Here is a 230,686-nt window from a genome sequence, read left to right as displayed (position 1 = left end):
TGGTTCACCTTGGCTACTTTTTGCGGCATCTGCCCTTTTTCGACGGTGGCCAGTTCCGACAGTTTATAAGGTTTGCCCTTAATGCTCTGGGGGACGTATTGCATGCTCCAGACATCATAATCTTTTGACTGGCGCGAACTTAGTTTCAGCTTTTCCGTTTCATTGTCGACAACGATCGTACCGCTGTAGATATCCTTTCCGAACACTGGGTTGATGGAGGCGAACAGTTCGATCGGCAGGATATTTTCCTGTGCCATCCGTGCCTTGTCCAGATTGAAATAGAATTCCTGATAATCGTCTTTCCACCACGAAAATTCAGAGTTGATCAGTACTTCCTTGATACGGCGGTAGGTAAGAAGTGTATCCTTCAACTGTTCCGCCCAGGTGTATAATTCGTCATAGTTATAGCCGAACATTTCGATACGGAACGAACCTGCTCCTTCCCGTACGTCGTTGCTGAAGCCCTGGTCCTGAAGCCCGTACACACCCCAGCTACCGCCGCCCAGTTCCAGCGCCTTGCTGATAATCTTGCTTTTCAGCGTATAAGGGAATCCGCTTCGCTCTGCCGCTTTGGTGAAATAAATGCGTATGCCCGCCTGCCGCGCACTGTAAATGTTCGTCTGGAACTGGCGTATGTCCTTGAATGTGCTGAGGTAAGCCTCCATGCGTCCCATCAACTGATTCATCTGTTCCAGTGTAGTCCCGTTGGGAAGTGAGGCAGTGACCGACAGGACCGTTTCGTCGTTGCGGGTAAAATAACTGCCTTCATACACTTTTTGCACGAACAGGCGCAAGGTTCCTCCCAGTGCTTTGTCCATTATCGGCTTGACTTTCTCCTTATAGGTCTCGCTTGAGACAATCTTGTTGTATTTTTCAATGAGCAGCGAGTCTGTAGCCGTATATACCTTGTCCTTGTCATCCATTTCTATTTTTTCAGGGAGCAGGAAGACCGGCAATCCGAAAGCCAGTAGCAACAGAAAACATGCGGTCTTTTTCCATCGGCAAAGGAAGCTGATCTGTGCATGGTAATATCTGTTGAAATAGACCGGGAACCGTTTTAAAAATCTGTTTCCCCACCTTCTGATCCGCGGAAACCAGGTGGTTTTCGGTTTCAGGGAGAGCTTCGCTTTCCGGGCGGCGCTTTTCTTTTGTCCCAGTCCCAGCTTCTCTATCAGGGCAGGAACGAAGAGCAGGGCGATCGCCAGCGACACTGCCAGGTTGATGATTACCACAGCTGCAAAATCCTGTAGGTTCAGCCGTATTTTTTCATCGAGGAAGAAAATGATCACCAGCGCACCGATAGTCGTCAGCGTTGCCGTCAGGATGGAAAGGAAGGCTTTGCGGTTATGGCGGTTGCGTATATGGTCGGTCATCACGATCGTATTGTCGATTACCAGGCTTAACGATATGGTAACTCCCGCCAGCGAGTAAAGCTGCATTTCCAGTTTTGCCAGATAGAAAAAGATAACGGCAATACACAGGTTTACGCTCAGGCTGACCACGATCAGGAACAGATAGCGCACATTCCGGGTGATCAGCAGGACGAACAATAAAAGAATCAGGATCGTAAGTCCCGTACGTACATATATCTTATCCAGTTCATTCTGGATAAACTCGGTCGCGTCATAACTGGTATGCACCTCATATCCCTGCGGTAATAACTGGCGGATATGCTCCATCTCCTCTTTCACCTGTTTGGCGAGTTCCAGCTGGTTGGCTGTCTCTTCCGCACGGATGGAGAGATAGATCGAGTTCAGTCCGTTGATACGGTAATAGCTTTGGGGAGCCTCTTCCTGGCGGGTGACTTTCAGCAACTGGTCCAGGCGTATCAGCTTCCCTTCTTTACTGGTGACGGTTATGTGGGAAGCCTCGAAACCCTCCCGTACATCTTCCGGTATCAGGGCGAGGCGAATCCATTCCTCCTGTTCGTTTGTATTGACATTTCCGGTTCCCAGGAATTCTTTGTTATAGTATTGAGCGATCGCATTCTGTATGTCATTGGTGGTAATGCCGAGCGACACGAGTTGCCGGCTGTCATACTCCAGTCGCCATTCCATCGGTGTGGCCCCGCGTACATCGATCCGGTAAATACCCGGGATACCGGCGAGGCGCGGTTTGATCTGGTCCTCCGCAAACCGCTGGATAAAGATCGGAGTTGCCGCCGCATTCAGCGTATAGGTCATGAACGGGCCGGATTCCTTGTCGTCCGGGCGGCTCATCTCCAGTATCGGATAGCTTAATCCGTCGGGCAGGCTGGGCCATGTCTGGCGTACGATCGTGGATGCCTCGAAACGGGCGGCATCGATATTGGTATGTTTGTCAAGTTCCAGTGTCACATATCCCCAGCCATTTCCGGAAGTGGAGTTGATCTCCTTGATTCCCTTGATACGTGCCAGCATCGATTCCAGCCGCGAAGTGACCTCCATCTCGATTACACGTGCCGAGTTGCCGGGCATATTATAGCTGACGGTCAGCCGGGGCAATGTGCGTGAGGGAGACAGCTTGATCGGCAGGAGAGGGATGAAAGCCAGTCCTGTCAGCGCCACACAAAGGAAGGTGACGATGATCGTAAAGGATGATATCTTGGGAGATGTGCTCATTGAATCTGTTACTTATAGTCCGTGCGTAAAATCAAATTCCCGTGCCAGTGATATGCCGGTTTCAAAATCATGCAGTGTCAGTTTCCGTATTTTAAAATAACTCAGCCAGTAATTTTGCAGGGCGGAGATATAGTTGCGCTGTGCTTCCTGCTGGCGGTTCAGCGATAAGGTCAGGCTGTTGATGTCCGCTTTCCCGATCATAAACCGTTGCTTTGTCTCACTGTAAGCCATAACAGCTAGGTCGAGCGCCTCTTCTGCACTTGAGATCAGGTTTTGCTGGATATTGAAGTCACCGACAGTCATGATCACGTCTTCCTCTACCGTCAGTTCCTCCTGGCGGGCGGAAATCTGTGTCACGTTCAGATTATTCTTGGCAATGTTATGTTTTCCTTTCCGTACGCCCCAGTCGACGAGAGGGATAGATACGGAAACGGATACCATATCTTGTTGCAGCGGGTCGCGATATGCGTCACTCAGTTTGGTCGCAACCTGGTTGAATCCTATGCTGGCGTTGATGGAGGCATTGAACATGGCCTCTTTTTTTGTCTTATCCACTTGCTGTTCGGCTTCAAGTACCTGTTGTTTGGTGTCAAGGAACTTCGGGTTGTTTTCGCGGGCAAGTGTCAGAGCTTCGTCAACAGAAATATGCATATCTTTCGGACGTCCTGGCAGGTTTAGTCGTATTTCCGTGTTTTTGTCGAAGTTGAGGAAAGAGGCGAGACTGAACATCGCTCTTTTCAGAGATATTTCTGCGTTTTGTAATGTATTGCGTGCGTTGACGGCATCCAGTTTCAATGTCAGCAGCTCTGCTTTGTTGATTGATGCAATCTTATGTCGCTCCTGTCCTGTCTGGTATAAGGTATCGGTCGACGCTACATTTTCTTTAGCCAGATCATATTCCGCCTGTGCCATGGCCAAGGCAAAGAAGTAGGAGGTAGCCTGTTCACTGATATTTTCAATATTGTACAGTAATTCTTTTTTCGCTTTCTCATATTTGAGTGGCTCGATTTTCCGTTCCCACCGGAAGGGGTTATATCCTAACAGACTTTGGTTATAACCGATTCGGATCGGTACGGTCGTAAACTGGTTATAAGCATTATCTCCGAAATTACGCATATACCCTAAATCCGAATCCAGATAGAAAGTACCTCCCAACAAGTCGAAATTCTGTTTGATGGCGAGGCCGCCCTCTGCGTAATAAGATTGCTGTTTTCTGTAAACATCGATATCATTCTCGGAATCATATCGTCGTGTGATATCGCGATAATACTGTGCCGGAGTCAGGTTCAACGTCAGGCTTGGCAAACGTCCCGCCTTGAATGTCCTGTATTGCCAGTATCCGGCCAAAAACATATTCTTTGTCCTGAATGCCTCCAGCGAACTATCCCCCGCCAATGCAATCGTCCGCTCCAGCGACAGCGTAAGCGGCTGGGCATTCAGATAGACTGAGGTAAATAACAGGAACGATAATAATATTTTACATATCTTCATAACGGCATTATATATAATTCGTTAAACTTCAGTTTGTTTTTGAGGAATCACTGCATTCGGGTCGTGCTTACGGTAAATGAACCAGTATACCAACGGAATGATGAACAGGCTGACGGCTGTACCGATCAGCATGGCTGAGATCATGGCGATGGAAAGGGGTTTTTGCAACTCGCTACCCATGTCGAATGAGAACAGCAACGGGACCATACCGAAGATGGTGGTCAGCGAAGTCATGATGATCGGGCGCAGACGACGGCGGCCAGCTTCGTGGATCGCTTCCATCAACGGAACACCTTCCTTACGTAATTCATTGATCGCATCCAGTTTCAGGATGGAGTCGTTTATAATGATACCGCAGGTCACCACGATACCGATGGCACTCATCAGGTTCATCGTATGTCCGCAAATCCAGAGTACCAGCAGTGATGCAGCCACGTCGATCGGAATCTCGATCAGTACGATCAGCGGTTGCAGGAAGCTCTCGAACTGGGCTGCCAGGATGAAATACATCAGCAGGATAGAGATCAGCAGGATCACCACCAACTCATTCAACATCTGTTTGTTGGAGAAGAAACTACCGGAGAAATCGATCTCCCAGTTCTGTTCGCCCATCTTCTTCACCTCTTCCATCAACGGTTCCGCCTTCTTGACATCATAGAAACTGAACGGGATATATTCGCCGTTCTTACCGGCCGTAACCGTCTTCAGGTCTTCCCCTTGCGTCACCTTAACCAGTGACTGCAACGGGATGTACTGGCTTTTTCCCTCTTTGTCGGCCTGCGTCCGGACCAGTGTCTGCTGCAAGACTTCGTTTACCGTCTTGCCGTCGCCGGCCAGGGCAATCGGCAGATATTGCTGGTAGGAGCGGAGGGTCGCCACCTCATTTTCTTTGAAAGCTGTTTTCAGCAGGCGGTATACTTCATTGTAATTTACATTATAAAGCAGTAACTTCTGCCTGTCGACTGATATATTCAGTTGGTTATCGAAGGCGACTCCCACCGGTGCAATACCGGTAGACGCTTTCATCTGCGATTCCAATTTGTGCAATGTCTGGGCCTCCGGGGCTTCCGCTTTGTTGCGGGCATAAAATTCTGCGACCACGTCAGCTTCTCCCGTCACGAATAACTTTTCGAACACCGTGATCGGCGGAGAGAAGGAGAATACAGCCTGCGGATAATTAGTATCCAACCATTGCGTGATCTTTATCTGCAAGGGAGAGATGGCTGATGATTTTTCTGTCTTGAAATATAATTCGGCTTCCGAAGAAGACAGTTCCCGGTCGCGGTTCAACAGGAATTGCTGTTGACCGACATAGGAGGTATATTCCTGTACATCGCCTGCGATCTGGGCAAACAGTTTGTCCACCCGTTCCCGGTTTTCGTCGATATGGATGTTTTCGTTCCACTCGATATGGGCGATCAGTTCGTTCTGGTCGATCTCAGGCATCCTGCTTTTAGGTACTTCATAAAACAGTAGGGCGCATAACGGCAATGTAACGAAGATAAATATGATATTCGACTTTTTATGACGGAACACGAAATTGACTCCAGCATCGTAGAAGCGGTCCAGCGTATGTTCTTTGATCAGGTTGTTGATCCGGAGATTGAATCCTGTATGTTTGATATCGGGAATGCTGTAAACCAGCTTGTAGAGTACCGGAAGCAGCATGATACCCGTAAAATAGGAGACCATCAGCCCGACCGTCACTGCGAAAGCCTGGTCGTAGAATATAGCCCCTGCGATACCGCTCATGAATACCAGCGGCACGAATACGGCGATTGTGGTAAATGTAGAACTTAACATAGGAGTAATCACTTCAGTTGTTCCTTTGTCACAGGCTTCTGTCAGTGTATATCCTTTTGTTCGGTATTGAGTAATATTCTCCGTCACAATGATCGAACTGTCGATCATCATACCCAGTGCCAGGATCAGTCCGGAAAGGGAAATGATGTTCAGCGACATCTTGAACATATAGAAGAAAAGGAAACTGATAATCAGACTGACCACCATACTCAGACCGATCACTGCCGGACTCTTGATATCCCCCAAAAACAGGATAGCCACTATACATATAAATATAAAGCCGAGCGACAGGTTCTGTTTCAGGTTTGAAATCGTATAATCCAGCAACTCCGTCTGGTTCCGGCTGACACTGAACTCGATATCCGGATAAACCGTTGCGAAATACGCAGTAACTTCCTGCAACGCCTCCTTCATATTATCCATATTCTCGTCCGCCTGCTTGATCACAGCCAGCGTAACCGCCCGTTTCCCGTTTGAAAGTGAGGCGCCTGTCTCCTTTTCCGGTACCACCGCCACCTTTGCCAGGTCTTTCAGCTGGAAGATACGGTCATTTTTATGAAGATAGATATTTTGTACGTCTTCCGGTGTGCGCAGTAAAGTTGAGAATTTGATGTTGTATTCATAATATCCGTCCCGTACGGTCATACTTCCCGGCTCGATATTGTTCGAATTCAGGGCCGATTCCAGATCGTCCAGCGTGATACCGGCCATTTCCAGTGTTTTCATGTCCGGCACGATCTGCAATTGCCGTTTCATCATCCCCGTGATATCCACCATCGCCACCTCCGGCAACTGCTCGATACGCCGTTTGATAACCGATTCGGCAAACTGGCAAAGGTCCAGGAAAGCAGCCTCGCTGTCACCTGTTTTCAGCGTCAGATTCAGGCAAAAGACCGGTATGTCCGTTGCGCTCGCCTTGATCACCCGCGGACGTTCTATTTCGCGCGGCAGGTAGTTCATGGCAGCGTCTATCTTTTCGTTCACCTCGATGAATGCCAGGTCCGTGTTAGTCCCGAAGTCGAAACTCAGGCGGATGATGCCGGCACCGTCGCGTGTCTCACTGTGTATATCGCGCAGGGCAGTCACCTGCATCAGCTGTTGCCGGATCGGTTTGACTACCGTATTCTCCAGTTCGCGGGCCGACGTATTCTGTCCGGACACCTGTATGGTGATCTCCGGTATCGCAATATCGGGCAACAACGATACCGGGATGGTAAAGTAAGTCACCAACCCCACGATAAAACAGGCTGTAAAGGCCATCAGTACCGCGATAGGACGTTGTAGTAGGAATTTGACCATAACAAATTTTTAATTTTCAATTATCGTTACCGGTGCCTCGTGTGCCAGATTGATATTACCGCTGGTAATGACGAAATCATCCTCTTTCAGGCCGTCCCCTTCCGAACTTGTAATCGTGTAGCTGTCTGCATTTTCCAGACCGGTATGTACATATACCCAGCTCGCTTTGGTTCGGGTGCTGTCGAGTTTGAACACCACTTGCTTTCCGGACCGGAGAACGACGGCACTTTTCGGTACGACCAGTTGTTTGCCCAGCGAACGGTGGATGCTGACACGGACGTTCATTCCCTCGAATAACTTCCCTCTGTCCGTAACCGCCGCTTTCACCTGCACCATACCGTTTTCATCGACCAGCGGGTTTATTTCGGTGATGCGTCCTTCGGCTTTTGTGTCGTTCAGGGCAAAAGGAGTGACCTCCACCCGGTCGCCGTTCTTGATCAGAGGCAGTTCGCTCTCCAGAACAGTGAACGCTGCTTCCAGGCTGCCCGGATCGATGACCGTGCAGAATATATCGGAGGTAGAAGCCGTATTGTATTGTTTGGCAAACAGATTGGCAACGATACCGTCGAAAGGAGCCGTTAGTACGGCATTCCGTTCTTCATATTCTGCCAACTGGTATTGGATAAGCGCCTGGTCGTAACCGCTCTTTACCCGGACAAGCTGCATGGTGGCGGGAGGAACTTTGGCCGAGTCTGCCAGCGCATATCCCTGGCCGATCAGCACGTCTTGCAGTTCCAGTTTCGCCCGTTCCAGAGCATCTTTGGAAGTGGCCGTTTTGTTTTTCAGCCGGAAGGTCGACAATTCAGCCAGCTTTTGTCCTTTGCTTACCCGGTCGCCGTTCTTTACATGAATCGTAGCGATCGGTTCGGCTGACTGAAACCGCAGGTCGACATGGCGGCGTGCCGACAATTTGCCGTTACTCACCAGTTCATGGTTGAAGTCGGTAGCCTTTAGTGTCATCACGGTCACCTCGTTGGTTTCGTCCGGTAAAACCGTTTCAACAGTTTCTTCTCCTTCACTGCTGTCTTTTTTGTCACCGGAACAGGCTATCATCCCGGAGAGGAGCAGTATTGCCAGCAAATTGTAGTATTTCATATTCATATAAGCTATGATTCAAATTTTAATTTCCAAATATACAAAAATATTATTACGATGTTATCGTAAATGGCATATAAATAAATTAATTACGATCTGATCGTATGTTATTGAGCATGTTTTTAACTTCTGTTCTCATTTCCCGGATAGCCGTGCTCTCTACTTTCGGTTCTTTTTTCAGTACGGCGTCAGCCGCTTTGATAAACTTATCTTCCTGAAAGAAAGTAGGTTCTGAGTAAAGTTTGGTAAGCAGGTAATACGGATAGATCCGTTCCGGTAACATATCGATCGCATGCAGCAATAAATTTTCCGCTTTTTGATAGTTTCCCATCGACTGCTCATTTTTCGCCGCTATGTAACGTATCATCGGATCACCGCTTAACTTCATAGCCCGATATAATAGCTTATTAGCTTCTGTATATCGTTCAGCCCTATTTAAACATTGTGCTGCCTCGAACAGGAATTCCGGTTTATGTCCCATCAACGGCACCAGTTCCTCATATCCTTCACCTGCCGCTTCATAAGCTTTACTATGATGCAACATCTTCAACGTATTCCATTTTTTATATCCTTCATAATACCCTTTCTGCTGCCGGAAAATCCACTCGCAGCATATAGCCAGCACCCCTATCATAGCGACAGAAAGTATCTTCCTCCCCTCTCGAGAGGGGGTAGGGGGTGTGTCAGCGTCAACCGGAGTATTACTATTAGCCACCCCCATCAACACCACCAACACCACCCAGAACTCCGGCAACTGCAACGGATACGATGCCAGGCTGAACACCATCAGTGCCAATATCCCTCCGGCCGCTCCCGCCTGTCTGTTTTTTACCCCCCGGAACAAGGAATAGCTTAACAACAATACAAAAACCATTAAACCCACCAGCCCCTGTTCCAAACCAATTTGTAAGAATTCATTAAATCCGTATTCCGGACATCCGGCAACCATCATCTCTGTCTCCGAAGCCTTTCCCGAAGTGAAATACTCCGCCTGTGCTTCTGCATAAGCAGCCGGAAAACCACCCGTCCCGGTTCCTGTCCAGGGCTGTTCCCTGATCGCTTGCCCCGTCACTTTCCATAAAAGTAGCCGGCCATTGGCAGAATCTTTCTTTAGCAGATAAATACCCGCCAATGCACCGGCTATGGAGATCAGGATCAAAATAGAAGATACGATAGTTAAGGTCCGGTTTCCATTAATGTATCTTTTAGTCTTTTCCCATCCGATCCGTTGCACCCAATACACCCATCCGCATGAAATGGCAGCCGCTATCCATGCCGTCCGGCTCATCCCGGCAGGAAGCACGACAATGATTGCCAACAAACCGATCCATCCCAGGTAATGCAGATAAATTTTTGTTTGCCGTAGGACCATCCACAGGCAAACCGGCAATACGATTGCGAGATACCCCGAATAAGGCCCCGGATTATAAAAATCCCCGGTCAGCTTGAACAAGGAATGGTTAGATCCCTCGAGTCCATGTAACTGCCGCATTCCCGACACGGCTTCAATCCCTCCGGTCGCAACAACCACCGCCAGGAAAAATAACTGTAACTGCGGCCATCCGGTCAATATGAACCGCAGCAGAAACCACAATACGACTAATTGCCCGCCAAACAACATTTTCTCCGGTTCGGGATCCAGTTGCCGGTTATAAGTAAGTGCAACGATAACCGCCAAAACCAGCACCAATCCGTCTGCGACCGAAAAGACAAACGGCTTTGCCGGTTTCATCAGAACAGCCGCCACCAGACTGCATGCTGCCAGCAGCAACATCGCCAGATGAAACCAAAGAACTTTCCCTGTAACCAGCCCGTTAGCCAACCCTGTGTTGGTGGCAAAAACGGTGCACAGCAGAAAAATTCCGCTGATAGCGAGTAATGAGTAACTTATGTATTGTCTGTATTTCATGATTAATTTTTTTAATGAATTATTTTCATGAATCGTTCCCACCTGAATTTCTCCGTATACGGATCGACCGATTTCCAGATAATCCAAGCTTTCCCCACGATATATTCTTCCGGCAACATTCCCCAATAACGCGAATCTTGCGAATTCATACCGTTATCGCCTGCCATAAAATAGTAGTTTTTCAAGAAACGATAGCCGTCGATCGGTTTTCCATTAAGAAAAGATGTGGAATCCTTGTATTCGAGAGTTCCCTGTTGTTCCCATTCAATCAGCTTTTTATATAAAACGAAGTTTGTCCGATTCATCCGGATTGAATCCCCTTTGGCAGGAATATGAAGCGGTCCGAACTCCTTGATGTTCCAGCCGATAGTACCATCATAAGGGAAACTATGGAATATGCCCTCTTGAAACTTTTCTGTAACGGCAATCTTTTTTTGCGAATCCGTATTACCAAGAGGTGTATTTATTCCGTTTACATGGAAAAAACCATTTCGGATGGAGAGGGTATCGCCAGGTAATCCTACGCATCGTTTGATATAATATTTGAGGATATGCATTTCTATTTTATCCCAACTATTAGGGTGTGGAAAATTGAAGACTAAAATGTCATTGCGTTTAATATTTTTGAAACCGGGAATACGATAAATCTCGGTTTGTTCATTTCGCATGGAAGCAAACAGATTGAATATACGTGGTCCGATCGTTGGCTTCCAGACCAGGATATTATCTCCGGTAGTTAATTCCGGTTCCATCGAATCACTAGGGATTTTGAAAGAGGCAAACAATAAGACCTGCGTGGCGAACCATGCCGTAGCCAGCATACATAACCAAAAGGTTACGTCTACAGTATATTGTACTATTTTTTTCCAATGCTTTTTCATGCTTAATACCAACGAATAATACCGTTTTTATAGGTAAAGATACGATCATTTGTCCCTTTTACCTTTACTCTGTAAATAGTCCCTTCAGGTATATTTTCAAAAGTCATAAAATTATAATCACCTTTTAAACTACCACCTTTAACCCATTGATTATTCCAATACCATAATTCTATGTCTATATCTTTAGGTAAATAATTTTTTGTATAGGGGATATATGAAATTCTACTGATTGACTTGGGTGCACCTAAATCAAACCAAAGTGTATTTTTCCCATCTTCCGGGTTGTTGAACCTGCCTCTGAAACCAGTGGCAGAACGACTGTCGGTAACCATGTTCAGTTCCTCTCCATTGCCAAGCGGTGTGATATCGGCTGACACTTTTACACCTTGAATCGGTTTATCCTCTTTATTCTGTTCATAGAAAGATATTTCACAGAGTGCCAGTGAGTCTTTGGGAGATATTAATTGTATATATCTGTATTTTTGAGAAACAGGAAGATTGATCTCGTTTTCCCATGTATCCATGCTGTCCGTCATCATATATAAGGTATCAGCGGCTAAGGTATTCAAATCATTGCATCCTGTGAGATAAGCCCCGACCAGTGTTTCTTTCGCTTCGGAAATCTCTTCAGGATACAGATAGGCGGTATAGTTTCGTACGGTAACCGGCATTTTCTCCTCTTTGCATTCCAGTTTTTCGCAATTACCGTCTTTAGTCAGGATAAAAGCAGATGCGGCAGGTGTTAAAACACCATTTTGGTAGAACATAGGCAGGTAAACGATATCCCTACCCATCCCTTTGAAAGTCACCTTTTTGTTCCATTCGATTTTACCCCATTGCACGGGTTGCCATTCTTTTGCTCCGAAAACGCATAGATAGCAATAACGTGTGTTTTCGGGAATAGGCTCCGTAATAGTTATTTTCACATCTGTTGTCTGGAAATATTCAGAAGAAACATCCTTCATAAATGGATTTTTGAATAGAGAAGGAATATCTTCTCTAGCAACCGCCTCATTACCCAACGGACCGGAAAAATAATGTTCGAACGTATGCCGGTACACTTTCGGAAGTCTGAATTTTCCCCACTTCAAATCAAAACACTCATTATTGTAAATCTCCTTGTATTTCCACCGGTCATCGTCCCAAAACGGTTCGAAGGGATATGACTCTCCGCCAACGATCAGGCTGTTCCAGCTATGCCCCCCGGAGCGGTTCCCCCATTCCGGCACGAAGTCGATAGCGACTCCCATGCCGAGTGCAGACATCATCAGGCAGTTATACCAGGCTTTATCGTCGCATGAACCTCGTTTTATTTGTTCGAAAGTGGCAGCGTTGCAAATAGGCATGGAGGCAGCGGCCCAGTTATTATGCATAAGGTCGCTATATATTTGATGTAAAGAGTCGGTCACTACTCTGAAATCTTTATTAATATCGTTGAATATACGAGCATGTCGTTTGTAAAAAGTATCCCGGCTCTCGTCCAGACAAATTCCTTCGGCAAAACGATAGGGAAGGATATATTTGCAGAAATCATCAAAAGTATCACTCTGTGTATATACATTCTCTTTCCAAGCATTGAAAGAACGGTCTATTTCGTTGATAAGCCAGTCTGCATTAATGGTTTGGATATCCGCTTTTTTATTAAATAAAGACGGATGGATTTTTGTTTTCTCATTTCTCCAAAGAGAGTCGATTTCTTTTTGCCATTCGGATGAACGCTTCCAATTATGTTGTTTTGATATATCTACGTACTTCAAATAAAAAGGTTGTAGTTTTTCTATATTTGATTGGTTAACACCTGAATGGCCAGGCATATTCATTATTAGAAAACGGGCAGCAGCGAGTTTTTCCGGATCATTTTTATAATGATCTAATATTTTTTCCATTTCTTTCCGGTTGTCTCCGGCTAGACTAAGGGGCATGTCCAGTTGCTTGTCAATTTTTGATTGACAGGCTGTTTGTAAAAGAATGACTAATATGCCGAACAGCAAAAAAAACAATTGCTTCATATATTTCAATTGATTTTGTGAAAATATATTTTTAGTGAATATCTTTAAATTGATATGCAACTATGATTGGATTCGCATTTTCAACATCTTTAGGTAATAATTTTGCTAGTTTAGGGGAGATACTTTTCAGTTCAGGATCTTTTCCTATTTGAAAAATCCCGTAAAATCTATCGTTATAAGACGTTAAAGGTATAGTTATGACATCACGAATATTTTCTTTCGAGATAATTGTTTTTGAATCCCATCTATATGATATCTTATTTATTTTGTCCCAAATATATGGTTGTTTGATTATTCCTCCTTTATATTCTTCATTGGTCGTGAAAAGCATATATCTCTCTGAATCAATAATATTGCCGGTAAATAATGTGTAATTATTCTCTTTGATTAGTTTACATATTTCTGCATATGTCATGTTTTCATTATGCTTATTCCAAATACTTTTGTTTTGTTTGATTACAAACTTTGGAATGAATGATATATTTTCACAAAATTGATATATTGTGTCTGAATAAGTAGGGGTATATATTAGTTTATTTTCAAAGTCATAAGATATACTGTTTTCTATAAAATTGTTTTTTTGTAATTCTTCTAATTGAAAACCTTTATATAGAATAGAGTCTTTATCTGTTATTAGTAATTGCCAACTTTCTTTATCGTTAAAATCTTGTCCGTATGATAACATATTAATGTATATATTATTTATATTGGCTAAATAGCAATTCTGAATGCCTCTCTCTCTTTTTATGAAACTACCATCTTCTGTTGAATAATAGATATAAGATAATCCTAAGGCATCATTTAGTAAGATTTCTTTTTTTGATTCATTAACTTGCATATCCCAAATACTGATAAATTCCTCAGGTCCATTACCCTTTTCGTCTATGCGGAATAAAAGTTTTCCTTGTTTATCAAAAACAAAAACTTGCTGTGATAGAAAGGAATCCATAATATATATTTTACTTTCTGTGATAATCATTTTTCTAATTTCTCCAATTAGATGTTCAGAGTCAAGCGCTATATAGTCTATATTTGAAATACAGTCTGTCAATTGCTTTGTAGAAATATCTTTGGCTTCACTTGTATTGATAATTTGAGGATATTCGTTTTTAATTTCTACTTTTTTTATATTCTCTAACTCTAATTTTAATGCTTTCTTAGGAATCGGTTTGTTGCAACCGATTAAAAACAAGTATATTACAGATAATATATATATGTTGAGTGTTCTATACATGGATATTGAAATGTTTTTTGTGAAATTCTCCATTCTCATTTTGATATAGAGAATGGAGAATTAAAATTTAACTATTAGTGCAAGCACTTTCTATTAAGCAATTTCCATTTCCGTTATTGCAAGTCACTTTCTGTCCTTCATAGGTCTCTTGCCAGAAAGAAGGTCCTGTAGTAACTGTGCATTTTACTAAAACTGGTTTCCAATCGCTACCCAACCAGTGATTTTCTTCTGTGTCCCACTCTTTTCCGTCCCAACTGAAACTTTCTCCGTAGGCTATAGCATTAATATTTTCAAGGAGTAAATCCGAATTCTTTTTTGTGCTATTAGTATTAACACAGATGTTTATACCAGATAATATGCAAGTAATAATAGTGATGAATAGAAATTTGTTTGTTTTCATATATATTTGAATATTTAATATTGTTTGCGTTATCTAAACACTCCTGTTTATGCTCCCTAAACACGGTTGTTTGTGATGTCCAAACAGGAGTGTTTAGGGAATGCAAACAAAAGTAGTTGTTCTGTATTATTCAATTTCAGGTCTGTCACCACCCTCTTCTCCTTTGGCGGCACCCACATATACGATGCGGTTAATACTGCGCGGTGTTTTTAGAAAACGTTGCGTATTCCCTGAATATTGCGTTGTCAACGTCATTTCATATTCTCCGTCAGCCAATCCTGTGGGAGCGATGAATATTAGTTCCGAAGGATTGTTTGTACCGAACATGTCGGAAGTAACTTTTGTCACCGTGTCGTCTGCCAGGTTGCGGAAGGTGATACCGACCTTTTCGTCTGTTCCCTCAATGCGGATACGCGAACCGGTGATGCGGAAGTTACGTCCCGGCGTGATATGTCCGTCTTTTATGTTGTTGCTGCAATCCTGAACGCCAGTGATATAAATAGTGTCAGCTTTTTCACCCAGGATTTCAACTTTGGTGTTTCGTATTTCTTCGCGCAGGACGCGGTTTTGAGTGAATGCGACGTAGATGTCGTTTTTTGCCGGATTCCATTGTCCGTCTTCGACCGGTCCGATGAAGCGGGGAACGGCGTAGAACAATCCGGTGTTAACATTGTGGCCGTTCATCAAAGCCCGTGCCACGATTCGTTCGTAGAGGGTGACTACGTGAACGAGTGTTTCCCGGCGCAGGCCGGTGTCTTCTTCGCGCATCTCTTCGTAGAGTTGTTCGTTGTCAACCGTACCGGCGGAGTTGAGTACTAAGATACGGTCGTTCGGATCTTCTGTCAGTGTGTTGGGGGCTAACCAGCCTTGGAGTTTGTTGCTCATGGTGTTAAATTTTTAGTTGATTATGTTTTTAGGAATCGAAATAAAAAAGGAATAACTTATAGTAGATGATTTAGAGTCTTATTTTATTATTGATGAATAAATATTTAAATCAAGGTTGTCTTCTGATACACCTATGGCATATAATATATTTGAAGAGTCTATGCAAAAATAAGAAATAGCTTTATCTAGTTGGAATATATCTTTTAATTCACCTTCCCAATTAAATTTGTATATAGATGTTTTTGCACTGCCTTGTTTTATATTTGTTCTCGTATTATTCCAACAAAGAGCATAAAAATAATCATTAGTTGGATAAATAAAAGAAAAAAACATATGTGCATCATCTTCTATTCGTAAACTTTTTCTATCTAATGACATTTTACTCTTATTGTAATCATAATTAGGAAAATATATATGTTTTATTAATTTTCCTGATGTAGATATGATATCTATTTGTTTCCAATTTTTGTAAGCAATGACTATTCTTTCTTTATTTGAAGAATAATAAGCATCATAAATCTGCATTACATGACAGAAATCTGAAGCGTCTTTTAAATATCTGTTCTTTTCGAAATAATTCTTTAATTCAATTGTGTGTGTTAGTTTATTGTAGAATGTTAACTGATGGTCTCGTGTTTGATTGACAATAAGCATGCTGTCATTGTCCTGTAAAACATAATTGTAGAGTCGTAAATTTTCAGGAATTTCGGTTTGAATATAATGTGCTTTTTTTGAACTACTAAATATAGAATCAATATTTACGGAATATAGGCTTGTTACATCACCTATTAATAATGTATTTTTAGATATTTGCAAATTATCATTAAATAAAAATCGAGGATTTTTAAAATCATTGGGACCTTCGCCTATTATACCATATTTATTTAACAATGTTTTTTTTTCTTTGTTGTAAATATATAGAAATCCATCTTTATCTTTGGGATCAAAAATAACAAGAAAAGAATCTTTTATACAACATCCCTTAGGAAATAATGAAGGTATATCAAAGGGAGTTTCTTCTAATTGCAATTTAGACACTTTGACATGCTCTAATGTTAGTACTTCTTTTTTCTCAGTACAAGAACTGAATGTGAAAAGCAAAAAAAACAAAGTAAATAAGGTGTATTTTATCATTTTGTTGAATTTAATTGTTTTTTAAGGAGGATGTGTCAATTCACATTATGGCTACAGACTTGGCAGATAACTTATTTAATATATAATCTGTGTTATCTATATATCATTTAGTATTTTGACACACCCTCTTGATTTTAAATAGAACTTTGACTATTGGCTAATTTAGCAATTCATGTATTTAGGCTCTGTTCCACTTCCTTCGGGGCAACCACTTCTGCATTTTGTGAAGTTTTTTGTATCTTCATACCAATCACTATCCCATTCGTATGCAGCATTTCCGCACCCAAAACTGCCACCACTTTCTCCATTAGCCAACGCTTCTACGTTAGCCAGTGCCAAGTCTGACAATTGTGTTTCATTTTTGCTCTGGTTGAAATTCCAGCCGGCTGCAACAGCCATAGCAGAGATAAGAGCTGCTCCAAAGATCTTTTTCTTCATGATCTTATTGTTTATTAAGTTGTGAATTCGTTAATTTTCTATCTTTGCCTACTCTTGTTCAGCTAAGATATTTGAATAATATAAGTATCATTAGATACCGCTATTATTTCGATTGTTGATTTTAAGTGATTTTGATATACCTCCTTTCTTTTATTAAGAGGGAATGGGTGGGGAGTTTGCCGTAACAGTTGTCAGTCTATCAGGCAGACTCCCTCTTTTTTATTTTGCATTCCCCTTAATCTTTACTTTGACAGGTTGATTGTTAATACTGTTATACCTGACTGTCACGACTTCATCGAAGAAACCTGTATCCTTCGGTGTCATCTTGATTTGCACCCGGAGGGATTCTCCGGGTTTTGCAGGTCGTTTGTCATAGGTGGCTGCTGTGCAGCCGCAGGTGGTACTTACGTCCACAATCACGAGGGGACTATCCCCTGTGTTTTTAACCTCTATGGTTGTTTGTTTTATTTCCGATTTGTCGAATGTACCGAAGTCGATATCTGTTTGACTGGCTTTTGCGATTGTTTTCGGTATGTTTTTGTTTGGGTTGTCTTTTCCGGTAATCTGTTTCAGATAAAGGTCTTTGACTGCCGTATTGTGTACGGGGTTACCCAAAACTGCGACTTTGTTGTTCTTATCCAGTAAGAATGTCTGGAAAGTCATATCAGCCGGGAACTTGTTCAATTTGTTTAATCGGTCGTCCAAATCAATACAAATGGGGTGATCAAAACCATCACGTTTCAGCAAGTAACGTATTTCTTTGGCATCTTTTGGATGAAAGAAGAAAAGGAAAGGTACTTTATTTTGTGTTACCGAATTAGTATATTCGATCAACTCTTTCCACTTATGTAATTGTAGTTTACAGCTGGTACAACCAATAGAGTCTACATATATTAATACCTTATACTCGGATTGTGGTATCTGATAATCCGTAGTATCTGTCAAATAGCGGGTAAATATTGAGTTTTCCGGGAATACAATTTGTTTTCCTTGCCATTCGCTTACCAACTGCGCAATCTGTTTCTCCTTTTCTTTCTGCTCGTTTTTACAGGAAAAGAAGATTGGTAATAATACTAGTATGATTAGATTTAAAGTTTTCATCTTGTCCTTTAAATTTTAAATTCTATAATCGGATCATCACTTTTCACTTCGGTAGCGACGATTGTATTTGTTTCTTCGTTTACATCAATGCCATATATCGCGTGGTCAAGAGTGTATTTCTGTACCGGATTCCCTTGCAGGTCGAATACATAGATAAATCTACCTCCGTCTTCCAGACGTTCTCCCCGCTGATAGGCGGCTAATTTGTCTTTGAATTTAATTCCTTGAAATACCGCATAAATGTATTTGTTTGTTACTTTTATATCATTGAAACCCATGATTCCGTTAGGAATGCCTGAACCATCTTTTCCTGTTTTAAACTCCGGTTCTCCTGCCGGACCGTACAAAACTTTATGAGTATCGTTCTTTAGGTTATAGATTTCGATTGCTTCTCCCAACTGTGTAGCCATTGCTAATATGCCATTGTCGGGATTATAATCTATGAAACTTCGCCATGCTTGCGCTAATGCCGGTCGGACAGTCTTTTCGTTGGCTGTTTCGCTGGGAATTTCGCCACTGCTTTTTATCGGTTTACCGTTGTTGTCGACTTCCCAGATGCGGTGCTCTCCCATATAGTCTGGAATCAAAAAGCCCGATTTCATCGTGCGAAAGTCCAGTGAACGGACCAGTTTCTTGTCTAATTTAATCTCCTCTACCCGTTCCGCGGAACCGGTAGAAGGAGATATTTTCCAACGTGTAATTTGCATCTTGTTGGGATCGAGTGCCCACAAAGAATCTAAGGAGTTGAATTGAAAGTTTGCTGCTGATAACATCTCCTCCGGTGCTTCTCCACGTCTGCCGAATGAGACAACGTGTTTCCACCCCGGATAGGTAAAGGCATGTAAATAATGGTCCATATTATGCAGATCCATTACAACGGCAATACTATCTCTAACCGTTACCCGAAATGGGTAACGGAAGAGGATAGTATCCAGGTTAATTACCTGTGCACTGAGCGCCTTGGTTTTGGCAAAGTCTGAGTATCTGGGGAAGTGCGAATCCAGAGAACTCGTGCAGGCGACCAGGCAGCTAATACCTATTAATGTATAAAGGAGATGTTTCATTGTTTATTCAAGGCTTAATCCTTCAATTTTCATTTCGACCCAATATCCGTAACACTCTACAGAGCCATCGCCATAGCAATTGGCTCCATTTCCATGTTCACCGTAGGCCAATGCTTCCACATTCTCTAATAATAGAGACGGTAAATTGTTTTTTGGAGTGGACCCAAAATAACAACCGACGATCAGGCAAGTTACAAATCCTACTAATTTTAGTTTCTTCTTCATATCTGTATTATGTTTGTTAGTGCAAAAATAGAGAGTCTTTTTCGGATGAACTCCTAGAATTCTCTTATAAATTTCTTATAAATCTCCTATATGAGACCTGTATAGGTGTTTTTTTCTTCGTTTTGCCTCTTTTTGAGTGTTTCTTTACTACTTTTGTATTTTAAAATAAGAAGTGGAAATGAAGAATGATTCATCATATGGGTTAATTGGGATTTTAATGGTTTTGCTGATCTTTATAAGTGGAGGATATTGGTATTCTTGTAGTTTGCGGACCCAAGTGACTGAGATTTGGAAGCAAACTTTATGGGAAGATCGTACGAACAGGATGAGAGAAGCCAAAGTAAAGAAGATACATGTATTTACTCCGACAGCTTCCCCCGAAATTAAAATAACAACTGAAGGTCAGACTGTGCATTTAAAAAGGGATAGCATTAAATCTTATACTGCTGATGAAGGAAATTTTCTGGCTGATCAGCAGTATTTGTCACTCAAGAACCCTGTAAAACTGGAAAACTTGGATAGTCTTTTCCGGTTAAAGTTGAAAGAGAATGGATTGGATTATAAAACGGCAGTATCACTTTATAATAATAGTACAGATAAAAAGACATTTTACGGCCAAGAGGATGTGAAAGTCTTACATGATTACTTGAAGTTGACATACAAAGTAGATATTCAGGATATTATTCTTTTGGAAGGATATGTTAAGGGTGGTTGGATAGAAAGCATAGTGTGGGGGACATCTTATTATGTTGTGTTATCCATAGTCCTTATGATTTTGGGAATATTGATAGTAAAAAGAAAACAGAACAATAAGTCTTCAAAATCTCCGGATCAATTTGTTTCTGAAAATGAACAGCCCATGGAAACAGAGCAGGCTTTACCTGATGAACCTGTTGAGCAAAAGGTAGAGCAGCTAACAGAACCTGTAACAGAACCTGAGGTAGAACCTGTGGCAGAATCGTTGGAGTTGCCTTTGCAACCAACTGATAATGTTGTTCGGTATGACGAAAGACTGTGTTCTTTGTTTTACAGCGATCAGACGATACAACTTACTCCTAAGGTATTTGAGTTGTTTTATTTCCTGTCGCAGGGAAAAGACTATTTTCAATCGTATGAATTTCTCTATAAGGCTCTTGGAGATAAAAATGTAGAAGTTGATAAAAAAACTATGGAACAGTTAGTGCTCCGTTTGCGGAAAGATTTGAACCTGACTATACCTGTTTTGAGTATTGAAACTATACGGGCTAAAGGATACCAAATCAAGGGAAAAGACGAGATGGAAATATGCATAGAACGGATAGAGAATAAAGAAGTGTAGTATTTGGCACTTCTTTATATGATATTATTGAGATCTAAATAACCAAATTGAATATCATCATTAAAAGCGAAAATAAGTTGATTGTTGTCGTCGTCATGTTTCAGCAAATACTGGTGTTTGCTCTATCTTATCTTCCAAATCCGTTTCATTGAGATCGTGGTGTGTCAATTGTCAAAAAGGTGTTTATTATGCTGTTTTTGCATTAAAAGGATTTATAATAAGCAGATAAACTTACGGGGGTATTTTTAACAGTGACCGTTTTAGTAAGTTTTCTTACACATTATTTAACACAATGCTTTTCTATACTCGTTTTTCGGTCAAATCGAATTTCGTTTAAACAAAAAATTATCTCGTTTTAAACAAAAATTCATCTCGTTTTAAATGAATATTTTTTCAGTTTAACTGAGATAGGAGTTCGGTTTAACAGAGAAAATGTTAAAAATACTTGAATTTTAAATAGTTCGTGTGTTTTTGGACTCCGAATTGTATGTTTTCTAGCATGTTTTTTCTACAGAAGGCGTCTGATAATGAGATGAAATGATCTTTCATAAATTGCTTATAAATCAGTATTGGAGAATAAAAGGTTATAATAATTCCTATATTATTTTCGGAATTAATCATTTATTTCCATTTTATTAGCAATAGGATATAAGCGAACCTTCGGAGAATGGCTTGGAAAGTCCCTTGCACGTCCTCAGGTTCATATATTCAAACTATGAAGTACTTAAAATGTCATTTTGATAAAAAGGAGAACAGGGATAACGAAGTGATTACCTTGAAGCTGTTTGTAATTAATCTGGGTGAATGAGATCTACAATTAAATTATCGGAATCGTTTTTATCATGAATGTTGTCAACAAAAAGTATGATGCCGTTATTGATTGTATTCCATCCCGTGTAAGGGTTGAATCTGTTCGAGGCTAATTTACTTTCATATACTTTTTTGAAAGATTTGTCAAATAGCATCAGATACAAATCACGTTCATATGCTATTGTGTCTAAATTTTTATGGGTGTCGAAGGTTGTACAAGCAAAATGTAAACGTGCATACACGTTTGTACAAAGATATTGAACTTATTATGTTAGTCGAAGTTATAGGTGCTTTATTTCAAAGGTGATTCATGCTTTTATTGTAAAGAGTGAAGCATTGATTTTATTACCGAAGCCGGTTGCACCCTTCATAATGCGATGTAGAGGATGTCATTCTCATTTTTTGTTATACATTTGTAATGCTTATCACATATGATATTTGGAGATGAATAGTAAAGAATTGCAACTCATAGTGAAATGTGGAGAAACCAGTACGGTCCAGTTCAAGGAACGTTTCTCTAATCAAGATAGTATTGCAGCCGAAATGGTTGCTATGTCGAATGCACGTGGAGGTATGATTCTGTTTGGTATCAGAGATAAGACAGGGGAAATTATCGGATTATCTTATCAGGAGATACAACAAATAAATTCAATGTTAGCTAATATTGCTACAAACTTGTTACGTCCGGTCATTTACATACAAACCGAAACTATCATAATAGAAGATCGTTCAATTCTTGTTGCTCATATTGATGAAGGAGACAATAAACCTTATAAAGATTTAGGTGGGGCTATTTGGATAAAGCAAGGATCAGATAAACGCAAAGTGATGGAAAATAGTGAAATTCGGAAAAAATCCTCAGCAGTACCGCCCTACTTTTGTAATAAAAGCAGTCGCTTTTTGGGGAAATGATATAGCAGGGATTAGCTATAGAGATAGTAAAGATATTTCAGGTACTTTGCCAGAAATATTTGATAAAGGTATGTCTTTTTTAAAAGCTAATCTCCGTAATATACAGGCTGGACAAGGGTTTAATTCTATTGGTAAACTGGAAGTTTCGGAGATAGCTTTGGAAGAGATACTCCAAAATGCACTTGTGCACCGTGATTATACAAAAAATGCTCCGGTGAGATTACTTATTTTTGATAACCGTATAGAGATTATCAGTCCGGGATGTCTTCCGGATGGACTGACAGTTGAAAATATAAAGTTTGGAAATGCCGTTGTTCGTAATCCATTTATTGCTAATTTTTGTGCAAAAACAATGCCTTATCGTGGTTTAGGTTCTGGGATTATACGTGCATTAAAAGAGGAACCAAGTTTAAAGCTTATCAATGATTTTGATGGTGTACAATTCATATCTGTTATTGAACGGCCATATAATGAGGGAATAAGTGAGGGAATAAGTGAGGGAATAAATGAGGGAATAAATGAAATAGAAACTCTTATTCTTACTTTCTTAGAAAAGAATCCTGGAATTAAAGTGAAAGATATATCCAAATATATCAATAAAGGTATTGCAACGACGGAACGTTATATCAAATCTTTGAAAGAAAAGGGATTGGTCGTGTATGTGGGAGCCCGTAAAACAGGGGGGTATTATAAAAAATAAGATGTTTAATATTAATAATAGATTGCATTCCATCTTATGAAAGGAATGAAAAACCGGAAGCAGCGTATCATTCACTGAAAAGTTCTGATAGTTTTGCCAAAAACTGCCTAAACAACCATTCGTTTAATATATATCAAACGAAAGGAACTCAATTGTCAAACGAAAAGAGCATATATGTGTACTATTCGTTCAATATATATCAAACGCAAATTTGAATGGAAACTTTTCTTTAAAAGAATTCTACAATGCAAGGATTGTCATCTATTTGACAAATAATTTCGTTGCCATCTCTATCTGTATATTGTTTTTCACTCTCTAAAAGTTGATCCGGAGTTAAATAGAGGAGTAGGCTATTTTCGCTGTCTCCTACGGTGATTGTGGAAACAAATGTGCCGTAAGAATATTCTGTGGAGGTTGCCTTTCCGTCTTTTTCTATTTTGGTTATATATTTTTTTCCAGCATAATATGTTTGAATCCAGAATGTTTCGTTAAGCGGTATTATGTTGTTAATATAAGAGCCCTTATTTGCTTCTCTGATAAACTCCATTTCGTATGTATTATATAATTCCAGTAATTGTATATCGGAGAGGTAAACTTCGTTATTTGAAAAGAGACCTTTATTAAAGGTTTCTGTTTTGGAGTCGAAAGCAATATAGGTATTTGATATGCCTAATTGAAAAAGATATTCGGAACCGTATTTCACGAATTGTACGGGTCTGAACATTAAATAGGGTATTTCTTTTTTGAGGTATTCGGATAGGATGTTTCCGTTTTTATCTGTCAGTGTCAAAGAATGATCGTTTTGTCCGGTTACCAGTAGGATATGGGAGTTGTCTAAGCGTTTGAATTTATGTATGATGAAAGGATAGCTGATTTTGTTCAAAAAAGTGCAATCATTTGCATCATAAATCTTTAGACTCTTATTGTCTGAAATCCAAATTTCAGTTTTTCCGTTTATTTCATACACATCAAAGTCTTCAATACGAAGATATTCTTCCGGACCTTGTCCCATTTTATTAAGTGAAGTAACAAATTTACCTTTCTCATTGAAGCACAAAATGGACTTTCCCGCTGAGGAAATATAATAATGACCGTTGAACTTTTTGATTTTGTTGATTTCACCAACCAAACTTTCCGGGGTTGTTTCCAGCGGTGTAATGGTATATTTATCGGTGAATAGATCTGTCCATTCGGGATGATCCTCTTGGGGAACAGTGAACTTTCCCAGCAGGGTGACTTGGTGTTTCTGTTGATTACAGGAGCTTACGGAGAATAAACAGAGTAGGATGTAGAATAATATACTAGTGTTTCTCATATCTATTTTTTTATATCTATGGTTATTAGAATCCAGTTGCTATTATCTGTGGATAGAGACGGTAATATTTTTCGTATAGCCGGATAGTTGCATTTTATATTTTGATAGTGTTCTGCCAGATCTTTTTCCCAAACAAGTAAATAGAGTTTATCTTTATAAGATCCGACGAATGGATTGATAAACCTTGATTGGAATTGATCGAATAGCCGGTCAAAAGAATATAGTAAATGATCTTTGAGATTGATGAAACAGAAATCTTCCCGTTTACCTTTTAATTTAAAAAATAATTTACCGGATGCCTGGTAAAAACTGTAACGATTATGAATGTATGTACGTTTAGTGATAATTTCATGCATTTCATGATCTTCGAAACCTTTGTCTGATTTCAAGAAATCTCCGTGAAAATCAAGTGAATAGAGTGGATATAATTCTTTTTGTTGAAAGTTATAGGAGTAGATGGTGTCTATGCGGGGTGGAAAAATGAATATATTATTATTGGTATCTGTTGTATGTAAATTATATGGAGTATAAGGCCATTCGTTTTTCCCTTGCATTGGCATAAAAAGTTTATTGATGGATTTTAAATCAGTCAAAGCCATAAAGTGTCCTTCAATGTTACCGCGTTCGTTGCATGTTCCTCCTGAGTAAACTAAAAAATCATGTTTGTCGGTCGGAATAATATTAGCACAGGGGAAAGGCAAGGAGACTCTTTTGATCAATGTTCCATCCAGTTTGAACTTATTGATTATTTTGAAACGGCTAACTACCCATAATTCTTCCAATTCACGAATAACACACATTGAATTGACCAGAAGTGCATCAGAAAAAGTGAGTTCCTTGATAAATGCGCCTGTGTTTTTGTAGATAGTCACACTTTTTCCTGCGATGGTACTTCCCATAAAGTATAGAAAATCTTTATGTTGTATCATATCTATACACTGTTCAAATAATTTGTTTTCTAATTTGGTGCAAGAAATATTCGTTACCAGACTATCAAAACAGATTGTTTGATAATGTGACATATCAATTCGGGTAACACCATTTTTCCCATTACAAAAGAATGAACAGGCAATGAAAAGAGTTAACAATATATTTGTCTTCATATTCTATTTATATATTACATATTGCAAATATATAAAACATTACGATATATTCGTAATTATGTGATTGTTTATTTATTACGATTTTGTCGTTTTTATTGCGTGGGCACTTATATATTCCCGTTTGAAGTTAGTTTTATCCATCATAATGGATACTTTGTGTAAATATGCCCATTTCGTCAATTATAATTGATGGATTTGGAGAGGGCAGGTAACTAGTATAGGGATTTTGATTATTCAATAATCCCATCCAAATCCAGATAACCGAATTGTATCTCATCATCCATGCACAGAATGATCCGGTTATTTTCCCGGTCATAGCAGAAACTGGATATTTTATATTCAGTTTCCAGTGTTTGGATATAGTTGCCGTTGAAGTCGAAGACGAGTAGCTTGGTTGGGTAATAGGCATCCGTACGGTGGTCCCCTCCCGAATAACCTGCGATGATTTTGTTTCCACAGAAGACGGGTTGGCTGTAATGTGCTGTTTGCGTTGTTTCTTTTTCCCATTTAGGACCGTATATATTGTATTTTAAATTTCCGTTCAAGTCACAAATAGTCATTAGGTCGTAACGGGAATAACATTCGACATATAATCCATATTCAGGGGAGACATCTGCTGTGATATGCTTCTTTTTTATATCGGGGTGTTCGTATTTCATTGGCTGGATTTCTCCTGTCTGCATGTTCCATTTGGCAACAAGTGATTTGAAATCATTAGTGCCTATAGGCTCTATGATACGTCCGATACATAATGTGTTGTTTATATATCGGTACGTATCAGGAAATAACCCGATTTTTATATCGGCTTTTATATTCGGGATATAGAATGGATTTGCCAGAACGCTGTCCAGGTTATAACTGAATATCTTTTGTTTGCCATGATCCGAGACATAAAATGTACGCTGGGCTTCGTCGATACCTACATGTCCCGGTATGGTAATTTCACCAGGACCTTGTCCTTTATAAGCTGTGCTGGTGATATAATGGAAGTCATTCTTATCAAATAGATGAATAAAGCGGTCGTATGAACTGTGATCGACTATAATTAGATATTTGTCAATAAGATAAGGTCGGGTAACCCGTCCAATCAGTACATCTTCGATCATTATCTCTTTTACCTTATCTTTTACGGAGATTACATTATCCCGTCTATTCTGGTATATTTCCGTATCTGTGTTTGAGGTGCAGCTCAAGCATAGTACGATCAATAATAAGAGGGAGACCTTATAGGGATTAAATAAGCAAGCGGCTGTGTTCATAACTGTTCTATTTGATATTAATTGTTTTAGAGTTCTATTAAATCCATTCTTCTGAAACTTAAAACATTTTCATTGAATTCCGGATTCTGGAAATTGTTGTCGGAAATATACAAGCCATCTTTGAGGATGAAGAACATTACTGGGATGTAGATATTTTCGGGGAATAATGTTTCTCCGATTACCTTAAAATCCTTATCTAAAATCATGATAGAAAATTTTTTTCCGGTTTTCATCAGGTCGGTAATATTCTCGTTGGGGCTTACCTCGCATGCCGGCTGGAAGAAGCGGTAATAGACTTTCCGGTATTTATCATAAATGATATTTCCGTATGAAGCGTTTTCGATAGATTCTTTCCGTATTGTTTTAATGTCGGGAGCAGTATGATTTTTAGGAGAACCGTTTATATATCGGCTTTTGCATGGATATTCTTTGAATGTCTTGTTGTCGTTGGTGACATGAATAGAGTTACTGATGAAAAAGGAATAGACAAAATTTGTTCCGTCATAGTCTCTGCTGCATGTGAAGATACCGTTTTCATTTTTTGCTTCCCACAATCTGGGATAGGTAAGTGGCAGAGTTTTCGTTTGTTTTGTTTGCATATTGACTTTTATACATAATGGATATTTCTCAAGATCGTCTCCGCTATAATGTTTGTCGGAAAACTTTAAAGCCTGATATAAATAGATAGAGGAATCCTGTAGGATCATAGGTGTGTAAACTTTGGACGTAGGAGGGTGGGCGAGAGCCATTTGAGTGTCGGTTATCAGGTCATATTTATCCAGAATTTTTCCGGATTTATTAATCTTAGATATTTTGAATTGATTAAATATCAGGATATTGTCGAGATCGATAACTGTGTGACCGATGAAGCGTCCGACTGCATCGGGACCTTCCATGGCTATTTTGATCTTGTGGGATAGTTTGCAGGAATCGAGCCGATAAAAGTTTAGTTCATTGGTTTGTTCATTTTCATAACTCAGATAGGGAATCCCTTCAGGAGTAATGTAAGAAAACATGGACATGCTATAACAACTTGTATTATCATCTATCGGGATGACGATACGTTTTTCTCCCGGTTGGAGTGAATAGTTCTTAGTCTCGTTTTTGCTCATGTTTCCTTTGCAAGAAGAGAACAGAGGAAGTATAACGCAGAAGGATAATAGGTATTTTAATATGTTTTTCATACAAGTTCCGATTTAGAATGTTTGATGTCGTAAATATAGATATAATTACGAGATGTTCGTAGCTTTGACGGGGGATTCTGATTTTTTAGGAACTGTATTGAATTTATAATATGGTTCAGAATTTATCAAAATTGAGCTATCTTGTCCCCGTGCTTGACACGGGGCCGCAGAAGAACCAGCAGTATCAAAAGATACATATAGGATACGGTCTGTGCCTTTGCGATCCCGTGTCAAGCACGGGGAACAGGATAGCTCATTTATTTCTACATCTGAATCAAATAATCTTCTTCTGCGGTTGGATTAAATAAAATATTACCTACATTTGTCCCGTTACCTGCTATTGGGTAATAAAACAACTAAAACTATTGATTTATGGAAAAGTATGTGAACATCATGCTCGACAAGGCTTTTAAAACCGTATTCGGTGAAAAGCAAGTAGCAATCGACTTTATCAATGCCACGCTTGAGGGCGAACGCCAGGTAAAACTTTTGGCGAGGTCAAACTGAAACAGATTTATCTGTCGTTCGATCTGTTCAATCTAAGAGAAGAGGAATGCAAAACGCCTCTTGAAAATATGGTTTATATATTGAAGAATATGAATTTATTTGATATGTCTCCGTTTAAGGAGAAAAACGATGCCTTCAAGCGCCTGCTCGACGTGGCAAACCTGAATGCAATGACTCCTCACGAACGGGCAGTTTACGATGAGAACCTGAAGATTTATCGCGACTGGCGCAATACACTGGAATATGCGGTGGAAGAGGCTGAAATGAAAGGTTTGAAAAAAGGAAAAGCAGAAGAACAACGCCAGATTGCTGCAAATTTTAAAAAGCAGGGAGTTAATGTCGAAACGATCGCTCAATGTACCGGTCTGTCTGTCGAAGAAATAGATGAATTGTAGTTTATTTATGCGATATTGAATCAACAAAGTGCTCCGAATCCTCGGAACATTTTGTTGATTGCTTGTTTTAGTTATTATCAGTTTTGAACTATTGCAATGCTGATCTGTGTCATCTGTGCGCCATTGCTTTATATTTGTGGCTTGAATATAACTAGTTGAAAAGCTTCAAAGTCTTTATTTTCATCCAGTAGGTTGTCTTCAGTAATAAACAGGCCATTATCCAAGACTCCCCAACTGTTATAATGGGTGTATATGTTATTTTCCAATTTGGTTTCGGAAGTGATGCGGAAGTTTTTATCGAAGCTGGTTAGATATAATTCCTTGCTGTCAGATAAGGTTCTAAAAGGAGTGGTAGAGACGTTCTCTGTTTTGTCGAGATGCAGTCGGTAATAGATGTTTTTATAAGGATCATACTGGATTTCAAAGAAATGAATATTTTCTATGTGATGCTTACTGGCATCTTTCATATCGTAAGGCATGGTTAACTCAGACGCCAGGTTGGGTGTGTATCGGCTCTTTCCTCCAAAAGCTGTTTCTTTGCCGGTCTCGATGTCGATCCGGTATATATTCGAACTGATAGGGAAATTATATAAGATATCCTGATCGGTATAAGTGACATTCGGGAATTGTTTGAATCCGAATCTTTTTCCGGCGAATTTTTCTGTTTCAGATCCTTTTAGTTCAAAGGTTTTGAATGTGCCTGAATTGAGGGAATACTCATAAACGATATAGGTGGCGCTCTCTTCTGTGGGGGTAACGGTCAGGTAGAAAACGGAGTTTCTTTGCGGGTGGTAGAATAATTTGATTGTCGCCATAGAGAAATTAGTCTCGACCATGATGAATCCCCCTTCCGGAAACGGGAGTTCATATTTCCCTTTCACTTCTCCTTCGTTGTTAACCAGATACAGGAATCCCTGGCTGTAAAGCCATAAGCTGTCTTCTTGATGAACATATAGTCCGGATACATTTTTTAGAATTCCGTTTTCTCCTTCCTTATTCAATGGGAGATGCGATATGCTCTGGTCGTTGAGATTGAAAATATCCAGCGAGTGCATGGGACTGTTGTAAGCATAAACTAAATTGTTTTCATTTTCCTGAAAGCACGAAATGACTTGATATGAAGTCAAGGTCTTATCATCTATCGGTATATTAATCTCTTCTTTTTCAAAAGAAATCGCTTTACCATATTGTGATTCGATTAATCTGTCTTGTGATTTTGCACAAGACAAAAACAGGCATATAAGGAGGAAACTTGTTAGTATTTCTTTCATGTTTGTTTTTGTGGTAAATATAATTCTTTTCTGATTAAAAATTCTTGTAAATTATCTATTAGTCAGCCTGATTGTTGTCGGTAAATCGGTTCAGCAGTTGGTGCTTCGCCGGGTCTTTCACCGTTATTGAACGATATTTCCTTCCATGAAAACATTTTCGCAATCCTGTGTCTTTATCAGATTCGATATTTCGGCAGGAGTTGGCGACAGGAACAGGTTGTCCGTGATTTTTAATCCGTCGACTGATTTGGCGAAGATAGCGTTTGTGCCTGTCAATTGGAAACGGTTGTTCGTTATGGCGATGTTGCGGTGAACATAGCCTTCGTTGCGGTCGTTTTCCGGAGAAATGAGGATGACCGGTCCGCCGCATTCCATGAAATTGTTGTTGCGGATGGTTACATCGCGTACCATACCTGATTCGAACCAACTGCGGGCATCGTCGGCTATCAGGATACCACTCATTTGCATACGGAAGAAGGTGTTGTTCTCTATCAATACCTTGCGACGGGTGGAAACAAGAATTCCGCGTGTCGGTATGCGGGCAAAATAGTTATTGCGAATGAGGACTTCCGGTGTATAGGTTACGTTTTCAACGACCAGTTCTTTTTTATCCCGGATCGCTTGAGGGATATTCCTGTCGAGGGTTATGAGTATTTCCCGTTCGTTTTTCATTTCCGCCTTTTTTACCTTTGCCGGTGCAAGGCTCATCAGCGAATGGGCATCGATAAATTCGATCTGGTTGCCGGGAAGGAACGATTGGAAGCCATATGTCTGCGGGTGCATGTATTTTACTGATACCTGGTTGGGGGCCGGGTAGCCGGTGACAGCCAGGTGGGTTCCGTGTATATTGATTGGATCGTCGTGCGCTCCGAGGAAACGGGAGTTTTCGATCGTGATCTTACCTTTGCAGCCTGACATCTGTACGAAATCGGCAAAACCGGCACAGGTACGTCCGCTTCCGGCCTCCGGTTCGAATGTCAGATTCCGGTAAGTGATATTTTCTGTCATTTGCCCGACAATTCCGAAGTTACCCAGGAATGCCAGATGTACTCCTTCCAGTGTGACGTTTTTACTGTATTGGATAAGTCCGCAAGCCTGGTCACGGATACCGTCACGCATCTGGAATACCGTACCTTGTTTGGCCTGTGGCGGGGTGTCATATACGAAACGGAGTAGGTTGGTGTCCAGCTCTATTGCCTTGCGAAGGCCGGAAAGCGGCGACCAGCTACGCCAGGTTATATCTTTTTCTTTGTCATAGCTTTGGGCGATACCTCCGGATAGTTCCCAGTTGTCACCGACAAAAGCAAAATGCCCGTCTTTAACGGTGTAGCGTGATTGCGGATGGATGCGTACGGTCATAAAGTTTTCGCCCACTTCCGTAACGGTCAGTTCCGGGACAGTGGGGTCGGAAGCTGTAACGGTAAAGTCCCGTAGAGTGATATTTTCGCACTGGTCGATTACGAAGCTGGTCATTTCGCCATGGGTGACGAAGCGGGCTCCCTGACCGTCTATTGTCACGTTTTTTAGGTCTTTCAACCACAAACCGATATGTTTTGTCTGATCGGGGTTTTCTTTTTCGGAGGCTGTATTGGAGATATGGTAAAGGATCTGTGACGAACTTTCGCGATGGAGGTTATAATCTGCATTTTGCAGTTTGATGACAACCGCTTTCCCGTTATAACTCCGGGCCTGTTCGATTGCTGCCTGGATTTTCTTTGTCATATCTCCGTTTTCCGGGGCAATCCGGATTACATGTTGTGCGTTTGCTATGAATCCCGAAAAGAGACATAGTGCAATAAGGATCGTTTTTTTCATGGTGTAATTAAGAATTTAGAATAATAAATTGACGCAAAAGTAAGAAATAATGCGTCAATATTGTCGGATTACTGCTGGTTTTACGAATAGAACATTATTTGAAATAGTATTTTACCAGACAGAGATTATCGTCTTCCTGTAAATTTTTTACTTTACTGAACTCTTCCGGCGGAAGAATATTATGCAATGTCCCGATCTCCTCCGGTGATACGATGCAGATCATATATTCATCGGTGAAAAGACTTGTTTTCTTGACCTTTGCGCCTCCTTCCAGCGTGTCGAATACAAACGATTTCCCATCTTTTTTGCGATAGAAAACATTACACCATTTATCTATATTCCAGGTATTCAGGACTGTGTAATAATAGTCTTTGTTTTGAAACTGTCGGAAGAAAAAGTAGGGAACTTCGTGTGAATCTACCAGTTGAGGAAATACATTGGGATCTTCTTTTATTCTTTCCTTAAAGGGTTCAAGATTGATATTGCCGGAACCGAAGTCCCATCTATATGCTAATTCTACGGCCTCTTTCGTGAACCGGTATACCTCATTGGAATATTGAGTGGAAAAGTAATTTTCATTGTTATATTTGTAAAAAACATCGATGCACATGTTGGTCATAAAATTATCGTCTGTCGTTTTCCAGAAACCGCCGGCTATTTCCTCTGTGTTTGTATCATAGAATGTGATTAAGTTTTCTGTCGGATCGCCCGCTGTTGTCAGAGTCCAGTAAGCAATCAGCCCTTTGTCGATTTCTATCATATCCGTTTGCCCTCCGCCTCCTGGCAGCAGGTGCCTTTTTATGAATTGCCCGTCTGTTGTATAAGTGTGTATGGCTCCCATCGGACTTAACATATGAATAAGGTTCTCTTCCGGATTGACAATGACTTCATAGATCATATTATATTCACCCGGACCGTTACCGGTCTTATCTATTTTAGATAGAAATTGGCCTTGTTTATCAAAACAAAAAAGTATCCCCATCTCCCTGTCTTCATCGAGAATATAATATTTGTTATCAGCTTCGATCACTCGTCCGATCGTTTTAAGCAGGCATTGTTCGTTTGTTTCCAAAGGGATCACTTCTATCTTTTTGAACAGGGTGGAGGCTGCCAGATCTTTGGGAGAGAGTTCTACCTGCAAAATTTTCTGTTCCGTTTTGCTGTTTTGTTTGTTACAAGAGAGTAGTAACATACAGAGAAGTGATATGAAAAAGTATTTATTCATGGCAGTACTTGATTTTATTCATTGGGCTAATGTAAGTAATATTTTTTATTTTTGTATTCAAACACGGGGTTATTATGGAAGAGAAGAAAACAGGTCTTTGGAAGGCTCTTACAAATAAGATAAATACCTTTCTTCACAATAAAGAGTTGAAGGAGAAATTGTATGTGATCATTTTTGAATCGGATACGCCGAAAGGGAAGTTATTCGATGTCTTTCTGATCGGTTTTATCATTATGAGTGTTCTGGTGGTCATCCTGGAGAGTGTGGTCACTTTTTCCGACCATTTCAGGCTGGCGCTTCAGATACTGGAGTATGTGTTTACTGCTTTTTTTACTTTCGAGTATCTGGTGCGTATTTATTGTTCGCCGAAGCCGAAGAAATATATTTTCAGCTTTTTCGGTATTGTCGATTTGCTGGCAACCTTGCCGTTGTATCTGGGGTTCCTTTTTACCAGTGCACGTTATTTACTTATTATCCGGACATTCCGCCTGATCCGCGTTTTTCGTGTGTTCAAGCTGTTTAACTTTCTGGAGGAGGGGAATTTACTGTTGGTATCCCTGCGGTTGAGTAGCCGGAAGATTTTTGTTTTCTTCTTTTTTGTACTGATCCTGGTGACTTCGATCGGTACGATCATGTTTATGGTGGAAGGTACGCAACCCGATACTCAATTCAATAATATTCCCAACTGTATTTACTGGGCGATTGTAACCATGACGACCGTGGGGTATGGAGATATAACTCCTGTGACTCCTGTCGGCCGTTTTATCTCGGCTTGTGTGATGCTGATCGGTTATACGATCATTGCTGTGCCTACGGGTATCGTTTCTGCCACGATGATCAAGGAACACCGGCGGCGGAGCGAATTGAGATGCCCCCATTGTTTCCGCACGGGACACGAGGAAGAAGCAAAATACTGTAAATACTGTGGTGGAAAGTTGGATGAGTTTTCATGATTTTTTCTATATTTGCGCTCTAAGAAGGGGGAAGGAATATGAAAAAAGTATCTATGAAAACACTACTGGCTACTATTGTGGCCGCATTATTTATTACACTGTTTTTTGTTGGCGGAGCGTATTGTCTATATACTCAGGTGGCAGATCCGGCTTTGTTTATCGTCGCTTTAGGGAGTGCCTGGGCGGTTTCGTTATGGTTGTTATTGTCTACTGTTTTCAGTAAAAGACGGAAAGGGTCTGTTTCTTTTCATTTTCATGACAGGAGTCTGTTAGTCTTTTGAGCTGTTGTTAATATCTTTCCAGGTATCTTTTACAACATACCATATTACACATACGATCATAACCAGCATGACCGCACTGCCGCCTACACTGATGATTGTTTTTATGTATTGATCCATTTTTTCCGGTGTTAGATTTATAAATGTTGTTATTTGATTGGCTAAAGATAGGAATAAGAATATCAATAATTTGAGTTTTGTCGAAAGAATGATGCTGTGTCCGGTAAATTTACGTTTTATATCGTAAGATATTATCTGTTCTTAAATAATATCTATATTTGCGATATGATGGAGGTCGATCGGGAATCTGAATATCTGGAAAAATTGGGGCAGGGGGATCATAAGTCCTTCGATGCCCTGTTTATGTTATACCATCCGCGGGTAAAGAACTTTTTCAAAGGTTTCATTAAGGATGAGGAAGAGGCGTGCGATATGGCGCAGGATATTTTCTTCAAGGTCTGGACAAACCGGGAAAGCATTTCTAAGGTCAGTTCCCTGAAAGCCTATTTATTTCGTATGGCTCGTAATATGGTCTACGATTATTATGAACACAGTCTTGTAAAAGAGTCTTACGAACAGAAATTACAATTTTCATCCTCTGCTTATACCGACCTGATAGAAGAGGACATCTATGCAAAAGAGTTATCGATACTGATCGATATTGCTATCGAACAAATGCCGGAGCAACGCCGGCGTATTTTTAAGATGAGCCGGAAAGAAGGGTTATCGAATGAAGAAATTTCACAGAAGTTGCAAATTAATAAACGGACTGTTGAGAACCATGTAAGTCAGGCGTTGGCGGACCTTCGTGAAGTCGTGCGCGGAGCTTTTTTATTACTTTTTTGAAAAAAATCTCTTTTGGACTGTGTGTGCCTGCTCCTTGTCCCGTCTTCAATATAAACAGGGGATAAAATGGCGAATAAAACGATACATACATTAATCACTAAATTCTTCGGAAATGATCTTCCGGATGCAATCCAGATGTCTTTCCGGAAGTGGTTTGTCGGCGGAACCCATCAGCAGGAAAAGGAAGAGGCAATGCAGGAACTTTGGGAACAGGTTCCGGCAGAAGCAGACGGTCGGACTGTACAGGAACTGGACAGGTTACACCATCGTATGGAAGCAGTTGGCCGTCCGGTAGTTAAGCGATCTATGTATCAACAGGTTCTCCGGATTGCCGCCATACTGCTGTTACCTCTGATCGGTGCCGCCAGTGCCTGGTTTGTGATGCAGGGCGAGCCGAAGGTTATAGAGCCGGAATGGACGGAATGTTTTGTGCCGAACGGCGAGAGAAAGCAAATTACTTTATCGGACGGTTCTGTGGTATGGCTGAATTCAGGATCGCTATTGGTATATGCCGCAAAGTTTGAAGGTAACAAACGAGCTATTTACCTGAATGGGGAAGCGAGCTTCAATGTGGCTAAAGATCCGGAAAAACCTTTCATTGTTAAGACAAGCCATATGGATGTGGAGGCGCTGGGGACGGTATTTAATGTAGAGGCTTATTCGGATTCGGAATTGACCGTTGCGACGTTGGAGGAAGGGAAGGTCCGGGTAAGTACCGACCTCACAGCAGATAAGCCGATCATTCTCCACCCGGATGAGCAGGTCGTATATAACAGTTTATTGCGGACCGTTTCCAAAGAAGTTGTCGATGCCGGCAAAGTCATGCAGTGGAAACACGGATATCTCACCTTTCAGGGGGCTTCGTTCGATTATATCGTGAAGACGATAGAAAGGCGTTTCGATGTGACGATTAACTATGAGACTGGCAAGTTTGCAGGACGTAGTTTCACAATGAAATTCCGGCCGGATGAAGGCTTGAACCAGGTACTGGATATTCTGAAAGAAATGGTGAACGGATTAAATTACAGGATTAAAGATAATGTGATATATATAAACTAAAAAACGGAGGATACATTATGAAAAAAAGAACCCGGGAAGACGACGCCAATCAGAACTCCCCGGATTTGAAATCGTGGTGAACACCAATTAATAAATCGCCTGAAACAGGTGGTAAATAATATAGTATTCAACTTTAAAATCTAATTTTACAAAGGTATGGAAATAAACCTGAAAACACAATGGAATAAACTGAATAGTTTGTTCCGGGTAGCAATAATACTTTTTCTTTTCCTTTTTTCGCAATTTACGGTTATATGGTCTCAGACCATAACGTTTTCCGAAAATAGTCTGACAATCAAAAAAGCGTTTGCCGAGATCGAGAAACAGACAGACATGTCGGTTGACTATGATGAATCGGTTTTGAATATTCATAAGAAGATAGAGCTTGGAACTGGTAATAAAAATCTGGATGAAACATTAAATCAGATTTTACAGGGAACAAATTGCTCTTATGTAATTAAAAATAATCATATTGTTATTTCTGCCGAGAATAAAAAGCAGGAAAAGGAGAATCTGGTGGTAACCGGGACAATCACAGATGAACATGGCGAACCGATTATCGGTGCGAATGTGATGGAAAGAGGAACAACAAATGGTTGTATCTCCGACATCGACGGCAATTATTCATTAAGCGTAAAAGGAAATTCGGTCCTTTTATTTTCCTATATCGGATATATATCCAAAGAAATAGCCGTGAATAACCAAAAGATGATAAATGTGAGATTGATGGAAGACACACAAAAACTGGAGGAAGTGGTTGTCGTAGGTTATGGTGTTCAGAAAAAGGTAAATCTTACCGGTGCTGTTTCTGTAGTGAAAGGGGAAGAGATGACTAAACGTCCTGTTACCAATGCAACTTCCATGTTACAGGGGCAAGTTCCGGGTTTGCGTGTCGTAAACGGTTCCGGACAGTCGGGTAATAATAAAGTGAGTTTGCGGGTTCGCGGACAAGGCACGTATTCCGATGCCGGCTCCGATCCGCTGGTGCTGATCAACGGTGTTCCGGGAGATCTGTCAAATCTCGATCCGAATGCGATAGAAAGCATATCGGTATTGAAAGATGCCGCTTCCGCTGCTGTATATGGTGCGCGTGCGGCTAATGGTGTAGTATTGGTGACAACGAAAACGGGTATAAATAAAAAGACATCGATCAGTTATTCCGGAAACTTTGCCATTTATTCTCCGACACGTATGCTGAATGTCGTTACCAATTCCGTGGATTATATGAATTTATGGAATGAGGCTAAAGCGAATTCCGGTATTTCTTCGGGTTTGTATCCTCAGGAGATTATTGACCAGTATAAAAATGCTAAACCGGGTGATCCGGAATATCCTAATTATGATTGGTTGGGCGAACATATCCACAGTACGTTCTCACATAATCACAATGTAGCTGTTTCCGGCGGATCGGATAAGATGTCATACAATGTTTCTATGTATTATGCCGATGAAAACGGAACAATGGACGGACACGGATATAAGAAGTATAATTTTACGGCAGATCTGCAGAGCCAGATAACTAAATGGATGAAATTCGGTTCGTATGTGGGGTTTATGAGAGGGGACAGAAAACGTCCTTATGAGGGAGGCACAGATGGCAGCTTTACTTCTATTTTTGCACAGGCACCTACTTATGCACCTCAACGTTCCGACGGTTCGTGGGTGTACAAGGCTTATCCATGGGAAAGTAATAACAAGAATGTGATTGCTTTGGTCGGTAATGATGCATTACGTAAAAATACGAGTTATGATGTGAATGCACAGGCCTGGTTGACAATAGATATTGTTAAAGGGTTGTCCTGGCATACAAAGGGAGCGGTTCGCATGATCGCAGAAAGAGAGAAAGAATGGCGTCCGTTGGTAAAACTTTATAATTATCATTCCGGTGAATATATGAATGAACTGGATGTGGGTGCAAAAGGTCTGAATTCGAATGATTATCATACGTTCTATACTTATCTGTATTCTTATTTGAAGTATGACGTGTCAACAAAAGACCAGAATCATAATTTCGGTCTGCAATTGGGTTATTCTCAGGAAACAAATGATTATGATTGGCTGAAGGGGTATAGAAAAGATTTTCCGTTCCCATTGACAGAGATTGATGCCGGTTCGAAAGAATTACAGGAGGCAGAAGGAAATCTTGAGCAATGGTCGTTAATGGGTATTTTCGGACGTTTCAATTATAACTATAAGGAACGTTATTTGTTTGAGGCCAACTTCCGTTATGATGGTTCTTCCCGCATTAATCCCGACGACAGATGGGGTATATTCCCTTCTTTCTCTGCCGGTTGGAGAATGACAGAAGAACAGTTTATGCAGGATTTGCATTGGTCATGGTTGAATAGTATGAAGATCAGGGCTTCCTGGGGACAGTTAGGTAATCAGAATATTGGTATATACCCTTATCAGGCAGTCATGGAAAATGAGGGGAACTATACATTTGATAATTCTTCTTTGTCGACCGGTTATGCACAAACCAAGTATGCAAACCGTAATATAACATGGGAGACTACTACCGTTACTGATATAGGTTTGGAGGCAACTGTATTCAATGGTCTTAATGTTACGCTTGACTGGTATAAAAAGAAAACAAAAAATATTCTCCGGGATGCCCAGGTTACAGGGGCTTTAGGATTGGATGCACCTGTTATAAATAACGGTGAGATGGAGAATAAAGGCTTTGAAATTAATGCGCAATATGTAAATAATATTAAAGGCGGTCTTTTCAAGGGATTAAATTATAATGTAGGTTTCTATTTTGACCGTAACAGGAACAAGGTGACAAAGTTTGGTGCTGATGAAATATCCGGACATTATTTGCGTCAGGAAGGTTTGCCTTACAATTCTTATTATATGCTGGATTGTATCGGTATTTTTAGGGATGAGGATGATGTGAAAAATTCGCCCAAACAGTTCAATGATAATACATTGCCGGGCGACCTGAAATATCGTGATGCCAATAATGACGGTGTGATAGATAATGATGACCGTGTAGTGATTGACGGACGATTCCCTAAATTTGAGTATGCATTTAATTTGTCTGCCAGTTGGAAGGGATTTGACGTTTCTCTTCTGCTGCAAGGTGTTGAAGGAAAGAAACATTATGTTACGGATTGGGGATTACAGCCATTCCGTCAGGGTAGTGCTCCGACAATTGATTATGTAAAATATCGCTGGACAGAGGATAATCCGGATAACGCAAAGTATCCGAGAATGTATTTTGATGATTTCGGCGGTAGCAAGAATACAAGAAAGAATTCTTACTTTTTGAAAGATGCTTCTTATTTGCGTCTCAAGAATCTGACAATAGGCTATACTATTCCTGTAGAGTTGACAAGGAAAATGTTGGTTGAAAGGATACGTATATTCTTCTCCGGTGATAATCTGGCGACAATTACCAATTATCCGGAATTGGATCCGGAAAGAGAAGAAGACGGTCGTTTTGTCGCTTATCCGCAAAATAAGATTTGTTCATTTGGTATTAACGTCCAATTTTAATTCGATATGGTTATGAAGAAAGCTAAATATTATTTGCTGCTGGCATTGGTTGTTATCATGAGCGGATGTGATGATTTTCTGGAAAAGAATCCGCCGTCCAAACCTTCGGAGAATACATTCTGGAAACAAAAAAGCGATTTGGATATGGCTCTGACCGCCTGTTACGGGACAATGACGAAATTTAGCCATGGTTATTTTTCATTCGGTACTCCTCAATGGGATAGTTTTGTTGATAATTGTCATAGTGTGGGAGAAGGAATCACTTTTGATGTATTCCAAGGGAATATAGACCCGTCGACTGTAGGCATAATTCAAGATGTATATAAAGGTTCGTATGTCGGGATTACCCGTATGAATTTATTTCTTTATCAATTGGACCGGTACGAAAATACCGACTTATCGGAAACAGAGAGAGATTTTTATAAAGGACAGGTACTTTTCCTCAGAGCATTTTATTATTCATTCTTGTATAGATGTTACGGAGATGTTCCTTTGATCCTTGAACCCCTCGATCTTGAAACACAATATCAGCCGAAAGTTGAAGCTACAAAAATCTTAGAACAGATCTATTCGGATCTGGATGATGCCATTGGACTGTTGCCGGACAATACCTATTTGGAATTACCCGGAAGAGTGACAAAAGGTGCGGCTCTTGCTTTAAAGGTCAGAATTATGTTATATGACGCATATAATGACAACGGAAAAGCTGATATTGAAAAAATGGGGAATATACTGACTGTAGCTGAGCAAATAAAAGGCTATTCGTTAAGTAATGATTTTGAAAGTATTTTTCAGGGTGCAGGGCAGGAAACGAATACGGAGATCATTTTCTCGACGAAATATCTGGCTCCCAATAATTGGCATACGAGTGATCTGTGGTTTGGCGCATGGTTACGTTGTGCTCCTTTGACGAACCTGGTGAGTGAATTTGAGTTTAAGGACGGTACTTCTTTTTCTACGGAAAATCCGTTATATAATCCGGAAAACCCGATCGAAAACCGAGATCCCCGTTTGGATATGTCTACTTTTTATCAGCAATTGGTTATGGGAGATGTCGAACAGCCTGTTACGGGCGTTTTGCCGACCGGTTACGGACTGAAGAAATTTGTAACCCGCGACAAGACGCAGTATCCGATCGGGTATAATACGCGTAGTGATCAGGACTGGGTACATTTCAGATATGCCGAAATATTGCTGGCTATAGCGGAGGCAGAGAATGAAGTGAATGGCCCGACTCAGAAAGTGTATGATGCTATTAACAGTATCCGTGCCCGTAAAGGTGTTGATATGCCGCCGTTACCGACAGGTTTGAATCAGACACAGATGCGCGAAAAGATACGTCATGAAAGGCGGATAGAATTAGCATTCGAAGGGCATCGCTATTTTGATCTGAAACGATGGCGTATTATTGGAGAAATTATGAATAACTTTGACGAGCCGACATTGCCATTGTATAAATCTGTATTTGAAGATCGTTTTTATTTGTGGCCGATACCGCAGAGTGAGATCGACAAGAACAATGGCGTTTTGGTTCAGAACCCGAATTACAAATAAAACAGAGATATGAATAAGTTAATCAAAAATCGCGGGCTGCTTCTTTCTTTAGGCAGCCTGGCAGTCTTTAGCAGTTGTGCCCAACAACAGCCACAGGAAGCAAAGAAGCCGAATATCGTGTTCATCTTTGCGGATGATATGGGATATGGAGATGTTTCTGCATTGAATGAAAACTCCAAGATAAAAACGACTAATATCGACCGGATTGCTAATGAAGGAGTTGTTTTTACAGATGCACATTCCAGTTCGTCTGTCAGCACACCTTCGCGTTACGGCGTGTTGACCGGACGGTATAACTGGCGTTCCGATCTCAAATCCGGTGTATTGATGGGATACAATAAGGCTTTGATCGCTCCGGACCGCCGAACGATCGCTTCTGTGCTGAGGGATCAGGGGTATCAGACGGCATGTATCGGTAAATGGCACCTCGGATGGGATTGGAATAATATAGAAGCAGGGCCGGATAGTGTGGATTTTAGCAAACCTATCTCCAACGGGCCTACGACAAGAGGTTTCGATTATTTCTATGGGATCATTGCTTCCCTGGATATGGCTCCTTATGTTTATGTGGAAAATGATATGCCGACTGCTTTGCCTGACCGGGTGACTGTGAATGACGGTATGAAGTATTGGCGTAAGGGACCGACGGCTTCCGATTTTGATCATGAACAGACGTTACCCAATTTTATCAACAGGGCGGTGGATTATATTCATGATAAATCAAAGGAAGACAAGCCTTTCTATCTGTATCTCCCGTTACCGGCTCCTCATACTCCGATCTTGCCGATCAAGGAGTACCAGGGTAAATCCGGTCTGAATCCTTACGGCGATTTTGTACTGATGGTGGATGATATGGTAGGTAAGGTAATGAAAGCATTGAAGGATGCCGGTGTTGATGATAATACAATATTGGTATTCAGTACCGACAATGGTTGCAGTCCGCAGGCCAAGTTTGATGAACTACAGGAAAAGGGGCATTATCCGAGTTATATTTATCGCGGGCATAAAGCCGACTTGTTTGACGGCGGTCACCGTATCCCTTGTGTTGTAAGATGGCCGGCACAGGTTAAACCTCATACGGTAAGCCAGACGGTCTGTCTGACTGATTTCTTTGCAACGTTTGCCGCTGTTGCCGATTATCAGTTGAAAGATTCTGAAGGTGAGGACAGCTACAATATCCTGCCTTTGTTGTTGAATGAGAAAGAAAGTAATGTTATCCGTGAGGCTACGGTTCATCATTCGATCAATGGTGATTTCACGATCCGTAAGGGAGAATGGAAACTCTTGTTGTCTCCCGGCTCCGGCGGTTGGAGTTTTCCGAGACCAGGTACGGATGATGATGTAATTAAAACATTGCCGTTGGTTCAGTTGTATAATATGAAGGATGATCCGGCAGAAACAAAAAATGTATATGCAGAACATCCTGAGATTGTGAAAGAGTTGAAGGAGCTGATGATAAAATACGTCAGGGAAGGCCGTAGTACTCCGGGAGTCCCCCAGAAAAATGATGGTCCCGAAGTCTGGAAGCAACTAAGCTGGATAGAAGAATAAATATTTTGAATCGTTGGATAATCCCGGAAAACAGTTACTTTTGTTTTCCGGGATTTTATTTATCTGAGAGAGAGATGTTAACAGAAAAGAGGAATATACCGTATGATTTTGAAGAAATATATGTATCATATTTCTCCAGAATGAAATGTTTTGCTCAGGAATATGTCCTGTCTGAAGAAGATGCGGAAAACATAGTACAGGATGTTTTTACAGAGCTTTGGGAGAAAAAGGAGCTTCTTACCTATAACATAAATTTAGTTGCTTTCCTTTTTACATCGATAAAAAACAGGTGCATCGACCATTTACGCCATGATATCGTTGTAAGAGAGGCTGTAAGCCAAATGCAAGAAGAGTATCAGATTACTTTAAAAGTAAAACTGGCGTCATTGGAATTATTTGACCAATCACTTTTGTCGGAACAGGATATTGAAAAGATAATATCGGAAGTGATAAATTCTTTACCGGATAAATGCCGAGAGATTTTTATTAAAAGTAAAATAGAAGGGAAGAAACAGAAAGATATTGCCGTAGAAATGAATATATCTCTTAAAACTGTTGAAAACCAAATGAACATTGCTTATAAGAAACTAAAATCTGAACTGAAAGACTACTTGCCTCTTCTTTTATTTTTTCTGAATAACTAAAAAATTGAATATCTCCTTTGGGGGTTTTCATCCCTTCATCCGTTTATTAATTATTAAACGGAAAATATGGACGAACGAATAGAAAAATACTTTTATGAGGAGCTTTCCCCGGAGGAACGTTTATCCCTGCTGCATGATGTTGAAGCAAATGAGGAACTGAAGAGGCAATTTGCGGAATATCAGAATATGTACGCTTTATTGAATCTGGGGCATCAGATGGAAAACAGGGAGGTCGGCAAAGATAAATTTGATCAGTTTATTTCCGCGAAACAACGTGGAGTTAGCTTAAAACTGTGGGTACGGCGATTAAGTTATGCGGCAGTTGTTGCAGTATTAGTCGTATCATCAAGTATATTGACATATTTATATATGCAGAATAGTTTGCAACAGAATTTATTATCCAATACAATGAATACTTTATATACACCAGCCGGGCAACGTGCACAACTTGTTTTACAGGATGGAACGGAGGTTTGGTTAAATGCAAAGTCGAGGTTGGTTTATCCGGCCCAGTTTGTTGGGAAAGAAAGACGAGTGACTGTTGAAGGAGAGGCTTTCTTTAATGTGGCGAAAAATCCTTCAAAACCGTTTATTGTCTCAACACAGGATATCGATATGAAAGTACTGGGTACGCAGTTTAACGTTTACTGCTATCCGGATGCCGGATATATACAGACTAGTTTGTTGGAAGGTACTGTCAAAGTATTTTTTCCTGATAAGGAGAAAGAAGGGATTATTTTGAAGCCGGATCAACAAGTTACTGTTTCAGAGGGAAAAATGATTGTATCACAGATAAGCCTCGAAGAGCGTTTTTTGTGGCGTGAGGGTATTTATGCCTTTGAAAACGAGCCTCTGATCGATATTCTGAAGAAAATGGAGTTATATTACGACGTTAGGATTATAGTAAAAGATGCTTCCTTGTTTAATGATACTTATACAGGTAAGTTCAGGCAGCGTGATAGTCTGGATGATGTATTTCGGGTATTGCAGCAAATACGGAAATTTAAAGTAGAAAAAGATAAAGACCGGAATATAATAACCTTAAGTAAATAGAATGTTAAACTAAAAACGAAATGCTTATGAGGAAATAACACAAGTAAAAACAAAAGCGGCAGAAGCTACCAACAACTGCCGCCGATGTAAAGTAAACACAAGACGTAAAATTTTTTAGTATTCACTTTAAACATTGAACAAATGTATGAAAAGAAAAACTTTGTTACAGTATTTTGCTGTGCATAATAACAGCGTTAAAGATTTTTTTAGGATTATGAGAATATCGCTATTACTTTTATTTGTCTGTGTATGTCAGTTGATGGCAACAGATATGGATGCGCAAAACACAATTGTTAAAATCAAACAAAATAATATTTCTATCAAGCAGTTGATAAAAGAGATTGAGTTACAGACTGACTATTTAGTTGTTTTCCGAAATCAGGATGTAGATGTGGATAAGCTGATCTCTTTTAAAAAGACCTCAGCTAAAGTGACGGAACTTTTGGAAGAAGTGTGCAGGAATGCCAATATTAATTATGTATTTGAAAATAATTATATCACCTTATCCAAAGGCATTCAGGAGATAAAACAGAATAAGAAAAAGGTAACAGGAGTTGTAATTGACGCTAAAGGAGAACCGATAATCGGAGCTAATGTTGTAGAGATAGGAACATCTAATGGTATTATTACAGATGTAGATGGAAACTATTCATTGGAAGTAGGTGATGGTGCGACTCTTCAGTTCTCATTTATTGGCTATTTGAGTCAGAGTGTTAATGTGAAGGGAAAAACAGTTCTTAATATTACGATGCAGGAGGATACACAGGCTTTAGATGAGGTTGTAGTAGTCGGTTATGGTACGATGCGTAAAAGAGATCTTACAGGTGCCGTAGCCCAAGTACGTCCTGATAAGTTGCTTAAAGAAGGTATTACTACGGTACAAGATATTTTACGGACAGGAGTACCGGGTTTGAATGTCGGAGTTAGTTCTTCTGCCAAAGGTGGCGGATCATTGCAGGTCAGAGGCCAGCGTTCATTATCGGGTAATAATGATCCTTTGATCGTAGTGGATAATGTTATATTTTTTGGTGAATTATCAGAAATCAATCCTCAGGATATTGATCAGTTAGATGTACTGAAGGATGCATCTTCTGCTGCAGTGTTTGGTGCCAAGTCGGCCAATGGTGTTATTATTATAACGACTAAAAAAGGAAAATCAGAAAAACCGACTGTACGTTTTGATGCTAACTGGGGAGTTGTCACTATGGGAAGACAACGCAAAGTGTACGATGCCAATGAATATCTGGACTTTCGTTCAGATTGGTTTGACAGCCAGACTGGTTTTGTTAATCCGGGTAAATATAGACAACCGACTGCTACAAATCTGAAGAAATATGGTTTAACGATTGATGAGTGGAGAGCAATGTCTGTAGAACAGGGGACAGATGATGAAATCTGGCTGAGTCGTTTAGGCTTGTTCGATAAAGAAAAAGAAAACTATTTTGCCGGTAAAACGTATGATTGGTACGATGAAGCATATCGAACAGGAATCAAGCAGGACTATAATGCGAGTATTTCCGGTCGTGGCGAAAAGGTGAATTATTATTTCTCATTGGGATATTTGGATTCAAAAGGACAAATTGTTGGGGATGATTATAAGAGTATTCGTTCGAATCTAAAGGTAGATGCCACCGTTGCCAATTTCTTGACTTTAGGAGCAAATGTGAATTTTCAGGATCGCACAGATGGAAATTTAGCTGTAAAGCCGGAAGATGTATTAAAAAAGAACTCTCCATATTCTACGCCTTATGAAGAAGACGGTAGTTTGGCATGGCATCCTATGGGTGAAAATCCTTTAAATATGGGGTATAACTATCGTTTTGATAGACAGTATAAAGATTTGGAACGTGGTTATACTACACTGAATACTATTTTGACGGCAAAGATTAAATTACCTTTTAATATTAGCTATACGCTTAATTTTACTCCGCGTTTCCAATGGTATCATAATCGTTATCACGAGTCTTCACAGCATCCGGAATGGAAAACGAAACATAATGGTGCTGTAGACAGAGAACAAACACAGCGATTTGAGTGGTTGGTTAATAATACGATTAACTGGGATTATACTTTTGCTAAAAAGCATAAAGTGAATGTAACATTGGCTCAGGAAGCCGAGGAACATAGAAAATGGACAGATAAAATTAATGCACGTGATTTTATTCCGACAGATGCATTGGGGCTACATTATGTAGGAGGTGCCGACAAATTAAAAAGTTCTTTTTTAACAGAAGATACTCACAGTACGGGGGATGCCTTGTTAGCTCGTCTATTCTATTCGTATGATGATAAATATATGACAACGTTATCGGTTCGTCGTGATGGATATTCTGCGTTTGGAACATCGAATCCGAGAGCAACTTTCATGTCGGCTGCTTTGGCCTGGGCATTTACGGAAGAGGACTTTTTTACCTGGGAACCGATGAGCCGTGGTAAGTTAAGAGCTTCTTGGGGATCCAACGGTAATCGTGGTGTCGGAATATATGATGCCCTCTCTAACTTGACGACCGGATCAGGGCCTTATGGTTATATAGGTTCAAATGGATCTTTGCAGGAAATTTCAATGTTGTATGTCAGTCGTATGGCGAATCCGAACCTGCGTTGGGAAAGAACTACTTCCTGGAACTTTGGACTTGATTTTGGCTTCCTGAATGATCGTATCATAGGTAGTATTGAATATTACCATATGCCAACTACAGATTTGGTTATGAGTCAGAGCTTGTCTGATATTACCGGTTTTTCAAGCATTACCACAAATTTGGGTGAAGTTCAGAATAAAGGTTTTGAATTGACACTAAATACATTGAATATTCAGAATAGGAATTTTGAATGGAATTCCAGCCTGAATGTTTCCCTGAACAGGAATAAGATCGTGCATTTATATTATACTTATGAAGATGTATTGGATGAAAATGGTAATGTAATTGGAAGAAAAGAAGTGGATGATGAAAAGAATAAATGGTTTATCGGTCATGATATTAATGAAATATGGAATTATCAATATGAAGGAATCTGGCAGTTAGGTGAAGAAGAGGAGGCTGCTAAATATAAACAGGTTCCGGGAGACCCTAAATTCAAAGATATATATGATGTCGAAAACAGAAGATATTCCAATGATGATAAAGTATTTTTAGGATCTACTTCCCCCCGTTTCCGTTGGTCGTTTAGAAATGACTTTACATTTTGGAAGAATTTTAATGTCTCTGTAAATATTTATTCTAAGTGGGGACAGAAAGGTTCTGAAGAGTTTATTAATAGTGGATATGAAGCAGAGCGACAAAATGTGTATAAGCTAAAATATTGGACTCCGGAGAATCCTACGAATGATTATGCCCGCTTAGGTGGTTCGAATGTGGCTAGTGGTGGTCAACGTATTATAGATAAGTCATTTATACGTTTGGAAAGTATTGCACTGGAGTACAATGTACCTAAAAAGTTTTTATCGAAATACCATTTAGGAGGACTGCGTGTATCGGGAAGTGTTCGTAATGTGGCTTGCTGGACTAAGGAATGGCAGTATAATGATCCGGAATACGGAAGTCTGGTTCCTGTTTCATTTAATTTCGGTTTAAGTTTAACGTTATAAAAACAATAAAACATGAAAAATAAAAAGCATATTAAATATATTATGATGGCTGCAGTTTTGTCATCAGCATTGATGATTTCTGGATGTTCTGAGGATTTTTTGAAACCGGACCCTCTCTCTTTTTATGAGCCATCCAAGACTTTTAGAACAAAGGAAGGACTAGAGTCTGCTTTAGCTACTTGTGACAAGCATTTACGCAATATGTATTTTCATTGGCAAGATGCGGACGGAGCTCCTTTTGTTTCTGAAAATCTTTTTTCAGAGATGGCGGTGAATGGAACAACAGACCAGCCTTCAATACCTGGAGTAGGGATTGATCTTGTTACACTGATGCAACCTACTGCTACTGATAATGCTTCAACGATAAGGTATACTTACTTTTGGAGTCAAGCTTATGCTGGTATTAAATATGCAAATTCCATCATTACGAATATTGACTATGTAGAGGGACTGGATCCTAAGTTACATGATGAAATGTTGGGAAGAGCTTATTTTCACCGTGCCTACAGATATTTTAATACAGTCTTTCAATATAAGGATATACCGTTGTTTACGAGAGAAGTACAGGGTACAAAATTCGATTATAAATCGACAAAGCGTTCCGTTATTCTGGATATGATCACAAAAGATTTGGAATATGCTGTTCAAAATGTGCCGGAAGTTGCTGATTATGGAGGTATGATTGATAAAGGAACTTGTCGCCATTTATTGATTAAATGTTATTTGGCAACAGGACAGTTTGATAAAGCAATTGAAGAGGCTAATATTTTAATCAATAACTCAGGATATGCGTTAATGACTGAAAATTTCGGAACCTTTATCAATCCGATGCCGGATGTTCATCCTGTTACACGCAATGTAATCTGGGATTTACACAGACCTGAAAATAAAATGACATCGGCGAATAAAGAAGCAATCTTTTGTATGATTAGTCGTAATGAATCAGCGGAAAGTAGTATTCGTCTTAAAACAATGCGTAATGCAGTTCCTTTTTGGCCTGCTGCTGGAGCTATTGGAATCATGACTCCGAATGGTAAACAAGGCATGGATATTACTACAACTTATTTCAATTATAAAAAAACTTATGGGCGTGGAGTTGCTCGCATGCGTCCAACGAATTATAACCAATATACGTTGTGGGTAAATGATTCGACAGATTTGCGCCATAGCGTGAAACATGGAAATTGGATGGTAATGGAAAATTTCAAATATAATCATCCTAAATTATTCTCGGAGGGAAATGAGTATGCAGGGAAAAATATTCGTTTGTATGGGGATAATGGAGAATTGTTATGTTCCGATACGATACGAAACTGGTTTAACTGGCCTCATTATAAAACTTGGGTAGAAGATCCTAATTATGAGAATAGCAATAACTATGAAGGAGGAGAAGGAGATTGGTATATGTTTCGTTTGGCCGAAACGTATCTTTTGAGAGCTGAAGCGTATATGTGGAAAGGGGATGTAGCTAAAGCTGCAGAAGATGTCAATACGATTCGTAAAAGATCCCAATGTTCAATACTGTTTACTCCGGGAGAAATGAATATGGGAGTTATAATGGACGAAAGAGCAAGAGAATTATATCTGGAAGAATGGCGTCATGTTGAATTAAGTCGTGTTTCTTATATTTTCGCATTGACAGGACAGACTGATGAATTCGGAAAGACTTATACGGAAGAAAAATTGTCTGATGATAGTTATTGGTGGCAAAGGATTTGTAAATACAATAATTTCTATAATTCGGGTATAAAAACTCGTTCCGGAGTAAAGTATACTATTGCTCCGTATCATATATTCTTCCCGATCCCTCAAGGTACCATTGATGCGAACAGAGAAGGTCGCATCAATCAAAACAAGGGATATGCTGGATATGAGTATAATGTAACTCCGTTTGACAATCTGGAAGAAGCGAAGGCTGCAGAATTGGATTATACCAATTAATAGTATGTCATTTGTTACCATTTGGCCTGGAGTGTTCCTATTTGTATAAGGAACATGTTACAGGTCGAATGGTAGTCTTTTGGAATAGAAGTTTTACGTTTGATAATTAAAAACTCTACATAACATGATAAAACATACTTTTAAATTATTGTTGGTTGTCGTAGCTTTAGTATATGTTCCTTTTGTTAAAGCGCAAGAGGATGACCGGATTGTCTGGATAGGTGCGATGACACGCATTGCCGATCCTGTATTGATTAATCTGAGTCAGAACACATTGAAAAAGAATATGCCTTATGAGTCTTTATCGAAGACAAGAAGTAAGTTTTCGCATCTGGAAGCTGTCGGACGTTTGATTTGCGGAATAGCTCCATGGCTAGAACTCGGACCGGATAATACCCCGGAAGGTCAATTGCGGGCGAAATATATTGATTTGGCAGTAAGAGGATTAAGGAATGCTGTTGATCCTAGTGCTCCGGATTATTTGGTTTTCGGAGAACCTTCCCAACCGTTGGTTGACGCTGCCTTTTTAGCTCAAGGATTGCTTCGTGCTCCTAAACAATTGTGGGAGAAGTTGGATGATCAGACTCAAAAACGGATGATCACAGAACTTAAACGTAGCCGGGGTATTAAACCTGGAGAAAACAACTGGTTGCTATTTGCTTCTATGGTGGAAGCTGCATTGCTGGAATTTACCGGCGAATGTGATATGGGGCGTTTGACATACGGAGTTTTTAAATTCCGTGACCAGTGGTATAAAGGCGATGCCATTTATGGAGATGGAAAGTTTTTTCATATGGACTATTATAACAGTTTTGTCATTCATCCAATGTTGACCGATGTTTTGAAAATGATGAAAAAACATCATTTGGAAGGTGCAGATTTTCTGGAAATACAATTGAAACGTCATACTCGGTATGCAGAACAACTGGAACGTTTTATCTCTCCGGAAGGGACCTTCCCTGCAGTGGGCCGTTCTATTTGTTATCGGTTCGGTGCTTTTCATGCATTAAGCCAAGCTGCATTATTACATATGTTACCAGGAAGAGTTAAGCCGGCACAAGTCCGTTGTGCATTGACGACAGTGATACGTAACCAATTTAAGTCTCCGGCCAATTTTGATTCGGATGGTTGGCTACGTGTTGGATTTACCGGTGAACAACTCGATATGTCCGAATCGTATATCAATACTGGTAGCGTGTATTTGTGTGCTGTCGGTCTGCTGGCGCTGGGATTGCCGACAACGGATGAATTTTGGTCGGAGCCGTTTGCCGAATGGACTAATCTGAAAGCTTGGAGTGGCAAAGAAGTAAAGGCGGACCATGCTCTTTAAATAGAAAAAGCTAGTTGGAATTATAAAAAATAAGTATTTATGAAAAACTTGGTAGGTATTATATTACTCATTTTAATTTTTTGTCAGGGGAATTTGTGTGCTCAACAGTATGATGAGGCCCCTTCTTATGCAGAAGATTATGCATTTGTTACACAGGATGGCGCCTGGTGTTGGTTCTCTGATCCAAGGGCTGTCTATGTGGAAAATAAAATAATAGGAGGATTTGTTGATAAACAAGGAAGTATATGGGCTTTCTCTTATGATCCGGTTAATCAGCAGAAAAAACAATATAAATTGAAGGATCAGCTGGACTATGACGATCATGCTAATCCTTCTGTAATGATTCTCCCGGACAAACGTATTATGATTTTCTTTTCGGCACATGGGGGAACGACAAATTCTCCAATCTATTATGCAACGACTGAAAAGCCGGTGGATATTAGTTCATGGAGTAAATTAGATTCGATTGTTCCTAAAATGCCGGGAAATCTTGGGGTTTGTTATACGAATGCTGCAATGCTTTCTGGAGAGAATAATAGAACTTATCTCTTTTTTAGGGGACGTAATTTTAAACCGACTTTTATTGCAAGTGATGATTTAAAGAATTGGAGTGCTCCGGTAACAATTGTTGTCAACGATAGTATTTACGGTGAGAGTGGACGTCCATACATGAAAATGACAACGAACCATAAAGATAAAATCTTTTTTGCTTTTACTGATGCACATCCGCGGGATAGGGCAACCAATTCTATCTATTTCATGATGTATAAAGATGGAAAATTATGTAAGGCAAACGGAGATGTTGTGTCAGAGAGTATGGAGCATGCAGTTATGCCCAGTCAGGTTGATAAAGTATATGATGCTACAAAAACATTCGATAAAGCCTGGATCTGGGATATTGCATTCGATAAGGATGAAAATCCAGTACTTGTGTATGCTCGTTTCAGTGATCGGGATAACAGTCATTCTTATTGGTATGCCCGTTGGACTGGTAGTGAGTGGGAAAATCATCTTATTACTAAAGCCGGGCAATGGTTTCAGCGATCAAATTATGTAAAAGAAAAACCTGAATATGAATGTAATTATTCCGGTGGTGTTTATTTGGATCATGAAAATCCTTCAATCGTTTATACTTCCCGACCAATAAACAATGTTTTTGAGATTGAGCGATGGATTTTTGTCGGAGGTAAAGAAAAGTGGAAAACGGAAACGATCACCAGTGAGTCTTCACGTGATAATGTACGACCATTTGTCGTTAGAAATCATAAGGGAGGCCAACCGGATGTTTTATGGATGTATAACTATGAGTATCCGGGTTTCAGAGCATACAATTCGGCGATCCGTATCAATCAAAAAGCAAAAGGCTTCAGCTCGGAGTTGAATAAAGAGGCAATATCACAAGTGGCAAATGCTGTCTTTGATTGGCAAATGAAAGATTATAAAGTAAATAGAAATAGTTGTAATCAGGGATGGGTAAGCGGTGTTCTGTACAATGGTTTATTTGATTGGGCTGACTGCTCTAATAATAAAGGCTATATCGATTTTCTGAATAAGATATTTTCAGGTTTCTCCTGGCAAGTGGGTAACAGAATGTATCATGGTGATGATCTTTGTGTTGGACAGGCCTATTTGGATATGTATGCTAAGTTTAAAAAAGAGAATATGTTGGTCCCGACAAAAGCCCGGGTTGATTGGGTGATGGCTAATCCTCCGGCAGAAAATATCGATGTAACGAAGGGGCATAGTGATCGTTGGTGGTGGTGTGATGCTTTATATATGGCTCCCCCTGTATATGCTCGTTTATACACTCTGACAGGGAACAAAAAATATATGAAGTTTGCACATAAGGAATTTTTGGCAACATATGATCATTTATATGACAAAGAGGAGCATTTGTTTTATCGGGATGCAAGATATCTAGATACGAAAGATGAAAATGGGACAAAGGTTTTCTGGAGCCGTGGTAATGGTTGGGTAATAGCGGGTTTAGTGGAGGTATTGAAGAATCTGCCGGAAGAGGATAAAAAGTACCGTCCGTTTTATCTGCAATTATATCGGGAGATGTGTGAAAAACTGATCGAACTTCAGGGGGAAGATGGTTATTGGCGTTCTAGTTTGTTGAACAAAGAGACTTTTCCTATGCCGGAAACAAGTGGAACAGGTCTATTTACTTATGCTTTGGCTTATGGCGTTAACCAGGGGCATTTACCTAAGGATAAATATATGCCGGCTGTAGAAAAGGGTTGGAATGCATTGGTAAAAGCTGTAAATACAGAAGGAAAAATTGGCTGGGTTCAAATGGTGGCAGATAAACCGGGAAAGGTTGAAAAGAAATCGGTTAGAGGCTATTCGGTCGGAAGTCTATTGATGACAGCAGCAGAGTTATATGAATTCTTGGAAAAAAAATAGATATTATGAGTTTTGGGGACTATTTAAAATATTCAATTTGTTTTCTAGCATTATTTTCTTGTCAATATTCGGGAAAGAAGGAAAAGCTTTCCCTGTGGACTGACATGTACAATGTCATTTGGGATCAACCATCTTTGAATGCATCGGAATCTATGCCATTTGGAGGAGGAGATATCTGTTGTAATGTGTGGGTCGAGTCTGGTGATATTTTACTTTATATGCAGAAAAGTGGCTGTTTTAGCGAAAACGGAGAATATTTGAAATTAGGGCGTGTCCGATTACGTCTTTCTCCTAACCCATTTATTCAATATACTAAATTTGAACAATGTTTAAAACTGAAAGATGGTTCCATTCTGATATCGGCCAATAAGGATAACGGAGAGTCTGTTTGTATCAAAGTCTGGGTAGATATATTTACCCAGTCTATCCATTTTGACATGCATTCGAATAAAAAAATAGCATTAGAAGCTTTTTACGAGAATTGGAGAACGGAAGATAAGGAACTGACTGATAAAAATAGAGGACGTTTCGGTTGTTTTGGACTGGAAGGTTATCCGGGGAAAGTTATCAAGAAAAAAGATCAGATTGTTTTTTCTGAAAATGGGATTCTGTTTTATCATAGGAATACAGGGAATACCTTATCACCGGATGTAATGATCGAGCAACAGAAGCTTTCCCGTTATAAAGATGAAATATGCAATACTATTAGTAATCTGACATTCGGAGGCTTTATATTTGGAGATAATTTGGTCGCTGGAAGTATAACAGAAGGAAAGTATTGCAACACCGATTTTAAATCCTGGTCTCTGAAAAGTAAAAAGGCCAGTAATGACTATCATTTCCAGATTGCAACTTATAAGGAGCAAACTGCAGATGTTAATCAATGGATCTCCTGTTTAAAAGAAAAGGCTGCTGTGGCAAATAATGAAAAAGGAAATCCGGAGAGAAACACAGAATGGTGGAGAGAATTTTGGAATCAAAGTTGGATAATTACAGATCCAACCAGAAGGGATTCTGCCTGTTTGTGGGAGGTCGGTCGTAACTATCAGTTATTTCGCTATCAGTTAGGTTGTAATTTATATGGAGAATATCCTTCTAAATTTAATGGAGGGAATCTTACTTTTGACCCTGCATATGTCGATTCCAGATTAGAGCATGATCCGGATTGGCGACAATGGGGTGGAGATGTTTTTACGGCGCAAAATCAACGTCTTCTTTTTTGGCCTCTGTTAAAAAGTGGAGATTTTGACGGGATGATAGCCCAGTTTAATTTGTATAAACGTGGATTGAAGGGTGCACAATTGAGGGTTCAGGAATATTTTGGACACAATGGCGCCATGTTCTGCGAATATGCAAATGATGCAGGACTTGATTTTGGAGCTGGATGGGGCTGGAATGATAGTAATATTAGGCAACGGGGAAAAGAACTGCCATTCGGTTCGCCGGAGATAAAAGCTGTCAACACTTATTTTGAGCCGGTGGAACATGGAGTTATGGCTAATGGTTCTATTGCCTATCATTGGGAATCACAGGTCGAACATGCCTATATGATTTTGGAATATCATCGTTTTACCGGCAGGAATATTGACGAATATATGCCTTTTATCAAAAATGCCTTGATCTTTTTCGATGAACATTATCAGAAAAGAGAATTGATGAGGACCGGGAAAGCTTTGGATAATAACGGTAAGCTAGTATTTTTCCCGTCTACTTCCTGTGAATCATATCGTGGAGCGAAGAATCCTGCGGATTTGGTTTCGGGTATTCATTCTTGTTTGGAGGAGTTACTGAGGTTGAAGAGTGATTCTATTTCAGAAAAGGATAGGACTTACTTCTCTTCTTATTTGCAGCGATTGCCCGGTCTGTATTATGATGTGATGAAAGGGGATACAATAGTGAAACCGGCAGAATCGTTTATTAAATATCAAAATGTGGAGTGTCCGCAATTTTATCCACTTTTTCCGTTTAACCGATATGATATTAATAGTAATAAAATTCAGTTGTTTAAGAATACTTGGAAGCATGGGAGTTTCCCTAAAAATATGGTAATCAGTTGGCACCAGGATGGTATTTTTTATGCACGAATGGGGATGGTAGATGAGGCGTACAGTTATAACATGCAGAAGTTGAAAAGTGCAGAACGACGTTTTCCTACGTTTTGGGGACCAGGGCATGATTGGGTTCCGGATCATAATTGGGGAGGATCAGGTATGATTGGTTTGCAGGAGATGTTGTTGCAGACAGTAGGTGATAAAATACATATATTACCTTGTTGGCCCAAAGAGAAAGATGTGTATTTTAAGTTACATGCACCACAGAACACAACTGTTGAGGTCGAATATAGTGGTGGTAGAATTCAAAAATTGGAAGTTCTTCCAGCCAGCCGTATGAAAGACGTAGAGGTGTTTCTGGAGTAAATTCTAAACAATCGATGACTGATATTAAATCCGGGTAATTCATAGGAACATTCGAAGCGTCACCGCTGGTATATCGTGCACCGGTAGTGGTACTTCGAGTGTACCTAAAAATAAAGCAAGATTGAAAAATGTATGATTTTTATTTTTTTGTTTCTGAATTATGTAAATATATGTGTGGATGGGATGGATTTGTGTGAAAACCAATAAAAACACATTGGTTCAGTAGGGTATGCAAACCTTTGCGTAAATTTTTCTTCTTACAATTGGGACGAATTGGGAAATAATGACATACTTTTGAAATGGAAAAAACTTAATGACTTATTAAAGCCTTATGGCAGAAGTGTTTGGATATTCGTCAAGGTAGTAATCGATATTTAATAAAACAATAATTAAATTTATGAACTATTTGAAATTAGTGCATTTGTTTTTAGCTGTAACCATGATGGGGACGGTAATGACATCTTGTGTAAAAAAAGAAGCACCGGTAAGATTCGCCATTGCATCGGATTTTCATGCACCGGATGTTCCGGGCGGGAAGGAACGTGTTGAAACATTTATTAAAGCGGCCAGTGATGAGAATGTCGATTTTATCATTGAACTAGGGGATTTTTGTCGACTTGACAGTGCGAGCCAAGTGTACAGAGATGTATGGAACAGTTTTAAAGGAGAAAAACATCATGCCATAGGGAATCATGACCTTGACCGTTACAGTGTAGATGAATATGTAGTGGGAATGGGTATGCCGAATCGTTATTATTCATTTGACAAGGGTAATTTTCATTTTGTGGTACTTGATGGCAATAATTATTCCGATGGTGAAGAAATTCATCATTATGACCATGCGAATTATGGGAAGTATCCGTTGAGCAACCATTCGTATATGGACAAGGAGCAAATGGAATGGCTGGAAAAGGATTTGGCATCAACGGACTTGAAGACCGTTTTGCTGTCTCATCAAAGTTTGGATAGTGAACTTAAAAACGGTGTAGAAGTGCGGAACATTCTGGAAAAGGAAAACAAACGTGCGGGATTTAAGAAAGTGCTACTTGCTTTCAGCGGGCATAACCATAGTAATTACACGAAAAATATCAATGGGATCACCTATATGCAGATCAATAGTGCTTCCTATGTGTGGATCGGCAAGGAGACTATGACAGAGAAGCGATTTCCAAAAGAAATCAATGATAAATATGGCCTGATGGCATATTCTATGATGTATGATAAACCTCTGTATGCTATTGTGACATTGACAGAAGAGGGGGCTGATGTAAAAGGAGTAAAGGCTGATTTTATGCCTCCTGCACCGAAAGAAGTCGGGTTGGGTGATTCTATAGGCGTTTATCCTTTGGTGTCGACCATTGAAGATGTCTATGTGGAATTTACCGACAAGTAAAGAAATATCCGTAAACCTTTGCGTAATTTTTTCTTCCGGTTAATTTATTGAATTAGAGAATTAAAGCGTATTTTTGGTTTCTCAACATATTTATCATATAAAACACATGAAAAAAATCTATTCATTTTTGTTAGGGACTATGCTTCTTTCTGCCTGTTCTCAAACGCAGGAGTCGAGTATGCCTTTGCAAAATACGATTAAAATTGAGGAGGGCGACAGTAAGGAAGCTATTATTGAGAAGGCGGCCCATGTCGTTCCGACTCCGAACCAGTTGGCTGCACTGCAAAATGAATTTATTGCTTTTATTCATTTCGGGCCGAATACGTTTACCCGGATGGAATGGGGGAACGGTATGGAAGATCCGAAAGTGTTCGATCTGAAGGAACTTGATACCGACCAGTGGTGTGAAGCGATGAAAGCTGCCGGCATGAAAATGGTTATTATCACCGTGAAGCATCATGACGGCTTCGTTCTTTGGCAAAGCCGTTATACAAAACATGGCATTATGTCGTCGAATTTCCGGGACGGTAAAGGCGATGTCTTAAAAGACTTGTCCGCTTCCTGTCAGAAATACGGATTGAAGCTGGGTGTTTATCTTTCACCGGCCGATTTATTCCAGATAGAAAGTCCTGACGGATTATATGGAAATCTCAGTGAATATACAAAACGAACCATCCCGCGCGAAGTGCCGGGCAGACCGTTTGCCAATCAAACGAAATTTGAGTTTGTGGTGGACGATTACAATGAATATTTCCTGAACCAGTTGTTCGAAATACTGACCGAATATGGTCCGATACATGAAGTCTGGTTTGACGGTGCGCATCCGAAGCGGAAAGGTGGCCAGACTTACAACTATCCGGCATGGAAAGAACTGATTCATAAACTGGCTCCGGATGCTGTGATATTCGGTCGTGAAGATGTTCGCTGGTGTGGTAATGAGGCCGGTGGAACCCGTCCTACGGAATGGAACGTAATCACTTACCAGGCAGATCCGGATACAATGACACAGTTTGCTGATATGACAGACCCCGTGCTGGGCGATCGTGAGAAACTATATCAGGCGAAATACCTACATTACCAGCAGGCGGAAACCAATACGTCCATCCGCGAAGGTTGGTTCTACCGCGATGACACACATCAGAAAGTGAGAAGTGCCGATGATGTGTTCGATATTTATGAACGGGCTGTTGGAGGTAACTCTACTTTCCTGTTGAACATACCGCCTAACCGTGACGGTAAATTCTCTCCGGCAGATGTTGAGTCGTTGAAAGAGGCCGGTAAACGTATTCGCGAGACATACGGCACGGATTTGTTGGCTGGTGCTAAAGGTCCGAAAGAAGTATTGGATGGAAAGAATGATACTTATTTGTTGATGAAAGAGAAGGAGTTTACTGTTACGATGTCTTCTCCTGTTACCCTCAACCGTATCATGCTTCAGGAAGCCATTGCCACTCATAGCGAACGTGTGGAGAAACATGCGGTAGACGCATGGATCGACGGGGCATGGAAAGAGATTGCCGTATCGACCAATATCGGTTATAAGCGTATCCTTCGTTTCCCGGAGGTGACGACCGACAAGCTTCGTTTCCGTTTGTTGGAATCCCGTATGACTCCGGCTATCAACCATATCTCAGCCCATTATTACAAGTCTCGTCCGCCCCGGTTGAGCTTTAGGCGGGATATGGATGGACTGGTTAAAATCGAACCTAAAATGCACGAGTTCGGGTGGAAACCTCATGGAGAAAATGCCGCTGGAAATTTGAATGCCGGATATAAGATTTATTATACGACAGATGGTACTGAACCAGGCGAAACTTCTACCGAATATAAAGAACCGGTTGTATTGGACCGTTGTGAATTGAAAGCGGTTGCTGTTTTACATGGTGAAAAAGGTGCTGTGGCCAGTGAACGACTGGGATTGATTAAGAAAGACTGGAAGTTGTCAGAGGTGAAAGGTAATCCGTTGTATCTGACTATTGACTTAGGAAAGAGTCAGGAACTAAGCGGATTGGCTTATGCGCCACAGGCCGGTAAGAACTTCAAAGGAGGTGTGACCAAAGTTGTTGTCAAAGTCAGTGATGACGGACAGCAATGGAAAACAGTGGAAAGTGTGGAGTTTGGGAATTTAGTGAACGATCCGACTAAACGTTTCCATTATTTCAAGAATACTGTTGCTGCCCGTTATGTGCGTATAGAACCTACTGTAATGGCACAGGAAGGCAAGCTTACTTTGGGTAATATAGACTTGCTCTGATTGAAAATAGTTTAAAAGCTTTTGATGTCTCCGGAAAACAACTACTTTTGTTGTCCGGAGACATTGTTTTATCAATTATAATTCTAATATCATCATTATGCGCATTTTATCTTATTTTTTGTTTGCATTCGCTTTTGTTGCGTGTGCGGAAACACCAAGGGAGAAGCCATTGTCTTTATGGTATGATCGCCCGGCGGAGAACTGGAATGAAGCCTTGCCCATAGGGAACGGTCATGCAGGTGCTATGGTGTTCGGAGGTGTGGACTCGGAACAGTTACAGTTGAATGAAAATACTTTATACAGTGGAGAGCCTTCGGTCATCTTCAAAGATATAAAGGTCACCCCGGAGATGTTCGACAAAGTGGTGGGGTTGATGAAAAAAGAAAAATATAAAGAAGCAACCGACCTGGTATGTGAAAACTGGCTGGGACGTTTGCATCAGTATTACCAACCTTTTGCCGATCTTCATATTAAGAACAATAAATCCGGTGAAGTCAGCGGATACAAACGCGACCTGAATATATCGGATGCCATAGCCGGTACGCGTTATGTGCAGAATGGCATAGCATATGAACGCGAGGTCTTTGCATCGAATCCCGAGAATGTGATTGTTGTCCGCCTGAAGAGTGATAAGCCGGACGGCATCGATATTTCCCTCAATTTCACATCGGAGCATCCGACTGCTGTACAAAAAAGCAAGAACGACCGTCTGGCTGTGCAAGGCAAGGCGCCCGGATATGTGGAACGCCGCACGTTCGAACAGATGGAAACCTGGGGCGACCAGCATAAACACCCGGAGCTGTACGATGAGAAAGGTAACCGGAAGTTTGATAAACGGGTATTATACGGTGAAGAAATAGACAACAAAGGCATGTTGTTTGAGGCACAAATCAAGCCTGTTTTACCTTCAGGCGGTACTTGCGAAATCACAGATTCAGGTATACATGTCAGCGGAACGGATGAAGTTTATTTCGTCATGAGTCTGGCTACCAGCTATAATGGTTACGATAAAAGTCCGAGCCTGGAAGGAATAGACCCGGCTCAGAAAGCAGCCGGTATATTGGATAAGGCAGTTGCTTATGATTACAAAGAGTTGAAAAATAGACATCTGGATGATTACCGGAATTTGTTCGACCGGGTAAAACTGGAACTGGTGTCAGACCAGGAGCAGTTGGCTTTACCTACCGACGAACGTATTATCCGTTTTGATGAAAAAGCCGACCCGGCTCTGTCTGCCTTACTGTTCCAGTACGGACGCTATTTGATGATCAGTGGTTCTCGTCCCGGCGGCCAGCCGTTGAACTTACAGGGAATCTGGAATAAGGAAGTCGTTCCGCCATGGAACTGCGGATATACTATGAATATCAATCTGGAAATGAATTATTGGATGGCTGAAACCGCTAATCTGCCGGAATGTCAGGAACCCTTATTTACTCTGATTAAGGAATTGTCGGAAACCGGAGCAGAGACAGCCCGTGACATGTACGGTCGTCGGGGTTGGGTGGCTCATCATAACACTTCCCTCTGGCGCGAATCCCTGCCGAATGACAATGTCCCTTCCGCCTCTTTCTGGCCGATGGTACAGGGATGGTTATGCAGCCATTTGTGGGAGCATTACCTGTATTCCGGAGATAAGGAATTTTTGAAAAATACGGCTTACCCGTTGACGAAAGGTGCTGCCGAGTTCTTTGCCGACTGGTTGATTGACGATGGAAAAGGCCGTCTGGTTACTCCCGTCGGTGTCTCTCCGGAGAACTGGTTTATTACTCCCAGCGGCGAAAGAACCGCTTTGAGTATGGGGCCGACAATGGATATGGCAATTATTCGTGAAACATTCGAGCGGACCATCCAAATGTCTGAAATGTTTAACCTGGATACCGACTTTCGTAAAGAGCTGGAAGATAAACTGGCTAAACTGCTTCCTTATCAGATAGGTAGCCGCGGCCAGTTGCAGGAATGGATGTATGACTTTAAAGAGCAAGACCCGCAACATCGCCATTTATCTCATCTGTACGGTTTCTATCCGGGCGACCAAATCACACCGGATAAAACGCCTGAGTTGTTTAAGGCTGTAGAACAGACATTGAACTTGCGTGGCGACGCAGCTACCGGTTGGTCGATGGGCTGGAAGATTAACTGTTGGGCCCGTCTGCTGGATGGCAATCATGCCTATGAAATTATCAGGAACTTATTCAACCCGGTTCAGTTCGGACCGAAGAAAAGAAACGGCGGAGGTTTATACAGTAATTTGCTGGATGCTTGTCCGCCTTTCCAGATCGACGGAAACTTCGGATATACAGCCGGTGTCGCCGAAATGTTGATGCAGAGCCATGCCGGGTTTATTCAATTATTGCCGGCCTTGCCCGACGTATGGAGCGAAGGAAACGTGTCCGGCCTGAAAGCACGCGGTAACTTCGAATTAGCGATGCAATGGAAACAAGGCAGTCTTTCAGAGGCGACCCTCCTTTCCAATAAAGGAAACGAATGCCGTTTGCGGACAGCTGTCCCGGTAACAATCAGGCAAGGAAGCAAGGAGATCGCATCGTCTTCTCCGGTAACTTCCAACGGGAAGGAATATTTCGAAACAGTATTTGCGACTACTGCGGGAACAAGCTACCGGGTAATTCCGGTTACGCCTTGATGTAATTCTTTAGCTCCGGTAAGTAACTCTATTTATCTGCTTATGTAATTTGTTGCCGACGCTGTCGGCAATATTGTTGACACTGTCGAAAGCTTTGCCGACACTGTCGTTTATTTAGCCGACAGCGTCGGCAACAGATTACATAGGCAATCAAGTAATAAAACATCCTGTTTAATAGAGATTTATCTTCGGATGGCAATAAATATAAAGCACATAACATAATACAGATCTTTTATGAATAAGAAATTAACTTTATTAAGTACGGCCATGCTTTCAGCAACCAGCCTGTTTGCCGCCGACAAGAATCCCAACATCATCCTGATACTGGCGGATGACATGCGCGGAACAGCAATGGATTTCCTGGGTGTCGAGGACATACACACTCCCAATCTGGATAAACTGGCCGCCGAGAGTACCGTCTTTACGAACGCTCATATCATGGGCGGAACCTCCGGCGCAGTCAGTATGCCGAGCCGTGCCATGCTGATGACCGGTAAATATCTCTACACCCTGGAAAAGCAGGGGGCAACTGTTCCGGAAGACCATAAACTGATTGGTGAAACATTGCAGCAGTCCGGTTATAATTCCTTCCATACCGGCAAATGGCATAACGGCTATCAGGCAATGAACCGTTGCTTCAATGATGGTAAAGGCATCTACTTCGGTGGCATGTGGGACCACTGGAACGTACCGCTCTACGACTACAATGCTGATTGCGATTATAGCAATAAACGCCCTGTCGTAAAAGATTGGGCAAAAAGCAATGTCATTACGTATGAAAAAGGCGAATATATGCTCTCCGGCAAACACTCGGTAGATATCTTTACCGAAGATGCCGTCGAATATATCGAAAAACAAAAGGAAGCCGGCAAACCCTTCTTCCTCTCCGTTGCCTATATGTCGCCGCACGACCCGCGTACCATGCCGGACGAATACATGCGCCAGTACGACTTCGACAAAATCCAGTTGCCACCGAACTATATGGATAAGCATCCGTTCGACAACGGCGAACTGGTGATCCGTGACGAGGTACTCGCCGCCATTCCCCGTGTGCCGGACGAAATCAAGAAACATATCATGGAATACTACGCCATGGTCACTCATGTGGACCGCCGTGTGGGCGATATCGTGAAAGCCTTGAAAGAAACGGGCGAATATGAAAATACAATTATCGTCTTTGCCGGCGATAACGGATTGGCAGTCGGACAACACGGTCTGATGGGCAAGCAGAATGTGTATGAACATAGTGTCCGTGTACCTCTGATGATTAAACAGGCAGGCAAAGACGTCAAAGGACAGAAGAGCGATAAGCTGTGTTACCTGATCGACGTTTTCCCGACTTTGTGCGAGATGGTCGGTGCGAATATCCCTTCTTCGGTAGACGGCGTGAGCCTTGTCCCCGCCATCAAAGAAGACAAACCCGTGCGCGATTATCTCTATTACAGCTATATGGATAACCAGCGTGCCGTATCCGATGGCGAATGGAAGCTGTGCGAATATAATGTAAAAGGCGTGCGTACCACCCAACTGTTCAATTTGAAGGCCGATCCTTGGGAGATGAATAACCTGGCAGGAGAAAAGAAACATGCCAAACTGATTAAGAAACTGCGCAACCAAATGACTTTGGAGCAGGAGAAAACGAAAGACAATTCGTCTTTCTGGAACGGATTTGTATTCTAAAATTACTATCTTTGCGGCTGTTTGAATAAAATAAAGAATTTAGAAATGGAAACAGTAGTAAGTGGCATCAGGCCAACAGGTAATTTGCATCTGGGGAATTACTTCGGAGCAGTAAAGAGTTTTCTGCAAATGCAGAATGAGTATAATTGCTTTTTCTTTATTGCAGACTGGCACTCCCTGACTACGCATCCGCGTCCGGAAAATATCCGTAACAGCGCGAAGACAATCCTGGCTGAATATCTGGCCTGCGGCATCGATCCCGAAAAGGCGACTATCTATATACAGAGCGACGTGCGTGAAGTGGCAGAGTTGTATCTCTACCTCAATATGAATGCCGGTATCGGCGAACTGATGCGTACGACTTCTTTCAAGGATAAGGCGCGTCAGATGCTTCATATCGACCGTGTAAATACGGCGGAAGGCGACGTGGAAAAAGAAATCTTCAACGAAGGAAACCGTCATAGTGTAAGTGCAGGTCTATTGACTTACCCGACTTTGATGGCCGGTGATATCATCATCCACAAAGCTGTGAAAGTGCCGGTAGGAAAAGACCAGGAACAGAATATGGAGATGGCCCGTCGTTTTGCCCGCCGATTCAATTCAACGTTTGAAGTCGATTTCTTCCCCGAACCGGCATCATTCCACCTGACAGAGAAGGCAGTAAAAGTGCCTGGCCTGGACGGTTCCGGTAAGATGGGTAAGAGCGAAGGCAATGCCATCTATCTGATCGATGATGAAAAAGCAATCAAGAAAAAGGTCATGAAGGCAGTCACCGATGCCGGTCCTACGGAACCGAATAGTGTGAAGTCCGAACCGATTGCCAACTTGTTTGCCATGATGGATATCGTTTCAACGAAAGATACATACGATTTCTTCAACGAAAAGTACAACAACTGCGAAATTCGTTACGGCGATTTGAAGAAGCAGCTGGCAGAAGATATCAACAACTTCTGTGCACCGATCCGCGAAAAGATTATCGACATCCGTTCCAACGAGGAATACATGGAGAAAGTAGCCCGCATGGGAGCCGAAAAAGCCCGCGAAAGCGCCGCTAAAACATTAGCGGAAGTCCGTGAAATTATCGGGTTCCGGCCGTATTGATTTCAGGATAGTTTAGAAGAAAAAAGAGAGGCACGCAGAGATCTATTCTGTGTGCCTTTATAATATGGTGAAACCTCCTAATAGGTCTTCAACTTGCTCTTTTAGTTTCGGCAGATTTTTGTTAACTACTCCCCAGATAATGACGTTGTCGACTTTATCATAGCCATGAATTACAAAGTTACGCAGGTCAACAATCTTTCTGGCGTCATCTATCTGAATGTCGGGTTCCATATCTAATATGTGCTTTGCTGCTTCACCGATAATTTCCAGTTCCCGTTCTACTGCTCTACGCAATAGTTTGTTTTGTTCATAAGCGAAGAAATCTCTTTTCTCACCCAGATACTCCTCGATCGATGAGATCGATTGTTGTATATCATATAGATATTTCTGAATACTACGCGCCATAAAGAAGCTGTTTTGTCTGTTCTACATCGGCAATAAAGAATGGGTTTGAGAGTGAACGATGAGTGACAAGATCGATTTTCCTTCGAAACAACTCTGTTAGTTTATTATGTAAAAGAAAATAATTATCGGTATATTCTTCAATAGAAATATCCGGCTCGAACTCTATCAGTAGGTCGATATCGCTTTTTTCGGTAAATCGGGGTGTATTTACCGAACCAAAAGCATAAAGGCTTTTTACTTTATACCGCCGACAAAGCTCCTTTAGAGCTTCCAGTTTATTGTGTAAAATGTGGTTCATACTACCTCCTGTCTTTTTTGTTACACAACAAAGATAACAATCTTGCAATAAATCGTGCTGGATTTGATAATAGATTAACTATCCTTTAGCCCATAATTTCTTAAATATGTGATAAAGATGTTGAAATTATATCTGACTATCAAGAAATCTGCTTTACTTTGTGGCGAATAGTTACAGATAGCAAACGTATGGCAATCATTTCCAGCGGAGAGTTTGAACAGTATTTCAGGGATTTGTATAAACCTCTGTGCTTGTTTGCACTCCGTTTCACTGAACGGTTAGATGATGCGGAGGATATTGTACAGCAAGCCTTTGCCGATGTATGGGATAAGAATATCAATAATGTGTTGATTGAGAATCTTAAATCCTATATGTATCAGGCAGTACGCAACCGTTCCCTGTCGCTGGTGACTCAGCCGGTCGAATTGCAGACTACCGACCAGTTTCCGGATATGGAAGACTCGTCGGAAGAGGAGCAGATGTATAATGCCGAACGCGATGCCCGGCTGTGGAATGCTATCGACGGTTTACCTCCCGAACGCAAAAAAATCTTTTTACTTTCCAAACGCGACGGCCTGAAGTACCAGGAGATTGCGGAAGAACTGAATATCTCAATCAAGACGGTTGAGAATCAGATGGGTAAGGCTTTGAAAGCGTTGCGGGAAACAGCTGTGCGTATCTATAACTTTCTCTTGGGGCTGGCGTGACCTGAGAAAAAAGTTTTATCCGGAGTAGGGGTTTTTTCCATTAACTCTGTCTTAGAGACAAAAGGTATTACAAATTTTTGTTTCACTAAGAATGAGAGAAATGATGATGAAGAAGATTACATCTTGCGTGATGTTGATGATGATGTTGATGTGTGTGACGGAGGTTAGTGCACAATGGTCTGTAACTCCTGAGGCCGGAATGAATGTGACGAAGTACAAGGATTCGCCTGCTGCTGTCGGTTTTAAAGCCGGTGCGGCTGTGAGTTATACTTTTGGTTCAGGATTGTTTTCACTTCAATCCGGCCTGTATTATGTACAACGGGGGACGGGGAAAAGCTTTTATGGAGCAGCTTATGGTAAAACCATGGACAAAGATGGGAAAGAGGTTGATTATTTCCTGAATTTTGCTCCGGGATATTTGGCAAGTTTTGGTTATGGGAACTTTGCTGGTGATGGTGGATATGGTTATTACGGAAGTGGAGGAATAAATTTTCCTTTGGATATGCGGGTAGAAGGTATCCGTTTGAACGAAGGAAGTATTCGGAGAGATTATTTACAGTTGCCCATTTTAGCCCGTTTTAACTGGAAGATCGGTGAAGATGTAAGATTGCATATAGCAGCCGGTCCTTATTTAGCTTATGGGATCGGAGGTAAGAAGCAGTATTCGTTAATGGAAATATCAGAAAAAGGTTTTTCGACGACCTCTGATTCCTGGAACCCGTTTGGAAAAAACAGTAGTTATGAACGTTTCGACTGGGGACTTACGTTTAATGCCGGTATTGAGGTAAAACGCTTTACGTTTAATGCCACTTATGATATGGGATTGGGTAAAGAGTATAAATATGATGATATAGGATTGAAATATCATACTGTAAGTTTTACGATAGGATATAGATTTTAGAGAATGAAATAAAAGATGAACAACGAGCAGGAACATAAACTGGAACAACGCATTCGTTTCGTAGCGAAACACTACGAGGAAGGACGTCTGGATACTGATAAGGCTTGGCAAAAGTTTGCCGGCAAGCATCAGGTACGCCATACGGTCTCTTTCCGTCGCTACTGGATGGCGGCTGCGTCGGTGTTGTTGCTGCTCATTGGTTTTGGTACTTATTTTATGACCGATCGTAATTCGCCCGAATGGGTTGCTGTTACGACCGAACCGGGACAAATCATGGAAGTTTACCTGCCCGACAGCACATTGATTTCGATGGCTGGTAATTCTTCCATCCGATATGATAAAAAAGCTTACGGAAAGGAACGGCGTGTAGTGGAGATGAAAGGAAAAGCCTTTTTCCAAGTGACGCGGAATGAAGCACGCCCCTTCTCTGTATATACTGAACGGACGGAAGTTACCGTGCTCGGCACCAGTTTTCAGATAGATGAACAGCCGGACGGGACGGATGTGGATGTGATGACCGGTAAAGTCAGCTTTGGCGTTACCGGCAGTGAAACGGACAAAGTGATATTAACCGCCGGAATGTCGGCCTCCTATTCTATGGAAAGTAAAGGAATCACGATACTGGAAGAAGAAGACCTTAATACCCTGTCGTGGAAAACCCGGCAGTTGCGCTTCAATGACACCCCGTTGGAGAAGGTGGTCAGCGATCTGAGTGAATACTATCAGGTGAATATAATCAATAAAGCAGAAACTCCGAATCTGAAACTGACGGCCACTTTCAATGATCTTCCGCTGGAAGATGTTTTATTGGTTATCAACCAGACACTCGATACCCGCCTGGCTCCTGACCCCAATAAATAAGTAATCTATGGAACGTATATGGATATTGCTGACAGGGCTTCTTATGCTTTTTTCCCAGGTAAAAGCCGGGGAAGAAGCCTTTGTTGTCGATCTTCCGGTGGAACCGACGCCTACGGTTACGATGGACAAACGACAGGTCCCTTTGTTGGAAATCTTACAGGAACTGGAAAAGCAAACCGGAATCTTTTTCTCCTATGAATCGTCTTTGCTGGATGAGTTTCCGAAAATCTCATTCAAGGCACAGGACGAATCGCTTTCCTATTGCCTGAGAAGATTATTTTCCACCTTGCCTCTTACTTACCGGCAGACAGGGCAGATCGTGATACTGAAACGGAAGCCGCGGCTGTATACGATCAGTGGCTTTGTCCGCGATTCGGTGTCGTATGAGAGTCTGATCAATGCCAATGTCTTTGAGCGTAAATCCAGAACCGGTACGACTACCAATAATTATGGTTTTTACAGTATCACGCTTCCACCCGGAAAAGTAACCTTGCGGGCCTCTTATGTCGGATACGAAGCGAAAGAGGTTACATTTGAATTGTCTTGCGATACATTGATAGATATACCTTTGCTTTCGTCGAGGGCATTGGGCGAAGTGGTCGTGGAGGGACTGAATCCCCGATCGGAGGTATTAAGCACGCGAACCGGGGTTGTGGAGGTGCCTGCCCAGCGCATCAAGTCGATGCCCGCCCTGCTGGGGGAGACGGATGTGGTGAAAACCCTGCAACGATTGCCCGGTGTTGCAGTGGGGACCGAAGGGATGACCGGACTTCATGTCCGGGGAGGTGATGCGGATGGGAACCTCTTTTTGCTGGATGGCAATCCGGTTTATCACACCAACCATCTGCTCGGTTTCTTTTCCGCCTTTAACCCGGATGCCGTCAAAAATGCAACATTTTATAAAGGAAGCTTTCCTGCCGAATACGGAGGAAGGCTTTCGTCCGTAGTAGACGTAAGGACCAATGATGGCGACCGGTATGAATATCATGGTAATCTTTCGATTGGTCTGCTGGCTTTGCGGGGCAACCTGGAGGGGCCTATCGTAAAAGGAAAATCCTCTTTCAATGTGTCTGTCAGGCGTACCTGGATGGAGCTGATTACCTGGCCTTTGCTGAAAGCTCTCAACAGCGGGGAAGAGAAGAAGATCAGGGGTGGTTATCATTTCTTCGATATGAATGCGAAAGTAAACCACTCCTTTAGTGACCGGACACGTGGTTATATGAGTTTTTATATGGGAAGCGACAGTTATCTGAACGGAGAGGAGAAAGACGAAGAAGATCGTGTAGGTAAAGATTTCCGTTGGCGCTGGGGAAACCTGATCGGTTCGGCCGGGATCAGCCATGTGTTCAGTAATAAATTGTTTGCTACGTTTACGGCAGGCTATACGCGTTATCGTTCGCATATCCAGCAGGATAAGGAAGGATATACTTTATCGCCCAATCGGAAGGACCGGCAGTTATTCAGCCAGGAAAACCATTACCGTTCGGCGATGGAAGATGTCAGCCTGCGTGCGTCTTTCGATTATCGTCTGCATGAGAAACATCGTCTGAAGTTCGGGGGAGACTATCTTTTCCATAATTTCCGTCCGGAGCAGAATACGATGAAGAGTTTATACAAAGATTCTGTCAAATCGCAGAAGACCAATACGGTCTATGCAAACTCGCTGATCCGCGGTCACGAAGTGTCTCTGTTTGCGGAAGAAGAGATGCATGTGATAGAACGCCTGACCGCTAATGTCGGTTTGCGTGCAACGACCTTTCATGTGCAGGGGGAGACTTATTTCTCTTTGCAACCTCGTTTATCCGCCCGTTATTTGCTGGCGCGTAATTTATCGGCAAAACTGTCGTATACGAAAATGAACCAGTATATCCATTTGCTTTCCAATTCTTATATCAGCCAGCCTACGGATATTTGGGTACCCGTTACCCGTAATATCAGGCCGATGAATGCCCACCAGTTTACAGCAGGTCTTTATTATACGTTACACAGGCAGTATAATTTTTCCGTGGAAGGATATTTCAAGCGGATGAATAATCTGATAGAATATAAAGACCGCATTCCGGTCGGTACGGATTATTCTAACTGGGAAGAGCGGGTTGGTATGGGATATGGTCGTGCGTATGGCATGGAGTTGATGGCCCAGAAAAAGTCCGGACGCCTTTCCGGTTGGATCGGTTATACGTTGTCCTGGTCTGACCGCCGGTTTCCGGACGGTAGTGTGAACAAAGGGCGCCGTTTCCCATCCAAATATGATAATCGCCATAAGGTTGATCTGGTGGCAACTTATAAAATTTCCCGTAAAGTAGAGTTGACTGCCGCCTGGATGTTTGCCTCTGGTAATCATATTACTATCATGGATCAGATCTATCATGGAGGAACCGGGCAGACCGACCATGGCTATATGCAGGGAGAAGACGTTATACTAAAGGAGGGCGAAGGTGTCGCTTATGCTGCCAGTTCGCGTAATAACTATCAACTATCACCTTATCACCGTCTTGACCTGGGGGTGAACTTTTATCGTTATAAAAAGAAAGGACGTCTGGGAGTCTGGAACCTGAGCCTTTGCAATGCGTATCTTCATCCGAATCCGTTTTCTGTGAGAACTCATTATTATATAGACGGTGAGACAGGAAAGAAAAATATATATCTGGAACAATCCATCCTGTTTCTGTTCCTGCCTTCTGTGTCTTATACTTATAAATTCTGATCGTTATGAAAAAGATATTATTGTTCCCGTTGTCTCTGCTGCTATTATTCATATGTCTCTCGTGTACACGCGATGTGATATTAAAACTTGACCCTGCACCTCCGGTGTTGGTTCTGAATGCATCCGTAACACCGGAACGGGAAGTGGCGGCTTTTTTGTCAAAAAGCTGGTTTTTGCTGGATAGTGTTCCGGAATATGATCTACCGGATGAAGGAGTGAAGGTTGACGTTTACGTGAATGATACTTTCCGGGGAACCATGCAGCGATCCGACGATCCGGCTGATAGCACGGCATATAAAGGGCAGTTCAGACTACCGGGTTGTCACGTGCAGGCTGGTGACAAAGTACGGCTTGAAGCTCAGGCTCCGGGATTTGATCCGGTAAAGGGTGAAACCATTATTCCTTCTAAAACAGATATATTATCACTCGATACAGCCAGTGTGATTACCTCTGATTATAGTTCGGCGCGTACGCGGATATATCTGACGTTGAAAGATGATCCTTCTGTCCGGAATTATTACCGGTTGGTGGTGGAACGTCTGGTCGAGTATCGTAAAGGGGATAAGGTGATGTGGGTAAGTTCATTTAACGATAATTGGGGAGACTCTGTAATTTCCGGTGACAGTGTAGAGGTCGTAATTGTATCTTATGACTTCAGGTTGGTTTATGATGATCCTGCATTTCAGCAAGGCATTCCATCTCCCGCTCTGGAGGAGTATGACGGGACTTATTGCCGGGGTGTTTTATCCGATGAGATGTTTGATGGAAAAGAGTACACGTTGACCAGTTCCTTTTTCCCGGAAAGTTCTTTTAAGAATGATTCGATAGAAGCTATTGTACATTATGATATCCATCTGATGTCTATTTCGGAAGCTTATTATAACTACTTGAAAAAGATTCGCGGTTTCTCTATCTCTTTAGGAGATGCTTTTCTGGATGGTTTGCTGGAACCGACTGCCGTTTATTCAAACGTAACCGACGGTTTCGGAGTAGTGACAGGTTATCAGATTTCCACACGCCGCCTTACAATGCCTTTCGGTGATCGGACGCACGTGTGGTACTAGGTTGTATCCATCTGATTGAGATTTTTAGATCTTCGAACTATGTAATTTTTTATAGATCTCGATACGGGCTTCTCTCTCTGCCTGTGTCAGACTGGCCGGTAATTCAATAGTTGTTCGCGGACCTACTGAAACGAGTATTACCTCGCCAATGCTTTTTTTATACTCTTTCAGTGAATTTTCAATTAATTGATTGGCCTGATTCCTGTCTGACCGCATGTTGATTTCCCTTTTCATACTTTTGTCTATTTAATATTAAGTGATATCGTCTTCCGGATTTTTATTTTCCGGTTCGTTCTCCAAAGATATATTGATCGCATTCATTCCCTTCAAACCACGTTCCAGGTCGAATGTAACAATATCACCTTCTTCAACCTTTGAAAGTAAATTGTTTACGTGGAAAAAGTATCTTTCACCTCTTACCAGTTCTTTGATAAAACCGAATCCTTTGGATGTATTGAAGAAATCGACTTTACCTTTTAAAACGACCGGTTCCTCTTTTTCCTTTTTAGGTACCGAGATCAGTATTTCTTCCTGGTTGATTTCTTCTTTTTTGATATTTTCCGCGGGCGGGGTTGAAGTAATTACTCCATTCTCATCGACATAAGCAATCATATCCTCGAAACTGCTTGCCTTGCCGGATAACTTCTTTTCTTCTTTTTTCTTTTGCTTTTCTGCTCGTTTAGCGAGTCTTTTCTTTTCATTTTCACGTTTGTCAACTGTCATTGATCTTGCCATATAACTTTTTTTATAAGATAAATACTAAGTGGAGTGAGGAGTATAATTAAAGGAGAGACCTGCTTAAAATGATAAGGAGAACTGTGCAATAATGATTTATATCTCTAACTCTTCTACAAAGATAAGCAAAAAAGGGGAATATTCCTAGGTTTAATTTTTTTTGTCTTATCCGATAGGGGTATTTCCTGAAAATCTGTCTTAAAAACAGATATCAACAAATAACAAGATGAAGAAAGTATACCCTGCAAAACAATTTGCCCGTGTTACCTTGGTAGTAATGATGATGATTTTTAGTTTGTCCGGCCTTCAGGCACAGACAAATAGAGTGGATGAAACACGGATGGTTACGTTGAACATGCAAAAGGCCTCTGTTCGGGAAATCCTGGACGAAATCCAGAAGCAAACCGGAGTAACCTTTTCTTACGAATCATCTTTGTTGAGTGGACTTCAGAAAACAACGTTCCGTGCGGATGATGAAGCACTGACGGATTGCCTGACGCGTTTGTTCGCGAATCTTCCGGTAGTGTACAAGATGACAGGAAACGTAGTGGTTCTGAAGCGTAAACCCAAGCAGGTAACGGTCAGTGGTTTTGTGCGTGATAAAAGATCCGCCGAATCTCTGATCGGGGCCTCGGTTTATGAAGCCCATAGTCGTGTGGGAACAGCTTCCAATAATTTCGGTTTTTTCAGCCTGACACTGCCACCAGGGAATATTACAATTCGTTCTTCTTATATTGGTTATACCAGTCATCAGCATATTCTTAACGGACTTGAGCGCGATACAGTGCTTACTATCGAACTGGAGCCTTCGGCTTCGTTGGAGGAAGTTGTCATAACCGGACAAAGTAATGACAAGCAATCTGTGCTAAGTACCCAGATGGGAGCATTGGAAATTAATCAGCAAACGATTCGCTCTACTCCCGTAATGTTTGGGGAGGCTGATATTATCAAAACTTTGCAGTTGACGCCAGGCGTGTCGGCCGGTACGGAAGGAACGGCAGGAATGTATGTCCGTGGCGGTAATGTGGATGAAAACTTATTCCTGATCGATGGTAACCCGGTTTATCAGATCAATCATATCGGCGGTATCTTCTCGGCATTTAATCCGGAAGCGATCAGCGGTATGGATTTCTTCAAATCCGGTTTCCCCTCGCGTTATGGCGGACGACTTTCGTCTGTAGTGGATGTGCATACAAAAGAGGGTAATATGAAGGAATATCACGGTAGTGCTTCAATTGGCTTGATTTCCGGTAATCTAAATTTCGAAGGGCCTATCATAAAAGACCGTACTTCTTTTAATATAGGTTTGCGGCGTACCTGGCTGGATGTACTTTCAGCTCCGGCTGTAGCTATCGCCAATAAGATAACGAAGAAGGATGGAACACGTCTGCGGGCCCGTTACGCTTTTCATGATCTGAACCTGAAGGTGAATCATATATTTAACGACCGTAGCCGCATGTATCTGAGTCTTTACAATGGTAATGATGTGTTGAAAGGAGGAAGTACAGATTTCCCGGATCAAGATAGTGACAATAATTATAATTATGATTCCGATGTATCCCTCCGTTGGGGGAATATCATGGCTACTGCCGGTTGGACTTATGTATTTAATAACCGTTTGTTTGGTAAAGTGTCAGGAGTTTTTACCCGTTATCATTCCAGATTGAGGAATACAGAACACGATGTGGTAGGAAACGAAGGAGATGAGGATTATTCTGATTCGTTCAGGGAGAATGAAACAAATACGGGTATTACGGATTTTGGGTTGCGCACTTCATTCGATTATCTGCCGGCATCTGCTCATCATATCCGTTTTGGAGGTGATTATCTGGTACACCGTTTTCATCCGGAATACAATCGTTCGGTAGCTTATGAAAAGAATGAAGAAACATCGGTCGAGATAGGACAGGAATTTGCAAACGATTTGTTGTGGGGGCATGAAGCCGGAGTCTATGCGGAGGATGACTGGACATTATCGTCTGCCGTAAGGTTGAATGCCGGTTTGCGTTTCAGTCTTTTCAATGTGCAGGGAAAGACTTATACCGGACTGGAACCGCGGGTATCTCTTCGTTGGTTGCTGGATGATAATCTGAGTTTTAAAGCTTCTTATTCCCGAATGAATCAATATGTTCATCTGATTAGTAATAGTTTTATCAGTTTACCGACCGATGCCTGGATGCCGGTTACACGAAAATTGAAACCGCTGATAAGTGACCAGGTCTCTGCCGGTTTCTACTACAATCTTAATAAAGAGTATAATTTCTCTGTTGAAGGATATTATAAAACATTGGATAATCTGTTGGAATATCGTGACGGACATACCTTTACTCCTTCCTTTGTCAATTGGGAAGACAAACTGACGGCTGGTGAGGGACGTTCTTATGGAGCGGAATTTATGGTGCGTAAAGAAACTGGTCGTACGACGGGTTGGGTAGGTTATGGTCTGTCCTGGTCCGACCGTCAGTTTGACGAACTGAATCAGGGAGCACGTTATCCGGCTCGTTTTGACAACCGGCATAAATTGAATATAGTGGTGATGCATAAGATATCTCCTAAAGTTGAACTTTCTGCTGCCTGGTCGTATGCTTCCGGAAACCATGTGACATTATCTTTGGAAAACTATTATGAAAATGGAACAGGTTCTCCAACGAATAATGATAACCATTATGTGGGTGCAAGCGAGTCAATCGATTATTACGAAGGACGAAATAATTATCAGTTGCCAGCCTATCATCGACTCGATTTAGGAATCAAGATATATCGTCCTAAAAAGAAAGGGCGGATGGGTATCTGGACAGTTAGCATATATAATGTCTATTCCCGCATGAATCCTTTTATGATTTATAAAAGTGATAAGACGGTTCCTGATCCAGGCAGTTCTTACGGTAAGAATGTACCGGTCTTTAAAACTATTGGAATAATGCCTATAATTCCTTCTATTTCTTATACCTATAAATTTTAATGATTATGAGTATGCATATGAAACATATATTTCTTTTAGCTCTTCTTTTATTAGTTACTTCCTGTATGAAAGAGATTGATCTGGAGCATTTACGTCCGGAGCCTAAGCTTGTATTGAACTGTGTCATTATACAGGACAAACCGATAATTGCTTCCTTGTCACGTACTTGGTTTTACACGGAGGGCGGAGTTAACCTTCTTATGGAAAACGCGGATGTCAAGTTATACGTAAATGACCGTTTTGTAGAACAGTTATCATTTAATCTAAATGCGTATAATTATAATACATTTGGAGGCTATGTAGCTACTTATGTCCCGGTTGTCGGAGATAAAATACGTATTGAAGCGAAAATGGATGGGTATAAACCGGTTATGGCAGAAGATGTAATACCGGGTCCTCCTACATTACTTAATTTTGCTGTGGAAAATTATTATAATCAGAATCCTTATTATAGCTATTTTCAGGAACGTTTGAAAGTTACATTCCGGGATGATCCATCTGCTGGAAACTGCTATCTTATTCGTTTTACCAGAGGCTATCCGGAGTATGATTATGTGGGGGACGACTGGGAGAAAACGGAGGTTTACAAGGGGTCTTATAAATGGTATTCGCAGTATGTTGATTTTGCTTCTGAACCGATATTTGCAAATAAAATTACTATTCTGGATAAAGTAATGGGAAATGACTGGTTGTCTGGCGGGCAAGGACGGCCTTTTTCGGATGAATTGTTTAACGGGAAGGAGTATACAATGAAGTTGGATAATGGTTATTCTTATTCATCTGAAAGTTCTGAGCCTATTATGCCGGATTCAATGAGGGTTTATCTATACGCTATATCTGAATCTTATTATAAATATATGTTAGCTTTGGCTTCTTTGAATGACGGATCATTGAATAACGACCTTGCAGATATTGGTCTTGCCGAACCGGTTCGTGTATTTAATAATATCGAGGGAGGAGTAGGTATATTGGGAACAGCTTGTGTGGATAGTCTCACTGTTGCTATTCCCAATAAAGTTTTGCCGGATAATGATTAGAGATCAGCGTTCCTTAATTTCAACTTTTGACACATCATTTTGTATTGTTTATTCTTGTCAATCAGCTCGTTGATCTTTGCCACGGAAGTGGCAGAACGCAGACCGTCTTCCGGGGTATTCATACAATAATCAACCAGTATTTCTACAGTAGAAACTGCTACATGCATCCGGGTGTCGCTGGATGCATAATATATAAATATCTTTCCATCTTCATCGGCAATCCATCCGTTGGAAAATAGCACATTCGACACATCCCCGATCCGTTCTCCCCCCCCACGGAGCGAGGAAGTAGCCTCCAGGCTGTGCGATGACTTTGGTCGGATCTTCCAGCGATGTCATGTATAGATAAAGTACATAGCGCAATCCGGCAGCACATCCCCTGACTCCGTGGGCCAGATGTAACCAGCCCGCCGGAGTCTTGATAGGATGTGGTCCCTCCCCATTCTTGACCTCTTTGATTGTATGATAGTGGCGTTTGTCTATAATTTGTTCAGAGAGAATAGACGCGTTTGTTATATCATCGATCAGGCTCCAGCCTATGCCGCCACCGCTACCGGCATCGATAAAACCATCCTGCGGACGGGTATATAATGCATATTTCCCATCTACGAATTCCGGATGCAGCACAACATTGCGTTGCTGGCTTTTCGATTTCAGATCGGGTAACCTTTCCCAGTCGATCAAATTTTTGGTACGGACAATCCCGGCTTTGGCCACAGCCGAAGACAGATCACCCAGGGCAGCTGTCCGGTCATGCCGTTCACTGCAAAAGATACCGTATATCCACCCGTCTTCATGTGCCGTCAGGCGCATATCATACACGTTGGTTTCTTCCGGGTCGATATCCGGCAGATTGACCGGACGTTCCCAAAAACGAAAATTATCCACCCCGTTCGGACTCTCGGCAATGGCGAAGAACGATTTGCGGTCGAATCCCTCTACGCGTACCATCAGCAGGTATTTACCGTTCCATTTGATGGCACCTGAATTCATACAGGCATTTACCCCGATGCGTTCCAGGCAATACGGGTTGGTTTCCGGATTCAGGTCGTAACGCCATTCGAGCGGCACATGTGATGCTGTAACGACAGGGTTTTTATAACGTGTAGCGATGCTGCGGGGAGCATCCAGAGGGACATTCTCTGCAGATAAAAGCATTTCATGTTGTATCTGCAACTTTTCGATCGTATCTGAGAAATTGATATCCATTATCGTATTGTTCTTTATTTATCTATGTAATTTACCGGTATGCGGTAATGTGTTCTGTTCTATTCGATCTCCGGACGGTCGCCTTCGCCACCATCGCCGGGAGTCGTATCTTCCGTTTCGGGCGAAAGTTCGATCCATTCTAGTTCGTCGCTGTCCACCAGGGCATGACTGTAATTACCGCCTGCCATTTTCGTACGTTCGGGAATAAATTCAACGCGGACGGCTTTTACCTGTTTGGCGAAGTTGAAATCCTTGATATCTTTTACGCCTACCGTGTTAAGGGTGTAGCGGAAATAGCCCAATCCTTTGATATGAACGCTCTTGCCTTGTGCCATACGAGTGTGCATCACACCGGCGATATCGCCAAGTACGGCCTGAACGTCCGAGTTGCTGACTGTGGAGATTTTCGCCAAGTCTTTGGCAATCGTTTCCGTTTCTACTGGCTTCCCTTGCACGATGGCGCGAGGGTAATGCACTTTTTGTTTTGAGTTGTACGCTTTCTTGTAGAATGGCATAGCTTTTTGTTTTTTAATTAATAAATATGTTAATTTCTCGATACGCCGTATTGACGCGCTCAATACGTCATATTGAGAATGGCAGTTCGGAATAATGTTTTAAAGACCTTCGGGATAGAGGGAGATGCGGTTGGCACGGTGGAAAGCCGGAGAGCCGGTAGACTGGACTTCAGCTTCAAATACTATTTCTCCCGTCTTCGGATTTATTTCTATGATATGACCACCATAACCATTACTTAATTGATTGTTTATACCAGGACAGAACAATCGATTGTCGGTTTGTTCTAAATATTGAACTCCTGAGACTTGAGTAGAGAAACAATTTTTACCTCGTTCTTTACCATATTCCCATACTTGACGTATAGTCATTGCTTGTTCGTCAATTTCATATTCCACGGCACGACTGTATCTTTCTGCGTCTTTAAAATTAAAAAGACGGCTGTAACCGTTATCGAAAAACATCACGTGCCCGTTAGGCATTTCTACAGGGCAATGAATACCCCATCCCCAGCTGAAATCTGGATGATCTTTTTTTCCGTTCAATACATCAGGGTCTGTAATGGGGTTCCCATTACGGTCTAAAGGAGTCAACAAATATTTTTCGAATTGTTTTTTCCATGCGTTATGCGGGGATACAATCCATTTTAGTGATCCGGAACGTGTGAATTTAACAAGTCCTTGCCAACGAGAGGTACAAAGAATGGAACCATCTGCAGTTTCTTTTACACCGTTATTGTGGCACCAGTTACTTTTTGACTGTGCAAAAGTATTAGCTTCGTAACCATCAGGAATTATGGAGAAAACAATTCGAGAGGAGTCTAATACTTGTGCTAAGTCCCATATTTTACTTATACTTCCCGAATGTGGGTCTAACTCGGCGATATGATCTAGGATTCGTACGTTACTGTTGTCTGCAGTTTTAGCATCAACCTTTGTTGCTGCTATTAATATTTTTTTATCAGAAGTCTCAAACACTTCATGGTGGAATGTAAATCCGAAGTTATTTGTTTTCCAACTATTAATAAGTTCTCCTAAAAGATTTACTTCTACAATCTGTCTGTTGTTAATATCTCCGGCGACATAATTACCGTTTTTCATCCGATGCAGACCGCAGTGCATTCCGATATGTTTTAATTCCGGATGATTATGCCAGTCAAGAATCCAACGGATATTACCATCGGCATCAAACATATAAGGGACTGAAGTATCTTCATCTGATTCACCAGGCGAACTAACTAATGTCATGCCCGGTTCCATTTTGTTTATATCCGCTTTTACTATATTTAAATTCTTAGGAAGAAAAATATCTTTTAAACTGTTGGTTTTTATTTGTATGGTGGAAGATTTCCGTTCATTACCTTGCTTATCGGTATAAGTCAACGTAACCTGGTTATTATATGAAGGATATAAACCGAGAATCGTTATAGACTGGCTTTTTTCTATATTGCTGAAAAAGTAATTGACATTTGGAACTAATGAATTTTCTTTGCTATGGACTGTTACTTTTATACGTCCTAAAGCTGGTAAGTTCATTAAAACTTTGGCTGCAAGAGGATTATATCCGGATGGATTAACTTCTATGTTTGTAATTAAAGATTCAAGTGAAGTTCCGAGAGATGGTATGATATAGCTGGTTCCATCAACAAATGTGATTGTCGATTTCCAGGTATCTGAATTCGTTGTGATATTATCAATAAGGTTTTTTGTTATTTTCACAGATTCGTTTTCAAAATTCAACAAATAATTCTCACCATCATCAGTAATTTCTATCAATAACTTACCCTCGTCTACATGAGATTGAAGACTTTGGAAGGCTAGTGAACAGGAGGGAATATCTTCATCATTACAAGATGTCATTCCTATTGTGAGTAATAGTGATAATGAGAATAAATATGTTTTAAAATTCTTCATGTGATTAGTTGTTTAAAAGAGGCAGTATCAAATTACTGCCTCTTTTGAGTTGAAAATGTATGTTTACTGCCAGTCAGCTTTTTGTGTCATGTTTATGTTCGCATCCACTTCACTTTGTGGTATGGGATAGTACATATGCTTTTTCTGGAAGTTTTCGCAATTTTGTGTGCCTTCGATTCTTCCGGTATATGTATAACCAGTAATGACATCTTTGCCATTCTCATCTTTTCCCCAAGTAAGATCCCAGATTTTTGAATCGCTTTTACGTTTTACTAAGACTTGCTTTAATTCTTCGTAACTATACCAACGAACTAAGTCATCCCATCTGATATTTTCACCTGCAAACTCTAACATTTTCTGATTTTGGAGTTCCTTCATGATTTCATCTTGGCTGCCTAATTGTTTTTCAGGTAGTCCAGCACGTACACGGATTCGGTTGATATCCTTCATTGCATTGGCGTTGTCTCCAGTCTCAAGACAAGCCTCTGCATGTAAGAAAAGAACTTCGGCAAAACGCATAATACGGAAGTTGGTAATACGTCCGGAATTATTATTATACATCGTACAACCACTTTTATTCCACCAAGGAGTCAGTTTTTTCATCAAGAAACGACCTTCCTTCCCTTCGATATCTGGATAAGCAGGACTTTGCCCTAAAGTCATTCTATATTTGTCGGAACCATCTGGTTGCGTTGTCTGATTGAATATTTCATCGAATTCGAAACCGTCAAAGAACGTTTCATCTTCTTTCACGTCCCCGTAATCAGAGTATTTGAAGAAACAAGTAGTGTATAAACGTTTATCCCATTTCGTATCGGCTCCGGAAGGACGAGGTTCAGATATGAATTGTTTGATGAGGAATGGCGAAGGTTGCATTTTATACCAACCTCCACCTGCATTTTGTCCTGTAGCACCATCTCCGTTTAAAGAGGGACCAAAATAGTGTCCGATAACGCTTCCCATGAAAGAGTTTGCACTTGTACTGTTACCCCATGCATCTCCTGCATCACCTGATGCCTCATAATTTATTTCCCAAATAGATTCTTGGTTGAATTCGCTATCATCACGGAAGTTATCTTCATAATCTGCCATCAAATCATATCCATAACCATTCATTAAAGTTTCGAATTCAGTTTTGGCTGCAGCATAATCTTTTTTCCAAATATAAGCTTTTCCTAACATGGCGATTGCTGCACCTTGCGTTACTCGTCCGGCTTCATCGGTTGGACGTTCTTTAGGTAAACGATTCTTGGCTTCTTTGAAATCGGCAATGGCTTGGTCAAGTACAGCATCCGCTGTTGATAAGCCTGGAGCTTCCATTTCGGCTGATTGCGGCAATGTTCTGATGACACCTTCATTGAAATCCGTACGTACACGGAAATACCAGAATCCTCTCATAAAATAAGCTTCACCTAAAAGCTGATTTAATTTATCCTGATCCATTTCTGCATTTGGGGCATTATACAAAAATTCATTTGCAAGTTGAATACCTGTATAAAGGTTTCCCCATGTTGAAGCCGAGTTCGGTGTATTGGTGAAGGATAATATTTCCCAAATAGATTTTTCTTCTCCTCGGGTAGGATACAAATCATCTGATCGCATTTGATAATGCAATTGGCCTTCATAACCTCCGTAATATCCGTATGACATACGGCGTACCGGATTATAGACTGCTGACAGTCCTTTCATTACGTTTGCTTCATTAATCCAAAATGTACTGGGTGTTTGTTCATTCGGATTAATCTCTTCCAGGAAACTGTCGCTACAGGAAGATAGTAGCAGGGGGGCAAAAGCCAACGATATAATGTATTTTTTTAGATTTGTTTTCATATATCTATGTGCTATTTTATTATTAGAAATTAACTTGTAAACCGAAAGTCATTGTACGTGCTGAAGGGTAACGACCGTCATCGCAACCACGTGTCAATACACCCGATCCACCCGATGTTCCTGCACCGTCAGCATCAACAGTACCCAAGTCGGGAGTGTATCCTTTGTAGCTTGTGATTGTAAACAGATTTTCCATTGCTGTGTAAATACGGACGTTTTGCAATTTAGCTTTGTTAACCCATGCTTTAGGTAATGTGTAACCGACTTCCAGTGTTTTCAAACGGAAGAATGAACCGCTTTCTAACCAACGATCAATATATGCCCAGTTTGTTCCGTTGTCATCTGTTCCTTTTACATAACGTGGTATATCTGTATTTCGGTTGTTTTCAGTCCAACTATTAAGACGTTCTGCATATTGATTACCTGTTACTTCATTGTATACTGTCGTATAATATTGTGCATTATAAATCTTATGTCCTAAACTACTATCGAAGAACAGATTGGCATCAAGTCCTCTCCATTCTGCCCCCAGATTCAGGCCTAAGGTTACTTTTGGAAAAGAGCTGCCACAATCTTGACGGTCTAAATCATTGATTTGTCCATCACCATTGTAATCTACAAATTTCAAATCGCCAGGTTGTGCTTTCGGCTGAATCATATTTCCGTTTTTATCCACATAGGCTCTAATTTCTTCTTCACTTTGGAAAATACCGTCTGATTTGATTAAGTTAAAGAATCCGATGGGATAACCGGTTTTTGCATAAGTAATAGCACCTTTACCGTGAGGATTAAATCCTGTCCATTCATCACGATCTCCATTAACTTTTGTCAATTCGTTTTTGAGGAATGTGGCATTGGCTCCGATATGATAATAAACTTCTCCAACATTATTGCGATGGTTGATTACTAATTCGAGACCTTTGTTTTCTACAGTACCTGCATTTAAAGTTGGGCTTCCGGATAACCCAAAACTACCGGGCTGAGGCATTCCTAATAACATATCTTCTGTCTTTTGTATGAAATAGTCAGCTCCGATCGTCAACTTGCTATTCCATAACGCCATATCCAAACCGATATTAAATGTTTTTGTTTTTTCCCAAGTTACAGTAGAAAGAGAAGTCCATTTTTCTCCGGTAATAGCACCTTCCCAAAGGCTAGATCCTTGTATATTATTCAAGCCGGAAGTAACGGTTGATTGGGTTGCATAATTTCCAATGCCATTCAAATTACCTAATACACCATAACTGGCACGAACTTTCAATTCATTCATTACTTCTTTAGCTTGTTCAAAAAAATCTTCGTTCATAACGTTCCATCCGGCAGATACAGAAGGGAATGTACCCCAACGGTGTCCATCTGCAAATTTGGAAGAACCGTCCCGACGAATAGAAGCTGATAACATATATCGATCAGCGTATGAATACATGGCACGTCCGAACATGGAGATCATCGTGTTAGCCCAAGCATCTCCACTGGTGGTTTGATTTGCTACGGAACCTGCACCAATTACATATAAACCTTCGGGTAATCCACTACGTCCTGCACCGAAACCTCGGGAGTTATTACGTTGTGCAGAATAACCAGCTAAAACGGATACAGAGTGATCTCCAAATATATTGTCATAATGAAGTGTATTTTCTATCAACCAATCATTTTCCCAAGAAGTACTTTCATTTAATTTGTAATCCGGATTTTTTGATGTTTCACTAAATTCATAAGGAACTACATATGAATAATTGCGACGCGTATATTTATTAATACCTACGTTGAATTTATATTTCAATCCTTTTAATCCCAAATCGACTTCTGTGTATCCATTCAACAATATGTCCATTCCGTGTTTTTGATAATCATGAGCTTCGGCCCAGCCTACAGGATTATCACCACGTGTCCAAGAAGGAGCGTATGCCCATTCTCCGGATTTATCGTATGGAGCCCATTGAGGAACTGCTGTTAATGCAGAAGTATAGGAGACATCTTCATAATCTTTTTTCCAGAATTTCATCATGAGTGTAGATCCTATGCGAACGTGGTTGTTGAACAAAGAAAATGTATTTTTGGCTCGTATGTTCCAAGCTTCATAACCTGTAGTCTTAACAATACCATCTTGATTTAAATAACTACCAGAGACATTGTAAGTTGCTGTTTTATTTCCTCCAGAAACATTTAAGCCGACTTTGCTAACTAGGGCAGTACTGTATAATTCTTTCTGCCAGTCTGTTCCTTTACCGCCATTCCAATTCAACAAACCTTCTGCGGTAGTATAACCTGTTGTTTTTGCGAAATCACGTAACTCGTTACCATCCATGACATCAATATATTTGGAAACGGTTTGTACTCCGGTATAAGCATCAACAGATACACGCGTCGGGCTTTCTAAATGTCCTCCTTTTGTCGTAATTAATATAACGCCATTTGCTGCACGTGAACCATAGATGGCTGCAGCTGATGCATCTTTTAATACTTCTATGGATTGAATGTCTGAAGGATCTACCATATTAATGTCTCCATAAACACCGTCAATAACATATAGAGGGGAGGTTGAACTTAAAGAACTGACACCACGAATGTTAATGTTCATACCTTCTCCTGGTTGGCCATTTGATGTAGATACATTTACACCTGCAATACGTCCTTGCAATGCGGAAGTGGCACTACGAGCCACATTGGCTTGTAATTCTTTACCAGATACGGAAGATACAGCTCCTGTCAAATGACTTTTCTTCACCGTACCATAACCAATAACGACGACTTCGTCTAATTGTTCTCCGTCAGCCATTGTGATATCAATTATGCTTTTGTTGCCAACTGTAACGGATGAATGTTGCATACCTACGTAAGAAAATTCCAGGACCTGTCCTGGGTTGACATTGATGGTGTAATTCCCATCAATGTCAGTTGTTGTACCTATTGTGGTTCCTTTTACAACAACTGTTGCTCCGATGACTGGGTTGTTCTCCGCGTCTTTTACCGTTCCTTTTACGGTAACTGCCTGTTGCGCCCAACTGGATACCGCAAAGGCTCCTAGTAATAGAGAAAAAGCTAGTTTTCTGTTCATAAATGAAATATTTAAATGATAAAATCTGATTGTTTATGTGATTTAGGTTGTTATTTTTTGATGATCTTGGCTGTCTCTATACCATTTGTTTTTTCAACTTGAATGTAATAGATACCGTTTTTACAGTTGGAAAGATCAAACTGTGCTTCTGTACAATTACCATTGTATGATCTTGTTTTTACAAGGTCACCCATTGTTCCGACAATTTTTACAGATTTTATGGCTGAATCATCTGTTGATTTGACGGTTACATCTGATGTTACTACCGTAGGAGAAACTGCGATCTTATTTCTTTCAGTACGACTGAATAAATAACTATAAGAAATGCCGTCTGTTTTAGTTCCATTGTAATAAAGGAATAATCTAACAGGTTGATAAAGATCTGGAAAATTTGCATTTTCTCGATTGTCATACCATTCATTACCAAAATGGAAGATAACATCTATAGTTTCATTTGCCGGAATTGTGAAAGAAGAAATAGCTGTGTATGATTCTTTTGTGATACTGAGTACGTTGTATAGGTTTTTTGTACCGTAATTTATTTCGAATGATTCACTATTGAGCGTTATTGCTTTATTTGTTTTATTTTTGATAGAGAATTTTACGTTCAAATTGTGAGTAAACATAAAATAATATTTACCGGTATATGGTCTGTACTGCATGATGTCTTCATATGGACCATCGTAGTATTTGGATACTTCTATTGGTTGTACATATATACTTTGAGCAGTCTGATCTGGGATAGGTTCAGGATCAGGATCAGGATCAGGCTTTGGCTCTGGTTCTTTTGCAATAATAGTTTTACTTACATAAGAACCATTGCTTAAACGTGCAGATAAAGTATAAGTTCCTATTGCCTGTTTCCTTCCTAACTCAATAGTAGTATTTGTATAACCAATCCGATAAAAATCTGATGGATAATCCCAAGATGCCGTTAAACCAGATGGTAATGCGCTACCATTGTCAGTAACTATTTTGTATGTGGCAAATGTTGTTAATGTCTCCGGTCCGTCAATCTTATAACTGACAGCCTTTGCACTTGTTCCCGCTAATAAAGCGACAACCAGTAAAATTGTTTGTGTAAAAAACTTTTTCATGATCTTATAAATTTAAAGTTATTCAACGTTTCCTGTAAAGGTTACAACGCTCTTTGCCGGAAGAGTTATCATATATGTATTACCTATTGGTTGAATAGTTTCCAAGGCTTCCCATTTGTGGGTGGCATCAGTCAGGTAACCGGCAAGCGGGCTAGCTGTTTGGTTGTTGTCTAATGCCAGGTCGATAGTCGTTTCTGTGTCGTTGGTATTGATGGCTACAATCGTAAAGTTATTGCCTTTTTTATAACCGGATACCATATAGCCTTGGTCGGAGTTGTATTCGGCTGAGATGCGGGTACTACCTACAGGAATATAGCGTGTAAAGTTTCCGAAAGTCTCATAACGTTTACCGGTTTCGTAGTCCGTACGATTTTTAGAGATATAAATTAACCCTTCATTAGTACCACTGTCGGGTAAGGCTCCTGCCCACCAGATAATTGAACTTACATTGGCTTCACAAAGGTAACGGTGAAATTTAACTGCCCAGTTAAGTCCATCTTCTATGGAAGTGCTGTATGAATTATGCGGGTCGCTGATTTCAGTTAACCATACCGGTATATTTTTTGATTCAGCCTTCGTAAACGGTTCGATACCCGGATCTTTTTTCGTTACCGGATCTACATAACCGTGTCCGGCTGCGATGATCGGGTAATTGGTAATGCGGGTATTGACATTTAAAATATCGCGTACATAATTTTTACTACCCATGATAAAACCTAAAATACCTGTCCATTGTGCATTTTCACCGAAGATAATTTTCACATCCGGATGATTAGCGGCAAATGTCGGCCCCATGTTGTTAACAATGAATCGTCCCAAGGTAGTTGTTCCCGGTAACCAGAGACAAGAACTCCAGGGAGCTGCATATTCCGGTTCATTGGCTGGTGATATGGCATAAGGTTTCAAACCTACTGAACTGTAAGCATCACAAAATGCTGACAGATAATCGGCAAATTTTTGATAGTAAGCAGATTTTAAATTTCCTTCCGAATCACTGCCGTTACTTTTCATATAGGCAGGCGGACTCCAGACGGAATAAACGAATTTATCGACGTCATATAATGCTTTGACACGTTGGTTGATCCATAACTGGCCTTTGCGTTGGGCTATTTCTTCTGCTGCTTCATTCCCGTCGGCGCTGTAGTCGATATCGAAGAATGGATCGTCGAGCAGCATATCGATATCTTCATCCAAATGGAAAGAAGTATCTCCTTCGTTTTTCCAATAATGGGAATAGATTTCACCTCTTAATATATTCAGGTGCAATCCATCTTTTCCGAACATCAGGTCTAATACAGTATCACGTTTTCGGTGTGCATACAGATAATCCGCCCATCCGGCTTGTGCTACACCGAAACCATCAATGTTTTGTTCTTCTGTATTCCAATGGAGTATTACGTCAGTATTTGCAACGGCTTTTGTCGCAATGGAGCCACCAGTTTTCTGGTCTACAATTTCGCTGTCAGTACAAGATCCTAGCAGGAAAAGACAAGCGAACAATCCTAAGGTTAAATTTCGATGTGTTTTCATAATGAATGGCATTAATGTTAATTTCCATTGCAAATGTATGGAATGACAGAATCCGAGAAGTGTCTTATTCTGTCAAAGTAGTGCACTTTTCTGTCAATTTTATTAAAGCATAACTCTTATAAATATTTTATATTTACATAGATTAACAAGACTGTCGTCGAATAGGTGTTTTATTAGTAAATATAAACATTGTAAATGCAAATATATGTATATCGGATTTTTAAGGGACTTATTGTATTAAAATGTTGTTTCTCTGCTGTTTATATGGTTTAGGAGTGTGCTGTTAGGTCAAAAGTGATTGCTCTATTCGGTCAATGGAATAAAGGAGGTTTTCAAATTACTATAACAACAAATCAGCGACCGATAATTATAGCCGCTGATTTGTTTATATGATAACTCGCATTCGTTGGTAGTTCTCACGGTATTCCTGTGGGGTAACACCTTTGAATTTCTTAAATACTTTGTAAAAATAGGATTGGCTGACAAAACCACACCGGGAAGCGATGTCCATGATGCATTCCTTTTCATTATTATTTAGTTCGCGCACAACAGAGTTGATGCGGTATTCCTGCAGGAAGTCTGTGAAATTACGATTTGTGTTCTTTTTGAGGAACCGGGAAAGTGTGGAAAGACTCATACCCATATATTGAGCCAGTTCGTCTATCGTTATAGGGTCGGCCAAATTCTTACTGATATAGTCGAGTATTTTTTTCATTTGGTAGTCTGCCTCCGTATATTGCGGAGATATGTTTTTAGATAAAACGCGTACATCTTCCGACAAAGAGAGCTCATGTAGGAGAATAAAGAATTTTATGACCGAATAGAATCCTTTTTCCGTAGATATCATTCGCATAATAGGCTGTATGCGGTTGATCTCGGCTTGTCCGAATGCCAATCCATGCTCTGCTTTTGCCATCATTTTCATGATTGAATCGAACTGGTTTTTCTGGAATGCAGGGTTAGAAAACAGGGAGGGATGAAACTGGAGAGTGATCTCATGGATGTCATTCGAACGGCAGTTTCCGTTCATCCAGGCATGTTTTAGTTCTGTATTGGTGATCAGTACAAGGTCTTTTTCGCCGATAGTTTCTTCCGAGTCGCCGACAATACGCAAGGCTCCGCTTGCATTTTCTACAAAGTTGAGTTCCCAAACATTGTGGACATGTATAGGGAAAGTGAAAGAAGATTTTGTGCGTTCGAATAGTATGAAACTGTCCTTAATGGATAGTGGCGACTTTTCTCTGAAAACTTCTGTTATCATGGTATGTAATATTAAAACAGTGTGAGCAAAAGCGAAGATAGTGATAAAAATGAAAATATGAACAGATGGAATCTGTTTTATTACTCGTGTTCCTGATATATCCGGTATATATCGAAGGCGTCGAAGGGTACAGGTGTGGAGGATAGCTCCGGAATATTGTATGATTTGAATGTATAATCGTAATGTTCCGGATCTTTTTGGGGTAAGACGAAAGGTTTTCCTGTTGTTCCGTCGGGAGAGATATAAGCAAAGTAGGGTTTGCCATATTGCCCGTCACCCCGTTTACTGGCAAAGACGAACCAACGGCTGTTCGACGACCAGCTATGATACGTATCTGATCGGTCGGAATTTATTGTAGGCAATGAATCGATTTGGCCGTTTTGTAAATCCATTAGTTTTAAGTCTGTTTCCCTGTGCCAGATGGGAAAAGTGCCGTAATCGGCAACCGAATAGAGCAAATAGCGACCATCGGGAGAGGCTTTCGGGAAGCAAACGGAGGCATGATGTTCTGCTGCATTCCAAAGTGTGTCGATATGGTTGCCCCATTCTCCTTTTTCTGCATCGAAAGCGATGCGGCAAAGGGAATAGTGGAGTTGATGAAGGCTCTCCGGTAGTTCCACAGCCGGAGAGGCACAATAATATATCCAATTACCGTCGGCTGAGAAGGTAGGGAAAGTTTCGAATACCTCTTTTCGGGCTGTTTGAGGAGAGATAAGCATTTTGTTGTTGTCGAAATCGGCAATAACTAAGTCGGAAACTGTGTCATATACTTCCAAACGTTTGTTGTTCTGGGCATGATAAGCCGGAATGATGATATTGGAAGAGAAGACTCCATAGCGTCCCGATGGATGGAAATCTCCGTATACGGCACCGGAAACCATTTGGTCGTTTTTAAGTGATAGTTTGCGTAATACGCCGTTGCGGTTGAGGATTGTGCCGCCATTCTTTCCACGCAAATGAAACAGAGATAGATTGCCGCTTTGTTTTCCATAGATGTGACAGTTCATACAGTTGCCATCTACCAGATTGTTGTCGGCAATTACTTTTTCTTCAAACGTTTCGATGTTACGTTCACATAATTGGATGGTATTCCAGACTTCATACCCCGGTTCTATTAAGCGGTAACTTAAGAAACTGTCTAGTTTTTCGGAGACGACCTTCCAAGTGAATGTCGGGTATTGCAGCCATTTACCTTCAACCTTGGCTGTGATAGTGACAGTTAGTGTCTGTCCTTTTTCAGCTTCCAGCAAGTTTTTCCATTTACGGAGTGGAAAACAAACTTTCCTGTTTCCGTGGACGGTCAAACTTTCCTGTTGTCCGCTAACGGTTACCTGTAAAGCGGATACTTCGTTACGAAGCAGGAAGTTTAAAGGGGCAATGTTGTATGGAATGGTCACATTTGCGTAGTCAGGGTAAATGGGAGCAGGTTCGCTCACTTCTGTCACCTGTTTGGGCTGGGAGGTACATGCTGTACATACCAGTAGCATTGTCAATCGAATAAGTCTCTTTATATTATAGATCATCTTTATTTCTTTTTATTGGTTTTGTGCAAAATGATAATAGAACCAGTAGGTTTTCCCGAATTTGCCGGTCAATGCTTGTGGGGTTCCTTTTGATTGTCGGTGTAAACGAGTATATTCTTTAAAATCTTGTACGACAGTAGGATCTACAATAGTCTCCTGTATTTCTTTGCCAGAAGCGTGGTGACGAACAAGATCAATCATCAATGCTTCGGCATATAACCGTTTGGGGGCTTTCCCCGGTTGTTTCGGGTAGTCTTCAATAAAAGCAGGCAAGTTTTTTGCCAACAGGTGCAGGCAAAGCAGGTAGTCGCGTGCCATTTCGTTTTCAGGGTTACTTGCAAGTAGGAGCCGGAGTGATTTGACCACATCGGTTGTGGAGGTACGTATCGTATCTGTTTTAGGAATAAATGCCCTTTTTTCTTTTAACCATCGTTTGACGGAGTCGCTTTCTTTTCCGGGGATTCTGTCTTTAGCCCATTGACTGTAAAATTTTGTTTTTGACAGAATGCGCAAATATTTCATGGCGGCTTCTTCATCTCGGTTGATCAGGTTGATTTCTGCCAATCGCTTTACCATACGGCTACCTGTGTGATTAGGAGAAAAGATCATACCGAGTATCGTGGCATGTTCGGCCATCGTCATGTCACCTAAATGGAACCAGACTTCATTGGCATATAATGAAGAAAGGTAAGAAGAAGAGGAACTGATAGGAATGAACAGCCCTTCGGCTCCCGGTTGGTAATAATCCATCAGTCTGTCAGGCAGTTTGTTTTCGATGGCATTTGCTAAATTGTAATAATAACTGCAAGCACTTATGTGTTCTTCGGGGAAAGATAATTCACGGACTTTGTCCCAATGTCCTGCCTCAGCTTCAATATCGAGTCCTATCAATCGTTCGTATAAAGGATTAGGGGTATCCCACCAGGAGGTAGCAGGATATTGGCAGGCTTGGCTGTAGGTGAGCAAATAACTTTTACTGCATATTCCAGGTAAAACAATCGTTATGATGGCTGCCAGGCAACTCCATAGTCTATTCCTTTTGTATATTAGGGAAGAAATCAACACGAAAAGCAGAAAGATAAAAACTCCATACCCGAACAACCAATATCCTAAAACGATTTCGAAAAAAACGGCTCCGATGCGTAAAAATCTGTTCTTTATAGGATCATAGAGAAGAAATAAACCAATCCCACCAATTAAAGATATTGTGGAAGATAAAGGATAGAGCAATCCGCAAGAACGCATCACCTCCCAACTCATGATAGTGATAGCAGGAATGATGGCTAGCCAGCCGTTTGTCCATTTCCGAAATGCGGCATAACAGATCAGTCCCAATACAAGCATAATCCCCCCCATCAAAATGGAAGCCGTTACCGGAGTACGAAAGAATTGAGTCAGGTAATCACCGGTCAAACAAGATAATACGGCGGGTTTATTCAAATAAGAATATAAAACTTCTGAGGCATAGACAAAAAGTGTCGTCTGTTCTTTGTGAAGCAAATGATAAGGGCAGGTGTGCAAGTAAAAATAAAAACAGGCAATGCCTACCGGTATAAAGGTTAACCAACTGTATTTATTTGTTTTATTCATTTCTATAGATGTCTAATAAGTTGGAAAGTTGCCAAAATTGCTTTATGGTCGGTAGGCCATACTCCAAGCGGTTCAATAACCGGATCGACTGTTTCTTCTATAATGCGTTCACCACGAAGTATATCTCCTTTTGGTCCGATAATTGTTACATCAGTCAGGCTCAGTCCATTGAATGGTGAATACATGATAAAGTCAATACGGTCGCGATCATCGGCTTCCGGTGACCAGACCAGTTTTTTTAAGGCAATGTCCGGGCAATCAGCCGGGCAGGTAAATCCGGGATGAGTGACGGGATCCGGATATTTTTCGCGATAGGAGTCTTTATATCCTGCTTTTTCAAGCATAACGGACACATCCCAGGGAACAACCAGGCCATAATGGTCACGCATATCTTTAGTTGCTTCCGTCCAGTCCAGATGAGAAGGCTCGTTGAAGTCACCTCCCAGGATAACGATGCGACCTGCCGCCTTGTCTTTTTCTGCTTCTTTGATGAAACGGGCGATAGCATCGTCACGAACGGATGCACGGTTCAGTACCAGAATCGAGTCCAGATTCGTAACCGGTTCTATTTTATTCCAATTGTTACCGTCATATCCACGGGCATCATAGTAAGCGCAATTGCGGTAATCCAGATGGGCAGTGTATACGGCAAATTCCTGGTTCCCTTTTTTCGTTACCAGGCGATAGATGCTTCCCCGGTCGTCGTTCAAAGGATAAACAGTGCTGCTGTCGCTGATGGGATAGCGGCTCAGTAATCCGGAATCTTCCGTGTAGAAAGAATAATATGTTTGTCCGCGTTTTTGGAGAGCTTCAACGATACGGTCGCAGAAACGTGTGTTGTGGTAATTTCGTACCTCGCTCAATGTAACGAAATCGGCATCGCTACGAACTATTTCATCTGCAACGGCATCAAATCCGTTTTCTACTACGGTTCCTTCCTGCCAGATATTAAACTGGAGAACTTTAAATGTTTCTGTTTTCTGACAGGACGAAAAACAAAGAGTGATCATAAACAGTAGAACTGTTGTGAATAGACCTTTTTTCATGGTGTTTATGCTTTTTTGTTTAGCTCTGCGAAATTAATTAAATTTCGGATAAATTGGGGTGGATTTTTTTATTTATTAGTGTTACAACGGTTTTACAAGACTCTTTTGTTATCTTTGCAGCAGACAATCAAACACAGAACAGAGTATGGACGGTAAGAGAGTATTTGTCACCGGTGGTGCTAAGGGGATCGGTGCAGCTATTGTGACTGCATTTTGTAATGTGGGAGCAAGGGTCGCCTTTTGTGATACAGATGAAAAAGCGGCTTCGCGTCTTTGCGATCTATTACCTACTTTCGTCCAGTTCTTCCAGGCTGATGCAAGTGATCCGGAAGCTCTTCAAAAAGTTATCAACAGACTTTTCAACATGTGGGGAGATATAGATGTGATTGTTAATAATGTGGGAATCAGTGAATTCTCTCCATTGGTCGAAACGAGTATTGAACAGTTCGATAAAGTGTTGTCAACAAACCTGCGACCGGTGTTTATAACTTCACGGGCATTGGCCATCCATCGGAATAATGAGGAAGGGAAACAGCGTTACGGTCGGATCATCAATATTGCTTCTACTCGTTATCTCCAAAGCGAACCCGGTTCGGAATGTTATGCAGCTTCCAAAGGGGGGATTGTTTCGTTGACACATGCACTTGCATTGTCTTTCAGTGATTATAATATTACTGTAAACAGTATCAGTCCGGGATGGATACAGAATGAAGATTACCGTTTGCTGAAACGGTCAGACCATAACCAACATCCGTCAGGACGTGTGGGTCGTCCTTCAGATATAGCAAGTGCCTGCCTTTTCCTGGCTGCCCCGGAAAATGATTTCATCAATGGCCAGAATATTGTAATAGACGGCGGGATGACTAAGAAGATGATTTATGAATAATCGGTACGTTAATTAATGCCTATCCTGATATTTTTGCCTTTAAACGCCGGATAGAACAGGAACTGTGGATCCATACGTTTGTTCCAGGGATTATATTCATAATTTACTCCGACACCGAAGCTGAAATTATCCTTTACTTTAAATTCAAAAGCACCTCCTACGCTTGTATGATTATAATAGGGATTCAGCAGCATATGAGGATTCGTACGTTCTCCTTTCTGATAGAAAGCATATTGCCCCCAACCTTTGACAGTCATCCAGTCGACCACCTCGATGCTGACAGTGGCGTTAACACCTCCCATAAAGTCAGGACTGTAGTTGAATGGCGTGAAGTAACGTCCGGCAAATGCACCTCCTGTAAGTGTCCACCGGTCCTGGTGCCATACTAATGATGAACTAACCCTTGTAAGTCCTCCTACTCCTGGCCAGGTAAATTGTTCTCCGACTGTCAGCAGACCGGTTGTTTCGCTGATCGGGGTAAAACTAGCCTCCTGAAAATCGAGTGCCATTGGAGATACGCGGCGTAGCATTGGAGTAAACGGATTAAAGAATGGGCGATAGGCGGCTGACAGAACCTGCATATCCATCGGACGTTGATCTTGAATTTCAGGGAAGTCTGGAGTGAATTCCCTGAGTTTCTTCTCCAACTCCGTCCTTAGAGAAGGAGTATATGTTTTATAGGAAAATTCAGGAATATTGAAATTGAATTTTTGAAACTTGGGAATAGCAATCATTTTCCCATCACCATTCAGAACATAGTCAAAAACAGACTGTGCGTGCCCACAGCATACACATGTCACTAGTGCTATAATTATAAAATATCCCCGCTTCATACACAACATCATTTTATTGACGCTAAGATAGATTATTTACTTAAAATAAGATATTTATTGATCTTGTTTTTACTTAAAATAGTAGAAAAACTACATATTAATTCTTGTGGGGGCTGCTAGCAGGAGAAAATATAGCATATCTTTGCCTTTAATAAGAAAAAGAAAGGAATGTTACGTATGAAAATTAAAAGTTATATACTGGTTATTTTATTTTCGCTGTCATTTGCAGCTTGCGAGAAAGAGGATAACAATGGACCAAAAACAGATAATGATGTGAATCTGTGGATAGAAAGGATTATGAGAGAAAACTATCTTTGGTATTCTGAACTTCCTGAAAAAAATAAGTTGAATTTTGATGCGGAACCGGAGGATTTCTTACTTTCTTTATTATCAGATAAAGACGGTAAAGACCTGCCCGAAGGCCATCATTATTATTCAACTCTGGAAAAGGCGGTAGCGACGAAAAGTATTTTTAATGATAGAGATTCGTATGGATTCGATTTCGCTACTTCAAATTTAAAAAGTGGGAATAACATTTATAAAATAGCTGTTGTCCTTTATGTATTAAAGGACTCACCGGCCGAGGAAGCCGGGTTGAAACGTGGTGACTGGATTCTGGGTGTAAATGGGGCAGAAGGCACGATTCAAAATTATGATATATTGAGAGGCGGAGGCAGTGTGTCTCTTCAACTGGCACGATATGATGAGGATAGGGAGGTTATTATTCCGACCAGAGAAATAGCGTTGGGAGCATCCCGTGTTGTGGAAGATACCCCTTTTCTGAAAGATTCGGTTTATACTATCGGTAATAGCTGTATCGGTTATTTGATGTATAATCATTTTACTATCGGTCCGGATGGACGTGACGATATGAGTTATAATCTTTACCTGCAACAATTATTTGAAAAGTTCAAAAGCCGGAATGTAAATGAGTTTGTGCTCGATTTACGGTATAATGGCGGTGGTGATGTGAGGTGTGCCCAGTTACTGGCCTCTTTACTTGCTCCTGAAAGTGTGTTGGGAGATACATTTTGTAAACTGGAATATAATGACAAAAACGAAAGTAAGAATAATGTGATACCTCTCTTGAAAACATCAGAGGTCCGATCTGGAAATCTCAACTTGAAACGGTTGTTCGTTCTGACAGGAAGCAATACTGCTTCATCTTCTGAACTTGTTATCAATTCTTTGAAGCCTTATCTGGGTAATAATGTTCGTCTGATCGGTGTACAAACTTTCGGTAAAACGGTAGGGATGAGTGTTTATGACGAATCGGAGAAATATGGTTGGATTTTTTCACCTGTTACATTCCGTAGTTATAATAAGGAAGGTAAGGCTGATTATGCAGATGGTTTTTCTCCTGATATAAGGATCAATGAGTTTAATTGGAACTTGGTAAGTTTTGGAGAAACGAATGAACCTTTGTTGGCAGAGGCTATCTACGAAATAACAGGTCGGTCTTCATTGAAATCGGTGCGTTCTGCTTCAAAGCCTGTTCCTTTGGATATTTTTTATTCTCCCCAACAGAGTATTAGAAATAATATGGTATTATATATCGAGTGATAATTATTTATTTTTATTTTTCTCCACTATAGCTGCAACATTAGGAGAGGCTTTTTCATCATACAGATAGAGAGTAATATTACCTATGGACGAACAGCTGTTAATTGCCGGATGCAAACGTGGGGAGTCATGGGCTCGTAAAGAAGTCTACGAGCTGTATGCTCCTGCCATGATGAGTGTGTGTATGCGGTATGTCAATAACAGGGAAACAGCTCGTGACTTGTTGCAGGACGGATTTATCAAGATATTCACAAAGATCGGAAGTTATACGGGATCTGGTGCGTTTCCCGGTTGGGTACGTAGGGTGTTCGTTACTACTGCTCTTGAATATCTCCGAAAAAATGATGCAATCCGGTTAAGCGTAAACTTTGATGACTGCGGGGATTTGGCTGATGAGGTCGATATGTCGGCTTTAGACCGTTTGTCGGCAGATGACTTGCATGCTTGTATTGCCCGTTTGCCGAATGGCTACCGGACGGTGTTCAACCTCTATGCGATAGAGGGATATTCTCACAGTGAAATAGCAGAAATGCTACATATAAGCGAAGTAACCTCGCGAACACAGTTTATCAGGGCGCGGAAAGTGTTACAGAAAAGTGTTCAATCATTAATTATGCATGAAGATGCGCAGTGATACGGATCATAGAGAACAGTTGGATGATTTCAGCGAATTCATGAAGCAGAAACTGGAAGATCACCGGTTGCCTGTCGATGATCTTTGCTGGGAGGATATCGAGCCTCATATGAAGCCCCGCGGACAGAAATGGTTGTGGTGGGCCGGAAGCTCTGTGGCTGCTGCCGTCATTGCATTACTGTTTTTGTTTTCACCCTTTCGGGCAGGGGACGGATCCTATGACGGCGTGGTGCCGCCAGTGGCTTCCGTTCAGGATGAAGAGAAAATATATCAGGAGACTCAGGAGAACATTCCGGAAAAAACGAAACCATCTGTTACTGAGTCTGTACCAGCGAAGAAACTGATTGCTGCCGCAAGACCTGACAAGCCGTTGCAAATAACTGGAAATGAAGTACCGGAAACGGAAGTCGTTGAGGAAATACAGGAACAGGAAAAAACGGTGCTGCAGCCGGATATTGAGAAAAGTACAAAGGAGACTAAGGAGCAGCCGGAAAAGAAACAGAAGCAACAGGATTTGTATAGTTATGAATCGAAAAAATATAATTTCTCTTCTGCCGGTAAGAAAAAGACAGCGGAAGGCGGATGGTCTATCAATGCCGGTTTCGGTACTGGTGGTCATGTCTCGCTAGGACTTGGTAATGGAGATCTTGTAATGGATATGGATAATCCTTCGAGTAGTATAACTCCGGGTAATCCGGGAGAGGTATCTCCTCCACCGGTCAAGCCACCTTTGTTTGAAAATTCGAATGTATTGCCTCCTGAACAATATACAGAGGTGGATGCAGCGTTGCCTCTCTCTTTCGGTGTGACGGTTCGGAAAGATTTCAATCGTTATATCGGGGTGGAGGCAGGGTTGGTATATACTTATTTATCTTCCAATCTGTCTGCATGGGATAAAGTTCAGTATAAGTCCCGCCTGGAACTTCACTATCTGGGTATACCTGTCAATCTGGTTGTATCCCTTTGGCAAAATCCACGATGGAAAATATACCTGTCGGGCGGCTTTATGATGGAAAAAGGGTTACGGTCCAAACAGACGGAGAATAGGTTCTGGCAGTTTGAACAGGTGAATAATGTTGAGAAGAAAGGCATAAACGGCCTGCAATGGTCATTGAATGCTTCTGCCGGTGTGTCCTATCGTTTTTACAGGGATTGGAGTTTTTATTTCGAACCACGTATTTCGCATTATTTTGATAATGACCAGCCGCCGAGTATCCGGACAGAGAATTCTGTGATTATCGGACTTGGTGCAGGTATTCGTTTTGATTTTTAATTGAAAGAACTATAAGTATTTATCCACTAAATGTATTGAAGATGAAAAAACTAATGAGTCTGTTTTGTGTGTCGTTGATCTGTTTGTTTTGCGGATGCAACGATGATATGAAAGTGAGGGAGACGATCACTTATACAGTGAACAAACCGGTATATATGTCTGCTGATGTATTCCGTTCTTCCGTGAAAGTAACCACTCAGCCGGAAGAGATAACCCAAAAGGGGAAGATTTGTTTTTATGAAGGTTATTTGTATGTGTCGGAGCCAGGAAAAGGAATTCATATTATTGATAACCGTAATCCGTCATCGCCAGCTTCGGTTGGGTTTATTGAATTGATGGGGAATGCCGACCTGGCAATACGCAACAATCTGTTATATGCGGATTCGTATGTCGATCTGGTGTGGTTCGATATCAGCAATCCTGCTTTACCAGCGTTGAAGAATCGATTGGAAAATGTATTTCTCCAGAGCTTTCCACCGATTGAGGAAGGCATAATCGATTCCGAAGTTTTTTCTGAAGCAGGTAGAGCGAAAGGTGTTGTTGTCGGCTGGACACAGGAGGAGGTAACAGAAACCTATGAGTATTATAAAGATGAAATCTATTATAATGATATGGGGGCCATTTCTGAAAGTAGCAGTGGTGGCGGCTCCACCGGTGTGAATGGTTCTATGTCCCGTTTCGGCCTTTATAAGGATTATCTGTATGTTGTATTGAATAATCAGATGGACATTTTCGATCTTTCCGGTGCGGAACCTGTTGTAGCTGCGGAAACGATTCCTGTCGGATGGAATGTGGAAACTATTTTCAGTTATAAGGATTGTATGTTTATGGGAACGCCGACCGGAATGTTGATTTATTCCGTAAAAGATCCGTTAAAACCTGAATATCAGTCGTCATTGACTCATGTATATGGCTGTGACCCGGTTGTGGTGGAGGATGATATTGCCTATGTAACCGTTCATTCTGGTAATAACTGCGGACAAAACTTCAATGAGTTGATCATTATTAATGTCAGTGACGTGAAACGTCCCCAGCCGATAGTTTCCTATACAATGACTAAACCGAAAGGATTGGGAATCGATAACGGTACGCTTTTCCTTTGTGACGATGGTTTGAAGATCTATAATGCCAATGACCCTCAGACTCTGATGGCCAACCGCCTGGCCCATTATTCCGGTATGGAAGGTTATGATGTAATCCCTTATAATAATGTATTGATGATGATTGCCGAAGACGGTATTTACCAGTATGATTATTCGGATTTGAAGGAGATCCGGTTGCTGAGTAATATTGCGGTGAAGAAGTAAAATCTATTATTAATCATAAAAAGGAGACTGTTTTTTGTAACCTCCTTTTTATGATTATTATCTATTGGGACGTTATTATTGTTAAGTGAGTTATCTATCAGAATCATTCCATCCGCTGAGTTTTCCTAAAATACGATTACCAGAATGTTTTACTTTCTCATTCAGAGTTCCTGAATAGGTAGTGTCAGTATGTGTATATTTTTTCTTATTTACTCTGATAATATATTCTGTATTTGGTTTAGTCGCAAAAGAGATAACGTTTCCGACTTCGATTTTGTATTTTATTTTCTTTCCGTTCTTTTCTTGCTGGACAATGATATTTTCTTTATCAATCCATGGATTTTGAATTTTGCAAATATTACCTTTTAAGCTTTTTATTCCGATTTGGGTTACTTGAGCTTGTTCGTCTCTTTCTGACGATACAATGAATGCTCCTCTGGCTAATAATGTAAAAGCAATTCTGGTAGTATCCCATGCCGACGGTATAGCCGGAAATACTCTGATTTTATTCTCATTGCTTTGGAGTATCATTTCGTTTATGGTGGTTCCGTAATTGCTGATAGATTCCATTCCACACTGGAAGAAATCGTGGGAGCGTATCGTATAAGTATGATTCAGAAGATCATGAATAGATTTGAGATCGTAGATATTATCAGGATAACCAGTTACATTATGCATTAATCCTTGAGGATACATTTGATGAATGTTTACACCATTGATTAAGTATTGTAAAGCCTGATCTCCTAATCCCATTCGGGCTGCTATTTCCGGCATTGGATAATGTGCATTTGCTTCATCTCTGAATTTTACCAGATTGATTACAGCTTTGCCTAAACGCGTATTTTTTTCATCAATACCGATTAAATTGGCAGGAAAAGCGATTGAACCTCCGCATCCCCAATTCCAGGCGGAATAGCGTTTATCCGTGTAATATTCTTCCGCTGGTGCAATTACTTCGCTACCATTTTCGAATTGTTCGAATGATCTTTTCCACAAGTGTTTTAAAACATGCTCCCATCGGATTGTTTTATCTTTATCGACATTTAGTAAAGATGCAGTTTTAATACAATTTTTAAAGAGTTGTTCAATACAATTCCGGTCGCTGATTGCGTTCTTTACATAGTCGATATCGGCAGATTCGTATACGGAAGAAAGTAAATAATATTCTTTTTTTTCAGCATCCCATTGCAACTTATCCAAATAAAAGTTAGCTGCTTTTTTCATAAAGGGATATGCCTTGTTTTCAAGAAATTTTTTGTCTCCTGTAAAAGCATAATAATCCCAGAAAAGAGAGGCTATCTGAGACGTAGGTGTAAAGTTATGTTTCATGTCTCCTCTGTTTTTACTCACTTGTTCTCCTGAAAAACAATGAGCTTCAGTGATTAGCAAGGCATCGTTTGTAGCACCTTTCTCCTTTGCCAGAGCTTCCCCGGAAGGGATCATTTTAAAGTAAGTATTTAAATAGGGAAGCATTAACTGGCAATCGTTTTGTGCACATAATCCCCAATATTGTTGTTGTGTATTCCAATGGTGGGGAGTAACCCAGTTCAGCACATCACGATTCCAGCGCCACAAACCTCCGTTAAATGCAACAGGAAATTCACCTTGTGAACCGGCTGCCATCAAATATCGACGTAAATAATATATATTTTCAAGATAATCATTGCCTAATTTAATAAAAGAATTGGACCAGAAGTTTTTATACCATTGATCTTTTTCTTTTTTGAGTTCCTCGATCCCTATTGCTTCAGCTTCGTTTAATAATTGTTTAGCTGCAATAACAGGTTGGGTATTTTCTCTGTTTGTGACGACGCTTATTAAAATCGTAAATTTATTTTTGTTTGTTTTCTGTTCTATTCGATGTGTGTTGATAGTTATTGGTAATGTTGGTTCTTTTATGATCCTGCAAACAGTCGCAAAGTGTAATCCATCTCCTTTTTCTTCAATAATCATATCATGATCATTGATGGAAGATTGCGTTTTACCGATTCCGACTGTTGTGCTGGCTGGGAAATATCCGGCGTACCATCCGGCAAATGCACGACTTCCCAACCGCTCAAGAGAAATCGTCGCTATTAAATTGTTTCCTAAAATAGCTTCATTAGGTAGGTTGTCACATTCCAGAACCCATATATTTTTACCATGTGCTAACCAGGTATTAATATGAGTTGTTGAATATGCTGTCTTAGCTTTATAGGTAGTTTCTCCTTTTTGCAATGATAATCTACCTTCGAAGTTGTTAAGATGTATCCAATTGAAAACAGGAATGCCGAAATCTATTTTTAAACGGGCTGCATGCCTGAGTACGGAAGTATTTCCTTCTTCCGGTATTAAATCTGTCCATAAATCATTTTTATTGATTTGTAATTCGATGCCGTTATCATGATTCCAAATCATTCCACCGAGATTCCCGTTTCCCATAGGGAAACCTTCAGCTTCAAGTTGTGTAGGGGAGAAATATACGATATCGTGTTTGGAAAGATAACTTTCATCTACCTTAAAAGGAGAGGATTTCAATTGGAGATATTCATAAGTTGTATTTTCCTGGGCTCTTGAGAATAGACTTGTGAGTATGAAAAAAAATAATGTGATATTTTTTTGTATTTTATTTTTGTGTACCATATAATGTAATTATCTGTGATATTTATATTTGACAAAATCGAATAGTCCGTAGTTCTCTTGTTGGGGAATTTGATCTCCGATAAATTTGAGATTTTCTACGCTGCAAAAGATGTAGAAGGAAATTTCGTTTCCGAACCCCAACTGAATTCCATGAGTTTTTTCTTTGTCAATGTACCAAGTTGCGTAATATTTACCCTCTTTTATAGACAAATCGATTTCGAAAATATGCCATCCTGTTTTTAACTTCACCGGAACGGAAGAGTATGGAAAATCCTGCGATGTCATGTAAGCAATCATGTCATCGGGCGAAGCATTCAGTTTTTTCCTGACATCTGTGTTCCCGTATCCCACTTCGAAATCCAGTTCATGATGGTCGTCACAATAGATCCATGAGCCGACACTCGCTTGGTCTTTTTCTCCCATTTGCGGAATGTAACTTCTCCATGTATATCTTCCGGATGTGTATTGCTTACCTGCTGTCCTAATCTTTTTTCGATCCCAGGATTGAGCCCGTGTATAGATTTTCAGGATACCATTTTTTAATTCGCATTGATTTAAAGGGTTGTCATCTTGATGACCATAGACCCATCCGTCCAGATTGTCAAAATTCCATCTCTGGTTATTCTCTTTTTGAGAGTAACTGTGTGTGTAGATAAGGAGTAACAGGTTTATAATTATAATCTTATTCATTTTAACCAATATTCTGTTTGAGATTTTACTTATGATTCCATTTATTAAAAAGAGAGAAATGTTTCACTTTGTACTTAAATACATAAGGTTACATTTCTCTCATATACATTATATTTGTGATGAAATATATCTTTTATCAGCTATTTTACCATAAAGGGTTTTGTACTAGACTTGGGGATTTCTCAATTTCATTGTGAGGAATCGGATATAGATACATTGCTCTAACCCATTGGTGGTTACGGATCAGTTTCCGGTGAAAGAATGAATTTGGGTCTGAAGGTGGTAAACTGGCTTCGCCATCTACATTCATTCCATAAAATACAGTTTGATCGGCTTCTTCTCCGGCATCACAGATCATCCAGCGGCGGATGTCAAAATAGCGTTGGCCTTCAGAGAAAAATTCTACTTGACGTTCTCTGCGGATGGCATAAGCTTGTGCTTCATAATTTCCGATTACTCCTTTTTTCTTACCAGAATTTTGTAGTTCCTGATATCCGGGAATACCGGCCCTGTCTCTTACCATATCCAAATATTTGATAATGTTCGGATCAGAAGGGTTAATTTCATTACAAACTTCTGCATAATACAGGTAAAAATCAGCTAAGCGAAGTAAAATGGAAGGGCGTGCATATTTTTGTAAATAAGATCCCGCCGGATATAATTCTTGATTACATCTTTTGTATAGAAGATAACCTGTGTAATGTTCACGCCAAGCAATGTTGGTGGAATTGTTTCCATTCACAGAGAAGTCTACAGCCCACCCCTCTTTCTGCTGGATGTGCCAGCTTTTTCCCTGATAGGTAACAGAATGATAGAAACGGGGTTCTCTGTCAACATACATATTAAAGATTTGTTTGTCAATTTGTGGTTTCTTGTAAGCACAAGGATTTTCGATATCAGTAAAACCGGTTTCATCATGTTCCTGATCTTCAAAGATATCCAGACCATTTTTAGTAAAAAATGCATCCACTGCTTGCTGAGAAACTCCGACTCCGCTCCAACCATCCATAATGTCTGTAGGACGGCATCTTCTGTCAAATGAGCCGTTTCCATCTAGCATGTAACCTTCTGTATCTGCCCAAATGATTTCCTTATTGTATTCCTGAAATAAACGATAAACGGATTGACTATGGTTTTCTGCTCCGCTATTTTTGTCGAAAACACGGAAAAGCTGATAACCTTCGTTTTCAGCAAAACGTAAAAAGGTTTCGAGATGTTTTTTTGCAGTTTCCCATTTGGATGCGTTATATTCAGGGAACAGCCGTGTCCCGTCTTCATTGGTTAAATCCAATGCTTCTTTATATCCTCCGTTAAATAATTTGCTGGCTGCATATACCCATAGTTTGGCTCGCATAGCTAATACAACAGCACGGGTCGGACGAACCATTTCATTCATATTTTCAACTTCTTCACCTGTCATGTTGGTACTTCTCAGCGTAGTAGGTAAATAGTTTTCGTCTAATACTTCTTGATAAAGACCGTCTATATAGTTAATCATTTCATCGACCGTGGCTCTTGAAAAATCAAAAGAAGTACTGGATGATTCTATTGCACTTTCAACAATGGGAACAGGACCGTACAATTCAAACAGTGAAAAATAAGAATAAGCAATGAGAAATTTGGCTTCGGATTTCATGCGGTTAATATCGTCTTCCGTTAATTTCTCCTGGTCACTTGCCACACCGATCGGCTTGGCATTATCAAGGAATAAATAAGCTTGCCTGATATATTGGTAAATAGTATTAAACCTATGAAACCCTGCGTTACTAGCATTGAAACCGTTCGTCATCTCGGTTTTTGCAGTGTTATGATTAACACACCCTTCTCCGCATAAAGAATACCATGGGTTTGAAAAACCTGTAGGAGAGTCGAATATACGGGAATATTCAGAAATACAATTAAAAATGTTGGCGTGCCAACGTCTGGTATATTTAACATTGTTGAAGGTCTGTTCAATAGTCAAATTACTAGCTAGTTCGTCAGAAACATCCAAAAAGTCGCTACATGCAGAAAATATCAAACATGCACCGATCATCATAGAAATAATTATCTTTTTCATATATGTATCTGTTTTAATTGTTAGAAGCCAAATTCAAGACCTACGGTCCAAGTTTGATTGAGAGGGTATTTAGAACTACCAGCAGAACCTAATTCAGGGTCCCACATTTTAATTTTATCCCAAACCGCCAGATTATTACCCTGAACATATATTCTGGCATTTTTCATCCCTATCTTGTTCAACATTTTGTTTTCGAACACGTAACCAAATTCCACGTTCTTTAAGCGAAGAAAATTGGCATTTTTATACCACCATGTACTGGCATATGTATTATGCTGGAAATAGTTATCATGTAAACGGGGTAATAATACATTTTGATTATCAGGATTGCGGCTACTCCAATGATTCAGAGTTTCTACACGGGCTGCGCTGGTTTGACCTTGACTAAAAGGTAGTACGCTGCTCACATTCATAGATGTATTTGCTACTCCCTGGAAAAATATACCGGCATAAAAACCTTTATATTCGGCATTGAGTCCGAATCCGTATACCCATTCTGGATTAGCCGCATACACATTATGATTGTAAGTTTGATCATAACTGTCTATTTTTCCGTCTCCGTTTAAATCGCGATATTTAATATCACCCGGGGAAACACCGGCGCTAGGTATGGGTAATCCTTCTTTTAATGTATAATTTTTACTGCCATCCGTTTGATTCTCTGTGATATTGAAATCATCATTTGTATACAAGCCGTCTGCAATATATAAATATGGAGTATTTAGACTGTGTCCAGTATATCTTTGATATTCATAACGAGGGCTGACTTCATCATATTCTGTGATTTTATTGGTTGCGTATGTGAGATTTCCTCTGAAAGACAAGTTGACTTCTTGAATGCTTTGTTTTATAACGATATTTCCATCAAAGCCTTTGTTAGTTACCTTTCCGAAATTTTGCCATGGACTTTGTCTGAATCCGGTTACGTTACTTACTGTTTTTCGTTGCATCAAGATATCCCGGCGATCGTTTTTAAAGAAATCGATACTCATATCCACTCTGCCTCGTAACAATCCCATATCTATACCTATGTTTTTCTTTTCTTCCACCTCCCATGATAGATAAGGTGCAGAAAAAGTACCTTCGATGATACCTTTGCCAGGATTATTCGTGCCTCCGCCATTTGCTCCGACATTAAAACCGAAAGAGTAGCCATCACCACCGTTGTTCAAAGATCCTCGGTAAGGGAATCGGGTTCCGCCGACATCGTCATTACCGGTAATACCGTAAGAAGCACGTAGTTTGAGTTTGTTAATGATATCTTCAGTTGTTTCCATAAATTTCTCATTACTGATGTACCAAGCTAAACCGACGGCTGGAAAGATGCCATAACGATGTCCTTTTGCAAAGTTTTCACTACCTGTTAATCCAAAACTTCCTTCTACCATATAACGGCTATCATAACCGTAAGAAACACGAGCTACGACACTCTGTTTTTTATAAGGTAAACCGCTACCTTGGGTTTGTCTTTCTTTTTGCATGTAAAGCAAAAGTCCGGAGATGTCATGTACATCATTGAAAATGCGTTTATAATTTAAAGAACCTTCCAAATAGATACGTTTTTCACCTCCGTTATCTCCTTTTTGGTGGTCGGTTAGATCCGGAGATCCTTCATTTACCTGAATATATTCTTTTTCGCCGTTTTCGTTTAATATCATTCTGTAACTTGTAGGTGTTTTAGTACGCTTCGTTATAGAAAAATAATCGGCATCAAAACTCCCGGATAATTTTAAGCTTAAACCTTGGGTAATAAAATCCAGTTTTTGATTTAAAGATATTTTAGATTGGATATAAGCATTCCATTGTTTTTGGTAACCAGATTCATTCAGGAAATTATATGGATTTCCGTCTTCTCCATTATAAATAGATGGTTCGGAAAATGTGCCATCAGAAAAAATAAGCGGGAAAAGGTGAGGTGCATAAGCAAACATACGACCGAAAATGACATCCGAACTTTTTCCCGGATAACTGGAGTCTACATATTGTCCACTCATGTCTATGGTCAGATCGGTAGTTTTTGTCACTGCGATGTCAATATTGGAGCGAATGTTATAACGGCTTAAACCAATATTAGCATTATATTTATCAATAGCTTTTGAATCAAATATACCATTTTCATGATAAAATGCACCAGATACGAAATATTTCACTCTTTCTCCACCCCCCCGCAAATTTAATGTAACACGTTCATTCATGGTGTTGTCTTGTAGTAGACTTAAAAAATCAGCATCAGGGTATAAATCCGGATCGGCTCCTGTACGATATAGTTCCATGATATTTTCTGGATATGGAGCAGTAAAGTTTGTTGGATTTCCTCTGGATTCCCAAGTTGCATCATTGAACAGTGATAAATAATCGTACGATCTTAGCATTTGAGGCAGCCTTGTTGGTTTTGCAACACTGAATTCTGCTCTTACATCTAATGTTGGCTTGGAACTTGTACCGCGTTTGGTTGTAATCAAAACAACACCGTTTGCACCTTCCGCACCATAGACAGCAGTGGCAGAAGCATCTTTCAATACAGTGAACGATTCGATCTCATCAACAGTAATATCATTCATGCTCCTGGGGACTCCATCGACTAATACCAGAGGATTGGTTCCACCAGCGAAGGAGCTGACGCCACGAATCCAAAATTCGGAATTATCTTTTCCCGGTTCTCCCGAACGCTGTACTGCTAATACACCTGCAATCTGTCCTGCCAGGTTATTGGTAAGACTTCGTGTAGGCATTGACAACTCTTTGGAAGAAATAGTATTTAAAGAGGAAACAACACTTTCTTTTTTCTGCTGTCCATAACCGATCACAACAACGTCTTCCAAGCCAACTGAAGTTTCCATCATACGAATGTTGATGTTTTTTTCTCCTTTATAAATTTTCTCTTCCGTGTTGTAACCAATGTATCGATACTCGATAATATCACCTTCGTTCACATTATTGAGTGTATATTTACCATCTATATCAGTTGTAACACCTTGAGTTGTACCTTTGATTGAAACAGTTGCTCCGATCACCGGATTGCCATCGGCGTCAGTCAATAAACCGGAGACGGATTGTTTTTTTTGCTGTACTACGGTAAGTGTGTTTGCTTTTTGGGTATTTTCATTTTTAGCAATCGCAATGTAGTCGTCAATTTGTTTAAAAGTATATCCATCTCCCAGAACAGCAAGAAGGGCTTCTTCTATGTCTGAAGTCTGTATATTTACAGACACATTTTTATTTGTGGTTACTTCTCTGTTGCTGTAAGCTATTTTAATTCCTGATTGTTTGGATATAGCATCCAGCACTTGTTCGATCTTTGTATTTTTGAAAGATAGATTTAAAGTGAACTTTTGTTCGAAAATGGTACCGGCTGATAGATTTAGGGCCGTTCCAAGGAATAAACATAGAAATGTTTTACGGTAGGAATCCCTTTTTAATACTTTTTGTAGAATAAAGGATCCTATTGAATGTTTAATTTTCATAACTTTGCATTTAGCAGGTTAAATAAAAAATGAATTTGTTTCTGATTAATCTGTACGGAGGTAGTATCTGATCCATACTGCCTCTGTTTTTTCATGGTGTTATTTCATAATTTTTCCTCCTTCCTCTTTTTTATGTTAATACTATTGTTTACCCTTTCAAGCTTGATGTCTGATGTGTAGCTTATGATTTCTAATATTTTATCAAGTTCGGTATTTCTTTCTGCGATTAATGAATAACGGTTGTTTTTCAAATTTTCATCTTCGTAATTGACAGAGAAATCATACCAACGTTGAAGCTTCTCCATAATTTCTTCCAGAGTTGTATTCTTGAAAATGTATCTACCGTTAATCCATGATGTAAATATTTCTGTGTTAACAGTTTGTATTGTTGTTTGATGGTTTTCGGTGTTGTAAGTGAGTTGTTCCGAAGGAATGATTGTTTGTTGTTTCTCTTTTTCCGGTTTTACTGCAACAGAACCTTCAACTAAGGTTGTACTTATTGTTTTATCATTTGTGTAACATGATACATTAAATGAGGTTCCTAAGACTTTAATATCTGCCCCATTTACTTTTACTATGAAAGGTTTGCTATCGTTTTTTGCTACTTTAAAAAAAGCTTCTCCTATGAGACTAACTTCTCGTTTATTTCCTATAAACTGGCTTGGATAGGTTAGTTCTGTTTCTGAATTTAGCCAGATTCGGGTTCCATCCGAAAGCTGAAGTTGATATGTTTTTCCTTTAGGAATTATTAAAAGATTGTTTTTTATGGTTATTTCTTTTGTTTTTGATTGATATGTTTCATACGTAAGTTTATTTCTTGCATCGTTCTTGATTACCACTTGTTGGTCCTGTCTGGAAAAGGATTCTTCTGTAAGTGCAATTTTTTCTCCATCACCCAGTAATAGTGTAGGTTCATCGAATTCTTCCATTTTTATTTCACTGACAATCGCAATCTGAGGAGATCTGGGAAAGAAAAATAGGCTAATTGAGATTATAACAGTTATCATTGCTGCATAGCGTGTCCATATAGGGAAATGGAATGCTTTTTTCTTGTTGATTGTATGTTGACTGACTTTTAACCAAGCAGAATCTGTATCGAACGTTTTTTCTTTAACTGTATGGGAAGTTACCTGATATAACCGTTTGAGCTTGGTATATTCTTTCCGGTTTGCTTCAGATGCATTCAACCATTCCGTAAAGATATGGTGTTCTTTATCCGTTGCCTCGTCAGCGAGTACGGCATATATGATTTGATATATTGTTTCAATACTCATTTTCTATCCTTTTGTATTTATTACAATCAGGGAGGCCAAAATGGGTAGGTGAATTCAGAAAAAAATAGAAAAAAAATAAATATGAGATGCTTCAACTCCTCTTTCATGATACGGAATGCTTCCCCCAAGTGATATTTGACTGTATTGGTCGAGATTCCGGTTATCTCTGCTATTTCTTTGTATTTCAGTCCTGTTAAGCATCTTAAAAGAAATACTTTTCGGCATTTTTTCGGTAATTTCTGTAGAGCGTCTCTCACCTCTTTCTGATAGATGAAATCTTCTTCTTCATTTAGTTGTTCTTTCCATTCTTCAACCAGATTAGCCAAGAACTCTTCTTTAAAAATTTCTGATTTATAATAATTAATACAACTATTTCTGATTGAGCGGTAGGCATAAGGCAAGAAAGTTTCTTCTGTAACGGACAGATGTTTCTTTTCCCAAATGGAGATAAAATAATTCTGGACAATGTCTTCTCTTACTTGGTAGTCTGTAATAAATCGACCTGCATAATTGCATAAAAGAGAATAATAGTCCCGAAATAATTTTTCGAAAATCTGTTTATCCGCTATTATCATAAGTGTCGTAGTATCTTTGTTTTTACGTTCGTATACCTCATTTGATTTTATATTAGTTCTGCTAGAACTTATGTACTTTTTAGAGGTTTTATCTGATTGTTGCCTAATAAAAAGGTCTATAGTAGGAAAGTTTGTTGTTTACAACCCAACTTTGTATACAATAATTAACAGTTATGAAGTGATTGTTCCAGCATTTTTTCAGCATTTAACCTCTTATTTTAAAAAAAGGCTATATTTGCATTCTTTGTAGTGTAGTTCTAGCAGAACTAATTCGAATTTTCATGAACATTGAGTGTTTGTGATGAACTATTGACTATTGCTGTATCTAGTCTTAAGAAGAACAGTCTTATTGATAATAAACTATCTGTCCATATATATGTTACTTAAATAGGAACTAATTAAATACATAAGGCGATGAAATTTTTTATAGACACAGCGAACCTGGATCAGATCCGGGAAGCGAATGATTTGGGCGTGTTGGATGGTGTGACGACCAATCCGTCATTGATGGCCAAAGAAGGAATTAAAGGAGTGGAAAACCAACGGGCACATTATTTAAAGATTTGCGAGATCGTGGATGGTGATGTGAGTGCCGAGGTGATCTCTACCGATTATGAAGGAATGATCAAAGAAGGGGAGGAACTGGCTGCCCTGAATCCGCATATCGTAGTAAAAGTTCCTTGCATTGAAGCTGGAATTAAGGCAATCAAATATTTTACAGATAAAGGAATCCGTACGAACTGTACGTTGGTCTTTTCCCGCGGTCAGGCCCTTTTGGCGGCAAAGGCCGGGGCTACCTATGTCTCTCCGTTTGTCGGACGTCTGGACGATATATCCAGTGACGGTATTGAACTGGTCGCAAAAATAGTAGAGATGTATACCTATTATGGTTATGAAACGGAGGTGCTTGCTGCTTCTATCCGTAGCACACAACATATTATCCAATGTATCGAGGCGGGAGCCGATGTGGCAACTTGCCCGTTGGCTGCTATCAAAGGTTTGTTGAAACACCCGCTTACCGATAGCGGACTGGCAACCTTTCTAGCCGACTATAAAAAGGTGAACGGATAGGCCGTCGGTGACAAATTATATTTTCTTTGTTTTATAGGGGGGCAGCAAAAAGTTTGTCACGGCTGATTATTAGTGTGTTAGGACGGAAATGGCTTACAACCGGGGTAAAAAAGTACCTACTTTCGACCTCGAGTTTGTCATAGTTAACATTTGTTGGGTTTTTCTCCCGGTTGTAATAAAAACATAGAAAACGGATTCGGCGGTAGGATCGGGATGTTTATGAATTGTCATGTTCTCAGAAAAATAAAGAGGATGGAATTCTTTATTTCATTGAAGAATACTTATCTTTGCATATCAACTTAAAAGAATTAACTATGAAGTATTTAAATCCAAGAGCAGATCTTACGTTTAAACGTATTTTTGGCGAACATCCCGATCTGGTGATCAGTTTACTCAATGCCTTGTTGCCCCTGAAAGCGGGTGAGGAGATTAGAGAGATCGAATACCTCCCTTCCGAGATGGTGCCGGACAATCCCTTGCGTAAATTCAGTATTGTAGACGTTCGTTGCTGCGATGTGAAAGGGCGTCAGTTTTTGGTAGAGATGCAGATGCTTTGGTCGCCGGAGTTTCGCGAGCGAGTTCTTTTCAATGCCTCAAAAGCTTATGTGCGTCAGTTAGATGCAGGCGAAGGCTACGAATTGTTGCAGCCGGTTTATTCGCTCAACCTGGTGAACGAGGTTTTCGAACCGGCTCTGGATGGTTATTACCATCATTATGCAATGGTGCATGTGGAGCATACGGATCATATCATCGACGGTTTGCAATTGATTTTTGTCGAGCTGCCTAAGTTTACTCCCCATACCTATAGTGAGAAACGTATGCATGTCCTTTGGCTCCGTTTTCTGACTGAGATAGGTGAATCGACGCGTGTCGTCCCTCATGAATTACTGGAAGCCCCTGAAATATCGAAAGCTCTGACAGTGTTGGAAGAATCAGCCTTTACAGACGAGGAGTTAGCCGGTTACGAGCATTTCTGGGATGGTATCAGTGTTGAAAAAACTCTTTATAATAGTGCAAGACGTGAAGGGCTTGCCGAAGGAAGGGCTGAAGGAAGGGCTGAAGGTATTGTCAAAGGAAAAGCTGAAGGTATTGCTGAAGGAAGAGCCGAAGGTCTTGCCGAAGGAGAAGCGAAGGGTAAACGCCTTATTGCTGCCAACATGAAAAAGTCAGGTATTGATCCACTTATCATTGTACAATGTACCGGTTTGTCAATAGAAGAGATTGAACGACTTTAAGAGTTACTGGATAGATGCGAACATGATTTATGTCTTAATAGTTCGCATTAAAATATGATCCCGATGATATTCGGATACCATCCCGGTGATGATGAAACGTCACCGAGGTGGTATGATGCAAAAGCTATAGCTTTCGAGATTAGAAGCTATAGCTTTTGTCCTTAAAGTAAGTAGCCTTTGAGCTTAGTTGTTATTCACTTCTTAAAACTTTGACAGGATTGCTCGAAGCCGCTTTGTAAGTATGCCAGCTGACTGTGAGCAGTGTTATAAAAAGTACACTGATCCCACCGAGCAGAAAGTGGAAGACGGATATTTCCGTATGATAGGCAAAGTGTTCCAGCCATTGGTTGAGGAAAAGCCATGAAACAGGAACGGCAATGACAAAGGCTATCCCGATCCAGCCGACAAACTGTTTATTCAGTAAAAACATAATCCTTAATGTGCTGGAACCGTTTACTTTCCGGATGCCAATTTCTTTGGTGCGTTGTTCCGTTGCATACAAAGCCATACCGAACAACCCGAAACAAGTCAGGAAAATACTGATCAGCGAGTACATGATCATTAATTCCGCCAGTTCGGTTGTCCTGCTGTTGCGTTGCATGAACTCTTTATAGACATCCTGGAAAGTAAAATATTTACCCGGATTCATCCTTTCCCATACTTCTTTAATAGCAGCCATTGTTTGCTGACGTTCTTTGCCCACTTTGATCTCTGCAAAAGCATATCGTTTATCATCATCCTGGCCGATGTAAATGATACTGGGAAAAACATCTTCTTCGAGTGAATTGGCAAACATGTTCTCGACAATACCTGCAACGACCACTTTAGGGTTGTTGCTGTTTTTTTCATATTCTTTAAAGTCTTTGTCGTATTTACTTAGTTGCTGGCCGAACGGATTTTCTCCCAGCGGAATCAGTAGGTCTGCATATTTCCGGGTGATATAGGCCGGACTTTGGAATTGTTCGAGCGCCTTATCCGGCTCAACTCCCTGTATGATGTCGATTTTTAATGTTCTCAGGAAATCACGTCCTCCCATGTATTGCGCTTTCATATAATGGCTTTCACTTCCATCCTGGTTTTTGATATTCACGGGAGCTATCCCCATGTTTAGTAAAGGACCACCTGTAAGTGTTACATTTTTTACGCTGGGTATTTTTCTTATTTCGTGTGCAAAAGCCGGTAAGTAGGAATTGTCTGCTCCCCAATTGCCCACCTCGATTAATCCGTGATATCCTTCCGCTTTGTTTTGTATAAAATGAAGTTGGTTGTTTACTGTAAGTGTTGCGATGATCAGCCCGATAGAGACTGTATATTGGGCAATCGAAAGAGCCGTTACGATCCTTCTTTTCTTGTTTCCGGTGAAAAACTCGCGATAGCCGGAGGCCGATAGTTTGGATATTTTCCGGCTGATATAAACAGAAGGAATGATCGATAACAGGAGTATGAACACTGTAATAACAGGTAATGCCTGTCTGTTAAAGAAAAAAGAAGTCTCTATCTTTCCGGAAGTGATCGAATTGAATATCGGGATCAGATCGTGTGTTATCAGCAAAGATAACAGGAAGGATACAATGACGGTCAGGAATGTATCGATAAATAGCTGGTGGTTTATATTGTTTTTTGTCGCTCCCATCAGTTTTTCCGTATGGATCATCCGCACTTGTTGCAATAGGCGGGAGAAGTTGAGATTGATATAATTGAAACAGGCAATTAGCAGGATAAGAATGGCTGAGATCAGCCCGACGTAAAGTAATGTCTTTTGACGGCTGTTCATGAAGAAGTAACTTTCCTGTGTGTATTTTTTGAAATAACTCTCTTGTAGAGTGTACAGACGGTATTTTCCGTCAGGAACAAAGGTTTGTATGCCGTCTTTATGGATTTGTTCGGCAAACTTTTTCGTATCGATCGGGCGGTTGGTCATAAACAGACATACTCCTCCAGGGATTGGCCCGTCATTTCCGATTACGGCATCGAAGTCGATATAAGATTGTTTACGCGATTTCAGCACAGCGGCAATCTGATAGGTGGTTTCATTCTTTCCCTCTTCAATCGTACCATCCTCCCGTACACGGGTCGTTACATTATTTTCACCGGTTATGATTGTTTGGCCGATCGGATTCTCTTTGCCGAAATACTTTTGGGCGCATTTTTCCGATAAGGCGATCTTGTTCGGTTGTGTCAGCACTTCGTTCAAATCTCCATACAATACCTTATAAGGGAAGAAATGGGGAAACGAGGCTTCTGTTGTCATTATAATGATGGGGTCGAAACGGGTATTGTTTACTTTTATGTAATCCATTCCGATATTATTAAGGCATACATGATCTATAATCTCCGGGTATTTTTCTTTAATCTCGGCTGCAATACCACCGGCAGTGAAACAAACCCGTTCACCCGGTTGGATCGGCGAATCCTGGTCCATCATATAAATAGTCTCCCGGTGAGGATTATCCGCCTCCAGGTTATACTCATGGATAACGAAAATAGCCAGCAAGTTCGTGCAGGCAATGCCGATTGCCAGGCTGACGATCGATATGATTGAAAATGTCTTGTTCCGCCACCAGCTTCGCAGGACGAGTTTGAATGCGATTGCTTTCATTTTGTAATTCATAATAGGTTATTCACTTCTTAATACTTTAACAGGATTACCGGATGCAGCTTTGTAGCTGTGCCAGCTGACGGTGAGTAGGGTGATGAGCAGGACAAAAAAACCGCTTATCAGATAGATTCCGATGTTCATATCCGTGTGGTAGACGAAATTTTCCAACCAGCGGTTGAGTAGCAGCCAGGTAATAGGGATAGCAATGATAAAGGAGATGCCTATCCAGGTAATGAACTGGCTGTTGAGCAGTAACATGATTTGGGGGCTGGTCGCTCCGTTTACTTTCCGGATACCTATTTCTTTGGTGCGTTGTTCGGTTGCATAGAGTGCCATTCCGAACAGGCCGCAGCAAGTCAGGAAGAGGCTGATCAATGAATACATGAACAGCAGCCGGGAGAGTTCGGTTGTTTTCTCGTTCCGTTGCAGGAACTTTTGGTAAACATCCTGGTACGTGAAATAGTTACCCGGGTTTACCTTATTCCATGCTTCCCGTACGGCGGCGATACTCTTTTCTCTGTCGTCGCCGAGGCGTATATAAATGTAATTGAATGAATTTTGAGGACTGTTGTTGATCTGTATGGTAAAAGGATAAACCTCACTTTCCAGCGTATGTGTGTATAAGTTATCGACGATACCGGCAATTGTCGTGACCGGTGCATTTGACGGATCATTACCTGTATTCCCTTCGTCGAACCCTTTATCGATCGCATTAATTGGCTTACCGATCGGGTTTTCTCCTTTTTCGACCAGTATCTCTGCATATTTCTCATTGATATATACCGGACGGGCATATTTTTCGACGGCCTGTTCGGGAGGAAGGCCTTTTAACAGCTTCAGTTGTAAGGCGTCCAGGAAATCTGGTTCGCCGAAATAGTTGATTTGTGCCGTATAGTTTTCACTACCATCTTCATTTTTCAGGACGATTTGCATTATCCAACTGTCCAGGATAGAGCTTCCGGCAAGGGATACGTGCTTTATCTCCGGGTGTTTTTTTAGTTCCCGGGCAAAGGGACGGACATAAGAACCGTCTTCTTGCCAATCTCCTATTTCAATCAGGTTTTTATAATTATCTCCTCCTTGGCGGATGAAATGAAGTTGGTCGTTTACCGTCAGTGCGGCAATGACCAGACCGATAGAAATAACATATTGGGCGATGGATAATGAGGTGACTATCTTCCTTTTTTTATTTCCGGTGAAAAACTCCCGGTAACCGGAGTTGGAAAGCCTGGATATCTTTCGTCCCATATAGGCTGCCGGAATTATGGATAACAGCAGGATAAAGCAACAGATGACTGGCAATGATTGTCCGTTGAAAAAGAAAGAGGTATGTAATTGTCCGTTTACGATTGAGTTGAACAGGGGAAGCAGGTCATGGGTAATCAGCAACGAGCAGAGGAAGGCAATGATTACTGTCAGGAAGGTATCCAGAAAAAGTTGCAGGTTGATTTCTTTCCGGCTGGCTCCCATCAGTTTCTGTGTATGAATCATCCGTACCTGTTGAAGGAGACGTGAGAAGTTGAGGTTGATATAATTGAAACAGGCTATCAGCAGAATCAGGATGGCGGAGATTAATCCTACATAAAGCAATGTCGGCTGACGGAAATTCAGATAGTTTGATTTCTGTCCTTCGGTCGTGTAGAAGTAGCTTTCCTGTAAAGTATCCAGATAATAATTCCCCAGGTCACCTTGTAAAGTAGGGATTTTGTCTTTTTTCAATTGTGCTTCAAATGCTTTCCGGTCGATTGGCTTGTTCATCAGTAACAGGCTGGTACCGCCATAGAAGGGATCTGAGATAGCTGTTACTGCCTCCAGGTTTAAAAAGGATTGTTCCCGGTCGGCTATGATGGCGGCAACCTGGTAAGCGTGTTCGTTGTTAGTACTGCCTTTGGTGCTCATCTCTTCATCGGGAAGACTGAAATGTATTATTTTGCCGATCGGATTGGTTTTTCCGAAAAGTTTTCGGGCAGTTTGTTCGGTAAGGGCCAGTTTGTCGGGTTGGGTCAGGGCCTCTTTCAGGTTTCCGGAGAGTACTTTATAGGGGAAAAACTCTGATAAAGACGGATCGGCGGAGACGAGACGAATCGGTGCGTGTTTCACATTATCAATAGAAATGTATTTGACGGTTTTTCCGCTTATCCGGAGATAATTCTCAACTTCGCTGTATTTCTCTTTCAGCATTGCCGGGATATCGCCTCCTGCATAGATAGTCTTTTGTCCGGTTTTCATCGGCCAGTCCTGGCTGAGTATCCAGATACGTTCTTTGTTCGGATTTCCTTTCTCTATTCCATATTCATGAATAGTGAATACGGCCAGCAGGTTTGTGCAGGCAATGCCGATCGCCAGACTGACGATGGAGATTATTGAGAATGTCTTGTTTCTCCACCAGCTGCGGAATACAAGTTTTAGAGCGACAGTTTTCATAAATTCGATATTAGGCTTTTCGTACCGTTCTTTTTCGAATGGCATTTCAAATCTATCCTCTTTCTTTTGCAAGGACAAAGAATAAGTAAAAATAATTGAAGGATACAGTCAAATTGTCTAAATATTAGACAATGGGAGTTGGGAGAAAAAAGAATCCGTATATCTTTGCTTTTGTTATGAGAAATGGAAAGATTATAGTAGTGGACGATAATGAGGCGGTGCTTAAAACATTGCGAATGATTCTTTCGCGTGAATTTAAGACGGTGGTTTGTGCTTCGGTGCCGACTTTGCTGCCTGCTTTGCTTCGGGAAGACGATGTGGATGTTGTCTTGTTGGATATGAATTTCGGAACCGGGAAGCAGAGCGGGGGAGAGGGCCTTTTCTGGCTGGACCGTATTCGTGAACGTCCGGATCCGCCGGAAGTCGTGCTGATAACTGCTTTTGGCGATATCGAACTGGCTGTCTCTTCCCTGAAAAAGGGAGCGGTGGATTTTATCGTGAAACCCTGGGATAATGATAAACTCTTGTCGACTGTTATCGCTGCCTGGGAATCCCGTTCCGGGAGAAAACAAAATTCCTCTCGAAAGGAATCGGAATTTCTTTCGGAAGAAACAGATTCTGTCGTTACATTGCTTGTCAACTCCCTGCTCCGGAAATATGCGACGGCTTATGGGAAACCTTTTCCCGGAATTACTCCCGATGCATTGCATAAGTTGTCGGACAGGATGCTTAATGGTGACCTCAGTCTTTTGCAGCAGACCATAGAGCGTGCCGTGCTTCTTTCAAATTTATCCGTGCTCGATAGTGATGACTTTTATATGGACGCTCCTCCTGTAACTGTTTCCCATCCGGTTACTTTGGAAGAGATGGAGAAACAGTTTATCAGTGAAGTGCTGGCAGAGAAAAAAGGAAATCTGACGCTTTGTGCCCAGCAACTGAATATCAGTAGGCAGACGCTCTATAATAAGATGAAGAAATATAATCTTTAGGAAATAACAGGCTGATATGTCAAAATAATACCGGAAAGACGATGGCAAGTGACCTGCATCTTTCCGGTATTTAATTAGGTGAAGTCGTGTTTATTTCCTGATACCTTGGATTGTTTTTGTTGTCCGGTCTGTTGTCATTTTGAAGAAATATACGCCTTGAGGGAGAGAACCTGTATGAATTATACTTCCCGGATGCTGTATCTTTTTGACCAGTTTCCCGTTGCTTGCATAGATTTCCAGCAATTTGACTTGCTGATTATGAATGATATTCACTTGATCGCTGAACAGGTTGGGTTGAATACTTACTTCTTCTTCCCTCTGTATCTGTTCATTATCGACGCTGGTGTCGGTATCGATTGTAACCGGTTGGCTCTTTTTGTCGTTGTAAAGGGCATATACCTGATAAACAGGAGCGTTAGCCGGTATGTTTTTATCGGTATACTGTGTGCTTGAAGCCGGTAAGGTGACCAATTCCAATTGGTCGCGGTTGATTTGATAACCTGTCGGTTCCGTAAAATCGGTAATCAGGAATCCTTCCGGCGACGAAGAGGCAATCTCTGATCTTATGATTGTCATTTTAGTGCTTTTTACCGGATTAAGTGCTTGTTTCTTTGCACTTAACAGTGAAGCACTATTTGTCAGTTCTCCTTCTTCCGAAGTTACGACGAATGAAATACAGGAGTTGGCATCCAGCTCTTCGGTCGGGAATGTTGCCCACTTTTTGTCGCTCATTGCATAGATATTCCCTTTTCCGTCGATGGCTGGCCCTTCGTCGGCAAAAGCCGGAAAAATCTTTTTATTATATTCTTTGGCATGAATAGCTACAATCAAATCCTGACCGGCATCTATAGTGAAAGGCTTTTTTAATGTAATAGCATTCGTTTTCTGGTATTCAATATCTGTCAGATCTTCTTCATATATCCGGTTTCCCTGTTCTATATAAACGGCGTACGACACATTTTCGACCGGAGTGAAATAAACGGTAGTGATCGTCTTTTTGTGAATTGGTGTCAAATCATTCGTATCCCATCTCTGACCATAATAAAAAGGATCGCCTGATCCAAACTGAGAAACTATCCCTTGATCTCCCCAGCCGATAATTTGTTGATATATGGGTGCTTTCCATTCCAGTTCGATATTTCCGTCTGTTGTTTTCCGGGCTGTCAGGTCCGTCGGTGCCATTAAGCCGGCTTCTACTGTTTGGCCGTCCTGCGACATACCGGCAAGATATGTCGTTCCTGTATTCTGAGGATCCAGCCAGATATCCATACGCTCTTTGCTGTTTTCGCTGAATTTGTTCCAGTGAAAAGAAAATTTACCGTACAGGTTTAGTCCGTTGGGGTCTTCACAAGAAGAATTGCCTCCGCTTAATGTTCCTATAATCAGACCTTTACTGTTGAAAAGCGGAGAACCGGAAGATCCACCTTCCGTTACTGCATGACCGTTGGTCGTTTCATCGAAGGTGGTGTTCCAATGGGCATTATTTGCTCCGGTTTGCTGTGTATCCGCATTGCGCCAGGTGATAGATTCAACCGGATATTTTCCATAGGTGGAAATCTTTTTATAATCTCCTGAAGGGTGATGGATGCCGACTCCTGAAGGCGATGGCGTACCTGTCCGGTCCCAGCCATTGAAGAAAACATCATAATTATCGGGAATGTTCTCGTTCAGTAACAACAACAGACCGTCGGAACCATTCTGAATAGGGATAGCTGCTTTACGGGTACAACCAACTATTGGTTCATACCTATTCCCGGACGAACTGTTGTCGCAGCCAGTGCGTTCCATATGAAAAAAAAACATCCATTCCTGTAATTCTTCGTCTGTCGCCTCTCCCAAACCGTCCATTGTCTGCGAACAGTGGTAAGCGGTCAGGATATAAGGCATCTTATCTTTTGCCGTATTATTAACCAGCGATCCGGAACAGATAAAGTATTGTCCTTTTATCAGCTGGATTGTATGGCACACGCCTTTTTGCTGTAATTGCCAGTCATCTCCTTCTTCACAGTTGATGTTCACCATGCAGGGGCCTGATAATTCTTCTTGGGCGCTTTTCGTTCCTTTTGTTACGTAAAGATGGTTGTATCCATATCCTATGCCGCTGATCCGTAATAAAGGTTCCTCACTCGACGCAGCCGGTACGTATTCCAGTGTAATTTCATCACCGGCAATCGGTTCGGTAGCAAAATGTCCGTTTTGGGGATGGGTACGGGTTGTATAAGCACCCAGTACCTGACTTTTATCTGCATTATAAATAAATAATTTGCCGCCTTCCGGAATGTAAAAATCGGAGTAAGACAAGATCAATGCAATAGCTCCTTTTGCTTCGAGATGCAGTTGCCATACTTTTTGTCCGTCGGGTAAAGTCCTCCAATTTCCACTGTTGGATATACTCAAATCTGTTTCGATCCGTTTGGCAATCGCTAAAGGAGCACCTTGGCTTACCCGCCAAGCATCGACAACTTTAAGGTCTTCAACACTGAAGTTTACCGGGATCTGTACAGGCTGTTCCGTACTTTTCAGATTGGTCATAAACTGAAAACTCGGCGGAAGACCTCCTTCACTGATTTGTGCATGCAAAAATATCGTTGGAAAACAACAGAGACAAAGAATACCTGCTATTAACCGAATGGAATGGTAATAGTAATGATTCATCTTATTTGTAATATAATACTAGTTTTTATTTGTTGCGTCAAAAATAAGAATTATTTATCTTACCACAATCATCACATACTGATTTTCCTGTATTCTCTTGTTGTCAAGGAGATCCAGCAGTTTTTGCTGTTTAGGCGAGCCGGTTCGTTCTACGTTCATACGCATTTCTGTCAGTGTACGGATCATATAAAGATAACCGTCTGTTTGTCCGTCCGGCCAGAAAGTGAGTCCGCCGTCCAGGTCATTGACAAATCCCTGTCCTCTACGCGGAAGGACATACGTTTTACCTTCATCTTTCATATAAACAGCCTGATAACTCAGTGTCGGTTTGTACTCATATTCAAATCCCAGCCAGTTTACGAGCTTTGGACCTTTCTTTTGATACAGGCCCATGAATAAACCTTTTGAGTTTTCATATAAAGTACGCAACCATATCTTCTCATCCGTAACTTCTTGTTTTTCTGCATAGTCAGTCAGGATGCCGTATTTCCCGAGATTCAGATTGTACAAGGGGGTAACTGTTTGCGGATCACGCATCTGGAATACGGTATCACAGAACGGTATCATAAAAGTCATTTGATCCTGTGCCTCATTCCAATAGGATGTCTGGAAGAATGGGATATTATCCGTTTGCGATTTGGAAAGCGTCGATTTATCCTTTAATGTGAACTTTCCGAGCGTTTCGCCAGCCAGGTTAAAAGTCAGCATGCAGTTTGGAACACCGCTTGTATCTTCATAGTGGCTCAACATATATCCGTCGGATGAGAATCCCAGTAGTTTATCTTTTCCCAGGTTGATTGTGTATTTCTTTTCCACTGTTTCAGGAAAAACATACCGGGTGATTGTCAACATCGTATCTAGTGGAGGCAGTTCAATGATTTGTGGGTCGCAAGGCTCTTGGCTTCCTCTGGTTTCCACATCTTTACCGCTCATGGCACAATACATGCGGGTCGTCTTTTTGTCATAAAACAGATTATGCCCGTTCATTTCATTATTCCATTTATAGGCCAGTGCCTTGAAACCGTATCGTTTGCTTGGCCTTCCTGTTTTCCGGTAATAAAGCCGCGGGTTGTTGAACGTGATGAAAGCATTGCTGTCAGGTATGGAAATAGCTTGCTTTACCGTAAAGTTACCGTCTCCAACAATATAATAATCTATTTCCGAAGCGATCTGGCTTAACTTCAATGGTTGCTTTTCGCCATCGAGGGCACTTTCCAAATTTATATGGGTAGGAGCAACAGAATAATCGACTTTCCCTTCATATTTAGGGGGAGTGATTGGACGGGTGCTCTTTCCTTCTTTTTGTTTACAGCCGCTCAGTGTACCGAGACATACAGCACAGGTGGCAATCAGAATATATAATGTTTTCATGATACCGGTTTTTTTAATTGATTGCCTCAAAAATAGGTATTATTTATTGATTTGTATTCATTAAATACGATTTTATCGTTTATTTACGAATAAACAGTAATAATGTTGCATACCAATGATTTAATAGCTTTATTTGTATATAGTAATCTAAATACCAATTAGTATGGATGCAAGTTCGAAACTTTTAGGCGGTTTATTAATCACTTTGGCTACTGTTTCTTGTATTACGGGGAATAAAAACAACGCCGGACGTAAGAATCTTTTGAAGGATTGTCCCGTTGTAGGCCAGTATGTTCAGGTGGGAGACAACAAGGTCTTGTCGTGTGACCAGAAGTTATTGACGGATACGATCCGTCTTCCTCTTAGTTTCTTTACAGAAGATATGGAAATCGTTAAATTGGATGGTAGGGATACGGCATTGGTTACTCAATGTGGTGTTAGTCTTTCCGATAATTATATTCTGATACATAGCGGATATCCTCCTACTGCTTTTAAACTTTTTGACAGGAAAGGAAATTATCTGACGGATGTAGGTGCTGTCGGTCAAGGTCCGGGTGAATATAACTTTGTATATGATGCCCAGATTGACGAGAAAAACGATCGTATTTATTTGATGCCCTGGCAAACGGAGAATCTGTTTGTTTATAATTTAAAAGGTGAGACGCTAGCTCCCATACCTCTTGGGATTCGTTGTCCGAAAGCCATGTTCAAAGTTGATCCGGAAAAGGGTACGTTGACGGTGGCTACATTACCTTTTCCAAAAACTCCGGCTCTTGTCTGGGTACAGGATTTAGCTGGAAATCATATTCAGGAAGTGGCCCCCGGGCATTTGGAAGTTCCCTGGACTTTTAATAATGAGATATTATGTAATTTGAATATGCCCAATGTGTTTGATGTCAATCTTTTATGTGTAGATCCGACTCGTCCAGATTCTCTATATCATTATGATATTGAGAATAACCGGTTGCGCCCGACTTTTACATTTAATCATTCAAAAACAGATCCTATCCCCTGGCATGGTTTTAATGAATGGCCCAATCATTTTGTAGGACAATTTTCAGGTCCTCCTGTTGTTCAGCAAAATGAACATGGAACAATTGCGACACCAGGCGAGACAGTTCATTATATAGTAGACAAGAATACTTGCAAGGGGGCTTACTTTAAAATATATAATGATTATTTCGGAGATCAGGAAATAGAATGGCCTAGCGGAATATTCTCGAACGGTTATTATATCCGTAATATGGAACCGGGAAATTTACTGACAGAGATTGAAACTTTATTGAAAAAGAGTGACCTTTCCAGTGATATGCGGAAAAAACTAACTGATATACAGAATATGATTGATGAAAATGATAATAATTACCTGATGATTTATCCTCTTAAAAGATAAAAGTTTATATAACTATCCTCCTGTCGGTTCCATCGAAAAAGAACCGGCAGGAGGTATAATTTATTTGACGACAATCATTACATTCTGATTGTCCGGCAGATTGCGAAGGAAGTTTTTAAGTGCTTTCTGTTTAGGGGAACCAGTTAGTTTAATGTCTTTTTTCAGTTCGCTGGCCGGACGAATCATATACATATATTCGTCTACTTGACTGTCAGGCCAGAAAGGTAAACCTTCATCCAGGTCGTTTGTCAATCCCTTTGATTTCAATGGGAGCACTTTTGTTTGTCGGCTTTTCTTCAGGAAAACCATCTGATAATCTTCGGAAGGAAATTCTTTGCTGTTTTTCTCTTTTTCTAACCAACCGGATTGTCTATGTGTACCTTCTTTGTGGATTGTTAGAAATACTCCTTTTGGATTCTCGATAAAACCGTTAATCCATGCTTTGTTTTCCAGCCCACTGCTTCTTATAGCTTTGCTAGCCGGTAGTCTGTATCTTCCTAAATGAACATAATATGCCGGAAAGATTGTTTGATGATCTTGTAAACGGTAAACTGTGTCACAGAAATTTACAACGAATGTAGGTTTGTTTTCATATAGATAAAAATTGTTGTAGCAAGTAAAACTGTAATAACTTCTTATCGGAACTACCCCTAAGGAGTCGATTCCGAAATGGAACTGACAGAGTGTGTCATTCTTTAGATTGAAAGCGGTTACTCCCTGGGTAAACGAACTTCCGGGATAATTGAAACGGCGGTAGTACATTTCCGGAGTGAAGCACTCTGCATAATCTGTCAGTAAATGACGGGTTAGGAGTGAGTCCGGATATAAATAATATCTTCTGGCAAGCACGCTGTCTAATGGAGGTAATTCTCCGATATACCAATTGGCATATCCAGTCTCCGGGTTTATTTTCTTTGTTTGTCCATACAGTTTCGTTGTAGCTTTGTCATAAAACAGGTTCTTACCTGAGATATAATCTTTCCAGTCGTTGTATTCTGTTTTCAATCCTACGCGTTTCCGCTTTTTCCCTTGCCGGTAAAGATAGAGTTTGGGTTGGTTCAGAACAATGAAACCTCCTTCAACGGCAACAACATCCGTAATCGGATATTTGTCGTCACCTACCTGGTAGTATTCGATGGTTGATGCCACTTCGCTTAGCAGGACAGGGGAGGAAGTGGAAATAGCCGATTCGACATCTATTTTTTCCGTTAGATTTGTCTTGTCATATTTGGCTGTATATTTCGGACTGGCAGGTTGATAAACGGCTTCTTCCGTTACAGAGGATATGGTTTCTTTCCCTTTTTGTTTGCATCCGGTAAACAGAATAAGGAAAACCAGCAATAGATTATATGGTAAGTTTCTTTTCATGACTCATTGTTTTAATTTAACTGATAGGTTAATATTGTTATCCTTAATAAAAAGAGTGAATAAGGCAACCGATTATCGTATATCCCAATTAATTCAATTAGTTTACCAGGAAGGTGACAGGATCCTTATTTGACGACAATCATCACATTCTGATTGTCCGGCAGATCACTGAGGAAGTTTTTAAGAGTTTCCTGTTTAGGGGAACCGGTTAGTTTAATTCCTTTTTTCAGTTCACCGGCCGGTCGGATCATGTACATATATTCATCTGTTTGACCATCGGGCCAGAAAGGCAAGCCTCCGTCCAGGTCGTTTGTCATTCCTGTAGCTGCCAGAGGCAATGCTCTGGTCTGACGTTTGTTCTTCAGATAAACCATCAGATAATCTTCGGATGGAAAATCCTGATTCTGCTTGTCTTTGTTGTCCAGCCATCCGGATTTGTTACTTTTACCCTCCCTGTGAACTTTCAGGAATACGGCTTGCGAATTTTCCCGTAAATTATCCACCCATGCTTTATTACGCTTATCTCCTCTATTAATCACATAGGTTGCCGGTGCCTTGTATTTGCCTAAATGGATGGCATAGACCGGAGCAATGGTCTGCTGATCCAGCAGTCGGTAAACCGTATCGCAATAGGTCGCTGAAAATGTCGGTTTGTTATCATACAGATATGATGTATGGAAGAGTGTGAAATTGTAAAAGTTATCGCTTTTAATAGTACCAATGGAATCGATCCCGAAATAAAAATGGCAGAGAGTATCGCCCTTTAAATTGAAAGTGTTAACTCCATAGTCAAATCCGGTCCCAGGGTAAAAGAAGCGGCCGACAGACATTTCCGGAGTGAATATCTCTACCCAGTTTTTCAGAAGACGGCGGTTTGGCAATGAGTCCGGATACAGATAATGCACCCTGGCCAGGACACTGTCCAACGGAGGAAGTTCTCCTATATATTTGGTTGAATATCCGGTTTCCTGATTCAGTTTCTTTAATTGTACGTATAACCGGGTAGTCTTTTTATCATAAAACAGGTTATTACCCGATTCATTGTCCCGCCAATTACTATATTCTGTTTTCAATCCGACCCGTTTCCGTTTTTTCCCTTGCCGGTAAAGGTATAGTTTCGGCTTGTTGAGGGCAATGAAACCACCCTCAACAGCGACAACTTCGGTCACTGGATATTTATCGTCGCCTACCTGATAATATTCGATGGTCGATGCCACTTCACTTAACCGGACAGGAGATGATGTGGAAATAGCTGATTCGACATCTATTTTAGCTGTAGGTGTTGAATGGTCATACCTGGCTGTATATTTCGGACTGGCAGGCTGGTAAGCAGTTTCTTCAGTAGTAGAGGATTCTGTTTCATTTTTTTGCTTACAACCGGATACAAGTATCAAAAGAGCAAAAAACAAGCAATATGAGATGTTCTTTATCATAATTATTTCTTTTTATTTCTTCAGGCGACCCAGAAGAATATAGTTATTATCGTTTTCATTTATAGAGATAAGCATTTTTTTCAGAGCAGCCTCTTTATCCGGAGACAGATCCTTTGTTTTCAGTGCATTTTGTAGCTCTGTTTGTAAATTTCCCGGATCCATATTTAGAATGAAATACCCATTTCTGAAATTGGGAAAAGGAGGATGATGTCCATCGAAACTTCTGAGCGGTAATTCGGTATTTCCCAGAAAATCGTTTATCAGATGCATGTATGCCCCCTTCAGGGTCTGTTTGTCAATTATATAATATGCGGGATTAGCAGAGTCAAACATATACTTTGAAACTTGAATTGTAGAATAAGTATAGCACAGAAAATGATTGCTCAGCTCCTGAAAACCATGTTCAGGAACTGGGTCTTCAGAAAACTCTGTGACAAACTTTGGGCGTAAACGGTTATTTTGGAAATCATAGTGATAGAACGTATCTGTCCGTGCCGGCATCACATATCGGATCATTACATCGAAAGCTGAAGTATTACCTCCGGAAATAATTTCTGAGTTATAGTCATAAACAGTCCGGTCTCCCGGTTCGATGAATGCTTTTCTTTCTCCCAGGAAATCCTGTGTCCAGGCAATAGCAGGTAATCCGGGAAATGGGAGTAGGACGGCTGCAATCAAATTGCTGTCCTGAACATGAATTTTTCCTTTGGGAACACGTAAACATAAAGGGATCGGAGGAAGAGAATTACCTTTCAGGTCATATACCAGCAATTGACTACTGGTCCAGGGCAACAAATAAATCCGATCGTTTTTTTCATCAATCTGAGCGTCATAAATTGTTTGGTATTCTCCCGGCCCTTGTCCGATAGAACCGATCATAGTAATGAAATTCCCTTTGCGATCGAAAAGCTTGAACGGATTTTGCTGCTTGTTCCATACGAGGATATAGTTTTCGGAAATAACTGTTTGCTGGTCTCCGACAAGTGCTTCGTTTTTATTATCCAGACGGATTATTTCAAAGTCATCGACTAGCAAACTTAAGGGAATCCGGATAGTATCCTTTAATAGTTTTTGATCGCAAATAATGACGGAATCGTCTCCTATTTGCTTAATGGAACCAACGGCAGGACAGGTGTCAAGTGTCTTGTCATTGGAGGTCTTGCATGAAATAAGAGAGAACAGAATTATAAAACCAGACAAAGTTCTGGCAATTCCTCTTTTATATTTCTGGTGATTCTTGTTTATCATATCAGGGGTACTAATGTTTTAATTTGGCTAAAATGATGATATTATTATCATTTTCATGTATTGACTCTGCCAATGTAGTCAATTCAGCTTTTTCTTCTTCTGTTAATTTGTTAGATTTTAGAGCATTTTCTAACGTGTTTTTCAGATTTGCCGGTTCTATATTCTGGATAAAGTATCCATTATAAAAAGAGAAAATAGGCCAGCCGATTTCCGTATATCCCAGATAGTCATTATATAACCGGAAAAAAGAACCTTTACCTGTTTTTTTGTCTATAATATAATAGCTGGGAGATGAAGCTTCGAATGAAGTAGATGATGTTTGCTTTGGATAAGAGGCTTCTCCCATGTAATGGTTCGGAAGTTCGATATAGCCGTGCCAGGGGATCGGGTCTTCACTGAAATTCATGGTGAAGGTTGGAGACAGGCGGTTGTTACGGTAATCGTAGCGGTAAAGGCTGTCGACGCGTGTTGGTACGATGCAGAGGATATTTACGTCAAAAATACCCGGTACATTATTATATGTACAGACCTCATTACTGTAATCTTGCGGTGCAGCGAGATGGCCGGGTTCGATATAATCTTTCCTGTTCCCGTGAAAATCCTGTGTCCATGCTACTGCCGGCATGTCGGGGAATGGAAGTAGAACAACTGCAACCGTCGAATCCTGAAGGTCTACATGGAAAGTGCCTTTGGGAGCCCGCAGACAAAGTGGTATTGTAGGTTGGGGATTACCCTTCAGGTCATAGACCAGTATTTGGGCACTTTGCCAGGGCAATATATAAATTCGGTCGTTTTCTTCGTCTATATTAGCGTCATAAACATTCAGGTATTCGTTGGGGCCTTGTCCGTATGATCCGATCGTTGTCAGGAAGTTTCCTTTTCGGTCGAAGAGTTTGAAAGGATTTTGTTTGTTGTTCCATGCTAATAAATAATTATCGGAAACGATTACGCGTCCTTCGCTGATCAGCGCTTCATCCCGGTTGTCCAGATGAATGATCTCCGGTTTTTCCGTAAGATAAGTGAGTAGAAGGTGTATGGAGTCGGTCAGTAATTTCTGATCGCACGAAAGAACCTGGTCATCCCCCACCTGTACAAAAGTACCGACAACGGGTGAGTCTTCCAATCCGTTATTGAATGATGATTTATTGCCACTTTGACACGAGACTATCAATAGTAAGCAAAGTAAACCAGTAATAAGATTTCCTACCTTCTTCATAATGTTGCTGTTTTAGAATGATGTTTGGTGCAAATATATCCTTAAATATTGATAACAGACTAGAAAGTCAGTTGACATTTTAGATAATACTGAAAGGGGCAACGGGTAGATATATAGATGTTTACTATCTGATCGTAGTAAAAATGAATTGACATTTCCTCTTTAGCAGTTTAGAACGCATTCAAAAGATCATCCAGAGACAGGTTATCATCCTCAACTCCGAACTTCTCCCGTTTCATACGTGCTTTCTTTTGGCTGATGGCCGAAGGAGTGATATAATAGATGGAGGCAAGGTCTTTCGTGCTGATCCCGCTTTTCAACAGGCAACAGAAGGCGATGTCTTTTGTACGGAGTAACGGATAAGTATTTTTTAGTCGTTCGGCAAAGCCGGACCAGATATTATTCACAGTTTCGATCAATTCGTCTATCTCTTCCGATGTTAACCTCGATTTGTTATCATCTGTGTTTTCTTTTGCTTTTCCGGAAAGGGAAGGGATCTTTTGGGAGGCAGACAGACGGCGGAACAACTGTTCACGTAAAGCCGTAGCTCTTTCACGCAAGGATATCAATTCCCGCTCTTTCTCTAATTGGGCGACCTGGTTTTTTAGTTCCTGTTCTTTTAATTGTTGTTCGCCAATGATTTTCTTTTTCCGGAGACGGTTGTAGACAATATACCAAAGGGTACAGGCTGTAATCAATATCAGACATAATGAAAGGAGGTAGATATCTTGTTGCTTCTTTTTGAGTTTTAATTGGTTGTTTTCATTTTTGAGCAGTTCTTCCTGATATCGTTGTGTCATTATCTGTGATTCGGCATCACCGGATATGTTGCTGAAACTTCCTTCATAGTTTTTCCAGGCGTAGTATATTTGTTCGTCTGTTTTGTTTTTTTCATATAGCCGGGCCAATAGTTGATAGGCACGGGTTGCAACATAGGTGTTTGTGCTTTGTATTGCTTTCTGTAAGTAAACCCTTGCCGAATCGGTTTCGCCGGATGCAATGTATATTTGGGCTTGAGTAAGCATATGGTATGGATAGCTTGTCCGGGTGTTACATAAACTCTGACTTGTTTTCAATGCTTCCGTTGCGTTTCTAATATTTCCCTTTTCTTTTTCAATTTCGCTTATTTTTTGATAGAAAAAGGCTGTTTGTTCCCTTGATTCGATTTCCAGTGATTTTCGGATAGCTTTTTGGTAGTAGATGATTGCACTGTCGGTTTGTTCTGAATATCGATATGCCTGTCCGATTTCTGCTAATACTTCTGCCTGGTAAGCGGCAGGGATAAAGGCACTGTCTTGTAATGACAGTCTATGCTGCTGCAATGCCTGTTTTGCGTTGCCTTTGTACAGAAGGGCAAAACCGCTGTATTCGTATAATCTGGTTCGTACTACAGGATTTGTCGCAAACGGAATACCTAGGGTAAAGAAAGAGTCAGCCCGCATATAGTTTGCCGTTTGCATATTGATAAACCCACTCCAGAAACAAGCATTAGAGGTTTTGGCTGAATCATTGTTGGCAATGAAAATATCAATAGCTTTTGTGAGCAGGGAGTCTGTCCGTATGGCCTGACCTTTGCGGAGTCCAGCAATAGTCTGAAACAGATCGTATTTCGCTTTAGGATAATCGGCTAGCTGGTCAGGGTTCTTTATCTTCTCCAGAAATATTAATGTACTGTCCGGCTTTTTGTCCAGATAATTTTCAGCCTGTTCCAACCAATACTCTGTTTGTCCGCCCGTACAGGCCGACAAAAGTAGTATAGATTGTATAATAAGTAGCCAAAAAGTATTTTTCATGGACATACCGGTTATTTGAAGCAAATATAATGCTTTTAGTATCCCAATTCAAATTCCTGATCGACTGCCGGAACTCCTTCGTCCATCCATTTGGGCATTGGTTGCTTGTTTAGGTAATGCTGGAAGAACTGGAACATACGCTTCTGGAAATCTATCCGGTTTGCCAGACGCATCGGCCAATGAATTTCTCCGGTATAATTGAGTAGCCATACCGGTTTCTGCAAACGTTTGAGTGCTACAAAATATTCTATTCCCTGATACCAGGGTACATGACCATCGTTGTCGTTATGCATGATCAGGATGGGAGTTTCTACTTTATCCATGGTAAACAACGGAGAATTTTCCATATATTGCAATGGAGAGTCCCATAAAGTTCCGCCGATACGGCTTTGTCCGTGTTCATATTGGAAAGAACGGTTCAGTCCTGATCCCCAACGGATTCCACCGTAGGCACTGAACATATTGACGACCGGAGCTCCCGATTCGATAGCGGCAAACAGGTTTGTCCGGGTAGCCAGATAAGCAACCTGATATCCGCCCCAGCTATGACCTTGTGCACCGATCGCTTTTTCATTTATGTATCCTTTGGCTATTAATGAGGTAATACCCGGCATGACACAGTTGAAACAGCTTTCTCCGGGATAACCGTCTACATAACGTACATCCGGATTGAAAATGATATAACCATTACTGGTATAGAAATGGTAATCAATCGTGGAACGATGCGGTTCCGGCATATGGTAAGCATAAAGCGTTTCCGAATTACGTTCGTAGAAGTTTACGATTACCGGATATTTTTTGTTCGGGTCGAAGTTCTCCGGTTTATAGACAACTCCTTCCAAAGGTGTTCCGTCCAGAGAAATCCAGGAGACGAGTTCGGCAGTTCCCCAATTCAGATTTGCTTGTTGTTCTTCTCCGTGGGTAAGCTGGATGGACTTTTTGAAACTAAGGTCAGAAAGCCTTATATCCGGATATTGTTCAAATGTTTCGGAGGTATAGATCACTGCATCTGAATATTTCGCTTTGACGGGTGTTTTCAGCATGAAGTTTCCGGCCAGCAGGGCTTTCGGCGCTTTGGGGGCAGAGAGATGGGCACTGTAATATCCGGAACCTTTTGTCTTTTCATTGAACACTTGTAATAACTGTGACTTTGTTATATCAATGAATTTTTCTTCTTTATCCAATCTGATCAATCGATATGAAAGTTGTTCCTTTCGTCCGTTTACTGTCAGGTTTACAGGAGCGACTTCTGCTGTAGGATCGAATTTCCAGATATCATAACGGTCGTATATCAGGAGGTTGCGGTCATCAGCTGTCCATCCGGCCAGACCGTGAGGTGACGGATAGTCCGGGACGTCATTGTCTTCATCCCAGGCAGCAAAAGTAGTGGGAGTTGTCAGACGGTATTCTTTTCCGTTTGCCAGGGAATAGGTATACCAGGAACTGTCTTGCGCACAATACCAATAAGCATATGTCCCTTTGGGGGAAAGTTGCATATTGCTGTTGCTTGCTTTTTTTATTTGCTGGCGTTCTCCGGTTTGAAGATTAACTGTATAGATATCATAACGGCTTCTGCCTTCCCACATCTGTTCCGTTGCGTAGGGTTGGTTTGTCGATAACAGGGCGATCGGTGCATTACCTTCATCGGCTGTGATCAAATGAGGGATTTCCTTGTCTGCCAGTTGGAAGAGGGTGTTGCCGGAAATGTTATAAACGGCAGTGTAAGTTTTTTTCAGGTCTTTTTCTTTATTATATACTTGTTGAGTATATTGTACACCTTCATCCCATTTCCAGATTTGTACGTCAGGACGATTTTCTGCCAGTACGGTAGTATCTTTTTGCATGGGAGCCGGTGCTGTTCCGAAGAAAATACGTTCAGAGTTCTCTGAAAAACGGATGTCACCGTTCTCGCTGATCACCCAGCCTTTGGGTATGAAGTTTTGTTCCTTATCGGCAACGAGGCGGGCCCAGGTATTATTTTCTGCCAGATAAAGTGAAAATTGCGTATTGGTTGAGTCTTTATCCGGACAATACAGGAATGCTATTTTATCACCTGTTTTATTGAATGTTGCTTTTTTAATTACACCTTTACCTTCAAAAATAACGGTATGCCCTTTCTCCGGAGTAAATGTGGATAAGGTGGAATCTGTCGTGTAATATAGAATGTTTTCTTTTTTAGCGAACCCGAACTCCTTGACATCGGCAAACCGTACCTCTTTTGCTCCGTCCAGCGAACGCACATGGAGTACAGTATCTGATTTACTCTCTCTTTTATAAGCAATCCAGTCTGCACTCTCAGAAAGTTTATATGATTTCAGGGAGTCTATCGTCTCTTTTTGGTCTGAGAGATTGAAGATGACGAGTTCATCCAACGGCATATCTTCTTTTTTGGTCTTTTTCAGTTTCAGGGCTTCTACTTTTTCAAGTTCCGGCTTCCTGGTAACCAGCAGGTAACCGGAAGATGCAGAAAATTCAGCCTGTGCAGCCGGAAGAAAAGAAGCTGTCATTTCTCCTTTGGCATTGTACACGAAAATACTGGCATCTCCCCGCCAGGGTTCCATCTTACAGGCTACCCATTTCCCGTCGTGGGAGATTTTTTGTTCCGTAATACGTTTCCAGCTAACCATTTCGTCGAATGTCATCGCTTTTTTTATTTCCTGTGCGGAAGCATTGCAATAAACACTCAGACAAATAAAAAGTACCCATTGTTTGAAATATTTCATGCCGACCATTATATATGTTATGTTTGTGAATGCAATATTACGACTTTTTGATTTTACCGCAAAAAAAAGAGGTTGTGTCAAAACGCTGGCACAACCTTTTTTTATGCACAAAGCCCAGACTTTCACAAGCCCGGGCTTTGTTATTACCCAAAGTTTTTGTATCTTTAGGCATAAAGTTTTTCATTATGGCAAAGTTACATTTTCGTCCTTACATTCCCAACCAAACAGTTCTTTTTCCCGGAAGAATTGATGAAAACATAGCAGCGAACGATCCGGTTCGCATAGTTAATACTGTTGTTGATAATCTCAATCTTGACAATTTCAAGAAGCTTTATAAAGCAACCGGTCGTTGTCCTTATCATCCTAAAATGATGCTTAAGGTGATTATCTACGCCTACATGAACAATATCTATTCGTGCCGCAAAATAGAGAAGCTTCTCCTACGTGACATTCATTATATCTGGCTTTCCGGTAATGAACATCCGGATTTTATAACCATCAACCGTTTCCGTAATCGTGTAAAAGAAGAGATAAATAATGTATTCACGCAGTTGGTTCTTGTCCTTGTCGACAAAGGTTTCATCAGCCTTGACGTAGAGTATATTGACGGTACCAAGATTGAGTCCAGAGCCAACAAATATACTTTTGTCTGGCGCAAGACAGTCGAAAAGAACCGTACAAAGCTGATGGATAAGATCCGCATTCTCCTGGAGCAGGTGGATGAAGCCATAGCCCAAGAGAACTCCGCCAAAGACACACCCGTAGAGTTCACTCCCGCCATGCTCTCAGATATAGTGAATGAACTTAAAGAGGTGCTGGAACACCAGCCTGTAACAAAGGACAAGGAACAAAAGAAAGTCATCCGGGAAAAGAAGAAACAGGTCCGGGAACTTGAGGAGTACCGTGACAAGTTGATGGAATACGACAACCATCTTGACACTCTTGGAGAACGCAACTCCTATTCCAAGACCGATCCTGATGCCACCTTCATGCGCATGAAAGAGGACGCCATGAGAAACGGACAGACCAAGCCCGGATATAATCTGCAAATAGGTACCCAGAACCAATTCCTCATAGACTTCCGACTGTTTCCCAACCCAACCGATACACTGACCCTCATACCTTTCTTCCACTCCTTTGAGCAACGCTATAACCGCTTACCGACTGTCGGTGTGGCAGACTCCGGTTACGGCTCGGAAGAAAATTACCGGTTCATGCAAGATAATGGGATAGGAGCCTTTGTTAAGTACAACTACTTCCATAAAGAACAGCGTCCCCGTTATACCCCCAATCCATTCCATGCGGAGAGTCTCTATTACAATGCGGAAGAGGATTATTACGTTTGTCCTATGGGGCAGCACATGAACCGTATAGGAACCAGGCGTGACAAAACAGCTAGCGGATACATCACCGAAAGTGCCCGGTATAAAGCACAAAGATGTGAAGGGTGTCCTTTACGTGGCAGTTGCTTTAAAGCCCGGGGGAACCGTATTATAGAAGTCAACCACCGGTTAAACCAATACAAACGGCAGGCACGGGAAAGGTTACTCTCGAAAGAAGGCATCAGGCATAGGGGAAGGCGATGTATAGAACCGGAAGCAGTTTTTGGACAAATGAAACACAACATGGCATACAAAAGGTTCCGGCATGTGGGAGAAGACAAGGTTACAATGGACTTTGCCTTCTTTGCTATAGCTTTTAATATCAAAAAGATGTGTACAAAACTACTAAAAGCAGGAAAGAGAAGGAGTACACACACTATATTTATCTTTATCAGACCACGTGTGGCTCAACATACGACGAATATTAAGCCTTATTACCTAATTACTGAAAAAATAGTCGCATAGACAAAAAAAGAGGAACGACTATTTTTAAGATAAAAAAGGAGATGTGCCTTAGTTTTGACACATTTACCCTTATAAATAGTATATTCCTGATTTTCTTATTTAGCCAGTTCTTTATCGATCATTTCTTTCATCTTGTCCACTCCCATGAAACCGACCTGGAAGTGAACCGGAGTACCGTCTTTTGCCACTACCATGTAAGAAGGGACACCATTGATTCCGAATTTCTTTCCCCAGTATTCCCATTGTTCGGCAGTAACACGGTAGTGTTCACCTTTGATGTCCGGGATCATTTGTTCCCAGGTCCCTTTCGGAGAGTTTTCGGCTGCCAGGTAGAGGAATACGACGTCTTTTCCTTCGTATTCTTTCTTTACCGGTTCTGTCTCTTTCATTGCCATCCGGCAGGGACCGCACCAGGTTGCCCAAAAGTCAACGAAGACAACTTTGCCGCGGTAAGGTGTTGTAATTGCATTGAATAGTTCTTCGGATGGGATATCCGCAATGTTCACACGGTTGACGGTATAGCCGGATTTCTTTTTGTTTTCCTCTATTGTCAGTTTCAGTTTCTCATTCATTTTGATAAGTTCCTCTTTGAGTGCCGGATTCAATGTATTGGCCTTTGCCAACTCTTGTTCATCTAAAGGACGGAACTCGCTGATAGAAGCTGCCAGTTTTTGTGCGGCTAACATATCGAAAAGAAGTCCTTTATCGGTTCCCATAATCCGGGCAATATCAGCTGTATTGTCTGGGAATTTTTCATCTTTCTCTAGTTTGATATCTTTTCCGGTAAAGTTGGTAAACTGAAGGCCTCTTAGCAAATAAGCCGCATTTCCATTATAAATAAAGTAAGGATCATTGGACAACAGTTCCGGCAAGAAATTGAAATAATCCTGGGTAGCAATTGGCTTTACATAGTTGACCAGAACAGAATCTTTGGGGATTTTATTCGTTTGCCGGTAAGCATATTCAATTGCTCTGTAACCAAGCAATTGATCAGCCAGTTCATGCTTTAGTTTCATGGCAATCAATTGACGATGTGCATCGCTGATTCCTGTCAGTTGATTCAGTTGATTGACGGCTTTCTGATATTTTTCTGTCCAATATGTTTTATATTGATCAACCGTCATTGTACTGATGTCTTTCATCATCTGATCATATTCTTCCTGACTTCTGACACTGAATGAAGGTTCTTCAACCGGATTATTGGCGAGGTCGTTGTTTATATCAGCCAATGCTCCGGTGAAATAGAACTTGTTTCCTAATGAAGGCTTGGAAGATTGTATCTTGGATTGTGCACGACAAATTTCCGGCATATTAATTTCGACTGAAGTTGTTTCTCCCGGTTTTATATAGAAACGGGTATGAACAACAGAGTTTCCGGATAATACCACATTTGAAATATGTAACAATGGAATTTCCAGTTTAAAACTTCCATCGGGCTTAACATTTATGGTGTTCTGGTCTGCACCGGCTGTAAGAATATTGAATACCCATATAGGCAGTTCTTCATCCATCCCCGGTTTGTAGCCAATAAATTTACCGTTTAGTGTGGCAATACCCGATTTCAGTTCCGGCTTTTCCAGGACAGGCGCTTTCTCCGGTTTCTTTACGTTGGGAAAGTCTACTGTAGGTGTCTTTCCATCCAATCGTATGCCCCAGATCTTGAAAGCTCCTTTGTCGTTACCTTCGATAAAATCGATTGTTTTCGTATCCTTCGGAAGGGGAGGGAAAATCAAACGAAAAGAAGCCGTACCTGATTCCGGCATCCAAAATTCCTCATTAAGCTTAATACCGTCGCCGGCTTTGATCCGGTAACTTTTACCATTGGCTTCCAACGTCGTTTCATCAACGATCTTGATCCAATATTTGGGTCGGTAATAAGCGTCGACATACATGATGGTGGCTGTGTCGTTCAGAATAATTTTCTGAAATTCGAGCGTATTGGTGTTGCGTACTTCAAAAGCCGGTTGCTCCACTACGCGATCCTGAGCGTGCAAACTTGTGCAACAAAGGAATAGAGTGAGTAAACTGATAATGTGTTTCATACCTTTATTAATTTAGATTGTTAGTCTTTTATAAAACTCTTGAGTTCTTCCAGAAGAGCGTCTTCCCTATATCCTTCTTTGATTTTCAGGATAAGACCTTCCTGGTAATTTTGAATTTACCATTTGCCATTGTAAAAAAGTCATCGACCTGCATTCTGGCTGTATTTCCTTTCATTTCCGCACAACTGAGAGTAATACTGTCTGGCATATTCTGGATATCACCTTCGATTGTACATGTTTTTTGTCCATAAGCGGAAGAAACGGTTAAAAAGATTCCAAATAATAATAGACCTAATGCTTTCATGGATAATTTGATTTGTAGTTAATGCCGGCAATGTACAAGTTTATTTGGATTTGATATACTGGAAAGTACGAATATTTCGTAGGCTGCAACATCTATTAACATGTTGCAGTCTACTCTTTGACTTTTGTAACATTTGTAATTAGATTACCGTCTCCGTTACCACCTGTCCGTCGAACAGGTTGATGATGCGTGAAGCATAGCCGGCATCATGCTGGCTGTGGGTTACCATGACGATGGTTGTTCCTTCCTTATTCAGTTCGTTGAGCAGGTTCATTACTTCCTGACCGTTTTTACTGTCCAGGTTACCGGTTGGCTCATCGGCAAGGATTAGTTTGGGGTTGGCTACTACGGCACGGGCTATGGCAACACGCTGTTGCTGACCTCCGGATAACTGTTGAGGAAAATGTTTTTCACGATGGACGATTGCCATACGTTCCATGGCCTCTTTCACTTTCTGTTTGCGTTCGGAAGCCGAAACACCCATATAAAGTAGGGGAAGTTCTATATTTTCATATACGTTCAATTCGTCGATCAGGTTGAAACTCTGGAATACGAAGCCGATAATCCCTTTACGCAATTTTGTACGTTGTGCTTCCGTATATTTGGAAACCTCTATCCCGTTCAGGTAATATTCGCCGGAAGTCGGGTTGTCCAGTAATCCCAGGATATTCAGCAGCGTAGACTTACCGCAACCGGAAGGCCCCATTATCGCTACAAACTCTCCCTCTTTAACTTCAATGTTCACCTTGTTCAAGGCCCAAGTTTCAACTTCCTCTGTACGGAAGATTTTTTCTAATGCTACTGTCTTAATCATGAGTATAAGAATTTTAATTTACTAATGAAAGAACAAAAGCTGTGCCAATATTGTAAGTGTTTGATTTGTATTGTGTTGGGATTTTAGATTCTCTTCGGCGTTGTGCATATCCGCACGGATATAGTTCGGAAACGCACTTTTAGGGAACAAGTTGTTTACAAAATATCTTCATACAGATTATATAATCTTTTCCTGAGAAACAAGACTGCATATCTTTTCCTGGAAATCAATGTATTGACCGGTATGCCGGTCGATTCTGAAATCTCCTTGAACGGAATGCCTTCCAGTTCCGTCAGTTCAAAGACGGCCCGTTGCTCGTCCGGCAATTCCAATAATGCGTGTTCCAACTCTTCCCAGACGGTAGAACGGATATAATCCATTTCCGGCGACTGGTCTTCGTCGGGCATGAGCTCCGCCAGTTCTTTCAGGAAAGTGCCGTCTTCTTCGTTGGCGGAGAGATAGGGCATTTCTTCTTCCCGGTGTTTGCGGCTGCGGTCGATGATCTGGCTGCGGGCCACAGAATATAACCAGGCGGCGATCTGTTCGATCGGACTGTTCTCCTGGTCATATTTCATGAACTGGTAGAATATGTTTTGCAGGATATCTTCACTGTCTTCTTTGGAGGACACACGCCTGGAGATAAAACCTTTCAGCTGTGCCTGGTATTTCCGGAAGATATCCGCAACCCGTGTGTTCTGCTCCGAAGCGGAGCGGTTTTGAACTATTTCTTTCATTGGGCATTATCACCTGAAGACGGCTCCTGTGTATTAAATCTGCCATTGCGGAAATCAGCCATATGTCTGCGGATATGTTCCCGGCGTTCTTCCCAGGGCATATTTTTCATCTGCTCGTGGAAGCGGTTATGCTCTTCCCGGTTACCGAAGAAAAAGCCCCCGGGATGATGACCGAAAGGACCGAAATGTCCAAACCCTCTGAACCCTCCGAATAACAGCCGGCAAAGAACCATCAAACCAAGCGCCTGCCAGTAGTTAATGACCGACCAGCCGATAACGGCCGGTATCAGCCAGTTCCACAGATACATAACTCCCAGGCTGGCCAGTGCAAACAGCCCTATAAAAAATAAAAAGATGAACGCTCCTCTGAATACTCCCGGATTTCTCATTGTTATTTAATTTAATATGTTTATTACTCTGTTATTAATTCAATTGCATAGGTTTTGCAGACATCGACACAGTTACCGCAACCTACACAGCTTTCCGGATTGACCACCGTAGCATAGCTGCAACTTCCGTTATTCACCATTTTCAAAACCTCTCTCCGGCATCTCTTTACACATTGTCCGCAACCACTACACTCATAAGCAAAGACTTGTAAAGATATGACTTCTTTTCTCTTTCTTCCGAACATTTTTCGTTTCCGTTTTAATAATTAAAAATCTATTAGTAAGACATGCCTTCTATTGTTGTAGACGATTGAGCCGGAAGAATATTTTAAATAGAAATATTTTTTTGATGTATATCCTGCATTAGTCAGTATATTTGTGCCGTTCAAAAGTAAAAAGTGATGAGCAATGTAAATAATGTATACTGGTTTATTTTCTTCAACGACCAGTTACTGCTTCAGAGAAAAGGTGAAACATATACAATCCCTTATAGTATCAATCCTCCTGTGCCGGTTAAGAATGTGCTGGAAGTCAATTTATTGGAAGATATGCCGGCTTGTACGGCCTCTGTGGATACACCGCTGGAAGAAACGGCTGAATACCTTCCGATGGGTTTGCGGGCATCCTATGATTACCTCGATCCTGTCTTACATAAAATAGCCGGAAAAGCGTATGAGTTGATTTATTGGGACCAGCATAGCCGCTTTTGTCCTTCATGCGGAACGAAAACTGTCATGCAGACAACTATTTCCAAACAGTGTCCAAACTGTAAATATGAAATCTATCCGGTAGTCTCCCCGGCGATATTGGTACTGATCCGCAAAGGAGATGCTATACTGCTGGTCCATGCCCGGAATTTCAGAGGTTCTTTCTATGGTCTGGTTGCCGGTTTCCTTGAAACGGGAGAAACGCTGGAAGAATGTGTAAGACGGGAAGTTATGGAGGAAACAGGATTGGAAATTAATAATATTACCTATTTCGGGAATCAGCCCTGGCCTTATCCGAGTAACCTGATGGTTGGGTTTATAGCCGATTATGTAAGCGGCACGATCCGTTTACAGGATGAGGAATTGAGCGAAGGCGCTTTCTTCACTAAAGACAATCTGCCAGAGTTACCCCGTAAACTCAGCCTTGCGCGGAAGATGATCGACTGGTGGCTGGATCAGTAAAGTGTAAGATCGTATAACGGCATAATATGCTTATTGAGCATTATCATATTCATATTGTGCCGTGAAGTTTGATCTTGAACTGTATAATACCAGTTCGCTCGATTCGGATCGGATAAGGTTATAATTGCTATCGTATGTGTTGATCACTTTTCTCAGGGCTTCGCCGGTCGGGGAGAAAGTCACTGAACGGGTATTCAATCCGTCGATAAAAGAATGCTGTGTATAGTTGATTAACTGGTTGTTTGCCATATAATGACATTCCAAAATCAGTTTGCCGACCTTATCATACGAGTGGGTCGTATAGTTTTCCAATACTCCCGAAGTCCCGTAATGCTCTTTCCGGTCAAGCATATTGTTTTTGTATTTATATAATGTATATTCCGACTGGGATATCACCGGATAATGGGTGATTTTTTTCTCTAACTTGCCATCATTCGAATAGATATATACCTGTGTCTGAAGATTGATAAATCCTGTAGAGGTATTTTTGTTCGCATTAAAATTGGTGGTCATGACCAACTGCTTATCTACGTTATATTGATAAATATTGTAACCGAGAGTATCGGTAATTGCTTCCCCTTCAAACAGGCAGTTAGAAATCCTGGATAATTGACCTTCGTCATTATATTCGTAAATCTTGCCGGAATAAGCGGAGTCGCTGGCGGGCGAGGTCATCCGTTTTAACCGGGCATTGTTAAGCGACAATCTTTGGGGAACATCGTCATTTACGAATGCCACTTCCGGATTCTCGTTGACCGGAAGTTTGTCGAGATCGGAAGAGTCGCAACTGGTGATCCCGCTTATGAAAAACAGGAGGCAGACCAGTGAAGTCCATATATGTGTAGTTGCGATCGTCATTGAGGGGAGGGTTTATATTTATTGGGTATCTAATGCATCGAGCCATATATCCAGGCATAATTGGGGATAGAGATAGAAACTTTCCTCCAAAGTGCCGGTTGCTCTCATCTGTTCCGCAATCTGATCGGCAATAGCCGGTTTGGATGATACGAGAATGTCACTGATGATGTTAGAGAAAAAGCTCAGTCTGCTTTTCAGGAATTTATCCATCAACAGATAATAGATATGGGGTGAGGAAGAAAGGAGAAAGTTTTTAAAATCCTTATATTCTTCCGTTTCCATATAAGTGTACGGAGAAGTTATGTGATCCATTTCGTTACATTTCTCCTGGAATAAGTCGAATTTCTCCTTAAATGTTTTTCTCTCGGATTTGGAGGATAATTTCATCCCCTGGTTAATCCTCAACCGCAGGTCGGGAGTCACCTTATACACATCCGGCTCCTGGAAGTCTTCGCTGTCGCAGGAGGTGAAGAATAGTAGTGCCAATGAGGCAAGCAAAAGTGCCAGTATCTGTAATTTAGTCATAATTGTCCGTCTTTTTTTATCTTAACCTTAAGACGCAATATTTCAAGGAAATGCTGCATCTTATCCGATTAATTTATTAATAGTCTTTAATTATAAAACGGACAAATTATGAAATACTGCATGACAAATAAAAAAAATTACACTTTAATACTGCGGATCACAGTTTGTTCGGTTTCGGCAAAGAGTTCGGCGAAGGGCTTAGCCTTCACTGGAATAGGGTCGTGGATGATGAGTTCGATACGGTTGCCGATTCCCAAAGGAAAGGAACCCCATTTGGTCATCTTCCATGAGTTGTTGATCGTGACCGGTACCATGTAGGCCGACGGTGCATATTTACAGAGGATTTTCAATCCATTTTCGGCAAAAGGACGGGGGTTGCCTGTTTTGCTTCGTGTCCCTTCCGGGAAAATTACTGCCGAGCGTTTGTTTGTTTCAATATATTCGGCCATTACACGGATGGCTGTCAATGCCTGTTTCGGGTCTTTCCGGTCGATAAGGACGGAGCCGCCGTGGTTGAGGTTGTACGAAATACTGGGAATACCTTTGCCCAATTCGATTTTACTGATAAACTTGGGATGAACTTTGCGCATGAACCAGCAGATAGAGGTTATATCGTAGAGGCTCTGATGGTTCGAAGCAATGATCAGGGGCGAGTCGGTCGGGAGTTTCTCCAACCCGCTTATTTTGTATCTTGTTCCCAGAATATAGGTGTTGAAAACCAGGAAAAAACTCAAGATATCCACGCTCTTTTTATGTGCTTTGTAACCGAACAGGTTAAAGCATATCCACTGTACCACATGGAAGAACACCAGTGTAATCCCAAATAACAAATAATAGATGACTGAAAGCGGATACGAAATGATTTTTTCCATTTTATCCTTTAAATTGTATATTTATAAATTTGACTTTACCTTTATTAATAGGGTAACAAAAGTATAAAAAAATATTCTACTACTGTGATTACGGATAATTATTATAATATTTCTGAGTCCGCCAGCGTTGTGCATTTTTCCTTTTATGGCGTGCACTGGGCATAAAAACCTGTTGTAACATATCGTCGAACGAGATGCCGGACGGCTTTCGGGCTTCTGCACGGATTCCCGGTGAGACCTGGAAAGATCCCAGCATTTTCACTTTGGGTAACGGTTTATTCATTCCGTATAACATGAATACGGCGGGAGGAAGGTCTTTCGGGTCCACTTTACGGTTTGGGTTATAGTCGGTATCTTTGGGACGTACGTATTCCGTGAAATCTTTTTGTATGGATTGTGCAGGGGATAGCTCGGGTGCCATGATCATATTTGAAGCCGGTTCTTCCGTATTGATCAGCGTGCCTGACCGGATAGCTTTCAACGCTTCGGGATTCAGTTCCAGCTTCTCCTTGCCGGAGAGTATATTCCGGAGCCATACCGAGTCCTTTTCTGTCCATTGGGCATATAGGTATCCCGTATTGCTCAGGCAGATTAATAGTAATGTAATTATTCGTTTACTCATCTAAAAAGTTCAACTTCCCGTACATATTCTATTTATTGAAATGTGCGGGAAGTCGAAATACTGCATCGTATTTGGGTTTATTTAGTTTCGATGACTTCTTTTACCTTTGCTTTCATTGCATCGCCACGCAGGTCACGAGAGATAATCGTACCGTCGGGACCAAAAAGAATGATATGCGGAATGCCGTTGATACCATATAGTTTGGTCGGCTTATCACCGGCGTTCAGAATCTGCGGCCAGGTGATTTTAAGTTCTTCTATTGCCTTTTGGGTATTTTCTGGATTGTCCCATACGGCTACGCCTAACACTTCAAGGCCTTTGTTTTTATATTGATTGTAGATTTCTGCCAATACCGGAGTTTCGGCACGGCACGGTCCGCACCAGCTTGCCCAGAAATCAACCAGGGTATATTTGCCTTTTCCTACATAGTCGGACAGGGATACTTTGTTACCGTCTTTCGTTTCGATGGTGAAATCGACGAACGTTTTTCCTTCGGCAGTCTGTTCCAAAGCGTTGAAACGTTGTATCGTTTCCTGCATATTCGGTGTGTTGCGTACTACTTCGCTCAGTTGAGGGAGTTTCGCTTTGATCTCGTCCGGCGAAAGATAGCCGTCCATATAATTCAGTGCGATAGCACCGATCGGGTTATCCAGGTTTCTGTTGAAGAAACCGTCGAGCATTGACAGGTAAGCGGGTTTCCATTCATTCTGGAAAAAGTTCTTTTGCAATTCCATGCGTTCTGCTTTATCCTCTGTCTGTTTCATGAATTCCTGTCGTTTGGCATCGATCAGGGCAGACATACTGTCTTGTGCTGCAAAGAAGCGGGCGATCTCATTGTTCAGAGGACTTCCCGACGGAGTTACCGGTTTGCCGAGGTCGAGATTGATTGTCCCGTTTTCAAGAATGAAATTGACATAATATTCACGGCTGGCATCGATACGGCAGTAAGCTGCGGTGTCCATTTTACCGGTAAAGGTGAACGTATTTCCTGTTACAACTGTGCTGTCTACATAGACGTTATTGTTGTTACGGTTATAGATATAGATCATTTTTCCGTCCAGCGAATTATCGGGGATAGTACCGTTTATGGTATAAGTCGCAGCAGGCTTTTCCGAACAGGCGGTAAAAACCAGTAGTCCGGTTAACAAAGTGAGTAAAAAGTTTGTTTTCATATGCTTGATAATTAAAAATATACGTACTCCGGTTAAATGGATATACGAAAGTAGGAAAGATTCTTTTATATCCGGCATAATTTCCCCGCATAATATTAATATTAATTCTTTTTGGGAAGTTTGCCTGTAATAGTCCCTTTATCTAAAAGTGTTTCTCCCTAATGAAACAACTGTTTCATAGTGTAGAAACAAGTGTTTCATTAGGGAGAAACACTATTCTGTCTTTATAACTTCTGCCGGATTGATACGGGCTGTTCTTAGTATCTTAACTAAAATAACGACGGCTGTAAATGCCATGATGATAAAGAAGATGCCGAACCAGAATAACGGATTGTTGTAGTTGAAACGGATAACCCAGTTTTTAAGAGTTTCATTCGTTGCTAACCACATAACAGGAAAAACAAAAAATGTTGCGATCAGCAGTAACTTCATATATAATTTAGCGAATAATAACAAGATATTCTTTAGTGAAGCTCCGTTTATTTTACGGATAGCAACTTCCTTCTGACGGCGCTCCGTGTCTTGCGAGATAGCGGCGTAAACGCCCAGTAATGTAATAATCAGACAAACAGTAGCGAAAAATGAAAATATATTACGCAGTATACGTTCCGTACTTTGCGTATGTTCGCATTCCTCTTTTAGGGTATGAATTTCCGGTTGGATACTTTCTGGTAAGAATTCTTTGATTGTCTGTTCCAGATAAGCCTTGCCCTCCTTCTCCTTTCCTTGTTGGATACGGACATAACAATTTCCCTGTCCTTTTAATAACCCGATTACCATACATGAGAAATACTCAGAGCCGTCCATGAAGCGTTCAAAAGAATTCGTGACACCATTGATTCTGTACTGTTCCGGCTTATTATTTATCTGTAGGCTCTGGTCTACCGGATTTCCTTTGATAAAATCGATGAATCTTTCGTTAACCAGGACACTTTGTTCATCCAACAGTAAAGAACCGGTAACAGGCTTAAGATGAAGGAAAGAACAAACATTCGAAGAGGCATATAAGCTGCCTCCTAATGTGTTTTTATCCATTTCTTTCAAAGAGTAATCCTGTATTCGTTGGTTGGATAATTTATCCTGTACCTCCAGAATATCCTCTATCATACTGTTTGCTTTCCATTTGGAAAGTAATACCTGATAAGTGGATTCCATATATTTGTGATCTGTGCGAACAAAAAATATCCTTTCTTTTTCAGCCTTACTAAATGTGTTGAATAGTTGTTGTTGGCCGGCTTGTGTTTGGAATGTAGCTATCGCTGCACCGGAAAGGAAAAGGAGAGCAATGACATATTGAATACCCAATAACAGGTTTCGAACCCGATGACGGGAGAAACGAATCCCTTCCATCAGAGATATCCGGTTTAACCGGACACAAACCGTCCAGCAAATGATAGCAGCTAAACAGGTACATAGTAAAAGATATTCTCCTATTTGTTTGAATAATAGTGTACTGTTGTAATCTATTTGTATGCGGAAATAAGAAAAATGTAATCCGGGAGCAATTAGTTCTGTCAGGCATAAAGTAAGTATGCCAGTGAAGAACAGTAGTAAAAAAGATTCTGTGAAAAGTAATATGAACAATTGTCTTTTGTCTTCTCCTATATTTTTACGAATACTGAATTCTTTGATACGGTTATAGAAATTACCGGTAGTGAAGGAGAAATAGTTCAATAAAGCGGATAAGAAGATCAACAGGCCGATAAAAAAGATGAATCCATATAGAAGTTTCATCCCTAATGGGTCTTTATCTCCTAAAGAAAGAGCTTTCACTGGGGCGGAACCATTAGAATAATCAGCAGTTAGTTTTAAATTATCTAATAGCTTATCTAAATCTTTTGGTTTATGTCCCAGATGCAAAAGAGCGTATGTTTTACAACCTGTTATATCTTTAATCTGCTTTTCAAGGAAGCCATTGAGAACTGACACTGTTAAAACTTCAATCAGGTTATATGGACTGAAACTATTGTTTTGGGGAAAGTCCTCAAATATTCCACCGATAGTATATATTTTCAGGTCTTCTCCGGTTACTTTTTTACCAATAGGGTTTTTATCTCCATATATTTTTTTAGAGGCGGACTGACTAAGCAAAAGAATATTTGGTTGGCTATTTATTGATTTCAAGTCTCCTGACAATAGTTTCCTATCGAATACCTTGATGAAATTTGTATCGGTTTCTGCAACGTATATTTCATAAGGTAATGTCTTGTCTTCTGTTATTTCGAAAGAGTAGTTTTCGATATTATTAAAAGAAGCTCTGGTTAGGTATTTGATAATATCTAACTGTTTATCCCGTATTTCCTGCGCCAAATAAGCAGGAGTGCCGTGTGTGAGTCTTTCTCCTCTATCAGAGACTATGACTATCTCGGCTATTTGTTTCTTATTTTTTAAGTCATTGTCTGTATCCATCCAATAACGTATCAGATAAGTACATAAAGCAAAGGATAATAATCCCACGGCAAGACCAGCTATGGAAATCAATGTTTGCCCTTTATTCTTTAGCAGGTTGCGCAAGGCAACTGTCAGATAGTGTTGTATCATGTTTCTCTTTTTTATTCACTTTTTACCGATTCCGCCGGATTTGCCAGTGCTGCTTCCTTTACCTGACGGAAGATGGAAAGGAGGACAATTACACAGGTAATGAAAAAGACGGCGATGAAAGGCCATATCGTCAGGTGGATGTGGTTGGCATATGTTTCCAGCCAGCGTTTCATCAGGATATAGCCTATCGGTAAGGCAAACAGGTTGCTGATTACGACTAATATCAGGTATTCCCTGAAGAATAATTGCAGGATATGGTAGAAAGTCGCACCGTTCACTTTGCGGATGGCAATCTCTTTTTTACGCTGTTGGGCGGAGAGGCTGACCAGGGAGTAAATACCGAAAGTGGAGATCAGGATACAGAGGATTGCAATGATACTGAATACACTGAAAATGACTTTCTCCGGCTGGTTGAACTTATCCACTAAATCCGTTAGTGGAGTACATAAACTAGTGTCTGTCACTCCGCTTACGTTGAACTTTTTGGCTATCTGCCTGATATGTTCGGTTACTTCTTTTTTATGTCCCGGGAGATAACGGACATAGAAGTATTGAACAGGCGTATAATTCTTAGCATCTTTATCGGTATGAAGACGGAAAAAGACACTTAATACAGGAAATTGCATAGGAGCATAAATGTAATCGTTTATTATGCCCGATACTTTTTGGGTAGTTGCCGAATATTGTTTTTCATCATATCTGTAAATGCTTCTTTCCAATAAGTCTTTATAACCCAACTGACGGTAACCGGTTTCATTGACGAGATAAGAACCCGGATTACTCTCGTCCAGCCATTTTCCTTCTTTCAGGCCGATATGGAACAGTGAAAAGAAATCTTTACTGACTAGCATCAGATTATCTTCCCGGAACGGGTCTGTTTCAGCCGGATCAAATGATAAATGCGTAACTTCTGTTCCATACCAGTCTCCTTGTTCCGTAAATACCGGAGAGTTTACTGCTGTGTAACAGACTTCTTGTATATAAGGATGGTTTCGTAACTCCGGTTCGAGAACTCTCAGGTCATTCTCGTATGCATTTTCGTATCCCATATCCATCTGAAGCACATTCTCATACTCTACACCTTTATCTTTGTTCAGAATAAAATGCAATTGCATGAAAAGAATAATAGATGTAATGAAGAACAGCGATCCGATAAATATCTGACCGGCTATTAATCCTCTTTTCAAAGCAACGGACTGGGTGCCCGGGTTGCAAAGTATCCTGCGGATCGGCAGATAAGTAATTATCCAGAATAATAGCGTACTGGCGAGGATTGCTGTTATCGCATTGAACACTAATGCCGATTGGTCGATATGGCGGGATACGCCTTCGTACATTCCGTAACGATTCCAGGTGGTGTAACTGTCATAATAGGGATAAATGACTTCGATCAGGCAGAATGCCAATAAATAAGCGATGAACATGGGGAGGAATAATTCCGTCCAGCCTTTTTGCATCATCTCTTTGGTAGAAGCCCCGATACAAAGGTATGTCCTGTTTTTATTCTTTTTCCGTTGTTGCTGTCCGATAAAAAGGACCAGCAGGTTCATAAGGGCACTCATGAAGGCCATTAAACCGGCGAGCGCCAGGATATGAATGTTCCGTATCCTGTTATCCAGTTCCGGATGGCAATATAAGTGAACTTCCGAAGGTGTCCGCAGGTTTATTTTCCATTGGTCTACATGCTCGTCTCCATAAGGATCATCAGCATGGCTTTTATAAGCTGCCAGTTTTTCTTTTACTTTTTTGATATTACAGTCCCGATGTAAACGTACATATGTTTTATTTCGGTTTACGTGCGTCATCGGTTTTACCTGATCGATTAAAAGGAATTCGAAGATAAAGTCTGAATTATCCGGATAATCTTTGATCACTCCGACTATGGTAGGGCGATACTGCCCTGTTAAATCAAAGACTTTCCCGATGCAATCGGTCGTTCCGAAAAATCTCATAGCCGTGCTTTGGGTGAGAACAACCGATTGACCGTCGAGGACAGTCCCTTTGTATGTCCCGGCGACAAAGTCGGAACGGAACATTTCGAAAAAGGAATGATCGCAGACAAGCCCGTAAATATATTTGCTGCTATTATTTTCTTTTATCGTGAAATTGCAGTTTGCGAATTTGCATACTTGTTCGATCTCAGGCAATAGTTTTGTTAGTTCGGCCAGATCGTTCATATGTAACTGGTCCAGGTCGGCATCCGCTCCGGTTGCTTTTTTCACCAGTCCGGTGGTGGTCAGGCAATAAAGCCGATCGCCGTTCGGATGAAAGTTATCGAAATGTGTTTCCCACCACAGCCAGTAACCGCCCAGGATAAAGGCCGTGAAGCCGATTGCCAGTCCGATAATGCTGACCAGCGATTGGGTTTTATATTTGGCAAATTCCCTGAGAGTGACTTTTAAATAATGACGTATCATAAGATTCATTTTTTATTCGCTTTTTATGACTTCGGCCGGATTCGTTTCAGACGCTTTCAGTGTCTGGTAAAGGACGGTACAGATAATCAAAGCGCTTGTTGCTAACAATATTATGGCATACATCCATAAACCGATACTGATGCGATAAGGATATTGTTCCAGCCACCCGTGCATAAACAACCAGGCTAGTGGAAGGGCAACCGCATTGGCAATGACTACGATTGTCAGATATTCTTTGAAGAACATGCTGATAATTGTTTTCGATGAGGCGCCCATCACCTTGCGTACGGCTACTTCTTTCCGACGTTGTGCAATGTTGCTGGATGAAACGGAATAGATTCCGAAGATCGAGATCAAAGTACAGAGTATGGCCAGCAGGGAGAAGAGTTGCAGGCTGGCATCTTCCGATTTGTTCAACTGGTTGAAAACATCTGTCATTGTCTGTATTTTGGGAGTTGTATCTCCTTCTTCCTTGTGCTTCTCAAAGACTGTCCGTATTGTTTTGATGGCAGCCTGTTCATTTTCGGGTTTCACACGGGCATAATAGCAGTAACTGTTCCATTTACTCCCGTCGAGCGTGATAATCGCCGGGAGTATAGGGTTACGGAGGCTGGCCGCCTGGAAGTCTTTGACGATGCCTACTATCTCCAGCTCTTTTTGTCCTCGTTTTCCGTCTCCGTAAATAACACCGTTCCAGATACTGATCTTTTTTCCGATCGGGTTGTCTATTCCCATGATCCGGGCGGCTTCTTCATTGATGACGGCTGTGTTGCCCGGCGTGGTCCAGTCTTCCGGATCTGAGTCGCCTTCATTTATAAAATTACCTTTTAATAACGTTATTTTGAATGCATCCAGAAATTTACCGCCTACTTTGATTACCTGGAAATTCGGATTGAAATCGTCCGGCTTTCCTTCCCAACTGACTTCATTTTGAGTATGAGGTTCGTGAGTGATGGAGAAGACGCTACATTCTACAAACTCATCGATTATCGAAAGGGTTGCCAGTTCGTGGGTGATTCCGGACCGGTCATGATAATCCATTGTGATATGAATCAATCCTTCTTTATGGAATCCCAAGTCCTTATGTTTCATTAATGAAATCTGTCGGAGCATGATGAAGGTGCTCATCAGGAAGAATACGCAAATACCGAGTTGAATAGTCATGCTGACCTTGCGGAACGAACCCTTCCGGTTAGCAGAAATACCTCCGGACAACATCAGTGAAGATGTTCGTATGAAACGCAGTAATAAGGGGAATGAGACAACTATCAATACCCCCCAGCTGACTAAAGTGATTATAATCAAACTCGTATAAAAATCAGGGTCGGCTATCTTCGTATCGAAGGTTTTACAGAACAGCGAAGAAGTGAGTTCCAGCAGACAAAAGGCCAGAACAAAAGCTATGCTGGTTTGTAATGTGAGTTCGGTCAATAGCTGTATGATCAACTCCCGTTTACCGGCACCGATCGAGTTTCGGAGCCTTATCTCTTTTATGCGCTGGTAGATACGGTTTAGAAGGAGATTGATGAAATTGAAGAATACGCACAGTAATAGCAAAATGGTTGTTATGGCAAAAGTGCGGATGTAGGATAAGTTGAACGATAGCTCGCTTCCAAAAGTATGCCGCATGTCTGTTAACGGAATCATCTTTACCGCAAGCGTATTCAGGTAGTTGTTTTTCTCCAGATAGGTTTGCAACTTTTTTCTGAATACATCCGCACTGGCTTTGTCTTCCAGTAGCAGATAAATTTCATTTTCAAATTGACTCCATCGTCTGTCTTCCGATATCCTGTCCGTCATTTCAGTGGTGAACTTATCCAACTCGAAGACATCCTGTTTGAATGCGGAATTAGCAGGTGCATCTTCCACTACCGCCACGATGGTGAGTGTTTCCCGGTATCTGTTTTTCATTACTTTCCCGATCGCATCTTCCGGGCTTTTGAAATATTTGAGGGCAAAAGAGCGGGTTATAACAATTTCATCCAGTGAATGTAACAGATTCGTTTGCCGCCCGCTAAGCACTTTCCTGGGGAAAAGGGTAAAGAAGTTGTTGTCGATAAATATTTCTTCCGGGTCTTCCAGTATCTGATCGTTATATTTAAAGGTAGAACCGAAATTTCCGTATACCAGTGCCGTTTCTTTTATTTCCGGAAAATCCTGTTTGAGTTTGCGGGCCAGAACGAGTGGTAATTTCCGCTCTTTTTTTCCGGTTTGTTTGTTGATACCGTAGAGTGTGTACATTTGTTTGGACTTCGGATAAAAACCGTCGTACGAGGTCTCGTATTCCAGCCATTTCATCCCGTAGGTGAAACAGACGAGTCCGATAGCCAGTCCGATAACGCTGATAAGTGTTTGCAATTTGTATTTGATAAAATTGCGTGAGGCGATAGTGATATAGTGTCGTATCATGATTCTCTTTTTAAAGGTAAATTGTTTTGATCTTAATACAAAATATGTGCCAATGTTATAATGATGTGATAATTAATAGTTTGTAATTCATTCCCTTTCTTTAAAAAAGTGCATATACGCACAGTAATCGTTCGTATATGCACTTTTTATTCAGATTTTATCGATACAGCCGGATTTGCTTTTGCTGCTTTTAAGGTTTGGTAAAGAACAGTGCAAATGATCAGTATGCTTGTAAATAACAGGATGGTCAGATACATCCATGCACTGATATTGATCCGGTATGGATATTGTTCCAGCCATCCGCGCATGAATAGCCAGGCTAAAGGCAAAGCAATCAAATTGGCTACTATTACAATAGATACATATTCGCGAATAAACATGCCGATAATCGTTCGGGAGGATGCCCCCGTCACTTTCCGGATAGCTACTTCTTTCCGCCGTTGGGTGATATTGCTGGAGGATACGGAGTATAGTCCGAAGACCGAGATGAGTGTGCAAAGTATCGCCAGCAGTGAGAAAAGTTGCAGGCTGGCATCTTCCGACCGGCTTAACTCTTTTAATACATCGTTGACCGTCGTTATTTCCGGTTGCTGGTCATACGGGAAAGTATGTTTTTTGTAAACGTTCCGGATCGCTTTGATGGCAGTTTGTTCATCCCCCGGATTTACTTTGACATAGTAAAAGTAACTATTCCACTGGGAAGGATTTAATATAATGACAACAGGGAGAATCGGATTTCTCAGGCTGGTGGACTGGAAATTCTTTACTAAGCCGACTATTTCTACGTCCTGTTGTTCGTTGTTCCAAAAGCTGATCTTTTTCCCGATCGGATCATGATATCCCATGATGCGTGCAGCCTCTTCGTTAATAAGTGCTTTGGAACCTACCAACCGTCTTCTTTTTCCTTTGACCAGGTCTGTGTCTTCAAGCTCCCGTCCTTTTAATAAAGGTATCTGGAATACGGACCGGAAGTTTTTACTGACTTCCAGCATATGGAAATTCACTTTAGTATCCGGGCTTTTTCCTTCCCACTCTACTTCTATTAATGAATAAGGTTCGTGCATGATAGAGAAAAATGTTGCAATCACCAGTTCTTTTACGATGGGGAGGGATGCGATTTCACGTGCGGTACCTTCTCTGTCATCATTCAGCATGGTAATCTGTATCAAGCCTTCTTTTTCGAATCCTAGATTTTTGTTTTTCATCAGAGAGGTTTGTTTAAGCAGGATGAAAGCGCACATCAGGAAAAATACGCAGATACCCAGTTGGATTGTCATTGCTATTTTGCGGAACCCGCTTTTCCGATGAGGTGCAACACCACCGGATACCAGTAGTTGAGAGGTCCGGATAAACCGGAATGATATAGGAAGCGAGATCGAAAGAGTGATTATCCAGCTGAATAATGAGATTTTGATCATGTCGACATACAACTCTTTACTATCAATTGTCGTATGGAAAATATACTTGAACAGGGGAAATGTAATTTCCATTAAACTCCAAGCAAATAAAGTAGCTATAAATATCATCAATGAATATTCCAGTAATAGCTGGCTGATCATTTCTTTTTTACTGGCTCCGATAGCGTTGCGCAGTTTCATTTCTTTGATTCGTATATAGGTCCGGTTGATTTGCAGATTGATAAAGTTGAAAAATACGCATAGAAGCAATAATAATCCGGTTATAGCAAAAGTTTGGATATAAGTAAGATTAAAGGACAATTCGCTGCCGAATGTGTGTCGGACGGCTGTGACGGGTATCAGCTTCAAAAAGATGGTCTCATTGTATTTATGGATAGAGGTATAGTTTGTTATCTTTTTTTCGAATGTGTCGATATGCGTGTTTTTATCCAGTAACAGATATATTTTAGAATTTAAATACATCCATTGATTAGCTTCTGGTATTTCTACCTCTGCCCTTCGTGTATACTGATCTAATTCGAAAGCTTCTCCGACAAAGAGAGAATTGTCAGGTGCATCTTCCAGAACGGAAACGATCCTGAGGTTTTTTCTCATAACCACAATTTAATACTTTATCCAGAGCTTTTTCCGGACTACTAAATAGTTTAACGGCAAAAGAACGAGTTATAGCAACATCATTAGACGATTGCAAAATATTATCCTGTCTTCCGCAAATGACTTTTCGTGGAAAGAATGAAAAGAAATTTTCATCGATAAATACTTCATCCGGATTAGGCACTCGCTTTTCATTATAGGAAAAATCAGAAGAATACTTTGCGTATATTTGTGTCGTTTCTATTACTTCCGGGAAATCCTGTTTTAATCTTCTTGCCAATATCAGGGGGAGTTCTTCCGTTTTCTTGCCGGTCTGTTTGTCTACCCCGTAGAGCATGTAGATTTGTTTGGATTGCGGATAGAAGCTATCGTATGAGGTCTCATATTTCAGCCAGTTGATGCCGTATGCAAAACATACCAATCCGATAGCCAGGCCGGCAATACTGATGACGGTCTGCAATTTATATTTGAAGAAATTACGTATGGCTATGATAAGATAGTGTTGCAACATGCTTGGTGAATGTTTATCAGTTATTTATTTCGTTATTCGCTTTTAATGACTTCGGCCGGATGCAGAGTCAGATTTTGTTCTTTAAGCTGTATTTAATAACATCTCTGCCTCCTTGCCCGTTGGGAGATAAAGCTAATAAATACTCGCCGGATTTCTCTGTGGCTATTTTCCGTAAATTGCGGTCTGCCTGTAATACGGCTTGCTGTTTGCCGTTCCAGTCGAATACATAAATAACCGAATTACCGGTAAAGTTTGTCGATCCGTCGAACAGACAGAATACATATTGTTCTGAACTGCAAATGTCGATGAAACATTTCTTGCTCTGCTCTGCGTCCAAGTATTTATTGGAAATATCGGGGACCGGTATGGTATAATAATCAGCAAAAGAAACCGATGCAGTCATATCACAATTCATATCATAGAAGTTGACACAGTCGATAAATCGCAGGGCAGCGACGATCACTCCTTTTTCCTCGTTGAGCGTCAGGTCGCTGGCATACCCCTTTTGAAGGACTGTTGCCGGTATCGGAACCGTGATCTGAGGATAACCCGGAACAGCATATTGTCCGTTTGTTTTATTGGATGAAAAGAATACCTGTGGTTTGTGAGGATTGAACTGAACGGCATATAACTCTTTGGAAGTGATACAACAGTTCGTGCAACCATCTTTCAGGCCATAATCAGACATAGACTCCGATTCAGCAGAAAGAGCCGGAGATGTTTGATCCAGATCCATACGTTTCAATTTGCGTGAATCGTTGTCCCAGACAGATACCTTGTTTTTATTATTCTTGTTGATATAATCATATTTAGTAAAAGACGGATAGGCGATTATAAAAGTATCTTTTTCTCTTTCTCCTATTCCGTGAAGCGATAAATCTTTTTTACTTCTTATTTGCAGAAGCGTGTCGCTATAATAGTCCATAAACGCGTAGTAATCGTTGGTAATCGCTACATCGTAATAGTTATGTATCCCTTGTCCGGCGAAAATAACTTCGCCGGATAGTTTGCTTGTAATATCCGTAGTCGCTTTATACGTTTTTACACTGTCTTTGCTGTTAGGGGTGGAACAGGCAAAGAATACGGAGAGACTGGTGAGTAGACATAGTAACTATTTCATATTTGTCATGTATTTATTATTCGGAATGTATGATTTCTGCAGGGTTTGTACGGGCTGCCTTTCGTATTTGCCAGATCAGAGTGAGGAATGAAATACCTCCGGTCAAAAGGATCGCGATGGCAAAAATCCACCAGGTAATATGGGCTTTGTAGGCAAAATCGACCATATATAAAGTGATGGCCAGCCAGGATAAAGGCAAACCCACCAGACAGGCTATTCCATATAATTGACTGTATTTGATAAATAACATTTGCCATATGGCTTTGGTCGTTGCTCCGTTTATTTTTCGAATCGATATCTCATGAAACCGTTGTTGTATATCGAATAGGGATAAACTGAACAAGCCCATAGCAGAAATCAATATGGCTATAATCGCGAAAAGGGAGGCGACACTGACCAATTGCTTATCCTCCTTGTAAATAGACAACACTTCATCTTTCAAAAATGTATAAGGGAGTTCATTTCCACATGACTCGTTGTATATTTTTCGAAGAAAGTCGATTGCTTCCTGTTTTTTATCCGGAACGATACAGACTAATAGACCGGATGAAAAGCCTTCTTTATAATAAAAGAAAATCATCGGTTCATAGCCTTTAGACAAATGTTGTGTACACATATCTTTAATAACTCCGATAACTTGATACCTGGGAGCCGGTTGCTCTTTCGTTTGCGGACTGTAAACAAGCAGGCGGTCCAGAATGACTGGTGTTTCATCGATATCTGTAATACCCAGTTCTCTTTTTGCCGATTCATTGATAACAATCGAAAGATCCATATCATTATCGATGGAGTCATTCCATAGCCGTCCTTCAATCGCCTCTATCCCCAGAATACGGAAGGAATTTTGATTGCTTACTTGGGTTCCTATACTTGTCCATTCTTTTCCCGGAATATGTGCCCAGCAATTTTGCCCTAAACGACTGATCGGGCCGGGAGAATAGCTGTGCAGCTTGATGAGCGAGGGAGTATTTTTCAGGTTTCTGTCCAGTTGTCGAACAATCAGATTGTATTTATTCCACATGCTCATATCGCTTCCCCGTGGCCCTTCTATAGGTGAGATTTTGATAATATTATCTGTTTCATATCCAAGATCGGTATTCAGCATAAAGTTTAACTGATGGATAGAATAGATAGATACGATGGTTAAAGCTAGTGTGATAATATATTGTAAACAAAGGAATACTTTTCTGGATATAGTAGATTCTCCGCCTCTCCCGATCTTTTTTAAAGAAGTTACCGGAGAAGAATAATTATATTGGAAGAAGGGGTATATGGCCGTGATAAAAGGCAACAGGAATAGAATCCCTACAGAAAGGCTGGCGTCAAATAAAAAATGCGAAGGAATCCGGATCATTAGAAAAGTATTGACCAGCAACGTCCCTGTTTCTATGAATACCCATGCCAGAAATAAAGCTACGAGAGTCATACATAAGTTTTCAGTATACAATTGAACGGCCATTTGCCGGGTATTTGCTCCGAATACTTTTTTCATACCGAATTCACGTGCCCGTTTCTGGATCAACACTGTGTAGACATTGATAAAATTGAATAATCCTACCAGCATGATCAATACGGCAATTGCTATCAGGATAAGTACGTGCGTATAATTCCCTACCAACCGTTTATCCAGGTATGTGACTACCTGTTGATCGAAATATAGCTTCTGTAAAGGGTAAAAGCAGATGCGCAGGCGGTTGGTGAAATTGGACATTTTACGGAATGCTTCGTATTCCTTGTTGACGGAGGCTGCAGAATGGCCTTTATGTAATTTGACAAGGGAATGGGGCATTGAATATTTTCTGTAGTTGGCCGATTCATTCGATATCAGTAGGTCGAAAGGCATGGAAAATCGGGTATTCGGTTTACCCATGACGGCAACGACAGTTACAATCTTTCCCATCGAGGTAGTGATTTGTTGACCGATCGGATCTTCCTTCCCGAATACTAATCGGGATAGGTCTTCCGAGATTATTGCGTCTTGCGGATTCTCTAATAATTTATTCCGGGACGTTTTTAGTATGGGGATCGGTACTATTTTCAGATAATTCGTGTCTGCGGCTAAAGAGGCAACATTGTACAGTTTGTTATCGACTGTAATCTGATCTTTGTCACTCTGGAATAGTGTAGATACAATTTCTACAGCCGGATCTTCCAATGGGCTTGGGGTATATCCATATTCAGGTAACAGACCGTAGAGTCTTTTCTGGTGGGTTACTTCATCCTCCATCACTGTATAGCAAACCCTGTCTACTTCCGGAATAAAATGGTCGGTGGTCATTTCACTGTAGACATACCGGAATATCAATATACAGCAGGCCAGGCTGAGTGCCAGACCCAGTATGTTGATTACCGTATAAAGCCGGAATCGGAGGAGGGTTCGTATGGCTAACAGGATGATTTTCATTTTTATTTATTCTGATTTAACGACTACCGCCGGATTTTGATTGGCTGCTTTCCAGATTTTCCAGCCGACGCTAGCTATGATAATAAGTTCGATTACAATAAATAATAGAGGGTAGATCCATATATTTATTTCTGTTTGTTTTACGTAACTCTCCAGCCAGTATCTCATTGCGAGATAGCCGACAGGGAATGCTATGGCTGTACTTATTGCGACAAGGAAAAGATATTCATTGAAGAATTTTTTCAGAATGCTTTTGGTTGTCGCTCCGTTTACTTTCCGTATGGCTATTTCTTTTTTACGCTGTTCACAAGTCAAGGTAACGAAGGAAAAGACACCAAATATTGAGATAATAATGCAAACAGCAGAGGTGAAATGAAGCATCTTTAATAGCGCATCTTCCGATTTAAGGTACTTGTCGTACTCTTCTGTCGCATTGTAGATATATGTATATGTTCCTTTCATCTCTTTCTTAACGCTTTCCAAATGCTTTTTTATTGTTGTCCAACTTCCTTCTTTGTATTTGAAAATAATATCTTGGGGAGAATTATAAAATAGTTGTTTGTATTTCTCCGGAGACAAATATAATGTCGGATTGACTGGTGTCGTAGGAGATGCATTATAAGTATCTTTGATCAGTCCTTTTACTTGATATACGTCTTTAGGTTGAATAATACTTTTTCCTATGGGATCGTTCCATCCGAATGCTTTTGCTGCTGCTTCATTGATCAGTACCTGACCGGACAGATCGGAATCGTGGATCATCTCGCCTTTAAGTAAGGTGAGGTTATAAAATTGGGCAAGCGATTTCGTGCCGCAAACGACTTCCAGACTGATTGGCTGATCATTTTCCTTTTTATCGCTCCAATCTTCAATATGATAAGAAATCCGGCTTCGGTAAGGTAATAGGCTACCATGTTCTGTCAGTATATCCGTTACTTCGGGCATTTGAGTCAGTGTCTGTTTATATTTTTCTGAATAAGGATAAATGGAGATGGAAGCGATATTTTTTCTTTCGATACCAATATCTGTATTTCTTAAATAGTGGAGTTGTTTAACCATGATGATGGAGCAGAAAATGATTCCGATGCTAATGATCAGTTGGAAGATAATACACACTTTGCGAAACATATTATTCCCCTGTCCCTTGGTAGCCCCTTTGATGGAAGATTGTAATGTTTTATGGCGGAAATAGCTAAGAACAATTAATATTAATGTATAGGAACAGAGTATGATAACTCCAATATAAACTAATGCTTCTGTAAATACGAGTGTTTTATTGGAATGAATCTCCGAGAGTTCCTTGAAAGACGGATACACAAGTTCGATTAGTACCATTCCAACCAGAAGTGCAATAAAAAACAATGTGAAAAATTCGGTAGATAAGAGTGCCAGTAATCCTTTAAAAGAGGCTCCGCATATTTGTCGTAAAGCGAGTTCCCTGTTTCTCATGTGTATTCGGGAAACAAACAATGTCAGGAAATTGAATAAGGAGCAAAGAATAACCAGTCCACCGGCTAATGAAAACAAGAGGATGTGATTGAATTTTATTTCTGTTTTAGTTTGCGGATGATCATAGCGTAAAGAAGTCAGAGGTGTTACTACCAGTGGTGCTAATTTTATGTCATCTTGCTTTATCTCCATTTTGCCCATTTTTTCCGAAAACTTATAAAAGTCGGTTTTGGGATATAATTTGATGTATGTCTCATGTGAGAAGTAGGTCCATTGCTTTTTATCGCTATCACTACAAACGAGTCCGAATGGAATATTACTGTGTTCTGACCAACCCTTTACAATAGCACAAATCTTCCTTTTTTCTTTATCGGCACCGAACTCTATTTCTTTCCCTATAGGATTTTCATTACCAAAAAGTTTCTTAGCTAATGCTTCTGTGATAGCCAGTTCTTCATTATAAGGAATGAGAAAATTAGTATTGCCTGATATGATCTTTATATCGAAGAAATGCATAACAGTAGAATCTGCTTTTAGTATCCTTGTTTCATAAGGTGTACCGTTTAATGCAATGTCGTTTGTCCATGAAGTCGTAGCGCAGGCAATCTCTATTTCAGGGCATGTTTGTTTTAAATATGCAGCTAAAGGTCTAGGAGTATTGCTCATTCCGGATTCGTCAAGAATACTTTTTTGCCGCACCAGATAAATCCGGTCGGCATCTTTGTGAAATGAGTCATAAGTCATTTCATAATGAATCCATAGAGTCCCTAAGGCAAAACAGGTAAACCCGATTGCCAGACCGAGGATACTGATAAACGATTGTGACCGGTATTTCAGCAAATTGCGTATTGCTATTTTGAGATAATGTTTTAACATACCTATTTTATTCCGATTTAATAACTTCCGCCGGATTCTGATTGGCTGCTCTCCATATTCTCCAACCTGTACATAAAGTGATGAGTGCTGCTAATACCAGCCATATTACCGGATAAATCCAGAAGTCTATCCGGGTTTGAAGTACATAACTTTCCACCCACGGTTTCATGATGAGGTAACCGGTCGGGAAGGCAATGGCAGAGGCGACCAATAATAAAAGCATGTATTTCAACAGGAAAGACTGCATGATATGAGGTGTTACTGCGCCGTTCACTTTCCGGATGGCAATCTCTTTGCGGCGTTTCTCACAGTCGAGAGTGACGAGTGAGAAGACTCCGAACAGGGAGATCAATACACAGACCAGTGTCACGAAATCCAGCATCATCAGCAAAGCGTTTTCCGATTTCAGGAATTTACCGTATTCTTCTTCCATATTGTTGATCCGGCAACTTCTGACGTCCGGATTTAGTTTTCTCACTAATGCGTCCAGCCGTTGTTTGCAGTTAGTCCAGGTCCCTTCCTGATATTTGAACAGGATGGAACTGTCGTTAAATTCGGCTTTTTTCTTGAATACCATAAAGCCAGGCTTGCATGGTACTGTCGGAGGTGCAATATAGAAGTCTTTAATGACACCGGAGATTATCCAGGGATTGTCGCCTCCGATTGTTTTCCCGATCGGGTGATCCATATTCAACTCTTTGATTCCGGCCTGGTTGATTAATATATGATCGCTGTTCCCATCGGCAGGGATCTCTCCTTCAAGAAGTTGGAATTCATAAAATTTGAAGTATGCCTGGTTACAGTCGAACATCTCCAAGCTGACGGAAGCAGTGGAATCCTGGCGTCCATCCCATCTGTCTATTGTACTATAAGAACGGGCATAGCGAGGGAAGATGGCTGATATGCTATCGGGAAATATTTCGGTTATAAATGGGACTTTCGCCATTTCTTCTCTTAATCCGTCGATGGACGGATATGTATTAATGCAGGCCCGGTTTGTCCGTTCGAATCCAAAGTCGGCCTGGTTCAGATGGTGGATTTGTTTCATCAGGATTACCGCGCAGAAGATAAAACAGATACTGATCACGAATTGTGCTATCATGCTGACTTTCTGGAATATATTTTTGCTTTTGCTTCCGGTTGAACCTTTTAGCATGGCATTCAGTGTCTTTTGCCTGAAATAATAGATTGGGTATAAGGATAATAAGAAAGAAAGGGAGGCTACGATTGCGGTATATTTAATGGCAGCCAGGTAGATATCCATATTATCCAGTTTTATTTCTGATAACTCCCTGAATGTCGGCAATGCTAATTCTATCAGGATTAAACCGGTGAATAAAGCAAGCAATAAGGTGATCGAATATTCGACTCCAAATAAAACCATCTGGTTTTTATCAGACGATCCGCAAACTTTCCGTAAGGCAATTTCGCGGCTACGCATCCGGATCCGTGTAATAAATAGAGTCAGATAATTGAATAAGGCACATAATATGACCAATCCGCCTGCCGAGGCAAACAGGAGGATATGTTCGTATTTGACTGTTACAACCCGATTGGGACGGTCATAGCGCATGGAGGTAATAGGTGTCAGTACGATCTTATCGACAGAAAATGTTTGGCCGGGTTTCGTCTTATATTCATCGAGTTTTTTTCTGAATGCCTGAATATCGGCACCTTCCCGCAGTCTGATAAATGTTTGCCAGGCAGAGGCATTCCATTCTTTTCCGAAACTGTTTGATTCAAGAAAATCGAACGGCAGATTACTATGCGTATCCCAGGGCTTAACGACTGCACAAATGACCTTATCTCCATAGATATCGATTTCTTTTCCGATAGGATCTTCTGCGCCGAACAATTGTTTGGCAAACCGGTCGGTGATAGCCAGTTTATTATTATTCTGAAGCATAAAATCCCGACTACCGCTGATTAGCTGAAAATCGAACATGTTTACTGTCGCAGAATCGACTCCGATCTTAAATGAAGTATATTCTTTCCCTTTATATTTGAATGCCATCCCCCAGGCTTGCATATTGCAGGCATCTTCCACTTCCGGAAATGTCGCTTTCAGGAAACCGGCTAACGGATAAGGCGTAATTTCCGATATGCCGCTGCTGGACATATATGATTCAACGCGTACCAGATAAATCCGGTCGGCCCCTTTATGAAAAGTGTCGTAAGTCTGTTCGTATCGTATCCACAAGGTAGACAGGGCAAAACAGGTAAAACCGATAGCCAGGCCGATGATGCTGATAACGGATTGCGATTTGTACTTTATCAGATTACGGAATGCGAGTTTGATATAATGTTGTAACATGCTCATAATATAATCGTTGAATTTATTCGGATTTAATCACTTCTGCCGGATTCCTGTCTGCGGCTTTCCATATGCGCCAACTTATGCACAAGGTAATAATAAATATGAGACAGATCAAAAGAACCGGATAAATCCAGGCGCTTATCTCTGTTTGTATCACATAATTCTCCAGCCAGGGCTTCATGATGAGGTAACCGACTGGCAAGGCGATACATGCTGCCAGGCAAAGCAGCAACATATACTCCTTAAAGAACATGCGTATAATCATTCGGGCAGTAGCTCCGTTTACTTTGCGGACGGCTATTTCCCTACGGCGTTGTTCGCAGTTGAGGGTTATCAGGGAGAAAATACCGAACACAGAGATGAGGATGCAGACTACCGTAACGAAGTCGAGCAACTTGATCAGGGCATTTTCCGATTGGAGGAATTTGTCATATTCTTCTTCGGCGCTGTCTAATCTGTAGAAGGTAAATTCCGGGTGCTTTTCTTTGATCAACGCGTCGATCCGTCGTTTACATTCCGGCCATTGTCCTTCATGGAATTTGAAAAGCAACATTCCTCTGGAACTGATCGAATAATAGTATTCCTGAACGGTGAACATAATCGGTTTCACCGGTATGGTAGGCGATTCTTTACAGAAGTCGCGTATAACACCGATAACCTGTAAACGGGTTGAATCGAACTTTTGGAAATATTTACCGATCGGGTCCCGCCATCCGAACTCCCGGACTGCTGCTTCGTTGATCATCACTTTGTCCTTTTGATCGTCGTCCTTTAGCATTTTACCACTCAGAAGTTTCAGGTTATAGTAATTGCATATTTGTTCGCCACTGGGGATAAGTTCCAGGCGTATTTCATTTGCTGATGCCGGTTTTTCATCCCATTCCTTCGTTGTCATATATTGTTTTCCTGTGAAAGGTATGAATGCATTATGATTGCCCGGGAGAATAGTTGTAATCATAGGTATTTGTTTCAGTTCCTCCCGCAGACTGGCTTCGGACGATTTGGTACTGAATACGAAAGATGCCCTTCCGGCCCGTTCCACGACACGGTCGGAATGTGAAAGGAAATGTATCTGTTTAATCATTACGACCGTACAGAAGATAAATCCGATACTGATGATAAACTGGAATACCAGGAAGAACTTCTGGAAATAATTCTTTCCGTTCCCTTTCTCCGTCCCCTTGATTGCAGCGTTCAACGACTGGCGGCGGAAATATTGGATCGGGAATAAAGAGATAAAGAATGACAGTACTGCCACAAAAAGCGAATAAAGGATAGCTTCCAGGTAGATTCCGTTGGTGGCCGTATGGATTTCGGATAATTCCCGGAAAGTCGGTAGTATCAGTTCGATCAGCAACATGCCGATGAAAATGGCGGCTAGCAAGGTCAGTAGATACTCTATGGAGAATAAACCCATCAGATGCCGGTCTGAGGAGCCGCACACTTTACGTAAGGCAATCTCTTTTCCGCGCATTCGTATCCGGCTGACGAACAATGTCAGATAGTTGAACAGCGAACAGAGGATAACCAGGCCGCCCGATAATGCAAACAGCAGGATATGATTGAATTTAACGGTCGCTTCCTCTATCGGATGATCGTAACGCAGCCGGGTGATCGGTGTCAATACTAAATGTTCCAGTAGCGTATGATCTTGTTCAATCGTATGTTCATATAGCTTTTTGCTGAAAGCCTTGATGTCTGTCCCTTCCCTGACTTTGATATAAGTAGACCAGTTGAGAGCGCCCCAATATGCATATTGATGATTGGCTTCTATTATATCAAAGGGGATATTGGTATGTGTTCCCCATGATTGGACGACTGCACAGACCGGTCTTTTCTCATTATAGATCATCAATTCTTTTCCGATCGGATTCTCTTTACCGAATAGTTTTTCGGCAAGTTCTTCGGTGATGGCTATTTCTTTATTATCAGGTAACAGGAAATTGGTGTTTCCGCTTATCAACCGGACCGGAAATGTTTTCATCAGGGCGGAGTCCATATCTATTATACAGGATGGATGGGTAATTCCCTCATATTTGAATTCAGAATCGCCACCCCGTGTATTGCCGGCCTGTTCTATCTCAGGAAATGTCTCTTGCAGGTAAGCCGCCAGCGGGGAGGGGGTGACTGTCGATAAACCGTCTTTGCTGTTTTTGTCTTCGTTCCTGACAAGGAAGATACGTTCGGCTCCTTCACGGAAGTTGTCGTAAGTCATTTCATATCGTATCCATAATGTTGCCAGGGCAAAACAGGTAAATCCCATCGCCAGGCCGATAATGCTGACGATCGATTGCGTTTTGTATTTTAATAGGTTGCGTATAGCAATCAGTAAGTAATGTTTTAACATGGTTTTAATTGTAATTGTATATTGAAAAATACAAAAGATGTGCCAAATGGGTAACTTCTTAGTAGCTATGCTGTTATCGGATGTAGGGTGTTGGGGGCTGTGTGTGTATCCGCACGAATTACGTTCGTTTGCGCACGGTGTTGTGCGAATGGTACGGAATAATTAACGTATCCTTCCATCTACTTTGCCGTAGAAAATGTAAAGCGGATTGGTTATATTTTATAGTTTTGTGGTTTATAACTCTATAAGTATGCAGATACCCGTATCACGATATATCTTTTTAGTGGCTTTTTGTTTGTTTGCCAGCCTTCATATGCAGGCACAGTTTCTGGATTACGGCTCCGATCCGGCACGGTTCAAATGGAACATTGTCAAGTTGCCCCATTATAACCTGGTGTATCCGCAGGGTAACGATTCGATGGCTTATAACTACGCCCTCTATCTGGAAAATGCTTATCCGCATTTGCAGAAGACGATCGGGACAGGGATGCAGAAGAAATTTCCGGTGATTCTCCATCCGGCTAATATGTCGTCCAACGGATTGGTATCGTGGGCGCCTCGCCGTATGGAACTGATCACGACGCCTTCCTCCAAACTCGATGGGGTGAGCTGGGACAAACATCTGGTGCTGCACGAGTCGCGGCATGTCCTCCAGACAAGCAAGGTGATGCGTGGCTGGTTCAAACCTTTATACTATATAATCGGTGAGCAGGCGGCGGGTGTTGCTGCCTTTTTCATGCCGAGCTGGTTTCTGGAAGGCGATGCGGTGGGAACAGAGACTTCCATGTCGAACGGCGGGAGGGGACGGTTGCCGGAATTCAGTATGCCTTACCGTGCCCAGATGCTGGGAGAAGGAAAGAATTACTCGTTCGATAAATGGTATCTGGGTTCTTATAAAGATTATACGGGCGATTATTATGCATTGGGTTATAACCTGACTTCTTTTGCCCGCCACCGTTTCGGGGCGGATATATGGGATAAGACGACCACCCGGTATGTGAACCGTTTCTTTGCGATCCCGATGTTCAGCAATGCCTTTAAACATAATGCCGGGATAAGTATTGACGGACTGTATAATGAGACGTTCGACTTTTTGCGTAAAGAATGGAGGAAGATGGACACTGCTGCCGTTATTCCCGATTATCTTTCGCCGAAACCCGGAAAATATACTTCTTACCGTTATCCGCAGGCTGTGAACGACTCGACGGTTATTGCCGTTAAATCAGGTTTGCAGGATATCAATTCGCTGGTTTCGGTAACGAACGGAAAGGAAAAGAGATTGTGCTATCTCGGAACGATCAACAGCCGTTTGAACCTGGCCGGCAATAAGGTGTACTGGACAGAGATTGTTCCGGGCCTGCGTTGGACACATGAAAATTATTCCGTTATAAAACAATATGATTTAGAAACGGGAAAGGTGACGATACTTACTCCCCGCGGACGTTATCTGGCTCCGGCTATCGACAAGGACAACCGGACGGCAGCCGTTTCCCGTTTTACGGTAAGCGGTGAAAACCAGTTGGTGCTGGTCGACCTGGCAACGGGAAAGGAACAGCGTTATTTTACTGTTCCGGATAATGCCTTCATCAAAGAGTTAACCTACGATGATAATGGAACGATTACTGCCGTAGCCGTAACCGCTACCGGTATAAGTCTGCTGCAACTGGATACGCAGACCGGTGCATGGAGTGAATTGCTGGCAACCACTTCCGTAAATATTACCGCTCCGCTTTGGAGCAACGGCAAACTGTTTTTTGAATCGGGAGCCAACGGAACTAATAACATATATTATCTGAATCCGTCGGATACAGCCACTTACCGGTTGACATCTGCCCGTTTCGGGGCTTTCGATCCGGCTTTTACTCCCGGTAAAGACAAACTGCTTTATTCGGATTACCAGGCAGACGGGTATCGTATCGGTTCTTTGGCGGTGGATAGCCTGGAAGCGGAAAAGGCGGATTTGGGCGAACCTTATCATTCTCCGCTGGTTACTTCGCTGGTTGAACAGGAGCAGTTCAATCTGGATTCAGCCAAACTGACTCCTATCGAGTTTAATCCGCGTCCTTACCGCAAAGGAGCGCATACGTTTAAGTTACATAGTTGGGCCCCCTTTTATTATGATGTGGCGGAAGCGATGAATACGGGGGCTGACGATCTGAGTACGATCGTGAAACCGGGCGTTATGGTCCTTTCGCAAAACACGTTGAACACGGCTATCATGCAAGCTGGATGGTATTACAATAAGGGTGAACATCATGGCAAATTATCATTTACCTATAAAGGTTGGTTTCCGGTCATCGATATCGCTGCCGATTATGGCGGTAAAGCATTCGATGTAACCTGGGTGACCAACGACAAGGATAAGGAAGTGGCACAGGCAGCAACCGTAAGACGTACCTTGCTGGAGGCCGAGGCGCGTGTCTACCTCCCTTTCAATCTTACCCGCAACCATTATATCCGGGGAATACAACCGGCGGTTGCCTATTATTTTACCAACGACAGGTATCAGCAATATGAAAGCCGTACATATAGCAATTTCCAGTATATCCTGCCGGAAGTATTGTTTTACAGTTACCGCCGGAAAGCCCAGCGTGATATCCTGCCCCGCTGGGGATATCAGTTGCGGTTGCAGTATCTCCAGTCTCCTTTCAATAAGGAAAACTACGGAAGCCTGTATGCCGGACGCCTGACGACTTATTGGCCGGGTATCCTGCGTAATCACGGATTGATGTTGCGTATGGGATACCAATACCAGAGTGTGGACAATAAAACCCTGTATTTAACCAAACATTTGATAGATAAGCCTCGCGGATATAATTTCATGTATCAGACCCGTCAGCAGATTGCCTTTAAGGCTGATTATGCTTTTTCTGTCTTTTCACCGGATCTCAGTCTCGGGCAACTAGCTTATATCCGCCGCCTGCGTGCCAACCTATTTTACGACCTGAACCGTAACCAGGCTGCCAAAGGTCATGACTGGACAACACAAAGTTCATTCGGTACCGATCTGATCTTTGACTGGAATGTCTTCCGGATGAGCTTCCCGCTGACAACCGGCGTACGGTTGATACAACCGATCGATTATGGCAAGTTCCAGGTCGAGGCACTGTTTTCTATCACATTTTAGGAAATAATCGTTCACCCTTCACCCTGATTGGTGTAAGTTGTTGTTTATTTGTTATTTGTGTTGTTGTAAATCAGGTGAATGGTTTATCCGAACCCTTCACCTGGCTTCCTGCCGAGGTTTTATTTGTTAATTGGAAATAGGCTTTCGCGGTCATATTAGAAATAATTGAGCTATCAGTTTATAGCGACGGGAGTAACCAATTCCCCTCTCGAGAGGGGAGACAGGTACAACCAGTCACTATAAATAGCTCACATCTGATAAATTCTGAACTATACCTTTATATCGAACTATCATTCATGTAATAGGGAACTAATCGGAAAGCAATATATAACTAATGGTAAACATACTATCCGGTCGTTTTTTGACTGCCATCGTTAAGCTTGCCGACGTAGGTGGTTAAGCTTAGCGACAGTGTTCGAAAAGCTTACCGGGCGTGGTCGTTAAGCTATTGGGTTATTTCTTTTGTGTTAATATACTATTGTTGGCGGGTTAATGGGTTATATGATAATTGGTAGTAGTTCAGGGTGAAGGGTTTGTAGTAGCCATTCACCCTTTTGCTAAACCGTTCACCTGGATATTGTATTGTAATTGTCATTATATTAGTTATATACGACAGAAAGGTGAATGGTGAACGCTTTTTGCCCGAATTATATAGGTGTACTTGTTTGTCTCCCTGATTTATTCCGTCTTGATAGCTTTTGCCGGGTTTGTCCGTGCCGCTTTTCGGATTTGCCAGATCAGGGTGAGCAGGGAAATACCTGCGGTGATCAGGAAAGCAATAGCGAAAATCCACCAGGATAACGGAGCTTTATTGGCAAAGTTTTCCAGATATCTCGTGATTGCCAGCCAGGAAAGAGGAGTGGCTATCAGGAAAGAGAAACCGAGTAGCTTGTAATATTTCCGCAATAACAAATTCATGATGGCTCCTGTCGTTGCCCCGTTCACTTTGCGGATCGCTATCTCTTTGTAACGCTGTTGAATGTCGAAAAGGGAAAGGCTGAATAATCCCATCGAAGAGATCAGGATGGAGACGAGGGTAAAAACGGAATAGATCCGGGCAACCAACCGGTCCTTTTCGTACATGGCACTGATCTCGTCTTCTACAAAAGTGTATTCAAATTCTCCTCCGATAGTCTTGTCATGGAGTTCTTTCAGAAGTTTGATCGCTTCCGACCGGCGTCCGGGGACAATGGATGCCATGAGTTTCCCAGGATAGTATAGTTCATTCTGCACATCTTTGAAAGTCATGATGACGGGAAGATTACGCTGGGAGAGATGCACTACCTGAAATTCGGGAGTAAAACCTTTTACCAGAAGCGAACTGATGCCATTATACGAATCTTTTTCCAGCTCCGTAGGAGGGATTCCTCCTTTACTGAATAATTTTTTAGCCGTTTCATTCATCAGGATTTCTTTTTCGCTCTTCGGAAAGCCGTCTGCGTAAACTGGTATTTGGTATAAATCAAAGAAACTTTTATATAGTTTGACATGAAGTACCTCCTGCCATTCTCCTCCGGGGATGCGCATACTGACCTTGTCGTAGTTATCAGTTGGTAATTCATACGGACTTTCTCCATAGGAGAACGACTGGAACAGAGGGGATGCTTTGAGTGTTTCCTGTATGGCGGAGGAAACGCTTTCAGTCTGTTTCTGTTCTTCTTCACCATAGAACATCTTTGAAGAAGGACGTATAAACCAGGCTTTTATAATGTCTTTAGTTCGGTATCCCAGGTCAGCATGCAACATGAAGTGCAGTTGCTTCATAAAGAAGATGGATGATATGATCAGGCAACAAGTGATAACATACTGCACGACCAGAAACAACGAACGGGTAGCCATCTTGTTTTTTCCGGGGGTGACTCCCTGAAGTGAACGGATGGTTTGCCGGAAGCTATAGTTGAAAAATGGATATAACGTAATAATCAGTGGAAGTCCCAGCAAAAGAATAACGGTTAATATCATATTGAAAGAAGAGCCGACGGTGGCAGTGATACCTAACTGGTTTTCTTGTATCGGCAGGGTGATTTCGATAATCATCCAACTGAGAAAAAGGGAGATAGTTGTCAGTACCAGATTCTCTGCGTATAGCTGGATGAATAATTGTGCGGGTCTTGCCCCGAATACCTTTTTCATTCCCAGTTCCCGGCCTCGTTTAATGATAACGACCGAATTGATATGGATAAAGTTGAACAGTCCGATCAATAAAAGCAAGATCGCAACGAAGGAAAGGATTTTCAGGCTGTCCGGGTTTCCCTGGCGGAACGTATTTACTCCTTTGTCGACAGCTTTGTCCATGTATAGTTTATCCAGCGGGATGACCCGGAAAGAGAACGTTTTTTGGGCGGCTTTATGGTTTTCTGCCTTGAGTTTTTCGTTAATACGATCCGCATCGATACCGGGATAGGCTAAAGCAACACTAAAGTAATTAACCGGCGGCCAACGCCATTGCAGTTCTTTAGATATCAACAGGTCGAAGGTTAAAGAACTGGGTGTCTCCGTTTCTCCGATAATTCCCTGGATAGTCAGTATATTTCCGTTATAGTCGACGTTCTTACCGATCGGATTTTCTTTACCGAACAGTTTCCGGGCGAATCGGTTTGTGATAACGGCTCCTTTAGGGTCGGCCAACAGTTGTGCACGGTTCCCTTCTACCAGCGGAAAATCCAGTATCTGAAGGAAAGTTGTGTCTGTAGCTAATACATGTGCTTTGAATTTATTCTCATCAACCTGTATTTCGACATTACTGAGGGAGACAAAGGAGGTTCTTTTCTCTATTTCCGGTATATCCAGGGGATTGATATAGTTCTTTTTCAGGAGTATATTATCTGTTGTAAACAAAAGAGGTATCTGTTCACCGCTTTCCTACTGACGTACACTCAGATATATCCGCTCATGGTTGGTATTGAAATGGTCTGTTGTCGCCTCACTATAGACATACCGGCTGATAATGATCACACAGGCCAGGCTTAGCGCCAAGCCAAGGACATTAATAACGGTGTATAAACGGAAACGCATCAGTGAGCGTATGGCTAGTAGGATGATTTTCATATACATTGCTTTTATTGTTTACGATCCCTAAACAAGCTTGTTTGCGATGCCTAAACACCTTTGTTTGTGATGGGCAAACAGGTGTGTTTAGGCATCGCAAACAGATTGTCTTATTCTGCTTTTATGGCTTCCGCCGGATTGGTCCGTGCCGCTTTCCGTATCTGCCAGATTAAGGTTGCCAGCGATATTCCGGCAGTTATGAGCAGGGCGACAGCGAATATCCACCAGGATATAGGGGCTTTGTTGGCAAAGTTTTCCAGATATTTGAAAATAGCCAGTAATGAAACCGGAAGAGAAATGATGAAAGCTAATCCCAATAGTTTGAAATATTTGCGTAGCATCATTTGCATGACTGTACGGGTGGTTGCTCCGTTCACTTTGCGTATGGCAATTTCACGGTATCGCTGCTGAACATCAAATAGAGACAGACTGAATAACCCCAATGAAGAGATCAGAATGGCTATGATTGTAAATAAGGAATAGATGTAAGCCGCCTTTTTATCATCTTTGTAAAGAGCGCTGACTTCGTCTTCGACAAATGAATACTCGAATTCGCCGCCAACGGTATCGTTGTGGAGTTTCTTCAGAAAGGCGATCGCTTCCTGTTTCTTTCCAGGGACAATCGAAGCCATTAGCTTTTGGCTGTTGTAACTTCCAGAGTTGGAAATGACCAGCGGGGCGTTGGGCTTTGACAAGTGTGTGAACTTGAAATCCTTTACTACACCGATAACCTGATAGGGAGGATTGGTACTCATATCATTCCGGCTGGTTATCCATAAACGGCTTTCCGGCTGTAATGATGCAGTTTCTATATTGGTTATGCCAAACAGTTTTTGTGCTGTTTCGTTAATGATGAACTGGTAACCATATGTATTGTCAATAGAGTCGTTCCAGAATCGTCCTTCTTTTAGTTGCAAGCCGTACATTTGTATATTGGTGGCAGACATATAAGCCGAACAAACTTCTTTGTATTCTCCATCCGCAGTTTTCAGACGGATACCGCTTTCCTGTATCGTGTGAGGACTGTCTCCATATACCCATTGATAGAAAAGAGGGCTGGCATTCATTTTCTGCTTTATCTCACCATCCAGCCGGTTAATGTTATTGAAGTATTTGGTCCGGTCTTCATCCGGCATGCTCCATACATTGCTGGGGTGCTTGATGAACTGAGCTTTTATAATATCTTTGGTTTTATATCCCAAGTCAGCATTCAGCATAAAATGAAGCTGTTTCATAAAGAACAGAGAAACGATGATCAGGCAGCAGGTGATAATATACTGAAAAACGATGAAGACAGCACGTGAAACCACTGAATTACCGCTGGTATTTACAGAGCGAAGTGAGGTTATGGGTGGTGTGTAATTATATTTGATAAAAGGATACACGGAGGTTATGGCCGGTAACAGTAACAGGATACCTGTTGAAAGCAAAAGATCGAATGTCAGATTATTTACCTGCGAGATTCCCAGGGTCGATTCGATAGCTCCTCCGCTTATCTCGATTAATATCCAGGCAATAAAGAGGGCACAGCCTATCATTACAATGTTTTCACCGACGAGTTGAACCAGCATTTGGAAGGCTCTTGCTCCAAATACTTTTTTCATTCCCAGTTCGCGTGCCCGTTTCAGCATCAGGACGGTGTAGATATTGATAAAATTGAAGATGCCGATAAGTAAAATTAAAAAAGCGACACCGGCGAGCACCAGGACATTGCTATAGTTTCCTCGCAGGTAAGTATCATCAAACATATTGACGGTCTTGTCGAAGTACGATTTACCGAGAGGAAGCAGTTGGTTCGGTATTTCCTTACTTCCTTCTTTTTTGCTACTGATAAATTCCTTATTCAGTTTATTGATATCAGTACCGGGAGCCAGTAATACGAGAGCGTGGAAAGCACGTCCCCATCTTTCTTGCAGTTGCAAGGAAACGAGCAGGTCAAACTGGATAGAACTTTTATCGACAGGTTCGTCGAGAACCGTGGTGATCGTAATTGTTTTACCGTTGGAATGCTGTATGCTTTTTCCTACTATATCTTTGTCTGTGCCGAACAGTTTACGGGCAAAGTTCCGCGTAATAACAGCTCCTTGCGGGTCTTGCAGCGGAATTTGTTTATTGTCGGATACTACCGGATAATCCAGAATCTGCAAAAAGGCAGTATCGGCAACCAGGATACGTGCATTGTATTTTTTATCATCGACTGTTATATAGTCTTCTGTAAAAGAAGAGAACGGGGCCACTTTCTCGACAGACGGATTATTTACCAACCGAGCGTCTCCTATGCCTGTTCCGGGATTGAAATTGTAATAAAAACGAGGTATTATTTCTTGTTCGAAATGCTGTGTGACCAGACATATACGATCCAGGTTTTTATTGAAATGGTCTACTGTCAATTCCCTGTATACGTGCCGTGATATGATCATGACACATGTCAGGCTCATTGCCAGCCCTAATATGTTGATGACTGTATAGAGCCGGAAACGTGAAAGGGACCGGATAGCAAGTAGTAATATTTTCATGGTAGTTCTTCTTCTGTCTTTTTTATTTCAAAATCAACTCTTCCGCGTCGCCAAAAGTACTGTATCCGGTGACAATAACCTTATCGCCAGCTTGTAATCCGCCGGTGATCTCATACTGCTGCGGGTTCTGTCGGCCGATGCTGATGTTTACTTTGCGGGCTTTTGTCCCGGTCTCGTTCAGCTTATAGATCCATTGGCCGCCGGTCGTTTGGAAGAAGTCGCCGCGCGGGATGACCAGCGCCTCTTCGGGTTGTCCCAGTTCAACCTGTACGCGAAAGCTCTTTCCGATGCGGACATTCTCGGGTGATTCTTCGGTAAAGACAAGATCCACATCGAAGTTACGATCTTTTACTTCCGGTACGACCTTGGTGATGCGTAGCGGATATTTCTTTCCCTGCCAGGTGATGGTGGCGGGAAGGCCTGTCGTGATACGGTCGATATAATATTCGCTGAGTGACGTATGTATCTTGAACTGGTCGAGTACCTTGATTTCGGCGATGGCTTCGGTGCTTTGCACCTGCTGGCCCGGAGTTACCTTGACAAAACTGAGTTGTCCTGCCAATGGGGCGCGGACGATCAGGTTCTCCATGCGTTCCTGGGCGCGGTCGTATTTCTTCCGTTCACGTTCCAGGTCATTCTTCATCAACTCACGGCGGAGGATGGTGGCAGCGCTGTCGTGGCGCAGACCTTCCAGTTGCAGGGCGGTGCTTTGCGTTTTATATTCGAATTCATCCCGCTGTACTTCCAGTTGCGCCTTGCTCTTTACACCCATGCGGAACTCCTCTTCATCGAGGGCGAAGCTCTTTTTCAGGCGGTTGAGTTCATAGGTTGTCTGTAATGTTTGTTTTTGCAGGTCCAGGCTTTTCTGTTCCATTTCGATCTCTTTTTCCTGGAAGGAGATCAACTGCTTTTCCCATTCGTCGCGCTGGTCGTCGATGGTACGTATCAGGTCCGGATTGGTCAGGGTAAGGATGGTGTCGCCCTTCTCCATCATCGTACCTTCTTCAGCTACGATACGTTCGACGCTACCGGCTTCACGTGCGTTTATCTTGATGGTGAGGATGGGTTGAACCACGCCTTCCACATCCACATATTCCATGAATTTATCGGCTTGTGCTTCGCCGATGATGAGGTTATCCGCTTCGGTGCGCAGTTTGCGTCCGCCTGATGCAACGATCGATACATACACCAGCAGGATGACAAAAGCGATACATCCGGCGATATGCCAGCGGTAACGGTAATATACGGGTTTCTTTTCAATAGGTCTGTCCATTATTTATTTCATTAATTGTTCATAATCGAATGTCAGTTCACGATTTTGTTCGAAGTCGTAGCCGGTCATGCTGCGCAGACCGTAGTACAGGCTCCAATAATTATATAAGGCTGTTATATATTCTCTTCGTGCCCGGTCCTTTTCGCTGATGGAGGCATTGAGGTCGAGGATAGTCGATTTACCCAGCAGGTACAGTTTTTGGGCAACATCGTTCCTGCGTTGGGCGGTCTGGTCGGTTTTTTGTGCGATCATCACTTTATCAGCCTGCAGGTTGAACTGTTTGACCATTTTGATGACATTCAGTTCGAAGTCGTTGCGTGACTGCTCCACCTCGGTATATACTTTGTCGCGGTTGCTGAGGGCAACTTTTACCTTCCCTTTACCGACACCCCAGTCCAGGATCGGGATGCGTATGCCAAGGCTGACTAATTGTTGATCCAAAGGGTCCCGGTAAGCCTCTTTCAGTTTTTCGTTTGTCTGCGTCAAGCCGAATTGCATATAGAGGTCGGCTTTGAAGCCGCGGGATGCTTTTGCCTGTGCTACCGCACTTTCGCTTTCCAACCGGCGGCGCTGGAGGTATTCCGGTTCCGGATTATTCTCGTAAGCCAGCTCGAGCGCTTGCTTTACTTCCACATTGAAACGGGGGATTTCTTCGTTTAAACTGGCGATCAGTTCCGAAGCATTGGTGATACCCAGGTAGCTACGCAATGATTGAATACAGTCGTCTACTTCAATACGCGCGTTCATCATATTAGTCTGTTCGGTCAGGAGGTTCAGTTCCAGTTGTAGCATTTCATTTTCAGTGATCGTCCCGATATTATACCGTCCCTGGGCATATTGATAGAGGGTATCGGCATTTGCGTAATTATATTGTGCGATTTCCCAGTTGGTCTGTGCGGTGGCCAATTGGAAAAACTGTTGGGTTGCCTGTGCGGCGACCAGTTCGAGTGTTTCTGTCAGGTTCTTTTTTGATTCGGTATAACGGAGAGGTTCGATTTTCCGATCCCATTTGAACTGGTTGTATCCGAACAGGTTTTGTTCGTAGCCGAGCACGATGGGAGTGGTGTTATACGAACTTGTCTTTTCCGAAAACAAATCGAGTCTTTGCAAGGCTGTTTTCACGAAAAGGCTTCCTCCGGTGAATGGTATATTCTGATTGATCGTGAGTCCGGCATCCACCATCAACTGGTTGCGGTGTACGAAACTTTCGCCTCCGTCGGGTAAGGTCACCGAACTGATCGACCGGTTCAGTGAAGGACTGGAGGTGAAGGTCAGACTGGGTAGCATGTTTGCACGATAGGAACGCCAGTTCCAGTAAGCCGCCCTGAAAGAATGTCGGGCAGCGATGGCCTGTGGAGATTGTTCCTGGGCCATGCGTACGGTCTCAGATAAGGTGAGGCGTAACGTATCCTGCGAGTAAGCCGGGAAAGCGGCCAGTGCAGCAAGGATTATCGATAATATGTGACTTCTCGTATGTTTCATATATTATTAAAAACAAATAGTATGCCATGTTTTTAATATCTTGAATATTAGACAGTAAGTAGTGCGTCCGTTTTTGTGATCAGTGCGTCAGCGCACAAAAAACGTTCGTATTCGCACGCCCTGTTTATTGTTTTAATGCTTATCTTTACCCCCACATATTTAATATACGCATACGATATGAAACAAGGGAAAATACTGATCATCGACGATAATGAAGATGTGCTTTTTGCACTGAATCTGCTGCTGGAACCTTATGTAGAGCAAATCCGTGTGACCACACAGCCGGAGCGTATCGAGCATTTTATGGAAAGCTATGTGCCGGATGTGATCCTGCTGGATATGAATTTCCGAAGGGATGCCATTAGCGGGCAGGAAGGTTTTTTCTGGTTGGAGAAGATAAAGAAGGCGGATCCGGATGCCGTTGTCCTTTTTATAACAGCTTATGCCGATACGGAAAAAGCCGTGCGTGCCATCAAAGCCGGTGCGACGGATTTTATCCCTAAACCCTGGGAGAAAGAGAAGTTGCTGGCCACCTTATCTGCCGCCTTGAAACTTCGTGAAAGCCGTACGGAAGTGCGGTCGCTGAAACGCCAGGTAGCGGCTCTGGAAAGTTCGGATGAGGAAGGTTTCGAGATTATCGGTGAGAGTAATGCCATGCAGGAAATCTTTGCAACGATCGAGAAGTTACGTCATACGGATGCCAATATCCTGATCCTGGGGGAGAACGGAACAGGTAAGGATCTTGTTGCCCGTGCCCTGTATCATCATTCGCCGCGTAACGGACAGGTCTTTGTGGGTATCGACCTGGGAAGTATTCCCGAATCGCTTTTTGAAAGTGAACTGTTCGGTTATGAAAAGGGGGCCTTTACGGATGCCCGCCGTGATAAGCCGGGGCGTATGGAGGTGGCAACCGGCGGGACTTTGTTTCTGGACGAGATAGGAAACCTGAGCATGCCGATGCAGGCCAAACTGCTTACTGCGATCGAAAAGCAGCAGATCACCCGGCTGGGGGCTACCCGTCCGGTTTCGATAGATGTCCGCCTGATCTCCGCTACCAATATGAATATTCGTGCAATGGTGGAGGAGGGGACTTTCCGCCAGGACTTGCTTTACCGTATCAACACCATCGAACTGCATATTCCTCCTCTTCGGGAGCGTGGGAATGATATCCAGTTGCTGGCGGATTATTTCCTGATACGCTATGCCCGTAAATATAAGAAAGAGATAAAAGGTTTATCCCGCGAAGCCCGGAGCAAACTGCAAAACTATAACTGGCCGGGGAATGTCAGGGAGTTGCAACATGCCATCGAGCGGGCAGTGATCCTTTCCGACGGATTGATGCTGAAACCGGAGAATTTTATGCTCCAGCCTTCCGTTACCAAAAAGAAAGCGGAACTGGAAGAACTCAACCTCAGCATTCTGGAGAAAGAAGCGATCGAACGTGCTTTGCGGCGTGCCGACGGGAATGTGACCCGTGCCGCCGAGTTACTGGGTATTACCCGTTTTGCCCTTTATCGGAAATTGGATAAATTGGGCCTATGAAACGGTATACCATCCTGATAAAGATCGTTCTGATCGTTATATTGTCGCTGACAATTGCGTTCCTGATACTGAAAAGCCTCTATTTCACATCGGTAATGATGAGCGCTATCCTGATCGTATTGGCTTTCTCATTGTATCTGGACCAACGGAAAACGATTCGCCGGATGGAACATCTGATTGCGAATATTCATTACGGAGACCTGAATCTGTCTTTTCCGGTTCCTACTTCCGGAGGGGCGGAAGCCGAGTTGACTCGTTCGATGAATGAGGCCCTGAATGCTTTTCGTTCCCGGCTTTATAATTCGGTGGTGGCGGAGGCTGAGACAGAAGCCTGGCAGAAACTGATCCGCGTATTGACTCATGAGATTATGAACTCGATCGCTCCTATTATTTCCCTGTCGGAAACGGTGACGGAGCGTGCCGAATTAAACGGAATGAACGAGCGTGACTACGCAATCATGTTGCAAGCCATACAAACGATTCACCGTCGGAGCAAAGGGTTGCTCGACTTTATCGAAAACTACCGGAAGTTGACCCGTATCCCAACGCCGGCCATGCGGATATTTCTTGTATCGGCCTTATTTGACGATTTGCAGAAGCTGGTTCCAATGGATGGAGTCAATGTTGTTTATTCTATCAGGCCGTCCGAATTAAGATTATATGCAGACCGGGGGATGATTGAACAGGTACTGATTAATCTATTGAAGAATGCGGTAGAAGCCTGTGGCGACAGTATCCGTCCCGAAGTGCGTGTAGAGGCTTTCAGACAAGATGGGATACCGGTGATAACCGTATCGGACAATGGTAGCGGGATTGTACCCGAAGCATTGGATAAAGTATTTGTCCCATTTTTCACCACTAAACCGAAAGGCTCAGGGATTGGACTTAGTGTATGTCGTCAAATCATGAACCGTCATGGAGGAAATATTATGGTCGCTTCCGAAATCGAGAAAGGGACGACTTTTACTCTTCAGTTTCTTGATACGCGTATTCTTTAAAAATTTTTTTGATATTCCAAATATTAACAAATATCCGCGTAGTTCCCGTAGGACTATGGTTTAAAATTGACGCAAATATAGTGTAATTTTCTTATAATTTAATAATAATACCCCGTAAATTTCACATAAGTGTTAATTTTTTGACTGAAAACAGATAGACTTATAGTGTCTGGTTAACAATTACATCCTATTAACGGTACACAATTAGATAACAAACGAAATCGGCAAAAGTTCATTAACATTTATTTGCTAGAATAAAAGCATCTACACAAGCAGAAAAATCACCTAAAATAAATTTATACAATCTTGCTAATCAGTAGTTTAACAACACAAAACCCATACCTTTTCCGCTCTGTTTTCGATGCTGCGAACGGAGTCACAACGGACTCACAACGGAGTCAGAACGAAGGCATACCAGGGGTAAAACGGGATTAAAAAGGTTTCATACTGTTAACTTATCCAAAAAACCGACACGATTCATTGTTCGTTTTATTTATGCTTATTTAATATATACACAATGCAGCGCGGACCTATTTAACATCTGGTATATATTTATTTCAAAAAGAAATATATGTTATTATTTCTCTCCCTTTGAAAACTCTTGTTACCATAGTCCTACGGGAACTACGATTTCTAGTGTTAATATTATTATCTGATTTAATACATAGTGTCTATGAAGAAGAAGCTAACATTTATCTTGCTGTACCTGGTTATAGGTATCTGTACAGCAATGGCTCAGTACACGAAAGTGACGGGTACCGTCACTTCGGCGGACGATGGAGAGCCGATTATCGGCGCCTCTGTTATGGTTAAGGGTACGACTATCGGTACTGTGACCGATATAGACGGTAAATTTACTCTTAACGTTCCGCAAGAAGGGAAAATCCTACAAATCTCTTATGTAGGTATGAATTCACAGGAAGTAGCCGTAAAGCCGGTCGTGAATGTTTTTTTACAAACCGATACGCAGAATCTGGATGAAGTGGTTGTTACCGCCATGGGTATCTCGCGTTCGGAAAAAACGCTGGGTTATTCGGCAACAACCGTAAAGAGCGATGAAATTATCAGTTCGCGTACTACTAACGTAGCAGATGCTTTGTCCGGAAAAGTGGCCGGTCTACAGGTTAGTTCTACATCTGCTGATCCGGGTGCCGTAAGTAATATTACGATTCGCGGATTTAGCTCCATTAATGGTGACAACCAGCCGCTTTACGTAGTAGACGGTGTGCCTTTGCAGAACAGTATGGGTTCGGGAAGCGGTAAAAACGTAGCCCTGGGCGGTATCAGCAACGTGGCTTCCGAAGATATCGAGTCGATGACGGTTTTGAAAGGGGCGGCAGCAACTGCCTTGTATGGTAGCCGTGCGGCAAATGGTGTGATCGTAATCACTACCAAGTCGGGAAAAAGAGGCGACAACCGTAACTTCTCTATCAATTATAGCGGTAGCGTACAGGCTCGTATGGTGTCGCTTTTACCTGATTTCCAGAATACCTTCGGACAGGGATGGAACGGCGCACAGACCTTCATCGAGAACGGTTCGTGGGGTCCTGCAATGGATGGCTCTATGCAAGTCTACGGTCCGGTATGGAACAATCAGCAGCTTATCCACGAATACAGTGCAAAGAAAGATAATGTGAAAGAATTCTTCGAACCGGGGTGGTCACAGAATCATACACTTTCTTTAAGTGGTGTGACGAACGATGCGAAGATGGATTATTATCTGTCTTATTCATATACGAATGATGATGGTATCATGCCTTATGATTATGATACGTATGAACGTAATACGATTGCTTTCCGCGGCAGCTATAAAGCAAACGATTGGTTGAAGGTTTCTTCTTCTGTTAACTTCGCACGGAGTAGCACGGATGCCGTAGGTAGTTTCCAGGGTACTTCCGTAATTGACGGTGTGCTCGAATTGCCGCGCGACGTCTCTGTTGTGGATATGAAGAATACAAGCTCGGCATTCAATACGCCGGAGGCTTATTTCACTCCTTATGGCATCACCAACCCTTATTGGGCATTGGAAAACAATTATAACCATACGGCTTCAAAACAGGTATACGGAAAGGTTCAGTTGGATGTAAATCCGATCAAAGACCTGCGCCTGTCTTATCGTATGGGATTCGACTATACGGATTACGACCGTAAGGTGGGCAGTCCCCAGATCGCTCTTGACGATGCTTTGATTAATAACGATTATGGATATGCCCCGTCGAATATGAACCAAAGCGGTTATGTGTATGCTGCATACGGACGCCGTTATGAGTTCAATCATGATTTCCTGGCAAACTATGCCAAACGTTTCCTTGATAACCGTCTGGATGTAAACGTGAATGCGGGTGTCAATATGAATGAACGCAGCGCAACTTCTATGACCGGTCAGACCGACGACTTGACTTTCTACAGCGGGTTCTGGGATCTGAGCAACGGTGCGACAAAAACAACTTTGTCCGAGAGCCAGAGCAAACGCCGCCTGGTAGGTCTTTTCGGTGATGTTACCCTGGGATGGGATGATATGATTTATTTGAACGTGACAGCCCGCAACGACTGGTCGTCTACATTGCCTATCGACAACAATAGTTTCTTCTATCCGGGAGCTACGTTGAGCTGGATTTTCACGCAATTGATTCCTGAAAACAAGATATTGACTTTCGGTAAGGCTCGTCTGGCGTATGGTAAAACCGGTAATGACGCCTCTCCGTATCGTACGGGTGTGACTTATGTACAGGGTACGGCTCATGGATATTATGGTAGCGATGTGGCTAAGTTCCCCATGAACGGAGTGAATGCCTTCATGTCGTCCAACACAAAGGGTAGCAATACGTTGAAACCTGAAATGACTTCGGAGTTTGAAGTCGGTTTGAACTTGCAGTTCTTCAACGGACGTTTCGGAGTGGATGCCGCTTATTATAACCGTAATACGAAGGATCAGATCTTTACCCTGCCGACCGATCCGTCGACTGGTTATAGCTATATGGTAACCAACTTCGGTGAAGTAAGTAACAAAGGTGTGGAATTGGTGCTGAATACGGTACCCGTCCAAACGAGAGATTTCCGTTGGGATTTGAGCTTCAACTTCTCAAAGAATAAGAATGAAGTAATTTCATTGCCTGAAAGCCTGGAAGGTGGTAAAGTCTCCATATATGATTTCTCAGCAGGAAATGATGCTGTTTATATGTATGCCGAACAGGGTAAACCGATGGGACAGTTCTATACTTATTTGCCTAAATATACAGCCGATGGCAAGCCTATCGTGGATGCAAACGGTCAGCCCGTTTTAGGTACAACGGTTGAAGATACCGGAAAGAATATGAATTTCGACTGGACAGGCGGTATTAATACGGCTTTCACGTATAAAGATTTCACGCTGAGTGCTGCTTTCGATATCCGTAAGGGTGGCTACATGTTCTCCCGTACGAAAAACCTGATGCAGTTTACCGGTAACGGTATCGTGACTTCTTATAACGAACGTCGTCCTTTCATCATTCCTAATTCGGTGCGCGAAAATGCCGATGGTACTTATACGGAAAACTCCACCCCGATTTATTTGGGCAACGGAAGTTATCAAACTTATTTTAATGATTACGGTTACGGTTTTGGTGGCGAGGCTTATTTGCTGGATCGTTCGTTTGTCAAGTTGCGTAATATCAGCCTGACTTGGAACGTACCTAAGAAATGGGTTCGTAAGATGTCGTTGAGCAATCTTTCCGTGACGGCATTCTGTAACAATGTCTTTACTTGGACTGCCTCAGATAACTATTATGTGGATCCGGAGTCGACTACAGTGTCTCAGGCTTCTTACGGTGATTTGGCAACGCAATTCGGTGAGCTTTATACCAATCCGTCTTGTCGTGTATTTGGCTGTAACCTGAGTGTTAAATTCTAAAATTAAGGAGAAAGAAGATATGAAAAAAATAATATTAGCATCTGCCCTGGCATTGGGGTTGGGTTTCAGCTCTTGTAACAGTTATTTGGATATCAATACCGATCCGAATTCGCCGGCCGAAGAGAATATCGAAACCTATATGTTGATGCCTGTCATCGAGATGAACATGGCTTCGAGCTATGGTAACTTTTTGCGGATTGCCGGCGGTTTCCATGCACAGCAGTATGCCCACCTGTTCGGTACCAGCAACTATGTGGATTATTCACAGTTCAATATGTCGGCTACGCGTAGCAGCGGTACCTACACACAGTTCAATCAGAAGGCCCTCTCTAACTTGAAAACGCTAATGAATAAGTCGGCCGCCGAAGAAGATTGGGGAACTTATCTTGCCGGTACTGTATTGAAGGCTTTTGTCTATGAAGCTTTGGTAGACTGTTATGGCGAAGTGCCTTATACGGAGGCCATGGATTTGGATAACTACCCTACGCCCAAGTACGATGACGGACAGACGGTGTATGAGGGGGTGATTGCAGAGATCAACGCAGCTTTGGAAAATGTGGTTGCTTCGAGTCCTGTTTGTACGAACTTCCTTTTCCCGTCGGCAACGGCTGGCAAGTGGATTCAGTTTGCGAATGCATTGAAATTAAAAATGCTGATGCGTATGTCTACGGTGAAGGATGTGAAGTCTGAAGTGGCTGCTCTGATCGCGGAAAATAATTTTCCTGACGAGGATGTTAGTTATAAAGATTGCTGGAATAATGTGCCGGGAGCCATGAACCCGTTTTATTCGGAAGAATTTGCTACGACTTGGGGATCTACTCAGACTAATATTGCGGCCAACCTGGCTATCATCGGTACTATGCGTATAGAAGACAGCGAAGGTAATGTTGTGTATGAAGACCCTCGTTTGCCTAAATTCTTCGATAAAAACAAGGCCGGACAATATATGGGCGGTATCTCGGGTACTAACTATCCGAAATCGACTACTAAGTTACAAGATTGGTGCCGTCCGGTGGCCAGCTACGATATGCCGGTTTATTTGATTACGTTGGCAGAGATCGAGTTTTTCAAGGCTGAGTATTATGCCCGCTACGGTTCGGCCGTTGAGGCTGCTTCGCATTATGCAGCTGCCGTTGAGGCTTCTTTTGCTTCGGCTGGTGTAGGAGGGGCAGCTGAGTATGTGGCCCGTTATCCTTATAATGCAAGCAATATGGAACAGAGTCTGGGTATTGCCAAATGGGTAGCACTGTCTGGTGTGAATCCTTTCGAAGCCTGGTGTGAAATGCGCCGTCTGAATTATCCGGCATTTGGAAAGGCGAAGGGTAGCGATTTCTATACTGAAGGTGATCAGGATTCTTATAATGTGTCGGCTTATGTTCCCGGTACGTTGTATACTCCGATCCTAGTATTCGGACAAGTGGGAGAAAATAAGCTGTTGGAACGTTATCCGTATGCAGAAAGTTCTTCTTCGCGTAATGAAAACACGCCCGATTTCCCGGGTTATACATCACCTGTGTTCTGGGGTAAATAAGTAATCATTCAATATAGAGAAATATGACGATGAAAAGTAAATTAACATATATGATAATATCCGTACTGGCTGTTTTTTCGTTGGCCGGTTGCGGGGATGATAGTACGGAGGGAATGACCTTTATAACCTACTATCCGGAGTTGACTTTGGAAAATTCGGCGGATGGAGGTACAACACTTTATTGTGCCAAGGGAGGTACGTTTACCGATCCCGGTTATACAGCGATTCTGAATGGTGAAGATGTGACCGATCAGGTGCAGGTGGATTCTAATGTAAATATGGACAAGTCAGGCATATATACGGTGGCTTACTCGATTGTGAATGCCGACGGATTCGTTACAACTGCCAGCCGTAAGGTGATCGTGACAGATCAGAATGATCCGGTAGAAGGCGTATACTACGTTGATCCGGCAAGTTATCGTGTCAGCAGTGCCGGCGAAACGCCTTATGGTGCCAGCTACGAAATGACTGTGTTCAACAATGGCAACGGTACGTATGCAGTGAGCGACTTGCTGGGCGGTTGGTACGACAAGCGTGCTAATTACGGTATCGCCTATTCTATGCCGGGCGATATTAAAGTCTCTGAAGATGGTTCTATAGAGATGCTTTCAAGTTCAGTTGCCGGCTGGGGCGATTCGGCCGACTATATGAAAGAGGGTAAGTTCGATTCGGCTACAAATACGCTTTCCTGGCAAGTTGGATATGCCGGTTCCATGGATTTCTATGTAACAATGACTAAACGATAAGGATATGAAGAAAGTAATATATTTATTGATGATGTGTGCAGGAGTCTTGCTGTCTTCCTGCGAGAAAGACGAAATCGGCGGGACAGCTACCGAGGCCCTTGCCGGTGAATGGACTGTAACGGTGGATGCTGTCGACGGAAGCGGTAATGTGGTTGAAGAGGATTTCTTCGGATTGGGACGCGTTATGCTGAATACTTACAATACAGCAGCTAATCTGCCTACAGAAATGTATGTGGATGATCTGGGGAACTTCTGGGAATATAAAGTAAAGGTTCAGTCAGATGTAAATACGTTGACTTTTGCCACATCGGGAGCTGCAACAAATGAGGTCGGCGATCCGATCAATGTAACGATCGACGGTGGCAAGATTTTGCCGGGAGCAGCTACGACGCCTCATGGTACGCCAGCTGACAGTATCGTATATTACGTCTCATTCAGTGACGACGAGTATCCGGCTCAATACGGCTATGCCAAATACAAAGTGTCCGGATATCGTTATACAGGACTTGCCGTTGATGATTAATAGGGACATATACAATATATCAAGCTAACCGAAATTTTTTACTAGACACACAAGTTGGCCGGAGTGAGTAGGGATACTCGTTCCGGCCTTGTTTTTAATTGTACTATTCATTGTGTCTGATTATAATTACCCTGCAATTTCCGGGTACACGTTCCATATAACAATAGTCTACAAAAGCTCTGTTATCTTCTTTTTCAGATCGTTGGGTTTGATCGGTTTGGCTACGTAGTCGCTGAATCCGCTCTGTTTCACCCGTTGTTCGTCTTCGGCAAAGGCAAAAGCGGTTACGGCTATAATAGGGATAACGGTATTATCTTTGCGTATCTCTTTCGTTGCCTGATATCCGTCCATAAGCGGCATTTTCAAATCCATGAGGATCATGTCCGGATGATATTTTCTGTATAAGTCTACTGCTTCCTGACCGTTCCAGGCATGTACCAGGTTGTATTCCTTGAGGATTGCTTTTATATACGTGTAGTTGCTTTCGTTGTCTTCGGCAACCAGTAAGGTTGACTTTTTATTGTTATTCTCAGTAAAGGCATTATTCTGTATTTCTATTTGTACAGGTTCTGCCGCAGCAACGTGCGATTCTTCAATCACAGTATCAGGTAGGGTGAACCAGAAAGTCGAACCTTGCCCCAGTTCAGATTCCACGCCGATCTCTCCTCCCAGCTTCTGTACGATCATCTGGCTGATAGACAGTCCGAGCCCGGTTCCCTGAGCGAAACTGTCTAACTTGACAAAGCGCTGGAAAACGCTGTCTTTGATCTTTTTATCGATACCGCATCCTGTATCGGAGACAAAGAATAGTAATTTGCCGTCCTTATGTTGATAGCCGAAACGTATTCCGCCTTCTTTGGTGAACTTGATGGCATTGTTAATAAAGTTGGTTATTACCTGCGACAAGCGGTTCTTGTCTGTCCGGATGATGCAATGAGACATCTTTTCGACAAATGAAACCTGCACGCCTTCTGCTGCTTTCAGGCGGGAGGTCTGCTCTATATCACATAATAACTGATTGATATCGACATCTGAATAAACAAATTCGAGTGTATTGGCCTCGATCTTGGACAGGTCCAGAATATCATTGATCAACTGCAACAGGAGTTCATTATTGTTATTGATAATATTGATGTATTCTTCGCGCTCCTCCAATTCTTCGGTCATGGCAAGCAGGCCGGAGAAACCGACAATCGCATTAAGCGGCGTACGTATCTCATGGCTCATATTTGCAAGGAAGGCCGATTTCAGGTGATCCGATTCTTCCGCTTTTTCCTTAGCCAGTCTCAATTCGTTCTCAGCTAGTTTCTGCTTGGTGACATTTTCTTTCTTGAATACTACCCCCAAAAGATTTTCCTTTGCATCGAGTATCGGGTTGGCAAATACATGTGTATATTCACCCGGGGCACATTGCTTGACGAGCTCAAACGGTTTCCGGCTTTCCATGGCGGAAATCAGTGCACATTCATCGCAGAATGGTTTTTGCCCGTCTTTAACCAGGCAACAGTTTCTAGGACCATATTGCGGACTGCAAGGCATTTTTATCTGATTCTCCCATTTGACCGAATAATCCGGTTTGATGAAACGGATAGAAGACTGAATGTTATTCATAATAATAACATTGTCTTTCTGCAGGTCCATCAGTTCGTCTTTCAACCGGTTGGTTCTGAACAGGAAGAACAGGATCATTATCAGGAAAAGCAACAATACGCATGCAACGATCAGCAGGATCTCAAATCTGTATTTGATAAACAGATTGCCCTCCACATTGATCAGCGTGGAATCGGCAGGCAGACGGTCTCTTTCTATATTGAACTCTCTTAGTTTTTTGGCATCGAAAGTATATCCGTTGGGAATACTTACTGCCTTCATCTCTTTTTGGAGTACTTTCTTTGTTTGGATATCGATAGCCTGTTTGGCAAGATCTTTACCGATGGAACGGTATTTAGGCATGTAACCGCCTATTGCCCAATGGCTAAGTCCGATAGAAGTCAGTGTAATAGCCGGAAGATTCGGGTTACCTGCCATCATGGTGTAGGTTGCGTTACCTACATAATACCCGTCGTTTACATCTACACGCCAGGTTCCCAGTAGGATTACGGTTTCCTTTGGAAGTCTCTTTATTTGTTCGACAATGGTGTAGATATTATTTTTCCGGCCGTCCAGCAGTATGAGATTCTGGTCCGGGAACTTTTTCATTTCCTTTTTTACCAGTGCTTGCAAGGAGATACCTCCGTAGCTGTTATCCGTTATTAAAGCAAAATGTTTTGTTGCGGGATAAAGATTCAAAGCCAGTTCTATATTCTTTTTTATATCATAATTATAGATAAAACCAGACAGATAGAATCCGTTGTCTATGTAACTTTGGATATCGATACTCTCCGGGTCCCAGTCTGCCATTACGGTATTGGAGTCCGGCAGAATAACTGCATTTCGGCTAACCATCCCACACAGGATAGGAATATCTTTTAGGATCGGTTCATCCTGCGACAGGTAAGAAGACCATCCTTCCTGGCCTAGAATGACTATGGCCTGCGGAGTGTTCTCGTTGTTATATTTTTTTAGCAAGGTTGCCATTTTCCCTTTCCATAAAGGAGCCTCCGGCAAACTTTTACAGTTCATGTTTTCTATGATGACCGGAGCTGTACCTCCCAGACGTTTGTACTCCTCCATGAATTCGGAGATATTTTGCGTGGTATTACGAGTATCCGGGTTATAGGAGCTGATAATAAGGATCGGATGGGTGTCTTCAGCATGGGCCGGGATAGACATAATAAGACATACAAGTATGAATAGTATTTGTATGTGGCATATAATATTTCTTAGAATCACTTTCAACATTGATATCTTCTCTGTTACTGTCTGTTTCCCGGCTACAAAAATAGGAATTATTTGTGATCTATGTAGAACTATGGTCAATAAAAACAGAAGAAAATCAAGGGTATTATATTTCTATCATGATTCCTATACTGGGCAACATCGTTCCCGTCATGCGTTCTACCGGCTTCAATTCATACCGTTGTTCGCCTTTAGGGGCATCGGGGTTCAGTATTTTACCTGTTTTTATATAGACGTCCTGTTCTTTGTATTTCGAATTAAGTACGTTCTGAAGATCGATATAGAATCCGAGCATTACTTTTTTCAGATAAAATGTTTTATCTATGCGCAGGTCCAGCTGGGTGAATGGTTTCAGGCGTTCGCTATTGAAGCGGCTGTAGTCGTAATAGAGACTGCCGCTGGCATCCCAGGCTTCCACATAACTGCTTTTCTCCACATCGTAAGGCGTGTATGGTGCGCCGCCTACTACCCGGAGTTTGGTGCCTATGTCCCAGTTTTTGGGGAGTGAATAGGTGCCGCTGAAGGTGAACAGATGTTTGTTATCCCAGGCGGAAGGAAGGTATTTACCTGTATTTCTTCCGTCTTTATATTCACTGCGGACATAGGTGTAGGAAGCGATGAAAGTGAGTCCTTTGTAATTATACCAGCGTCCCATCAGTTCCATTCCGTAAGCTCGTCCGGTAGCGGTGGAGGTGACGGCTTCATTTCCCAGAACACCGTAGTCGGTTCCTTTCGAAGCCAAAGGAATGCTGTCGATGACCGACATCGGATAGCGGTTATAATGTTTGTAAAACCCTTCGGCTGTGAATTTAAGGAAAGAGGAGGGACGATATTCCAGTCCCAGTCCGGCCTGGTCGCTGCGGATATATTGAAGGGCGTTTCCCTTGTTGACATAATTCCCGTCGTTATCCTTAAATCCCATAACGGTGTACGGAGGTAACTCATAGTAACGCCCGGCGTTGGCATTCAGGTAGATATCGCCGGCTATCCGGTAAGACAACGAAAGGCGTGGCGAGAGTTGGTCAAGCATATTCTTCATTTTAGATGAATAATTGTTGGCATCGGCACGAAGTCCCAGCGAGGCGGTAAAACGCTCATTGTCGCTTTCGTAGATGGCGGTGGCATACAATCCCCATTTCCAGATTCCCAGGTCGGTCTGATAGGTGATCTCACGGGGAATAGTGGTAAATTGTTTCTGGAATGTATGGTTTGTATACTCCGAATAATCGATGTTGCCACCTGCCTGGAGTTGTATGTAAGGGAGGCGGAAGATATTTTCGCTACGGAGTTTGTTCTCTATCTCGTCCGAGCGGTAATTGAGCGTAAGATTTTCCGGCATGCTTTCGTCGTTATCCCGGTATTTGATGTTTTTGTTGTTCATCTGGCTACGGCTGACGATAACTGAATAGATGTTTTTCCCGGTATAATGCTTGTAGACGGCTCCCAGGGTATAGGTCTTTTGTTTTACAACCGGCAGATAAGCCAGGATATATTGGTTCTTTTCGCTCATATCTTTCATCCCGGTATTCAGTTTCATATCATCTATGGCTCCTAATCCGAGAAAAGTGAGTTCGTTTTTCTTGTTGAAAGCATGTTTGATCTTGAATTGGGCATCGGTGAAAGTCGGCAGGAACGGCAGTCCGATCATATCGAACAGAAATTGCAGATATGAACGCCTGATGGAGACCTGGTAGGTTGTTTTGTCGCCCATCGGTCCGTTAACCGACAGTCCGACATCGGAGGCTCCGACCACCCCGCGCAGGGAGAACTTTTCTTTATTCCCGTCCTGTAGTTTGAAATCCAGCACGGAGCTCAATGCATTCCCTCTGGCAGCGGGAAATGCTGCCGAATAGAAGTTTACTTCGCGTATGAAATCAGGATTAATGATTCCGACCGGTCCGCCCGAAGCGCCTTGTGTTGAAAAGTGATTGATATTCGGAATTTCTACTCCATCCAGGAAGAAACGGTTCTCAGAAGGACCGCCGCCTCTTACCATCAGGTCGTTCCGGAATGCAGCTGTGGAAGCGACTCCGGGAAAAGATTGTACGACACGCGATATGTCACGGTTACCTCCGGCACTCTTTTCTATCTCTTTGAAGCCTATAACGCGCAGTCCGAGCGGACTTTCGGCTGTTTTACGAAACGGGGAAGCCACAACACTGACTTCCTGCAGGTTTTCGCTACCCGGCTCCAACTCGATCGGGTAAAATATATCTTTATTGGCAACGCGGAACTCGGCGGTTACTTCCGGCTTATATCCCAGGAAGGAGGCCTGAAGACGGTAACTGCCGGGGGCGACTCCGGTGATCTCGAAATTACCGACGGAATCGGTTGCTGTTCCTTGTGTTGTGTTCCAGATCACCACTGTTGCGTAAGGCACCGGTTCACCACTTGCAGCTTCCTTTACGATCCCTTTTATGGAATAGCTTTTCTGGGCCTGCATGAACTGGATGCAGACAATAAATAATACCAGGAAGATATATGCTCTTTTATACATCGCTATCGGTTTTTTGGCAAAGATACTATAATATTAGGGAAGGATTGGTTCTAATAGGATATGAACTGTAATTATTGCATCATTACCGGGCGCATACTAGGATTCCCCAAGTTCTTATCCGGTGAAGGATGGAAATATCATATATTATGATACTGTATTTTCATATATTATGCGAATTAAGTATTATAATATATGAGAAAGTAATATCATAATATATGATACTAATGTTCTCAGTATAGGGTTGACTTTGCCTGAAATAGGGTTAAAGCATGCCTCTGCCTTACTCTGTTTAATTTTCCTTACCTTTGCGGTCAAATGCAAGTATAGTAGTGCAGAATCAGATGAAACGAGAATTACAGCAGACGGCTGACGGTAGCCATACATTATTTATTCCGGAGATGGATGAACATTACCATTCGGTAAACGGGGCGGTGCAGGAATCGCGCCATGTATTTATTGAAGCCGGATTGCATCATCAGGCAAAAAAGGATATTACAGTTTTTGAGATTGGTTTCGGGACGGGGTTGAATGCTTTCCTTACTTTATTGGATGCAGAAGAGAATAATCGCTCTGTGAATTATTATTCCATAGAACTTTATCCGCTTGGAGCCGAACTGGTCCGGGCGCTGAATTACGGCGACGTGATTTGTCCGGAAAAGAAAGAATGGTTTGAGGCCCTGCATGTTGCCACTTGGAATGAAGCTGTAAGAATAACCGATCGTTTCATTTTGCATAAAATACAGGGAGATAGTAATCACTGTGAATTGCCGGAAGGAATAGACCTTGTTTATTTCGATGCTTTTGCTCCGGATAAGCAACCGGAAATGTGGAGTCAGGAGATATTCGATAAATTATATGCGCATATGGCGGAAGGAGGAATCCTTACCACCTATTGTGCCAAAGGAGTAGTCCGCCGTATGATGCAGAAGGCCGGGTATTCCGTTGAAAGAATACCCGGCCCTCCGGGAAAACGCGAAATGCTCCGCGCTATAAAGTCTTCATTATAGAAGTGCGTCGATTTTAGCTACGAAAGCCGATTTCTGTGCTGCACCTACTTGTTTGTCTACTAATTTCCCGTCTTTAAAGAAAAGAACGGTCGGAATATTGCGGATACCGAACTGGGCAACGACATCGTTGTTGTTGTCTACGTCCATTTTACCGATTGTAACCTTACCTTCGTATTCGGTTGCCAGTTCGTCGATGATCGGACTTACCATGCGGCAGGGGCCACACCATTCAGCCCAAAAGTCAAGGACCATAGGCTTGCCTGCGTTTACTAACTCTTCAAAATTTGCATCTGTAACTTCTAGTGCCATAATTATATATCTAATTTAAATTGTTCCCTTTTGAGGTGCCAAAAGTAGTAATTCTTTCCACACCGTACAACTTTACCCGTTAATTTTGAAATCAATAGTTGAATTCTCCTGCAGGAATTCAATCAGCTTGCCTGTTACGTTTAACCGGATATTCTGTGAGAAGAAATTTTGTGAAATATTATGTTCGCCATCTACCACTTTGAAATATAACAAGCTCTGTCCCGGATTGTTTTTGATGAGCACGGATAATTCATTGACTGTGGGCTCGTCGAGATCGTGGATCGGCAGAGTGATACTGATTTTTTCGATCAGCTTATCCTTTTCGTCCTGCAACAGGCGGATGGAACCGATATTGAAATCGAGTTCGTTTTCATTCCAGCGGCGAGGCTCTACGCGGGCTGTGATGAGCAGGTACATACCGGGTTTGCAATATTTGCTGTATTCGATATAGTTATTACCGAACAAAGCGATCTCTCCACTGCCGGTGAAATCTTCTATTTTAACTACTCCGTAAGGCTTTCCTGTCTTGGTCATTCCCTCACGGAAATCGGTTACGATTCCGCCTAACAACATTTCGCGCCCTTTCAGGCTTTCCCGGTCGTTGATCTCTGCCATGCCCGTATTGCATACGTATGTCAGAACGATACGATATTCATCCAGCGGATGGGCGGAGAGGTAAATACCTATCAGTTCCTTTTCTTTATTCAGGCGTTCCAGATCACTCCAACGCTGGCAAACCGGAATTTCGGGTTTGGCGATGGCTACAAGCAGGTCATCTCCACCGAACAGGGAGTTTGCTGCTGAGTTTTTATCCATCTGGAACTTATTGCCATAACGCACCAACGTATCCAGAAAGACTTCGCCTTTGCCTGTCTCGGCAAAGAACTGTTCGCGTTGGATACCGAAATTATCGAAGGCTCCGGCCAACGCAAGCGATTCGATGTTTTTCTTATTACATGCTGTCAGGTTGACGCGTTCCACAAAGTCGAAGATATTTTTATACGGACCGTTTTTCTTCCGTTCCTCGATTATATTTAATACGGCCGATTCACCTACGCCTTTCACGGCGCCTAGCCCGAAACGGATGTTCTTGTTTTTATCTACGCTGAACTTCAGGATGGATTCGTTGACGTCCGGTCCTAATACCTGCATACCCATTGCTTTGCATTCGTCCATAAACTTCGTGATATCGACGATGTTGGACAAACTTCGGCTCAGAACGGCTGCCATATATTCGGACGGATAGTTTGCTTTCAGGAAGGCCGTCTGATAAGCAACCCACGAATAGCAGGTGGCGTGGCTCTTGTTGAAGGCATAGGAAGCAAACTTTTCCCAGTCGGACCAAATCTTTTCAAGCGTTTTTGCCTCGTATCCATTATCCTGTCCACCTTTCATGAACTTCGATTTCAGGTGGTTCATCTTGTCGATCAACTTCTTACCCATCGCCTTACGCAGAGCGTCACTTTCACCACGGGTGAAGTTTGCCAGCAAACGCGACAGAAGCATGACCTGTTCCTGGTAGACGGTAATACCGTAGGTGTCTTTCAGGTATTTTTCCATGACCGGTATATCATATTCGATCGGCTTGCGTCCGTGTTTACGGTCGATAAAGTCGGGAATATAATCCATTGGTCCCGGACGATACAGGGCATTCATGGCGATCAGGTCTTCGAACTTGGAGGGTTGAAGCTCCTTCAGGTATTTTTGCATACCTGCCGATTCAAACTGGAATGTACCGGTCGTTTTACCGTCGCAATATAATTTATAGGTTGCCGGATCTTCCAGGCTGATATGGTCGATATCGAGTTCGTGTCCGGTAGTCAGGCGGATGTTTTCAATAGCCTCTTTGATGATGGACAACGTTTTCAGTCCCAAAAAGTCCATTTTGATCAATCCGGTTTCTTCGATCACCGAACCTTCGTATTGAGTAACCAGCATTTCCTCACCGGTCTCTTTATCTTTTGCCGTACTGACAGGCACGACGTCCGAAATATCATATCGTCCGATGATGACACCACAGGCATGTACACCGGTATTACGCACGTTGCCTTCCAGCATTTGTGCATATTTTAATGTATCGCGTGCCAACGGATCGTTACCGGTCGCTGCTTCTTTCAGTTCAGGAACGTAGTTGATCGCATCTTTCAGTTTGAACTTCTTCATATCCGGTATCTTATCCGGTACCAGCTTAGCCAGACGGTTTGATTCGGAAAGCGGAAGTTTCTGTACACGGGCAACGTCCTTGATGGCCGATTTGGTAGCCATTGTACCGTAGGTAATAATATGTGCCACACGGTCAGCTCCGTATTTTTCCGTTACCCAACGCAATACTTCGCCACGACCGTCATCGTCGAAGTCGGTATCGATATCGGGGAGGGAGATACGGTCCGGATTCAGGAAACGTTCGAACAGCAGGTCATACTTAATCGGGTCGATCTTGGTGATTCCCAGGCAGTATGCAACTGCCGATCCGGCAGCCGATCCACGTCCCGGTCCCACCGATACGCCCAATTCTTCGCGGGCAGCGGCGATAAAGTCTTGCACGATAAGGAAGTATCCGGGAAAACCCATTGTTTTCATGATGTGTAACTCAAAGTCCAGACGTTCCCTGACTTCATCATTCAGGTTGTCTCCGTAACAAACCTTTGCACCGTCGTATGTCAGTTTTCTCAGGTAGTCGGCTTCCAGCTTGATACGGTATAATTTATCGTATCCGCCAAGTTTCTTTATTTTGTCTTTGGCATCTTCTTCGCTTAACACTACGTTGCCGTTTTCATCACGGGTGAACTCTTCGAACAAGTCCTGTTCCGAGAATTTTTCGCGATATGACTCTTCTGTCCCGAAATCTTCAGGGATGGCGAAGGTTGGCATGATAGGACCACTGTCGATGGAGTAGAAATCTACTTTGTCTGCTATTTCAAGCGTGTTGCTGAGTGCTTCCGGGATGTCTGCAAAGATGGCATTCATCTCGGCTGTCGTTTTCATCCATTCCTGCTTGGAATAACGCATACGTGTCGGGTCGTCCAGATCCTTTCCGGTACTGAGGCAGATCAGGCGGTCGTGTGCTTCGGCATCTTCCTGATTAACGAAATGGACGTCGTTGGTAGCGATCAGCTTGACATTATGTTTGCGGGCGAGTTCGATCAGGACCTTATTCACTTCCTGCTGTTTGGGATACGTGGTGCAATCGGCGTTCGGGTCGTGTGTTTCGTGCCGTTGCATTTCCAAATAATAATCTTCTCCGAACAGTTTTTTGAACCACAGGATGGATTCTTCTGCTTTATCTATCCGATCATGCATAATATGCTGCGGTATTTCGCCACCCAAACAAGCGGAACAGACAATCAGGTCTTCGTGATATTTCTCCAGTAATTCATGGTCGATACGCGGACGGCCGTAAAAACCTTCTGTCCAAGAGATGGAAACCATCTTGATCAGGTTTTTGTAGCCTTTTAGGTTTTTAGCCAGTATGATCAGGTGGTAACCGCTACGGTCTTCCTTCGCTGTTTTGTTATGCCTTCCGTTGCGGGCGCAGTAGCACTCGCAGCCGATAATCGGTTTGAATATCTTTTTCTTTTCTGCTTCTATCAGAGACGGAATCTCCTGCAGGCGTACCTGCTCTTCGGTGGAAAGAGCTTCTTTCCCTTTGAGGGCTTTCTGTTCTTTTTCCAGGTCTTTGATGGCTCCAAGCGGTTTCCCGTTCTTCTTGGAGACCTTGTTGAAGAACTCCTTTATACCGAACATATTACCGTGATCGGTAACAGCAATGGCGTTCATGCCGTCTTTTTGTGCCTTGTCAATCAGTGCATCGATCGAGGCTTGTCCGTCCAGCAGCGAGTACTGGGTGTGGACGTGTAGATGTATAAATGGTTCCATATATAATTGAAAAAGCTTTTATATTTTATCAAACAAAGGTACAGCTTTTGTTTGAATAATGTGAATGTTTAGAAATCTGTTTATGAGGGTATCCTCTAAAATAAAATACCATACAGGAAAACATCTGTTAAAATCATAGAATAAGTATCATCATTAGAAAAAAAAACTATCTTTGCTCATGGAAAAGAGGATATAATATGAAAAAGATAGGATTGGTAATAATATTAGTGATGTTGATGATTGTGCCGGCTACAGCACAGATCACTTGGGGTGTGCGTGGTGGCTTGGCTTATTCGTCGCTGGTGCAGAAAATAGACAACAATTATCAATCGGGCGCCCGTTTCGGATTTAGTGTGGCGGGACTGGCTCAGATACCTTTATATAAAAGATTGTCGCTTCAGCCGGAAGTCGCTTTTGTGCATCAGGGTGGTAATTACCTGTCAAAAATCTCAGAAGGAGACGGTACGGATTTAGCTTATCCGAAAACAAAATGTAACTATTATTCTATTCTTGTGCCTGTAAATCTGGTATATACCTTTCAGTTTACCGATGTTTATTTCAGTGTGATGGCCGGTCCGGCTGTCGATTTCTCTCTGTTTGGAAAAATGCGTACTAAGAATGTGGATAGCGATATCGTTTTCGGACAGTCAGGCGAAGCCGATCTTAAAACTTTCGACTTGGGGGTAAACCTTGGGTTACAGGTAGAATATTCGAATTTCTTCTTCTCCGTATCTGCCCTGTGCGGAACACTCGACCGCCGTACCACCAAACACGACGGCGAATCATCCCTTTATCAGAATAATGTAACATTCTCGTTGGGGTATTATTTCCGCCGGTAAATTTTTTCAATTAAAATAGGAATTAGGGAAAAGCATAACTCTCCGGCTATTCCCTTTTGTTGTATATCTTCTGCTCATAATCGTTTGGATGCGAAAAAGATGTACAAATGTTTTGTATTTCGAAGAAAAGCCGTACCTTTGCAAGCCGAATATTATCAAATTGTACTAAGAGTTTAGTTTCTAGCACATTATTACGTCAAGTGTCCGTAGTGATAATGATAGCGAAAAACTAGGCGCTTGTTTTTTTAGAGTTATTAATTAATTAATTTATTAAGCAGTGGATACTTTAAGTTTTAAGACCATTTCTGCAAACAAAGCAACTGTAAACAAAGAGTGGGTCATCGTTGACGCTGATGGACAGACTTTGGGACGCCTTTGTGCAAAAGTAGCAAAGCTTTTGCGCGGCAAGTACAAACCCAACTTCACTCCTCATGTTGATTGTGGTGATAATGTAATCATTATCAATGCAGATAAAATCGTTCTGACAGGAAACAAATGGAACGATCGTATTTATTTGAGATATACCGGATATCCCGGTGGACAGATCGAGTACACACCTAACGACTTGATGAAGAAAGGTGCCAGCCATCTGTTCAGAAAAGTAGTAAAGGGTATGTTGCCTAAAAACCGTCTGGGTGCTAAGTTACTAGCTAACTTATATGTATATGAAGGAACAGAGCACAAACACGAAGCTCAACAGCCTAAGTCAATCGATATAAACTCACTTAAATAATAACTATGGAAGTAGTAAATGCAATAGGAAGACGTAAAGCAGCAGTTGCTCGCGTATTCGTTAGCGAAGGAACGGGAAAGATAACTATCAACAAACGTGATCTTGCAAATTACTTTCCTTCTACAATCCTTCAGTTCATTGTTAAGCAGCCGCTTGCAAAGCTGAATGTTGAAGAACAATATGATATCAAGATCAACCTTGATGGTGGTGGATTCAAAGGTCAGTCAGAAGCTGCACGTTTGGCTATCGCTCGTGCTTTGATCAAGATTAATCCGGAAGATAAGTCTGCCTTGAGAGCAGAAGGATTCGTAACTCGCGATCCTCGTTCTGTTGAACGTAAGAAACCGGGTCAGCCAAAAGCTCGTAAGAGATTCCAGTTCAGCAAACGTTAATGTTATTTGTGAGTTTCTTACAAGGACAAAGCGTTTAGTATCTAAATTGTCGGGATTTCTTTTGCATGCAGACATGCCGGGGAACTACCTGATAGTTGAAAATTAAACAGAAAGTAAACGATTTAAAAAGAAAAAAATGTCAAGAGTTAATTTTGATCAGTTATTAGAAGCTGGTGTACACTTCGGACACTTAAAAAGAAAGTGGAATCCCGCTATGGCTCCTTATATCTTTATGGAGCGCAATGGTATTCATATCATTGATTTATATAAAACAGTTGCTAAAGTAGACGAAGCAGCAGAAGTAATGAAAAACCTGGCAAAACAGGGCAAGAAAGTACTTTTCGTTGCTACTAAAAAACAAGCAAAACAAGTTGTCGCTGATAAGGCTGCTTCAGTAGGTATGCCTTACGTTATCGAACGCTGGCCGGGTGGTATGTTGACTAACTTCCCGACTATCCGTAAAGCCATCAAAAAGATGACTACTATCGATAAGATGACAAAAGACGGTACATTTGATAACCTGTCAAAAAGAGAAAAACTTCAGATCACTCGTCAGCGTGCTAAGCTGGAAAAGACATTAGGTTCTATCGTAGACCTGACTCGTCTTCCGTCTGCTTTGTTCGTTGTTGACGTGATGAAAGAACATATCGCAGTTCGCGAAGCCAACCGTCTGGGTATCCCTGTTTTCGGTATGGTTGATACTAACTCAAACCCGAACAACATCGACTACGTGATCCCGGCTAACGACGACGCTACTAAATCAGTAGAAGTTATCTTAGGCGCTATCTGCGAAGCTATGAACGAAGGTTTGCAGGAACGCAAAGCTGAAAAGATCGATACAGAAGCAGCAGGTGAAGGCGAAGGCGCTAAAAGAGAACGCAAAGCTAAAGCTGCTGTAAAGAAAGAACGTACTAAGAAGGAAGACGAAGAAGCTTTGAACGCTAAAGTTGCCGACAAGTACGCTAAGGATATCGAAGAATAATTCAGTTGACAATTGCCGGTTGACAATTGACAATTAGAATATAAATACAATGGGCAATTGGCTTTTGACAGTAAGAGATTGTCAATAGGTAATTGTCCATTGTTCGTTAATAAAGAAGTAGAAAGAGTATAAACATTAAATAAGAAGGAAATAAGATTATGGCTGTAACTATGGCTGATATTACCAAGCTGCGCAAGATGAGTGGAGCTGGTATGATGGACTGCAAGAAAGCGTTGACCGAATCTGATGGCGACATCGAAAAGGCAATGGAAATTATCCGTAAAAAAGGACAGGCTATCGCCGCTAAGCGTTCAGACCGTGACGCTGCAGAAGGTTGTGTGTTAGCAAAGAAAGATGGCGGGTTCGCCGCTGTTATCGCTTTGAAATGCGAAACAGACTTTGTTGCTAAGAACGAAGATTTCGTTGCTTTGACTCAGGCTATCCTGGATGCTGCTGTGGCTAACAAATGTCAGACTTTGGATGAAGTAAAGGCTTTGCCTATGGGTAAAGGTACTATTCAGGACGCTGTTACTGACCGTAGCGGTATCACTGGCGAAAAGATGGAACTGGACGGTTATAATGTGGTAGAAGGTGCTTACACTACTGTTTATAACCATATGGGTAAAAATCAGCTTTGTACGATCGTTGCTTTCAACAAAGAATCAGAAGAAGCTGCTCACAACATCGCTATGCAGATCGCTGCCATGAATCCTATCGCTATCGATGAAGCTGGTGTTCCTGAATCAGTAAAAGAAGCTGAAATACAGGTGGCAATTGAAAAGACAAAGGCTGAACAGGTACAGAAGGCTGTTGAAGTTGCTTTGAAGAAGGCAGGTATCAATCCTTCACATGTAGATAGCGAAGACCATATGGAAAGCAATATGGCTAAGGGCTGGATTACTGCTGAAGACGTAGCTAAGGCTAAGGAAATTATCGCAACTGTTTCTGCTGAAAAAGCTGCTAATTTACCGGAACAAATGATTCAGAACATCGCTAAAGGTCGTCTTAGCAAATTCTTGAAAGAAGTTTGCTTGCTGAACCAGGAAGATATCATGGATGGCAAAAAGACTGTAAAAGAAACAATGAAGGAAGCAGATCCTGAATTGCAGATTCTTGCATTCAAACGCTTCACTTTGCGCGCTGAATAATTTTGCGTTAGCAGAATAAAATAAAAAAGGGGCTTCGATTATTTCGGAGTCCCTTTTTCTATATATAAAAGTTTACTTTCTCTTATTTCAGTTCAGCCAAAGCCTCTTTGATACGTTTGATGGCTTCCACGATGTTTTCATCACTGGTAGCATAACTCATACGGATACATTCGGGAGCACCGAATGAAGTACCGCCTACGCAGGCAACGTGTGCCTTTTCCAGCAGATACATAGCCAGGTCGTCAGCATCTTTGATTGTGTTGTTTCCGTCAGCTTTACCATAATAGTAGCTACATTTCGGGAACAGGTAGAAAGCGCCTTCCGGCTTATTTACTTCGAATCCCGGAACTTCTTTAGCCAGATTAACGATCAGGTCACGACGGCGTTCGAATGCTTTACGCATTTCTTCAACCGGTTCCTGTGAACCTGTGTAAGCGGCTTCGGCAGCTTTCTGGGAGACAGAGCAAGGACCTGAGGTGTATTGACCTTGTAATTTGTTTACAGCCTTCACGATCCATTCCGGTCCGGCAATGAAACCGATACGCCAGCCTGTCATTGCATATGCTTTGGATACGCCGTTTACAATAACGGTGCGATCTTTCATGCCGTCGACAGAAGCGATACTGTGATGTTTGCCGATATAGTTGATGTGTTCGTAGATCTCGTCAGCAATAACGATGATATCCGGATGTTTTTTCAATACTTCAGCCAAACCTGCCAGTTCTTCTGCACTGTAAACAGAACCAGTCGGATTGGACGGAGAGCAGAGGATCAACGCCTTTGTCTTCGGTGTGATAGCTGCTTCCAGCTGTGCTGGAGTGATCTTGAAATCCTGTTCGATACCTGCTGTAACGATTACCGGTTTACCTTCAGCCAGTTTGACCATTTCAGGATAGCTTACCCAGAACGGTGCCGGAATGATAACTTCGTCTCCGGGATTAACCAACACCAGAATTGTGTTACAAACGGATTGTTTAGCTCCGTTCGCGCAGGAAATCTGTGTAGCTGCGTATTCCAACCCGTTTTCATTCTTCAGCTTGGTAACGATAGCATTGCGTAATGCCGGATAACCGGGAACCGGAGAGTAGCGAGAGAAATTGTCGTCTACCGCTTGCTTGGCTGCTTCCTTGATGTGATCAGGTGTGTTGAAATCAGGTTCTCCCACACTCAGGTTGATAACATCGATACCTTGTGCTTTGAGCTCATTGCTCTTCTGAGACATCGCCAACGTAGCGGAAGGCGATAAACTTGCTAAACGATCTGAAACTTGTGTCATAACACTGCTGTTTGTATAGGTTATTTTAAATAGTTGCGACAAAAGTAATTAATAATCGGATTCTTTGCAACAAATTGCTAATTATTTGATGTTATGGAGAACATGTCCCATACGCTCCTTTTTTGTCTTCATATAAAATTCATTATATTTGTTCGGAGTGACTTCGATAGGAACGTTTTCCACAATTGTTAAACCATAAGCTTCCAGGCCTACACGCTTGATCGGATTGTTTGTCATCAGGCGCATTTTGGTAATGCCGATGTGCTTCAGGATCTGTGCTCCGACGCCATAATCGCGTTCATCAGCCTGGTGTCCCAAATGCAGGTTGGCGTCTACCGTATCCAATCCTTCTTCCTGAAGTTTGTAAGCTTTCATTTTATCCATCAGGCCGATGCCGCGTCCTTCCTGGTTCAGGTAGACGATAGCTCCGCGTCCTTCTTTTTCAATCATTTGCATGGCTTTGTGCAACTGTTCGCCGCATTCGCAACGCATAGAACCGAAAATATCACCGGTTGCACAAGATGAATGTACGCGAACCAATACCGGTTCCTCTCCGGATATATCGCCTTTTATCAGAGCGATATGCTCCAATCCGTTACTTTTCTGTCGGAAAGGGATCAGGTGGAAATGACCGTACTGGGTCGGCATATCGACTTCTACACCTTTGTCAACAATGGACTCTGTTTTCAGGCGGTAGGCAATCAGATCCTTAATACAAATGATCTTGATATCGAACTTTTTAGCTACTTCCACTAATTGCGGCAGACGTGCCATTGTTCCGTCTTCATTGATGATCTCGATCAATGCCCCGGCAGGATAGAGGCCGGCCAGGCGGGCCAGGTCGACAGCTGCTTCGGTATGTCCGGCACGACGGAGTACACCGCGTGAACGGGCTCGCAGAGGGTTCACATGTCCCGGACGTCCCAGGTCAGAAGGCTTTGTCTGTGTATCAGCCAGTGCACGGATCGTTTCGGCACGGTCGAACATGGATACACCGGTCGTGCAACCGCCACCCAGTTTATCGACAGTTACGGTGAACGGTGTCTCGAGCATAGAGGTGTTTCTGGCAACCTGCATATCCAGGTCCAGCTCCTGGCAACGTTCTTCGGTGATCGGGGCGCATAATACACCACGACCGTATGTCATCATGAAATTTACTTTTTCGGGCGTTATCTTTTCCGCAGCAACAATGAAGTCCCCTTCGTTTTCACGATCTTCGTCGTCAACAACGATCAGGAATTTACCTTCACGAAAATCTTCGATTGCTTCTTCGATGGTGTTTAATTTGATCTCACTCATATCTGTTTTAATTTTTAATTTCTAAGTTCCGGATCATATCTTCCAATTCGCGGCTTGTTTTTTGTACTACTTGTATATCATGGCGTAATAATTTACGCTGGTATGTAGCAAGCAAATAGACCGGAAGTCCGATCGGGAAAAATATACCGAATGCCAGTCCGATCTTTCCGTTGAGATTTGCATTCAGTTGGTTGTATCCGCCGATAACAGGATAATCCATCAGTTTGTTTAGTACCAGATTCTGATCGGAGTTACCCAGTTCTTCAATGATACCTTCCATTTCTGTAGCCAGCTGTTCTGCCGTATGATCCTTTCCGCCTTGTTTCCAGAAAGTGAAATAGTTCAACCAACGTTTATGGCTTTTGAGATATTCGGCGCAGTTTTCCGCCAGCTTATCCAGGCGCGGCAACATAGCTGCATAGTCCGGATTAAAAATGATTACCTCTTTTTTCTCCACCTTACGTCCGGCCCGTTTACCAATAAAATTCTTTATGGCGTTCAGATAGGTGTCTGCATTCAATATGACACTGTCATTAACAGCCTTATAAGTCAGGAAAATCCCTAGTGGTGCCAGAATAGCGGAACTCAGCCACATTCCTTCCCAGGCTTCCCATATACCGTCGCGTGCCATTTTAAATCCGATATTGTCTATAATGTAATAGAATATAAACAGGATTACGGAAATAACGACCGGCATTCCCAGTCCTCCTTTACGGATAATCGCTCCCAGTGGGGCACCGATAAAGAAGAAGACCATACAAGCGAAAGATAAGGTGAATTTCTTATGCCATTCAGTCAGGTGGCGGCGTACTTTGTAAGCCTCGTCTCCTAATGTTGCAGCTTTGAAATAATAATCGGCCTTTACACTTTCAATGTTTGATTTGGCACGGACCAATAAGGCGGCTTGCCCGCTTGGTGCTTCGGCTTTATACAAACTGTCGAAATTGATTATTTTGACCGGTTCGTTTGATATTTTGGTGAGAGAATCAGCGTCGTTTGCTGTTGCAGTATTGCCAGTTCCCGTTTCTGCCTGTTGGGCTAATTCCCTTTTGGGTTTGGAGAATGTCTTTTTATAAGACATGTCATACACATTTTTGGAATTGATCGCCTTGATACTGTCGAGCCGTACGGTCATGGAGTCAATAGAGGTCTGTAAATCCTTCAGTTGCTTACCCATATATTGGTTTTGCATAAAAGATTCATCCGTGCGGGTGAAGTTTGCATCGAAATCTATCAGAATATCTTTGGTGCTGAATGTCTCCCTGCGGTAGGGAACAGCCGTTTTCCGGTTGTTACTGCCTGTCTGGCCTTCGGACAGGTTTTCAAACGACTCCCCATTAAAAAGGGATAAGACCAGAAACAGCTTGTCCGCAGATGTTTTCAGTCTGCCGGAGTCTGCAAGGATCACACGTGCGTTATTGAAACCTTTCGAATAGTCATAGATCATGACATCTTTCAGCAATCCGGTCTGATTGTTTTTTTCTTTTACATATACATTATATCCTGTGATTTCCCCATAAAATACACCTTCCGGAATATCCAGCTCCGGCGACTTCTGGCGCATGGAGTAGAGGAGGGAATATAGTTTCACCTGTACGACAGGCATTGCATTGTTCTGGAAAAAGAAAGCGCCGATACTGATAATCCCGATTGTGATGATCAACGGCCGCATGATATGTATCAGCGATACTCCGGCAGATTTCATCGCCAGCAATTCCAGGCGTTCGCCCAGATTACCGAAAGTCATCAGAGATGCAAGCAAAATGGCCAAAGGTAAAGCCATGGGGAGGAGGAATAAAGCTGCATAAAAAAACATTTCGCCGAGCACAGGAATCCCCAGTCCCTTTCCCACCATGTCGTCTATGTACCTCCAAAGGAACTGCATGAGTACAATAAACAGACAGATACCGAAGGTCATAATGAACAACGGCAGGAAAGTCTGCAGCATAAATGTATATAATCGTTTTATCTTCAACATTGCCTATCCGGGTTGACGGGGCAAAAGTAGTGTAAAAAACGATAAGAACATTACATAATTCTCTAAAACAACCTAAATCCCGAGTGTACGTTTCAATTCATAGACTTGTGAGTCCCATAAATTGATTGAATCTTTCTTTTCATCCGGCTCGGCAAAGTCGGTTATTTCAAGAGCAGTTGCTCCGGTAAGTTCAACCGTGTGAATTAAAAATTCGAAGTAAACATTATCTTCTTCCTCGTCTGTCCACCGGTAGCGGATACTAATTTCCGGTTTTACCGACAAAACTTCTGCCTCCTGCTCATCCCTGTTCCACTTAAAAACATACGTGTTGTCATTGATCGTTACGTCATCAGCAAACCAGGCAGACAATCCTGGAGGGGTAGTGAGGTGATTCCATAAACTTCGTCGCGAAACTTTATCGAAAATGTATTCGATATGAAACTTCTCTTTTTTCATCTTTCATACAATTATTTGCGCAGCAAGTTACTCAAAAGATTCATATTTCCCAATATTATTAGAGTAAAAAAGCATCTAATTTTTAACGCCTTAGCTGAAAGCCCTGAAAAATAAAAGATTTTTTTTCGCAAAAGTGTTGCATAATATAAAAATAACCTCTACTTTTGCAGCGTCAATAAGAAAAGTTGACGACATGATGGCGAGATAGCTCAGCTGGTTAGAGCGCATGATTCATAATCATGAGGTCCCCGGTTCAATCCCGGGTCTCGCTACTGAAAGGCTTACAAGAAATTGTAAGCCTTTTTTGTTTGTATCTCCTCTGTTTCTAATCTCTCCATTTAAGCTATTATCCGGATAAATCCTGCGAAATGTACTTTTTTTGAAAAAATATTGCTAAAAAGTTTGGTGGAGTGATTTTTCTTGTATCTTTGTCATATAATAATAGTACAATGTTTCTATAATATAATATACATCTATATGATTAAGTTTTTATTGGATTATTCCAGCGGCGTACCGGTGTACCGTCAGATTATCGACCAGATCATATTTGGCATAGCATCCGGACAACTTAAATTGGGTGAACAGCTTCCTACAGTCAGGGCACTTGCTGTGGAACTGAAGGTAAACCTGAATACGGTATCCAAAGCGTATAAAGAATTGGAGATCAAAAATATTCTGGAGACTCAGCAAGGTACCGGCACTTTTATCAACAAAACAGAAAATGTGGTGTCGGAAAAGGAAAGGGAAGATAAGCTGAAAGAGATTTGCATGCAGTTTTCTTCCGTAGCGTTTAGTTATGGCTTTAATCTGGATGAAGTCATGCGGGAATTGAAAGACATTGAAACCTCTAAAAAATAATAGTTATGACAACAAATGTAATTAACAAGGGATGGTTTAATCCAATTTCTCTTACAGTATTGCTGGTATTGATTTCTGTATCGATCATTCTGTCTGTTTTACAGATTGTAAATGTTCAGGTCTTTGTGCTCTTAATCCTCTTTTCCGGATTATTGGCTACTTCTATCCGCATTGCCGACCAGTGGGAGCGGGCAGTGGTGTTACGAATGGGTAAATTCAAAGGTTTAAGAGGTCCTGGTCCATTCATGATTATTCCTATTATTGACAGTGTCTCTGCTTATATCGACCAACGTGTGAGGGTAAGCGCCTTTAAGGCAGAGCAGACCCTGACCAAAGATACGGTACCGGTGAATGTGGATGCTGTTGTGTACTGGACGGTTTGGGACGTTGAAAAAGCAGCTCTGGAAGTTCAGGAATATCAAAGAGCCATCGAGCATATTGCACAGACCGGTTTAAGAGATACGATCGGTAAACATGAATTATCTACTCTCTTGCAGGAACGGGATAAAATAGCCGAAGACTTGCAACATGTTCTGGATCGGAACACAAATCCCTGGGGAATCACTTGTCAAACCGTTGGTATTAACGACATCGCCATACCTCAGGACCTGGCCGACGCCATGAGTAAAGAGGCACAAGCTGAGCGTGAAAGAAGAGCACGCGTTATCCTGGGAACGGCGGAGACTGAAATTGCCGAAAAGTTTGAACTAGCCAGTCGAAAGTACACGGATAATCCGGTAGCCCTGCATCTCAGGGGAATGAATATGTTGTTTGAAGGCTTGAAAGAAAAAGGCTCTATGGTTATTGTCCCCAGTTCGGCGCTCGATTCCATGAACCTGGGTGCCATGGGAGGATTGGTTTCGTTGGCAAAAAGCAACGAGGCGTTTGCACACGAATGATATAATGTATGAATTAAAAGGACTTTTATAATTTATGAACAGACATAAGCACGGACTCTCTTTGATCCTTCTATTTTTTATCTTTATAGGTTATTCTCAAAAACAATCTTTGGATTGGGTTCCATTCAATTGGGAGGGTGATACTATTTCCGGACAATATATTGAAAAAGCATATATATATGTACCTGTAAAAATAGATGGTTTGCCATATGATTTTACGATGCAGTTTGATCTGGGAACGTATCAATCCGTATTTTATGGAAATTCATTAGAACCATATCTTGCGGAATGCCCTTCTTTAATGGGTAATCTGGATTCGACCGGAATGTTTAGAAATCTAAGCCTGAAAATGGGAGCGGTTGATTTTAACAGCATTAATATCGGTTATAAAAAAGACTTTGGTGATAAAATTCCTGAAGATTCGCTTCGCTCTAAAACCCCGAAACATATCGGAACAATTGCTGCCGATATATTCCAGGACAAATTTCTAATAATCGATTATAAATTAAACAAATTTGCTATATCTGATTTTTTGCCAGCTGAATATAACGACTTGCCGGCCGAAAAATTTGAATTGACGGCTGGTATCATACGACTTCCGTTTTGTATTAATGGCAAAAATTATAAGTTAATGTTCGATACCGGGTCAAGTCCCTTTCAGTTGGTAACAACGAAAGAGAGAGCGTTGGATATATCCGGTTCGGTAATCGTCGATTCTTTGAGTGGTCCTTTATGGTGGGGAAAGGAAATAACTTTCTATGGGCTTGAAGTCAACAAGCCCATAGAGTTTGCTGGAAAAGCTTTGGGAAACTCACGGGTCTATTATGATAAAGAAGGACTCTGGAATGGTATTTATGATTCTTTTAATGTGTGGGGAATAACCGGAAATGCCTATTTCTTCAATAATACTATAATAATAGATTATAAGAATAAGTTGTTCAGGATAGAATGAGAGCAAGAAATTAGCTTTTTTCAATTAAAAATCTTGTTTCGCTCAGTTTTAGAAATAATTGAGTTATCCCGTTCCCGTGCTTGACACGGGATCGCAAGGGGACAGACTGTATCCTGTATGTGTTTTTTGATACCGCCAGTTCTCTTGCGGCCCCGTGTTAAGCACGGGGACAAGATAGCTCACTTTTGACAAATCTAACCTCATTCTTTATATCACTTCAAAGAATATTTTAAACCGGGTATAACCCTCTTCTGTCGACAGGCTGAATCGGCATCGATGGTTTGTCAGTACCTCTCTGACAAACATCAGGCCGATCCCCTGTCCGGATGATTTGGTGGTGAAGAAGGGGGTGAAAAGTTTTTGTTTGGCCTCCTCGCTTATTCCGGGACCATTGTCTTCTATGATAATGGATAAAGGGGAATGGTGGGTACTGATTTTTATCCTGCCGTTTTCCCCGATTGCCTCGTAAGCATTTTTGATGATATTGACCAGAACCTGTTCAAACTGGATGCCGTCTACGTGGATATATTGATCATTATCGGTCAGGGATAAAGACAATTCTATATTTCTTTGCCGGCATTCGATGCTGGTCAGTGAATACACCGAACGGGCCTGCTCATTCAGGGAGATCAGGGAAAAAGTCGGTTCGGGTATGCGGATAACCTGCGCCAGGTTGCTGATAAAACTGGCCAGATGTCCGCAACGGTCGAAAGAGGCCTCGATAGCCGGCAACACATATTCCCATTTGTTGCTCTCGTCCTGCTTGAAAATATCGGCGACAACATTCAGCGTGGAACCGATCGCCCCGACCGAATTATTTACCTCGTGAGACATCATACGGATGATGCGTTCGTATGAATCTTTCTCTATTTTAAGCAGTTCATGCGTGATCTCTTCAATCAATATAAAAGGATGGTTGAATCCCTGGTCAATAAAAGACGAACGGATACAACGGTACACTTTGTTTACCGAATTGCGGACCATCATATCGTCGCCCTGTTTTAATTGCCCTAAAGCAGGGGCCAGTTCGAATGTGGAATCGTTGAAAGTCTTCCCTTTGATTTCTGAAATATCGGAAATGTTTAATAGTTTCAACCCCGAAGGGTTTACTTCTACGATCTGTTTATCAAAGTTCAGAATAATAATCCCCTGTGGCGATGCGTGGATAAGCAGGTCAAGGAACTGGTTTTTTTCGCGTACTGCCAGCCGTTCACTCCGTAACTGTGAGATCATCCGGTTGAAAATCCCGATCAGTTCGTTGGCATCTTTATTTTTGACCAGACGTAAATGGGTTGAGAAATCCTGGTCTTTGAGTAATTGCATTCCGCTAAGCAGAATGTGATAGGGCTTGACCAGTTTATGATAGATAAAGGTAGCCAGCAGGAGCGATAAAATGGCAATGCACTGTATTACCCAGAAAGGAATCGGTTCATTCCGGAACAAAACGAACCCTATACCGCTCGATATACAAGCGATAAAGGCCGCGATCGTCCAGAATATCCATTTCGATTTCATTCGGGAAGTTTAATGTCGTATTTTTCAAGACGGCGGTATAAAGTCTGTCTACTCAGTCCCAGTGCCGCAGCTATCCTGGAATGATTGCAACCATACAATTCGACCGCTTTTTGTATCATGTTCCTTTCCACCATTTCCAGGGAGAGGATTGTATTCCCGCCGACAGGTTGGCTGGCAGGAACTTCAATATATTGCTGTTTGAAATCAATATCTGTGATGACATCCTTTCCTGAGATAAGAATTGTTCGTTCCACCAGGTTTTTCAGCTCGCGGATATTTCCGTGGAAAGGCAGTTTTTTCAGATATCCGAATGCTTCCTGCGATATTTCCGCTTCAGGCAGATTGTTTTGTTCAGCCTGTTTGCGGGCAAAATATTCAACCAGCAGGGGAATGTCTTCGGGACGTTCGCGTAAAGCCGGCATCTGTATGGTGATCAGGTTGATCCGGTAGAACAGGTCTTCGCGGAATGTACCTTGCGCCACCATCTCCGGGAGATTCTTGTTTGTCGCACAGATGATACGGGTATCCACCTGCCTGGGCTTGCTCTCGCCCAGCGGTTCGAAGGTCTGGTCCTGTAAAACTCTCAATAGTTTTACTTGGCAAACCAGATCCAGTTCCCCGATCTCATCCAGAAAGATCGTCCCTTTGTCCGCCAGCTCGAACCGTCCGGTCCGGTCGTGGCGGGCATCGGTGAAAGCTCCCTGTTTATGACCGAACATTTCACTTTCGAACAGCGACTGAGAAATGCCTCCCAGATTGACTTTGATAAACGGTTTGCCTTGCCGGCCGCTGTTTTCGTGGATTGCTTCGGCAATCAGTTCCTTACCTGTGCCGCTTTCGCCGGTGATCAGCACAGGGGCATTCGTCTGGCTGATGCGTGAGATTGTATTTAAAACCTGTTGCAGAAGGGGAGATCTGCCGATGATCTTGTCAAAACGGTCCGTTCTTTCCGTTTTCCCGTTTTTCGGGTCCGGATTTTTTTCTTCGCTGTCCCTGAGTTGTATGGCTGTTTCTATTGTTTTCAGCAAAGCCAGGTTGTTCCACGGTTTCGTGATAAAATCGAAAGCACCGGCACGTATGCCTTGGACAGCGAGGTTGATGGAACCCCAGGCCGTGATCAGGATAACCGGGACTGCCGGGCAAAATACCTGTACTTTGGCAAGCAGTTCCAGTCCTTCTTCCCCGGTCGTTGTGTTGCTATAATTCATATCCATCAAGATCAATTGCGGACAGGTATGACGCACGAAATCAATGGCCTCCTGCTGGTTTGCTGCCGTAGCTACCTCATATCCGGCCCGTTTCAAGACCAGTGTAAGCGAAGTCCGTACCGTTGTATCATCGTCACAGATAAGTATCATATTCGTTTATTATTTATCAAAGTTACAAATTTTATTCATCCCGTAGGGCCTCTGCCGGAGGAATCTTTGCGGCTTGTCGGGCCGGGTACCATACGGCTATCAGGGATATCGTTGCCAACAGACCGAAAGTCAATACATAGTTGATAAACTCCTGTTCCATTCCTATGCCTGCCTCCATTCTGTTGGAGATAGGGATGTCCAGCAATTCCAGTAACTCCGTCTGGTTGATGTTAAGGCAGATATTTACACCTACCACACTGGCGATAAATAATATCAGTAATGTCTCCCCGAAAATCATCTGTTTTACTCCCTGCCGGGTTGCCCCGAGTGCCAGCCGCAGACCGACTTCGCTCCGGCGTGTCTGTGTCCGGTACCAGAATGTCCCGATAATCCCCAGGAATATATTCAGGATCAGAAAAGTGGTGATGGCATATATCCCGTTCAGGTCGCCTGTCGGCCAGTTCATTTCTCTTGCATTTTTCGTCGATGAAAAGACGGAAGCCAGAAAATAAGGCCCCAGCATCAGTTGGTCACGCATTTCACGGGTAAACCGTTCCGCAAAATCATTGTCGATTCCCGGACTCACACGGATATATATCTGCATATTCGCCAGATCATATTCTTTTTTATCCAGCGGTTGTATCATATTGCTGTAAAAAGAATCAAAGTAACTGTCTTTCATCTTATCGGCAGTTCCGATAATAGTGTAGACCGCCTTGTCATGGGTAGCGGTTAATTGTTTTACGTCGGATAGCGGTACAGCATATTCCGAAGAACCGAACTCCCCGTTCCGGCTGGGGGTGATCACGATCATCCTTGTTCCCGGTATTCCCCAATCGCTGTGTTCTTTGACTGTATTTTTTATTTTGAACACATCGAAGAAACTGTCGCTGACCCATCTCATCCGTAGGGTTACCATGTTGGCTGTGTCTTCATTAATATAATAACTGCTCATATAATTCGACCAGGCAAAAGGAGCACCCCATTTCGAAAAACTCACACTTTCCACTCCCGGATAGTTGTTTACACGATTCAGAAAAGTCATAGCCAGCGCTTGTTTGTCCGTCTCTTCCGTCGGCCCGTCTTCTGTCGGAAATGCGGCACTGTCTGCCGGCTTTCTCTGCATATTGATCTGATAGGTATGTTCTATGTCGAAACCATTCGGTTCAAAATAGCATTTTCCCATATAGAAAAGATAATCGACGCAAAACCAGAGTACGCAGAATACAAGTACATACTCCAGGGTGATCCACGCATTCGTTTTACGTTCGTTCCAGATGATTTTAAATATGTGGCGTATCATAATCAGTTATCATTTTGATTGAGTGAATTAATAATCTTCATCCGTGAAGCCCGGTAGGCCGGTATTCCTGCAGAAAGCAGGTTGATGACCAGGCAGACGGCAAATACCGCCAGCAGGACCGGAATGGAAATCAGCGTATTGACCGGTATTGTACTGCCGGACGGAATATCAAGCAGCCAGTCCCGCATCCGGAATACTATAACGTACGACAGGATCAGACCGATCACCCCACCGATCAGCGAAGTAATCAGGTTTTCAAAAAGCACCTGTATCAGGATCGTGTATCTTTTTGCACCGAACGCTTTCCGTATCCCGATTTCTTCCGTTCGTTTTTTCATGCGCGAAAGGCTTAGTCCTGAGAGGTTGATTGCCGGTATCAGCAAAAGTATCAGCAGGATGAAGATCATTTTCCTGTTCTGGATGGTGATCGATTTCGTAATATCCTCGACGCTGTTTCCCCGGATGTCTTTCTGATAGAATTGATTGTTCAACGGTCCTTTCATATAAAGCGTCCAGGGAGCATTCTCTGTGTTGTATTTTTTCTCCATGTTTCTCACCTCTGTGGTTATTGCCGCAAAATCGCTGGTTTTTTCAGCCATTATAACCACATCGAAATATAGGTTTTCTTTTTTCAGGGATGAATAGGGTACCCATAGATCTCCGTAAGCCCGTTTGAATACCGGCGATACATCCTTCACGATTCCTATGATCCGGTACGGTTTGAAGTTAACCAGAATCGTTTGTCCGAGTGCTGTTTCTCCTTTGAATGCTTTTTTTGCCAGCGTTTCAGAAACGACTGCGACAGATATTCCGGAATTAAATTCCCCTTCGTTGAACGGACGTCCCTTTATAAAAGAAAAAGAAAATATTTTCCAGTAAGTGGCATCGGTGAGCCTTTGGTCTGCACTTATAATCTCGCTGGATCCTTCCCGGCTGACCAGTGTGGACGGACGTTTGGGATGTATTGATGTAACGGCCGAAACATATCGGGGAGTTTTCAACGGGTACAGGTAATCTTTTACGATATCATACGATAGACTGCCCGATTGCCAGCTGTTTTTTGTCGTGTCTTTTTTTACCTGGTAGTTGATATGTAAGGTTCGCTCCCTGTTTATTTCCGGTTGGGCGCTGATACCTTTTATTTCATCGGCCACGATGATTGTCATGATCATCATGATTGCCAGTGCCGTTCCTATAATTGCGATGGCGCTGATAAACTTGTTTTGTTTCAGCATCAGCAGCGCCTGTTTGAAATATATCCTGTACATAGTGGTTCCTTTATAAAATTATTCAACTCGTCTTCCATCGAAAAAACGGACAATGCGTTGCGTTGACTCGGCAATATGCTCGTCATGCGTGACCATTACTATGGTGGTACCATCCTCATTCAACTGAAACAGAAGTTCCATAATCTCCGAACCCATTTTACTATCCAGGTTTCCGGTTGGTTCATCCGCCAGAATGATCTGCGGATTCCCGATAATGGCCCGTGCCAAAGCTACACGCTGGCATTGTCCACCCGATAACTGTGTAGGTAAATGTCTCATCCGGTGTGATAGTCCTACCTTCTCCAATACTTTTTCAGCAGCTTCCCGTCGGCTTTTAGCTGTTGAATTACGGTAGAGCAGGGGCAGTTCTACGTTATCCAGTACATTCAGTGAATTGATCAGGTGAAAACTCTGAAAAACGAATCCCAGCATTTTGTTCCTGAACTCAGCCATTTCTCCGTCTTTCATCTGTGTGGTTTCCGTCTCGTTGATCAGGATTTTTCCCTGATCCGGCAGATCCAGCAATCCCATTAGATTGAGCAGGGTACTCTTTCCGCATCCCGATGGCCCCATAATAGAAAGAAACTCACCTTTTCTGACTGTGAGATTTACATTTTCAAGTGCTGTGGTCTCTACTTCCGTTGTGCGGTATACTTTTGTTATACCTTCCAGTTTGATTATTTCCATATTATCCTCAGTTTATCTGTCTCTATAGTAACAATGTATATGCCAAAACCCTATTGTGTTGAAAATGAGTGTTCGCTTTATGGGGAGAGTGTCCGAATACGGACAAATTTGTCCATAAACCGGAATAAAAAAAGCCCGCATTCTCAGATTGTCGTTTATAAACAACTTGAGAATGCGGGCTTATTAATTATGTAACCTCACGGTTATATTAATTAAGGTTTGCTTGCGGAATTAAGGGTTCACACAAGCAGAGTATAGGGTAAAATTTCACAAATTGTATTGTGTCTACAAATGTACTATGTTTAGTTGTATTTGTAGCATGTGTATTTCTATCATACGTGAGAGGCGTACCTGTCAATCTTTGCTTTGATTTATTGCGTGGGTGGTAAACATGTCAATTGTGATCTGTTTGCCTATGCTGTGAATATAGGCAATGTAAATCAATGGTTTTGTTGTAAAAATTAACGCATGTGTTACTATCATAAAGGGCGGTAAAGCTATCACGGAGAATCGCATGTATGAAAAAAAACGGCGCACACGCGGAACTATCCGAATGTGCGCCCTTATGCATATAAAAAATTGAGGGTCAAATTTTAACCAATTGTAACATGTTGAATAACTGTACCCCAGTCTGTTACAACAATATTGCAATTGTTTTTTGAGAGGTCAAAAGTAATTTCTGACAGTTCTCCTTCGTTTACAGACACTTTCTCCGAATTTTTGACATTTTTTGAAGAAAGGATCATGTTATCATCTTTATAAAGCTCTATAGTCACGTCGGAAGCCGGTAAAATAGCTGTGTTGTCAGCAACAACGTTACCTTTTGCGTCCATGGTTGCAGGGATGATATATTCAATTTCTTCGCCTGTCAATTTACCGTTGTGATCAAAAGAAGCTTTTGTTTTCTTTACTTTGTAATAAAAATTACCTTCTCTGGAATCAAGCATTTTAATAACGCCTTTTGTAATCAGGGAAATAGAAGAAACTTTACGTTCGATTTTTAGAGTTTCAACACCAGCCTTGGTAGCAGTGTTCTTTAAAGTAATCTGTCCGTAGAATAAATCTCCCGGTAAAGCGGCTGCAACGCCGTTATTCTGCTTCAGGCTAACCTGTAGGTCGGAAATAATATTCGCTTTGCTCATGGCGCTGATATTTTCGCTATCGGAAGAAAGACCTGCCCATGCAACAACTGTGATCTGTTTTGAACCCGGACAGCTGATCTCAACCGGTTTTGCCTGTAGCAAATAAGTTTTGTCAAGAGACACTTGTGTGTAGTAGTCACCATTCTGATCAAAAACGAACAGAGTAGTCTGGTCTACGTCACCCTTAACAGTAATATCTTTGTTATCGGAATAAGCTTTCAGTACAACAGAGAAAGGAGCCTCGGTCTGAGAATCAGCGTTTTCGATTACGCTTTCATCAATACCTGAGTAAGAAGAATCGCTATCAGCGGAACAACTAGTGAAAGAAATTGCTGCCATCAGTGTGCAAACAATAAACAAACAATTTGTGAAAATTCTACCCTTTTTCATGACCTTAATTTTTTATATGCTTAAATTACCCTATACTGTCCGAGAGATTTTCTATCCGGTTAAGACCCTCATCAAAACCTTTTGTCTCTCGTTGACATTGCAAATATAGATACAAAAACGATATGATTATCAAATATATTGACAATAAAAGTTAAAACGATCAAGGAGGTTGCTGAAAGCATCACATTGAGTGGTGTAAAACTCTCAAAAGGTGGTAAAAGAATCATTTTATACTCTTAAAATGAAAATGTATCAGATTAAAATATATTGGATGGCGTGATATGAATACATGTTATATGATAGGAATACAACCTGTGTGGGGCGGGGATTTGTTGATTTGGCGATGGCGTTGTTGGTTTTTCTATATAATAATGTGTATATCTGTTTTTTTGGGGATATTTCTATTATTATCAAAAGTGAACTATCCTGTTGTAATCGGTAACTTTGTCTCGTCAAAAATCGGAAAAGTAAAATCGACATGATTCTAAAAAAAATAGCATTGTAATTTTGTGGTGCGAACTACTAATTACAATGCTATGACCGAGACTTCCCAATTAAAGAAGTATCTGATGTGGTACAAAGTTAACGAATTATTTTCAGATGGCCTAAATAAGACACAAATAGGTCAATCCTTAGGTCTTCACCGTCAAACGGTGGCCAAGTATCTGTCCATGACAGAAGAAGAGTTCATTTCCAGCCAGAGCTATGACCGTCATTACGGTCATAAACTTGACGGCTATGAATCTTATGTAGTCAATGAGTTGCGCAAGTGGCCTTTTTTGTCCGCTCCGCAACTCCATGACCGCTTGAAAGAGCATTTTTCGGATCTTCCCTGCGTAACCCCCAAAACGGTCTTCAACTTCGTCAACCGGTTGCGTTTAACGCACCATCTTCCCAAGGAGTTTGAAAAGAGTTACCGCCCCTACGAGAAGCAACCCGAGACTCCCTATGGCGAATACGCCCAATGCGACTTCGGTGAACGGTGGATGAAGACACTTCAGGGACAGTCTTTAAAAGTGTATTTCTTTGCGATGTGTCTGAGCCGCAGCAGGTATAAGTTCGTCTACTTTAGCCGTACACCGTTTACCACCGCTCTTGCTGTTTATGCCCATGAACTGGCTTTCGAGTTCTTCGGGGGAGTACCCCGAAAAATAGTTTATGACCAGGACAAGGTGTTTCTTGTCAATGAAAACCTTGGTGACCTGGTGCTTACCCGCGTTTTCCGCACCCTTGTCCGTGAACATGGCTTTGAACCCGTGTTCTGTCGCAAATCCGATCCCCAGAGCAAAGGTAAGATAGAGAATGTCGTCAAATATGTGAAATACAACTTCCTTCGCGGCCGCGAGTTGGTTGACATGGACCTGCTCAACAAGGAAGTCCTTGGCTGGTTGGAACGCACGGCCAACGGCACGGAACATCACGGCATACGTCGTGTCCCGTCTGAGGAGTTTGAGACGGAAAAAGGACACCTCATGCCTTATAAGGGAGTCCCGACTGTTCCTTGCGAAACCCTCTTGCCGCATCACGTGCGAAAGGACAACGTGATAACCTACCGGGGCAATTATTACAGCGTTCCCACAGGCACCTACCACGGCCATCAGACGCTGGTCTATATCGAAGAAAAAGAAGGCCGGCTATATATCTACAGCCATGAGACAGGCAAAACCCTTGCCGTTCACAAAATAAGCGGAGATAAGGGGCGTCTGGTAAGCAATACCTCCCACCGGCGTGACCGCGAAGCCTCGCTGGATGATTATGAGGCTTTTGTACGCAAAGAACTTCCTGCAAGCACGGTGATTGATACATATTTATTACAACTACGTGTGCATAAGGCCCGTAATTACCGCGACAACCTCCAGTTTATAGTCCGGCGCCACGCGGCATACTCGGACATCACGCTTACCGAAGCTTTTGACGAGTGCCTTAAAGCAGGTGTCTTCAACGGATGCAGCCTGATGGAGGTAGCCGAGACCCTCAGGATCCGTAAAGGAGAACCCCCCATTGAGGTCCGGACGGAAACCGAGCCGGTTCCCGGGGCTGATACATCCGCCATGATCCCCGAGAAAACAGACATATCCACCTTTAACACCCTTTTCGTATGATAACAAACGAACAAATCAAAAACCTGTGCTCGCGTCTGCGCCTGTACGCTCTGCCACGCCTGCTGGAATCAGAAGCTCATCTGGCGCAGGAGCAGGGAAAAAACCATGTCGAGTTCCTGCATGACCTGCTCTCCCGCGAGGTTCAGGAAAGAGACAGCAAGGACTTCCAACGGCGGCTGAAAGCGGCGGCCTTGCCGGCAAGACACGACCTCGACCTTTTCGACCACAACTACTCGCAAGGTATAACCGCACCAAGATTGCGTGAACTGCGCCGGCTGGGGTGGCTCGAACAGAATTACAACCTGATACTCATGGGACCTTCCGGAACAGGTAAGACCTTTATCGCCGCAGGACTTGTGTACGAAGCTGTGGGGCAGGGATACAAGGCGTATATGGTCACGATGGAGGATGTCATAAACACCATCAAGATGAAAACGCTGATGCCTTCGGCCATGAGCGCATACAACCGTCTGCTCAAAGCCGACTTGGTAGCCATCGATGACATAATGCTCTTCCCGGTGAAAAAAGAGGATGCCGCAGGATTCTTCAATCTGATCAACACGCTTCACGAGAAAGCCTCACTGATAATTACCACGAACAAGGCACCCACCGAATGGGCCAAAACGCTGGATGACGAAGTGCTGGCTTCAGCAATACTGGACAGGCTGTTATATCACTGCGAGGTCATAAAACTCACCGGGCAAAGCTACCGGATGGGAAACCGAAAATCCATTTTTGAAGAGGAAAAAGACACATCTTTGGCTGGGGGTACCCCCAGCCAAAGATGACCGACATTAAAATGTAATCAATAGTATAAACTGATAGTCTCTATTATTAGATGGTGATTTAACTTTACCGAAAAATGACGATTTAAAATTTGCTTATTACACCTGTCCCCGTGCTTGACACGGGGCCGCAAGAGAACTGGCGGTATCAAAAGATATTATAGGAAACGGTCTGTGTCTTTGCGATCCCGTGTCAAGCACGGGAACGGGATAGCTCAATTCTTTCTAATATCTCTTCTTTTGGTGGGGATGGATTGAATGATATGGATTGGTTATTTTAAGAAGGGTGGTAAATCTGTCATGTGTGATGCATTTACCGCTGTTGTTGATGTAAGTGTTGTAAATCAATGCTAATGTTGTAAAAATTAACATATGTATTACTCTCACAAGGGGTGGTAAGGCTATCATGGAGAATCGCATATATGAAAAAAAGCGGCGCACACGCGGAACAATCCGGATGTACGCCTTTATGCATATAAAAAATTGAGGGTCAAATTTTAACCAATTGTAACATGCGTGATAACTGTACCCCAGTCAGCAACAACAATATTGCAATTATTTTTTGAGAGGTCAAAAGTGATTTCTGACTGTTCTCCTTCGTTTACAGACACTTTCTCTAAATTTTTGACATTTTTTGAAGAAAGGATCATGTTATCGTCTTTGTAAAGCTCTATAGTCACGTCGGAAGCCGGTAAAATAGCTGTGTTGTCAGCAACAACGTTACCTTTTGCGTCCATGGTTGCAGGGATGATATATTCAATTTCTTCGCCTGTCAATTCACCATTGTGATCAAAAGAAGCTTTTGTTTTCTTTACTTTGTAATAAAAATTACCTTCTCTGGAATCAAGCATTTTAATAACGCCTTTTGTAATCAGGGAAATAGAAGAAACTTTACGTTCGATTTTTAGAGTTTCAACACCAGCCTTGGTAGCAGTGTTCTTTAAAGTAATCTGTCCGTAGAATAAATCTCCCGGTAAAGCAGCTGCAACACCGTTGTTCTGCTTCAGGCTAACCTGTAGGTCAGAAATAATATTCGCTTTGCTCATGGCGCTGATATTTTCGCTATCGGAAGAAAGACCTGCCCATGCAACAACTGTGATCTGTTTTGAACCCGGACAACTGATCTCAACCGGTTTTGCCTGTAGCAAATAAGTTTTGTCAAGAGACACTTGTGTGTAGTAGTCACCATTCTGATCAAAAACGAACAGAGTAGTCTGGTCTACGTCACCCTTAACGGTGATATCTTTGTTATCGGAATAAGCTTTCAGTACAACAGAGAAAGGAACCTCAGTCTGAGAATCAGCATTTTTAATTACGCTTTCATCAATACCTGAGTAAGAAGAATCGCTATCAGCGGAACAACTAGTGAAAGAAATTGCTGCCATCAGTGTGCAAACAATAAACAAACAATTTGTGAAAATTCTACCCTTTTTCATGACCTTAATTTTTTATATGCTTAAAATTACCCTATACTCGAGAGATTATTTCCGGTTAAGACCCTCATCAAAACCTTTTCTCTCATCTTGATGTTGCAAATATAGAGACTAAAATGATATGTGTATCGTATAGTGAGATAATAAAAGTTAAAGCAATCAAAATAATCGCCGAAAATATCAAAACAAGTGGTGTGAATGTCTCAAATAGGTGGTGTAAGTGTCGTTTTAGCCCTCGAATCAGTTTCTGATATTACTGTATTTATATCTTATTTGATAGGAATAGCCTGTGTTTGTGATACGAATACACCCGCTTTTGCCCTGCCGGTTAGTAATAGTACTTATTTCTGTTCCGGTCAATCCCATTATTATGCTAAATATTACTGATAAGCTGGTTTGAATATCGGAAATCGTGCGAAAAAAATATGATAATCATTTCTTTTTACGCAAATAATCTTGCGTTGATGTTCGCAAAACGAAAATTTATTATCATCTTTGCATAGATGATTATACACAGTTATGAGGAGGGTTTACTGTTGGTTCTGAAATACTCGGGAGAAAATTATCTTAGAAATTAAAATATATATATCATTATGAATAATAGAACTTTGTTCAGGAAGTGGTCTGTCTTTCTTGCATGCTTTGCTTTTTGCGGTCAGCAGGCATTTGCAGCAGGAGGCTCCGCCAGCCCTTTGGAGATAACTGTTCTTGTAGTAGTCATTCTTTTGGCATTGTTGTTTGTCCTGGCGGCTTTTTATTTGAGAAAGATGTATGCCGGTTTTTCGAGCCAGTCCCAAAAGGCGGTAAAGGAAAAGGAGTTGCTTGTCCTGAACCAGATTGAGATTGAGCAAAAAAATAATGAGTTGGAAGCTGCTAAGAAGAAGTTGGAGGAGCAGAAGGAGGCTATCGAGTCCAAAGCGGCAGAACTCGAATCTGAGAGAAATGAACTGGAATCTCAATATAATGTATTGTCAACAGCGAATAAAGAGCTGGTTCAGAAACTTTCCACGCAGGAGACGATGATCTCTACGCTGAATAGCAATAAAAAAGACCTGGAGCAGTTGCTCGTCACCAAGATCAAGGAGAGTGATGCCATGCAGCGGGAGGTTGCCGACAGGCTTTCGGAAGCCGAGTCCCGTTTGAAGGATGCCGAAATGATCCACGATAACTTCTTTATCGAGACAATCCACGAAATGCGTACACCTCTTTCACTGGTGCTCGGTTCATTGGCATTGGTGGTACAGAATAAGGATGAAGAAAAAGATATGTCCACCCAATTACTTTCGGCTTATCGTAATACACTTGCTTTGCAGGACCTTGCCGATCAGTTGATCGGAACCCGCCGGGCAAACGATGTCGCCAATTATCTGCGCATCGCCCGTTACGACCTGGTGGAAATATCCCGGCAGATATGCGACCTGTTTGTAGACTGGGTTGCGATGAATAATGTCGATTTCCAGGTCAATACCCAGACGGCTAAGTTATGGATCTGGCTCGACCGCCGTAAAATGGAATATGCTTTACGTACATTATTATCTAATGCATTTAAGAATACATTTGTTTATGGCAAAGTCACGCTGGATATTTCAGTCGTCAGGAAAGACGGGAAAGCGTATTGCTCTCTGTCCGTGCAGGATGAAGGATTGGATGAGAATGAAAGTGCTCGCCGCGGTTTGAAACAGGTGCACGATATGGTGGATGACATCGGCGGATTTTATAGCAACGAAACGACTTCGTCGGGCACTGTCTATACATTATTAATACCGTTAGGCAAACAACACCTGATGGAACGCCGGGTGGAATTTGTAGAACCCGAAGCTGACCTGGTGAGATTGAACGACCGTCAGAAGGAAGAGATTGCCGAATTTATTCAGGTTGTCCCGCAGAAAAAGCTCACCGGCAAGAAAATCCTTGTCATCGACGACAGCGACCAGATCCGTTGGTTCCTGAAACATGTCTTTACTAAGGAATATGAGATTCTCGAAGCCCGTAATGGGGAGGAGGGAATACAAGTTGCCTTTGCCAACAATCCGGACCTGATCCTTTGCGACGTGATGATGCCTGTGAAAGACGGTTTTCAAACCTGCAAGGAGTTGAAGGCCGATCCGCGCACTTCGCAGACACCGGTTGTCATGCTGACGGCGAAGGTGGAGAGCGAAGACATCATTGTCGGTCTCGAAGCCGGGGCGGACGATTATATCACCAAACCGTTCGATGTGGAGATTCTTCGCAGCAAACTGAACAACCTGGTGAAACGCCGCGAACAATTGAAGCAATTCTTCACCAAGTCGCTGGCAGGAACAAGCGCACCGAATACGGATGAAAGCGATTCCGGCATACCGAGCAATCCGTTTATGGACCTGGTTGTTAAAAACATCGAGATGCATCTTGACGATTCCACCTTTGAGGCAAAGGTGCTCGCAGACTCATTAAACATGAGTCTGCCGACATTGTATCGTAAAATTAAGCAATTCTCTGATTGCAGTATCCTGGAACTGACCCGTACGATTCGTCTGAAAAAGGCCGCCGAATTAATCCAGACGCAGCAGTATTCGGTGCAGGAAGTCGCAGAAATGGTCGGTTTCAACGACACGGCCACCTTCCGCAAACGTTTCACGGAACAATATGGAACGACGCCTTCGCAATACGGGCAGCCGTAAGATCAGTATATAGTTATATTTACCTGAAAACCCGTTTTAAATGAGCACAAACTTCGTTTAAAACGGGTTTTTTCTCGTTTTAAACGAGATTTTTTGCATCATCGACCTTTAGAAGATGAATGTGTCGGTATTATTTTTTACCGTTTATAGCTTCCAACAAGAATTTGCCTGGTTTGAATTTTACGGTTGTTCTGGCCTTGATCCGTACCGGAGTGCCGGTCTTTGGATTACGTGCCATCCGGCTACTTTGCGGTCTGGGAATCAACGTTCCGAAGCCAATAAGGGCTATTTCTTCATTTTGGGACATTTTTTCAGTCACGATCTCCATATAGGATTCCAGGACTTTTTTTGCTTTTTGTTTGCTCAATCCGGACTTTTCAGCTAAAGCCTCAATGAGTTCTGCTCTGTTCATGGGTATTTATTTTAATGATTAATAATTCTGCAAAGCTAATGAAAACAAACTGTATAATAGAATGGTTCCGGCAAAAAATATAGATGTTTTTGACAAAATGATATTTAATGTGTCTTGTAGGTGGATTGTACGGAATGTAGCACGATATTGATTGTTTGCAGGCGATTGTAATAAGGTTATGTGTATCCGATGTGCTCTGTATGTCGCGTGATAAGCGTCATAATATTCCATGTTAGTTGTGATTCTTGTTATAATGCTCGTTTAGGTGTCTTTTTTGTATGAATTTTGATAGTTGACTGCGGGTGAATATTTCTGTGCTTCCGGAAGGAAAATATGTTCCATAACACGTAATATAGCGCTTGAAAAATTCAAAAAACGGGATTATTCGTCTTTAATTAACAAAAATTTGCTTTAAAACGAAATGAAATTTTGCTGCAGTCAAATTTTATTTCGTTTTAAACGGATTTGAAATTCGTTTTAAATGAACTTTTTTTTGTTTGCAGAGAGTTGAAAAGTTAGTTGTTATCGGATGTTGTGTTAATAAATGTGTATTTTGTTTTTCTAAAAGGGAGAGATATGGCAATTTGAATGTTACTGAATTTGCTATATCTTTATCATAAAGTTGGAAAATGTGCTTTTGTTGCTGCAAAATGCTATTAAAGTCGTTGGATAATACCGAACCTATCTGTATTTACATTGGCATATTCCTTCATTATTCTTATCTTTGTATTGGTACTTAAAAACGACGGAAATATGGAAACAATGCCGATCAGAAAACTCCCGGTAGGGATACAGGATTTTACAAAATTGCGTGAAGAAAATTTTTTGTATGTTGATAAAACGGCTTTGGTCTATCGAATGGCTGTTTCCGGAAATCCTATATTCCTGAGCCGCCCGCGCCGTTTTGGCAAAAGCCTGCTGCTTTCGACGCTCGAAGCTTATTTCCTCGGACGAAAAGAGGTCTTCAAGGGACTCGCTATCGAGCAGTTGGAAAAGGATTGGAAAGTATATCCGGTGCTTCATCTGAGTCTGAATGCCCAGTATTACGAGGATAAACGGAGTCTCGAACAAGTGTTTGAAGTTCATTTTATTGAATGGGAAAAGCAATATGGTAAAACAGATAAAGAAGTGGGCTATGCCGGACGTTTCATGCAAATCATTCGTCAAGCCTGTGAGAAAACAGGGGAGAAAGTGGTTGTCCTGATCGACGAATACGATAAACCGCTTTTGCGTACATTATTTAATGATGATCTACAAGACGTTTACCGTGAAATGCTGACCGGCTTCTATACCGTACTGAAAGATGCCGACCGCTATCTGCGTTTTGTGTTTATCACCGGTGTAACGAAGTTCTCACAGTTGGGAGTCTTCAGTAACCTGAACCAACTGATGGACATTAGCATGAATCCCGACTATGCAACCGTTTGCGGTATGACAAAAGACGAGATCGAACGCGATTTCCAACCCGAACTGGCTGCGCTTGCCGCCATGAATAAACTGACTTACGAACAGACGGTAAACGAATTGGCAAAACGTTACGACGGTTATCATTTTTCGGAGTTCCAGACAGAAGGAGTCTTTAATCCGTTCAGTGTGCTGAATGCATTGATCCAACGACGTTTCAGCAGTTACTGGTTTTCCACCGGTACACCTACCATGTTGGTCGAAATGCTGACAAAGACAGATTATGACCTTCGGAAACTGGATGGCATAGAAGTACCTGCTGCTGCACTGACCGATTACCGGATGGATTTTCATAACCCGGTACCGATCATTTACCAGAGTGGGTACCTGACGATTAAGGAGTACGACCAGGAGTTTAATTTTTATCGTCTGGGTTATCCGAATGCCGAGGTAGAATATGGATGGTTGAATTTCATCACTCCCTATTATACATCGATGTCGGAAGCAAATGCACCGTTTTATATTGGCAAATTCAGCCGTGAGTTGCGTGAAGGTGATGTCGACAGTTTTATGGAACGCCTTCGCGCCTTCTTTGCCGGTATGCCCTACGAACTGAACGACAAGACGGAACGTCATTATCAGGTGATTTTCTATATTGTCTTTAAGCTATTGGGGCAATATGTCGATGTCGAAGTGCGCAGTGCCCGTGGTCGTGCCGATGCCGTCGTAAAAACAACAGATTATATCTACGTATTCGAATTCAAACTGAACGGTTCGGTAGACGAAGCCCTCCGTCAGATCGACGACAGAGGCTATCTGATCCCTTACACAGCCGATGGCCGTCAGTTAGTCAAAGTAGGCGCCTCCTTTAACAAAGAAGATCGTAATATCGGTGAATGGAAAGTCGTTGACAGTTAACAGATGACAGTTGATAACTTCAGAAATGAAACAAAAAATCAGCAAAGCTTTCCGGAAAGGCGAAACTTTGCTGATTTATATAGTTCTGGATTATAATTCGTTTATCTCTTCTATGGACAGACCGGTACATTGGGCTATCGTTTCGATGCAGATTCCCTGCTTTTTAAAATTGGTTGCAATCAGACGTTGCCCTTCCGCAAGCCCTTCTGCTTTCCCTTCTGCAAGACCTTCCGCTTTCCCTTCTGCTTTCCCTTCGATCCAGCCGGTTTTGATCACGCTGCGCTGATAACGCAGTGCTTCCATATCTGCATAATATTGTCGCCGGTCTTTCTCATTTAACTGGTCTATGCGCAGGCGTTCGCGAGCTTCCTGTAAACCATGAGCTGTGCTGTTCTGGTCGATCTCGCCTGTTTTCAGGAAAGCGATCCATTCATCGAGCGGGGTTTTGGCCTGCTGGTTGAAGCCGTCCACGCGTAATACGTAATATTCAGGAAAGATATCACCGGCTTCGTGGCGGACAAACTGCTCTTTCTGCCGGACAGAGAGTTGAAGAACGTCATTGTAATGGATACCTTTAAAGGTTGTTTTTCCATGATAGACATAATCTTTTCCCTGGCCTAACTCAAAATAAACGATGTTGATCGAATATACTTTACGAATAATACCATATTCCTGTCCTTCGTTGATATAATCGGTGATGGCCTTGGACGCTCCGTAGAGCATACGGTGGAAATAATCCAGTTCGCGGTTGTTCTGAACTTCAATGATGATAAGTTCGCCTTTGCTGTCTTCAGCAAGCATGTCCACGCGGTTGAACTTATCCTCTGAGGTTTCTTTATTGCTTTCGCTTTCCAGCATTTTGACAATACGTATCTCTTGCCCCAGTAAAGTGGACAAAAAACCTTCCAGCACAACAAAGTTCGACTTATTACGCAAAAGGCGCTTGACGGCCCAATCAAAATGAACCAATGCAGAATGATTTTTCATAGTTACTCTTATTTATATGTTACTTAGGCAAAGATAAGTGATTTTCTCATGCCAAAGTCCTCTTTCTCATTTAAAATCAATTTATTTCCGCGGCTGCTCAAAAAATCTCCTTCTTCCACCCTCAAAAGAGATTTTTACCCCTTTTTTGAGAGTCTTGCAGTTGTCTCTAAATGCTTCAAAAGACCCGTTGAAAAACATTTAGAGTTTTACCGCTGATATTCTTTTTGAAGATGATAGTTTTATCTATTAAGATAGAGAGAACCACCTATACCCCATCCTTTTCATAACAATTACTTTTGCTACATGAAAATAAGGTAAAATATAAATATCAAGGATAGGGTAAAGTCAATCCGAAATTATTAAATTATGGAGTATAATAAATTAATTACAAAACAAACCATTTTTCTGGCGTTGGCGATTGTAGCTCTGTTTGCTACAAGTTGCATAAAAGATAATTTGGATGAGTGTCCAGGGTTGACACTCAAAGTTGTGAATCAGAATAATGAAGATGTCACTCCACTGGGAGCAGTAACTTCTGCGACACTTTATGTGTTCGATGAAGATTTGAAATTACTCGAAACACGCAGTCTGGAGGAAGCTTTCATTAAGAACCGTCAAAACATACAATTGAGTTATCCGGCTGATACGAAGTTGCATTTGGTCGCTTGGGGTAACCTGACGGGAGAAAAGCAGGTCGTTCCTAATGCAAAAAGCGCAGAGGAATTGAATATCATGCTGAATTCTAATAATGGTGAAGCTCAGTCTCCGGATGATTTATTTTACGGCTTAAAGGAATTTATTATTGGAGCCGGAGGTAGCCAGGAAATTGTGATTGCCCCGAAAGTCGGACAGGTTACCATGCAAACCGAAGGACTGCAATATGCAATCGAAAAGAATCCGTCGTTTCGTTCTGCTTCTGTGTCCGGTTCTTCATCGGCTTATGAATTTCAGTTAAACCGTACATTGAGCGGCTATAATTATAAAGGCGAACAAATCGGTGAAAGCGTATATTATAAACCTGAAGGTGATTGGGATGAGACTGCCACCGAATGGGTAACGCCTGAACCTAGTAACGTTTGTGAAGGGCAAAATTTATCATGTTCTTTTATGGATGAAAATGGAGTATTACAGACAGTCGATGAATATGAACATTCGGACGGCACAGTTGGTCCGGTTGACATAAAAGTATATGAAAACATACTGATTCTGTTCAGATGGAACGACCAGGGTGCTTTCATCGGAGCCAAAGTAACTGTTACTCCCTGGGGAGTTGTGGAAGATAATCCTGATTTGAAACCTAAAAATTAATCAATCATGATAAATATGAATAAGATATTATATGCAGGATTCGCTTTATTGCTATGTGCTTCCTGCTCAAATGACAATGATCGGGATATAACTTCGCTACCGGAAGCAAAGATATCCTTGCAGGTGAAAGCCAGCGGAACGAACAAGAAAAGTCCCCTGAAAGCTGGTACAAAAGCTGGTACAGATGCAAACGAACTTGCGGGTGAAGCATACATTAATAATATAACTGCATTTGTGTTTAGCGAAGACGGTTCTCAACTTCTTTCTTCTGCTCCTTTTTATCAGGAAACAACCCCGGCTGACGGCGAGTTGACTATTCCGAATATTCCGGCACGTGCAGCAAAGGCACGGATCGTACTGGTCGGGAATGCAAACGGAGCTTTGAGTAATATTACCTCGTATGCAGGTCTTGAAGCTGCTCTTTGCCAACTATCGTCGCAAGAACAGGATAATCTGACCATGAGTAGCCGGGTGATCGAAACAGAGGAATCACTGGTAGCCGGTGATGAGAATTATATCGGTTATGAATCGATGGGCAAAAATAATATCAACGGAATATCTACTCCGTTGGAGTTGACTCGCCTGGCGGCCCGCCTGGACGTTGTCGGAATAAAGACAAATTTCACTCGTCCCGAATTGTTGGGGCGTATCGTTACAATCGAATCTATCACGGTTGATAACCAAAAGACGGCTTCACGTTTCTTTAGCCACGATTATTGGGGTGCCGTTGTTGCTGCCGGAAATTTAGGAACGAGTCCGTCCACCCCTATGGATCTGGTAGTCGACAACAATACATCGCTCAGTGAAATAGCTTACCGTACTTACGTGATGGAAAACGACGGAAGCGAGCAGCCGACCGAATTGCTCATCAAGGCAACCATCAGCGCCAAAGATCCTTATCAGGCCCGGACACGCGAATTCAGGGCCGTTATCAATGAAAAAGGGTTGTCGGCTTACGGACATAATTTCGTAAAACGTAACTATGTATATAAAATATCTTTAGTATTTGATGACGAGAGCTTTAAAGAAGATATATTATACGGAACGGTACGTATTGTAATTACAGTTGCGGAATGGAATACGGAAATTATTGATATTCCGGCTATTGACAGCTGATTAATCGTTTGATAAGGTAAAACTCTCAATGGTTGTTTGTAAATCTATCAATTTAATGAGAAGTAGAATCACCTGCATTTTTTGAGAGTTTTGCCTGTCGTAACGAAGTCATTTCGGGCGTTACATTTGCATCGTCATCCAGACAATATTAAAACATTTGAATACAAAATTCAAAATTAATAACAAGTTAGGGTAATATTATTAACAAATTAAATTTATAAGTTATGAAAGTAAAGAATCTCTTTATTATGTCTTTAGCTGCTTTTTCATTGGTAGCATGTTCAAATGATGAGGAAGCAGTTGTTCCTCAGGAAGGAAGCGTTGTTGTTAACTTAACTACGGCTGATTCAAAAACAAAGGCTGATCCATTAACGACAGAAGGCTATGATGCTGAAAATGCAATGAACTCAGGAAAAGTTTATGCATTTTTAAATGGAACGACATTAGTTGAAACAAAAGACTTTTCTACAAGTTCAAACAGTGTTACATTTGATAAATTGACAGTAGGTAGTAATTATCAATTTGTTGCTGTGGCAAACTCTAGTGCAACAGCTGTAACTGCCGAAGGATTTAAAACGATTGAAATTAACGCTCCTACTGCAAAAGAAAACTTTG

The 230,686-nt window shown here is 41.8% G+C and carries 160 protein-coding genes, 1 tRNA gene and 2 pseudogenes (2 of these 163 running past the window's edge); 65 read left to right on the top strand and 98 right to left on the bottom strand.

Annotated features, from left to right (window positions below):
* The 15 genes from K6V26_RS19810 to K6V26_RS19740 all read right to left on the bottom strand — a co-directional run.
* Positions 1 to 2,600 carry the 5' portion of an efflux RND transporter permease subunit gene (locus K6V26_RS19810; protein ID WP_224263642.1) on the bottom strand. Its footprint begins 646 nt before the window's first position, so only the first 2,600 of its 3,246 coding nucleotides appear in the window; it begins with the start codon at positions 2,598 to 2,600; the stop codon falls past the left edge of the window.
* A 12-nt stretch (positions 2,601 to 2,612) separates the two neighbouring features.
* Positions 2,613 to 4,091, bottom strand: coding sequence for a TolC family protein (locus K6V26_RS19805; RefSeq protein WP_195437151.1), 1,479 nt, complete (start codon positions 4,089 to 4,091; stop codon positions 2,613 to 2,615).
* A 21-nt stretch (positions 4,092 to 4,112) separates the two neighbouring features.
* Positions 4,113 to 7,193 carry an efflux RND transporter permease subunit gene (locus tag K6V26_RS19800; RefSeq protein ID WP_224263641.1) on the bottom strand — a complete coding sequence of 1,027 codons (3,081 nt, stop codon included), beginning with the start codon at positions 7,191 to 7,193 and terminating at the stop codon, positions 4,113 to 4,115.
* A gap of 9 nt (positions 7,194 to 7,202) precedes the next feature.
* Positions 7,203 to 8,288 carry an efflux RND transporter periplasmic adaptor subunit gene (locus K6V26_RS19795; protein WP_044246119.1) on the bottom strand — a complete coding sequence of 362 codons (1,086 nt, stop codon included), beginning with the start codon at positions 8,286 to 8,288 and terminating at the stop codon, positions 7,203 to 7,205.
* Between the two features lie 85 nt (positions 8,289 to 8,373).
* Positions 8,374 to 10,197, bottom strand: a complete 1,824-nt coding sequence (locus K6V26_RS19790; RefSeq protein ID WP_224263640.1) for an O-antigen ligase family protein — start codon at positions 10,195 to 10,197, stop codon at positions 8,374 to 8,376.
* An 11-nt stretch (positions 10,198 to 10,208) separates the two neighbouring features.
* Positions 10,209 to 11,078, bottom strand: coding sequence for a signal peptidase I (lepB, locus tag K6V26_RS19785; RefSeq protein ID WP_224263639.1), 870 nt, complete (start codon positions 11,076 to 11,078; stop codon positions 10,209 to 10,211).
* A 2-nt stretch (positions 11,079 to 11,080) separates the two neighbouring features.
* Positions 11,081 to 12,964 (bottom strand): hypothetical protein, encoded by a 1,884-nt coding sequence (locus K6V26_RS19780; RefSeq protein ID WP_224263638.1) that lies wholly within the window; start codon positions 12,962 to 12,964, stop codon positions 11,081 to 11,083.
* A 154-nt stretch (positions 12,965 to 13,118) separates the two neighbouring features.
* Complete coding sequence (locus K6V26_RS19775; RefSeq protein ID WP_157277589.1) at positions 13,119 to 14,354, bottom strand: 6-bladed beta-propeller; 1,236 nt, start codon at positions 14,352 to 14,354, stop codon at positions 13,119 to 13,121.
* A 34-nt stretch (positions 14,355 to 14,388) separates the two neighbouring features.
* A complete protein-coding gene (locus tag K6V26_RS19770) occupies positions 14,389 to 14,721 on the bottom strand; it encodes an NVEALA domain-containing protein (protein ID WP_007655615.1) in 333 nt (110 codons plus the stop codon).
* A gap of 126 nt (positions 14,722 to 14,847) precedes the next feature.
* Positions 14,848 to 15,606 (bottom strand): DNA-binding domain-containing protein, encoded by a 759-nt coding sequence (locus K6V26_RS19765; protein WP_007655614.1) that lies wholly within the window; start codon positions 15,604 to 15,606, stop codon positions 14,848 to 14,850.
* 78 nt (positions 15,607 to 15,684) lie between these two features.
* The gene (locus K6V26_RS19760) at positions 15,685 to 16,740 is read right to left on the bottom strand and encodes a BF3164 family lipoprotein (protein WP_007655613.1); all 1,056 of its coding nucleotides are present in this window, start codon (positions 16,738 to 16,740) and stop codon (positions 15,685 to 15,687) included.
* Positions 16,741 to 16,902: 162 nt separating this feature from the next.
* On the bottom strand, positions 16,903 to 17,178 hold the full coding sequence (locus K6V26_RS19755; RefSeq protein ID WP_007655612.1) for an NVEALA domain-containing protein: 276 nt from the start codon (positions 17,176 to 17,178) through the stop codon (positions 16,903 to 16,905).
* A 219-nt stretch (positions 17,179 to 17,397) separates the two neighbouring features.
* On the bottom strand, positions 17,398 to 18,279 hold the full coding sequence (locus K6V26_RS19750; RefSeq protein WP_007655611.1) for a DUF1573 domain-containing protein: 882 nt from the start codon (positions 18,277 to 18,279) through the stop codon (positions 17,398 to 17,400).
* 8 nt (positions 18,280 to 18,287) lie between these two features.
* Entirely contained in the window at positions 18,288 to 19,343 is a 1,056-nt protein-coding gene (locus K6V26_RS19745; RefSeq protein WP_224263637.1) for a BF3164 family lipoprotein, read from the bottom strand.
* 3 nt (positions 19,344 to 19,346) lie between these two features.
* Positions 19,347 to 19,568, bottom strand: coding sequence for an NVEALA domain-containing protein (locus K6V26_RS19740; protein WP_007655609.1), 222 nt, complete (start codon positions 19,566 to 19,568; stop codon positions 19,347 to 19,349).
* A gap of 178 nt (positions 19,569 to 19,746) precedes the next feature.
* Between K6V26_RS19740 and K6V26_RS19735 the strand changes: the two genes are divergently transcribed.
* From K6V26_RS19735 to K6V26_RS19725, 3 genes are all read left to right on the top strand, one after another.
* On the top strand, positions 19,747 to 20,886 hold the full coding sequence (locus K6V26_RS19735; RefSeq protein ID WP_007655608.1) for a helix-turn-helix domain-containing protein: 1,140 nt from the start codon (positions 19,747 to 19,749) through the stop codon (positions 20,884 to 20,886).
* A 1,254-nt stretch (positions 20,887 to 22,140) separates the two neighbouring features.
* Complete coding sequence (locus tag K6V26_RS19730) at positions 22,141 to 22,608, top strand: AlbA family DNA-binding domain-containing protein (protein ID WP_046145565.1); 468 nt, start codon at positions 22,141 to 22,143, stop codon at positions 22,606 to 22,608.
* Complete coding sequence (locus K6V26_RS19725; protein ID WP_224263636.1) at positions 22,535 to 23,308, top strand: ATP-binding protein; 774 nt, start codon at positions 22,535 to 22,537, stop codon at positions 23,306 to 23,308. The genes K6V26_RS19730 and K6V26_RS19725 overlap by 74 nt, the downstream gene beginning before the upstream one ends.
* Before the next feature lie 229 nt (positions 23,309 to 23,537).
* Here K6V26_RS19725 and K6V26_RS19720 read toward each other — a convergent pair whose 3' ends face one another.
* The 4 genes from K6V26_RS19720 to K6V26_RS19705 all read right to left on the bottom strand — a co-directional run bounded on the left by K6V26_RS19720 (position 23,538) and on the right by K6V26_RS19705 (position 28,169).
* Positions 23,538 to 24,437: a 6-bladed beta-propeller gene (locus tag K6V26_RS19720; RefSeq protein WP_235438489.1), complete on the bottom strand. Its 900-nt coding sequence runs from the start codon at positions 24,435 to 24,437 to the stop codon at positions 23,538 to 23,540.
* 188 nt (positions 24,438 to 24,625) lie between these two features.
* On the bottom strand, positions 24,626 to 25,726 hold the full coding sequence (locus tag K6V26_RS19715; protein WP_046145563.1) for a hypothetical protein: 1,101 nt from the start codon (positions 25,724 to 25,726) through the stop codon (positions 24,626 to 24,628).
* A 230-nt stretch (positions 25,727 to 25,956) separates the two neighbouring features.
* Positions 25,957 to 26,985: a 6-bladed beta-propeller gene (locus tag K6V26_RS19710; RefSeq protein ID WP_046145562.1), complete on the bottom strand. Its 1,029-nt coding sequence runs from the start codon at positions 26,983 to 26,985 to the stop codon at positions 25,957 to 25,959.
* A gap of 26 nt (positions 26,986 to 27,011) precedes the next feature.
* Entirely contained in the window at positions 27,012 to 28,169 is a 1,158-nt protein-coding gene (locus K6V26_RS19705; protein WP_048317708.1) for a DUF4221 family protein, read from the bottom strand.
* A gap of 372 nt (positions 28,170 to 28,541) precedes the next feature.
* Here K6V26_RS19705 and K6V26_RS19700 point away from each other — a divergent pair.
* Positions 28,542 to 29,071 (top strand): annotated as a pseudogene (locus K6V26_RS19700) (PD-(D/E)XK nuclease family transposase).
* Positions 29,072 to 29,199: 128 nt separating this feature from the next.
* On the opposite strand, the gene K6V26_RS19695 reads toward K6V26_RS19700, so the two are convergent.
* From K6V26_RS19695 to K6V26_RS19685, 3 genes are all read right to left on the bottom strand, one after another.
* A complete protein-coding gene (locus tag K6V26_RS19695; protein ID WP_048317149.1) occupies positions 29,200 to 30,342 on the bottom strand; it encodes a DUF4221 family protein in 1,143 nt (380 codons plus the stop codon).
* A gap of 123 nt (positions 30,343 to 30,465) precedes the next feature.
* Positions 30,466 to 32,157, bottom strand: a complete 1,692-nt coding sequence (locus tag K6V26_RS19690; RefSeq protein ID WP_087880775.1) for a right-handed parallel beta-helix repeat-containing protein — start codon at positions 32,155 to 32,157, stop codon at positions 30,466 to 30,468.
* A 94-nt stretch (positions 32,158 to 32,251) separates the two neighbouring features.
* Positions 32,252 to 33,382 carry a 6-bladed beta-propeller gene (locus tag K6V26_RS19685; protein ID WP_195586697.1) on the bottom strand — a complete coding sequence of 377 codons (1,131 nt, stop codon included), beginning with the start codon at positions 33,380 to 33,382 and terminating at the stop codon, positions 32,252 to 32,254.
* A gap of 74 nt (positions 33,383 to 33,456) precedes the next feature.
* On the opposite strand from K6V26_RS19685, the gene K6V26_RS19680 reads away from it, so the two are divergent.
* Together K6V26_RS19680 and K6V26_RS19675 are read left to right on the top strand one after the other, a co-directional pair.
* The gene (locus K6V26_RS19680; protein WP_007655588.1) at positions 33,457 to 34,335 is read left to right on the top strand and encodes an ion transporter; all 879 of its coding nucleotides are present in this window, start codon (positions 33,457 to 33,459) and stop codon (positions 34,333 to 34,335) included.
* Between the two features lie 53 nt (positions 34,336 to 34,388).
* A complete protein-coding gene (locus tag K6V26_RS19675) occupies positions 34,389 to 34,616 on the top strand; it encodes a hypothetical protein (protein ID WP_048317155.1) in 228 nt (75 codons plus the stop codon).
* Here the strand turns inward: K6V26_RS19675 and K6V26_RS28585 are convergent.
* On the bottom strand, positions 34,605 to 34,733 hold the full coding sequence (locus tag K6V26_RS28585; protein ID WP_258971353.1) for a hypothetical protein: 129 nt from the start codon (positions 34,731 to 34,733) through the stop codon (positions 34,605 to 34,607). The genes K6V26_RS19675 and K6V26_RS28585 overlap by 12 nt on opposite strands.
* 165 nt (positions 34,734 to 34,898) lie before the next feature.
* Between K6V26_RS28585 and K6V26_RS19670 the strand changes: the two genes are divergently transcribed.
* From K6V26_RS19670 to trpS, 17 genes are all read left to right on the top strand, one after another.
* Complete coding sequence (locus tag K6V26_RS19670) at positions 34,899 to 35,459, top strand: RNA polymerase sigma-70 factor (RefSeq protein ID WP_224263635.1); 561 nt, start codon at positions 34,899 to 34,901, stop codon at positions 35,457 to 35,459.
* A 66-nt stretch (positions 35,460 to 35,525) separates the two neighbouring features.
* Positions 35,526 to 36,518: a FecR family protein gene (locus K6V26_RS19665; protein WP_224263634.1), complete on the top strand. Its 993-nt coding sequence runs from the start codon at positions 35,526 to 35,528 to the stop codon at positions 36,516 to 36,518.
* Positions 36,519 to 36,674: 156 nt separating this feature from the next.
* The gene (locus K6V26_RS19660) at positions 36,675 to 40,019 is read left to right on the top strand and encodes a TonB-dependent receptor (RefSeq protein ID WP_224263633.1); all 3,345 of its coding nucleotides are present in this window, start codon (positions 36,675 to 36,677) and stop codon (positions 40,017 to 40,019) included.
* Positions 40,020 to 40,031: 12 nt separating this feature from the next.
* Positions 40,032 to 41,573, top strand: coding sequence for a RagB/SusD family nutrient uptake outer membrane protein (locus tag K6V26_RS19655; RefSeq protein ID WP_048317170.1), 1,542 nt, complete (start codon positions 40,032 to 40,034; stop codon positions 41,571 to 41,573).
* A 9-nt stretch (positions 41,574 to 41,582) separates the two neighbouring features.
* Complete coding sequence (locus K6V26_RS19650) at positions 41,583 to 43,124, top strand: sulfatase-like hydrolase/transferase (RefSeq protein WP_010801553.1); 1,542 nt, start codon at positions 41,583 to 41,585, stop codon at positions 43,122 to 43,124.
* A 74-nt stretch (positions 43,125 to 43,198) separates the two neighbouring features.
* Positions 43,199 to 43,768 (top strand): RNA polymerase sigma-70 factor, encoded by a 570-nt coding sequence (locus K6V26_RS19645; protein WP_048317172.1) that lies wholly within the window; start codon positions 43,199 to 43,201, stop codon positions 43,766 to 43,768.
* Positions 43,769 to 43,834: 66 nt separating this feature from the next.
* Positions 43,835 to 44,821, top strand: a complete 987-nt coding sequence (locus K6V26_RS19640) for a FecR family protein (protein ID WP_048317159.1) — start codon at positions 43,835 to 43,837, stop codon at positions 44,819 to 44,821.
* A 214-nt stretch (positions 44,822 to 45,035) separates the two neighbouring features.
* On the top strand, positions 45,036 to 48,407 hold the full coding sequence (locus K6V26_RS19635; RefSeq protein WP_224263632.1) for a SusC/RagA family TonB-linked outer membrane protein: 3,372 nt from the start codon (positions 45,036 to 45,038) through the stop codon (positions 48,405 to 48,407).
* Positions 48,408 to 48,419: 12 nt separating this feature from the next.
* Complete coding sequence (locus K6V26_RS19630) at positions 48,420 to 50,348, top strand: RagB/SusD family nutrient uptake outer membrane protein (protein ID WP_046145552.1); 1,929 nt, start codon at positions 48,420 to 48,422, stop codon at positions 50,346 to 50,348.
* Between the two features lie 124 nt (positions 50,349 to 50,472).
* Entirely contained in the window at positions 50,473 to 51,678 is a 1,206-nt protein-coding gene (locus tag K6V26_RS19625) for a DUF2264 domain-containing protein (RefSeq protein ID WP_046145551.1), read from the top strand.
* 39 nt (positions 51,679 to 51,717) lie between these two features.
* A complete protein-coding gene (locus K6V26_RS19620; protein ID WP_046145550.1) occupies positions 51,718 to 54,087 on the top strand; it encodes a glycoside hydrolase family 88 protein in 2,370 nt (789 codons plus the stop codon).
* 152 nt (positions 54,088 to 54,239) lie between these two features.
* Complete coding sequence (locus K6V26_RS19615) at positions 54,240 to 56,504, top strand: DUF5703 domain-containing protein (protein ID WP_262905142.1); 2,265 nt, start codon at positions 54,240 to 54,242, stop codon at positions 56,502 to 56,504.
* Between the two features lie 397 nt (positions 56,505 to 56,901).
* The gene (locus K6V26_RS19610; RefSeq protein WP_224263630.1) at positions 56,902 to 57,897 is read left to right on the top strand and encodes a metallophosphoesterase family protein; all 996 of its coding nucleotides are present in this window, start codon (positions 56,902 to 56,904) and stop codon (positions 57,895 to 57,897) included.
* 106 nt (positions 57,898 to 58,003) lie between these two features.
* Positions 58,004 to 60,151: an alpha-L-fucosidase gene (locus K6V26_RS19605; RefSeq protein WP_224263629.1), complete on the top strand. Its 2,148-nt coding sequence runs from the start codon at positions 58,004 to 58,006 to the stop codon at positions 60,149 to 60,151.
* A 97-nt stretch (positions 60,152 to 60,248) separates the two neighbouring features.
* On the top strand, positions 60,249 to 62,792 hold the full coding sequence (locus K6V26_RS19600; RefSeq protein WP_224263628.1) for a glycoside hydrolase family 95 protein: 2,544 nt from the start codon (positions 60,249 to 60,251) through the stop codon (positions 62,790 to 62,792).
* 234 nt (positions 62,793 to 63,026) lie between these two features.
* On the top strand, positions 63,027 to 64,472 hold the full coding sequence (locus tag K6V26_RS19595) for a sulfatase-like hydrolase/transferase (RefSeq protein WP_122328036.1): 1,446 nt from the start codon (positions 63,027 to 63,029) through the stop codon (positions 64,470 to 64,472).
* A 45-nt stretch (positions 64,473 to 64,517) separates the two neighbouring features.
* A complete protein-coding gene (trpS, locus tag K6V26_RS19590) occupies positions 64,518 to 65,573 on the top strand; it encodes a tryptophan--tRNA ligase (RefSeq protein ID WP_224263627.1) in 1,056 nt (351 codons plus the stop codon).
* Positions 65,574 to 65,630: 57 nt separating this feature from the next.
* On the opposite strand, the gene K6V26_RS19585 is transcribed toward trpS, so the two are convergent.
* Together K6V26_RS19585 and K6V26_RS19580 are read right to left on the bottom strand one after the other, a co-directional pair.
* On the bottom strand, positions 65,631 to 65,978 hold the full coding sequence (locus K6V26_RS19585) for a HepT-like ribonuclease domain-containing protein (protein WP_010801557.1): 348 nt from the start codon (positions 65,976 to 65,978) through the stop codon (positions 65,631 to 65,633).
* Positions 65,968 to 66,276, bottom strand: coding sequence for a nucleotidyltransferase family protein (locus K6V26_RS19580; RefSeq protein ID WP_007655564.1), 309 nt, complete (start codon positions 66,274 to 66,276; stop codon positions 65,968 to 65,970). The genes K6V26_RS19585 and K6V26_RS19580 overlap by 11 nt, the downstream gene beginning before the upstream one ends.
* A gap of 188 nt (positions 66,277 to 66,464) precedes the next feature.
* On the opposite strand from K6V26_RS19580, the gene K6V26_RS19575 reads away from it, so the two are divergent.
* The 5 genes from K6V26_RS19575 (at position 66,465) to K6V26_RS19555 (ending at position 72,516) form a co-directional block, all read left to right on the top strand.
* Complete coding sequence (locus K6V26_RS19575; protein ID WP_044215195.1) at positions 66,465 to 66,983, top strand: RNA polymerase sigma-70 factor; 519 nt, start codon at positions 66,465 to 66,467, stop codon at positions 66,981 to 66,983.
* A 100-nt stretch (positions 66,984 to 67,083) separates the two neighbouring features.
* Positions 67,084 to 67,884 (top strand): porin family protein, encoded by an 801-nt coding sequence (locus K6V26_RS19570; RefSeq protein ID WP_154278176.1) that lies wholly within the window; start codon positions 67,084 to 67,086, stop codon positions 67,882 to 67,884.
* A gap of 15 nt (positions 67,885 to 67,899) precedes the next feature.
* Positions 67,900 to 68,745, top strand: a complete 846-nt coding sequence (locus tag K6V26_RS19565) for a FecR family protein (RefSeq protein ID WP_224263626.1) — start codon at positions 67,900 to 67,902, stop codon at positions 68,743 to 68,745.
* 7 nt (positions 68,746 to 68,752) lie between these two features.
* A complete protein-coding gene (locus tag K6V26_RS19560) occupies positions 68,753 to 71,452 on the top strand; it encodes a TonB-dependent receptor (RefSeq protein ID WP_224263625.1) in 2,700 nt (899 codons plus the stop codon).
* A 5-nt stretch (positions 71,453 to 71,457) separates the two neighbouring features.
* Positions 71,458 to 72,516, top strand: a complete 1,059-nt coding sequence (locus K6V26_RS19555) for a DUF4249 domain-containing protein (RefSeq protein ID WP_224263624.1) — start codon at positions 71,458 to 71,460, stop codon at positions 72,514 to 72,516.
* 24 nt (positions 72,517 to 72,540) lie between these two features.
* Here the strand turns inward: K6V26_RS19555 and K6V26_RS19550 are convergent, their stop codons facing one another.
* Positions 72,541 to 72,750: a hypothetical protein gene (locus K6V26_RS19550; protein WP_007655555.1), complete on the bottom strand. Its 210-nt coding sequence runs from the start codon at positions 72,748 to 72,750 to the stop codon at positions 72,541 to 72,543.
* Between the two features lie 18 nt (positions 72,751 to 72,768).
* Positions 72,769 to 73,251: a cold-shock protein gene (locus K6V26_RS19545; protein WP_007655554.1), complete on the bottom strand. Its 483-nt coding sequence runs from the start codon at positions 73,249 to 73,251 to the stop codon at positions 72,769 to 72,771.
* Between the two features lie 226 nt (positions 73,252 to 73,477).
* Between K6V26_RS19545 and K6V26_RS19540 the strand changes: the two genes are divergently transcribed.
* Positions 73,478 to 76,213, top strand: a complete 2,736-nt coding sequence (locus K6V26_RS19540) for a TonB-dependent receptor (RefSeq protein ID WP_394373097.1) — start codon at positions 73,478 to 73,480, stop codon at positions 76,211 to 76,213.
* A 17-nt stretch (positions 76,214 to 76,230) separates the two neighbouring features.
* On the top strand, positions 76,231 to 77,250 hold the full coding sequence (locus K6V26_RS19535) for a DUF4249 domain-containing protein (protein ID WP_224263623.1): 1,020 nt from the start codon (positions 76,231 to 76,233) through the stop codon (positions 77,248 to 77,250).
* Here K6V26_RS19535 and K6V26_RS19530 read toward each other — a convergent pair.
* The 11 genes and pseudogenes from K6V26_RS19530 to K6V26_RS19480 all read right to left on the bottom strand — a co-directional run bounded on the left by K6V26_RS19530 (position 77,247) and on the right by K6V26_RS19480 (position 93,820).
* Positions 77,247 to 78,459, bottom strand: a pseudogene (locus K6V26_RS19530) (glycoside hydrolase family 130 protein). The gene K6V26_RS19535 and the pseudogene K6V26_RS19530 sit on opposite strands and share 4 nt — an antisense overlap.
* Before the next feature lie 59 nt (positions 78,460 to 78,518).
* Entirely contained in the window at positions 78,519 to 78,974 is a 456-nt protein-coding gene (locus tag K6V26_RS19525) for an HU family DNA-binding protein (protein ID WP_224263622.1), read from the bottom strand.
* A 99-nt stretch (positions 78,975 to 79,073) separates the two neighbouring features.
* Complete coding sequence (locus K6V26_RS19520) at positions 79,074 to 80,885, bottom strand: aryl-sulfate sulfotransferase (protein WP_224263621.1); 1,812 nt, start codon at positions 80,883 to 80,885, stop codon at positions 79,074 to 79,076.
* A 63-nt stretch (positions 80,886 to 80,948) separates the two neighbouring features.
* Positions 80,949 to 82,715 (bottom strand): RagB/SusD family nutrient uptake outer membrane protein, encoded by a 1,767-nt coding sequence (locus K6V26_RS19515; RefSeq protein ID WP_224263620.1) that lies wholly within the window; start codon positions 82,713 to 82,715, stop codon positions 80,949 to 80,951.
* A 22-nt stretch (positions 82,716 to 82,737) separates the two neighbouring features.
* Complete coding sequence (locus K6V26_RS19510) at positions 82,738 to 85,773, bottom strand: SusC/RagA family TonB-linked outer membrane protein (RefSeq protein ID WP_224263619.1); 3,036 nt, start codon at positions 85,771 to 85,773, stop codon at positions 82,738 to 82,740.
* Positions 85,774 to 85,823: 50 nt separating this feature from the next.
* Entirely contained in the window at positions 85,824 to 86,870 is a 1,047-nt protein-coding gene (locus tag K6V26_RS19505; protein ID WP_224263618.1) for a T9SS type A sorting domain-containing protein, read from the bottom strand.
* 18 nt (positions 86,871 to 86,888) lie between these two features.
* Complete coding sequence (locus K6V26_RS19500) at positions 86,889 to 88,400, bottom strand: glycoside hydrolase (protein ID WP_224263617.1); 1,512 nt, start codon at positions 88,398 to 88,400, stop codon at positions 86,889 to 86,891.
* Between the two features lie 385 nt (positions 88,401 to 88,785).
* Complete coding sequence (locus tag K6V26_RS19495) at positions 88,786 to 89,661, bottom strand: AraC family transcriptional regulator (RefSeq protein WP_007655540.1); 876 nt, start codon at positions 89,659 to 89,661, stop codon at positions 88,786 to 88,788.
* Positions 89,662 to 89,741: 80 nt separating this feature from the next.
* On the bottom strand, positions 89,742 to 91,184 hold the full coding sequence (locus K6V26_RS19490) for a TolB family protein (protein WP_224263616.1): 1,443 nt from the start codon (positions 91,182 to 91,184) through the stop codon (positions 89,742 to 89,744).
* Between the two features lie 12 nt (positions 91,185 to 91,196).
* Positions 91,197 to 92,774, bottom strand: coding sequence for a DUF6057 family protein (locus K6V26_RS19485; protein ID WP_224263615.1), 1,578 nt, complete (start codon positions 92,772 to 92,774; stop codon positions 91,197 to 91,199).
* Between the two features lie 2 nt (positions 92,775 to 92,776).
* Entirely contained in the window at positions 92,777 to 93,820 is a 1,044-nt protein-coding gene (locus tag K6V26_RS19480; protein WP_224263614.1) for an endonuclease/exonuclease/phosphatase family protein, read from the bottom strand.
* A gap of 145 nt (positions 93,821 to 93,965) precedes the next feature.
* On the opposite strand from K6V26_RS19480, the gene K6V26_RS19475 reads away from it, so the two are divergent.
* Positions 93,966 to 94,706, top strand: a complete 741-nt coding sequence (locus K6V26_RS19475; protein WP_007655535.1) for an SDR family NAD(P)-dependent oxidoreductase — start codon at positions 93,966 to 93,968, stop codon at positions 94,704 to 94,706.
* An 8-nt stretch (positions 94,707 to 94,714) separates the two neighbouring features.
* Here K6V26_RS19475 and K6V26_RS19470 read toward each other — a convergent pair whose 3' ends face one another.
* Complete coding sequence (locus tag K6V26_RS19470; protein ID WP_007655524.1) at positions 94,715 to 95,539, bottom strand: hypothetical protein; 825 nt, start codon at positions 95,537 to 95,539, stop codon at positions 94,715 to 94,717.
* Positions 95,540 to 95,716: 177 nt separating this feature from the next.
* Here K6V26_RS19470 and K6V26_RS19465 point away from each other — a divergent pair, with 177 nt between their 5' ends.
* The 4 genes from K6V26_RS19465 (at position 95,717) to K6V26_RS19450 (ending at position 100,316) form a co-directional block, all read left to right on the top strand.
* On the top strand, positions 95,717 to 97,102 hold the full coding sequence (locus K6V26_RS19465; RefSeq protein ID WP_044215208.1) for a S41 family peptidase: 1,386 nt from the start codon (positions 95,717 to 95,719) through the stop codon (positions 97,100 to 97,102).
* Positions 97,103 to 97,187: 85 nt separating this feature from the next.
* Positions 97,188 to 97,736: an RNA polymerase sigma factor gene (locus tag K6V26_RS19460; RefSeq protein ID WP_224263613.1), complete on the top strand. Its 549-nt coding sequence runs from the start codon at positions 97,188 to 97,190 to the stop codon at positions 97,734 to 97,736.
* Positions 97,720 to 99,009, top strand: coding sequence for a porin family protein (locus tag K6V26_RS19455; protein WP_224263612.1), 1,290 nt, complete (start codon positions 97,720 to 97,722; stop codon positions 99,007 to 99,009). The genes K6V26_RS19460 and K6V26_RS19455 overlap by 17 nt, the downstream gene beginning before the upstream one ends.
* A 41-nt stretch (positions 99,010 to 99,050) precedes the next feature.
* The gene (locus tag K6V26_RS19450) at positions 99,051 to 100,316 is read left to right on the top strand and encodes an LVIVD repeat-containing protein (protein ID WP_224263611.1); all 1,266 of its coding nucleotides are present in this window, start codon (positions 99,051 to 99,053) and stop codon (positions 100,314 to 100,316) included.
* Between the two features lie 90 nt (positions 100,317 to 100,406).
* Here the strand turns inward: K6V26_RS19450 and K6V26_RS19445 are convergent, their stop codons facing one another.
* The 6 genes from K6V26_RS19445 to K6V26_RS19420 form a co-directional block, all read right to left on the bottom strand.
* Complete coding sequence (locus K6V26_RS19445; protein WP_224263610.1) at positions 100,407 to 102,938, bottom strand: glycosyl hydrolase family 95 catalytic domain-containing protein; 2,532 nt, start codon at positions 102,936 to 102,938, stop codon at positions 100,407 to 100,409.
* A gap of 9 nt (positions 102,939 to 102,947) precedes the next feature.
* Positions 102,948 to 103,628, bottom strand: coding sequence for a LamG domain-containing protein (locus K6V26_RS19440; RefSeq protein ID WP_224263609.1), 681 nt, complete (start codon positions 103,626 to 103,628; stop codon positions 102,948 to 102,950).
* A gap of 145 nt (positions 103,629 to 103,773) precedes the next feature.
* A complete protein-coding gene (locus K6V26_RS19435) occupies positions 103,774 to 105,687 on the bottom strand; it encodes a RagB/SusD family nutrient uptake outer membrane protein (protein ID WP_224263608.1) in 1,914 nt (637 codons plus the stop codon).
* A 20-nt stretch (positions 105,688 to 105,707) separates the two neighbouring features.
* Positions 105,708 to 109,151: a TonB-dependent receptor gene (locus K6V26_RS19430; RefSeq protein WP_224263607.1), complete on the bottom strand. Its 3,444-nt coding sequence runs from the start codon at positions 109,149 to 109,151 to the stop codon at positions 105,708 to 105,710.
* Between the two features lie 104 nt (positions 109,152 to 109,255).
* Positions 109,256 to 110,425, bottom strand: a complete 1,170-nt coding sequence (locus K6V26_RS19425; RefSeq protein WP_010801584.1) for a FecR family protein — start codon at positions 110,423 to 110,425, stop codon at positions 109,256 to 109,258.
* Between the two features lie 26 nt (positions 110,426 to 110,451).
* Complete coding sequence (locus K6V26_RS19420; protein ID WP_016213076.1) at positions 110,452 to 111,000, bottom strand: RNA polymerase sigma-70 factor; 549 nt, start codon at positions 110,998 to 111,000, stop codon at positions 110,452 to 110,454.
* Between the two features lie 414 nt (positions 111,001 to 111,414).
* Between K6V26_RS19420 and fsa the strand changes: the two genes are divergently transcribed.
* Positions 111,415 to 112,071 carry a fructose-6-phosphate aldolase gene (gene fsa, locus K6V26_RS19415; RefSeq protein ID WP_046145530.1) on the top strand — a complete coding sequence of 219 codons (657 nt, stop codon included), beginning with the start codon at positions 111,415 to 111,417 and terminating at the stop codon, positions 112,069 to 112,071.
* 314 nt (positions 112,072 to 112,385) lie between these two features.
* Positions 112,386 to 113,306: an Rpn family recombination-promoting nuclease/putative transposase gene (locus K6V26_RS19410; protein WP_129697450.1), complete on the top strand. Its 921-nt coding sequence runs from the start codon at positions 112,386 to 112,388 to the stop codon at positions 113,304 to 113,306.
* A gap of 190 nt (positions 113,307 to 113,496) precedes the next feature.
* Here the strand turns inward: K6V26_RS19410 and K6V26_RS19405 are convergent, their stop codons facing one another.
* Positions 113,497 to 115,917 carry an ABC transporter permease gene (locus K6V26_RS19405; protein WP_224263606.1) on the bottom strand — a complete coding sequence of 807 codons (2,421 nt, stop codon included), beginning with the start codon at positions 115,915 to 115,917 and terminating at the stop codon, positions 113,497 to 113,499.
* A gap of 6 nt (positions 115,918 to 115,923) precedes the next feature.
* Positions 115,924 to 118,329: an ABC transporter permease gene (locus K6V26_RS19400; protein WP_224263605.1), complete on the bottom strand. Its 2,406-nt coding sequence runs from the start codon at positions 118,327 to 118,329 to the stop codon at positions 115,924 to 115,926.
* A 176-nt stretch (positions 118,330 to 118,505) separates the two neighbouring features.
* Between K6V26_RS19400 and K6V26_RS19395 the strand changes: the two genes are divergently transcribed.
* Positions 118,506 to 119,318, top strand: coding sequence for a sigma-54-dependent transcriptional regulator (locus K6V26_RS19395; RefSeq protein WP_394373156.1), 813 nt, complete (start codon positions 118,506 to 118,508; stop codon positions 119,316 to 119,318).
* Between the two features lie 90 nt (positions 119,319 to 119,408).
* Here K6V26_RS19395 and K6V26_RS19390 read toward each other — a convergent pair whose 3' ends face one another.
* Positions 119,409 to 121,973: a T9SS type A sorting domain-containing protein gene (locus K6V26_RS19390; protein ID WP_224263603.1), complete on the bottom strand. Its 2,565-nt coding sequence runs from the start codon at positions 121,971 to 121,973 to the stop codon at positions 119,409 to 119,411.
* Between the two features lie 54 nt (positions 121,974 to 122,027).
* Positions 122,028 to 123,344 (bottom strand): 6-bladed beta-propeller, encoded by a 1,317-nt coding sequence (locus K6V26_RS19385; RefSeq protein WP_224263602.1) that lies wholly within the window; start codon positions 123,342 to 123,344, stop codon positions 122,028 to 122,030.
* A gap of 163 nt (positions 123,345 to 123,507) precedes the next feature.
* Here K6V26_RS19385 and K6V26_RS19380 point away from each other — a divergent pair, with 163 nt between their 5' ends.
* The gene (locus tag K6V26_RS19380; protein ID WP_010801658.1) at positions 123,508 to 124,737 is read left to right on the top strand and encodes a 6-bladed beta-propeller; all 1,230 of its coding nucleotides are present in this window, start codon (positions 123,508 to 123,510) and stop codon (positions 124,735 to 124,737) included.
* Positions 124,738 to 124,797: 60 nt separating this feature from the next.
* Here K6V26_RS19380 and K6V26_RS19375 read toward each other — a convergent pair whose 3' ends face one another.
* From K6V26_RS19375 to K6V26_RS19350, 6 genes are all read right to left on the bottom strand, one after another.
* Positions 124,798 to 126,105 carry a DUF4933 domain-containing protein gene (locus K6V26_RS19375; protein WP_010801659.1) on the bottom strand — a complete coding sequence of 436 codons (1,308 nt, stop codon included), beginning with the start codon at positions 126,103 to 126,105 and terminating at the stop codon, positions 124,798 to 124,800.
* Positions 126,106 to 126,230: 125 nt separating this feature from the next.
* Positions 126,231 to 127,538: a DUF4933 domain-containing protein gene (locus tag K6V26_RS19370; protein ID WP_010801660.1), complete on the bottom strand. Its 1,308-nt coding sequence runs from the start codon at positions 127,536 to 127,538 to the stop codon at positions 126,231 to 126,233.
* Between the two features lie 12 nt (positions 127,539 to 127,550).
* Entirely contained in the window at positions 127,551 to 128,786 is a 1,236-nt protein-coding gene (locus K6V26_RS19365) for a 6-bladed beta-propeller (protein ID WP_224263601.1), read from the bottom strand.
* Between the two features lie 10 nt (positions 128,787 to 128,796).
* On the bottom strand, positions 128,797 to 130,002 hold the full coding sequence (locus tag K6V26_RS19360) for a 6-bladed beta-propeller (RefSeq protein ID WP_224263600.1): 1,206 nt from the start codon (positions 130,000 to 130,002) through the stop codon (positions 128,797 to 128,799).
* 170 nt (positions 130,003 to 130,172) lie between these two features.
* Positions 130,173 to 131,795 carry a tetratricopeptide repeat protein gene (locus K6V26_RS19355; protein ID WP_224263599.1) on the bottom strand — a complete coding sequence of 541 codons (1,623 nt, stop codon included), beginning with the start codon at positions 131,793 to 131,795 and terminating at the stop codon, positions 130,173 to 130,175.
* A gap of 35 nt (positions 131,796 to 131,830) precedes the next feature.
* Complete coding sequence (locus tag K6V26_RS19350) at positions 131,831 to 134,518, bottom strand: S9 family peptidase (RefSeq protein WP_224263598.1); 2,688 nt, start codon at positions 134,516 to 134,518, stop codon at positions 131,831 to 131,833.
* A gap of 185 nt (positions 134,519 to 134,703) precedes the next feature.
* Between K6V26_RS19350 and K6V26_RS19345 the strand changes: the two genes are divergently transcribed.
* Positions 134,704 to 136,365, top strand: coding sequence for an IS1182 family transposase (locus K6V26_RS19345; protein ID WP_224263243.1), 1,662 nt, complete (start codon positions 134,704 to 134,706; stop codon positions 136,363 to 136,365).
* A 95-nt stretch (positions 136,366 to 136,460) separates the two neighbouring features.
* On the opposite strand, the gene K6V26_RS19340 is transcribed toward K6V26_RS19345, so the two are convergent.
* The 6 genes from K6V26_RS19340 to K6V26_RS19315 all read right to left on the bottom strand — a co-directional run bounded on the left by K6V26_RS19340 (position 136,461) and on the right by K6V26_RS19315 (position 140,893).
* Positions 136,461 to 138,407 carry a TlpA family protein disulfide reductase gene (locus tag K6V26_RS19340; RefSeq protein WP_224263597.1) on the bottom strand — a complete coding sequence of 649 codons (1,947 nt, stop codon included), beginning with the start codon at positions 138,405 to 138,407 and terminating at the stop codon, positions 136,461 to 136,463.
* A gap of 85 nt (positions 138,408 to 138,492) precedes the next feature.
* On the bottom strand, positions 138,493 to 138,711 hold the full coding sequence (locus K6V26_RS19335) for a hypothetical protein (RefSeq protein WP_224263596.1): 219 nt from the start codon (positions 138,709 to 138,711) through the stop codon (positions 138,493 to 138,495).
* A gap of 139 nt (positions 138,712 to 138,850) precedes the next feature.
* Positions 138,851 to 139,525, bottom strand: a complete 675-nt coding sequence (locus K6V26_RS19330; protein ID WP_007655383.1) for an ABC transporter ATP-binding protein — start codon at positions 139,523 to 139,525, stop codon at positions 138,851 to 138,853.
* A gap of 155 nt (positions 139,526 to 139,680) precedes the next feature.
* Positions 139,681 to 140,259 (bottom strand): RNA polymerase sigma factor, encoded by a 579-nt coding sequence (locus K6V26_RS19325; protein WP_224263595.1) that lies wholly within the window; start codon positions 140,257 to 140,259, stop codon positions 139,681 to 139,683.
* On the bottom strand, positions 140,256 to 140,648 hold the full coding sequence (locus K6V26_RS19320; protein WP_007655379.1) for a hypothetical protein: 393 nt from the start codon (positions 140,646 to 140,648) through the stop codon (positions 140,256 to 140,258). The genes K6V26_RS19325 and K6V26_RS19320 overlap by 4 nt, the downstream gene beginning before the upstream one ends.
* 23 nt (positions 140,649 to 140,671) lie before the next feature.
* On the bottom strand, positions 140,672 to 140,893 hold the full coding sequence (locus K6V26_RS19315) for a 4Fe-4S binding protein (protein ID WP_082207500.1): 222 nt from the start codon (positions 140,891 to 140,893) through the stop codon (positions 140,672 to 140,674).
* A 156-nt stretch (positions 140,894 to 141,049) separates the two neighbouring features.
* Between K6V26_RS19315 and nudC the strand changes: the two genes are divergently transcribed.
* Positions 141,050 to 141,817 carry an NAD(+) diphosphatase gene (gene nudC / locus K6V26_RS19310; protein WP_224263594.1) on the top strand — a complete coding sequence of 256 codons (768 nt, stop codon included), beginning with the start codon at positions 141,050 to 141,052 and terminating at the stop codon, positions 141,815 to 141,817.
* 30 nt (positions 141,818 to 141,847) lie between these two features.
* Here nudC and K6V26_RS19305 read toward each other — a convergent pair whose 3' ends face one another.
* The 15 genes from K6V26_RS19305 to K6V26_RS19235 all read right to left on the bottom strand — a co-directional run bounded on the left by K6V26_RS19305 (position 141,848) and on the right by K6V26_RS19235 (position 166,269).
* Positions 141,848 to 142,675 (bottom strand): hypothetical protein, encoded by an 828-nt coding sequence (locus K6V26_RS19305; protein WP_224263593.1) that lies wholly within the window; start codon positions 142,673 to 142,675, stop codon positions 141,848 to 141,850.
* 18 nt (positions 142,676 to 142,693) lie between these two features.
* Positions 142,694 to 143,200, bottom strand: coding sequence for a hypothetical protein (locus tag K6V26_RS19300; protein WP_224263592.1), 507 nt, complete (start codon positions 143,198 to 143,200; stop codon positions 142,694 to 142,696).
* Between the two features lie 137 nt (positions 143,201 to 143,337).
* Entirely contained in the window at positions 143,338 to 144,072 is a 735-nt protein-coding gene (locus K6V26_RS19295; protein WP_224263591.1) for a lysophospholipid acyltransferase family protein, read from the bottom strand.
* A gap of 88 nt (positions 144,073 to 144,160) precedes the next feature.
* The gene (locus K6V26_RS19290) at positions 144,161 to 144,694 is read right to left on the bottom strand and encodes a DUF4858 domain-containing protein (RefSeq protein WP_195584072.1); all 534 of its coding nucleotides are present in this window, start codon (positions 144,692 to 144,694) and stop codon (positions 144,161 to 144,163) included.
* A gap of 77 nt (positions 144,695 to 144,771) precedes the next feature.
* Positions 144,772 to 145,866: a TlpA disulfide reductase family protein gene (locus K6V26_RS19285; protein ID WP_224263590.1), complete on the bottom strand. Its 1,095-nt coding sequence runs from the start codon at positions 145,864 to 145,866 to the stop codon at positions 144,772 to 144,774.
* 213 nt (positions 145,867 to 146,079) lie between these two features.
* Entirely contained in the window at positions 146,080 to 148,407 is a 2,328-nt protein-coding gene (locus K6V26_RS19280) for an ABC transporter permease (protein ID WP_224263589.1), read from the bottom strand.
* 11 nt (positions 148,408 to 148,418) lie between these two features.
* Positions 148,419 to 150,824, bottom strand: a complete 2,406-nt coding sequence (locus K6V26_RS19275) for an FtsX-like permease family protein (protein WP_224263588.1) — start codon at positions 150,822 to 150,824, stop codon at positions 148,419 to 148,421.
* Between the two features lie 12 nt (positions 150,825 to 150,836).
* Complete coding sequence (locus K6V26_RS19270; protein ID WP_224263587.1) at positions 150,837 to 153,233, bottom strand: ABC transporter permease; 2,397 nt, start codon at positions 153,231 to 153,233, stop codon at positions 150,837 to 150,839.
* A 146-nt stretch (positions 153,234 to 153,379) separates the two neighbouring features.
* The gene (locus K6V26_RS19265; RefSeq protein WP_224263586.1) at positions 153,380 to 155,245 is read right to left on the bottom strand and encodes an FtsX-like permease family protein; all 1,866 of its coding nucleotides are present in this window, start codon (positions 155,243 to 155,245) and stop codon (positions 153,380 to 153,382) included.
* The gene (locus K6V26_RS19260) at positions 155,199 to 155,756 is read right to left on the bottom strand and encodes an ABC transporter permease (RefSeq protein WP_224263585.1); all 558 of its coding nucleotides are present in this window, start codon (positions 155,754 to 155,756) and stop codon (positions 155,199 to 155,201) included. Before K6V26_RS19260 ends, K6V26_RS19265 begins: the two co-directional genes overlap by 47 nt.
* 67 nt (positions 155,757 to 155,823) lie before the next feature.
* Positions 155,824 to 156,681 (bottom strand): BF3164 family lipoprotein, encoded by an 858-nt coding sequence (locus K6V26_RS19255; protein ID WP_224263584.1) that lies wholly within the window; start codon positions 156,679 to 156,681, stop codon positions 155,824 to 155,826.
* A gap of 211 nt (positions 156,682 to 156,892) precedes the next feature.
* Complete coding sequence (locus tag K6V26_RS19250) at positions 156,893 to 159,280, bottom strand: ABC transporter permease (protein WP_224263583.1); 2,388 nt, start codon at positions 159,278 to 159,280, stop codon at positions 156,893 to 156,895.
* Between the two features lie 6 nt (positions 159,281 to 159,286).
* Positions 159,287 to 161,605, bottom strand: a complete 2,319-nt coding sequence (locus tag K6V26_RS19245) for an ABC transporter permease (protein ID WP_007655359.1) — start codon at positions 161,603 to 161,605, stop codon at positions 159,287 to 159,289.
* A gap of 7 nt (positions 161,606 to 161,612) precedes the next feature.
* On the bottom strand, positions 161,613 to 163,925 hold the full coding sequence (locus K6V26_RS19240) for an ABC transporter permease (protein ID WP_007655358.1): 2,313 nt from the start codon (positions 163,923 to 163,925) through the stop codon (positions 161,613 to 161,615).
* Positions 163,926 to 163,941: 16 nt separating this feature from the next.
* Positions 163,942 to 166,269: an ABC transporter permease gene (locus tag K6V26_RS19235; RefSeq protein ID WP_224263582.1), complete on the bottom strand. Its 2,328-nt coding sequence runs from the start codon at positions 166,267 to 166,269 to the stop codon at positions 163,942 to 163,944.
* Positions 166,270 to 166,519: 250 nt separating this feature from the next.
* Between K6V26_RS19235 and K6V26_RS19230 the strand changes: the two genes are divergently transcribed.
* The gene (locus K6V26_RS19230; protein WP_007655356.1) at positions 166,520 to 169,396 is read left to right on the top strand and encodes a TolB family protein; all 2,877 of its coding nucleotides are present in this window, start codon (positions 166,520 to 166,522) and stop codon (positions 169,394 to 169,396) included.
* A gap of 678 nt (positions 169,397 to 170,074) precedes the next feature.
* Here K6V26_RS19230 and K6V26_RS19225 read toward each other — a convergent pair.
* The 5 genes from K6V26_RS19225 to K6V26_RS19205 all read right to left on the bottom strand — a co-directional run bounded on the left by K6V26_RS19225 (position 170,075) and on the right by K6V26_RS19205 (position 177,715).
* Positions 170,075 to 172,234, bottom strand: coding sequence for an ABC transporter permease (locus tag K6V26_RS19225; RefSeq protein ID WP_224263581.1), 2,160 nt, complete (start codon positions 172,232 to 172,234; stop codon positions 170,075 to 170,077).
* Positions 172,235 to 172,258: 24 nt separating this feature from the next.
* Entirely contained in the window at positions 172,259 to 172,444 is a 186-nt protein-coding gene (locus tag K6V26_RS19220) for a hypothetical protein (RefSeq protein ID WP_224263580.1), read from the bottom strand.
* A 110-nt stretch (positions 172,445 to 172,554) separates the two neighbouring features.
* The gene (locus K6V26_RS19215; RefSeq protein WP_224263579.1) at positions 172,555 to 174,960 is read right to left on the bottom strand and encodes an ABC transporter permease; all 2,406 of its coding nucleotides are present in this window, start codon (positions 174,958 to 174,960) and stop codon (positions 172,555 to 172,557) included.
* A 22-nt stretch (positions 174,961 to 174,982) separates the two neighbouring features.
* Positions 174,983 to 176,233, bottom strand: coding sequence for an efflux RND transporter periplasmic adaptor subunit (locus tag K6V26_RS19210; RefSeq protein ID WP_010801685.1), 1,251 nt, complete (start codon positions 176,231 to 176,233; stop codon positions 174,983 to 174,985).
* Positions 176,234 to 176,236: 3 nt separating this feature from the next.
* A complete protein-coding gene (locus K6V26_RS19205; RefSeq protein WP_010801686.1) occupies positions 176,237 to 177,715 on the bottom strand; it encodes a TolC family protein in 1,479 nt (492 codons plus the stop codon).
* A gap of 177 nt (positions 177,716 to 177,892) precedes the next feature.
* On the opposite strand from K6V26_RS19205, the gene K6V26_RS19200 reads away from it, so the two are divergent.
* The 6 genes from K6V26_RS19200 (at position 177,893) to K6V26_RS19175 (ending at position 186,944) form a co-directional block, all read left to right on the top strand.
* Entirely contained in the window at positions 177,893 to 179,257 is a 1,365-nt protein-coding gene (locus K6V26_RS19200; protein ID WP_007655351.1) for a sigma-54-dependent transcriptional regulator, read from the top strand.
* The gene (locus K6V26_RS19195) at positions 179,254 to 180,255 is read left to right on the top strand and encodes a sensor histidine kinase (protein ID WP_195584084.1); all 1,002 of its coding nucleotides are present in this window, start codon (positions 179,254 to 179,256) and stop codon (positions 180,253 to 180,255) included. The genes K6V26_RS19200 and K6V26_RS19195 overlap by 4 nt, the downstream gene beginning before the upstream one ends.
* Positions 180,256 to 180,928: 673 nt before the next feature.
* Positions 180,929 to 184,144: a SusC/RagA family TonB-linked outer membrane protein gene (locus K6V26_RS19190; RefSeq protein WP_224263578.1), complete on the top strand. Its 3,216-nt coding sequence runs from the start codon at positions 180,929 to 180,931 to the stop codon at positions 184,142 to 184,144.
* A gap of 19 nt (positions 184,145 to 184,163) precedes the next feature.
* Positions 184,164 to 185,675 (top strand): SusD/RagB family nutrient-binding outer membrane lipoprotein, encoded by a 1,512-nt coding sequence (locus tag K6V26_RS19185; RefSeq protein WP_195584085.1) that lies wholly within the window; start codon positions 184,164 to 184,166, stop codon positions 185,673 to 185,675.
* 29 nt (positions 185,676 to 185,704) lie between these two features.
* Positions 185,705 to 186,421, top strand: coding sequence for a BT_2262 family domain-containing protein (locus K6V26_RS19180; RefSeq protein WP_046146417.1), 717 nt, complete (start codon positions 185,705 to 185,707; stop codon positions 186,419 to 186,421).
* Positions 186,422 to 186,425: 4 nt separating this feature from the next.
* Positions 186,426 to 186,944 carry a lipid-binding protein gene (locus K6V26_RS19175; protein WP_048314646.1) on the top strand — a complete coding sequence of 173 codons (519 nt, stop codon included), beginning with the start codon at positions 186,426 to 186,428 and terminating at the stop codon, positions 186,942 to 186,944.
* A 168-nt stretch (positions 186,945 to 187,112) separates the two neighbouring features.
* Here K6V26_RS19175 and K6V26_RS19170 read toward each other — a convergent pair whose 3' ends face one another.
* Together K6V26_RS19170 and K6V26_RS19165 are read right to left on the bottom strand one after the other, a co-directional pair.
* Positions 187,113 to 189,785: an ATP-binding protein gene (locus K6V26_RS19170; protein ID WP_195584086.1), complete on the bottom strand. Its 2,673-nt coding sequence runs from the start codon at positions 189,783 to 189,785 to the stop codon at positions 187,113 to 187,115.
* 103 nt (positions 189,786 to 189,888) lie between these two features.
* A complete protein-coding gene (locus K6V26_RS19165) occupies positions 189,889 to 192,225 on the bottom strand; it encodes a TonB-dependent receptor (RefSeq protein WP_374692935.1) in 2,337 nt (778 codons plus the stop codon).
* A gap of 395 nt (positions 192,226 to 192,620) precedes the next feature.
* Between K6V26_RS19165 and mnmD the strand changes: the two genes are divergently transcribed.
* A complete protein-coding gene (mnmD, locus tag K6V26_RS19160; RefSeq protein WP_224263576.1) occupies positions 192,621 to 193,286 on the top strand; it encodes a tRNA (5-methylaminomethyl-2-thiouridine)(34)-methyltransferase MnmD in 666 nt (221 codons plus the stop codon).
* Here the strand turns inward: mnmD and trxA are convergent.
* Together trxA and dnaE are read right to left on the bottom strand one after the other, a co-directional pair.
* Positions 193,281 to 193,595, bottom strand: coding sequence for a thioredoxin (trxA, locus tag K6V26_RS19155; protein ID WP_007655346.1), 315 nt, complete (start codon positions 193,593 to 193,595; stop codon positions 193,281 to 193,283). The genes mnmD and trxA overlap by 6 nt on opposite strands.
* Positions 193,596 to 193,667: 72 nt before the next feature.
* Positions 193,668 to 197,471, bottom strand: coding sequence for a DNA polymerase III subunit alpha (gene dnaE / locus K6V26_RS19150; protein WP_224263575.1), 3,804 nt, complete (start codon positions 197,469 to 197,471; stop codon positions 193,668 to 193,670).
* Between the two features lie 197 nt (positions 197,472 to 197,668).
* On the opposite strand from dnaE, the gene K6V26_RS19145 reads away from it, so the two are divergent.
* The 5 genes from K6V26_RS19145 to tsf all read left to right on the top strand — a co-directional run bounded on the left by K6V26_RS19145 (position 197,669) and on the right by tsf (position 201,565).
* On the top strand, positions 197,669 to 198,310 hold the full coding sequence (locus tag K6V26_RS19145; RefSeq protein ID WP_007655344.1) for a porin family protein: 642 nt from the start codon (positions 197,669 to 197,671) through the stop codon (positions 198,308 to 198,310).
* A gap of 277 nt (positions 198,311 to 198,587) precedes the next feature.
* Positions 198,588 to 199,043 carry a 50S ribosomal protein L13 gene (gene rplM, locus K6V26_RS19140; RefSeq protein ID WP_007655343.1) on the top strand — a complete coding sequence of 152 codons (456 nt, stop codon included), beginning with the start codon at positions 198,588 to 198,590 and terminating at the stop codon, positions 199,041 to 199,043.
* Between the two features lie 5 nt (positions 199,044 to 199,048).
* Positions 199,049 to 199,435, top strand: coding sequence for a 30S ribosomal protein S9 (gene rpsI / locus K6V26_RS19135; RefSeq protein WP_007655341.1), 387 nt, complete (start codon positions 199,049 to 199,051; stop codon positions 199,433 to 199,435).
* Positions 199,436 to 199,571: 136 nt separating this feature from the next.
* A complete protein-coding gene (gene rpsB / locus K6V26_RS19130) occupies positions 199,572 to 200,417 on the top strand; it encodes a 30S ribosomal protein S2 (protein WP_007655339.1) in 846 nt (281 codons plus the stop codon).
* 158 nt (positions 200,418 to 200,575) lie between these two features.
* A complete protein-coding gene (gene tsf / locus K6V26_RS19125; protein ID WP_007655337.1) occupies positions 200,576 to 201,565 on the top strand; it encodes a translation elongation factor Ts in 990 nt (329 codons plus the stop codon).
* Positions 201,566 to 201,647: 82 nt separating this feature from the next.
* Here the strand turns inward: tsf and K6V26_RS19120 are convergent, their stop codons facing one another.
* From K6V26_RS19120 to K6V26_RS19105, 4 genes are all read right to left on the bottom strand, one after another.
* A complete protein-coding gene (locus K6V26_RS19120; RefSeq protein WP_010801692.1) occupies positions 201,648 to 202,841 on the bottom strand; it encodes a pyridoxal phosphate-dependent aminotransferase in 1,194 nt (397 codons plus the stop codon).
* An 81-nt stretch (positions 202,842 to 202,922) separates the two neighbouring features.
* Positions 202,923 to 204,140, bottom strand: a complete 1,218-nt coding sequence (locus K6V26_RS19115) for a bifunctional 3,4-dihydroxy-2-butanone-4-phosphate synthase/GTP cyclohydrolase II (protein WP_007655333.1) — start codon at positions 204,138 to 204,140, stop codon at positions 202,923 to 202,925.
* Between the two features lie 7 nt (positions 204,141 to 204,147).
* Positions 204,148 to 206,088, bottom strand: a complete 1,941-nt coding sequence (locus tag K6V26_RS19110) for an LptF/LptG family permease (RefSeq protein WP_224265857.1) — start codon at positions 206,086 to 206,088, stop codon at positions 204,148 to 204,150.
* A gap of 102 nt (positions 206,089 to 206,190) precedes the next feature.
* Positions 206,191 to 206,574, bottom strand: a complete 384-nt coding sequence (locus tag K6V26_RS19105; protein ID WP_007655330.1) for an START-like domain-containing protein — start codon at positions 206,572 to 206,574, stop codon at positions 206,191 to 206,193.
* A 198-nt stretch (positions 206,575 to 206,772) separates the two neighbouring features.
* Between K6V26_RS19105 and K6V26_RS19100 the strand changes: the two genes are divergently transcribed.
* From K6V26_RS19100 to K6V26_RS19085, 4 genes are all read left to right on the top strand, one after another.
* Positions 206,773 to 206,846, top strand: a tRNA-Met gene (locus K6V26_RS19100).
* Between the two features lie 205 nt (positions 206,847 to 207,051).
* Positions 207,052 to 207,432: a GntR family transcriptional regulator gene (locus K6V26_RS19095; protein ID WP_007655329.1), complete on the top strand. Its 381-nt coding sequence runs from the start codon at positions 207,052 to 207,054 to the stop codon at positions 207,430 to 207,432.
* 5 nt (positions 207,433 to 207,437) lie between these two features.
* Positions 207,438 to 208,331 carry a slipin family protein gene (locus K6V26_RS19090; RefSeq protein ID WP_007655328.1) on the top strand — a complete coding sequence of 298 codons (894 nt, stop codon included), beginning with the start codon at positions 207,438 to 207,440 and terminating at the stop codon, positions 208,329 to 208,331.
* A gap of 34 nt (positions 208,332 to 208,365) precedes the next feature.
* Positions 208,366 to 209,283 carry a hypothetical protein gene (locus K6V26_RS19085; protein WP_224263574.1) on the top strand — a complete coding sequence of 306 codons (918 nt, stop codon included), beginning with the start codon at positions 208,366 to 208,368 and terminating at the stop codon, positions 209,281 to 209,283.
* 207 nt (positions 209,284 to 209,490) lie between these two features.
* Here K6V26_RS19085 and K6V26_RS19080 read toward each other — a convergent pair whose 3' ends face one another.
* The 6 genes from K6V26_RS19080 to K6V26_RS19055 form a co-directional block, all read right to left on the bottom strand.
* On the bottom strand, positions 209,491 to 210,798 hold the full coding sequence (locus K6V26_RS19080) for a sensor histidine kinase (RefSeq protein WP_224263573.1): 1,308 nt from the start codon (positions 210,796 to 210,798) through the stop codon (positions 209,491 to 209,493).
* Positions 210,795 to 212,156 (bottom strand): sigma-54-dependent transcriptional regulator, encoded by a 1,362-nt coding sequence (locus K6V26_RS19075; RefSeq protein WP_224263572.1) that lies wholly within the window; start codon positions 212,154 to 212,156, stop codon positions 210,795 to 210,797. Before K6V26_RS19075 ends, K6V26_RS19080 begins: the two co-directional genes overlap by 4 nt.
* Before the next feature lie 31 nt (positions 212,157 to 212,187).
* Positions 212,188 to 213,459 carry an ABC transporter permease gene (locus tag K6V26_RS19070; protein ID WP_224263571.1) on the bottom strand — a complete coding sequence of 424 codons (1,272 nt, stop codon included), beginning with the start codon at positions 213,457 to 213,459 and terminating at the stop codon, positions 212,188 to 212,190.
* A gap of 2 nt (positions 213,460 to 213,461) precedes the next feature.
* Entirely contained in the window at positions 213,462 to 214,727 is a 1,266-nt protein-coding gene (locus K6V26_RS19065; protein ID WP_224263570.1) for an ABC transporter permease, read from the bottom strand.
* An 18-nt stretch (positions 214,728 to 214,745) separates the two neighbouring features.
* Positions 214,746 to 215,414: an ABC transporter ATP-binding protein gene (locus K6V26_RS19060; protein WP_224263569.1), complete on the bottom strand. Its 669-nt coding sequence runs from the start codon at positions 215,412 to 215,414 to the stop codon at positions 214,746 to 214,748.
* A gap of 593 nt (positions 215,415 to 216,007) precedes the next feature.
* Positions 216,008 to 216,946: a FimB/Mfa2 family fimbrial subunit gene (locus tag K6V26_RS19055; protein ID WP_224263568.1), complete on the bottom strand. Its 939-nt coding sequence runs from the start codon at positions 216,944 to 216,946 to the stop codon at positions 216,008 to 216,010.
* Between the two features lie 569 nt (positions 216,947 to 217,515).
* Here K6V26_RS19055 and istA point away from each other — a divergent pair.
* Positions 217,516 to 219,048, top strand: coding sequence for an IS21 family transposase (gene istA, locus K6V26_RS19050; protein WP_224263457.1), 1,533 nt, complete (start codon positions 217,516 to 217,518; stop codon positions 219,046 to 219,048).
* Positions 219,045 to 219,836, top strand: coding sequence for an IS21-like element helper ATPase IstB (gene istB, locus K6V26_RS19045; RefSeq protein WP_224263458.1), 792 nt, complete (start codon positions 219,045 to 219,047; stop codon positions 219,834 to 219,836). The genes istA and istB overlap by 4 nt, the downstream gene beginning before the upstream one ends.
* A 494-nt stretch (positions 219,837 to 220,330) precedes the next feature.
* On the opposite strand, the gene K6V26_RS19040 is transcribed toward istB, so the two are convergent.
* Positions 220,331 to 221,269, bottom strand: a complete 939-nt coding sequence (locus tag K6V26_RS19040; protein ID WP_224263567.1) for a FimB/Mfa2 family fimbrial subunit — start codon at positions 221,267 to 221,269, stop codon at positions 220,331 to 220,333.
* Positions 221,270 to 221,859: 590 nt separating this feature from the next.
* On the opposite strand from K6V26_RS19040, the gene K6V26_RS19035 reads away from it, so the two are divergent.
* Positions 221,860 to 223,926, top strand: coding sequence for a response regulator (locus tag K6V26_RS19035; protein WP_224263566.1), 2,067 nt, complete (start codon positions 221,860 to 221,862; stop codon positions 223,924 to 223,926).
* Positions 223,927 to 224,056: 130 nt separating this feature from the next.
* Here the strand turns inward: K6V26_RS19035 and K6V26_RS19030 are convergent, their stop codons facing one another.
* Positions 224,057 to 224,338: an HU family DNA-binding protein gene (locus tag K6V26_RS19030; protein ID WP_010801728.1), complete on the bottom strand. Its 282-nt coding sequence runs from the start codon at positions 224,336 to 224,338 to the stop codon at positions 224,057 to 224,059.
* A gap of 753 nt (positions 224,339 to 225,091) precedes the next feature.
* Here K6V26_RS19030 and K6V26_RS19025 point away from each other — a divergent pair.
* Positions 225,092 to 226,660 (top strand): ATP-binding protein, encoded by a 1,569-nt coding sequence (locus K6V26_RS19025; protein WP_224263565.1) that lies wholly within the window; start codon positions 225,092 to 225,094, stop codon positions 226,658 to 226,660.
* A 90-nt stretch (positions 226,661 to 226,750) separates the two neighbouring features.
* On the opposite strand, the gene K6V26_RS19020 is transcribed toward K6V26_RS19025, so the two are convergent.
* Positions 226,751 to 227,647: an Rpn family recombination-promoting nuclease/putative transposase gene (locus K6V26_RS19020; protein ID WP_224263564.1), complete on the bottom strand. Its 897-nt coding sequence runs from the start codon at positions 227,645 to 227,647 to the stop codon at positions 226,751 to 226,753.
* A gap of 366 nt (positions 227,648 to 228,013) precedes the next feature.
* Here K6V26_RS19020 and K6V26_RS19015 point away from each other — a divergent pair, with 366 nt between their 5' ends.
* The 3 genes from K6V26_RS19015 to K6V26_RS19005 all read left to right on the top strand — a co-directional run.
* A complete protein-coding gene (locus K6V26_RS19015; protein ID WP_007655300.1) occupies positions 228,014 to 228,955 on the top strand; it encodes a FimB/Mfa2 family fimbrial subunit in 942 nt (313 codons plus the stop codon).
* Between the two features lie 15 nt (positions 228,956 to 228,970).
* A complete protein-coding gene (locus tag K6V26_RS19010) occupies positions 228,971 to 230,071 on the top strand; it encodes a fimbrial protein (protein ID WP_224263563.1) in 1,101 nt (366 codons plus the stop codon).
* A 224-nt stretch (positions 230,072 to 230,295) separates the two neighbouring features.
* Positions 230,296 to 230,686 carry the beginning of a hypothetical protein gene (locus tag K6V26_RS19005; RefSeq protein WP_224263562.1) on the top strand. It continues 584 nt past the right edge of the window, so 391 of the gene's 975 nt are visible here — the first part of the coding sequence; its start codon is at positions 230,296 to 230,298; the stop codon falls past the right edge of the window.

Source organism: Parabacteroides goldsteinii, assembly GCF_020091425.1.
GTDB lineage: Bacteria > Bacteroidota > Bacteroidia > Bacteroidales > Tannerellaceae > Parabacteroides > Parabacteroides goldsteinii.
The sequence above is the reverse complement of the archived record's forward strand: the minus strand, read 5'-3'. Positions and strand labels throughout refer to the sequence as shown.

Bases quoted from the DNA above. Each gene is read 5' to 3' on its own strand.
- K6V26_RS19040 (WP_224263567.1), bottom strand. From the start codon at position 221,269: ATGAAAAAGGGTAGAATTTTCACAAATTGTTTGTTTATTGTTTGCACA.
- K6V26_RS19775 (WP_157277589.1), bottom strand. From the start codon at position 14,354: ATGGAGAATTTCACAAAAAACATTTCAATATCCATGTATAGAACACTC.
- K6V26_RS19730 (WP_046145565.1), top strand. From the start codon at position 22,141: ATGAATAGTAAAGAATTGCAACTCATAGTGAAATGTGGAGAAACCAGT.
- K6V26_RS19175 (WP_048314646.1), top strand. From the start codon at position 186,426: ATGAAGAAAGTAATATATTTATTGATGATGTGTGCAGGAGTCTTGCTG.
- K6V26_RS19395 (WP_394373156.1), top strand. From the start codon at position 118,506: ATGAGAAATGGAAAGATTATAGTAGTGGACGATAATGAGGCGGTGCTT.
- tsf (WP_007655337.1), top strand. From the start codon at position 200,576: ATGGCTGTAACTATGGCTGATATTACCAAGCTGCGCAAGATGAGTGGA.
- K6V26_RS19575 (WP_044215195.1), top strand. From the start codon at position 66,465: ATGGCAATCATTTCCAGCGGAGAGTTTGAACAGTATTTCAGGGATTTG.
- K6V26_RS19025 (WP_224263565.1), top strand. From the start codon at position 225,092: ATGGAAACAATGCCGATCAGAAAACTCCCGGTAGGGATACAGGATTTT.
- K6V26_RS19745 (WP_224263637.1), bottom strand. From the start codon at position 19,343: ATGAAACATCTCCTTTATACATTAATAGGTATTAGCTGCCTGGTCGCC.
- K6V26_RS19065 (WP_224263570.1), bottom strand. From the start codon at position 214,727: ATGTACAGGATATATTTCAAACAGGCGCTGCTGATGCTGAAACAAAAC.
- K6V26_RS19565 (WP_224263626.1), top strand. From the start codon at position 67,900: ATGAACAACGAGCAGGAACATAAACTGGAACAACGCATTCGTTTCGTA.
- K6V26_RS19070 (WP_224263571.1), bottom strand. From the start codon at position 213,459: ATGATACGCCACATATTTAAAATCATCTGGAACGAACGTAAAACGAAT.
- istA (WP_224263457.1), top strand. From the start codon at position 217,516: ATGTGGTACAAAGTTAACGAATTATTTTCAGATGGCCTAAATAAGACA.
- K6V26_RS19625 (WP_046145551.1), top strand. From the start codon at position 50,473: ATGATAAAACATACTTTTAAATTATTGTTGGTTGTCGTAGCTTTAGTA.
- K6V26_RS19445 (WP_224263610.1), bottom strand. From the start codon at position 102,938: ATGGTACACAAAAATAAAATACAAAAAAATATCACATTATTTTTTTTC.
- K6V26_RS19535 (WP_224263623.1), top strand. From the start codon at position 76,231: ATGAAACATATATTTCTTTTAGCTCTTCTTTTATTAGTTACTTCCTGT.
- K6V26_RS19270 (WP_224263587.1), bottom strand. From the start codon at position 153,233: ATGATACGACACTATATCACTATCGCCTCACGCAATTTTATCAAATAC.
- K6V26_RS19655 (WP_048317170.1), top strand. From the start codon at position 40,032: ATGAAGAAAGCTAAATATTATTTGCTGCTGGCATTGGTTGTTATCATG.
- K6V26_RS19315 (WP_082207500.1), bottom strand. From the start codon at position 140,893: ATGTTCGGAAGAAAGAGAAAAGAAGTCATATCTTTACAAGTCTTTGCT.
- K6V26_RS19405 (WP_224263606.1), bottom strand. From the start codon at position 115,917: ATGAATTACAAAATGAAAGCAATCGCATTCAAACTCGTCCTGCGAAGC.
- K6V26_RS19780 (WP_224263638.1), bottom strand. From the start codon at position 12,964: ATGGAAAAAATATTAGATCATTATAAAAATGATCCGGAAAAACTCGCT.
- K6V26_RS19105 (WP_007655330.1), bottom strand. From the start codon at position 206,574: ATGAAAAAAGAGAAGTTTCATATCGAATACATTTTCGATAAAGTTTCG.
- K6V26_RS19660 (WP_224263633.1), top strand. From the start codon at position 36,675: ATGGAAATAAACCTGAAAACACAATGGAATAAACTGAATAGTTTGTTC.
- K6V26_RS19640 (WP_048317159.1), top strand. From the start codon at position 43,835: ATGGACGAACGAATAGAAAAATACTTTTATGAGGAGCTTTCCCCGGAG.
- K6V26_RS19390 (WP_224263603.1), bottom strand. From the start codon at position 121,973: ATGAATCATTACTATTACCATTCCATTCGGTTAATAGCAGGTATTCTT.
- K6V26_RS19165 (WP_374692935.1), bottom strand. From the start codon at position 192,225: ATGCAGGCCCAGAAAAGCTATTCCATAAAAGGGATCGTAAAGGAAGCT.
- K6V26_RS19505 (WP_224263618.1), bottom strand. From the start codon at position 86,870: ATGAAAAAGTTTTTTACACAAACAATTTTACTGGTTGTCGCTTTATTA.
- K6V26_RS19715 (WP_046145563.1), bottom strand. From the start codon at position 25,726: ATGAAGACAAATATATTGTTAACTCTTTTCATTGCCTGTTCATTCTTT.
- K6V26_RS19245 (WP_007655359.1), bottom strand. From the start codon at position 161,605: ATGTTAAAACATTATCTCAAAATAGCAATACGCAATTTGCTGAAATAC.
- istB (WP_224263458.1), top strand. From the start codon at position 219,045: ATGATAACAAACGAACAAATCAAAAACCTGTGCTCGCGTCTGCGCCTG.
- K6V26_RS19675 (WP_048317155.1), top strand. From the start codon at position 34,389: ATGAAAACACTACTGGCTACTATTGTGGCCGCATTATTTATTACACTG.
- K6V26_RS19440 (WP_224263609.1), bottom strand. From the start codon at position 103,628: ATGAATAAGATTATAATTATAAACCTGTTACTCCTTATCTACACACAC.
- K6V26_RS19450 (WP_224263611.1), top strand. From the start codon at position 99,051: ATGAAAAAACTAATGAGTCTGTTTTGTGTGTCGTTGATCTGTTTGTTT.
- K6V26_RS19680 (WP_007655588.1), top strand. From the start codon at position 33,457: ATGGAAGAGAAGAAAACAGGTCTTTGGAAGGCTCTTACAAATAAGATA.
- K6V26_RS19020 (WP_224263564.1), bottom strand. From the start codon at position 227,647: ATGAAAAATCATTCTGCATTGGTTCATTTTGATTGGGCCGTCAAGCGC.
- K6V26_RS19340 (WP_224263597.1), bottom strand. From the start codon at position 138,407: ATGAAACACATTATCAGTTTACTCACTCTATTCCTTTGTTGCACAAGT.
- dnaE (WP_224263575.1), bottom strand. From the start codon at position 197,471: ATGGAACCATTTATACATCTACACGTCCACACCCAGTACTCGCTGCTG.
- K6V26_RS19410 (WP_129697450.1), top strand. From the start codon at position 112,386: ATGAAGTATTTAAATCCAAGAGCAGATCTTACGTTTAAACGTATTTTT.
- K6V26_RS19570 (WP_154278176.1), top strand. From the start codon at position 67,084: ATGATGATGAAGAAGATTACATCTTGCGTGATGTTGATGATGATGTTG.
- K6V26_RS19355 (WP_224263599.1), bottom strand. From the start codon at position 131,795: ATGAAAAATACTTTTTGGCTACTTATTATACAATCTATACTACTTTTG.
- K6V26_RS19455 (WP_224263612.1), top strand. From the start codon at position 97,720: ATGAAGATGCGCAGTGATACGGATCATAGAGAACAGTTGGATGATTTC.
- K6V26_RS19740 (WP_007655609.1), bottom strand. From the start codon at position 19,568: ATGAAGAAGAAACTAAAATTAGTAGGATTTGTAACTTGCCTGATCGTC.
- K6V26_RS19275 (WP_224263588.1), bottom strand. From the start codon at position 150,824: ATGATACGTCATTATTTAAAAGTCACTCTCAGGGAATTTGCCAAATAT.
- K6V26_RS19735 (WP_007655608.1), top strand. From the start codon at position 19,747: ATGAAGAATGATTCATCATATGGGTTAATTGGGATTTTAATGGTTTTG.
- K6V26_RS19710 (WP_046145562.1), bottom strand. From the start codon at position 26,985: ATGAACACAGCCGCTTGCTTATTTAATCCCTATAAGGTCTCCCTCTTA.
- K6V26_RS19435 (WP_224263608.1), bottom strand. From the start codon at position 105,687: ATGAAAAAGATAATTATTTCTATGATGATCGGTGCATGTTTGATATTT.
- nudC (WP_224263594.1), top strand. From the start codon at position 141,050: ATGAGCAATGTAAATAATGTATACTGGTTTATTTTCTTCAACGACCAG.
- K6V26_RS19300 (WP_224263592.1), bottom strand. From the start codon at position 143,200: ATGACTAAATTACAGATACTGGCACTTTTGCTTGCCTCATTGGCACTA.
- K6V26_RS19515 (WP_224263620.1), bottom strand. From the start codon at position 82,715: ATGAAAACAAATCTAAAAAAATACATTATATCGTTGGCTTTTGCCCCC.
- K6V26_RS19500 (WP_224263617.1), bottom strand. From the start codon at position 88,400: ATGAAAACACATCGAAATTTAACCTTAGGATTGTTCGCTTGTCTTTTC.
- K6V26_RS19190 (WP_224263578.1), top strand. From the start codon at position 180,929: ATGAAGAAGAAGCTAACATTTATCTTGCTGTACCTGGTTATAGGTATC.
- mnmD (WP_224263576.1), top strand. From the start codon at position 192,621: ATGAAACGAGAATTACAGCAGACGGCTGACGGTAGCCATACATTATTT.
- K6V26_RS19255 (WP_224263584.1), bottom strand. From the start codon at position 156,681: ATGGACTATTATAGCGACACGCTTCTGCAAATAAGAAGTAAAAAAGAT.
- K6V26_RS19030 (WP_010801728.1), bottom strand. From the start codon at position 224,338: ATGAACAGAGCAGAACTCATTGAGGCTTTAGCTGAAAAGTCCGGATTG.
- K6V26_RS19365 (WP_224263601.1), bottom strand. From the start codon at position 128,786: ATGATAAACAAGAATCACCAGAAATATAAAAGAGGAATTGCCAGAACT.
- K6V26_RS19090 (WP_007655328.1), top strand. From the start codon at position 207,438: ATGACAACAAATGTAATTAACAAGGGATGGTTTAATCCAATTTCTCTT.
- K6V26_RS19195 (WP_195584084.1), top strand. From the start codon at position 179,254: ATGAAACGGTATACCATCCTGATAAAGATCGTTCTGATCGTTATATTG.
- K6V26_RS19795 (WP_044246119.1), bottom strand. From the start codon at position 8,288: ATGAAATACTACAATTTGCTGGCAATACTGCTCCTCTCCGGGATGATA.
- K6V26_RS19330 (WP_007655383.1), bottom strand. From the start codon at position 139,525: ATGATTAAGACAGTAGCATTAGAAAAAATCTTCCGTACAGAGGAAGTT.
- trxA (WP_007655346.1), bottom strand. From the start codon at position 193,595: ATGGCACTAGAAGTTACAGATGCAAATTTTGAAGAGTTAGTAAACGCA.
- K6V26_RS19380 (WP_010801658.1), top strand. From the start codon at position 123,508: ATGGATGCAAGTTCGAAACTTTTAGGCGGTTTATTAATCACTTTGGCT.
- K6V26_RS19585 (WP_010801557.1), bottom strand. From the start codon at position 65,978: ATGGCGCGTAGTATTCAGAAATATCTATATGATATACAACAATCGATC.
- K6V26_RS19185 (WP_195584085.1), top strand. From the start codon at position 184,164: ATGAAAAAAATAATATTAGCATCTGCCCTGGCATTGGGGTTGGGTTTC.
- K6V26_RS19695 (WP_048317149.1), bottom strand. From the start codon at position 30,342: ATGAAAGAAATACTAACAAGTTTCCTCCTTATATGCCTGTTTTTGTCT.
- K6V26_RS19400 (WP_224263605.1), bottom strand. From the start codon at position 118,329: ATGAAAACTGTCGCTCTAAAACTTGTATTCCGCAGCTGGTGGAGAAAC.
- K6V26_RS19265 (WP_224263586.1), bottom strand. From the start codon at position 155,245: ATGAGAAAAAACCTCAGGATCGTTTCCGTTCTGGAAGATGCACCTGAC.
- K6V26_RS19205 (WP_010801686.1), bottom strand. From the start codon at position 177,715: ATGAAACATACGAGAAGTCACATATTATCGATAATCCTTGCTGCACTG.
- K6V26_RS19430 (WP_224263607.1), bottom strand. From the start codon at position 109,151: ATGAAAATTAAACATTCAATAGGATCCTTTATTCTACAAAAAGTATTA.
- K6V26_RS19110 (WP_224265857.1), bottom strand. From the start codon at position 206,088: ATGCTGCAGACTTTCCTGCCGTTGTTCATTATGACCTTCGGTATCTGT.
- K6V26_RS19290 (WP_195584072.1), bottom strand. From the start codon at position 144,694: ATGAGTAAACGAATAATTACATTACTATTAATCTGCCTGAGCAATACG.
- K6V26_RS19760 (WP_007655613.1), bottom strand. From the start codon at position 16,740: ATGATAAAATACACCTTATTTACTTTGTTTTTTTTGCTTTTCACATTC.
- K6V26_RS19285 (WP_224263590.1), bottom strand. From the start codon at position 145,866: ATGAAAACAAACTTTTTACTCACTTTGTTAACCGGACTACTGGTTTTT.
- K6V26_RS19475 (WP_007655535.1), top strand. From the start codon at position 93,966: ATGGACGGTAAGAGAGTATTTGTCACCGGTGGTGCTAAGGGGATCGGT.
- K6V26_RS19595 (WP_122328036.1), top strand. From the start codon at position 63,027: ATGAATAAGAAATTAACTTTATTAAGTACGGCCATGCTTTCAGCAACC.
- K6V26_RS19250 (WP_224263583.1), bottom strand. From the start codon at position 159,280: ATGAAAATCATCCTGTTAGCCATACGAACCCTCCTCCGATTCCGGCTT.
- K6V26_RS19215 (WP_224263579.1), bottom strand. From the start codon at position 174,960: ATGAAAATATTACTACTTGCTATCCGGTCCCTTTCACGTTTCCGGCTC.
- K6V26_RS19085 (WP_224263574.1), top strand. From the start codon at position 208,366: ATGAACAGACATAAGCACGGACTCTCTTTGATCCTTCTATTTTTTATC.
- K6V26_RS19620 (WP_046145550.1), top strand. From the start codon at position 51,718: ATGAAAAACTTGGTAGGTATTATATTACTCATTTTAATTTTTTGTCAG.
- K6V26_RS19335 (WP_224263596.1), bottom strand. From the start codon at position 138,711: ATGAAAGCATTAGGTCTATTATTATTTGGAATCTTTTTAACCGTTTCT.
- K6V26_RS19260 (WP_224263585.1), bottom strand. From the start codon at position 155,756: ATGTTGCAACACTATCTTATCATAGCCATACGTAATTTCTTCAAATAT.
- K6V26_RS19060 (WP_224263569.1), bottom strand. From the start codon at position 215,414: ATGGAAATAATCAAACTGGAAGGTATAACAAAAGTATACCGCACAACG.
- K6V26_RS19480 (WP_224263614.1), bottom strand. From the start codon at position 93,820: ATGAAAAAAGGTCTATTCACAACAGTTCTACTGTTTATGATCACTCTT.
- K6V26_RS19370 (WP_010801660.1), bottom strand. From the start codon at position 127,538: ATGATAAAGAACATCTCATATTGCTTGTTTTTTGCTCTTTTGATACTT.
- K6V26_RS19010 (WP_224263563.1), top strand. From the start codon at position 228,971: ATGAATAAGATATTATATGCAGGATTCGCTTTATTGCTATGTGCTTCC.
- K6V26_RS19360 (WP_224263600.1), bottom strand. From the start codon at position 130,002: ATGAAGAAGGTAGGAAATCTTATTACTGGTTTACTTTGCTTACTATTG.
- K6V26_RS19460 (WP_224263613.1), top strand. From the start codon at position 97,188: ATGGACGAACAGCTGTTAATTGCCGGATGCAAACGTGGGGAGTCATGG.
- K6V26_RS19545 (WP_007655554.1), bottom strand. From the start codon at position 73,251: ATGGCAAGATCAATGACAGTTGACAAACGTGAAAATGAAAAGAAAAGA.
- K6V26_RS19690 (WP_087880775.1), bottom strand. From the start codon at position 32,157: ATGAAAAAAACGATCCTTATTGCACTATGTCTCTTTTCGGGATTCATA.
- K6V26_RS19805 (WP_195437151.1), bottom strand. From the start codon at position 4,091: ATGAAGATATGTAAAATATTATTATCGTTCCTGTTATTTACCTCAGTC.
- K6V26_RS19750 (WP_007655611.1), bottom strand. From the start codon at position 18,279: ATGAAAACTTTAAATCTAATCATACTAGTATTATTACCAATCTTCTTT.
- K6V26_RS19375 (WP_010801659.1), bottom strand. From the start codon at position 126,105: ATGAAAAGAAACTTACCATATAATCTATTGCTGGTTTTCCTTATTCTG.
- K6V26_RS19425 (WP_010801584.1), bottom strand. From the start codon at position 110,425: ATGAGTATTGAAACAATATATCAAATCATATATGCCGTACTCGCTGAC.
- K6V26_RS19705 (WP_048317708.1), bottom strand. From the start codon at position 28,169: ATGAAAAACATATTAAAATACCTATTATCCTTCTGCGTTATACTTCCT.
- K6V26_RS19080 (WP_224263573.1), bottom strand. From the start codon at position 210,798: ATGAAATCGAAATGGATATTCTGGACGATCGCGGCCTTTATCGCTTGT.
- lepB (WP_224263639.1), bottom strand. From the start codon at position 11,078: ATGAAAAAGCATTGGAAAAAAATAGTACAATATACTGTAGACGTAACC.
- K6V26_RS19495 (WP_007655540.1), bottom strand. From the start codon at position 89,661: ATGATAACAGAAGTTTTCAGAGAAAAGTCGCCACTATCCATTAAGGAC.
- K6V26_RS19120 (WP_010801692.1), bottom strand. From the start codon at position 202,841: ATGACACAAGTTTCAGATCGTTTAGCAAGTTTATCGCCTTCCGCTACG.
- rpsI (WP_007655341.1), top strand. From the start codon at position 199,049: ATGGAAGTAGTAAATGCAATAGGAAGACGTAAAGCAGCAGTTGCTCGC.
- K6V26_RS19540 (WP_394373097.1), top strand. From the start codon at position 73,478: ATGAAGAAAGTATACCCTGCAAAACAATTTGCCCGTGTTACCTTGGTA.
- K6V26_RS19645 (WP_048317172.1), top strand. From the start codon at position 43,199: ATGTTAACAGAAAAGAGGAATATACCGTATGATTTTGAAGAAATATAT.
- fsa (WP_046145530.1), top strand. From the start codon at position 111,415: ATGAAATTTTTTATAGACACAGCGAACCTGGATCAGATCCGGGAAGCG.
- K6V26_RS19650 (WP_010801553.1), top strand. From the start codon at position 41,583: ATGAATAAGTTAATCAAAAATCGCGGGCTGCTTCTTTCTTTAGGCAGC.
- K6V26_RS19235 (WP_224263582.1), bottom strand. From the start codon at position 166,269: ATGTTAAAACATTACTTACTGATTGCTATACGCAACCTATTAAAATAC.
- K6V26_RS19600 (WP_224263628.1), top strand. From the start codon at position 60,249: ATGCGCATTTTATCTTATTTTTTGTTTGCATTCGCTTTTGTTGCGTGT.
- trpS (WP_224263627.1), top strand. From the start codon at position 64,518: ATGGAAACAGTAGTAAGTGGCATCAGGCCAACAGGTAATTTGCATCTG.
- K6V26_RS19665 (WP_224263634.1), top strand. From the start codon at position 35,526: ATGGCGAATAAAACGATACATACATTAATCACTAAATTCTTCGGAAAT.
- K6V26_RS19170 (WP_195584086.1), bottom strand. From the start codon at position 189,785: ATGTTGAAAGTGATTCTAAGAAATATTATATGCCACATACAAATACTA.
- K6V26_RS19280 (WP_224263589.1), bottom strand. From the start codon at position 148,407: ATGATACAACACTATCTGACAGTTGCCTTGCGCAACCTGCTAAAGAAT.
- K6V26_RS19325 (WP_224263595.1), bottom strand. From the start codon at position 140,259: ATGAAAGAAATAGTTCAAAACCGCTCCGCTTCGGAGCAGAACACACGG.
- K6V26_RS19305 (WP_224263593.1), bottom strand. From the start codon at position 142,675: ATGACGATCGCAACTACACATATATGGACTTCACTGGTCTGCCTCCTG.
- K6V26_RS19075 (WP_224263572.1), bottom strand. From the start codon at position 212,156: ATGATACTTATCTGTGACGATGATACAACGGTACGGACTTCGCTTACA.
- K6V26_RS19350 (WP_224263598.1), bottom strand. From the start codon at position 134,518: ATGAAATATTTCAAACAATGGGTACTTTTTATTTGTCTGAGTGTTTAT.
- K6V26_RS19550 (WP_007655555.1), bottom strand. From the start codon at position 72,750: ATGAAAAGGGAAATCAACATGCGGTCAGACAGGAATCAGGCCAATCAA.
- K6V26_RS19320 (WP_007655379.1), bottom strand. From the start codon at position 140,648: ATGAGAAATCCGGGAGTATTCAGAGGAGCGTTCATCTTTTTATTTTTT.
- K6V26_RS19200 (WP_007655351.1), top strand. From the start codon at position 177,893: ATGAAACAAGGGAAAATACTGATCATCGACGATAATGAAGATGTGCTT.
- K6V26_RS19490 (WP_224263616.1), bottom strand. From the start codon at position 91,184: ATGATCTATAATATAAAGAGACTTATTCGATTGACAATGCTACTGGTA.
- K6V26_RS19630 (WP_046145552.1), top strand. From the start codon at position 48,420: ATGAAAAATAAAAAGCATATTAAATATATTATGATGGCTGCAGTTTTG.
- K6V26_RS19230 (WP_007655356.1), top strand. From the start codon at position 166,520: ATGCAGATACCCGTATCACGATATATCTTTTTAGTGGCTTTTTGTTTG.
- K6V26_RS19765 (WP_007655614.1), bottom strand. From the start codon at position 15,606: ATGAGCAACAAACTCCAAGGCTGGTTAGCCCCCAACACACTGACAGAA.
- K6V26_RS19510 (WP_224263619.1), bottom strand. From the start codon at position 85,773: ATGAACAGAAAACTAGCTTTTTCTCTATTACTAGGAGCCTTTGCGGTA.
- K6V26_RS19615 (WP_262905142.1), top strand. From the start codon at position 54,240: ATGCCATTTGGAGGAGGAGATATCTGTTGTAATGTGTGGGTCGAGTCT.
- K6V26_RS19685 (WP_195586697.1), bottom strand. From the start codon at position 33,382: ATGAATAAATACTTTTTCATATCACTTCTCTGTATGTTACTACTCTCT.
- K6V26_RS19180 (WP_046146417.1), top strand. From the start codon at position 185,705: ATGAAAAGTAAATTAACATATATGATAATATCCGTACTGGCTGTTTTT.
- K6V26_RS19345 (WP_224263243.1), top strand. From the start codon at position 134,704: ATGGCAAAGTTACATTTTCGTCCTTACATTCCCAACCAAACAGTTCTT.
- K6V26_RS19635 (WP_224263632.1), top strand. From the start codon at position 45,036: ATGAGAATATCGCTATTACTTTTATTTGTCTGTGTATGTCAGTTGATG.
- K6V26_RS19240 (WP_007655358.1), bottom strand. From the start codon at position 163,925: ATGAGCATGTTACAACATTATATCAAACTCGCATTCCGTAATCTGATA.
- K6V26_RS19485 (WP_224263615.1), bottom strand. From the start codon at position 92,774: ATGAATAAAACAAATAAATACAGTTGGTTAACCTTTATACCGGTAGGC.
- K6V26_RS19610 (WP_224263630.1), top strand. From the start codon at position 56,902: ATGAACTATTTGAAATTAGTGCATTTGTTTTTAGCTGTAACCATGATG.
- K6V26_RS19465 (WP_044215208.1), top strand. From the start codon at position 95,717: ATGAAAATTAAAAGTTATATACTGGTTATTTTATTTTCGCTGTCATTT.
- K6V26_RS19580 (WP_007655564.1), bottom strand. From the start codon at position 66,276: ATGAACCACATTTTACACAATAAACTGGAAGCTCTAAAGGAGCTTTGT.
- K6V26_RS19295 (WP_224263591.1), bottom strand. From the start codon at position 144,072: ATGGAAAAAATCATTTCGTATCCGCTTTCAGTCATCTATTATTTGTTA.
- K6V26_RS28585 (WP_258971353.1), bottom strand. From the start codon at position 34,733: ATGGATCAATACATAAAAACAATCATCAGTGTAGGCGGCAGTGCGGTC.
- K6V26_RS19220 (WP_224263580.1), bottom strand. From the start codon at position 172,444: ATGAAAATCATCCTACTAGCCATACGCTCACTGATGCGTTTCCGTTTA.
- K6V26_RS19755 (WP_007655612.1), bottom strand. From the start codon at position 17,178: ATGAAGAAAAAGATCTTTGGAGCAGCTCTTATCTCTGCTATGGCTGTT.
- K6V26_RS19385 (WP_224263602.1), bottom strand. From the start codon at position 123,344: ATGAAAACATTATATATTCTGATTGCCACCTGTGCTGTATGTCTCGGT.
- rpsB (WP_007655339.1), top strand. From the start codon at position 199,572: ATGTCAAGAGTTAATTTTGATCAGTTATTAGAAGCTGGTGTACACTTC.
- K6V26_RS19115 (WP_007655333.1), bottom strand. From the start codon at position 204,140: ATGAGTGAGATCAAATTAAACACCATCGAAGAAGCAATCGAAGATTTT.
- K6V26_RS19800 (WP_224263641.1), bottom strand. From the start codon at position 7,193: ATGGTCAAATTCCTACTACAACGTCCTATCGCGGTACTGATGGCCTTT.
- K6V26_RS19145 (WP_007655344.1), top strand. From the start codon at position 197,669: ATGAAAAAGATAGGATTGGTAATAATATTAGTGATGTTGATGATTGTG.
- K6V26_RS19790 (WP_224263640.1), bottom strand. From the start codon at position 10,197: ATGAAATACAGACAATACATAAGTTACTCATTACTCGCTATCAGCGGA.
- K6V26_RS19015 (WP_007655300.1), top strand. From the start codon at position 228,014: ATGGAGTATAATAAATTAATTACAAAACAAACCATTTTTCTGGCGTTG.
- K6V26_RS19420 (WP_016213076.1), bottom strand. From the start codon at position 111,000: ATGATAATAGCGGATAAACAGATTTTCGAAAAATTATTTCGGGACTAT.
- K6V26_RS19555 (WP_224263624.1), top strand. From the start codon at position 71,458: ATGAAAAAGATATTATTGTTCCCGTTGTCTCTGCTGCTATTATTCATA.
- K6V26_RS19210 (WP_010801685.1), bottom strand. From the start codon at position 176,233: ATGGACAGACCTATTGAAAAGAAACCCGTATATTACCGTTACCGCTGG.
- K6V26_RS19560 (WP_224263625.1), top strand. From the start codon at position 68,753: ATGGAACGTATATGGATATTGCTGACAGGGCTTCTTATGCTTTTTTCC.
- K6V26_RS19605 (WP_224263629.1), top strand. From the start codon at position 58,004: ATGAAAAAAATCTATTCATTTTTGTTAGGGACTATGCTTCTTTCTGCC.
- K6V26_RS19055 (WP_224263568.1), bottom strand. From the start codon at position 216,946: ATGAAAAAGGGTAGAATTTTCACAAATTGTTTGTTTATTGTTTGCACA.
- K6V26_RS19525 (WP_224263622.1), bottom strand. From the start codon at position 78,974: ATGCCATTCTACAAGAAAGCGTACAACTCAAAACAAAAAGTGCATTAC.
- K6V26_RS19035 (WP_224263566.1), top strand. From the start codon at position 221,860: ATGAATAATAGAACTTTGTTCAGGAAGTGGTCTGTCTTTCTTGCATGC.
- K6V26_RS19670 (WP_224263635.1), top strand. From the start codon at position 34,899: ATGATGGAGGTCGATCGGGAATCTGAATATCTGGAAAAATTGGGGCAG.
- K6V26_RS19470 (WP_007655524.1), bottom strand. From the start codon at position 95,539: ATGAAGCGGGGATATTTTATAATTATAGCACTAGTGACATGTGTATGC.
- K6V26_RS19095 (WP_007655329.1), top strand. From the start codon at position 207,052: ATGATTAAGTTTTTATTGGATTATTCCAGCGGCGTACCGGTGTACCGT.
- K6V26_RS19770 (WP_007655615.1), bottom strand. From the start codon at position 14,721: ATGAAAACAAACAAATTTCTATTCATCACTATTATTACTTGCATATTA.
- K6V26_RS19520 (WP_224263621.1), bottom strand. From the start codon at position 80,885: ATGAAGAATTTTAAAACATATTTATTCTCATTATCACTATTACTCACA.